Annotated in this window: 220 protein-coding genes, 2 tRNA genes, 3 pseudogenes and 2 riboswitches (1 of these 227 cut by a window edge); of the genes and pseudogenes, 141 read left to right on the top strand and 84 right to left on the bottom strand. The window is 70.0% G+C overall.

Translation table 11 applies throughout. The features are described 5' to 3' along the window. Positions 1–21 precede the first annotated feature (21 nt). Positions 22–507, top strand: coding sequence for an inorganic diphosphatase (locus tag ABT294_RS10765; protein WP_350805027.1), 486 nt, complete (start codon positions 22–24; stop codon positions 505–507). A gap of 58 nt (positions 508–565) precedes the next feature. On the opposite strand, the gene argG is transcribed toward ABT294_RS10765, so the two are convergent. After that, a complete protein-coding gene (argG, locus tag ABT294_RS10760; protein WP_350805026.1) occupies positions 566–2,014 on the bottom strand; it encodes an argininosuccinate synthase in 1,449 nt (482 codons plus the stop codon). Positions 2,015–2,504: 490 nt separating this feature from the next. On the opposite strand from argG, the gene ABT294_RS10755 reads away from it, so the two are divergent. Beyond that, complete coding sequence (locus tag ABT294_RS10755) at positions 2,505–3,245, top strand: DUF899 domain-containing protein (protein WP_350805025.1); 741 nt, start codon at positions 2,505–2,507, stop codon at positions 3,243–3,245. Positions 3,246–3,668: 423 nt separating this feature from the next. Here ABT294_RS10755 and ABT294_RS10750 read toward each other — a convergent pair whose 3' ends face one another. After that, on the bottom strand, positions 3,669–4,232 hold the full coding sequence (locus tag ABT294_RS10750; protein ID WP_350805023.1) for a TetR/AcrR family transcriptional regulator: 564 nt from the start codon (positions 4,230–4,232) through the stop codon (positions 3,669–3,671). 140 nt (positions 4,233–4,372) lie between these two features. Between ABT294_RS10750 and ABT294_RS10745 the strand changes: the two genes are divergently transcribed. Together ABT294_RS10745 and ABT294_RS10740 are read left to right on the top strand one after the other, a co-directional pair. Further along, complete coding sequence (locus tag ABT294_RS10745; protein ID WP_350805022.1) at positions 4,373–5,329, top strand: SDR family NAD(P)-dependent oxidoreductase; 957 nt, start codon at positions 4,373–4,375, stop codon at positions 5,327–5,329. Continuing rightward, entirely contained in the window at positions 5,326–5,928 is a 603-nt protein-coding gene (locus tag ABT294_RS10740; RefSeq protein WP_350805021.1) for an SDR family NAD(P)-dependent oxidoreductase, read from the top strand. Before ABT294_RS10745 ends, ABT294_RS10740 begins: the two co-directional genes overlap by 4 nt. Positions 5,929–6,198: 270 nt before the next feature. On the opposite strand, the gene ABT294_RS10735 is transcribed toward ABT294_RS10740, so the two are convergent. Further along, positions 6,199–7,101 carry an AraC family transcriptional regulator gene (locus tag ABT294_RS10735; protein ID WP_350805020.1) on the bottom strand — a complete coding sequence of 301 codons (903 nt, stop codon included), beginning with the start codon at positions 7,099–7,101 and terminating at the stop codon, positions 6,199–6,201. A gap of 178 nt (positions 7,102–7,279) precedes the next feature. Between ABT294_RS10735 and ABT294_RS10730 the strand changes: the two genes are divergently transcribed. Further along, positions 7,280–8,362: an aldo/keto reductase gene (locus tag ABT294_RS10730; RefSeq protein WP_350805019.1), complete on the top strand. Its 1,083-nt coding sequence runs from the start codon at positions 7,280–7,282 to the stop codon at positions 8,360–8,362. Here the strand turns inward: ABT294_RS10730 and ABT294_RS10725 are convergent. Both ABT294_RS10725 and ABT294_RS10720 read right to left on the bottom strand, forming a co-directional pair. Beyond that, a complete protein-coding gene (locus ABT294_RS10725; RefSeq protein WP_350805018.1) occupies positions 8,356–8,622 on the bottom strand; it encodes a hypothetical protein in 267 nt (88 codons plus the stop codon). The genes ABT294_RS10730 and ABT294_RS10725 overlap by 7 nt on opposite strands. An 87-nt stretch (positions 8,623–8,709) precedes the next feature. Then, positions 8,710–8,919, bottom strand: a complete 210-nt coding sequence (locus ABT294_RS10720; protein ID WP_350805016.1) for a hypothetical protein — start codon at positions 8,917–8,919, stop codon at positions 8,710–8,712. Positions 8,920–9,243: 324 nt separating this feature from the next. Here ABT294_RS10720 and ABT294_RS10715 point away from each other — a divergent pair, with 324 nt between their 5' ends. After that, entirely contained in the window at positions 9,244–10,497 is a 1,254-nt protein-coding gene (locus ABT294_RS10715; protein ID WP_350805015.1) for a hypothetical protein, read from the top strand. Positions 10,498–10,970: 473 nt separating this feature from the next. On the opposite strand, the gene ABT294_RS10710 is transcribed toward ABT294_RS10715, so the two are convergent. Beyond that, entirely contained in the window at positions 10,971–11,552 is a 582-nt protein-coding gene (locus tag ABT294_RS10710) for a P-loop nucleotide/nucleoside kinase family protein (protein ID WP_350805014.1), read from the bottom strand. Positions 11,553–12,195: 643 nt separating this feature from the next. On the opposite strand from ABT294_RS10710, the gene ABT294_RS10705 reads away from it, so the two are divergent. Further along, positions 12,196–12,507 (top strand): hypothetical protein, encoded by a 312-nt coding sequence (locus ABT294_RS10705; RefSeq protein ID WP_350805013.1) that lies wholly within the window; start codon positions 12,196–12,198, stop codon positions 12,505–12,507. A 362-nt stretch (positions 12,508–12,869) separates the two neighbouring features. Next, positions 12,870–13,535 (top strand): DUF2637 domain-containing protein, encoded by a 666-nt coding sequence (locus tag ABT294_RS10700; protein ID WP_350805012.1) that lies wholly within the window; start codon positions 12,870–12,872, stop codon positions 13,533–13,535. Positions 13,536–13,693: 158 nt separating this feature from the next. Here ABT294_RS10700 and ABT294_RS10695 read toward each other — a convergent pair whose 3' ends face one another. Continuing rightward, the gene (locus ABT294_RS10695) at positions 13,694–14,239 is read right to left on the bottom strand and encodes an ATP-binding protein (protein WP_350805010.1); all 546 of its coding nucleotides are present in this window, start codon (positions 14,237–14,239) and stop codon (positions 13,694–13,696) included. Positions 14,240–14,404: 165 nt separating this feature from the next. Here ABT294_RS10695 and ABT294_RS10690 point away from each other — a divergent pair, with 165 nt between their 5' ends. Then, a complete protein-coding gene (locus ABT294_RS10690; protein ID WP_350805009.1) occupies positions 14,405–14,815 on the top strand; it encodes a response regulator in 411 nt (136 codons plus the stop codon). 25 nt (positions 14,816–14,840) lie between these two features. Here ABT294_RS10690 and ABT294_RS10685 read toward each other — a convergent pair whose 3' ends face one another. From ABT294_RS10685 to ABT294_RS10670, 4 genes and pseudogenes are all read right to left on the bottom strand, one after another. Then, positions 14,841–15,485 carry a response regulator gene (locus tag ABT294_RS10685; RefSeq protein WP_350805008.1) on the bottom strand — a complete coding sequence of 215 codons (645 nt, stop codon included), beginning with the start codon at positions 15,483–15,485 and terminating at the stop codon, positions 14,841–14,843. 774 nt (positions 15,486–16,259) lie between these two features. Next, complete coding sequence (locus tag ABT294_RS10680; protein WP_350805007.1) at positions 16,260–17,090, bottom strand: sensor histidine kinase; 831 nt, start codon at positions 17,088–17,090, stop codon at positions 16,260–16,262. A 771-nt stretch (positions 17,091–17,861) separates the two neighbouring features. Then, positions 17,862–19,145 (bottom strand): GAF domain-containing sensor histidine kinase, encoded by a 1,284-nt coding sequence (locus tag ABT294_RS10675; protein ID WP_350805006.1) that lies wholly within the window; start codon positions 19,143–19,145, stop codon positions 17,862–17,864. A gap of 317 nt (positions 19,146–19,462) precedes the next feature. Beyond that, a pseudogene (locus ABT294_RS10670) lies at positions 19,463–19,786 on the bottom strand (DUF4118 domain-containing protein); the annotation flags it as partial. Between the two features lie 282 nt (positions 19,787–20,068). On the opposite strand from ABT294_RS10670, the gene ABT294_RS10665 reads away from it, so the two are divergent. After that, the gene (locus tag ABT294_RS10665; protein WP_350805005.1) at positions 20,069–20,548 is read left to right on the top strand and encodes a site-specific integrase; all 480 of its coding nucleotides are present in this window, start codon (positions 20,069–20,071) and stop codon (positions 20,546–20,548) included. Between the two features lie 139 nt (positions 20,549–20,687). Here ABT294_RS10665 and ABT294_RS10660 read toward each other — a convergent pair whose 3' ends face one another. Both ABT294_RS10660 and ABT294_RS10655 read right to left on the bottom strand, forming a co-directional pair. Continuing rightward, positions 20,688–21,332 (bottom strand): DNA alkylation repair protein, encoded by a 645-nt coding sequence (locus ABT294_RS10660; RefSeq protein WP_350805165.1) that lies wholly within the window; start codon positions 21,330–21,332, stop codon positions 20,688–20,690. Between the two features lie 141 nt (positions 21,333–21,473). Continuing rightward, positions 21,474–22,499: a hypothetical protein gene (locus ABT294_RS10655; protein WP_350805004.1), complete on the bottom strand. Its 1,026-nt coding sequence runs from the start codon at positions 22,497–22,499 to the stop codon at positions 21,474–21,476. Between the two features lie 554 nt (positions 22,500–23,053). On the opposite strand from ABT294_RS10655, the gene ABT294_RS10650 reads away from it, so the two are divergent. Beyond that, on the top strand, positions 23,054–23,518 hold the full coding sequence (locus ABT294_RS10650; protein ID WP_350805002.1) for a GNAT family N-acetyltransferase: 465 nt from the start codon (positions 23,054–23,056) through the stop codon (positions 23,516–23,518). Between the two features lie 139 nt (positions 23,519–23,657). Beyond that, positions 23,658–24,005 carry a recombinase zinc ribbon domain-containing protein gene (locus tag ABT294_RS10645; protein WP_350805001.1) on the top strand — a complete coding sequence of 116 codons (348 nt, stop codon included), beginning with the start codon at positions 23,658–23,660 and terminating at the stop codon, positions 24,003–24,005. Positions 24,006–24,410: 405 nt separating this feature from the next. Here ABT294_RS10645 and ABT294_RS10640 read toward each other — a convergent pair. Then, positions 24,411–24,496 (bottom strand) — tRNA-Leu (locus ABT294_RS10640). Between the two features lie 130 nt (positions 24,497–24,626). On the opposite strand from ABT294_RS10640, the gene ABT294_RS10635 reads away from it, so the two are divergent. The 3 genes from ABT294_RS10635 to ABT294_RS10625 all read left to right on the top strand — a co-directional run bounded on the left by ABT294_RS10635 (position 24,627) and on the right by ABT294_RS10625 (position 28,558). Continuing rightward, positions 24,627–25,883: a M20/M25/M40 family metallo-hydrolase gene (locus ABT294_RS10635; RefSeq protein WP_350805000.1), complete on the top strand. Its 1,257-nt coding sequence runs from the start codon at positions 24,627–24,629 to the stop codon at positions 25,881–25,883. Positions 25,884–26,042: 159 nt separating this feature from the next. Further along, complete coding sequence (locus ABT294_RS10630) at positions 26,043–26,576, top strand: hypothetical protein (protein WP_350804998.1); 534 nt, start codon at positions 26,043–26,045, stop codon at positions 26,574–26,576. Between the two features lie 200 nt (positions 26,577–26,776). Then, on the top strand, positions 26,777–28,558 hold the full coding sequence (locus tag ABT294_RS10625) for a chaplin family protein (protein ID WP_350804997.1): 1,782 nt from the start codon (positions 26,777–26,779) through the stop codon (positions 28,556–28,558). Positions 28,559–28,655: 97 nt separating this feature from the next. Here the strand turns inward: ABT294_RS10625 and ABT294_RS10620 are convergent, their stop codons facing one another. Then, the gene (locus ABT294_RS10620) at positions 28,656–28,841 is read right to left on the bottom strand and encodes a DUF5703 family protein (protein WP_350804996.1); all 186 of its coding nucleotides are present in this window, start codon (positions 28,839–28,841) and stop codon (positions 28,656–28,658) included. Between the two features lie 191 nt (positions 28,842–29,032). Here ABT294_RS10620 and topA point away from each other — a divergent pair, with 191 nt between their 5' ends. The 8 genes from topA (at position 29,033) to ABT294_RS10580 (ending at position 39,654) form a co-directional block, all read left to right on the top strand. Continuing rightward, positions 29,033–31,717, top strand: a complete 2,685-nt coding sequence (topA, locus tag ABT294_RS10615) for a type I DNA topoisomerase (RefSeq protein WP_350804995.1) — start codon at positions 29,033–29,035, stop codon at positions 31,715–31,717. 5 nt (positions 31,718–31,722) lie between these two features. Then, the gene (locus tag ABT294_RS10610) at positions 31,723–32,967 is read left to right on the top strand and encodes a metallophosphoesterase (protein WP_502912005.1); all 1,245 of its coding nucleotides are present in this window, start codon (positions 31,723–31,725) and stop codon (positions 32,965–32,967) included. A 57-nt stretch (positions 32,968–33,024) separates the two neighbouring features. Further along, the gene (locus ABT294_RS10605) at positions 33,025–33,528 is read left to right on the top strand and encodes a helix-turn-helix transcriptional regulator (RefSeq protein ID WP_350804993.1); all 504 of its coding nucleotides are present in this window, start codon (positions 33,025–33,027) and stop codon (positions 33,526–33,528) included. 127 nt (positions 33,529–33,655) lie between these two features. Further along, entirely contained in the window at positions 33,656–35,698 is a 2,043-nt protein-coding gene (gene tmk / locus ABT294_RS10600; protein ID WP_350804992.1) for a dTMP kinase, read from the top strand. Positions 35,699–35,707: 9 nt separating this feature from the next. After that, the gene (locus ABT294_RS10595; protein WP_350804990.1) at positions 35,708–36,886 is read left to right on the top strand and encodes a DNA polymerase III subunit delta'; all 1,179 of its coding nucleotides are present in this window, start codon (positions 35,708–35,710) and stop codon (positions 36,884–36,886) included. A gap of 243 nt (positions 36,887–37,129) precedes the next feature. Beyond that, positions 37,130–37,657 carry a SigE family RNA polymerase sigma factor gene (locus tag ABT294_RS10590; protein ID WP_350804989.1) on the top strand — a complete coding sequence of 176 codons (528 nt, stop codon included), beginning with the start codon at positions 37,130–37,132 and terminating at the stop codon, positions 37,655–37,657. Continuing rightward, positions 37,654–38,715, top strand: coding sequence for a permease-like cell division protein FtsX (locus tag ABT294_RS10585; RefSeq protein WP_350804988.1), 1,062 nt, complete (start codon positions 37,654–37,656; stop codon positions 38,713–38,715). Before ABT294_RS10590 ends, ABT294_RS10585 begins: the two co-directional genes overlap by 4 nt. Positions 38,716–38,817: 102 nt before the next feature. After that, positions 38,818–39,654 (top strand): PSP1 domain-containing protein, encoded by an 837-nt coding sequence (locus ABT294_RS10580; RefSeq protein WP_502912011.1) that lies wholly within the window; start codon positions 38,818–38,820, stop codon positions 39,652–39,654. A 334-nt stretch (positions 39,655–39,988) separates the two neighbouring features. Here the strand turns inward: ABT294_RS10580 and ABT294_RS10575 are convergent, their stop codons facing one another. The 3 genes from ABT294_RS10575 to ABT294_RS10565 are packed head-to-tail and all read right to left on the bottom strand — an operon-like array spanning position 39,989 to position 42,566. Further along, positions 39,989–41,164 carry an NAD(P)/FAD-dependent oxidoreductase gene (locus ABT294_RS10575; protein ID WP_350804987.1) on the bottom strand — a complete coding sequence of 392 codons (1,176 nt, stop codon included), beginning with the start codon at positions 41,162–41,164 and terminating at the stop codon, positions 39,989–39,991. Beyond that, on the bottom strand, positions 41,161–41,361 hold the full coding sequence (locus ABT294_RS10570; RefSeq protein WP_350804986.1) for a ferredoxin: 201 nt from the start codon (positions 41,359–41,361) through the stop codon (positions 41,161–41,163). Before ABT294_RS10570 ends, ABT294_RS10575 begins: the two co-directional genes overlap by 4 nt. Further along, on the bottom strand, positions 41,358–42,566 hold the full coding sequence (locus tag ABT294_RS10565) for a cytochrome P450 (protein ID WP_350804985.1): 1,209 nt from the start codon (positions 42,564–42,566) through the stop codon (positions 41,358–41,360). The genes ABT294_RS10570 and ABT294_RS10565 overlap by 4 nt, the downstream gene beginning before the upstream one ends. A gap of 101 nt (positions 42,567–42,667) precedes the next feature. Here ABT294_RS10565 and ABT294_RS10560 point away from each other — a divergent pair, with 101 nt between their 5' ends. From ABT294_RS10560 to ABT294_RS10550, 3 genes are all read left to right on the top strand, one after another. Beyond that, the gene (locus ABT294_RS10560; RefSeq protein WP_350804983.1) at positions 42,668–43,279 is read left to right on the top strand and encodes a TetR/AcrR family transcriptional regulator; all 612 of its coding nucleotides are present in this window, start codon (positions 42,668–42,670) and stop codon (positions 43,277–43,279) included. 340 nt (positions 43,280–43,619) lie between these two features. After that, on the top strand, positions 43,620–45,074 hold the full coding sequence (locus tag ABT294_RS10555) for an alpha/beta hydrolase (protein ID WP_350804982.1): 1,455 nt from the start codon (positions 43,620–43,622) through the stop codon (positions 45,072–45,074). 55 nt (positions 45,075–45,129) lie between these two features. Next, positions 45,130–45,203 (top strand) — tRNA-Thr (locus tag ABT294_RS10550). 149 nt (positions 45,204–45,352) lie between these two features. Here the strand turns inward: ABT294_RS10550 and ABT294_RS10545 are convergent. Beyond that, positions 45,353–45,949, bottom strand: coding sequence for a serine hydrolase (locus ABT294_RS10545; RefSeq protein ID WP_350805161.1), 597 nt, complete (start codon positions 45,947–45,949; stop codon positions 45,353–45,355). A 296-nt stretch (positions 45,950–46,245) separates the two neighbouring features. On the opposite strand from ABT294_RS10545, the gene ABT294_RS10540 reads away from it, so the two are divergent. Then, a complete protein-coding gene (locus ABT294_RS10540; protein ID WP_350804979.1) occupies positions 46,246–46,977 on the top strand; it encodes a hypothetical protein in 732 nt (243 codons plus the stop codon). A gap of 283 nt (positions 46,978–47,260) precedes the next feature. Here the strand turns inward: ABT294_RS10540 and ABT294_RS10535 are convergent, their stop codons facing one another. The 6 genes from ABT294_RS10535 to ABT294_RS10510 all read right to left on the bottom strand — a co-directional run bounded on the left by ABT294_RS10535 (position 47,261) and on the right by ABT294_RS10510 (position 51,585). After that, on the bottom strand, positions 47,261–47,866 hold the full coding sequence (locus ABT294_RS10535) for a GNAT family N-acetyltransferase (RefSeq protein WP_350804977.1): 606 nt from the start codon (positions 47,864–47,866) through the stop codon (positions 47,261–47,263). A 278-nt stretch (positions 47,867–48,144) separates the two neighbouring features. Continuing rightward, on the bottom strand, positions 48,145–49,227 hold the full coding sequence (locus tag ABT294_RS10530; protein WP_350804976.1) for an alpha/beta hydrolase family protein: 1,083 nt from the start codon (positions 49,225–49,227) through the stop codon (positions 48,145–48,147). 318 nt (positions 49,228–49,545) lie between these two features. Beyond that, complete coding sequence (locus tag ABT294_RS10525; protein ID WP_350804975.1) at positions 49,546–50,019, bottom strand: GNAT family N-acetyltransferase; 474 nt, start codon at positions 50,017–50,019, stop codon at positions 49,546–49,548. A 23-nt stretch (positions 50,020–50,042) separates the two neighbouring features. Continuing rightward, entirely contained in the window at positions 50,043–50,462 is a 420-nt protein-coding gene (locus ABT294_RS10520) for an arsenate reductase ArsC (protein WP_350804974.1), read from the bottom strand. Then, positions 50,459–51,217, bottom strand: a complete 759-nt coding sequence (locus ABT294_RS10515) for an aquaporin (RefSeq protein ID WP_350804972.1) — start codon at positions 51,215–51,217, stop codon at positions 50,459–50,461. Before ABT294_RS10515 ends, ABT294_RS10520 begins: the two co-directional genes overlap by 4 nt. Further along, positions 51,214–51,585 (bottom strand): ArsR/SmtB family transcription factor, encoded by a 372-nt coding sequence (locus tag ABT294_RS10510; RefSeq protein WP_350804970.1) that lies wholly within the window; start codon positions 51,583–51,585, stop codon positions 51,214–51,216. Before ABT294_RS10510 ends, ABT294_RS10515 begins: the two co-directional genes overlap by 4 nt. A gap of 88 nt (positions 51,586–51,673) precedes the next feature. Here ABT294_RS10510 and ABT294_RS10505 point away from each other — a divergent pair. Then, positions 51,674–52,063, top strand: a pseudogene (locus ABT294_RS10505) (ArsI/CadI family heavy metal resistance metalloenzyme); the annotation flags it as partial. Positions 52,064–52,161: 98 nt separating this feature from the next. On the opposite strand, the gene ABT294_RS10500 reads toward ABT294_RS10505, so the two are convergent. Further along, entirely contained in the window at positions 52,162–53,376 is a 1,215-nt protein-coding gene (locus tag ABT294_RS10500) for a cytochrome P450 (RefSeq protein WP_350804969.1), read from the bottom strand. A 412-nt stretch (positions 53,377–53,788) separates the two neighbouring features. After that, positions 53,789–54,163 (bottom strand): hypothetical protein, encoded by a 375-nt coding sequence (locus tag ABT294_RS10495; protein WP_350804968.1) that lies wholly within the window; start codon positions 54,161–54,163, stop codon positions 53,789–53,791. A 695-nt stretch (positions 54,164–54,858) separates the two neighbouring features. Here ABT294_RS10495 and ABT294_RS10490 point away from each other — a divergent pair. The 7 genes from ABT294_RS10490 (at position 54,859) to ABT294_RS10460 (ending at position 61,325) form a co-directional block, all read left to right on the top strand. Continuing rightward, positions 54,859–56,028, top strand: a complete 1,170-nt coding sequence (locus ABT294_RS10490; protein ID WP_350804967.1) for an ATP-binding protein — start codon at positions 54,859–54,861, stop codon at positions 56,026–56,028. Next, positions 56,018–56,830: a response regulator gene (locus tag ABT294_RS10485; RefSeq protein ID WP_350804966.1), complete on the top strand. Its 813-nt coding sequence runs from the start codon at positions 56,018–56,020 to the stop codon at positions 56,828–56,830. Before ABT294_RS10490 ends, ABT294_RS10485 begins: the two co-directional genes overlap by 11 nt. 105 nt (positions 56,831–56,935) lie before the next feature. Next, a complete protein-coding gene (locus ABT294_RS10480) occupies positions 56,936–57,457 on the top strand; it encodes a hypothetical protein (RefSeq protein WP_350804965.1) in 522 nt (173 codons plus the stop codon). Between the two features lie 80 nt (positions 57,458–57,537). Then, on the top strand, positions 57,538–58,398 hold the full coding sequence (locus tag ABT294_RS10475; RefSeq protein ID WP_350804964.1) for a hypothetical protein: 861 nt from the start codon (positions 57,538–57,540) through the stop codon (positions 58,396–58,398). 117 nt (positions 58,399–58,515) lie between these two features. After that, on the top strand, positions 58,516–59,739 hold the full coding sequence (locus ABT294_RS10470) for an acyltransferase family protein (protein ID WP_350804962.1): 1,224 nt from the start codon (positions 58,516–58,518) through the stop codon (positions 59,737–59,739). A 47-nt stretch (positions 59,740–59,786) separates the two neighbouring features. Then, positions 59,787–60,719: a phosphotransferase gene (locus ABT294_RS10465; protein ID WP_502912004.1), complete on the top strand. Its 933-nt coding sequence runs from the start codon at positions 59,787–59,789 to the stop codon at positions 60,717–60,719. 72 nt (positions 60,720–60,791) lie between these two features. Beyond that, the gene (locus ABT294_RS10460; RefSeq protein ID WP_350804960.1) at positions 60,792–61,325 is read left to right on the top strand and encodes a DUF305 domain-containing protein; all 534 of its coding nucleotides are present in this window, start codon (positions 60,792–60,794) and stop codon (positions 61,323–61,325) included. Between the two features lie 3 nt (positions 61,326–61,328). On the opposite strand, the gene ABT294_RS10455 is transcribed toward ABT294_RS10460, so the two are convergent. Beyond that, on the bottom strand, positions 61,329–62,435 hold the full coding sequence (locus ABT294_RS10455; protein ID WP_350804958.1) for an alpha/beta hydrolase: 1,107 nt from the start codon (positions 62,433–62,435) through the stop codon (positions 61,329–61,331). 60 nt (positions 62,436–62,495) lie between these two features. On the opposite strand from ABT294_RS10455, the gene ABT294_RS10450 reads away from it, so the two are divergent. The 7 genes from ABT294_RS10450 to ABT294_RS10420 are packed head-to-tail and all read left to right on the top strand — an operon-like array spanning position 62,496 to position 71,846. Beyond that, complete coding sequence (locus ABT294_RS10450) at positions 62,496–63,197, top strand: FadR/GntR family transcriptional regulator (RefSeq protein WP_350804957.1); 702 nt, start codon at positions 62,496–62,498, stop codon at positions 63,195–63,197. Between the two features lie 17 nt (positions 63,198–63,214). Further along, entirely contained in the window at positions 63,215–64,471 is a 1,257-nt protein-coding gene (locus ABT294_RS10445; RefSeq protein ID WP_350804955.1) for an ABC transporter substrate-binding protein, read from the top strand. A 43-nt stretch (positions 64,472–64,514) separates the two neighbouring features. Then, positions 64,515–65,360, top strand: coding sequence for a carbohydrate ABC transporter permease (locus tag ABT294_RS10440; RefSeq protein WP_350804954.1), 846 nt, complete (start codon positions 64,515–64,517; stop codon positions 65,358–65,360). Further along, entirely contained in the window at positions 65,357–66,166 is an 810-nt protein-coding gene (locus ABT294_RS10435; RefSeq protein WP_350804953.1) for a carbohydrate ABC transporter permease, read from the top strand. The genes ABT294_RS10440 and ABT294_RS10435 overlap by 4 nt, the downstream gene beginning before the upstream one ends. After that, positions 66,166–69,183, top strand: coding sequence for a glycoside hydrolase family 38 N-terminal domain-containing protein (locus tag ABT294_RS10430; protein WP_350804952.1), 3,018 nt, complete (start codon positions 66,166–66,168; stop codon positions 69,181–69,183). Before ABT294_RS10435 ends, ABT294_RS10430 begins: the two co-directional genes overlap by 1 nt. Further along, positions 69,180–70,412 (top strand): enolase C-terminal domain-like protein, encoded by a 1,233-nt coding sequence (locus tag ABT294_RS10425; protein ID WP_350804951.1) that lies wholly within the window; start codon positions 69,180–69,182, stop codon positions 70,410–70,412. The genes ABT294_RS10430 and ABT294_RS10425 overlap by 4 nt, the downstream gene beginning before the upstream one ends. 9 nt (positions 70,413–70,421) lie before the next feature. Next, positions 70,422–71,846 carry a S10 family peptidase gene (locus ABT294_RS10420; RefSeq protein ID WP_350804950.1) on the top strand — a complete coding sequence of 475 codons (1,425 nt, stop codon included), beginning with the start codon at positions 70,422–70,424 and terminating at the stop codon, positions 71,844–71,846. 893 nt (positions 71,847–72,739) lie between these two features. On the opposite strand, the gene ABT294_RS10415 is transcribed toward ABT294_RS10420, so the two are convergent. From ABT294_RS10415 to ABT294_RS10385, 7 genes are all read right to left on the bottom strand, one after another. After that, positions 72,740–73,510 (bottom strand): SDR family NAD(P)-dependent oxidoreductase, encoded by a 771-nt coding sequence (locus ABT294_RS10415; RefSeq protein ID WP_350804949.1) that lies wholly within the window; start codon positions 73,508–73,510, stop codon positions 72,740–72,742. Continuing rightward, entirely contained in the window at positions 73,507–74,517 is a 1,011-nt protein-coding gene (locus ABT294_RS10410; protein WP_350804948.1) for a DUF4432 family protein, read from the bottom strand. The genes ABT294_RS10415 and ABT294_RS10410 overlap by 4 nt, the downstream gene beginning before the upstream one ends. Continuing rightward, positions 74,514–75,683, bottom strand: coding sequence for a DUF5005 domain-containing protein (locus ABT294_RS10405; protein WP_350804947.1), 1,170 nt, complete (start codon positions 75,681–75,683; stop codon positions 74,514–74,516). The genes ABT294_RS10410 and ABT294_RS10405 overlap by 4 nt, the downstream gene beginning before the upstream one ends. Before the next feature lie 102 nt (positions 75,684–75,785). Beyond that, a complete protein-coding gene (locus ABT294_RS10400; RefSeq protein WP_350804945.1) occupies positions 75,786–76,706 on the bottom strand; it encodes a CU044_5270 family protein in 921 nt (306 codons plus the stop codon). Then, positions 76,706–77,269: an RNA polymerase sigma factor gene (locus ABT294_RS10395; RefSeq protein WP_350804944.1), complete on the bottom strand. Its 564-nt coding sequence runs from the start codon at positions 77,267–77,269 to the stop codon at positions 76,706–76,708. The genes ABT294_RS10400 and ABT294_RS10395 overlap by 1 nt, the downstream gene beginning before the upstream one ends. A 300-nt stretch (positions 77,270–77,569) precedes the next feature. Beyond that, positions 77,570–77,773 carry a hypothetical protein gene (locus ABT294_RS10390; protein ID WP_350804943.1) on the bottom strand — a complete coding sequence of 68 codons (204 nt, stop codon included), beginning with the start codon at positions 77,771–77,773 and terminating at the stop codon, positions 77,570–77,572. Positions 77,774–77,817: 44 nt separating this feature from the next. Beyond that, positions 77,818–78,279, bottom strand: a complete 462-nt coding sequence (locus tag ABT294_RS10385; RefSeq protein WP_350804942.1) for a hypothetical protein — start codon at positions 78,277–78,279, stop codon at positions 77,818–77,820. Positions 78,280–78,466: 187 nt separating this feature from the next. Here ABT294_RS10385 and ABT294_RS10380 point away from each other — a divergent pair, with 187 nt between their 5' ends. The 5 genes from ABT294_RS10380 (at position 78,467) to ABT294_RS10360 (ending at position 84,471) form a co-directional block, all read left to right on the top strand. Further along, positions 78,467–80,077: an ABC-F family ATP-binding cassette domain-containing protein gene (locus tag ABT294_RS10380; protein WP_350804940.1), complete on the top strand. Its 1,611-nt coding sequence runs from the start codon at positions 78,467–78,469 to the stop codon at positions 80,075–80,077. Positions 80,078–80,141: 64 nt separating this feature from the next. Next, positions 80,142–80,951, top strand: a complete 810-nt coding sequence (locus tag ABT294_RS10375; RefSeq protein WP_350804937.1) for a hypothetical protein — start codon at positions 80,142–80,144, stop codon at positions 80,949–80,951. 194 nt (positions 80,952–81,145) lie between these two features. Further along, positions 81,146–82,612, top strand: a complete 1,467-nt coding sequence (locus ABT294_RS10370) for a sigma factor-like helix-turn-helix DNA-binding protein (protein WP_350804936.1) — start codon at positions 81,146–81,148, stop codon at positions 82,610–82,612. Positions 82,613–82,620: 8 nt separating this feature from the next. Further along, the gene (locus tag ABT294_RS10365) at positions 82,621–83,277 is read left to right on the top strand and encodes a hypothetical protein (protein WP_350804933.1); all 657 of its coding nucleotides are present in this window, start codon (positions 82,621–82,623) and stop codon (positions 83,275–83,277) included. An 81-nt stretch (positions 83,278–83,358) separates the two neighbouring features. Then, the gene (locus ABT294_RS10360; RefSeq protein ID WP_350804931.1) at positions 83,359–84,471 is read left to right on the top strand and encodes a C40 family peptidase; all 1,113 of its coding nucleotides are present in this window, start codon (positions 83,359–83,361) and stop codon (positions 84,469–84,471) included. Between the two features lie 17 nt (positions 84,472–84,488). On the opposite strand, the gene ABT294_RS10355 is transcribed toward ABT294_RS10360, so the two are convergent. Continuing rightward, the gene (locus tag ABT294_RS10355; protein WP_350804930.1) at positions 84,489–84,983 is read right to left on the bottom strand and encodes an inorganic diphosphatase; all 495 of its coding nucleotides are present in this window, start codon (positions 84,981–84,983) and stop codon (positions 84,489–84,491) included. Between the two features lie 85 nt (positions 84,984–85,068). Between ABT294_RS10355 and dacB the strand changes: the two genes are divergently transcribed. The 11 genes from dacB to ABT294_RS10300 all read left to right on the top strand — a co-directional run bounded on the left by dacB (position 85,069) and on the right by ABT294_RS10300 (position 96,056). Beyond that, on the top strand, positions 85,069–86,490 hold the full coding sequence (gene dacB, locus ABT294_RS10350; protein ID WP_350804929.1) for a D-alanyl-D-alanine carboxypeptidase/D-alanyl-D-alanine endopeptidase: 1,422 nt from the start codon (positions 85,069–85,071) through the stop codon (positions 86,488–86,490). Positions 86,491–86,896: 406 nt separating this feature from the next. Continuing rightward, the gene (locus ABT294_RS10345; RefSeq protein ID WP_350804928.1) at positions 86,897–87,973 is read left to right on the top strand and encodes an Rv3626c family coenzyme F420 biosynthesis-associated protein; all 1,077 of its coding nucleotides are present in this window, start codon (positions 86,897–86,899) and stop codon (positions 87,971–87,973) included. 66 nt (positions 87,974–88,039) lie between these two features. Continuing rightward, complete coding sequence (tilS, locus tag ABT294_RS10340) at positions 88,040–89,032, top strand: tRNA lysidine(34) synthetase TilS (RefSeq protein WP_502912003.1); 993 nt, start codon at positions 88,040–88,042, stop codon at positions 89,030–89,032. Between the two features lie 10 nt (positions 89,033–89,042). Beyond that, complete coding sequence (hpt, locus tag ABT294_RS10335) at positions 89,043–89,594, top strand: hypoxanthine phosphoribosyltransferase (RefSeq protein WP_350804926.1); 552 nt, start codon at positions 89,043–89,045, stop codon at positions 89,592–89,594. Between the two features lie 240 nt (positions 89,595–89,834). Next, positions 89,835–91,829 carry an ATP-dependent zinc metalloprotease FtsH gene (gene ftsH / locus ABT294_RS10330; RefSeq protein WP_350804925.1) on the top strand — a complete coding sequence of 665 codons (1,995 nt, stop codon included), beginning with the start codon at positions 89,835–89,837 and terminating at the stop codon, positions 91,827–91,829. Further along, the gene (gene folE, locus ABT294_RS10325; protein ID WP_350804923.1) at positions 91,826–92,410 is read left to right on the top strand and encodes a GTP cyclohydrolase I FolE; all 585 of its coding nucleotides are present in this window, start codon (positions 91,826–91,828) and stop codon (positions 92,408–92,410) included. Before ftsH ends, folE begins: the two co-directional genes overlap by 4 nt. 1,044 nt (positions 92,411–93,454) lie before the next feature. Further along, positions 93,455–94,306 (top strand): dihydropteroate synthase, encoded by an 852-nt coding sequence (folP, locus tag ABT294_RS10320; RefSeq protein ID WP_350804922.1) that lies wholly within the window; start codon positions 93,455–93,457, stop codon positions 94,304–94,306. Continuing rightward, positions 94,303–94,749, top strand: a complete 447-nt coding sequence (locus ABT294_RS10315; RefSeq protein ID WP_350804921.1) for a nuclear transport factor 2 family protein — start codon at positions 94,303–94,305, stop codon at positions 94,747–94,749. The genes folP (ABT294_RS10320) and ABT294_RS10315 overlap by 4 nt, the downstream gene beginning before the upstream one ends. Next, positions 94,739–95,104 (top strand): dihydroneopterin aldolase, encoded by a 366-nt coding sequence (gene folB, locus ABT294_RS10310; RefSeq protein ID WP_350804920.1) that lies wholly within the window; start codon positions 94,739–94,741, stop codon positions 95,102–95,104. The genes ABT294_RS10315 and folB overlap by 11 nt, the downstream gene beginning before the upstream one ends. Further along, positions 95,101–95,604: a 2-amino-4-hydroxy-6-hydroxymethyldihydropteridine diphosphokinase gene (gene folK, locus ABT294_RS10305; RefSeq protein ID WP_350804919.1), complete on the top strand. Its 504-nt coding sequence runs from the start codon at positions 95,101–95,103 to the stop codon at positions 95,602–95,604. The genes folB and folK overlap by 4 nt, the downstream gene beginning before the upstream one ends. Beyond that, a complete protein-coding gene (locus tag ABT294_RS10300; protein WP_350804918.1) occupies positions 95,601–96,056 on the top strand; it encodes a DUF3180 domain-containing protein in 456 nt (151 codons plus the stop codon). The genes folK and ABT294_RS10300 overlap by 4 nt, the downstream gene beginning before the upstream one ends. A gap of 3 nt (positions 96,057–96,059) precedes the next feature. Here the strand turns inward: ABT294_RS10300 and ABT294_RS10295 are convergent, their stop codons facing one another. Continuing rightward, a complete protein-coding gene (locus ABT294_RS10295; protein ID WP_350804916.1) occupies positions 96,060–97,151 on the bottom strand; it encodes an acyltransferase family protein in 1,092 nt (363 codons plus the stop codon). Further along, positions 97,148–98,290 carry an NADH-quinone oxidoreductase subunit D gene (locus ABT294_RS10290; protein ID WP_350804914.1) on the bottom strand — a complete coding sequence of 381 codons (1,143 nt, stop codon included), beginning with the start codon at positions 98,288–98,290 and terminating at the stop codon, positions 97,148–97,150. Before ABT294_RS10290 ends, ABT294_RS10295 begins: the two co-directional genes overlap by 4 nt. 144 nt (positions 98,291–98,434) lie before the next feature. Between ABT294_RS10290 and ABT294_RS10285 the strand changes: the two genes are divergently transcribed. Beyond that, positions 98,435–99,106, top strand: a complete 672-nt coding sequence (locus tag ABT294_RS10285) for a DoxX family protein (RefSeq protein WP_350804913.1) — start codon at positions 98,435–98,437, stop codon at positions 99,104–99,106. Positions 99,107–99,185: 79 nt separating this feature from the next. On the opposite strand, the gene ABT294_RS10280 is transcribed toward ABT294_RS10285, so the two are convergent. Further along, positions 99,186–100,496, bottom strand: coding sequence for an aminotransferase class V-fold PLP-dependent enzyme (locus ABT294_RS10280; RefSeq protein WP_502912002.1), 1,311 nt, complete (start codon positions 100,494–100,496; stop codon positions 99,186–99,188). A gap of 42 nt (positions 100,497–100,538) precedes the next feature. Next, positions 100,539–100,654: riboswitch (SAM riboswitch) on the bottom strand. Positions 100,655–100,755: 101 nt separating this feature from the next. On the opposite strand from ABT294_RS10280, the gene ABT294_RS10275 reads away from it, so the two are divergent. Both ABT294_RS10275 and ABT294_RS10270 read left to right on the top strand, forming a co-directional pair. Continuing rightward, entirely contained in the window at positions 100,756–101,496 is a 741-nt protein-coding gene (locus ABT294_RS10275; protein WP_350804912.1) for a TerC family protein, read from the top strand. Next, positions 101,496–102,689, top strand: a complete 1,194-nt coding sequence (locus ABT294_RS10270; RefSeq protein ID WP_350804911.1) for a cytochrome P450 — start codon at positions 101,496–101,498, stop codon at positions 102,687–102,689. Before ABT294_RS10275 ends, ABT294_RS10270 begins: the two co-directional genes overlap by 1 nt. Here the strand turns inward: ABT294_RS10270 and ABT294_RS10265 are convergent. Beyond that, positions 102,673–103,635 (bottom strand): SAM-dependent methyltransferase, encoded by a 963-nt coding sequence (locus ABT294_RS10265; RefSeq protein ID WP_350804909.1) that lies wholly within the window; start codon positions 103,633–103,635, stop codon positions 102,673–102,675. The two genes, ABT294_RS10270 and ABT294_RS10265, sit on opposite strands and share 17 nt — an antisense overlap. A gap of 192 nt (positions 103,636–103,827) precedes the next feature. Between ABT294_RS10265 and ABT294_RS10260 the strand changes: the two genes are divergently transcribed. From ABT294_RS10260 to ABT294_RS10240, 5 genes are all read left to right on the top strand, one after another. After that, a complete protein-coding gene (locus ABT294_RS10260) occupies positions 103,828–104,052 on the top strand; it encodes a chaplin family protein (RefSeq protein ID WP_350804908.1) in 225 nt (74 codons plus the stop codon). Between the two features lie 314 nt (positions 104,053–104,366). After that, positions 104,367–105,257, top strand: coding sequence for a Rossmann-like and DUF2520 domain-containing protein (locus ABT294_RS10255; protein ID WP_350804907.1), 891 nt, complete (start codon positions 104,367–104,369; stop codon positions 105,255–105,257). Between the two features lie 20 nt (positions 105,258–105,277). Further along, positions 105,278–106,111 carry a pantoate--beta-alanine ligase gene (gene panC / locus ABT294_RS10250; protein ID WP_350804906.1) on the top strand — a complete coding sequence of 278 codons (834 nt, stop codon included), beginning with the start codon at positions 105,278–105,280 and terminating at the stop codon, positions 106,109–106,111. A 78-nt stretch (positions 106,112–106,189) separates the two neighbouring features. Then, on the top strand, positions 106,190–108,703 hold the full coding sequence (locus tag ABT294_RS10245) for an L-aspartate oxidase (protein ID WP_350804905.1): 2,514 nt from the start codon (positions 106,190–106,192) through the stop codon (positions 108,701–108,703). Between the two features lie 3 nt (positions 108,704–108,706). Beyond that, positions 108,707–109,489, top strand: coding sequence for a type III pantothenate kinase (locus ABT294_RS10240; RefSeq protein ID WP_350804903.1), 783 nt, complete (start codon positions 108,707–108,709; stop codon positions 109,487–109,489). Positions 109,490–109,565: 76 nt separating this feature from the next. On the opposite strand, the gene ABT294_RS10235 is transcribed toward ABT294_RS10240, so the two are convergent. Beyond that, positions 109,566–110,057, bottom strand: coding sequence for a hypothetical protein (locus tag ABT294_RS10235; RefSeq protein ID WP_350804902.1), 492 nt, complete (start codon positions 110,055–110,057; stop codon positions 109,566–109,568). A gap of 144 nt (positions 110,058–110,201) precedes the next feature. Here ABT294_RS10235 and lysX point away from each other — a divergent pair, with 144 nt between their 5' ends. Further along, positions 110,202–111,683, top strand: coding sequence for a bifunctional lysylphosphatidylglycerol synthetase/lysine--tRNA ligase LysX (gene lysX / locus ABT294_RS10230; RefSeq protein ID WP_350804901.1), 1,482 nt, complete (start codon positions 110,202–110,204; stop codon positions 111,681–111,683). Positions 111,684–111,755: 72 nt separating this feature from the next. On the opposite strand, the gene ABT294_RS10225 is transcribed toward lysX, so the two are convergent. Beyond that, the gene (locus ABT294_RS10225; RefSeq protein WP_350804900.1) at positions 111,756–112,685 is read right to left on the bottom strand and encodes an NADP-dependent oxidoreductase; all 930 of its coding nucleotides are present in this window, start codon (positions 112,683–112,685) and stop codon (positions 111,756–111,758) included. Between the two features lie 78 nt (positions 112,686–112,763). Between ABT294_RS10225 and ABT294_RS10220 the strand changes: the two genes are divergently transcribed. Both ABT294_RS10220 and ABT294_RS10215 read left to right on the top strand, forming a co-directional pair. Further along, positions 112,764–113,171: a winged helix-turn-helix transcriptional regulator gene (locus ABT294_RS10220; protein WP_350804898.1), complete on the top strand. Its 408-nt coding sequence runs from the start codon at positions 112,764–112,766 to the stop codon at positions 113,169–113,171. A gap of 393 nt (positions 113,172–113,564) precedes the next feature. Next, positions 113,565–113,777, top strand: coding sequence for a LuxR C-terminal-related transcriptional regulator (locus ABT294_RS10215; protein ID WP_350804897.1), 213 nt, complete (start codon positions 113,565–113,567; stop codon positions 113,775–113,777). A gap of 10 nt (positions 113,778–113,787) precedes the next feature. On the opposite strand, the gene ABT294_RS10210 is transcribed toward ABT294_RS10215, so the two are convergent. Then, the gene (locus tag ABT294_RS10210; protein WP_350804895.1) at positions 113,788–114,840 is read right to left on the bottom strand and encodes a C40 family peptidase; all 1,053 of its coding nucleotides are present in this window, start codon (positions 114,838–114,840) and stop codon (positions 113,788–113,790) included. 5 nt (positions 114,841–114,845) lie between these two features. Further along, positions 114,846–115,005, bottom strand: a riboswitch (cyclic di-AMP (ydaO/yuaA leader). Positions 115,006–115,291: 286 nt separating this feature from the next. Here ABT294_RS10210 and ABT294_RS10205 point away from each other — a divergent pair. From ABT294_RS10205 to ABT294_RS10180, 6 genes are all read left to right on the top strand, one after another. Beyond that, entirely contained in the window at positions 115,292–115,849 is a 558-nt protein-coding gene (locus ABT294_RS10205) for an amino-acid N-acetyltransferase (RefSeq protein ID WP_350804894.1), read from the top strand. Between the two features lie 97 nt (positions 115,850–115,946). Further along, entirely contained in the window at positions 115,947–117,371 is a 1,425-nt protein-coding gene (locus ABT294_RS10200; protein WP_350804892.1) for an RDD family protein, read from the top strand. Between the two features lie 103 nt (positions 117,372–117,474). Continuing rightward, a complete protein-coding gene (locus ABT294_RS10195) occupies positions 117,475–117,957 on the top strand; it encodes an RDD family protein (RefSeq protein ID WP_350804891.1) in 483 nt (160 codons plus the stop codon). Between the two features lie 505 nt (positions 117,958–118,462). Then, positions 118,463–118,795 (top strand): histone-like nucleoid-structuring protein Lsr2, encoded by a 333-nt coding sequence (locus ABT294_RS10190; RefSeq protein WP_350804889.1) that lies wholly within the window; start codon positions 118,463–118,465, stop codon positions 118,793–118,795. A 709-nt stretch (positions 118,796–119,504) separates the two neighbouring features. Continuing rightward, complete coding sequence (locus ABT294_RS10185; RefSeq protein ID WP_350804887.1) at positions 119,505–122,006, top strand: ATP-dependent Clp protease ATP-binding subunit; 2,502 nt, start codon at positions 119,505–119,507, stop codon at positions 122,004–122,006. A gap of 305 nt (positions 122,007–122,311) precedes the next feature. After that, a complete protein-coding gene (locus tag ABT294_RS10180; RefSeq protein WP_350804886.1) occupies positions 122,312–123,250 on the top strand; it encodes a TIM barrel protein in 939 nt (312 codons plus the stop codon). A gap of 50 nt (positions 123,251–123,300) precedes the next feature. Here the strand turns inward: ABT294_RS10180 and ABT294_RS10175 are convergent, their stop codons facing one another. Further along, positions 123,301–123,771: a MarR family winged helix-turn-helix transcriptional regulator gene (locus ABT294_RS10175; protein WP_350804885.1), complete on the bottom strand. Its 471-nt coding sequence runs from the start codon at positions 123,769–123,771 to the stop codon at positions 123,301–123,303. A 59-nt stretch (positions 123,772–123,830) separates the two neighbouring features. On the opposite strand from ABT294_RS10175, the gene ABT294_RS10170 reads away from it, so the two are divergent. Beyond that, on the top strand, positions 123,831–124,208 hold the full coding sequence (locus ABT294_RS10170) for a cupin domain-containing protein (RefSeq protein WP_350804883.1): 378 nt from the start codon (positions 123,831–123,833) through the stop codon (positions 124,206–124,208). 387 nt (positions 124,209–124,595) lie between these two features. Here ABT294_RS10170 and ABT294_RS10165 read toward each other — a convergent pair whose 3' ends face one another. Then, positions 124,596–125,471, bottom strand: a complete 876-nt coding sequence (locus ABT294_RS10165) for an iron-sulfur binding domain-containing protein (protein WP_350804882.1) — start codon at positions 125,469–125,471, stop codon at positions 124,596–124,598. 120 nt (positions 125,472–125,591) lie between these two features. On the opposite strand from ABT294_RS10165, the gene ABT294_RS10160 reads away from it, so the two are divergent. Both ABT294_RS10160 and ABT294_RS10155 read left to right on the top strand, forming a co-directional pair. After that, a complete protein-coding gene (locus tag ABT294_RS10160; RefSeq protein ID WP_350804880.1) occupies positions 125,592–126,290 on the top strand; it encodes a hypothetical protein in 699 nt (232 codons plus the stop codon). 119 nt (positions 126,291–126,409) lie between these two features. Continuing rightward, complete coding sequence (locus ABT294_RS10155) at positions 126,410–126,961, top strand: TetR/AcrR family transcriptional regulator (protein ID WP_350804879.1); 552 nt, start codon at positions 126,410–126,412, stop codon at positions 126,959–126,961. 180 nt (positions 126,962–127,141) lie between these two features. Here the strand turns inward: ABT294_RS10155 and disA are convergent, their stop codons facing one another. The 5 genes from disA to ABT294_RS10130 form a co-directional block, all read right to left on the bottom strand. Continuing rightward, complete coding sequence (gene disA / locus ABT294_RS10150) at positions 127,142–128,221, bottom strand: DNA integrity scanning diadenylate cyclase DisA (protein ID WP_350804878.1); 1,080 nt, start codon at positions 128,219–128,221, stop codon at positions 127,142–127,144. 41 nt (positions 128,222–128,262) lie between these two features. Continuing rightward, on the bottom strand, positions 128,263–129,669 hold the full coding sequence (radA, locus tag ABT294_RS10145) for a DNA repair protein RadA (protein WP_350804877.1): 1,407 nt from the start codon (positions 129,667–129,669) through the stop codon (positions 128,263–128,265). A gap of 216 nt (positions 129,670–129,885) precedes the next feature. Continuing rightward, complete coding sequence (gene trxA / locus ABT294_RS10140) at positions 129,886–130,191, bottom strand: thioredoxin (protein WP_350804875.1); 306 nt, start codon at positions 130,189–130,191, stop codon at positions 129,886–129,888. Further along, positions 130,188–130,562, bottom strand: coding sequence for a MerR family transcriptional regulator (locus ABT294_RS10135; RefSeq protein ID WP_350804873.1), 375 nt, complete (start codon positions 130,560–130,562; stop codon positions 130,188–130,190). Before ABT294_RS10135 ends, trxA begins: the two co-directional genes overlap by 4 nt. A 42-nt stretch (positions 130,563–130,604) precedes the next feature. Further along, complete coding sequence (locus ABT294_RS10130; protein WP_350804872.1) at positions 130,605–131,303, bottom strand: class I SAM-dependent methyltransferase; 699 nt, start codon at positions 131,301–131,303, stop codon at positions 130,605–130,607. A 104-nt stretch (positions 131,304–131,407) separates the two neighbouring features. On the opposite strand from ABT294_RS10130, the gene ABT294_RS10125 reads away from it, so the two are divergent. From ABT294_RS10125 to ABT294_RS10095, 7 genes are all read left to right on the top strand, one after another. Then, on the top strand, positions 131,408–132,217 hold the full coding sequence (locus ABT294_RS10125; RefSeq protein WP_350804870.1) for a sugar phosphate isomerase/epimerase family protein: 810 nt from the start codon (positions 131,408–131,410) through the stop codon (positions 132,215–132,217). Further along, positions 132,214–132,984 carry a class I SAM-dependent methyltransferase gene (locus ABT294_RS10120; RefSeq protein ID WP_350804868.1) on the top strand — a complete coding sequence of 257 codons (771 nt, stop codon included), beginning with the start codon at positions 132,214–132,216 and terminating at the stop codon, positions 132,982–132,984. The genes ABT294_RS10125 and ABT294_RS10120 overlap by 4 nt, the downstream gene beginning before the upstream one ends. Then, the gene (locus ABT294_RS10115; protein WP_350804867.1) at positions 132,981–133,562 is read left to right on the top strand and encodes a TetR/AcrR family transcriptional regulator; all 582 of its coding nucleotides are present in this window, start codon (positions 132,981–132,983) and stop codon (positions 133,560–133,562) included. Before ABT294_RS10120 ends, ABT294_RS10115 begins: the two co-directional genes overlap by 4 nt. 123 nt (positions 133,563–133,685) lie before the next feature. After that, complete coding sequence (locus ABT294_RS10110) at positions 133,686–135,785, top strand: (Fe-S)-binding protein (RefSeq protein ID WP_350804866.1); 2,100 nt, start codon at positions 133,686–133,688, stop codon at positions 135,783–135,785. A gap of 148 nt (positions 135,786–135,933) precedes the next feature. After that, the gene (locus ABT294_RS10105; RefSeq protein WP_350804865.1) at positions 135,934–136,728 is read left to right on the top strand and encodes a hypothetical protein; all 795 of its coding nucleotides are present in this window, start codon (positions 135,934–135,936) and stop codon (positions 136,726–136,728) included. Beyond that, complete coding sequence (locus tag ABT294_RS10100) at positions 136,725–137,795, top strand: glycosyltransferase (RefSeq protein ID WP_350804864.1); 1,071 nt, start codon at positions 136,725–136,727, stop codon at positions 137,793–137,795. Before ABT294_RS10105 ends, ABT294_RS10100 begins: the two co-directional genes overlap by 4 nt. Before the next feature lie 29 nt (positions 137,796–137,824). Further along, positions 137,825–138,106 carry a metal-sensitive transcriptional regulator gene (locus ABT294_RS10095; RefSeq protein WP_214318429.1) on the top strand — a complete coding sequence of 94 codons (282 nt, stop codon included), beginning with the start codon at positions 137,825–137,827 and terminating at the stop codon, positions 138,104–138,106. 474 nt (positions 138,107–138,580) lie between these two features. On the opposite strand, the gene ABT294_RS10090 is transcribed toward ABT294_RS10095, so the two are convergent. Continuing rightward, positions 138,581–139,915: a hypothetical protein gene (locus tag ABT294_RS10090; RefSeq protein WP_350805158.1), complete on the bottom strand. Its 1,335-nt coding sequence runs from the start codon at positions 139,913–139,915 to the stop codon at positions 138,581–138,583. 74 nt (positions 139,916–139,989) lie between these two features. Here ABT294_RS10090 and ABT294_RS10085 point away from each other — a divergent pair, with 74 nt between their 5' ends. After that, positions 139,990–140,871 (top strand): hypothetical protein, encoded by an 882-nt coding sequence (locus ABT294_RS10085; protein WP_350804863.1) that lies wholly within the window; start codon positions 139,990–139,992, stop codon positions 140,869–140,871. Here the strand turns inward: ABT294_RS10085 and ABT294_RS10080 are convergent. Further along, entirely contained in the window at positions 140,843–141,364 is a 522-nt protein-coding gene (locus ABT294_RS10080) for a gamma carbonic anhydrase family protein (RefSeq protein WP_350804862.1), read from the bottom strand. The genes ABT294_RS10085 and ABT294_RS10080 overlap by 29 nt on opposite strands. A gap of 146 nt (positions 141,365–141,510) precedes the next feature. On the opposite strand from ABT294_RS10080, the gene ABT294_RS10075 reads away from it, so the two are divergent. Continuing rightward, positions 141,511–142,494 (top strand): hypothetical protein, encoded by a 984-nt coding sequence (locus tag ABT294_RS10075; protein WP_350804861.1) that lies wholly within the window; start codon positions 141,511–141,513, stop codon positions 142,492–142,494. A 283-nt stretch (positions 142,495–142,777) separates the two neighbouring features. On the opposite strand, the gene ABT294_RS10070 is transcribed toward ABT294_RS10075, so the two are convergent. The 3 genes from ABT294_RS10070 to ABT294_RS10060 form a co-directional block, all read right to left on the bottom strand. After that, the gene (locus ABT294_RS10070) at positions 142,778–143,008 is read right to left on the bottom strand and encodes a hypothetical protein (protein ID WP_350804860.1); all 231 of its coding nucleotides are present in this window, start codon (positions 143,006–143,008) and stop codon (positions 142,778–142,780) included. Between the two features lie 122 nt (positions 143,009–143,130). Continuing rightward, a complete protein-coding gene (locus tag ABT294_RS10065; RefSeq protein WP_350804859.1) occupies positions 143,131–143,883 on the bottom strand; it encodes a GntR family transcriptional regulator in 753 nt (250 codons plus the stop codon). Positions 143,884–144,036: 153 nt separating this feature from the next. Further along, positions 144,037–144,699 carry a VanZ family protein gene (locus ABT294_RS10060; protein WP_350804858.1) on the bottom strand — a complete coding sequence of 221 codons (663 nt, stop codon included), beginning with the start codon at positions 144,697–144,699 and terminating at the stop codon, positions 144,037–144,039. A gap of 138 nt (positions 144,700–144,837) precedes the next feature. Between ABT294_RS10060 and ABT294_RS10055 the strand changes: the two genes are divergently transcribed. The 5 genes from ABT294_RS10055 to ABT294_RS10035 all read left to right on the top strand — a co-directional run bounded on the left by ABT294_RS10055 (position 144,838) and on the right by ABT294_RS10035 (position 150,195). Next, entirely contained in the window at positions 144,838–146,247 is a 1,410-nt protein-coding gene (locus ABT294_RS10055) for an aldehyde dehydrogenase family protein (RefSeq protein WP_350804857.1), read from the top strand. Then, on the top strand, positions 146,240–147,037 hold the full coding sequence (locus ABT294_RS10050) for a 2-keto-4-pentenoate hydratase (protein WP_350804856.1): 798 nt from the start codon (positions 146,240–146,242) through the stop codon (positions 147,035–147,037). The genes ABT294_RS10055 and ABT294_RS10050 overlap by 8 nt, the downstream gene beginning before the upstream one ends. Before the next feature lie 62 nt (positions 147,038–147,099). After that, positions 147,100–148,200 carry an ABC transporter substrate-binding protein gene (locus ABT294_RS10045; protein WP_350804854.1) on the top strand — a complete coding sequence of 367 codons (1,101 nt, stop codon included), beginning with the start codon at positions 147,100–147,102 and terminating at the stop codon, positions 148,198–148,200. Positions 148,201–148,212: 12 nt separating this feature from the next. After that, on the top strand, positions 148,213–149,412 hold the full coding sequence (kynU, locus tag ABT294_RS10040) for a kynureninase (RefSeq protein WP_350804853.1): 1,200 nt from the start codon (positions 148,213–148,215) through the stop codon (positions 149,410–149,412). A 177-nt stretch (positions 149,413–149,589) separates the two neighbouring features. Next, positions 149,590–150,195 carry a LysE family translocator gene (locus ABT294_RS10035; protein ID WP_350804852.1) on the top strand — a complete coding sequence of 202 codons (606 nt, stop codon included), beginning with the start codon at positions 149,590–149,592 and terminating at the stop codon, positions 150,193–150,195. Here ABT294_RS10035 and ABT294_RS10030 read toward each other — a convergent pair. Next, entirely contained in the window at positions 150,175–150,549 is a 375-nt protein-coding gene (locus tag ABT294_RS10030; RefSeq protein WP_350804850.1) for an MmcQ/YjbR family DNA-binding protein, read from the bottom strand. The two genes, ABT294_RS10035 and ABT294_RS10030, sit on opposite strands and share 21 nt — an antisense overlap. Then, positions 150,546–151,595: a DUF2293 domain-containing protein gene (locus ABT294_RS10025; protein WP_350804848.1), complete on the bottom strand. Its 1,050-nt coding sequence runs from the start codon at positions 151,593–151,595 to the stop codon at positions 150,546–150,548. The genes ABT294_RS10030 and ABT294_RS10025 overlap by 4 nt, the downstream gene beginning before the upstream one ends. 94 nt (positions 151,596–151,689) lie before the next feature. Here ABT294_RS10025 and ABT294_RS10020 point away from each other — a divergent pair, with 94 nt between their 5' ends. Next, positions 151,690–152,493 (top strand): FKBP-type peptidyl-prolyl cis-trans isomerase, encoded by an 804-nt coding sequence (locus ABT294_RS10020; protein ID WP_350804847.1) that lies wholly within the window; start codon positions 151,690–151,692, stop codon positions 152,491–152,493. Positions 152,494–152,499: 6 nt separating this feature from the next. Here ABT294_RS10020 and ABT294_RS10015 read toward each other — a convergent pair whose 3' ends face one another. After that, entirely contained in the window at positions 152,500–153,909 is a 1,410-nt protein-coding gene (locus tag ABT294_RS10015; RefSeq protein ID WP_350804844.1) for an N-acetylmuramoyl-L-alanine amidase, read from the bottom strand. Continuing rightward, entirely contained in the window at positions 153,906–154,754 is an 849-nt protein-coding gene (locus ABT294_RS10010; protein WP_350804843.1) for a M23 family metallopeptidase, read from the bottom strand. Before ABT294_RS10010 ends, ABT294_RS10015 begins: the two co-directional genes overlap by 4 nt. A 173-nt stretch (positions 154,755–154,927) precedes the next feature. Between ABT294_RS10010 and ABT294_RS10005 the strand changes: the two genes are divergently transcribed. Further along, entirely contained in the window at positions 154,928–157,597 is a 2,670-nt protein-coding gene (locus ABT294_RS10005) for an AfsR/SARP family transcriptional regulator (RefSeq protein WP_350804841.1), read from the top strand. On the opposite strand, the gene ABT294_RS10000 is transcribed toward ABT294_RS10005, so the two are convergent. After that, positions 157,594–158,118, bottom strand: coding sequence for a GNAT family N-acetyltransferase (locus ABT294_RS10000; protein WP_350804840.1), 525 nt, complete (start codon positions 158,116–158,118; stop codon positions 157,594–157,596). The genes ABT294_RS10005 and ABT294_RS10000 overlap by 4 nt on opposite strands. Then, entirely contained in the window at positions 158,115–159,458 is a 1,344-nt protein-coding gene (gene mads6, locus ABT294_RS09995) for a methylation-associated defense system protein kinase MAD6 (protein WP_350804839.1), read from the bottom strand. The genes ABT294_RS10000 and mads6 overlap by 4 nt, the downstream gene beginning before the upstream one ends. Before the next feature lie 60 nt (positions 159,459–159,518). Here mads6 and ABT294_RS09990 point away from each other — a divergent pair, with 60 nt between their 5' ends. The 3 genes from ABT294_RS09990 to ABT294_RS09980 all read left to right on the top strand — a co-directional run bounded on the left by ABT294_RS09990 (position 159,519) and on the right by ABT294_RS09980 (position 161,552). After that, positions 159,519–160,136: a type 1 glutamine amidotransferase family protein gene (locus ABT294_RS09990; protein ID WP_350804838.1), complete on the top strand. Its 618-nt coding sequence runs from the start codon at positions 159,519–159,521 to the stop codon at positions 160,134–160,136. Beyond that, the gene (locus ABT294_RS09985; RefSeq protein ID WP_350804837.1) at positions 160,133–160,585 is read left to right on the top strand and encodes a MarR family winged helix-turn-helix transcriptional regulator; all 453 of its coding nucleotides are present in this window, start codon (positions 160,133–160,135) and stop codon (positions 160,583–160,585) included. The genes ABT294_RS09990 and ABT294_RS09985 overlap by 4 nt, the downstream gene beginning before the upstream one ends. A gap of 715 nt (positions 160,586–161,300) precedes the next feature. Beyond that, entirely contained in the window at positions 161,301–161,552 is a 252-nt protein-coding gene (locus tag ABT294_RS09980; RefSeq protein ID WP_350804836.1) for a hypothetical protein, read from the top strand. A gap of 113 nt (positions 161,553–161,665) precedes the next feature. On the opposite strand, the gene ABT294_RS09975 is transcribed toward ABT294_RS09980, so the two are convergent. Next, the gene (locus ABT294_RS09975) at positions 161,666–162,220 is read right to left on the bottom strand and encodes a C40 family peptidase (protein ID WP_350804835.1); all 555 of its coding nucleotides are present in this window, start codon (positions 162,218–162,220) and stop codon (positions 161,666–161,668) included. Positions 162,221–162,523: 303 nt separating this feature from the next. Here ABT294_RS09975 and ABT294_RS09970 point away from each other — a divergent pair, with 303 nt between their 5' ends. Further along, positions 162,524–162,775 (top strand): hypothetical protein, encoded by a 252-nt coding sequence (locus ABT294_RS09970; protein WP_350804834.1) that lies wholly within the window; start codon positions 162,524–162,526, stop codon positions 162,773–162,775. A gap of 65 nt (positions 162,776–162,840) precedes the next feature. On the opposite strand, the gene ABT294_RS09965 is transcribed toward ABT294_RS09970, so the two are convergent. The 5 genes from ABT294_RS09965 to ABT294_RS09945 all read right to left on the bottom strand — a co-directional run bounded on the left by ABT294_RS09965 (position 162,841) and on the right by ABT294_RS09945 (position 170,370). After that, positions 162,841–164,073 carry a right-handed parallel beta-helix repeat-containing protein gene (locus ABT294_RS09965; protein WP_350804833.1) on the bottom strand — a complete coding sequence of 411 codons (1,233 nt, stop codon included), beginning with the start codon at positions 164,071–164,073 and terminating at the stop codon, positions 162,841–162,843. Between the two features lie 59 nt (positions 164,074–164,132). Beyond that, entirely contained in the window at positions 164,133–166,298 is a 2,166-nt protein-coding gene (locus ABT294_RS09960) for a terpene synthase family protein (RefSeq protein ID WP_350804832.1), read from the bottom strand. A gap of 136 nt (positions 166,299–166,434) precedes the next feature. Next, positions 166,435–167,838 carry a family 2B encapsulin nanocompartment shell protein gene (locus ABT294_RS09955; protein ID WP_350804831.1) on the bottom strand — a complete coding sequence of 468 codons (1,404 nt, stop codon included), beginning with the start codon at positions 167,836–167,838 and terminating at the stop codon, positions 166,435–166,437. A gap of 117 nt (positions 167,839–167,955) precedes the next feature. After that, complete coding sequence (locus ABT294_RS09950; RefSeq protein ID WP_350804830.1) at positions 167,956–169,005, bottom strand: polyprenyl synthetase family protein; 1,050 nt, start codon at positions 169,003–169,005, stop codon at positions 167,956–167,958. Positions 169,006–169,158: 153 nt separating this feature from the next. Then, positions 169,159–170,370, bottom strand: a complete 1,212-nt coding sequence (locus tag ABT294_RS09945) for a S1 family peptidase (RefSeq protein WP_350804829.1) — start codon at positions 170,368–170,370, stop codon at positions 169,159–169,161. 416 nt (positions 170,371–170,786) lie between these two features. On the opposite strand from ABT294_RS09945, the gene ABT294_RS09940 reads away from it, so the two are divergent. Both ABT294_RS09940 and ABT294_RS09935 read left to right on the top strand, forming a co-directional pair. After that, positions 170,787–171,356, top strand: coding sequence for a DUF4142 domain-containing protein (locus tag ABT294_RS09940; RefSeq protein WP_350804828.1), 570 nt, complete (start codon positions 170,787–170,789; stop codon positions 171,354–171,356). A gap of 190 nt (positions 171,357–171,546) precedes the next feature. Next, complete coding sequence (locus ABT294_RS09935) at positions 171,547–172,596, top strand: NAD-dependent epimerase/dehydratase family protein (protein WP_350804827.1); 1,050 nt, start codon at positions 171,547–171,549, stop codon at positions 172,594–172,596. A 64-nt stretch (positions 172,597–172,660) separates the two neighbouring features. Here ABT294_RS09935 and ABT294_RS09930 read toward each other — a convergent pair whose 3' ends face one another. Further along, a complete protein-coding gene (locus ABT294_RS09930; protein ID WP_350804825.1) occupies positions 172,661–173,821 on the bottom strand; it encodes a cation:proton antiporter in 1,161 nt (386 codons plus the stop codon). 8 nt (positions 173,822–173,829) lie between these two features. Continuing rightward, positions 173,830–174,312, bottom strand: a complete 483-nt coding sequence (locus tag ABT294_RS09925; RefSeq protein ID WP_350804823.1) for a cation:proton antiporter regulatory subunit — start codon at positions 174,310–174,312, stop codon at positions 173,830–173,832. A 169-nt stretch (positions 174,313–174,481) separates the two neighbouring features. Here ABT294_RS09925 and ABT294_RS09920 point away from each other — a divergent pair, with 169 nt between their 5' ends. After that, positions 174,482–175,219 carry a phosphatase PAP2 family protein gene (locus tag ABT294_RS09920; RefSeq protein WP_350804821.1) on the top strand — a complete coding sequence of 246 codons (738 nt, stop codon included), beginning with the start codon at positions 174,482–174,484 and terminating at the stop codon, positions 175,217–175,219. A 21-nt stretch (positions 175,220–175,240) separates the two neighbouring features. Here ABT294_RS09920 and ABT294_RS09915 read toward each other — a convergent pair whose 3' ends face one another. Then, entirely contained in the window at positions 175,241–175,471 is a 231-nt protein-coding gene (locus tag ABT294_RS09915) for a hypothetical protein (protein ID WP_350804820.1), read from the bottom strand. Between the two features lie 59 nt (positions 175,472–175,530). On the opposite strand from ABT294_RS09915, the gene ABT294_RS09910 reads away from it, so the two are divergent. Both ABT294_RS09910 and ABT294_RS09905 read left to right on the top strand, forming a co-directional pair. Next, complete coding sequence (locus tag ABT294_RS09910) at positions 175,531–176,178, top strand: hypothetical protein (protein WP_350804818.1); 648 nt, start codon at positions 175,531–175,533, stop codon at positions 176,176–176,178. Continuing rightward, positions 176,118–176,642, top strand: coding sequence for a copper resistance CopC family protein (locus ABT294_RS09905; RefSeq protein WP_350804817.1), 525 nt, complete (start codon positions 176,118–176,120; stop codon positions 176,640–176,642). The genes ABT294_RS09910 and ABT294_RS09905 overlap by 61 nt, the downstream gene beginning before the upstream one ends. An 11-nt stretch (positions 176,643–176,653) precedes the next feature. Here the strand turns inward: ABT294_RS09905 and ABT294_RS09900 are convergent, their stop codons facing one another. Beyond that, positions 176,654–178,504 (bottom strand): cytochrome c oxidase assembly protein, encoded by a 1,851-nt coding sequence (locus tag ABT294_RS09900; protein ID WP_350804816.1) that lies wholly within the window; start codon positions 178,502–178,504, stop codon positions 176,654–176,656. Positions 178,505–178,664: 160 nt separating this feature from the next. On the opposite strand from ABT294_RS09900, the gene hypF reads away from it, so the two are divergent. From hypF to ABT294_RS09880, 4 genes are all read left to right on the top strand, one after another. Then, positions 178,665–181,007: a carbamoyltransferase HypF gene (hypF, locus tag ABT294_RS09895; protein ID WP_350804815.1), complete on the top strand. Its 2,343-nt coding sequence runs from the start codon at positions 178,665–178,667 to the stop codon at positions 181,005–181,007. An 84-nt stretch (positions 181,008–181,091) separates the two neighbouring features. After that, positions 181,092–182,051, top strand: a complete 960-nt coding sequence (locus ABT294_RS09890; RefSeq protein ID WP_350804814.1) for a phosphotransferase — start codon at positions 181,092–181,094, stop codon at positions 182,049–182,051. Between the two features lie 54 nt (positions 182,052–182,105). Next, positions 182,106–183,014, top strand: coding sequence for a dihydropteroate synthase (folP, locus tag ABT294_RS09885; protein WP_350804813.1), 909 nt, complete (start codon positions 182,106–182,108; stop codon positions 183,012–183,014). 10 nt (positions 183,015–183,024) lie between these two features. Beyond that, positions 183,025–183,429 carry a DnaJ family domain-containing protein gene (locus ABT294_RS09880; protein ID WP_350804812.1) on the top strand — a complete coding sequence of 135 codons (405 nt, stop codon included), beginning with the start codon at positions 183,025–183,027 and terminating at the stop codon, positions 183,427–183,429. Here ABT294_RS09880 and ABT294_RS09875 read toward each other — a convergent pair. Both ABT294_RS09875 and ABT294_RS09870 read right to left on the bottom strand, forming a co-directional pair. Then, positions 183,426–183,950, bottom strand: a complete 525-nt coding sequence (locus ABT294_RS09875) for a DUF3995 domain-containing protein (RefSeq protein ID WP_350804811.1) — start codon at positions 183,948–183,950, stop codon at positions 183,426–183,428. The genes ABT294_RS09880 and ABT294_RS09875 overlap by 4 nt on opposite strands. Before the next feature lie 163 nt (positions 183,951–184,113). Further along, positions 184,114–184,293: pseudogene (locus ABT294_RS09870) on the bottom strand (FG-GAP repeat protein); the annotation flags it as partial. A gap of 173 nt (positions 184,294–184,466) precedes the next feature. Between ABT294_RS09870 and ABT294_RS09865 the strand changes: the two are divergent. The 4 genes from ABT294_RS09865 to ABT294_RS09850 all read left to right on the top strand — a co-directional run bounded on the left by ABT294_RS09865 (position 184,467) and on the right by ABT294_RS09850 (position 191,468). After that, complete coding sequence (locus tag ABT294_RS09865; protein ID WP_350804810.1) at positions 184,467–185,468, top strand: esterase-like activity of phytase family protein; 1,002 nt, start codon at positions 184,467–184,469, stop codon at positions 185,466–185,468. A 561-nt stretch (positions 185,469–186,029) separates the two neighbouring features. Beyond that, complete coding sequence (locus ABT294_RS09860) at positions 186,030–189,533, top strand: S8 family serine peptidase (protein ID WP_350804809.1); 3,504 nt, start codon at positions 186,030–186,032, stop codon at positions 189,531–189,533. Positions 189,534–189,611: 78 nt separating this feature from the next. After that, positions 189,612–190,184 (top strand): TetR/AcrR family transcriptional regulator, encoded by a 573-nt coding sequence (locus ABT294_RS09855; RefSeq protein ID WP_350804808.1) that lies wholly within the window; start codon positions 189,612–189,614, stop codon positions 190,182–190,184. Positions 190,185–190,259: 75 nt separating this feature from the next. After that, the gene (locus tag ABT294_RS09850; RefSeq protein WP_350804806.1) at positions 190,260–191,468 is read left to right on the top strand and encodes a Cmx/CmrA family chloramphenicol efflux MFS transporter; all 1,209 of its coding nucleotides are present in this window, start codon (positions 190,260–190,262) and stop codon (positions 191,466–191,468) included. On the opposite strand, the gene ABT294_RS09845 is transcribed toward ABT294_RS09850, so the two are convergent. Further along, a complete protein-coding gene (locus tag ABT294_RS09845; RefSeq protein WP_350804805.1) occupies positions 191,447–191,665 on the bottom strand; it encodes a hypothetical protein in 219 nt (72 codons plus the stop codon). The genes ABT294_RS09850 and ABT294_RS09845 overlap by 22 nt on opposite strands. 40 nt (positions 191,666–191,705) lie before the next feature. Then, positions 191,706–191,831, bottom strand: coding sequence for a hypothetical protein (locus ABT294_RS09840; RefSeq protein ID WP_350804803.1), 126 nt, complete (start codon positions 191,829–191,831; stop codon positions 191,706–191,708). Positions 191,832–191,888: 57 nt separating this feature from the next. Here ABT294_RS09840 and ABT294_RS09835 point away from each other — a divergent pair, with 57 nt between their 5' ends. Both ABT294_RS09835 and ABT294_RS09830 read left to right on the top strand, forming a co-directional pair. Next, complete coding sequence (locus ABT294_RS09835; protein WP_350804802.1) at positions 191,889–192,113, top strand: FitA-like ribbon-helix-helix domain-containing protein; 225 nt, start codon at positions 191,889–191,891, stop codon at positions 192,111–192,113. Beyond that, positions 192,110–192,523 carry a type II toxin-antitoxin system VapC family toxin gene (locus tag ABT294_RS09830; protein WP_350804801.1) on the top strand — a complete coding sequence of 138 codons (414 nt, stop codon included), beginning with the start codon at positions 192,110–192,112 and terminating at the stop codon, positions 192,521–192,523. Before ABT294_RS09835 ends, ABT294_RS09830 begins: the two co-directional genes overlap by 4 nt. A 55-nt stretch (positions 192,524–192,578) precedes the next feature. Here ABT294_RS09830 and ABT294_RS09825 read toward each other — a convergent pair whose 3' ends face one another. After that, positions 192,579–193,343 (bottom strand): hypothetical protein, encoded by a 765-nt coding sequence (locus tag ABT294_RS09825; RefSeq protein ID WP_350804800.1) that lies wholly within the window; start codon positions 193,341–193,343, stop codon positions 192,579–192,581. A 132-nt stretch (positions 193,344–193,475) separates the two neighbouring features. Next, positions 193,476–193,988, bottom strand: coding sequence for a hypothetical protein (locus tag ABT294_RS09820; protein WP_350804799.1), 513 nt, complete (start codon positions 193,986–193,988; stop codon positions 193,476–193,478). A gap of 110 nt (positions 193,989–194,098) precedes the next feature. On the opposite strand from ABT294_RS09820, the gene ABT294_RS09815 reads away from it, so the two are divergent. Genes ABT294_RS09815 through hypE form a run of 13 tightly spaced genes read left to right on the top strand, consistent with a single transcriptional unit; the run spans position 194,099 to position 203,871 of the window. Then, positions 194,099–195,145, top strand: a complete 1,047-nt coding sequence (locus tag ABT294_RS09815; protein ID WP_350804798.1) for an NADH-quinone oxidoreductase subunit B family protein — start codon at positions 194,099–194,101, stop codon at positions 195,143–195,145. Positions 195,146–195,161: 16 nt separating this feature from the next. Beyond that, complete coding sequence (locus ABT294_RS09810; protein WP_350804796.1) at positions 195,162–196,967, top strand: nickel-dependent hydrogenase large subunit; 1,806 nt, start codon at positions 195,162–195,164, stop codon at positions 196,965–196,967. A gap of 8 nt (positions 196,968–196,975) precedes the next feature. Next, positions 196,976–197,428, top strand: coding sequence for a NifU-related iron-sulfur-binding protein (locus ABT294_RS09805; protein ID WP_350804795.1), 453 nt, complete (start codon positions 196,976–196,978; stop codon positions 197,426–197,428). Beyond that, positions 197,425–198,117 carry a DUF5947 family protein gene (locus ABT294_RS09800; RefSeq protein ID WP_350804794.1) on the top strand — a complete coding sequence of 231 codons (693 nt, stop codon included), beginning with the start codon at positions 197,425–197,427 and terminating at the stop codon, positions 198,115–198,117. Before ABT294_RS09805 ends, ABT294_RS09800 begins: the two co-directional genes overlap by 4 nt. Next, entirely contained in the window at positions 198,114–198,332 is a 219-nt protein-coding gene (locus ABT294_RS09795; RefSeq protein ID WP_350804792.1) for a hypothetical protein, read from the top strand. The genes ABT294_RS09800 and ABT294_RS09795 overlap by 4 nt, the downstream gene beginning before the upstream one ends. 11 nt (positions 198,333–198,343) lie before the next feature. Next, positions 198,344–198,997, top strand: coding sequence for a DUF6084 family protein (locus ABT294_RS09790; RefSeq protein WP_350804791.1), 654 nt, complete (start codon positions 198,344–198,346; stop codon positions 198,995–198,997). Beyond that, positions 198,997–199,998 carry a hypothetical protein gene (locus ABT294_RS09785; RefSeq protein ID WP_350804790.1) on the top strand — a complete coding sequence of 334 codons (1,002 nt, stop codon included), beginning with the start codon at positions 198,997–198,999 and terminating at the stop codon, positions 199,996–199,998. The genes ABT294_RS09790 and ABT294_RS09785 overlap by 1 nt, the downstream gene beginning before the upstream one ends. Further along, positions 199,995–200,810 carry a hydrogenase maturation protease gene (locus ABT294_RS09780; RefSeq protein ID WP_350804788.1) on the top strand — a complete coding sequence of 272 codons (816 nt, stop codon included), beginning with the start codon at positions 199,995–199,997 and terminating at the stop codon, positions 200,808–200,810. Before ABT294_RS09785 ends, ABT294_RS09780 begins: the two co-directional genes overlap by 4 nt. A gap of 11 nt (positions 200,811–200,821) precedes the next feature. Continuing rightward, entirely contained in the window at positions 200,822–200,929 is a 108-nt protein-coding gene (locus ABT294_RS50825) for a DUF6893 family small protein (protein ID WP_502911999.1), read from the top strand. A 5-nt stretch (positions 200,930–200,934) separates the two neighbouring features. Continuing rightward, complete coding sequence (locus ABT294_RS09775) at positions 200,935–201,300, top strand: hydrogenase maturation nickel metallochaperone HypA (protein WP_350804787.1); 366 nt, start codon at positions 200,935–200,937, stop codon at positions 201,298–201,300. Continuing rightward, on the top strand, positions 201,278–201,550 hold the full coding sequence (locus tag ABT294_RS09770) for a HypC/HybG/HupF family hydrogenase formation chaperone (protein WP_350804786.1): 273 nt from the start codon (positions 201,278–201,280) through the stop codon (positions 201,548–201,550). Before ABT294_RS09775 ends, ABT294_RS09770 begins: the two co-directional genes overlap by 23 nt. 9 nt (positions 201,551–201,559) lie before the next feature. Next, entirely contained in the window at positions 201,560–202,687 is a 1,128-nt protein-coding gene (gene hypD, locus ABT294_RS09765) for a hydrogenase formation protein HypD (RefSeq protein ID WP_350804785.1), read from the top strand. After that, positions 202,684–203,871, top strand: a complete 1,188-nt coding sequence (gene hypE / locus ABT294_RS09760; RefSeq protein ID WP_350804784.1) for a hydrogenase expression/formation protein HypE — start codon at positions 202,684–202,686, stop codon at positions 203,869–203,871. The genes hypD and hypE overlap by 4 nt, the downstream gene beginning before the upstream one ends. Here the strand turns inward: hypE and ABT294_RS09755 are convergent. From ABT294_RS09755 to ABT294_RS09740, 4 genes are all read right to left on the bottom strand, one after another. Next, positions 203,854–204,453, bottom strand: coding sequence for a D-sedoheptulose-7-phosphate isomerase (locus ABT294_RS09755; protein ID WP_350804782.1), 600 nt, complete (start codon positions 204,451–204,453; stop codon positions 203,854–203,856). The two genes, hypE and ABT294_RS09755, sit on opposite strands and share 18 nt — an antisense overlap. After that, complete coding sequence (locus ABT294_RS09750; RefSeq protein ID WP_350804781.1) at positions 204,450–204,662, bottom strand: HypC/HybG/HupF family hydrogenase formation chaperone; 213 nt, start codon at positions 204,660–204,662, stop codon at positions 204,450–204,452. The genes ABT294_RS09755 and ABT294_RS09750 overlap by 4 nt, the downstream gene beginning before the upstream one ends. Then, a complete protein-coding gene (locus tag ABT294_RS09745) occupies positions 204,659–205,159 on the bottom strand; it encodes a phosphoheptose isomerase (RefSeq protein WP_350804780.1) in 501 nt (166 codons plus the stop codon). The genes ABT294_RS09750 and ABT294_RS09745 overlap by 4 nt, the downstream gene beginning before the upstream one ends. 333 nt (positions 205,160–205,492) lie before the next feature. Continuing rightward, positions 205,493–206,902 carry a dihydrolipoyl dehydrogenase family protein gene (locus ABT294_RS09740; RefSeq protein WP_350804779.1) on the bottom strand — a complete coding sequence of 470 codons (1,410 nt, stop codon included), beginning with the start codon at positions 206,900–206,902 and terminating at the stop codon, positions 205,493–205,495. Positions 206,903–207,125: 223 nt separating this feature from the next. Between ABT294_RS09740 and ABT294_RS09735 the strand changes: the two genes are divergently transcribed. The 5 genes from ABT294_RS09735 to ABT294_RS09715 are packed head-to-tail and all read left to right on the top strand — an operon-like array spanning position 207,126 to position 211,590. Further along, positions 207,126–207,728, top strand: a complete 603-nt coding sequence (locus ABT294_RS09735) for a biotin transporter BioY (protein ID WP_350804777.1) — start codon at positions 207,126–207,128, stop codon at positions 207,726–207,728. Positions 207,729–207,736: 8 nt separating this feature from the next. Next, entirely contained in the window at positions 207,737–209,113 is a 1,377-nt protein-coding gene (locus ABT294_RS09730) for a class I adenylate-forming enzyme family protein (RefSeq protein WP_350804776.1), read from the top strand. Position 209,114: 1 nt separating this feature from the next. Continuing rightward, positions 209,115–210,251 (top strand): thiolase family protein, encoded by a 1,137-nt coding sequence (locus tag ABT294_RS09725; protein WP_350804775.1) that lies wholly within the window; start codon positions 209,115–209,117, stop codon positions 210,249–210,251. Further along, a complete protein-coding gene (locus ABT294_RS09720; RefSeq protein WP_350804774.1) occupies positions 210,252–210,926 on the top strand; it encodes an energy-coupling factor ABC transporter ATP-binding protein in 675 nt (224 codons plus the stop codon). Positions 210,927–210,984: 58 nt separating this feature from the next. Then, a complete protein-coding gene (locus ABT294_RS09715) occupies positions 210,985–211,590 on the top strand; it encodes an energy-coupling factor transporter transmembrane component T family protein (protein ID WP_350804773.1) in 606 nt (201 codons plus the stop codon). 83 nt (positions 211,591–211,673) lie between these two features. Here ABT294_RS09715 and ABT294_RS09710 read toward each other — a convergent pair whose 3' ends face one another. After that, positions 211,674–212,057, bottom strand: coding sequence for a peptidase inhibitor family I36 protein (locus ABT294_RS09710; protein ID WP_350804772.1), 384 nt, complete (start codon positions 212,055–212,057; stop codon positions 211,674–211,676). Positions 212,058–212,400: 343 nt separating this feature from the next. Between ABT294_RS09710 and ABT294_RS09705 the strand changes: the two genes are divergently transcribed. Both ABT294_RS09705 and ABT294_RS09700 read left to right on the top strand, forming a co-directional pair. Continuing rightward, the gene (locus tag ABT294_RS09705; RefSeq protein ID WP_350804771.1) at positions 212,401–213,525 is read left to right on the top strand and encodes a monooxygenase; all 1,125 of its coding nucleotides are present in this window, start codon (positions 212,401–212,403) and stop codon (positions 213,523–213,525) included. A 156-nt stretch (positions 213,526–213,681) separates the two neighbouring features. Continuing rightward, a complete protein-coding gene (locus tag ABT294_RS09700) occupies positions 213,682–215,364 on the top strand; it encodes a glycosyl hydrolase family 18 protein (RefSeq protein WP_350804770.1) in 1,683 nt (560 codons plus the stop codon). Positions 215,365–215,545: 181 nt separating this feature from the next. Here ABT294_RS09700 and pdxR read toward each other — a convergent pair whose 3' ends face one another. Further along, the gene (gene pdxR, locus ABT294_RS09695) at positions 215,546–217,144 is read right to left on the bottom strand and encodes a MocR-like pyridoxine biosynthesis transcription factor PdxR (RefSeq protein ID WP_350804769.1); all 1,599 of its coding nucleotides are present in this window, start codon (positions 217,142–217,144) and stop codon (positions 215,546–215,548) included. A gap of 57 nt (positions 217,145–217,201) precedes the next feature. Between pdxR and ABT294_RS09690 the strand changes: the two genes are divergently transcribed. Then, a complete protein-coding gene (locus tag ABT294_RS09690) occupies positions 217,202–217,894 on the top strand; it encodes a B3/B4 domain-containing protein (RefSeq protein WP_350804768.1) in 693 nt (230 codons plus the stop codon). A 53-nt stretch (positions 217,895–217,947) separates the two neighbouring features. Here ABT294_RS09690 and ABT294_RS09685 read toward each other — a convergent pair whose 3' ends face one another. Further along, positions 217,948–218,073 (bottom strand): hypothetical protein, encoded by a 126-nt coding sequence (locus ABT294_RS09685; RefSeq protein ID WP_350804766.1) that lies wholly within the window; start codon positions 218,071–218,073, stop codon positions 217,948–217,950. A 113-nt stretch (positions 218,074–218,186) separates the two neighbouring features. Here ABT294_RS09685 and ABT294_RS09680 point away from each other — a divergent pair, with 113 nt between their 5' ends. The 7 genes from ABT294_RS09680 to ABT294_RS09650 all read left to right on the top strand — a co-directional run. Then, on the top strand, positions 218,187–219,518 hold the full coding sequence (locus ABT294_RS09680) for a serine hydrolase domain-containing protein (RefSeq protein ID WP_350804765.1): 1,332 nt from the start codon (positions 218,187–218,189) through the stop codon (positions 219,516–219,518). A gap of 254 nt (positions 219,519–219,772) precedes the next feature. Then, entirely contained in the window at positions 219,773–220,792 is a 1,020-nt protein-coding gene (locus ABT294_RS09675) for a dihydroxyacetone kinase subunit DhaK (RefSeq protein WP_350804764.1), read from the top strand. Then, a complete protein-coding gene (locus ABT294_RS09670; protein WP_350804763.1) occupies positions 220,789–221,466 on the top strand; it encodes a DAK2 domain-containing protein in 678 nt (225 codons plus the stop codon). Before ABT294_RS09675 ends, ABT294_RS09670 begins: the two co-directional genes overlap by 4 nt. A gap of 184 nt (positions 221,467–221,650) precedes the next feature. Continuing rightward, on the top strand, positions 221,651–222,343 hold the full coding sequence (locus tag ABT294_RS09665; protein WP_350804762.1) for an EthD domain-containing protein: 693 nt from the start codon (positions 221,651–221,653) through the stop codon (positions 222,341–222,343). Then, positions 222,343–223,836, top strand: a complete 1,494-nt coding sequence (locus ABT294_RS09660) for a GMC family oxidoreductase (RefSeq protein ID WP_350804761.1) — start codon at positions 222,343–222,345, stop codon at positions 223,834–223,836. Before ABT294_RS09665 ends, ABT294_RS09660 begins: the two co-directional genes overlap by 1 nt. A gap of 10 nt (positions 223,837–223,846) precedes the next feature. Then, positions 223,847–225,436 carry a GMC family oxidoreductase gene (locus tag ABT294_RS09655; RefSeq protein WP_350804759.1) on the top strand — a complete coding sequence of 530 codons (1,590 nt, stop codon included), beginning with the start codon at positions 223,847–223,849 and terminating at the stop codon, positions 225,434–225,436. A gap of 359 nt (positions 225,437–225,795) precedes the next feature. Further along, positions 225,796–226,606, top strand: partial view of an IS701 family transposase gene (locus ABT294_RS09650; protein ID WP_502911998.1) — the 5' portion only. The gene runs 278 nt beyond the window's last position; 811 of the gene's 1,089 nt are visible here — the first part of the coding sequence; it begins with the start codon at positions 225,796–225,798; its stop codon lies beyond the right edge, outside the window.

The following is a 226,606-nucleotide window of genomic DNA, read 5'->3' as shown; positions in this document are numbered from 1 at the left end:
TCGACAGGGGGTGATGGCGAGATGCACTTCGACGTCGTCGTGGAGACACCGCGGGGGTCGCGGAACAAGTACGAGATGGACGTCGCCCGGCAGCGGATCCATCTGGACCGGCTGCTGTTCACCGCCACCGCCTACCCCTACGACTACGGCTTCGTGCCCGACACCCTGGCCGAGGACGGCGACCCGCTGGACGCGCTGGTGATGGGCGAGGTGCCGACGTTCCCCGGCTGCCTGATCAGGTCCCGCCCGGTCGCGGTGTTCTGGATGCGCGACGAGCGGGGCCCGGACGCCAAAGTCCTCTGCGTGCCTGCGGACGATCCCCGCTTCGACGATTATCAGGACATCGAAGACGTGCCATTCTACATCCTGGGCGAGATCGGGCACTTCTTCGACGTCTACAAGGACCTGGAGCCGGGGAAGACCGCCGACGCACGCGAGTGGGAGACCCGCGAGTGCGCCGAGCGCCTGGTCGAAGAGGCCGTCCTGCGCTATCGATCGGCAGGCTGACAGCGTCGCCCACTGCCGACATACCCGGATCATCGGGGCATGTCGGCAGCCTCGTGGGTCAGTCGGTGCCGGACTCCATCGCGGCGTGATCGAGCAGCTCGTCGTCCTCGGGGACCTCGCCGCGGGAGGCGATCACCTCGGCTCCACCCTCGGGCATCGCGCCGATCAGCCCGGTCGAGGCCGCCTGCGCGGCACCGATCAACGCCGGGTGCGAGCTGCCGACCATGCCGAGCCGGGCGTACTGCTCGAGCTTGGCGCGAGAGTCGGCGATGTCGAGGTTGCGCATGGTCAGCTGGCCGATGCGGTCGACCGGCCCGAAGGCGGAGTCCTCGGTCCGTTCCATGGAGAGCTTGTCAGGGTGGTAGCTGAACGCCGGCCCGGACGTGTCCAGGATGGAGTAGTCGTCGCCGCGACGCAGCCGCAGGGTCACCTGGCCGGTGACCGCGGTCCCGACCCAGCGCTGCAGCGACTCGCGCAGCATCAGCGCCTGCGGGTCCAGCCAGCGGCCCTCGTACATGAGCCGTCCCAGTCGCCGTCCCTCGTTGTGGTAGCTGGCGAGGGTGTCCTCGTTGTGGATCGCGTTGACCAGCCGCTCGTACGCCGCGTGCAGCAACGCCATTCCCGGGGCCTCGTAGATGCCGCGGCTCTTGGCCTCGATGACCCGGTTCTCGATCTGGTCGGACATGCCCATGCCGTGCCGTCCGCCGATGGCGTTGGCCTCCAGCACCAGGTCGACGGCGGTGGCGAACTCCTTGCCGTTGATCGTCACCGGACGTCCCTGCTCGAAGCCGATCGTGACGTCCTCGGTGGCGATCTCGACGGCAGGGTCCCAGAACCGTACGCCCATGATCGGATCGACGATCTCGATGCCCGCGTCGAGGTGCTCGAGCGCCTTGGCCTCGTGGGTCGCGCCCCAGATGTTGGCGTCGGTGGAGTAAGCCTTCTCCGTGCTGTCGCGGTAGGGCAGGTCGTGGGTGACCAGCCACTCGGACATCTCCTTGCGGCCGCCGAGCTCGCTGACGAAGTCGGCGTCGAGCCACGGCTTGTAGATCCGCAGGGAGGGGTTGGCCAGCAGGCCGTAACGGTAGAACCGCTCGATGTCGTTGCCCTTGAAGGTGGAGCCGTCGCCCCAGATCTGGACGTCGTCCTCGAGCATCGCGCGCACCAGCAGGGTGCCCGTGACGGCCCGCCCGAGCGGGGTGGTGTTGAAGTAGACGCGGCCACCGGACCGGATGTGGAACGCCCCGCAGGCCAGGGCGGCGAGCCCCTCCTCCACGAGGGCCGCCCGACAGTCGACCAGGCGGGCGACTTCCGCGCCGTAGAGCGTGGCGCGCCCGGGCACCGAGGCGATGTCGGGCTCGTCGTACTGACCGATGTCGGCGGTGTAGGTGCACGGCACTGCACCCTTGTCGCGCATCCACGCGACCGCTACCGAGGTGTCGAGGCCGCCGGAGAAGGCGATCCCGACACGTTCGCTGACAGGCAGGGAGGTGAGTACCTTGGACACGAGTAGAAGTATATACATACCAATGCATGGCCATGCAAGACGTCGAGCCCGCAAGGTTCCGTGTCCCGCATGGTCGTCTCCGGACGACCAGGAGACGGCGGATCGCCGACCGTGATCGCGAACTCGCCCGGCGCTGCTCTGCCACTCCGGAAGTCCCGGCCGGCGCGAGGGGGACCGATGGTGTCCGACCTCGGCGGTGGATCTGGGCGGCACTCCGGCGATTGAGTCACCCGTATCGATCTGCTTCACGATATGAGAAGCGGCGGTTCCGGATTTGCGCCACGCGGTATTCCGGTTGACCGATGGGGTGGTTTTGCGCACGTCCCGCTCATGGGGAGGGGTGACAATTCGCGGTGGTGGTGTTTACGTTTACTCAGCTCAACGTACGGCGGGTGACCGCCTGGTCGGCCTGCCGATATGGGCCGATGCCGGCGGTCGCGAGTTCCTACGGATTGTGCGCGACGTGTCCTTTCACTGTGAGGAGAACATCATGACCGACCCGCGCGTGGTGTCCCGTGACGAATGGCTGGCGGCACGGCTGAAGCTGCTCGCACAGGAGAAAGAAGTCACGCGAATGCAGGACGCGGTCACCGCAAGCCGCCGCGAACTGCCGATGGTCCGGATCGACAAGGAGTACACGTTCGAAGGCCCGACGGGCAGCGCGCGTATGGTCGATCTGTTCGAGGGGCGTCGCCAGCTCATCGTCTACCACTTCATGTTCGACCCGAGCTGGGAGGAGGGCTGCCCGAGCTGTTCGTTCGCGGTCGACAACATCGGTCGTCTGGGTCACCTGCACGCCAGTGACACCGCGTTCGCGATCGTCTCCCGCGCGCCGTCTCCGAAAATCGAGAAGTTCCGGGCGCGGATGGGGTGGACGATCCCGTGGTACTCCTCGGCCGGAACCGACTTCAACTACGACTTCCACGTCACCAATGACGAGTCCGTCGCGCCGGTCGAGTACAACTACAAGGACAAGGCGACGCTGGAACGCGAGGGAATCGCGTACCTGGGGGCGGGCGAGGCGCACGGCCTGAGCGTCTTCTTCCGGGAAGATGACACCGTCTTTCACACCTATTCGACGTACGGCCGCGGCCCCGAATTCTTGTTGAGCACGTACCACTATCTGGACCTGACACCGCTCGGCCGGCAGCGCTATGTCAACGAGTTCCCTTACTACGACACGTACAGCGACGAAGCGGGCCATTCGCACCACGAGCCCGGCTGTCACTGAGCGATCGAGCCGATCCCGCCACGGCGCACCGACCCGGCCCCGTAACCGGATCCCATCGACCAGCCGCCGGTACGCCCACACCAGCGGGCGACCGGCCACGGCAAGCACCACCCCTCACCGTCAGGACGGCGGCGAGGTCCCGGAGAATCGGCCCTTCCAGACCGGAAGCACCTACCGGAGCCCTCGCCGCCCATCACCAGCGCCGTGTCCTGACGCGATGAGGCGCTGGTGACCGCATGCGTCCGCTCACCACGATGATCTACCAGGACCCGGTACGGGCTGCCGGTCTTGCCTATCCGCTGCCGTAGTCGATGATCCGCCACCGCTCCGAGGGAGCGTTTCCTCCGACCAGGAAGTCGTAACGACGTTCCCCGTCCGCTTCGGGTGCGGTGGCGTCCTTGGTCAGTAGCGCGCCGATGAGCATCAGGGGCGGACGCCGTTGATGAGCAGGTCCACCAGTCGTAGTGCGAGGTCGCGTCGGCCGGGGTCCTCGGCGATGAGGGTGATCCCGCCGAGACCCATGAGCACGTCGTAGGGATCGAGGCCCGGCCGGATCGCGCCGTGGGTGACGCCGGCGTCGAGGAGCGTCGCGAGCGCATCCCGGAGCAGGCCTCGGGTGTGCATGCGCTCGTCCTCGGAGGCGAGGACGGCCCGCAGGGCGTCGGCCATGCCGTGTTTCGCGGCCATGAAGTCGACGAAGAGCTCCATCCAGGTGCGCAGCGCGTCCACGGGGGGCAGCTGTGCCAGCAGGGTCGGCGCGGCGGCGCACAACCGGGCGACCTCGTTGCGGTACACCGCCTCCACGAGGGTCTCGCGGGTCGGAAAGCGGCGGTAGAGCGTGCCGATGCCGACTCCCGCTTCCTGGGCGATGGCCTTGAGCGAGGCTCCCGCCCCTTCGCGGGCGAACGCTTGCGCGGCCACCGTCAGGAGTCGCTCGTAGTTCTGCTGGGCGTCCGCCCGCAACGGCCTGGCCTGCTGGGATGACACCGTCTTCTCCTCGGGTCCGCACGCGGCTTGCCAACCGGAGCTGGGTCCGCTTACTGTTGCGGAGCCGACTCCGCTTAACAGGATAGTTGCGGCGACCAGCGCCGCGTGCGGCGTTCGACGCTCAGCCGGGGAGGATGATCATGAACGACCTTGTGACCACACCGTTCGGGGCGCAGTCGACCGCTGCCGAGGTGATCGGCGGAGCGGACCTCAACGGCAGGAGAGCCGTCGTCACGGGCGGGGCGTCCGGGATCGGCGTCGAGACCGCCCGTGCCCTTGCCGGTGCGGGGGCCGAGGTGACCCTGGCCGTCCGCGACGCCGAGGTCGGCGGCCGGACCGCGAAGGACATCATCGCCACCACCGGCAACGACCGGGTGCTGGCAGTCCGGCTAGACCTCGCCGACCAGTCGTCGGTCGCCGAGTTCGTCGCCGCCTGGACCGGACCGCTGCACATCCTGGTGAACAACGCCGGGATCATGGCCCCGCCCGAGACCCGTACCCCGGAGGGCTGGGAGCTGCAGTTCGCGACCAACCACCTCGGCCACTTCGCCCTCGCCACCGGCCTACGCGACGCGCTCGCCGCGGCCGGGAACGCCCGCGTCGTGTCGGTCAGCTCGGTCGGGCACGTGAACGGCGACGTCGACTTCGACGACATCCACTTCGACCACCGCCCCTACGACCCGTGGCTCGCCTACGGCCAGTCCAAGACCGCGAACGTCCTGTTCGCCGTCGAGGCCGCCAAGCGCTGGGCCCCCGACCGGATCGCGGTGAACGCGCTCAACCCCGGCCGTATCACCACCACCAACCTGTCCCGCTACATCGGAGGCATCTCCGCCGCGCCGACGTCGTTCGACCCGACGAGCACGGACGTGTCCTGGAAGACCGTCGAGCAGGGCGCGGCCACCTCGGTGCTGCTTGCCGCCTCTCCCCTGGTCGAGGGCGTGTCCGGCCGCTACTTCGAAGACTGCAACGAGGCGGAGCCGCACCGGCCCGGCGTCCGCCGGGGCGTCGCTGCCTACGCGCTCGACCCCGACCACGCCGCCCGGCTGTGGCAGCGCTCACTCGACATGATCGCGCAGGCGGGGAGAGCCCGGTGAGCCCGGAGTCCGATGGCCGCACCGCGCTGATCACGGGCGGCGGCACCGGGATCGGCCGGGCGACCGCGCTGGCGTTGGCAGCGCGGGGCTGTCTTGTCACGGTCACCGGCCGCCCCGAGGCCACGCTCCACGAGACCGTGGAGGAGATCGAGGCGGTCGGCGGCAGGGCCCGGCTGTTGGTGGCCGACGCGACCGACGAGGAGTCGGTCCGGGCAGCGGTCGAGGCGGCGGTCGGTGACACCGGCCGGCTGGACTTCAGGGTGAACAGCGCGGGCGACAGCGGTGGTGACGACCTCAAGCCGCTCGCGGACTACCCGACCGAGAAGTTCGACCGGCTCGTCGACATCGACCTGCGCGGCCTGTTCCTGTCGATGAAGTACGAGCTGCGGCAGATGCGCGAGCAGGGATGCGGCTCGATCGTGAACGTGGGGTCCGGCGCCGGCCTTGTCGGCGTGCCCGGTGCGGCCGGGTACATCGCGGCCAAGCACGGCGCGGTCGGGCTGACCAAGGCCGCCGCACTCGACCATGCCGCCGACGGCGTCCGCGTCAACGCGGTCGCCCCAGGGCTCGTCGGCGGCACCCGGATCGAACTCACCTAACGCGTCGGCTCCGTGCTCCGAAGCTTCGCCGACGCCCACGACGCCGCCGGTGTCCAGAGCTACAGCTACTGGGCGCTGGCCACCGCCGATCTCGACGACGCCCTTGCCGCGATCACCTCGGCGGGGGCGGAACCGGGGTCCCCTCCGGCGAACGCCAGCCGGCCGGGAACCCGGTACGCCTTCGTGAAGGATCCCGAGAGGTACCTCATCGAGGTCATCGGGCCCCGAGCCGGCCCGGTCGTGCCGAGCCACTTGAGGCGTCGTTCCCGGCTACGGGCCGCTCCCCTCCTGGACCGTCGCCACAGTCTGGAGGCGTGCTGCGTCCTGCCCGGGCGGGGCGCCGAACATGCGTTTGTACTCGCGGCTGAACTGCGACGGGCTGTCGTAACCGACGGCGTGGCCGATCGCGGCGACGTCGTGCGGTGCCGTGATGAGCCGGAGGCGGGCCTTCTGGAGCCGGAGTTGTTTCTGGTACTGCAGCGGGCTCATAGCGGTCACCGCGCGGAAATGGCGGTTGAGCGAGGAGACGCTCATGCCGACGTCGTCGGCGAGGTCGTCGATGCGAATCACCTGGTCGTAGTGGGTTTTGATCCATTCGATCGCGCGGGCGACAAGGGTCAACCGGCTGTCGGCCAGACCGATCTGTCTGACCAGGGCCGCCTGCGGTCCGTTCAGCAGCCGCCAGTGGATCTCGCGCCGCACTCCAGGCGCCAGCACCGGAACGTCGCGCGGCTCGTCGAGCAGGCACAGCAGCCGGACGACGGCATCGAGCAGCCTGTCATCGGCGTCGCTGGTCGCGATGCCCGGTCCGTTGTGCGGGCGGGCGACGAACCGGCCGGCTTCGACCAGTAGTTGCGCGATGAGCGCGGGTTGAAGCGGAAGCCCGAACGCCAGGAACGGCTCGGTGGGTGTGGCGTGGGTGATCTGCGAGGTCAGGGGAAGGTCGACGGTGACGACGAGGTACTGGCCCGCGTTGTAGTCGAAGATGCGGTCACCGAGTACTGAGCGCTTCGCTCCCTGGGCGACCAGGGAGAGCATGGGTTCGGCGACCGTGCCCAGCGGTTCGGTCACCCGCTCGGTGGAGAACACCGTCATTCCCTCGATCCACAACGGGTGCGGACTGCCCGCGGCGAGTCGGGCGATCCGGCCGCGGAGTTCGCTCAGGTGACGCATCACGTCAGTGAACCACTGGCGAATGGTGGAGGCCAACATGATCCGAGCAAATGTGCCCGGATCGTGCACTGATCCGCGCGTATCGGTCTAGGAGATCATCGGGCATCGCGGTTGGCTGGAGGAGCACAGAGGGACGCCTTCCGCGGCGTCCCGAAGATCCATCAAGGGGAGCTCCACGATGTCACTCGATTCCTACGTGACGCTCGGCCGCTCGGGACTGCGCGTCAGCCCATTCACGCTGGGCACGATGACCTTCGGCGAGGATCATGGGTGGGGGAGCAGCCCAGACGAGTCGAAGAGCATCCTCGCGGCCTATCTGGATCGGGGCGGCAACTCGATCGACACGGCTAACATCTACACCAACGGCCACTCCGAGAAGATCATCGGCGACTACTTCGCCGGGCAGCGTGAACTGCGTGATCGGGTCGTCATCGGCACGAAGTTCTTCGGCAATCTCTATGTCAAAGACCCCAACGGCGGCGGACCCGGCCGTAAGGCGATCGTGCAACAGCTGGAGAACTCGCTGCGGCGCCTGCGGACCGACTACGTCGACATCTACTGGCTGCACAACTTCGACCCGACCACGCCGGTCGAGGAGCCGCTCCGCGCACTGGATGACCTGGTCAGCGCGGGCAAGGTCCGCTACGTCGGGTTCTCCGACGTGCCCGCGTGGGCGACCGCCGAGGCTGCCACCATCGCGCGCCTGCGCGGGTGGGCTCCGATCATCGCACTGCAGTTGGAGTACTCCCTGCTTGAGCGGACCTCGGAAGGGGAGTTGATCCCGATGGCCCAGGCTCTGGGGATGGGAGTGATGGCGTGGGGGCCGCTGAAGAGCGGGTTCCTGTCGGGCAAGTACTCCAGCACCACCACCGGCCCGGTCGACACCACCCGCACGCAGCTCGCCGGCGTCCCCAGCGAGGCCGACTACGTGGTGATCGACGCCCTCAACGCTGTCGCTCGCGAGGTGGGTGCCAGTCCCGCCGCGGTGGCCCTGGCCTGGGTGCAGGGCCGTCCCGGGATCGCCTCCACCCTGGTCGGCGCCCGCCGCATGGACCAGTTCAAGGCCAACCTGGACGCCCTGGACGTGACCCTCACCGACGCCCAACGCGGCGCGCTGGATGAGGTGTCGGCGCCCACACTGAACTTCCCAGCCGACAACAACAGGACGTTGGCGGCGATGCTCCAGTTCGCCGGAGCCACCGTCGACGGGCGCCCGTCGATCGTGTCCCCGCTGCTGCGGTCCAGCGACGCCCGCTACTGAGCACCCAGAGATCGAGATGTCCCCCGCCGGAGGCTTGCTCTTCTGGCTTTGCTCGCTCTCCACTGGCTTCGGACAACCATGAGGATGGTGAGTACGGCGGTGCCGATAAACGCCTCAGGGAAGACCTCTGCGGACGCGATGAGCGCGGCTGTTACCGGCATGCCCTTGGCAAGGATCTGAAACAGGATGGCACCCAGGTAGGCGCCGACTGTCCACGCCGCGAACGTGCCGACTACCTTGAGGACCTGAGGGATGGCCACGGGTGTGATGCTAGTTCACGCCTAGCTGGCTCAGTTGTTCGTCCCACACCGGATCGAGGCAACTCTCGACGCGCTTGTGGCCGCCCATCACATCGGCCTGCCGAACGATGGTGGTTCGCTGCCGCGAAACGGTTGATCGCCGAGTGCGATCGCAAGCTCGCCCAGCATCGGGCCGCCCTTGAGGTCGGCGCCCATCCTGTCGTGGTGGTGGGCTGGATCCGGGAGGAACAGGCCAAGAAGGTTCAGGCTGAGGCGCGGCTCCACCGAACGCCCTCTCAACGAGCGCGATTCACTCATGAGGACCTGACCGACAGGCTGAACGCGGCCAGTGAGATGGTGCGGTTGCTGGATCAGGCGGAGCCAGCGCGCAAAACGCAGTTGTACAGCAGCCTGGGGCTGCGACTCGCATACCACCCCAGCAAACGGAAAGCCCTGGTCAACTCGGCGTCTGACCAGGACTCCATGGGCGAAGCGAATGTGTCCGAGGGGAGACTTGTGGCAGGCGCCCAGCATGCTGAGGGGGAAGGGCGCCAACATGTCATGTCAGTGCGATCCGCATCCTCTGGGGCGCGCCTGAGAAGGACTCTGGATGGAGACGCACCTTTCCGGGATCATAGCGCTATGCGTCTAGAGGAGTTCGGGCTCGCAGAGGCGGCTATCTGGGAGGCGTTTCCCAAAGGTGAATCGGTTGATCTCTCTGGCTGGAAGGACGCGAGCGTCCGTGCATCCGTACTGCGTGCGCTGCTGCTGGACGCGCAGAGTGTGCAGGCAGGCGAAATGCCATCGTTGTGCGTCTTTGGTGCCCGGATTACAGGAAGCCTTGAACTCTCCGGAACGGATATTCGATATCTCATCAGGCTGGAAAAGTGTCACTTCGAGGAACGCATAGTCATTCGTGGATCTCGACTGCGCCAAGTTGACCTGGCCACATCTTCCTTTCCTGGACTGGTGGCATCCTCCGCACTCATTGACGGCGATCTTCGCTTGACGGGCTGCCGTTCAAGTGGAGAAATCGACCTTGCCGGAGCTCGAATCACAGGCACTCTGACGCTGAATGACGCACTGCTCGAATCCGATGAGGTGGCTCTGCGCGGGAGTCGACTGACGGTTGAGAGCGACATCCTCGGTCGTGAGGGGCTTGTCTGTAACGGACAGATCAATCTCAGGTCGGCTGAAATCCTTGGCTCTATTCAGCTCGAAGGTGCATCGATCAAAGCTGCTCCCGGGCTCGATGCCTTCAGTGCCGAGGGCATATCCGTTGGTGCAATGGTGAACTGTTGTGACGGATTCACTGCGCAGGGCGGGATCAATCTGGCCTTCGCCAAGGTGCATAGTCGTATCTGTTTCGATGACGCCGAATTGGCTAGCCCTGATGGAACAATTCTGACAGCTCTTCACCTGCACGCAAACGAGCTTGTGCTCCGCACGGCAACTCCGATCGAAGGTTTTGTGGAGCTCCGTCACGCGCGTATCGGAGTTATCCGAGACGATCCTCGGACATGGCCGACTCTAATTGCTCAGGACGGGCTTGTTTACGACGTGCTGGACCCGGAGTTGCCTGCGGCCGCACGACTCGGTTGGCTTGAACGGGATGTGGCGGGTTTGTTGCCCCACGCTTATGAGCAGCTGGCGGTGACATATCGGAGACTCGGGCTAGACGTGGACGCGCGCACGGTACTGCTTGCCAAGCAAAGGTCTCGGCGCAAGTCGTTGCCCCTATACGGACGGGTGTGGGGATATCTTCAGGATTGGATCGTCGGGTATGGATATCGCCCAGTGCGTGCAGCGGGTTGGTTATCATTGGCGTTTGTTCTCGGTGCGACATTCTTTGTTCTCAACAACCCCCCCGCGCGCCGAGGCCGGAAAGGGGCCTGAATTCAACCCGTTCCTACATGCCCTCGACCTTCTCTTGCCAGTGGTCGACCTTGGACAGGAAAAGTCATTCAATCCCGGCGGTGCCGGTCAATGGGTTGCGTTCGCCCTCGTCGTAGTCGGCTGGGTGTTGGCCACCACGATCGCTGCTGGTATCTCCCGCAACCTTTCGCGTCAGTGATCGCGAGAGCGGTGCCCCTCACGCGAAGATCTTCGTAGCCGTGTTGTGTCCCCATACTGGTGCCCCACGGACGCTTCTCCTCGTGGATATGCGTATCGCACACACCTCGTCCTGCCTGATCGTCCCGTCGCCGTCGTCCCACCCGTCAGGGAAGCGGGAGAAGGGCCTGGGTGAAGGCGGAGCCCCCAACCGGAGGAACCAGGCCCATGGTCTGCTTGGCTTGTCCTGGGGCGATGGCGACGGGACTTCCGCCTCAGCCATCTAGGGCCATCGTCGATGAGCATGGCCTTAGTGATCAACCCGGAGCCTGAGTGCCCCCGCCGGAGGCGGTCTTCCGACCAGCTCTTTGGCGAATCTGCTTCGCCAGTTGAGGGATGTCCACGGGTCGGGTCGTGTCCACGTAGTGAGTGTGGCCAAGATCGAGCGGTTGGGCTTGGTGTTCGAGTTCTTTCCATTGAAGATCGTCCACGAGGGCGCCGTGGTGGATCGCGTGTCTGCTTGCTTCTCGTTCCTCGTAGCGTTGCCGCGCGACATGGAGTGGGAGCACGCACCTGACTTCGTGTGCCGTCTCGGCTCCCGCGCGACGGAGTCCTGCGATGACGACGGGGCGCAGATTCTGGAGCCAGAAGCTTTCGAGTACGGCGCCTTGGCCGGCGTCGGAGAGTAGCGCCCATAGGGTCTCGCCTGCTGCGACACCGAGTTTCTGGCTCCATGCGCGGGCGGTGAGGCCTTCCGGTGGTGTCACGCCAAGCGCGTCGGCGAGGGTCTCCTTGATCCGGTCCTTGCTGAACAGGGGGAGGCCGAATTCGTTGGCGAGCGGCTTGGCGAGAGTGGTCTTGCCTGCCCCAGGCAGGCCGTTCACGAGCACCACGAGCATCGGCCAATGCTAGATCTGATCATGGGCTCTCGTGTCTCGTGGCCCGAGCGGGGACGCGCGCGAGAACGGCCCCCAGGCCGCAAGCTCGGGCCGCGTGGCGCCGCTTGGCCTCACGATCAAGCTGGGGGTTGGGCTGAGACATGTGGATCTCCGTAGTGTGCTGGAGACCCAGGTGTCAACGATGATCGTCAGTTTTAGATCTGGGCTCTTCACTTGGACGTGCGTGTACGTCGGGGTTGTGGGCCGGTAGCTTCGCGGTGTGGTCACGCTGAGCTGACGCGCGAGCCGGGGACGGGCTGTTGTACACGGAAAATATGTCAGTGCGTGGCGCGGAGAAAATGTCAGTGGCACCCGCAGAGAGCCTCGCCTTCGATGAGTGCCGGCTCATCGGCGACATCGCCCGCGCGGCCTCGTCCTCACCCACTTCGAGCAAGCACGCCCTCTTGGGCGCCGGGGAAATGCGGAAGGCATCGGAACCGCGCAACCGGCTTCCCGAACCAGCGCTCGGCCTGCTGCGTCCTGACGCCGAGAACTGTTACTGCTCCACATCACCGTGATGACAGGCATGTACCGGCCTACGGTGGCACCGGATGCCGACGCATGCTTGCCTGGAAGACGAGCATGCGCTGGCCAAGGGGGTTACGTGCGAAAAATCATCTGGTCAACGACACTCGCGGTGTTGATCGTCGCCCTCTCCGCCTGTCAGCCACGCACCAGCCGATGGGTGGAGCTCGAGAACCGCACGAGTGAGACCGTGTCGGTGAAATGGCTCGGCGACGCGAACTACGGCCGACAGATTCCCCCCGGAGAATCGGCGCGGATTGCGGTCGTGTCCGGAGCCTGCCTCCATATGGGAGCCGAAGACGTGATCGTGGCCGACACGGCCAGTGGACGGCGTTTCACCTTCGGCCCGCCCGCCTGCAAAGGTGGAAAGTGGACTCTGCCGGCCAGTTGACCCATGAGGCTGGACGCAGAGCGCACGTTGGAGACCATGGCCCTGGTGAACGCTCCGGTCATCTCTTACCGCGCGGGCGAGGGCCGTAGCCGTAGCGGCTCCCGCCGGTGGTGATGACGTCCACGGTGGTTGCGGCGAAGGCAGTGCCCATGAGGTTCCAGGAGCACAGCGGGTGCTGCGGATGTGCCTGCCGTGCAGGATCGGTGCGAGGACGCGGCCAGGCGGTGGCGCATTCTGCACGCAGACTCCCCGAGGATCCGACGGCTGACCGGAAACTGACCGCCTCAGCTGGACACGCGGCAGCGGACCCGACCCGAGGAGTGGGTGAGGGTCTGCGGCTTGGATGTGCTCAGGCTGCGGCGGTGGGTGTGACGGTGAAGCCGAGGGCGGCCCCGCGCACCCGGCGCTTCTTGACCACCCTGTTCCAAGCCGATCGCGACCACACCGCGCCGATCGCCGCAATTTCCTCCAACGCTGGCACAGGTCGGCTCGGAGATCGGGTCATCCTCGGCTTCGCGGTGGGCGTCCTTTTGGCGGTCGCCGGCGCGGCGGCCTACGTCTCGTACCACCACTTCTACGCGCTGGCCATCGCTCTGGGGGAGCCGCACGATAGGGCGATCCTCTACCCGGCGATGTCCGATGGCGTGATCGTCATGGCCTCACTCGTGATGGTCTACTCCTCGCGCCGCCGAATGCGCGTGCCAGTCCTGGCCTGGGTCGCGCTCGCCCTGGGAGGCGCGGTGACGCTGGCGGCGAATGTGGCGCACGGCTGGTCCGGAGGGCTCGGATCTCGCCTGGTCAGCGCCCTGGCACCGCTGGCGTTCGGACTGCTGATGTGGATTGTCCGCAACAACCGCCGACCGACTGAGGAGACCCGGCGGACAGGCATGTGTGCCAGCCCGTCGAGACCCTTGTCGAGGTGGCACGCGAGGTGCCGGTACTGCCTGCTGACCGGTACGAGGCAGCACGGCTCAGCTATATCGACAGCCTCAGCGAGGGCAAGCAGCGCCTCGGCCGCCGCCCACTGATGAGCCGGTGGGGAATTGAGCAGCGAGAGGCGGATCACCCGCACACCATCTCCCTGGACGTGAACGCGGCCGTCCGCCGGGTGTTCGCAGGTCCAGCCTGGCCATGGGGGATCTTCTGCTCGTAACCTTCTTGATCCGTCGCATTCCGGCGCCTCCGTTCACGCGTCCAGCTCGAACCAGACGACCTTGCCTCTGCCCGTACGGCCGGTGCCCCAGGAGCTGGACAGGGCGTCGATGAGGAGCAGGCCACGGCCACCCTCGTCGTCCCCGAGCGCAGGGCATGTGCGGACAGGAGCCGGGCTTTCGTCCTCGACCTCGCAGCGCAGCGTGCCATCCGCGGAGGTCAGCGTGAGGACCGGCCCCCCGCTCCCATGGCGCAGGGCGTTGGTGACCAGCTCGCTGACGAGCAGTTCCGCCACCTCGCAGTGCTCGCCGCATCCCCACCCGCCGAGCTGGGAGCGGACGAGACGCCGCGCCGTGGGAGTCGAGGACACCTCGGGCTGGAGGGCCCAGGAGGCCCGCCGGGTGCGTGTGGCCGCCTGCTCCGTGCCAATGGTCTGCCTGAGGTCGATGCTGCTGACCACGCGAGGGTCGAGCCCCCGGATGGTGGTGGGGGCGTACGCGTCAGACGACGGTCCGTTGGAGCGACTGCTGAGCATCTCCACGTCCCTCCACTCGTCGATCAGGCTCCTGGGCTTCGTCACCGTTCCGTGTTCTCAGGTTCAAGATCCGCAAGTTCCTCGAGACCGGTCCGGTGACCTGCTTTCGCTATCTACGATCGCGCCGCGAACGCCCGCCGTCTGCGCTGGCAGCCTCCATCTTGCGGGCATGCCTGCGGGAGTCCCGGCATTCCTGCTAGCTGCAATGACGTGTCGGCGATCGGCTGGGATCCTGAATGCATGCCCCTCAGTTGCCTGATCGTGGATGACAACGATCACTTCAAGGAGGCCGCTCGTCAACTGCTCGAAGCGGACAGCATCGCCGTACTCGGCGCCGTGTCCACGACCGCCGAGGCGCTTCGCCGGTTCGCCGAGCTCCGGCCGGACTTCGTGCTGGTCGACATCGATCTCGGCGAGGAGAGCGGTTTCGACCTGACCCTGCGGCTCTCGGACGAGGCAGGCGGGGATCCCCCGAACATCATCCTGCTCTCGACCTACGACGAGACGGACTTCGCGGAGATGATCGCGGCCAGCCCCGCCGTCGCGTTCCTGCCGAAGTCGAGCCTTTCGGGGAGAGCGATCAACGAGATCCTGCGAGGAGCGGCCGGCACGGGCCGTTGAGGCGGTTCACGCCTCGATGCTCCGGTCAGCGGGCTTCCAGGAACGTGATCACCGCGAGCACGCGGCGATGATCGTCTTCGGTCTCCGACAACTGCATCCGCGCCATGATGCTGCGCACGTGCTTCTCGACCGTACCCTCGGTGATCCAGAGCTTGTGGGCGATCCCGGCGTTGGAGCGTCCCTCCGCCATCAGGGCGAGCACCTCCCGCTCGCGCTGCGTCAGGAGTTCGAGGGGGTCGTGCCTGCGGCGGGCGGTGATGAGCTCGGTCACCAGGCTGGGATCGACGACCGAGCCGCCGTGAGCGATCCGTTCGAGTGTCTCGACGAAGTCGGCCACACCGGTGACCCGGCTCTTGAGCAGGTAACCGACCCGGTGTCCGGTGGCCAGCAGCTCCATCGCCTGGTCGACCTCCACGTGCGCCGACAGCAGGAGGATGCCTAGCTGGGGGAACTCCTCGCGGATCACCCGTGCCGCGTCGAGTCCTTCCGTCGTGTGCGTCGGAGGCATCCGGATGTCGACGATGGCGAGATCCGGACGGTCCTCGCGCACGTGAACGAGGAGCTCCTCCGCGTCCCCTGCCTGGCCGACGACGTCGAACCCCGACCGTTCCAGGAGACTCGCCAGCCCCTCGCGCAACAGGACGTCATCGTCCGCCAGCACTACCCGCATCCGGCCTTCATCCACCGATCTACCGCCGTTTCGCGTGTGTCGGTCACGCTTAAACGGGAGCAAACGCGGTTCGCGTCAACGCCCCGGGCCGGCCATCCTTACGACGGCCTGAGCAGCGCGAACGTGGAGCGCGTTCCCTCGTCACATCGGAGTAGCGTGTAGGCACGCGCGCGCGGCTGCTGTCGTTGCTGCTGCGCCCGACGCGCCTGCCCATCCTGTTGGGCATCTTCGTCAGCGCCTCGATCGTAGCGGCGGAGACCGTCCTGACATACCCGTTGCAGCGGTACGCACCCGGAAGCTCTCTGGGTGTAGTTTACCTGCTCGGCGTTCTCGTGGTCTCTTACGTGTGGGGTCTGCCGCTGGGATGGCGACCCGCGACCGCGATCTCCACCGCCTAGGCCCGCGCCCGCGTCGTCGCGGCCTCCGACGAGACCCGGCATCGCATCGAGCGCGACCTGTACGACGGACGACCTGCGCGAGCTCTCCCGCGGCATCCATCCGAGATCCTCTTCAAGGGAGGCCTCGGGCCCGCGCTGAAGATGCTCGCCCGCCGCTCGCATGTCCCCGTCGAGCCCGTAGGGGCCGTCAGTCCCGTGGGCCGCGGCGCCACGCTGGCGGCGGTCATCCCGGTCGAGGCCGGATGACGGCCGGATGACGGTACGCATGGACCCCACCGGCTATATCTGGCCCGATCCGGTGCATCCGGCGCGTACGGGTCACATCGGGCGCGTGGGCATCAGGTGAGCAGCGCAGGGCACACGGGCCGGACGGCCGCTACGGGCTCGGCGGCGAATCGGCGAGCGGCAGGCGGACGACGAAACGCGCCCCACCGCATGCCGACTCCCCCACTTCGACGGTCCCGCCGTGTGCCTCGGCGGTGTCACGCACGATCGCGAGGCCGAGGCCGGTTCCTCCGCGGCACCGGCTGCGGGCGGTGTCAAGTCGGCTGAACCGCTGGAAGACCCATTCCCGGTCGGCGACGGCGATGCCGTTTCCGTCGTCGGCGACGACCAGTTCGGCGTAGTCGCCGTTCCGGTGCACTTCGACGTGCAGCACGTGCTTGCCGTGGCGCTGCGCGTTGTCCAGAAGGTTGGCGACGAGGCGTTGGATCTCGTGGTCGACGACGTCGACCGTCGCCCCCGGGGCGAGCCGCACCAGCACCGGCAGCTCGTCCGCGCGCCGGGAGATCTCCGCATCGACCAGCTCCGACAGGTCCACCCGCACCCGCTCGTCGGGCATGTGCATCCCCACCCTCGCCAGCGCGAAGAGGTCGGAGACGATCGCCTGGAGGCGGTCGACGTCGCGCAGCGCGCACGAGAGAAGCTCGTCCAGATCCGTCGTGTCGGGGTGCAACTGGGCTTCCTCCAGCTGCGTTCGAAGACCGGCGATCGGGGTGCGCAGTTCGTGCGAGGCGTCGGACACGAACTGCCGCTGCTGGGCGAGCATTCGGTCCATCCGTCTCCTGGCGTTCTCCGCCTGCTCCGGCGTGCGGTTCACGGCCTGGGCCGAGCAGGCGCTCTCCTCCTCGCCCGAGGGGGCGAAGGACGTGCTCTTCGTGCCGTCAACGTGGACGGGCATGGCGTCGCGCAGACACATAACGCTCATCTAGATTCTCGTTCGTTCAAGAGAGTCCTCGGCACCTCGTCACGTCGTCCATGCCCGTCGGGCTGGTCGTGCGATTCCAAAGAGGTGAGAGCTGCCTTCCCCCTACGATGACGTCCCGCCGCCGCATCGTCTGCGCGGGCAGCCCCCATTTCTGCCCCCATGCCAGCCGTACTTCCGGCATTACCGCTGGCCGGTATGCCGCCCTGCGCCGCGGGCCGCGGCGGCCCCGCTCACCCCCTCGTACTGGAATCGGAGCCGGGCGGGAACGGCGTCGCAGGTCAAGGACCTTCTGCCCGATCGGCGAACGGTTCCCGCGACCGACCCTGGCAGCAGACCTTGCCCGATCGGTCGGCGGCTACACGCGCGACATCTCGGGCATGGGCCTCGGTGAGCTGCGCGGGATCCCCAACGTGGGAGCGTCGATTGCGGCGTTCTGCACACCGGGGCGATCCACCAATTCGAGGAACTGCGTACGAAGATCCCGGCGGGTGTCCGCATACTCACCGTGATCCCCTCGCTCGGCCCGAAGAAGGCCGTGACGTTGCATGGGGAGCTGGGGATCGATTCGAGCGACTCGCTGGAGGCGGCGATCGGGGCGGGTCTGCTGCACGGACCGCACGGATTCGGCCCCAAGACGGAGGAGAACCTCGTGCACGGCATCGAACTGATGCGCAACAAGGCGAGCGAGCGGGTGGATCTCGGCGTCGGCATGGGCATCGCGGAGGAGATCGTCACCGCGCTGCGGCAGGCGCCGGGGTACGAACGGTGCGTCTACGCTGGGCGTCGGCTTTCTCGTCCGTCTCCCGGTCCCGCGAATGGCAGCGAGAACGGCGAGGGACTGGAGTCTCCGTTGAGCGGGATCTCGACCGACAGCGAGGTGCCCTGCCCCGCCGGGCTCGCGATGTCCAGCCTGCCGCCGAGCGCCTCCACGCGGTCGCGCAGCCCAATCAGTCCCGAGCCCAGTTCCGGGTCGGCCCCGCCGCGCCCGTTGTCGCGGACCAGAAGGTGGACGGCCCTGGCATCGGCCCGCAGCGAGACGCGCGCTTCGGAGGCGGACGCGTGCTTGGCCACGTTGCTCAACGCCTCCGAGACCACGAAGTAGACGGCCACGTCCACGACTTCCGGCAGCAGCCGCTCAAGCTCCACGTCGAGTTCCACGGGGACGGCCGAGCGCCGGGCGAGCATCTTCAGCGCGGGCCCGAGACCGCCCTTCGACAGGATCGCCGGGTGGAGGCCGCGGGACAGCTCCCGCAGGTCTTCCAGCACTTCCGTCAGCCCCTGGGCGGTTTGCGACAGCCGCCCTCTGACGTCCGGAAGCTCCGCCGGTACGACGGCCTCCGCGGCGCGCAGTGCCAGACCGAGGGAGACCAGCCGCTGCTGGGCTCCGTCGTGAAGATTGCGCTCGATGCGACGCCTGGACTCGTCGGCCGCGGCGACCACCCTAGCGCGGGAGGCGGCGAGGGCGGCCCGTGCCTCGGCGTTCAATATCGCCGTGGCGACGAGCTCGGTGAAGGCGAGCATGCGCTCTTCGGCGCCGTCGAACTCCTTCTTCGGATCCGTGGCGAAGGCGATCACCACGCCCCAAAGGCGCGCCTCCACGAGGATGGGGCAGCCGACAGACAGGACGATCCCTTCACCACGCGCCCATTCGGCGACAGGTCCGGTGGCCCGGTCGTAGCCCGTCATGCGCGCCGGCCGCCCAGTGCGCCACACCCGGCCGCAGACGCCGGGCTGGTCAAGGGGCCAGCGCGAGCCGGTGATCTTCTTCGCCTCGGGGTCGTCCAGGAGGCTCCAGGCGCCCACCACCGTCGCGTGGCTGGGCTCGAACCGGCCCACCACGACGCGGCCGGCCTTCAGGATGAGCCCCATCTCGCAGGCGACAGCGTTGAACAGCTCCGTCGGCGAGGTGCCGCGCGCGACCAGCGTCGCCACCCGGCGCAGCGCCGCCTGCTCCTCGGCGACCCTGCGGTTCTCGTCCCGGCTCGCCTCCAGGGCGATCTCGACGGCTTCCCGATCATGCGCCGCCTGGAGCAGCGCCTCGATCGAGGCGACCATCCGGTCGGAGAGGCGGCGTCGTACGTCCTCTGTGAGGTCGGTGGGATAGGTGAGCGTGGCGACCCGCTCACCGTTCGCGCCCAGCGGCAGGGCCGTCCAGCCCTGTCTGGGGCGGCTGTGCCGCGTTCGAGCACCAGCCCCGGCAACCGGAGGCCGCGTGCCAGGCGGCGCGAGACGACGGGCAACGCCGCGTCCGGGTCCTCGCTGGCCAGCAACAGGTGGGCCAGATCGGCCGCGAGGGTCGCCTCCTGCCGGCGTTCGCCGGCCTCGATGGCCCGCGAGCGCGCCAGCGCCGCGATCACGCAGGACACCGTATTGACGAAGATGAAGACCAGCAGATGCAGCCAGACCCACTTCTCCGTGAAGCCGAAGCCTCCGAAGGGCGGGAGGTTGAAGACGTTGAAGGCGATGCCGCTGACGACCACCATCGCCAACCCCAGCCACAGCCCCCACAGGTACGAGGCCACCAGGACACCGAGCACGTACACCACGCCCAGGATCCTGCTGCCCGTGTAGAACTCCAGCGCCAGCGACAGCGACAGAACGATCTCCGCCGCGACGAAGACGACGGAGAAGAGGACCCCCCAAACGAGCGGCGGGCGTCTCGGGCGCTGAAAGAGCGACGACAGTCGCGCGCACATAACCGTCAATGTACTCGCGTATCACGAAAGAGATGGGCGAATGATCTGTTTTGACCGCATCCCTCTCTAGAATTGGCAGGACATTTATCGAAATAGAGCATAGCTTACCGATTGCCCCCATCGCGGCGGTCAATCCTGTGCCGAATCATGGGCTGCCGCTCGGCTGTTTCGATCAAGGCGATGCCCCGCGGACTCGCGAGCGCTTCGGCCGACCATCCGATCATGTTTCGGCGTGAGCGCTGGGATGGTCGTGCGCGTCCGCGCCGTCCTGGACTTCGGGCAATGCTGATCGCCACCTGTGGTAAGGGCCACGGAGCAGCGCGCGAAGCGGGCCTGTTATCTGTAGCAAGGGGGCGACGTGTCCACCGTGGTGTTGCTGCCGACCGGCATGGCGCTCACTGTCATCGCGGCGGTCGACGCTTTCCTCCGGGGGCTCTGGGCAACTCCAATACCGTCCGCAGCTACGCGGTCGGCGTGGAGAAGACCGCTGAGCGGATCGGCAAGAGCCGGCCGCTGGCGACGGTGGCCGACGACGAGGTCGGCGACGGTCTGCAAGGATCTCACCGCTCGAACTTCCTGGTCGCAGCCCGATCGTTGTTCACGTTCTGTCGAAAGCGACGCAGCATCTTCCGCAACCCGACCCGCGGCATCCGCATCGGCCGGCATCCCTACGGCCTCGTCCAGCGGCTCAACCAGGACGACATCGACCAGGCGACCAAACCCGGCACGAGGCATGACGAGCATCTGAACTGTGATTCTTGACCTACGGCCCGGTTGGGCCTGCCACGCTCGACGCCGGTCGCACAGTCTTCGGCTCTGTCGCAGATAACTGGACAGACCCCGTTCGCATCGGGTGCCACGTTCTGAGGGAGTAGCGGCACGATCGTGAGCGCGAACCTTCCTACTTATCGTGCTGTCGGCGCACCATCTCGGTGATCCAGATGGGCGCGAACGGAGACGTGCAGCCCGGGGAAGTCGGGTAGTCCTTGAGCACCTCCAGGCGCTCACCGATGTCGATTGCACGGGCGCGGTGCTCGGCGTGCTCGATCCCGATCTGGGCCAGGCAGTGGTTCATCGCCCACTGCAGGCGATCCGGGGCGTCTTTCATCTCCGCCTCGATGACGTCGAGCAGTCCTGTGAGGTCGAGGCCCTCGGGCTTCTTCGCCACGCGTTCGGTGGTCAGCGCCCAGCTGGCACTCGCGACCACTGGATCCGGATCGGCGGACCAGGTCAGGCGCAGCTCTTCGGAGTGTGGGTTCTTCTTCACCACGTAGTTCACGAGCCAGTCGTGCACCTTGGGTGTGCGCGCCTCGCGCACCATGACGTCCAACTCGTCACGCTCGAACGCCTTCGGACGGCAGATCAGGATCGCCAGCAGCCTCGCCGCGGTGTCGTCCGTCTCCCAGAGCTGGCACGCGAGTTCCTGCTGCGTCTTCAGCCGCTTCGCGAGCGCGCGCAGCTTGCTCAGGTTCACACCGTGATCGTCACCGTGCTTCTCGTTCACCTCGCGTGCCTTCGAGTCCTCGAGCTCGGCCAGCTCGGCCATCACCTCGGCCACCAAGGTCTTGGTCAGCGTCGTCTCGGCCACCTTAGCCTCCCGTCCATCACCTGCGAGATGCAGCCTACGACGGAGGTCGGCCTCCTGTCGTACACGCCGGTTCGGCCCTCTCCCCGAACGGCCTCAGCCTCAGACGCCGCCGACGTCCGCCACAAACTCTCGCAAGGGCCGGTAGCGGTCAGACCAGGAGTTCGTCTCTTCGAGCAGCCGCTTGCCCAGCAGAACAGTCAGCGCCCGGCCCCTCTCGTAACGCTCGTCGCCCCACACGCGTAGCCGCTCCAGCGCGCCCTGAACGATGTCAAAGTCGCCCGGGAACAGGTGCAACCCGATCTTGGTGAGCGACGGCTCGCTGTACTTGGTGAAGAACGCCGCGTTCTCGAAGAAGTCCCGCGTGAAGTACAGCTCGCTCATGCGGCTTTCCTCCATCAGGGTTTCGACCACGTCGAGCATGAACGTGCCGGCCAGCAGTTCACCGATCCGGACGCCGACCCAGGGCACCAGCCCCTCGGGGCCCGTTCCGCGCGGGTGGGACCGCCAGAATGCGTCGCTCAGCATGTTCCCGGCCTCCTCCAGTTCGTTTCGCGCGATGAAGATGTGGCCCAGCAGGTGCCCGGCATACGCGGCGATCATGTCGTTGTCCGACCTCAGCGCCCGCGTCAGCGACTCCTCCGCCGCCACCAGATCGCCGCTGACGATCAGCAAATTGCCGGTCAGGACGGTGGCGAGTTCCTCGTCCGCCTCTGCGTACAGCGCCCGTGCTGCCCCCGCGTCCCCGGTGAGCTGCGCGGTGACCCCGCGTAGCAGCGAGTGCCCGTCCTCCTTCGGCTCCAGCTCCGCGATCAGCACCCCGGCCAGCGGCCCCAGCCACGGGTCCTCGCCCGCTGCCACCTGCTCCAACGACTCCCAGCAGTGCAGGCCCGCGCCGAGTTCGATCCCCGCCAGCGCCGCCGCCGCGTGCCCGGCCACGGCTGTGCGACCCTTCCCGGCAATCTCCCGCAATGCGTTCATCGCGTCGTCCAGGTCTCCGTTCCGGTACGCCTCCAACCCTGGCCCGACCTCCGCTGGCACCGGCTCGACCGGATCCAAGGGAAGCAGCGCGGGAAGCTCTAGATCCTTCAGCGGGTACAGGGTCCGCGGCTTGTCGTTCGCATCCATCCCGGGGCGTTTCCTTCCTGACGGGAGCACTGCCCCCACACCCTGCCACCAAGATCAGACAATTTCTGCCCGCAACGACGATCCCCTCCCCGCCCACACCCTCCAACCCAGTGCCCGACCCCGGCCGTACGACTGACATCAAGTCCGCACGAGCCATTGACATTGTGTCCGCGTTTCCACCGATAAAGACTCCGCGTTCAACGCGCGGGGAGGTTCCGACAACAAACCTCGAGCACCGACCCCCGCGCCCGCAGGAAGACCCGAACGCCGACACATTCGACTGGAAAGGACAGAAAGCTCCAACCGACATGATTCACTGTCGGACGGCCCGCTACCACATATTTAAGCCATATGTCAGAATATCTTACAAGATCAAGTTAAGGAATAGACGAAGGTATCGGCGATACGTCTGGGGCTGCGCCCCGTCGCCAACGGTCCTGCTGTCCTGTCCGGGTGAACCTTGCATCGTCCGGACATACCTTGCCACCGGCGACGCAACGTCCGAGGTATCCCTGCACCAGGAGGGATCTTGTCAGGAGAGGAAGATTGCGCCCATGAACACCGACAACTTCCGCACACTGTCTGTTCGAGCCGGCGGAGCGGTCGACGTAGAGGCCCTCGTGATCCTTGATTCGGTCGCGAGATCCGATGGTGGCGAGCGGCGCGGCAGCATCGAACGTTGGTGTCGCGACGGGTCCGTCCTTGTAGCCGACACTCCGGCCGGGCTGGTCGGCTACTGCGTCGTTGAGTACACCTTCTTCGAGCAAGGCTTCGTGACGATGCTTATGGTGGCTGAGTCCGCCCGGGGTCATGGCGTTGGCGAGAGGCTTCTGCGCGCTGCAGCAGCCTCATGCCAGACCGCGAAGCTGTTCACCTCGACGAACCTGTCCAACCATCCCATGCAGCGGCTGCTCCATCGGGTTGGCTGGCGGTCGGTAGGGATGGTGCACGGCCTCGATAAAGGTGATCCTGAGGTCTTCTACCTCTGCACTTCTCGGAGCACCGAAAGTACAGAATAATTCCGGACAGATACGGCGACCGTCGTTCGGAACTACCTGACATCTTGCAGGTCAGACATTTGCCAGCACGACGACGTGGGGCTCGGCCACACCACCAAGCTCAGCTGGAACTCACGAGAGGATTGGGCGTGGTCTGACGATGTCGTTCACCCGCCCATCGTGGCCGCCGAAGACTTTGACGCCGTGCAGGAGTTGCTCGCCGAGCGAGGCGGGCGGCAAGACTGGCCGCCGCCTCAAGGCCGCTAGGCACCCATACATCCTCCGAGGGGTGCTCTTCTGCGGGGCATGCGAGCGGCGAATGCAGGGCAATTGGACCAACGGAGCGCCGTACTACCGGTGCGGCTTCCTGAGGAGTACGCCCTGGCGAATCGGATCAGGCATCCTCGCAACGCCTACGTCCGAGAGGACGCGATCGTCCCGAAGCTCGATCGATGACTCGGCCGCTTGTTCGCCCCTCACCGGATCGATGAGACGCTCGATCTCCTAGTCGAAGCTCAGAAGATCGAGCCCTTCGAACACGAGAGCCTTGCCCAGATGCGGCGCCAACTGGCCGAATGCGATCGGAAGCTCGCCCAGCATCGCGCCGCCTTGGAGGCGGGGGGCCGACCCTAGCGTCGTCGTCGGCTGGCTCCGGGAGGAACAAGCCAAGAAGGTCCAAGCCGAAGCGCGGCTTCGCCGCGAGCCGACCCGTAGGCGGCAGCTCAGCCGAGACGACCTGGCGGAAGTGATACACACCGTGGGTGACGCTGTGCGGCTTCTGAGACAGGCTGAGCCGGTCAGGAAGGCCCGGTTGTACGCCAAACTCGGTGTTCGGCTGACCTATACCACCCCAACAAACGAAAAGTCCTGGTCAGCTCTACGTCTGACCAGGACCCTATGGGCGAATCGAATGTGTCCGAGGGGGGACTTGAACCCCCATGCCCATCACTGGGCACTAGCACCTCAAGCTAGCGCGTCTGCCTATTCCGCCACCCGGACTTGGTGCCTGCACGCTGGACCGTCATCCCGCGTCGGCTCCGTAAGGTTAGCAAACTCTGAGGGGTGCGTCATACCTGTAATCCGGGAGGGGAGGATGAAGGCCAGGCCGTACCCGAGCTAAGGAGCCGTCATGGACGAGGTTGTCGAGCTGTGCCGCGATCTGATCCGCATCGATTCGACCAACGCGGGCGACAACGCGGGCCCGGGTGAGAGGGCGGCGGCCGAGTACGTGGCGGAGAAGCTGGCCGAGGTCGGGCTGGAGACGACGATCCTCGAGAGTGACGACCGCCGGGCGAACGTGATCGCCCGGATCGAGGGCGCCGACCCGGGACGTGACGCGCTGCTGCTGCACGGGCACCTCGACGTGGTCCCGTTCGACGCCTCCGACTGGAAGCACCACCCGCTGGAGGGCGAGGTCTCCGAGGGGTGCGTGTGGGGGCGCGGCGCGGTCGACATGAAGGACATGGACGCGATGATCCTGGCCGTCGTCCGCCAGAGGCTGCGGGAGGGCCGCCGTCCGAGCAGGGACGTCGTCCTGATGTTCACCGCCGACGAGGAAGCCGGCGGGGTGTACGGGGCGAACTTCCTGGTGGACGAGCACCCGGGGCTGTTCGAGGGCGTCACCGAGGCGATCGGGGAGGTCGGCGGGTTCAGCGTGTCGGTGGGCGAGGACCGAAGGCTGTACCTGATCGAGGCGGCGGAGAAGGGCATGGCGTGGATGCGGCTGACCGCCACGGGCCGCGCCGGGCACGGGTCGATGCTCAACTCGGACAACGCCGTGACCGAGCTGGCCGAGGCCGTCGGGCGGCTGGGGCGCTACGAGTGGCCGGTGCGGCTGACACCCACCATGCGGACGTTCCTGGAGGAGGTGGGCGGCGAGGAGGCGGTGTCAGGGCTGGGCCCGCTGTCACGGATGATCGGCGCCGCCCTGCGCAACACCGTCAACCCCACCATGCTGGACGCGGGCTACAAGTCGAACGTCATCCCGCAGACCGCGTCGGCGGTGATCGACGGGCGGTTCCTGCCGGGCTTCGAGGACGAGTTCTTCGCCACGGTCGACGAACTGCTCGGGCCGAACGTCACCAGGGAGTTCGTGCAGCACCAGGTGGCGCTGGAGTTCGGCTTCGAGGGGCCGCTGGTGCGGGCCATGACCGAGGCGCTGCAGGCGGAGGACCCCGACGGGCGGGCGGTGCCGTACACGATGTCGGGCGGCACGGACCTGAAGGCGTTCAGCAGGCTGGGGATCAAGGGCTACGGCTTCGCGCCGCTCAAGCTGCCCGCCGAGCTGGACTTCTCGGGGATGTTCCATGGGGTGGACGAGCGCGTCCCGGTCGATTCGCTCCAGTTTGGGGTACGGGTGCTTGACCGATTCCTGGATCTCTGCTGAAAAGCCCTTGCGACCACCTTGAGTGCTGCTACGGTTACGGACCGTTGAGGGGTGGTCCACAGACCGGCCTCACACTCTGAGGCCGGTTCTGGAGGAGGTCACGTGGCACGGTCGGCGCGGCGACAGAGGGACGCGTCCCTCGCCGCGTGGTGCGTGCCCGTGACCGACTCGACAGAGCACACGATCATCGAACGGCCACGCCGGATGGCGCGGTTCGCGGCCGGTGCCCGCCAGGCGCTCGCCCGAGCGGCCGCGCTTGGGGCCGTGGTGGCCGCCGGGTGGTTGCTCGCCGTTCTCTTCGGGATGATCTCCTCCTCTCCGGCCGCCGCGGAGTCCACCGTGGCGGCAGAAACGCCCCATGCCGTCGCCGGGCCCATCACGGGCGATTTCCCCACGGCAGGCGGCAAGGTCTCGGCGTCCGACAACGCCGAGGCGATGGCGGGGCTGACGGTCGACGGGCTGACCAGCCAGTCCGACCCCGGCCTGCCACAACCTTCCACCGCGAGCAAGATGCTGGGCGCCAACGGTTTGGCGCCCAACGGCGGTGGCAGCGGCCCCTTCGGGCCGGGTATGGGGGACATTGCGAGGTCCTTCGTCAATCCGCGTCTCGCTGCCGCGCCCGCCCCTCTGGCGTGCGTGCTTCCCCCCGTCGTCCGCACAGCGGCTGACGACCCTTCTTTCTCACCTGACTGATCCCCGCCAGGACATTCCGGCTGTTCATCAGCCGACGGTGGAGCGTGGCCATATCCCCTCCGCCAGCGGGTGACACATCAGTCACCGATTCGCGACCCCGTGGTCTCCGCTGTGCGCGGCGCGTCCTGCGCCCCCGCATGTCCTCGGGCTGGTCGTGAACCGTCAGGTAATCCCCCCAAGAACATCAAGGAGCGTTCATTATGCGTACGTGGGCGAAGGCTTCTGCCCCGGTGGCCCTGCTGGCCGTGGCGGCCATGTCTTTCGGCGGTGGCACCGCCATGGCCGACACCTCCGGTGACTCCTCTGTCGGCGGCGGCAACCAGATCAACCTGCCCATCTCCCTGCCGATCGACATCAGCGGCAACGCCGTCGGTGTCGCCGGCGAGTCCCGCGCCTCCTCCCAGGGGGGCGCGAGCGTCACGAACACCGGCAGGGGCGGCATCCCCAACAGGACGTCCGGCGACCACAGCGTGCTCGGCGGCAACCAGGTCAACGCCCCGATCAGCGCGCCGATCAACGCCTGCGGCAACGCGGTCTCCCTCTTCGGCAGCTCCGACGCGGGCTGCAAGGGCGGCGCCGCGGTCCACAACTCGGGCAAGGGCGGCGCGGGTGGCAACCGCACGTCCGGCGACCACAGCGTGCTGGGCGGCAACCAGGTCATCGCGCCGATCACCGCGCCGATCAACGCCTGCGGCAACGCCGTGGCGATCTTCGGTGAGGCCACCGCGGGCTGCAAGGGCGGCGCCGAGGTCAAGAACTCCGGGGTCGGCTCCGGCGGCAACCGCACGTCCGGCCGCAACTCGGTCCTCGGCGGCAACCAGGTCATCGCGCCCATCAGCGCCCCGATCAACATCTGCGGCAACTCCGTCGCGGTGCTCGGCGAGGCGTTCTCGGGCTGCCGGGGCGGCTCGTCCGTGCACAACGGCGGCAGGCCGCCGCACGGCTACCAGGGCGGCCACGGGTGGGGCCGCTCGACGGGCAACGACACCGACGGACGCTTCGGCGCGGGCAGCGGCAACCAGGTCATCGCCCCGATCAGCCTGCCGATCACGGCCTGCGGCAACGCGGTCGGCAACGGGCAGGCCGGGTGCCAGGGCGGCGTGAGCGTCGAGCGCGGCGCCGGAGGGCCGGGCGCGGGCGGCAACCGCACGTCCGGCAGGTCCGGGGTGCTCGCGGGCAACCAGGTGGTCGCGCCGATCACCGCGCCGATCAACGTCTGCGGCAACTCCGTCGCGCTGCTCGGCAAGGCCTTCTCCGGGTGCCGGGGCGGCGCGTCCGTGCACGACGGCGGCCGGGGCGCGGGTGGCAACCGCACGTCCGGCGACCACAGCGTGCTCGGCGGCAACCAGGTGGTGGCGCCGATCACCGCGCCGATCAACGTCTGCGGCAACGCGGTGGCCGTCCTGGGCGACGCCGCTGCCGGATGCCTCGGCGGCGCCCACGTCGGCAAGCCGGGCCACGGCGGTCACGACGGCTACACGCAGTGGATGCGTGAGAGCGGCAAGGTCGCCGCGTCCAAGACCAGCGGGCTGCTGCCCGCCGTCCCGGGGCTGCCCGGCGACGTCGCCCAGCTGAAGGGCGGCTCGGGGCTGCCCGCCCTGCCCGTCGTCGGCGACGTCCAGGACTCTTTCGGCCTGCCCGAACTGCCAGGGCTCCCCGGCCTGCCCGGCCAGCCCGCCGCTCCTGTCAAGCCTGCCAAGCACGGGAAGGCTCCGGTCACCAACGTCGCGGGCGGCAACGTCCCGGCGTCGGCCCTCGCCCCGGCGACCTCGCTGGTCAAGTCCACCCCCGTGGGCGGGGCGGTGACGTCCGCCGCCGGTGGGCTGCCCGTCGGCGACCTGGGCCTGATGAGCGCCGCTCAGCCCGCTGGCGTGACCGGCATGAACTCGAGCTCCCTGTTCGCGCTGGTGATCGGCGGCATGCTCGCCGCATCTGCGACGCTGTTCGCCACCACCCGCCGGTTCCGGCTCGGCCGGAAGTAACCAGGACTGCGGGCGCTCACAGCCTGTGAGCCGCCTGCGCCAGACGCTTTGCCCGTTCCGGGGGCGCGGCCCGGGGCGGGCAAAGCCATGCCAGGGGTCAGAGCGTGCTGCGCACCCGTATGATCTTGCGGCGCAGCCGTACGTACCGGCTGCCGTCGGGGTGCAGCCGCACGCGTGAAAGCTCCCACTGGCCGTACTCTGCGTGTTCGGTCAGCAGTTGACGTGCTGCTTCACGCGTCGTGTCGCGCGGAATGAAGATATCCATGTAGGAGTAGTCGTGCACAACGATTAGTCTCCAGGGTGAGTCAGGGCGCCATGCCGCTCGTTGGGGCTTATTCTGCGTGCTTGTGGGTGGACCCGAAAGGCAGTGGGTAGCCCCGGGGGAAGGAAATTTGCGCGAGTCGGGTTACCTTTCAGATCGGTGCCGGCTCCCGGCAGGGGGAATAGCAAGCGAACAGCGAGGTAGGAAGCAGCGTGCCAGCCAAGAACGGCAGCGCCGGCGGAACACGCCTGGTCATCGTCGAGTCGCCCGCCAAGGCGAAGACGATCGCCGGGTACCTCGGCAGCGGCTACATCGTCGAATCGAGCATCGGCCACATCCGTGACCTGCCGGAGAAGGCCGACGACATCCCCGAGAAGTTCAAGGGGGAGGCGTGGGCGCGCCTCGGGGTGAACGTCGAGCACGAGTTCGAGCCGCTGTACGTCGTCAACCCCGACAAGAGGTCGCAGGTCAGCAAGCTGAAGCAGCTGCTCAAGGACGCCGACGAGCTCTACCTGGCCACTGACGAGGACCGCGAGGGCGAGGCCATCGCGTGGCACCTGCGCGAGGTGCTCAAGCCGAAGGTGCCCGTCCACCGGATGGTGTTCCACGAGATCACTCCGCAGGCGATCCGCGACGCCGTGTCCAATCCGCGTGACCTGAACCTGCGCCTGGTCGACGCCCAGGAGACCCGGCGCATCCTCGACCGGCTCTACGGCTACGAGGTCAGCCCGGTCCTGTGGAAGAAGGTCAAGCCGCGGCTGTCGGCGGGGCGCGTGCAGTCGGTGGCGACCAGGCTGGTCGTGGAGCGCGAGCGGGAGCGCCTGGCGTTCACGTCCGCCCACTACTGGGACCTTCAGGCGCTCTTCGACACCAACAAGCCCGAGGAGCGCCCGCGTGACTTCACCGCGACGCTGACCTCGGTCGCCGGCAAGCGGGTCGCGCAGGGCCGCGACTTCGCCAGCACCGGCCAGCTCAAGACGAGCGACGTGCTCCACCTGTCGGAGGCCGCCGCGGGCGAGCTGGCGGGCAGGCTGGAGGGCGCGTCGTTCGCGGTCAAGTCCGTCGAGCGCAAGCCGTACACGCGCAAGCCGTACGCGCCGTTCCGGACGACCACCTTGCAGCAGGAGGCCAGCCGCAAGCTGGGCTTCTCCGCGAAGTACACGATGCAGGTGGCGCAGCGCCTCTACGAGAACGGTTTCATCACCTACATGCGTACCGACAGCATCACGCTGTCGGAGACCGCGGTGGCCGCCGCGCGCTCGCAGGCGATCAAGCTGTACGGCTCCGCCTACGTGCCCGACAAGCCGCGCGTCTACAGCAGCAAGGTCAAGAGCGCCCAGGAGGCGCACGAGGCGATCCGGCCGTCCGGGGAGGAGTTCCGCACTCCTGGCGAGACCGGGCTGTCCGGCGACATGTTCCGGCTGTACGAGCTGATCTGGCAGCGCACGGTCTCGTCCCAGATGAAGGACGCGGTCGGCGAGTCGATCTCGGTGAAGGTGGCCGGCAGGTCGTCCGCGGGTGAGGACGTCGAGTTCAGCGCCTCCGGCCGGACGATCACGTTCTACGGGTTCCTCAAGGCGTACGTCGAGGGGGCCGACGACCCGTCCACCGACCGCGACGACTCCGAGAAGCGGCTGCCGAACCTGGCCGAGGGCGACGCGCTGGCCCTGTCGCGGCTGGACGTGGCCGCGCACTCGACCAAGCCGCCCGCCCGTTACACCGAGGCGTCGCTGGTCAAGGAGCTGGAGGACCGCGAGATCGGGCGTCCTTCCACGTACGCGTCGATCATCGGGACGATCCTCGACCGCGGGTACGTCTTCAAGAAGGGCACGGCGCTGGTGCCGTCGTTCCTGGCGTTCGCCGTGGTGAACCTGCTGGAGCAGCATTTCGGCAACCTGGTCGACTACGACTTCACGGCCGAGATGGAGAAGGTCCTCGACGACATCGCCAACGACCGGGCCGAGCGGGTTCCCGAGCTGCAGCGCTTCTACTACGGCGGCGACGGCGACGAGGGCCTGAAGGAGATGGTCACCGACCTCGGCGACATCGACGCCAAGGAGATCAGCTCGTTCCCGATCAAGGGCACGGACATCGTCATCCGGGTCGGGCGGTACGGTCCGTACCTCGACAGGGATGGCGCGCGGGTGAACGTCCCGGAGGACATGACGCCCGACGAGCTGACCGCCGACAAGGCCGAGGAGCTGTTCGCGCGCCCGACGGGCGATCGCGAGCTGGGGCGCGACCCGGAGACCGGGCACGTGATCGTGGCGAAGGACGGGCGGTTCGGGCCGTACGTCACCGAGATCCTGCCCACGCAGGAGGAGGAGACCCCGAAGAAGCGGACCCGCAAGGCCGACGCCCCCAAGCCGCGGACGAGCTCGCTGTTCAAGTCGATGTCGCTCGACACCGTGACGCTGGACGACGCGCTCAGGCTGCTGTCGATCCCGCGGCTGGTCGGCGAACTCGAGGGCGAGCAGGTCGTGGCGCACAACGGGAAGTTCGGGCCGTACCTGAAGAAGGGCACCGACTCGCGGTCGCTGACCTCGGAGGACGACCTGTTCACCGTCTCCATCGAGCAGGCCAAGGAGCTGTTCGCGCAGCCCAAGCAGCGTGGCAGGGGCCGGGCCGCGGCCGCCGCGCCGCTGCGTGAGCTGGGCGAGGACCCCAACTCCAAGAAGCCTGTCGTGGTGAAGGAGGGGCGTTTCGGCCCTTATGTCACCGACGGGGAGACGAACGCGTCGCTGCGCAAGGGTGACACCGTCGAGGACATCACGATCGAGCGGGCGGCCGAGCTGCTGGCCGAGCGGCGCGAACGGGCTCCCGCGCCGAAGAAGACCACCACCAGGAAGGCTCCTGCGAAGAAGACGCCTGCGAAGAAGGCACCGGCCAAGTCGTAAGTAGCATGGTCCGCGTGGTCTGGGTCTTCGCGGTCGTGGTCTTCGTCTTGGTCTTCGCGGTACACCTGTACCTGTGGCAGCGGCTGGTGCGGTCCACCACCCGGCCAGGGCGCCTGCGCACGGCGCTGACCTGGGGGCTCGTCGGCCTGGTCCTGCTCGTCGTCGCGACGTTCGCAGGGCAGCGCCTGGAGATGGCGCGGTGGCTGGCCTGGCCGGGGTACCTCTGGGTGGCGATCATGTTCTACCTGGTGGTGTTCCTGCTGGTGCTGGAGGTGCCGCGGGCGGTCGCGTGGCTGGTGCTGCGCAGGCCGCCGCGCCCGCAGGCCGTCGTGGAGCCGCAGGCCGTGGCGGTTCCGGCGGGCGGGCCGCCCGCCCCGGCCGCCGAGGCTCCGGTCGAGCCGGTTCCGCCGTCCACGGTGAGTCGGCGGCTGTTCCTCGGGCGTGCCACCGCCGCTGTCGCGGGCGTGGGCGCGCTGTCCACGGTCGGGTACGGCGTGCGCACGGCGCTGGGCGACCCCGTGATCGAGCCGGTGCGGATCACGCTGCCCAAGCTGGACTCCCGGCTCAGCGGGCTGCGGTTCGCCGTGGTCAGCGACGTCCATCTGGGGCCGATCACCGGTATCGGGCACACCGAGCGGATCGTCCGGATGATCAACCAGCTGCGCCCGGACGTGGTGACGATCGTCGGCGACCTCGTCGACGGGAGCGTCGCCGAACTCGGCGCGCTGGCCAGGCCGCTGCGGAGCCTGGAGTCGCGGTACGGCGCGTACTTCGTGACAGGGAACCACGAGTACTACACGGCGAACGGGCCGGGGGAGTGGGTGGAGGAGCTCGACGGGCTCGGGGTGCGGTCGCTGCGGAACGAGCGGGTGGAGATCCGTCACCAGGGCGCGGTGCTCGACCTGGCGGGCGTGAACGACCTGGGCGGGGCCGCCATGAACGAGCCGCCGGACTTCGAGAAGGCGCTCGGCGGGCGCGACACCTCGCGCTCCACGGTCCTGCTGGCCCACCAGCCGGTGCAGGTCGAACAGGCCGCGCGCTACGGCGTGGACCTCCAGCTGTCGGGCCACACGCACGGCGGGCAGATCGCGCCGTTCAACCTGATCGTGCCGTTGCAGCAGCCCGTGGTGTCGGGGCTCGCCACCGTCGACGGGGTGCAGGTGTACGTCACGCGAGGGGCCGGGTTCTGGGGGCCTCCGGTGCGGGTGGGCGCGCCTCCCGAGATCACGCTGGTGGAGCTGCGTTCCTGACGTTCCGTGCGCTGGTGTTTCCTCTCTGTAGTATCCTTTGGGATACCTGGAGGTGTCATGGTCTCTCTACCCGACGTTCGGTGGGCCGAGCGGGGCGGGCTGCTGCTGAAGCAGGCACGGCATGCGGCGAGCATGAAGCAGTCGGTGCTGGCCAGCGTCAGTGGCACGTCACGTACCACGCTGTCGGCGTACGAGCACGGCAGGAAGTCGCCCACGCTTGAGACGGCCGGGCGTATCCTCGACGCGGCCGGGTTCCGCCTGGTGCTGGAGCCGAAGGTGGAGTTCGCCCGGGTCGGCACGGTCTTCGTCCCCAACCGGTTGCCCCGGCTGGGGGTTGACAAGGCCCTGGCCACGATGCGCTTCCGCGACAGGGTCTACGACCTGGCCGACCGGGCTGCCCGGCGCGACGCCTACACCGCCCTGCTCCGGGAGGGCACGCCACAAGAGATCCTCGATCACGTCGACGGCGTGCTGCTGGTCGAGCTCTGGCCCGAGCTGGCGCTGCCTCCCGCCGTCCGGGCCGCCTGGCTGTCGCTGGTGCAGGAGGCGAGGGCGTGCTGAAGGCAGGAGGAATGTGTTTTTGGGGGGCCTATTCATCGCATGGGCCCTACGCATGGGCGTGCCGACGTAATACCCTCAGCTTCGCTTGTCTTCCCACTCCCAGCGAGCACCTGGATACGCTGACATCATGACCGTCCTAGGCCGACGCCGTTCGACTCATGTGCTGGCAAACGCACCGTTCCGCCGGCTCTGGACGGCCATGTCGGTGTGCAGCCTGGGCGACTGGCTCAACATCCTCGCGCTGACCGCCCTCGCGGGGAACCTGAACGCGGGCGACTACCGTACGCAGTCGCTGGCGATCGGCGGTGTGTTCATCGCCAAGATGCTGCCCGCGGTGCTGCTCGGGCCGCTCGCGGGCGCGTTCGCCGACCGGTTCGACCGGCGGCTGACCATGTTCTGCTCCGATCTCGCCCGGTTCGCCGTGGTGCTGTCGATCCCGCTGGTCGGCAGCTACCAGTGGGTGATCGTGGCGACCGTCCTGGTCGAGTGCGTGAACCTGTTCTGGGTTCCGGCCAAGGAAGCCACGGTGCCGAACCTGGTGCCCAAGGAGCAGCTCGAAGCGGCCAACCGGCTCAACCTGCTGGTCACGTACGGCAGCGCGCCGGTCGCGGCCATGCTGTTCGCGGCGCTGTCCGTGATGGCCGACCTGGTCAAGCGGCTCGTGCCGCCGCTGTCCGGCATGGACGCCACGGCGCTGCCGCTGTTCGTCAACGCGTGCGCGTACCTCGCGTCGGCGATCCTGATCTTCACGCTCCGCGGCATCCCCAAGCGCGACGGCGCGATCTCCACGCCGTCCGTGCTCAAGCAGATCGTCGACGGCTGGCGGTTCGTGGGCGGCAACCGCCTGGTGCGCGGCCTCATCATCGGCATGCTCGGCGCGTTCGCCGCGGGCGGCGCCGTGGTGGGCGTGGCGAAGATCTACGTGGAAGCGCTCGGCGGCGGCGACGCGGCCTACGGCGTCGTGTTCGGCGCGGTCTTCGTCGGCATGGCGCTGGGCATGTTCTTCGGGCTCAGGCTGCTGAGCGGGCTGTCGCGGCGACGGCTGTTCGGGCTGGCGATCATCGTGGCAGGGATGGTGCTGGCCGCGATCGCGCTGGTGCACAACCTGGTGATCGTGGTCATGCTGACCGTGCTGCTCGGCGCGTGCGCGGGCATCGCGTGGATCATCGGCTACACGCTGATCGGGCTGGAGGTCGAAGACTCCCTGCGCGGCCGCACCTTCTCGTTCCTGCAGTCCACCGCCCGGGTGACCCTGCTGCTCGTGGTCGCCGTCGCCAACCCGCTCGCCGCGCTGTTCGGCGCGCACGTGATCGGGCTGGGCGACATCACCTACCAGTTCGACGGCTCCAACCTGGTGCTGCTCATCGGCGGCGCGCTCGCGACGGTCGTCGGCCTCCTGGCGCTGCGCCACATGGACGACAGGAAGGGCGTCCCGCTCTCCGCCGACCTGATCGCTGCGGTGCGCGGCGAGCAGTACGAGCCCGAGGGGGCCGAGCAGGTGCCGGGGCTGTTCGTCGCGTTCGAGGGCGGCGAGGGGTCGGGCAAGACCACCCAGTCGCGGCTGCTCGCCATCTGGCTGCGCGACCAGGGGTACGACGTCGTCCAGACCCGCGAGCCCGGCTCGACCAAGGTCGGCATGCGGCTGCGCGCGATCCTCCTCGACGCCGCCGAGCGCGGCCTGTCGCCCCGCTCCGAGGCGCTGCTGTACGCCGCCGACCGCGCCGAGCACGTGGAGAAGGTCATCCGCCCGGCGCTGTACCGGGGCGCGATCGTGGTCACCGACCGTTACGTCGACTCGTCCCTGGCCTACCAGGGGGCCGGGCGGTCGCTCGACCCCGCCGACGTCTCCAAGATGAACGCCTGGGCCACCGGCGGGCTGGTGCCGCACCTCACCGTGCTCATCGACACGCCGCCGCAGGTGGGGCTGACCCGGCTGGGCGGTGCCGCCGACCGGATCGAGGCCGAGCCGCTGGAGTTCCACGAGCGGGTACGCAAGGAGTTCCGCAAGCTGGCCGCCGCCGCCCCCGACCGCTACCTGGTGGCCGACGGCACGCTGCCGTCCGAGGAGATCACCCGGCTCATCCAGGACCGGGTGCGCGAGATCCTCCCTGACCCGGTGCCGCGCGAGTCCGAAGACATCACGGGCACGATGCCCGCCATCCGCGACTAGCCTTGGTCCGTGACCGTCTTCGATGAGCTCGTCGGGCAGGACCAGGCGATAGCCGTGCTGTCGCGGGCGGCGAAGGCCGCCGGCGAGGTCGTCGACGGCGGGCGCGGCGCGGGCATGACGCACGCCTGGCTGTTCACCGGCCCGCCCGGCTCCGGCAGGGCCGAGGCGGCGCGGGCGTTCGCGGCCGCGCTGCTCTGCCCCGACGGCGGGTGCGGCCACTGCGACCAGTGCCACCAGGTGCTGATCGGCTCCCACCCCGACCTCGAGTCGGTGCGTCCCGACGGCCTGTCCTACAGCGTCAAGCAGACCCGTGAGCTCATCCTCAGGGCCGCAGGCGCGCCGACTCAGGGCCGCTGGCGGGTGATCCTTTTCGAGGACGCCGACCGCGCCACGGAGTCGGCGGCGAACGCGCTGCTCAAGGCCATCGAGGAGCCGCCGCCGCGCACGGTCTGGCTGCTGTGCGCGCCCGCCCCCGACGATCTGATGATCACCATCCGGTCCCGCTGCCGGGTGATCACCCTGGCGACGCCCGCCACCGAGGCGGTCGCGCACGTCCTGGCCACTCGGCACAGCGTCCCCTGGGAGACCGCCAGGTTCGCCGCGCGGGCCGCCCAGGGGCACGTGAGCCGCGCCCGGGCGCTGGCCCTCGACGAGGGCGTACGGCAGCGCCGCGAGGCCGTCCTGGCCATTCCACGCTCGCTGACAGGGGTCGGGGAGTGCGTCTCGGCGGCCGAGCGGCTCGTCAAGACCGCCGAGGAGGAGGCGGCCGCCGCCACGGCGACGCTCAACGAGGCCGAGACCAGCGAGCTGCGCAAGGTCTACGGCGAGGGGTCCACGGGCAAGGGGCTCAACCGGGGGTTGGTCCGCGGCGGCGCCGGGGCGCTGAAGGAGCTCGAAGACCGTCAGAAGTCGCGCGCGACCCGGATCAAACGCGACTCGCTCGACGCGGCGCTGCTGGAGCTCGTGTCGTTCTACCGTGACGTGCTGGCCATGCAGTTCGGCGCCGGGGTGGAGCTGGCCAACGACGACCTGCGGTTCGACCTCGACCAGCTGGCGAAGGCGTCCACATCGGAGGAGACGGTGCGGCGGATCGACGCCATCATGCGGTGCCGCGAACGCCTCGACGCCAACGTCAACCCGCAGATCGCCGTCGAAGCCCTGATGATCTCGCTGCGCAGCCCCATGTAGTCGTCTTCGTGGGGCGTCGGTCCTGTCGGGCCTGGCCCCGCGGAGGTAGGCGACGGGTTCCCGCGCCACACCGCGCGGTCTGTCCGCCCAGGGCCGCATGCTCCCTGGCGGGCTCGCCTTGCGTGTCCACCGGCTCCGCGTGTCTCCTGGGCCGGGTTCGGTGCGCGCTGCCGGGTCTGCGGTGAGCCGGAAAATAGCCAGGTGACGGAAGCAGCAGACGAGGCTCCAAGGCGTCTCTGTGGTGTGGAAGTCGAACAGCTCTCCCATGGAGAGGTCCTGACACGCGAGCGCGTCGACGTCGCGTCGATCTTCGCGGAGCATCACGTGGGGCTGGTGCGCCTGGCCTTGGTGATGGTCGGCGACCAGGCGACCGCGGAGGACGTCGTACAGGAGGCGTTCGCCCGCACGCACGCAGGCCGGGGGAGGCTCCGCGATCCCGACAGGGCGCTGGCCTACGTGCGCTCCGCGGTGTTCAACGGGTGCCGGTCGGTGATGCGGAGGCGGGCGTTGGCGTTCCGCCGCGTCGTGCCGTACGAGCCGCCTGTCTGGTCGGCGGAGAGCGCGGTCCTGATGAGCGAGGAGCGCCGCCAGGTGCTGCTCGCCCTGCGCGAGCTGCCGCGCAGGCAGCGCGAGGCGCTGACGTTGCGCTACTACCTCGACCTCTCCGACCAGGAGATCGCCGAGACCATGGGGATCGGCGCGAGCACCGCCAGGTCCACGATCGCGCGAGGGCTCGCCGCCCTCGGCCGAGTACTTGGGGAGGGTTCATGAACAGCCCATTGGAAGACCGCCTGCGCGAGGCGCTCACCGAGGCGGGCGCGACGGTCGACGCCACCACGCTGCGGCCACTCCAGGCTTCGGGGCGGCGGCGGAGCCGCGTCGATCTGCGGATGGTGGCGGTGGCCGGGGTGGTCCTGGCGGGGGTGGCGGCTGCCGTCCTCGTCTCGCCTGGCGGCGAACAGCGCGTCACGACGGCGAATCCGCCTGCCAAGGAGGAAGGCCCGATCGACGTCACGATCTTCATGTGCGGGAGGTCGACCATGCAGGGCCCTGACTGCGGGGGGCATGCCGCCACCGTTGAACGGATGCGTGCGATGCAGGACACTATGAAGACCATGCCCGGCGTGGAGCAGGTGACCTTTGTAGATCAGGCTCTCGCCTACGAACGCTTCCGCCAGGAGGCCGCCGGAAACACGGCCCTTCTGGATGTGGTCAAGATAACCGACATGCTCGCGTCGTTCCAGCTCGTCCTGAAGCCTGGAGCCGACGTCGACGCTGTGCTCCGGACGGCGAAATCCGTGACGGGGGTGGCCACCGCCACATATCCGAAACTGCGGGACGAGCTTCTGCCAAAGGGCGACGGGGCCAAGGCGGATGTCACCGCCTTCCTCTGTAAGGACAGCTCGATGGAGAAGGCGTGCGGAGCCGTTGCCTCGTCGGCGTCGAAGAAAAAGGACCCCAAGCTCCTCAAAGAGGGCAAGGGCATCACGCCTGCCCAGCAGAAGGCCGTGGCGGCGGCGATCGACACGATGCCGGGCGTCCAGTCGGCCCACTTTGAAGATCAACAAGAGGCGTACGAGAACTTCAAGCGCGCCTACGCGAGCAACAAGAGCTTCTTGCAGGTGGTCAAGGCATCCGATCTGCCCACCTCGTTCAGGGTGTTGATGAGCCCTGGCGCCGACTGGTCCGCGGTGATCGGCAAGCTGCGCAGTCTGCCCGGTGTCGCTCGCGTCGTCAACAGCAGATGCATGGAGCAGCAGATGAAGATCCGCTTGAGTTACGGCATCTCCGTGCCCGAGAAGAAGCTGTGCGGTGCTCTGACGCCGTAGAGCCCTCACGTTTCGCGCGCTGACCAACGTACTGTGGCAAGCGGAAGGCCGTAAGAACCCCCGACGCGGTCAGGAGGCGAGCTCGAGCCCATGGGAATGATCATGGCCGTGAGCTTCACGCGCTACGGACGGCTCTACTACCTCGATCCCGGCGGGCACAGCCCGAAGGTCGGCGACAAGGTCCTCGTCCCCACGGACGCCGGCCCCGAGGTAGCGGAGTGCGTGTGGGCGCCGCAGTACACGAGCGAGGACATCGACGGGCTGCCCGTATGCCAGGGGATCGCGGGTGAGGAACACCTCACCCGCGACGAGGCCAACAAACGCCGCAGGGCCGAAGCCCGGAGCGTGTCCAAGCGCCTGATCAAACGGCACACCCTGCCGATGAAGGTGGTGGGCGTCGACTTCCTCGACCAGGACAACGTCTACACGGTCTACTTCTCGGCCCCGCACCGGGTGGACTTCCGCGCACTGGTCCGCGACCTGGCCCGCAACCTCCGGGCCCGGGTGGAGCTCCGCCAGATCGGCCCACGCGACGAGGCCCGCCTACAGGGCGGCATCGGCCCCTGCGGCCGAGACCTGTGCTGCGCCACCTTCCTGAAGGACTTCGAACCGGTCTCCGTCCGCATGGCCAAGGACCAGGATCTCCCGGTCAACCCGCTCCGCATCGCGGGGGCGTGCGGCCGGTTGATGTGCTGCCTGAAGTACGAACACCCCCTGTACATGGAGTTCCGCGCGGCGGCCCCGAGGGCCGGGGCGAGGGTGGACACCCCTCAGGGGTCGGGAACGGTGGTGGGGCACAACGTCCCGGCCGACTCGGTCACGGTTCGCCTGGACGACGGCGGGCGGCGCTGCGCGTGCCCGTCGGCCTCTGTCTGCTCGCCACGGCAACAGCACGAAAAGATGTACGGAACAGAAGACACCACACGCCCAGAAGCGTGATCAGCGGAACACCCCAAACGCCGCTTGTCTGCGGACTGGCGCGTTTGGGGGACCCGCCCTGGTCTGGTGGGCGAACTCCACGCTGGGCCCCTCAGGGAACTGGGCATCACGATCGTGTTGACCGCGTTGCACGGCAGCTTCGTCCCCCCTGAGGGGCAGGCGTGGTCCTTCCTTGAAGAGACGTCCGGAGGATGCGCTCCGCTCGTGCAGACGGTCGGGCCGCCACCTGCACCTTCGCCGGCAGGCCCGGTTGATGTGATCGGGTTGTCCGGCACTTTCCGCTCACGGGAGTGATGAATCCACGAACGCTCAGGTACAGCGGGTGATCGGAGCTTCAGAGGGGGCGGAGTGCGTCGGCGAGTTGTCGGCGGGCGGCCAGGACGCCCCGGGGGTGGTTCCAGCCGATGGCGGCCGTGGGGATGCCGCCCAGCTCGGCGATCGCCGCGAACCGGCCGGCTCCCGGCTCGCCGTCCACCGGCCGGATGCGCGCGCCGGTGGGGATGGTGCCGTGGATCTGCAGCTTGACGTCGTACTGGTCGGTCCAGAAGTACGGGATCGGGGCGTACGGCGAGTCGTCGCCGAGGATGCGGGAGGCCACGGCGAGCGCCTGCTGGGTGGCGTTGGTGCGGTTCTCCAGCCGGATGTCCGTGCCCATGACCTGATGGTGCCACCGTGCCACGTCGCCGACGGCGTAGACGTCGGTCGAGGCGCGGCATCGGGAGTCGCACAGCAAGCCGTCGTTGAGCGTGAGTCCGCTTTCGGTCAGCCAGGCGGTGGCGGGGACGGATCCGACGGCGACCGCCACCAGGTCCACGGGCACGCTTTCCCCGCTGGTCAGCTCGACGGTGCTGACACGCCCTGCCACGTCGGTCAGCCGGGCGACGGCCGTGCCGGTCCGCAGGCGGACGCCGTGCTGCTCGTGCAGGGTGGCCGCCAGGGCGCCGAGTTCCGCACCGATCTGGCGGGCCATGACCACGGGCACCGGGTCGATGAGCGTCACGTCGAGGCCCAGCGTGCGCGTGGTCGCGGCGATCTCGCATCCGAGCACGCCCGCCCCGATGACCGCGATCCGGCGAGCCGTCAACAGCTCCCGGCGCAGGGCGGTCGCGTCGTCGAGGGTGCGCAGGACGTGTACGCCTGCCAGGTCTCGCGTCATCGGCAGGCGGCGCGGGACCAGTCCGGTGGCCACCACGAGCGTGCCGTAGGAGAGCCTGCGCCCGTCGTCGAGCTCGACGACGTGGGCTTCCGGGTCCAGCCGTTCGGCCTTGCGGCCGAGTACGAGATCGGCGCCGAGCGCGTCGAGCTCGGCCGGCTCGCGCAGCATGGCGCGCTTGGCGGTCCAGGTTCCGGTCAGGAACTCCTTCGACAGCGGCGGCCGGTCATAGGGCAGGTGCGGTTCCTGCCCGACCAGCCGGAGTGTCCCGGTGTATCCCAGCCGGCGTAGCGCCTCGGCCACGGTCAGGCCTGCGGCCGAGGCGCCGACGACCAGCACGCCGGGGTCGGTGTTCACGGCTCTTCCACGGTGGTGATGGCCCCCGCCGGGCACGACAGCGTGGCCTCGCGGGCCGCGTCCCACAGCCCGGGGCCGGGCGCCGGATCGAGCAGGACGACGATGCCGTCCTCTTCCCGCTGGTCGAACAGCGCGGGCGCGGTGATCACGCACTGCCCGGCACCGATGCACCTGGCCTGGTGGACGACCACGTTCATGACAGGTCCCAGGCGACGGGGAGGCTGTGCACGCCGTAGATCAGCATGTCGTCGCGCATGGGGATCTCCTCGGGCGGCACGGCCAGGCGCAGCGTCGGGAACCGGTCGAACAGCGCGGGGATGGCGACCTGCATCTCGACCCGGGCGAGCTGCTGGCCCAGGCACTGGTGGATGCCGTGGCCGAAGGCGACATGCCCAGCGGTCGGCCTACGCAGGTCGAGCGTGTCAGGGTCGGGGAAGCGCTTCGGGTCGCGGTTGGCCGCCGGGACCGAGACGGTCACCGACTGGCCTGCCTTGATGAGCCGGCCGCCGATCTCGACGTCCTCGAGCGCCGCGCGTACTGTGCCGGGGATGATGCTCAGGTAGCGCAGCAGCTCCTCGACGGCGTTGTTGATGAGGCCGGGTTCAGCCCGCAGGGCGGCGAGCTGGTCGGGGTGGCTGAGCAACGCGTACGTGCCGGTGGCGATCATATTCGCGGTGGTGTCGAACCCCGCGCCCGTCAGGATGCTGCCGATGACGGCCAGTTCGTCGTCGCTCAGGTCACTGTCGGCGACCAGGCCGCCGAGCACGTCGTCGGTAGGGGTGGCCCGTTTGGTCCGCACCAGATCGCGCATGTAGTCCTGCATCGTCATGAAGGCGGCCGCTCTCTCCTCCGGAGAAACGTCCATGCGCATCACGATGGACATGCCTTCTACGAACCGGGCTCGATCGCCCGTCGGCACGCCGAGCAGCTCGCAGATCACCAGGCCGGGGATGGGCCCCGAGTACGCCTCCACCAGGTCCACAGGCGGGCCATGCCGCTCCATCGCGTCCAGGTGCTCGGCGGTGATCTCCTCGATCCGACGGGTCCACTGGCGCATCCGGCGGACGGTGAACTGGCCGGTGAGCAGGTGGCGGTAGTGGGTGTGCTCGGGCGGGTCCATCGCGGTGAAGGCGCCGGGGGCTGCCGGCCGGCGCTCCTCGCTGACGCCTCCCCCGGGCAGGGGGTAGTGGGTGAGCTCGACCCGGTGGCTGAAGCGGTTGTCGGCCAGCACCTCGCGGACCAGGGCGTGGTCGGTCACCAGCCAGCCGTCGTGTCCGTCGGAATAGGTCATCGGGGTGACGGGCTCGTGGGCGCGCAGCCGCGCGAGCTCTTGCGGTGGGTCGAAAGGACAAGCCTCGGCGTGCTGGGCCACGAGCCGGGGAAGGGCTGATGGATCGGACATGTCGCTCCTTGTGTAGGGCGTCTCCTTGCGTCCTCAGATAACAACATTCCATATAAAGTTGCAACTGATGTAAAAATTTGCTTCGTGTAAGATGGCTCACTGTGGAGGAGACGCGGCGCGAGCGCAAGAAGCGCCAGACCAAGGAGTTGCTGGTCAAGACCGCATTCCAGTTGTTCAAGCAGCAGGGATACGAGCAGACCACCGTCGCGCAGATCAGCGCCGAGGCGGACGTGGCCACCAAGACGTTCTTCAACTACTTCCCCAGCAAGGAGGACGTGGTCTTCGCCGACGGGGAGCGGTACTACAACGCGACACTGGAGGCGATCGAGGAGCGGGCGCCCAACGAACGTGTGCCCGACCTGCTGGCCAAGACCTACGAACGGGTCATCGCCCGCTACCTCGCCGAAGGCCCGGTGACGGGCGACCGCGAGATGGTGGACGTCTACGTTCAGCTGATCGCCACCGTGCCGGCCATCCAGGCCAAAGCCCTCCATGTGATGTTCGACCTGCAACGCAAGATCGCCGACGCGTTCGTCAAGGCCTTCCCCGACGAGCTCGACCCGGTCGTCGCGTCGGCCGCGGTGGGCGCGTTGATGGGGGCACTCCAGGCGACCGGGCTCACCAGCCGGGAACTGGGCCAGTCGGAGGAGGAGACAGTGGCTTCCGTGCGTCGCGCCATCGACCTGACCATGCGCGGCCTGAACTCCTTGTGATCATCCCAACGCGGTCGGTCCGGGAAGCGGCTCGCCTCCCTCGCTGCGCCCTGCGCCGCCCGCCCAAGGAGGCCTCCGGTTTGCGTCGCGGCTGCTGCTGCCGCCGTCCGTTTCGAATTCGGGTTCACGGTTGACCTGACGCGGAAGGCGCGTTCGACCCCGACCTGGCCGCTCGCCACCACAGCAGAGCAGGCGCTCTGTTGGAGCCTGACGCTGCCGCAGCAGGGCCGCGTCCTGGACCTGGAGGCAGCGCGCGGCCGACTGCCGGAAGGGGTGAATGCGCGAGACGAGTGCAGAGAGGTTGAGTGCAGGCTGGTCGGGGCGCGTAGGATCCCGGAGCGTGTGGGTTCGAGTGCTGGCCGTCATCGCCGGAATGATCCTTCTCGCCTCCGGCTGTGCTGCGGCGAAGAGACCGGCCGCCGACGGGCTGGCGTGGGCCGACTGCGACGACGGGTTCGAGTGCACGAAGCTCCGGGTGCCGCTCGATCACGGCAAGCCCGACGGTGAGAAGATCGATATCGGGGTGATCCGGCTACCCGCCACCGGCGACCGAATAGGCTCACTGGTGATCAACCCCGGCGGGCCGGGCAGTTCCGGCATCCAGTACGCCAGGGCTGCTCAGGCGATTCTGAGCCGAAAAATCCGGGAGCGCTTCGACATCGTGGGGTTCGACCCGCGCGGTGTCGGGGAGTCCGAGCCGGTCAGGTGTCTGAGCGACGACCGTCTCGACGCGTTCCTCGCACTGGACACGACCCCCGACTCCCCGCAGGAGCAGGCCGCGCTGGAGCAGGGCTCGCGCGAGTTCGCGGACGGCTGCCAGGCCAGGTCGGGACGTCTGCTCCCGCACCTCGGAACCGCCGACGCCGCCCGCGACATGGACCTCCTGCGCCAGGCGTTGGGCGAGGAGAAACTGACGTACCTCGGCAAGTCCTACGGCACCTTCCTGGGCGCCGTGTATGCCGACCTCTTCCCCACCAAGGTCCGCGCGCTGGTGCTCGACGGCGCCCTGGACCCGTCCATCTCCCGCCTCAAACTCAACTCCGACCAGGCCATGGGCTTCGAGCGCGCCTTCCGCGCGTACGTCGAGGACTGCCTGGCGGAGGGCAGTTGCCCGTTCCGCAGCCACGACGTGGACGGCGCCCTGAACGAACTCACCGACCTGCTACGCCGCGCGGACGCGCAAGCCCTGCCGTCCGACGGACGCCAGGTCACCGAGGCCCTGGCCACGTTGGGTGCGCTAACCCCGCTCTACGGCCGCGGCTCCTGGCCCGAACTGACGAAGACGCTCCGCCAGGCACTGGCCGGCGACGGCACCCCGCTCCTCGCCAACGCGGACCGGCTCGTCGGCAGACGCGACAGCGGCACCTACTCCAACCAGACCGAGGCCAACATGGCCGTCAACTGCGTCGACAGCTCCTATCCGCGCGACACCTCCGCCTACGCCACCGCGGCGGCCCAAGCGGCTGAACGATCGCCGAGATTCGGCCCGTACATCATGTGGAGCTCCCTCCCCTGCGCGACCTGGCCCGCCAAGCCGACGTTCCGGAACCATCCGCTCAAGGCCAAAGGATCGGCCCCTATCCTCGTCATAGGCACCAAACGCGACCCGGCGACCCCGTACGAGTGGGCACAGTCCCTCGCGTCCCAGCTGGACTCGGGGGTCTTCCTCGGCTTCGACGGCGACGGCCACACGGCCTACTTCAACGGCTCGTCCTGCGTGGACGACGCTGTGGACACCTACCTCCTGACAGGTGCAGCGCCTGCGGACGGGACGATCTGTCCGGGGATCAGCTAGTCAGCGGGAGCAAGAACCCCTCGGGCTCCTGTAGACTCGTCACGCTGTACGGCACGCCGCCTTAGCTCAGTCGGCCAGAGCACTTCACTCGTAATGAAGGGGTCTGGGGTTCGAATCCCCAAGGCGGCTCCCAGGTCAAAGGCCCTTCCGGATGATCCGGGAGGGCCTTTTGCGTGGGCGTACAGCAGCTCCGTACAGCAACAGGGACTGAGGCTTCGTAGGCCGAGGCCGCGCGAGGTCGCCTGGTGGGGAGTTCAGAGAACCCGGTTTGGACCGCGTCAGGAGACGCCGTCGCGCAGCACCGCGACGGCCCGCGCGGCCGCGGCGCCGATGGCGGCGTTGATCGCGGCCTCGTCGGAGTCCCGCCGTGTCCTGGTGAATACGGTGGCGGCGTAGCGTTGGCCGTCCGGATAGGTGATCACGCCGACCTCGTTGCGCACCACGCCCAGCAGGCTGCCGCTCTTGGAGGCCATCTGCGCCGGTGGCCGGAACCCGCTCGCCAGCCGGTGGCGGGTCAGCTGGCGAGCCATCACGGCGCGCACCCGCTCGCAGGCGGCGGCCGGGCCCGCCTCGCCGGTCCAGATCAGCCGCATCAGTTCGGCCATGTCGCGCGGGGTGGTGCGGGTGCCCTTCGCCGGGTCGACGGCCCGGCAGGTGAGGAGCAGTTCGGCGACCCGGGCGAGTTCCTCGGGCGATGCGCCGGCTGACCAGGTGGTCAGGTCGTTTCGGGGCAGCGAAAGCGCGCCTCGGCCGCAGGTAGACGGGCCGGACCGCTGACAACGAGGACCACTTCGGAATCCATGGAGATGCCATTCCGAGCGCGCAGGAATCCCGTCCGTGGCTAGGACGTGCCTCGCGAAGCCACCCCACACCATGCTCGATAGCGGATTTCGATGCAAGATCTTGACAACGTCGGTGGCCCGGTTTACAAGGCGACTGTCATTTTCGGGACGCGTTCTGCGGTGTTCGCAGGTGAAGATCGACGTGGCGCGGGGCGCGAAAGGTAAAGGTGAAGCCGTCAACAGAGCGCCCCTTAGAGCGTCCGCCAGTAGGCATCGGATGCGTGGGGATGTGTCTGACGCCAGGAGCGAGTGTCAGTGCGGACGTCTACTATCCGGGCTGACTGGTGATCAAGTGTGACCACCGTTTCCGTCTGAAGGGGCGCCCCAGCATGACCACGATCTTTACCGTGTCCGTCGACTCCGTCGAGGGCTCGACCCTCCGTGGGAGGGTGCACATCGTCAACCCCGACGTCCCATATGTGCCGGAGGAGACCGTCTTTCCGCTGTCTCTCCTGGTGGACGCCTGGTGGCACCTGAATAGCGGATATTGGCACAACGAAGGCGACGATGAGCGCGGCGGAGGCCGATGCCCCTTCACAGAGGAGCAGGGCAAGGACATCACCGCAGGCATGCGGCTGAAAGATGAGTTCCAGAAACTCTTCGAACTCATCCTCGGTAAGGAGATAAGGGTTACCAGAGATGGGTACCTGCTCGCGGACGACGGCAAGACCGTCCTCGAACCTAGGCGCAAGGCGGAAGACGTGTACAAGCTGAGCGGGGGCAGCCGCCCCGGCTATTCCGTGTTTACTTCCGGCGACGCCGAGGAGTTCTCGCAACGCGCCGCCGACATCGTGACCTCCTACGACATCAGCCCATATCGGAACGTCCCGCTACTGAGTGAGGTCGCGGCGCTGAAGGACCCGAACGAGCCCTGGGATCCGGAGGAGCCGGACGGCCCCGCCGATCTGGACGATTATGGCGCATGGAAGCTTCTGCGGGACCGCTCCTTCGCTGACCGTCCTTACGCAGAGATCGTGGTGACGGTCAGCGACGCTGGCTACCTGGAGCACATGGTCGCCGGTATGCGCTGGGATACAACCATGACCGGGCATGTGTGCTGAGAACTCGTAACACGAGGTCTTGCCGACCCGATTGGGCGACGAAGTGGGTGACAACGAGGACGTTCGATCATGGACGTCCACGGACTCTGACGGACGGTTAAAGGCAGGTCACCTCCTCGGTGGGGGAGGATGAGCAAGTCCTTGATTTTGCTCGTAATGAAGGGGTCTGGGGTTCGAATCCCCAAGGCGGCTCCAGCTCAGATGCCCTCCGCGATGATCGCGGAGGGCATTTTGCTGACTGTCTCGTCCTTGTCGACGTCAGCGACCCGACTGGCCGGCGGTGTCAGTGGTCAGGCAGTGTTGGATGGGGAGCATCGGGAACGATGCCATGCATGTCGTTGGTGAGGGCCCATCGGTCATGACCTCGCCACGCACCATTGATGAACAGGAGATCAGGGGAGTAACCCTCGTGACGGAAGCCGTAGCGTTGGACCAGTTTGATGGACGCCTGGTTCTCGGGGCTGATCTGCGCTTCCAGCCGATGCAGCTTTAGCTCGTCGAACGCGTGACGCAGCACCAGGCCAAGACCTTCTGTCATGTATCCGAGACCGGCATAGGGCGTGAAGGAGGCGTAGCCCAGCGAGCCGCTCTGGAACCGTCCGCGAATGATGCTGTTGATGTTGACATTGCCTGCGATGGCGCCGGTGTCGCGCAGACAGACCAGTAAGCCTTCGGCAGATCGCCCCTCGTCGAATCGACCAAGGAACGTCTGGAACGCCTCCGGGGTCGCGGGCAGATTCAGGCCGACGCTGGCACTGACCCGTTCAAGAAACTCCTCTTGATCGTGGCTGGTGATGCGGCGCAAGGTCACGCGAGGAGAGCGCCCCAGGTCAACGCTGGGAGCCCCGGCAGTTTGGCTGTTTCCTTCGGTTCTGCCGTTCTCAATCACGGACGGAACGCTATCGCGCGACGTGACCAGCCGTCCGGTGTAGCCGCCGTCGGCCCATGTGAAGACCTCTCCCGCAACAGCGCCGGCACCGGATGCGCGCCGTAACGGTCTTGCACCGACGCGACGGCGCACAACAGCAGCCCGAGCGTGTCGACCATGACATGCCGCTTGTGGCCCCTTCAGCTTTTGCCCGCGTCGTAGCCGCAGACTGCCGCTCCCACGGTCTCAGCTGCCTCGACCGTCTGGGATCACACAAAGATCAACTTTGACAGTAGACCCTAGGCGGCGGCGAAGTCCCTAACTATCTGGGGCAGGGCCTTGAGCACGCTCGTGCTGTGGTCGACGTCACCGACGTCGGTCAGGCGTGGCGCTGCGCCGTGGGATATCAGTTTCCGCTGGCAGTACTGGGCGTTGTCGAAGGCGACGTCTCTATCGCCCTTGCCGTGGTAGATGTGCACGGCCACATCCGGCTTCCAGCTGCAGGTGGAGTCGAGTGCGGTCAGCAGTCCCTTGAGGTTACCCGTCGGCTTGCGGACCTGGTCCAGGAACTGCGGGGTGAACAGCTTGGCGGAGGTCGGAGGCAAAGCCTTGACGATCTCCTCGGTCTGGTGGTGGCCATCGAGGAGCCCTTCCACCTGCTTGTCGTAGGGGGCGCGGAAGGCCTGGCTGGGCGAGTCGTAGATGCCGGTGAAGCGGTCGGCGGCGACCGCGAAGTAGGCCAGGTACGCCGGTGCCATACGGACCTTGTCGTCGGCCGCGGCCTTCTCGAAGGCGCTCAGGTGGAACGGCCCGGCGACCGTAGCCAGCGCGCCGAGCCGGAAGTAGGAGTCCTGGCCCTGTTGCAGGGCGTGGCCGAGCATCATGGTGGCGGGGCCGCCCTGGGAGAAGCCGCTGATCAGCACCCGCTTGTCCAGGCGGCGCTCATGCTCGGCGGCGAACGCGCGGGTCGCCCGCAGCGCGTCCAGTGGGGCGGACACGGTGGCCCTCGGGTTGCCGTAGGGATGATGGCCGGGGCCTTTACCCAGGCCGAGGTAGTCGGGAGCCGACACCGCCTGGCCGGCGGAGGCGAACAACAGAGCCGCTGCGCGGTCGGGAGAGTCGGCTTTCACCGAGGCCACATCGCCCCGGTACACGGTGGTGCCGTGCAGCCAGGAGACCACACGCAGAGCGCGACTCCGGTTGTCGGGCAGGGCGACTAGCTGGCTGGCGATGGTGGGCCTACCCTGCGGATCAATGGTGCGGTAGACGACTCGGTAGGCCGTCACGCCGAACTTGGCTTGTGCCGGGTCGATCCCGGCCGTCGTGAGCCGCCTGGCGATCTGATGCTTGTCAAGCTTGTCTACCTGGGTGACGGAGACCACGGTGCCGCGTGCGAGGGAGGCCCGGTCTACGGGTCTGCGCGACAGCGCTTGTCACCATCGCGGTCGAAAGGCAACCCAGCGTCAGCGCGCCGGAGATCATCAGTCGTGTGACATTCATGAGAAATGACCATAAAAACTCTCCTGAGCTGCCACATTGTGGTGGGCCCGCCAATGAACGGTAGGGCTGTCCCCACCTCTACGGGATTCCCTGGAGGCTGACCGCAAGGGTTCTGCGAGAGCTCTCGCCGCAGGTGCGGATACTGGCCGGTCTGGGATGCGGCCTGCGTGGTGGTCAAAGCACGCCTCCGGCACATGTCCTCACGAGATGATCGGGCTGCGGCGTTCGATGACGGTGACGTCGCGCCAAACGCCGTAGTGGCGGCCGATACGTTCGCGAGTACCGATCACTCGGAATCCGGCGCGGGCGTGCAGGCCGAGGCTTGCGCTGTTCTCGGGGAAGATCCCTGACTGGATCGTCCAGATCCCGGCCTGCTCGGTGGAGGCGATCAGGGCTTGCAGCAGGGCGAGGCCGACGCCCAGCTTTCGGGCATCGGGGTGGACGTAGACGGAGTGCTCCACCACGCCTGCGTAGACGCAGCGGTCGGAGACGGAGGCCGCAGCGACCCAGCCGAGCACCCGTCCGGCCTCGTCCAGGGCGACATGGCGGTGGTCTGGAAGCCTGGCAGCGTCGAACTGCTGCCAGGTGGGGGCGGTCGTCTCGAAGGTGGCTTGGCCTTCGTCTATGCCGAGTTGGTAGATCGCGAGTACCTCTGGGGAGTGCTCGGGCGTCATTGGTGCAATGCGTGCTCTGGCGGTCATCTCTGCCCCAGCGCAGGGAGGATTTCGGCGATCAGGGCACGGACCCGGGCTTCGATGTCGTCGCGGATCGGGCGGACGGCGTCGATGCCTTGCCCGGCGGGGTCGTCCAGTTGCCAGTTCAGGTAGCGCTTGCCGGGGAAGATCGGGCAGGCGTCTCCGCAGCCCATGGTGATGACGACGTCGCTGGCCTGCACCGCCTCGGTCGTGAGGACTTTGGGGATCTCGGCGGCGATGTCGATCCCGACCTCTTTCATCGCCTCGACCACGATCGGGTTCACCGCATCGGCGGGCGTGGATCCGGCCGAGCGGACCTGGAGGTGGCCTTGCGTGAGGTGGGTGAGGAACGCGGCGGCCATCTGGGAGCGTCCGGCGTTGTGGACGCAGACGAACAGCACGGACGGGACGGTGGTGCTCATGGGCGGGTACTTCCTTGCTCGGCGAAGGCGGCAGAGGTGACCTCGATGTCGCGTGGTGCAGATTTCAGCGCTTGTGGGCCGAATACGACGGCGACCAGGCCCAGGCCGACGGCGGCGCCCAGGATTTGGGCGAGGATGAACGGGCCGACCGAGGTGGGCGCGATGCCTGCGTAGGTGTCGGTGAAGGCCCGGCCGATGGTCACTGCCGGGTTGGCGAAGCTGGTGGAGGAGGTGAACCAGTAGGCCGCCCCGATGTAGGCCGCCACCGAGACGGGCGCGAGGCCGGCGCGGCCGGTGCGAGTCAGTCCGAATATCACCACGATCAGCCCGGCGGTCGCCGCCACTTCGGCCAGCCATAGATGATCCGCGTGCCGCTGTTGGGTCGACCAGTTCACCAGCGGACGGGCGAACATGGCATTGGCCAGCACCGCCCCGCCGACCGCCCCGCTGATCTGGGCTACCGCGTAGGCCGCCACGTCCCGCAGGAGTGGCCCTTGACCGTCTCCGCGTCCGTTCCACCAGGTCGCGAGGGAGACGAGGGGGTTGAAATGAGCGCCGGAGACCGGCCCGAGGACGGCGATCAGGACTCCCAGGCCGAAGACGGTGGCCAGTGAATTGGCCAGCAGAACGACCGCGCCGTCCTGGCTCAGGTCGGCGGCCTGGATGCCGGAGCCGATGACCACGGTGACCAGCGCGCCAGTACCGACGGCCTCGGCGGCCAGGCGTCGGCCCAGGGGATGGACACTCCCGTTCACGTGCGGGCCGGGGTCGGAGTGGGAGCTTGGAGCAGGGACGACAGGCGGTTCAACGCGACCGGCAGCACCCAGTAGTAGACCCACGTGCCGCGTCGTTCGGAGCCGACCAAACCGGCCTCCCGCAGCACTTTCAGATGGTGGGAGATCGTGGGCTGGGACACGTCGAACGGGCCGGTCAGGTCGCACACGCATGCCTCGCCACCCTCATGCGAGGCGATCAGGGACAGCAGGCGCAACCGGACCGGGTCTGACAGGGCTTTGAACATGCGCGACAGTTCTGCTGCGTCCGCTTCACCCAGAGGTTCGCGTGCCATCGGGGTGCAGCACGCCTCGGCCGGGTCGAGGACGGGCAGCTCTTGTTTCGACATGAGTCTATGTTGACATGCGTCTAATCAGGGTGGCAATCTCGCTGTATCGACAGTCGTCGATACAAGCCGTTCTCGATGGGAGACCGCTATGTCTCGTGTCCAACTCGCGCTGCGCGTCGGTGACCTGGAAGGCTCGATCGCCTTCTACTCCAAGTTGTTCGGCGTGCAACCGGCCAAGCGTCGCCCGGGCTACGCCAACTTCGCCATCGCCGAACCCCCGCTCAAGCTGGTGCTGCTCGAAGGTGAGGCCGGTCAGGAGACCCGCATGGACCACCTCGGCGTCGAGGTCGAAAACGCCACCGAGGTACAGGCGGCAACCCAGCGTCTCAAGGATGCCGGACTCGCCACCTTCGAAGAGAACGACACCTCCTGCTGCTACGCCCTCCAGGACAAGGTCTGGGTGCACGGCCCCGGCGCCGAACCCTGGGAGGTCTACGTGGTCAAGGCCGACGCCGACACCCTCGGCAAGTCCGCCGCCGACGGCGGACTCCCGGAGACTGATGAGGCATCTGCAGGGGCTGGGGTTCGAATCCCCAAGGCGGCTCCAGATCAGAAGCCAACTCCCGGTTCCTCGCGTCAGGAACCGGGGCCGGCCGACGTGACCGGCAGTGCGACGGGGCGGTAGGTCAGGCCGTCGCTCCACTGGACGTCCTCGGCAGGAACGGCCAGCCGCAGCCCCGGCCGTTTGACCACCAGCGCCCTGACAGCCTCGGTGAGCTCCACCCTGGCCAGCGCGGCGGCCAGGCAGCGGTGCGGACCGTACCCGAAGGCCAGGTGCGGGTGCGGCGGTTGCCCGCCGAAGCGGTGGATGTCGAAGCGCTCCGGCTCGGGGAAGGCGCGGGGGTCGTGGTTGGCGGCGTTGAGGTTGGGCATCACGACCGTCCCGGCTTTCAGGGTGCCGCCCGACAGCTCGACGTCTTCGGTCATCCGGCGCATGAACGCACTGGCCGGCGGCCCGTCGTAGCGCAGGATCTCCTCGGCCGCGGTGGACGCCAGCTCCGGCTGAGCGACCAGTTCGTCCCACTGCTCGCGGTGGAGCATGAGGCGGAAGGCTCCCTTGGACACCATCGAGGCGGTCGTCTCGTGCCCTGCGGTGATCAGCGAGAACACGGTGTTGACCAACTCGCCCTCGCTCAACCGGTCCTCGTCGTCGCGGGCCTGCACGAGCAGGTCGATGAGGTCGTCGCCGGGTTCCGCGCGATGGCGGGCCACCAGGTCGCGGGCGTAGGCCATGAACTCGGCGTAGCCCTGGTAGCGGAGCTGCTCGGTCGCGGTGGAGGTGGTGAGGAACATGTCCGTCCACGCCACGAACTGGTCGTAGTCATTGTGCGGGACGCCGAGCAGCCGGCAGATGACCCGGCCGGGCAGCCGCACCGCGAACGCGTCCACCAGGTCGAACTCCTGCCCCAGCCTGTCGAGCAGCTCACCGGCGATCGCCGCGATCCAGGGCCGCCACGGCTCGGTCTGGCGGGGCGTGAAGGCGCCGTGCATGATCCGCCGGTAGCGGGTGTGCTCCGGCGGGTCCTGGTTGATCAGCGCGTCGGGGTCGTCGTCGATGCCCACGCCGCTCACCAGCCGCGGCAGTCCAGGAAGGCGCAGGTTGCGGCTGGAGGCCGCCGAGCCCAGCAGGGTCCGCACGTCCTCGTATCTGACGGCTACCGGCACCAGATCCCCGCTCGGCATTGCGGCCGGCTCCAGCGGCCCCTCCTCGTGGCGTCGCGCGAACTCCGGCGGCGGCGTGCCCAGCGGTCCGGGGACGATGTCCTTGTTCGGGCTGAGTTCGGCGGTCATCGCACCCCTTCCGCTCCGGGCGCCGTACAGGCGGCCCAAGCGGAACGTATGCAGGGGGCTGCCCGTGGTCAACGGCCGGATCCGGACACCTCCGCTCCATGGAAGCGGCTCGCGGATCCGAGCTCCTGCCGGGACGGTCTGCTTGGGCGGGCCTGCGGCCAGGCGGAAACACCGGGAGCCGGATCCCGGGCCGACCCTGACCGCACGAAAGCCGGACGACTACCGCGTCGGCGAGCTGACGGACGCCGACGAGACAGGGCGCAGCGCCTGTGGCGTTGCTGCGTGCTCCCTCGCGGATGATGAGGGAAGGGTTGTGGGCCGAGGTCGGTGCGCAGGTTCGCGCCCGAGAACTTCCTCGATTGCCCGCACGGTTCCCGAACTCCTTCCTCCGGTCAGCTCGCCCTCACGCGGCTCATTCATCACGGAGGTCACGATCAGGGAGGTCGCGATCAGGGAGGTCGCGCAGTGCTGTCCTGTCGCGCACGGCCAGGAGCTCCGGGTTCAGGAGTTCCGGGCTCAGGACGATGTTGACCGTCTGACGGGCCGGCCCGTTGGTGTTGGCCGACTGGGCGCGGGAGCGGGCACGGGCGCGGGCGAAGGCCCGGCTGAAGGCCCGGCCGAAGGCGCGGTTCCAGTGCCTCCACGGCCCGTCGTCCAGCTGCTTCGTCAGGGTTGCGGTCTTCGCGTCCGCGCTCGTCGTGGTGGTGGCGACGTTGAGGGTCACCATGCCTCCGGCGAGAACGCCACTCACCGCCAGCGTGCCCAGGATCTTCTGTATCGCGCGCATATCGCATTCACCCTTCGCGAAATGGGGTTGATCGACTGGGAGAATCCTCCCGCTCAACAGCTTCTCCTGCGAAGATATGTGACAAACCTTCATTCCAGCCTTTACAATTCCTTTAACCGAATGTCATCGCATTCATCTAGATTTCCCTTTTAGTCGACATTGTGGGCAACATTCCTACCTCGGATGGGAAATGGGGTCCACGCGGCGAAGGGGGATATTATTCCGCCAGTCTGGGCGCCTCTGGAACCCGGGTTGGCCTCGAGGCCCAGATCGCCCGGCTCGACGTGCCGAGGACACTGTTGGCCGCTGAGGAGAAGGCCGGCGAGGGGTTCGGCGACTTTCGCGCCCAGGCCCTCGCCCGTCGGGTCGTCCAAGGCGAAGAGATTCTGTACTCGCGCGAAGCCGCTGAGGTGGCTGCTCGTGGATGTCAAAGCGGCAAAGGAGGATATTCGCGAGCAAGTGCTGACTGTTCTGCATTCCATGTCGGTATGGGTGGAGAAAGTCCGACGCGGTTAGGAAAAGTGCAATACGCGCCCTCCCTGCGGAGATCGTCCCGCGCGCCGCCGTGTTCGAGGACGTCCCCACGAAGCGCCTGGACGGCCACCCGCCTCCGGGACGGGCGGGCCTGGAGAAAACTCGAACGCGCGTAACCATCGGTCCCATCACCGCGATTCCGGGACGAGGGGGTCGAGCCCGTGCGAACTGATGACGACTCGGACCAGGTGCGGCGCCACACCGAAGAGCGTATGGCCAGGATGATCGCCTACGCCCGCGCGGGGACGACGCCGTTCGTCTTCATCCCGCTGCTCGGCTGGGACCGCCTGCAGTATCCCGTCATCTCGCTGCTGTCGGCGCTGGTCGCCACGGGGGAGGCGACATGGTTCTTCCGGCGGGTGTGGCGCCGCGGCGACCTGCGCGACTCCCTGCTGATCTGGGCCGACGTCGCCTTCTGCGTCGCGCTCATGCTGGTCGGCACCCGGGCCGCCGTCCCCGCGGACCGTAACGTGATCACGACCGAGTTCCTCCCGTTCAGCCTGGTCGCGTCGGCCGCGATGGGATTCGGACTGGGCTTCCAGAAGAAGGCCGTACCGGGGTTGGCGGCGATGTGCGCCGCGTGGGTGCTGGCGCTCTACCCGCACTTCGCGTTGAAGCTCGTCTCCGACCTGCTGGGGTTCCTGCTCTGGTACGTCATCGCGGTGCTCATCGGCCGGGAGCTGCGCACCCTGGCCGAGGCGACCGAGCGGGCCCAGCGGGCCGCCCGGCGGGCCCAACGGCTCCTGGCCGAGCAGGAGAAGCTCACGGTGATCACCCGGCAGAGGGAGCTGGCCCACCGGGAGATCCACGACCATCTGCTCCCCATCGTGGACCACGTCGCCGCGGGTCAGGTCGTCGATCCCGGCCTGGCCCGGGCGGCCAGGCTGGGAGCGAACCGGGCGCGCCGCTTCATCATGGACCCCCGCGTCGTCACCGGGCTGCCCTTCGGGCAGCTCATGGAGGAGCTCTGCGACGTCTACGTCGACCGGGGGCTCGCACTGACCTCGGTGATCCTCGTGGACGGCGAGCCGCCGGAGGAGGTGGGGGAGGCCGTCGCCGCCGCGGCGCGGGAGGCGCTGACCAACGTCCTCAAGCACGCCGGGGACGACGTGCGGGTCAACCTGTTCGCGGAGTCGGGCGCCGGCGGCCTGGAAGTGGTGATCCGCGACCGCGGTCGCGGGTTCAACACCACGGTGGTCCGTCCCGGAGGCGGCTTTCTCAGCACGTTCGCCGCCGTGGCCCGGCACGGCGGCGCATGCGTCGTCACGTCAGAGCCGGGTGCGGGCAGTCGTGTGACGATCCGCTGGCCGAAAGAAGCCCATGCCGAGTAGCGCCTCCGCGAAGCTGATCATCATCGACGACCATCCGGCGGTGACGGAGTCCATCACCCTGCGGCTGCTCGACGCCGGGTTCGCCGTGCTGCCTCCGTTGACGGGCGTGGACGGCATCGACTGGGCGCTCGCCCCTGACGTCGCCATCTGCGACCTGCGGCTCCTTCCCGGCCTGTCGTGGGGCGGCGCGATCCGCCATCTGGTCGGCCACGGCTGCCGGGTGCTCGCCATGTCCGGGGTGGCCACCCCCGAGCAGGTGCTCGACGCGATCGAGCAGGGGGCGCAGGGGTTCGTGGAGAAGACCTCGATGCCGGCGGAGTTCGTCTCGGCGGTCAACGCCGTCGTCGAGGGGCATCACCACGTCTCGGCGCGTCTCGCCGGGTACATCCTCGAGGACGTCCGGCGGCGCCCGCTGGCCGACGGGGAGCTCGGCCCGGAGGAGATCGCCGTCATCAGGGCCTTCGCCCAGGGTGACAGCGTCTCGGAGGTCGCGCTCACGCTCGGTGTCGCGGAGCGGGACGTGCACGCGCTGGTCGCCCGCGTCTTCGACGTCGTACGCCGCCGCCGCAGGGATCGCCGGTACCGGCTGACGGAACGCGAGCTGCAGATCGTCCGCCTGGTCGGTCACCTCGGCCTGACCCGGCACGACGCCGCCCGCGCACTCCGCCTCAGCGACGACCGGGTGTCGGACCTGCTGGGCAGCGTGCGCGACAAGTACCTGGCCTGTCACCCGGACGAGAGCCGCAACCTGGCGCCGCTGAGCGCGGCCATCCGCTGGGCCAACGAGCTGGGGATCTTCTGATACCACGCCCTCATATCACCCGCAATCCCCATTCTTCCGGGGATACAGGACCGTTCCAATTCCAGCTACAAATCAGGCATACACCCGGGTGGATCAGGAGGGGACATGAGTGTTTCATCGCTGAGCCGGCGGTTGCGGGTCATCGCCGCGCTGGTCGTCCTCGTCGGTTCCGGCCTGCTCGCGGCCGCACCGGCTCCGGCGTCCGCGCAGGCCCGTCGAACCGTCACGCTGCGCGTCGGCAGGATTCTCCAGTTCCAGCAGGTCACCGGCCAGGCGGCCTGGGCGGACCGGGCGTTCAACCGGGTGCGGAACGCGGTCTGGGCGTTCTACGACAACGGGGTCTTCGCCTTCAACACGACCGACGTCCGCACGGACCTCTACCCGTTGCGGGGACGCTACCGGGTCAACGGGAACGTCGTGACCTTCAGCGCGAACGGATCGGCGCAGATCGGGGGGAGCAGCGCCTTCACCGAGATGATCGGCAGCATCGACTTCGGCTCGCGGCCCGCGGTCATGACCCTCAACTGGGCCAGCGGGGCCGGCTACGGCGCGGTGGTCAACAACCAGAAGTTCGGGTCCACCGCCTCGTCGGCCTACCGCGTCCGGCTGACCGTGGTCTCCGGCTGACCAGGATCGGCGAACAGCGAGGATACGGATAAAGCACCATTCGGATGCCCCGCAGATCGTTCGCTGGCATCGTGGGGGCCATGGCGAAGGATCTTGTGCGGGGCGGCGGTGCAGGGTTACTGGTAGCGCTCGTGCTCGGTCAACCGGTGTCGCAGTGGTACGACAGGAACGTCGAGGGCCTCACGGCCCTCGCCTCCGGGGCCATCGCCGTGCTGCTGATCGTCCCCATCGGGTGGCTGGCGGCGAAGCTGGTGAGGGTCGCTCATCCGGTTCGCGTCGCGCTGCTCGGTCCCTTGCTGCTGTGGGTGTTCAAGAGCGTGGTGGAACCGGCCGTGCCGGACCCGTCCTCGTTGTTCGCCGTTCTCGGGTTCGTCGTGCTGGCCGTGGTGACCTATGCGGCTGCCACCTGGCTGACGGGCGTCGAGTCGCTGCTCCCTCGTGTCATCGCGGCCGGGGTGGTGTGCGCGTGCGTGATCACCTCGGCCATGCTCCAGGAGCGGCAGGAGGAGGCCCGCAAACGGCAGGTCCGGCGGGATTGGATCGCCGCGCTCGCCCAGTCGGGTCCCCGGGCGGTGCCCGACGCCGTCCCCGGCCGCACGTTGGTGGGCGTGTGGACGCTCTCCGACGAGGTCCTGACGCTCGACTACGCCAAGGATCGGACGAGCGAGCCCGACGTATTCGTCCAGATCCACGACAAGGGAGATCCGCGCGAGAGTTGCGCGATGTGGGTGCAGGGGCATCCCGGACTGGCCTGTGAACGGCTGGCGGCGGATCGGTGGCTGTCCAGGTTCTACGGCAGGCTGGTGCTGTTCGCCAAGGTGGGTGACAGCCTGGTCCAGGTCGATTCGAAGGCTCTGAGCCTCGACCAGACGATCATCGCGGGGACGAAGTTGCGCGCGGTGAGCGCGGAGTACCTCGCCGACGCGGGGGCCGCAGGGTGATCGACAGCGCGTGGCGCTTCGCGCCGCGTCCGGTGAGAACCGCCTACAGTGCAACGGTCGGCCTCTTACGCGGGGTCGCCCCTTCCCCCTTTCGCCTACGAGACATGAGCCGGGTCATTGTCCACAACACCTAGCGAGCTCCTGCACCCCCAAGCCGGTCGTGAGGTGGCGCGTCTCGGCTGGCTGGACGCCCTTCGCGGGATAGCCGCCGTCGCCGTCGCGATCCACCATTCCACCTTCGTCTACACGCCCCAGACCCGGGCCGCGGTCCTCGGCTGGTTCAACCCCGGCGTCTGGGGCGTGATGGTGTTCTTCCTGGTCAGCGGGTACATCATCCCGGCCTCGCTGGAACGGCACGGTTCCGTGCGGCGCTTCTGGGTGAGCAGGTTGTTCCGGATCTACCCCCTCTGGATCGTCGCGGCCGTGGCGCTCCTGCTGCTGGCGGCCGTCGGGGTCAGCCAGGTGCGCGGGGAGCTGTACCGGTTCGACCCGGTGACGGCCGTGCTGGCGCACGCGACGATGATGCAGGACCTGCTCGCGGTGCCGAACGCGGTCAACGTGCTGTGGACGCTCTCGTACGAGATGGCGTTCTACCTCGTGGTCGTGGGGCTGTTCGCGGTCCGGTGGCACGGACGGTCGGTGTCGCTGGTCGCCGTCTGCACGGCGGGCGGAGTGGTCCTGGGGTTCCTCGGGCCCGTGCTGCTGCTGAGCGGCTCGGCCGGAGCTCCGGCCGCGGTCGCCGTCACGACCCTGGTCATGGTGGCCGCGATCGGGTCGGCGTACGTCTCCCGTCCGGCGTTGCGCCGGGCCGGGATGCTGGCGGGCGGCGGGCTCGCGCTGGTCCTGGTCATCCTGAACGGCAGGCTGTCGCCGTGGTTCGGGCTGTCGATCCTGGCGGTGATGTTCAGCGGGACCGTGCTGCACCGCGCCGAGAACGGCACCGTGCGGTGGCGGACGGCGGTGCTGGTGTGCGCGGGGGTGCTGGCCGTCACCGTGGCGCAGGGCTGGTGGCACCCGGAGGAGGTCGAGGGCGGCCCGGTCTCCTGGACGGTGTCGCTGGTGCTCGTGGCGGTCACGTTCGGCGCGGGCATGGGGCTGCGGCACCGGAGGGTGCCCGGGTGGCTGGCCAGGCTGGGCATGATGAGCTTCTCGGTCTACCTGCTCCACCCGCTGCTGCTGAAGGTCTCGGACGCGACGGTCGGCCGCTGGCGGGACTATGACAACCCGGTTCCGCTGGTGGTGTTCCTGGCGATCCTGCTGCCGGTCTGCTGGGCGACGTACCGCTTCGTCGAGAAGCCGATGCAGCGCAGGGGCCGGGAGCTGGCTCGCCGGATGTCCTGACCATTGCCGGACAATTCGCTGGAACCCGTTGCCGGGAGTGTGCCAGCATGCCCACGGTGTATGACGATCAGGCTCTGGCGGGCCTCGTACAGGAGTCCTTCGGGCAGCGGCCGGTCGGCGCGACCAGGCTCAGGGGCGGCAGCAAGAAGGGCGTCTACCGGCTGACGTTCGACGACGGGAGCACCGCCGTCCTCTACGTCTGGCACGAGTCCGAGAACTACTGGCCCGCGAGCGCGGCCGACGACGGCCCGCTGTCGGACGCGTCCGGGCTGGACCTGTTCGAGGCGGGCAAGGCCAGGCTGGACTCGCTCGGCGTCAGGACCCCGCACGTCCACGCGGTCCGCAGGCCCGACCTGGCGCTCGTCGAGGACGTGCGCGGAGGCACGCTGGAGTCGCGGCTGGAGGACGACCCCGTGCCCGCGCTGCGCCGGCTGGCCGCCGGCCTGGAGGCGATGCGACAGCACCAGGACCCGCGCCTCGGCAAGGTCGGCCTGCTCGAGACGGAACCGCAGGACCGCTCGTGCCAGCGGATCGTCCTCGACCGGGCGGAGCGCGACCTGCGGGAGGCGGCCTCCCGGGTCGACGCCGTCGCGGACGCGCGCGACAGGCTGGAGAACCTCCTGCACCGGTGTTACGCCGACGTCCGGCCCAGGTCGGGCCACTCGCTCATCCACGGGGAGCTGGGCCCCGACCACGTGCTGGTGGACGAGCGGGGCGAGCCCGTGCTCATCGACATCGAGGGCACGATGTTCTTCGACGTCGAGTGGGAGCACGTCTTCCTCCAGATGCGGTTCGGCGACCACTACCGGTGGCTGCGCGCCGACGGCCTCGACGAGGCCCGCATGGAGTTCTACCGGCTCGCCATGCACCTGTCGCTGGTCGCGGGCCCGCTCAGGCTCCTGGACGGCGACTTCCCCGACCGCGAGGGGATGCTGGGCATCGTCAGGCACAACCTGGAACGCGTCCTCGCCTACCGGTGAGGGGCCCTTGCGTGCCTGACGGAAATCGTTAACCCTTAGGAAAGTTTCCTTTTAGCTTCCTTGGGGGCGCGGATGCGCAAGCGCGCGATCGCCGCCGGAGGCGCGGCGCTCCTGCTGGTCGCCGGGTGCGCGCCGCCCCCCTCGGGCGGCGACCCGGTCAACGCCGAGGACGTCATGTTCGTGCAGATGATGGTCCAGCACCACAGGCAGGGCATCGAGCTCGTCAAGGTCGGCGAGGCGAAGGCGACCAGGCCCGAGCTGAAGACGCTGGCCGCGGCGATCGAGACCACGCAGCAGGACGAGGTCGAGATGATGCTGCGCTGGCTGCACGCGTGGGACCAGCCGCTGACCGCGCCGACGCAGGCGCACGAGCACCACGGCGGCATGCCCGAGACCGACCGCAGGAAGATCGCCGCCCTGAGGTCTTCCGGGCACTTCGAGCGGGACTTCCTCACCCTGCTGATCGCCCACCAGGGCGACGCCGTCCGGATGGCGGGGAACGAGGAGTCCGGGGGAGCCAACCCGGCGGTCAAACGGTGGGCCGCCCAGGTGGAGGCGTCGCGCAAGGCGCAGATCGAGCAGATGCGGGGCTTCCTGAAGCGCTGACAATCAGCGGCCGACGTCGGCGACGAAGTCGCGTAACGCCCGCTCGTAGCCGGTCGGGTCGACGTTCCACGACCCGACGTGGCCGCCGCCCTCGGTGCGCACCAGCGTCACCAGGTCGGGCCTGCGCCCGGCGAACTCCAGCGAGGGCCCGGTCGGGACGGTCGCGTCGTCGTCGTCCACGAACATCAGGATGGGCGCCTTGAACTCGTCCGCGTGCCTGACCTGGTCGAGGTCGTCGAAGGACAAGCCGGTGCGTCTCTCGACCACGAACTCGCCCACCGAGGCGAGCCAGCGCGGGACCCCTAACTGCCGCGCGCCCAGCTCGATGGGCGCCCTCCAGTCCATCACCGGGCTGTCCAGGATCATCCCCTTGATCGGCGCGTTCGGGACGTTCCGCGCCGTCATCGGGACGATGCCGCCGCCCATCGAGAAGCCGTACAGGATGACGCCGGAGGCGCCCTGGCCGCGGGCGTAGTCGATGGCGGCGGCCACCTCCTTCCACTCGGTGGCGCCGAGGTGGAACTTGCCGTCGTCGCTGGCGGGCGCGCCCTCGTCGTTGCGGTAGCTGATGCCGAGCACCGGCATCCCCAGCCTGTGGAAGACCGGGACGAACCGCAGCGCCTCCGAGGCGTTCGCGTTGCGTCCGTGCACCGCGATGACCCAGGTCTTCGAGTCGCCCTCGGTGCGCCAGGCCGGGAAGTCGCCCAACTCGCCGCGCACGTTGACCTTCTGGAACGGCAGGCCGAGCGCGGACGTCGGATCCTCGTGCCCCCACATCCAGCGGTCGAGGTAGGCGCGCAGGCCGGGCCGCAGCGTGCCCCGGCGGACCCGCTCGACCTCGCGGATGACGACGTCGCCGCTGGCGGAGACCGTCCGGCCGAGTGTGGCGTTGCCGTCGGGCCAGGTCAGGCCGTACGAGCCGGGAGCCGCGGTGTCGCCGCCGCCCTTCAGCGTCACCCGCCCGCCGTCGTAGGCGAGCACCTCCAGCGGGTAGCTCGCGCCCCCGGACGGGTCGATGACCATGCTGGAGTAGTACCAACCGGCACCGCCGACGCCGGCGGCGGCCAACGTCAGGACGACCGCCACCCCCCATACGACAATCCGCCTCATGCGCGAAAAATACCGAGTCCTCATAGACGCGTATAGTCAGAAGTGATTAGATGACTTGATATGTCCGAGGTAACGCGGCCGACCCTTTCCGACGCTCTGACCGAGAGCATGCTGGAGCTCATCCGTACGGGCGGGCACCAGCCGGGCGACCGGCTGCCCTCGACCAGGGAGCTCTCCCAGCGCTTCGCTGTCACCACCCCGACACTGCGCGAGGCGCTACGCAGGCTGGAAGCCACCGGTGCCATCGAGATGAGGCACGGTTCCGGCATCTATGTCGGCGCCGCCATCGGGCGGATCGTGCTCCCGAACCCCAACATGCGCGAGATGCACGGCGCCCAGCTCCTGGAGCTGCTCGGCGCCCGCATCGTCATCGAGCCGCCGCTGGCCGCACTGGCCGCGGAACGTGCCACCGGCGAGGAGCTGGAAGCACTCAGAGGCGTGCTCGACGACGCGGCGAGGCACCTGCGGGGACAGGACGCCGAGCTGCACGACGCCAACATGACCTTCCACCGGGCGACCGCGCGGCTCGCGGGCAACAGCGTGTTGCACGAGGTCGTCGACTCGCTGCTGACGGTCCACGGGCCGGAGCAGCGGCAGATCCTGCAGATCTTCGACGACCGGAGCCGCGATTTCGACGAGCACCAGGCGATCCTCGAGGCCATCGAGGCCGGTGACGCCGAGGCCGCCGAAGCGCGCATGCGGGCCCACCTGGTGGACGTCAGGACAGTAATAGAGCAGCGGTTGCAACACCCCCCCAAGTGAAACAAGGAGGCCGGGGCATGATCCGGTCACGCATGGCCACGCTCGGCGTGGCGGCTCTCGTTCTCGCCGCGTGCGGTGGCAACGGCGGAAGCGGTGCCGACGCACCGAAGAAGACCGAGTTGACGCTGTACAACGACAAGGGCGCGTGGAGCAAGTACTTCGACGAGATGGGCGCCCTGTCCAAGCAGCAGATCGGCCTGGGCATGAAGCCGACCGGCTATACCGACTCCGCGCAGTACCAGGCGTTCATCAAGGCGTCGTTCCGCACCAACGTCAAGCCCGACCTGTTCACCTGGCAGACCGGCGGGACGCTGGCGGAGATCGTCAAGCAGAAGCAGGTGGCCGACACCTCGGCCATCTGGCAGGAGGGGATCAAGGCGGGCGACCTGCCCCAGGACCTGGCGCCGTACTACACGGTCGACGGCAAGCAGTACTGCGTGCCGCTGAACGTCGCCTACTGGGGGATGTTCTACAACAAGCAGGTCTTCGACAAGTACCAGCTGAAGCCCCCGACCACCTGGGACGAGCTGGTCAAGGTCGCCGACACGCTGAAGAAGAACGGCGTCAAGGCCTTCTACCACACCAGTGTGCTGTTCTCCTTCGTCTGGTTCGAGCAGCTCATGGCGGGCACCGACCCCGACCTGTACGACCGCCTGTCCACCGGCCAGGCCAAGTACACCGACCCGGGCGTCGTGCAGGTGATGGAGAAGTGGAAGCAACTCATCGACGCCGGGTACTTCGTCAACCCGGGTGACAAGACGGACCCGGCCGACCTGCTGAAGAGCGGCAAGGCCGCGATGGTCTCGTCCGGCACCTGGTTCAACACGTCCATGACGCAGCGCGACCTGAAGGCCGGCACCGACTACGGCTTCTTCACGATCCCCAACGTGAACGCCTCGCTGCCGAAGACGTCCATCATCTTCGAGAGCGGACCGCTCTGCTCGCTGGCCAAGGCGCCCGACGCCGACGCCAGCACGAAGTACCTCAAGTGGTGGACCTCTGCCGGAGCCCAGGAGAAGTGGGCGACGAGCAGGGGCGACGTCTCGGCCAACCCCAAGGTGGCGATCAAGGACGAGGCGCTCGGCCAGATCACCAAGGACGCGGGCAGCGGCAAGTACCGGCTGGTCAACCGCTACTTCGAGGCCACGCCACCGCCGGTGCTGACAGCCGCGCTCGACGGCTTCGGCAAGTTCGTCAACGAGCCCGGCACCTACCAGGAAGTGCTCCAGACCATCCAGAAGGCCGCCGACGAGTACTGGAGCACGCACCAGTGAGCGGCGGGTTTGAGCGACCGAGCCCGCCTCACGGAGTGAGGCAATGAGCACGCGCACTCCCATACTCGGTCGGTTTCGGCATGGGTACGTGGCCCCCGCGGCGCTGCTCGTCGCGGGGCTGCTCTACGCCCCCTTCCTGTGGACCGCGTACCTCAGCTTCACCCGGTACGACGGCCTCGCCTCGCCCGAATGGATCGGTTTCCACAACTTCGTCAAGCTGTTCGACGACCCGGCGCTGCTCACCTCGATCCGCAACACGCTGCTCTGGGTGGTCGGGACGATGGTGCTGCCGGTCGGCCTCGGCCTGCTGGTGGCCGTCCTGTCGTACGACATCAGGGGCGGCGCCTGGTACCGGGTGCCGTTCATGCTGCCGTACGCGCTCAGCGGCGCCGGGCTCGCGCTGGTGTGGAGCCCGGTCCTGTCGCACGACGGCATCGCCAACCAGATCCTCGGCGTCGACACCGCGTTCCTGCAGAAGGCGCCGCACAACACGATCGCCATGCTGCTCGTCTGGACCTGGCAGCAGCTCGGCGTCAACACGCTGCTGTTCGTGGTCGGCCTGCAGTCGATCCCGAAGGAGCCGATCGAGGCCGCGCGGCTCGACGGCGCGTCGGGCTGGAGCCTGTTCAGGCACGTCATCTGGCCGCTGATGAGACCGCTGACCGCGGTCGTCGTCGGGCTGGCGCTGGTGGCGAGCCTGAAGACGTTCGACATCGTCTGGGTGCTGACCCAGGGCGGGCCGGGACGCAACTCCGAGACGCTCGCGGTGACCATGTACAAGGACACCTTCGTTGCCAGCGACTACGGCTACGGCTCGGCCGTCGCGGTCATGTTGACCGTGGTCACCGGGCTGGCGTCCTTCCTCTACCTCAGGAGGCAGGTGCGATGATCCGGCGTGCCGTCCTCGTCGTGCTCGGCCTGATCTGGCTGGGGCCGACGTACCTCCTGCTCGTCAACGCCTCCAGGCCCGCGGCCTCGTACGACGCGAGCAGGGCGTGGTTGCCGTCCGGCGACTTCTCGCTGTTCGAGAACTTCGCCAGGGCCCTGGAGAGCGCGAACCTGGGTGACAGTCTGGCCAGCACCGCGCTCTACGCCGTCGTCTCGCCCGTCCTGGGCGTGCTCATCGGGGCGCTGGCCGGGTACACGATCGTGGTGCTGCGGCTGCGGCACGGGTTCTGGTGGTTCCTGCTGATCTTCGGTGGCACGATCTTCCCGTCGCAGATGCTGCTCGTGCCGCTGTTCGTCGGTTACAGCGACGCCGGGCTGTACGACAGCCGGCTCGGCATGATCGTCATCTACACGGCCATCAACGTGCCGCTGGCGGCCTTCGTGCTGCGCAACTTCTACACCGGGGTGGCCTTCTCGATCTTCGAGGCCGCCCGGATGGACGGCGCGTCCACCTGGCGCATCTTCTGGCGGGTCTACCTGCCGATTTCCACCAGCGCGCTCGCGGCCGTGTTCATCCTCGAGTTCACCTTCATCTGGAACGATTTGATCTTCGGTCTGACCCTGACGCAGACCGAGAACGTGCGGCCGGTGATGACCGCGCTGGCCGGGCTGATGACCGACGTCTACGCGGGTACCCCGATACCCGTCGGCCTGGCTGCCGGGCTCGTCTGCTCGCTGCCCACGGTCCTGCTGTTCCTGGCCACCCAGCGCCTCTTCGCCCGAGGCCTGTCTCTAGGGAGTGTTTGATGACGAGCCGGTTGTTGCAGCGGAGCCTCGGTTCCCCCGACTACGACGGGATCAGGCAGGCGCTGCGCAACGACACCTCGACCCCGGTGATCGGCGTGCGCGGGCTGGAGGTCCGGGTCGCCGTGCTGCCGCTGTTCACCCACGACGGCCGGCAGGCGATCAGGGTGTCGAGCACCCAGCCGCTGACGCACGTGCTGGTGGGCGTCGACAGCGCGTCGGGCACCGACGTGACGCTGCTCGTGCCCGAGGTGAGCGAGCCGCGCGAGTTCACGCTGGAGTCGCGGGACGACGCCGGCGTGGTCGGCTCCGCGCGGATCACCGTCACGCCGCAGCGTAAGTGGAGCGTGTTCGTCGTCCACCACTCCCACCTGGACATCGGTTACACCGACCCGCAGGGCACCGTCCTGCGGCACCACCTCGACTACCTCGACGCCGCGGTCAGGCTGGCCGAGGAGACCGCCTCCTGGCCCGACGACGCCAAGTTCAGGTGGACGGTCGAGTCGTCGATGCCCGCCCTGAAGTGGCTCGGGGCGCGTCCGGCCGAGCAGGTCGAGGCCTTCGCCGCGCTGGCCCGCGAGGGCGTCATCGAGGTGACCGCGCTGCCGTTCCAGCTCCACACCGAGGCGTGCTCCACCGAGGAGCTGTACCGGCAGCTCCGTTTCACCACCCAGCTTCAGGAGAAGTACGGCTTCGCCACCCGCTCCGCCATGCACACCGACGTGCCCGGCGCCGTCGTCGGCCTGGTCGACGCGCTGAACGCGGCCGGGGTGCGCTACCTGGCCGCCGCGCACAACTGGGCCGGACGGTCGGTGCCGTACCTGCACGGCGGTGACAAGCTGACCAGGCCGTTCCGCTGGCGGGCGCCCAGCGGCAACGAGGTGCTGGTCTGGTTCACCGACACCCCGCACGGCATGGCCTACATGGAAGGCAACACGGTCGGGCTGACCGACTCCTACGAGCTGGCCGACGACCTGCTGCCTCGCTACCTGTCGGCGCTGGCCTCGCGCGGCTACCCGTACGGGCCCGGCACGTTCGGCTGGCAGGGCCCCGACGCGCCGCGCGAGCCGTACGAGCTGGACGTGCTGCACCTGCGCGTGCAGGGCGCGCACGCCGACAACGCGGGCCCCTCGATCGTGCCCGCGTCGATCGCGCGCCGGTGGAACGAGCAGTGGGCGTTCCCCCGGCTGCGCTCGGCGGTCAACAGCGACTTCTTCGCGCACGTGGAGGAGCACTACCACGACCGGCTGGCCGTCCACGAGGGCGACTGGACCGACTGGTGGGCCGACGGGCTCGGCTCGGGCGCGCGCCCGCTCGGCTACGTCCGGCGCGCGCAGTCGGCGCTGCGCGCCGCCGAGACCCTGCACACGATCGCGGGCGCGGACGCCACCGGCGAGATCGACGAGGCGTACGACAAGGTGGCGCTGTTCAACGAGCACACCTGGGGCGCTGCCAACCCGTGGGAGGACGCCGAGGAGGCGGGCGACTCGGGCGGCCTGCAGTGGACCCGCAAGTCGTCGGGCGCCTACGACGCCCAGGACGACGCGTCCGACCTGCTCCAGGCCGCTACGCGCCGGTTCGCGGGCGCGCTCTCCGGCCCGGCGCCCGCGGAGGGGGCCGCTTTGGCGTCGTTCGCGGTCTTCAACCCGGGCACCCGCACCCGCACCGACGTCGTGCGGGCGTTCCTGCCGCGGGACGTCGTCGCGGCCGACGTGCCCATCGCGCTGGTGGACGCGCGGACCGGTGAGACGCTCGCGCACCACGAGGAGGTCGTGGACCCGGCCGACTGGCCGACCCGGCCGATCGGGCGGCACCTGCACGCGGTCGTCCCCGAGATCCCCGGCTTCGGCTACGCGCGGCTCGACGTGGTCCGCGCCGAGGCCCCGGCCCCCAAGCCGGTCGCGCTCGACCTGGGCGGCGTGATCGAGAACGAGTTCTACCGGGTGGCGTACGACGTCCACGAGGGCTACATCAGCTCCATCTTCGACAAGAAGGCCGGGCGCGAGCTGGTCAACGCCGACGCCGCGGCCGGTTTCGGCCAGTACGTCTACGACCGCTACGCCACCGCCCCGCACTTCAACCACATGTCGGGGCACGTGGGGGCGCACGACAGGACCCTGCTCGGCGACCGCGCCATCGGCAGGAACGCCACCGTGCTCAAGGCGCAGCGCACCGCCGTCGGCGAGAAGCTGGTCATCGAGCTGCAGGGCAAGGGCGTCGACTGGCTGCGCACCACGATCGAGCTGCACTCCGGCGTCGCCCGCCTGGACCTGACCTACCAGCTCGCCAAGCAGGGCACCCCGGCCAAGGAGGCCGTCTTCCTGGCCTTCCCGTTCGCGTCCGGACCCGCCTCGGCGTGGGAGCTGACCGGCGGAGTGGGCGGCCCGGACGTGCCCCGGGTGCCCGGGTCGGCCGAGTACATGCTGCCGATCAGGCACTGGATCGCCTTCGAGGACCCGGAGCTGACCATCGCCTGGGCCACCCTGGAAGCGCCGCTGGTGCAGCTCGGCACGATCCACATGCCGTACGCGCCGTTCCCGCCGACCCTCGAAGAGGAGGAGGGGACGGTCTACTCCTGGGCGCTGAACAACATCTGGGACACCAACTTCCCCTCCCAGCAGCAGGGCGAGACGACGTTCAGGTACGCGGTCACGTCCGAGGTGGGTGTGCCCGGCAGGCGGCTGGGTGCGCGGGCGGCGGCCGGGCTGACGGACCAGTTCGTCGGCGCGCTGCTGACCGAGGGTCCGGGGGCAGCCCCGGCGACCCGGTCGTTCGTCACCGCCGACCACCCCGACGTGCTGGTCAACTCGATCGGGCAGGCGGGAGCCGAGCACGTGGTCCGGCTGCAGTCGCTGGCCGGCGAGCCGGTCGAGGTGACGGTCAGCCTGCCGGGCCTGCGGACGGCCCGGGTGAGCGCGGGCCTGGAGCGCGAGCGGGAGCAGCTCGACGTAGTAGACGAATCGGTCAAGGTGCGGCTGCCCGCCTGTGGGGTCGCCGCCGTTTGGGGGACGTGCGAGTGAAGATCGTAGACATCCGGGCCACGACGGTCGCCGTCCCGCTGGAGGCGCCGCTGCGCCACAGCAACGGCGCCCACTGGGGACGGTTCGTCCGCACGATCGTCGAGGTCGAGACCGACAACGGGCTGATCGGCCTGGGGGAGATGGGCGGTGGCGGGGAGAGCGCGGAAGCGGCCTTCCGCGCGCTCCTGCCGTACCTGAAGGAGCACGATCCCTTCCAGCTGGAAGCGCTGCGGTTCAAGATCGCAAATCCGACCGCGTCGCTCTACAACAACCGGACCCAGCTCCTCGCGGCCATCGAGTTCGCCTGCCTCGACCTGATCGGGCAGCATCTCGGCGTCCCGGTCTGCGACCTGCTCGGCGGGCGCATCCGCGACGCGGTGCCGTTCGCGTCCTACCTGTTCTTCCGGTACGCGGCCGAGGGGTACGCCGAGATCCGTACGCCTGACCAGCTTGTCGAGCACACCCGCGAGCTGAAGGCGGCGCACGGGTTCACCGTGCACAAGCTCAAGGGCGGCGTCTTCCCGCCCGACTACGAGCTGGAGTGCTACCGCGCGCTGGCCGAGGCGTTCCCCGGCGACCGGCTCCGCTACGACCCGAACGCGGTGCTGTCGGTCGCCGAGGGGCTGCGGTTCGGCCACGCCATCGAGGGGCTGAACAACGACTACCTGGAGGACCCCGTTTGGGGGCTCGAAGGGCTCAGGGCCGTGCGCGAGCAGGTCAGGGTGCCGCTGGCGACGAACACCGTCGTCGTCAACTTCGAGCAGCTCGCCTCGAACGTGCTGCGCCGCAGCGCCGACGTGGTGCTGCTGGACACCACCTTCTGGGGCGGGATCCGGCCGTGCATCAAGGCGGCGGGGGTGTGCGAGACGTTCCAGCTCGGGGTGGCGGTGCACTCGTCCGGGGAGCTGGGGATCCAGCTCGCGACGATGCTGCACCTGGGCGCGGTGCTGCCGAACCTCACGTACGCGGCCGACGCCCACTACCACCAGCTTCGCGACGACGTGATCGAGGGCGGCAAACTGGCCTACTCGGAGGGCGGCATCGCCGTGCCGACGGGGCCTGGGCTGGGCGTGAAGCTGGATAAGGAGCGTGTAGCCCGCTATGCCGAGCTTTATCGGGAAATAGGTGGCTATCCGTACGACCGTGACCCTGGACGGCCCGGTTGGTACGCCCAGGTGCCGAATGAGCGCTTTGCCGACCCCGCTATTTCAGGAGATATCGCTACATAATTAGCCGTCATGGCTGAAGAACAGCGGCAACCTGCCGACAACCTCGTCACCACCCAGCACGCGCTCACCGACGGCCGGCCGTACACCGCGACCACCGGCACCGTGGTCCTGCGCGAGGAGGTGACGACCGACGGCAGGTTCGACGGCCACCGGCCCAAGGCCGAGGTGTTCGTCACCGCCTACACGCTCGACGACGCGGACCCGCTGACCAGGCCCGTCACGTTCGCCTTCAACGGCGGGCCCGGTTCGTCGAGCGTGTGGCTGCACCTCGGCGTGCTCGGCCCGCGCCGGGTGCTGATGGGCGACGCGGGGGCGCTGCTGCCCCCGCCGTACGGCCTGGCCGACAACGCCGAGACCCTTCTGAACGTCAGCGACCTGGTCCTCGTCGACCCGATCTCGACCGGCTTCTCGCGGGCCGCGGAAGGCGAGAAGGCCGAGCCGTACCACGGCTTCACCGGCGACCTGGAGTCGGTCGGGGAGATCATCAGGCTGTGGACGACCAGGAACGGGCGGTGGATGTCGCCCAAGTTCCTCGCGGGCGAGTCGTACGGCACCGTCAGGGCGGCGGCGCTGGCCGACCACCTGCAGACCCGCTACGGCATGTACCTCAACGGCCTGATGCTCATCTCCTCCGTGCTCGACTTCGGCACGGTCGTCTTCGCCGAGGGCAACGACCTGCCGTACCCGCTCTACCTGCCGACCTACGCCGCCATCGCCCACCACCACGGGCTGCACGGCGACCGCCCCCTGGCCGACGTGCTGCGCGAGGCCGAACAGTACGCCGAGCGCGACTACCCCTGGGCGCTGTCACGGGCCGGCCGCCTCACCCGCGAGGAACGCGCCGCGGCCGTCGCCAGGGTCGCCGCGCTGTCCGGTCTCTCCGAGGACTACGTGGACCGCGTGGACCTGCGCATCGAGCACGTCCGCTTCTTCACCGAGCTGCTGCGCTCCCGCCGCCAAACGGTCGGGCGGCTCGACGGCCGCTTCGCCGGCTGGGACCCCGACTCGGGGCGCGAGCGGTTCGCCCACGACCCGAGCCTGGCCGCGATCGTCGGCCCCTACAGCGCCGCGCTCAACCACTACCTGCGGGCCGAGCTGGACTACGTCAACGACCTGCCCTACGAGGTGCTCACCTCGCGCGTGGACCCCTGGTCGTTCAAGGAGTTCGAGAACCAGCACGTCAACGTGGCCGGGAAGCTCGCCTCGGCGATGCGGGCCAACCCGCACCTGCGCGTCCACGTCGGATGCGGGTACCACGACGGCGCCACGCCGTACCACGCCGCCGAGCACACCTTCGCCCGTCTGCCCGTGCCCGCCGAGCTGCGGGGGAACATCGAGTTCAGGTACTACGAGGCCGGTCACATGATGTACGTCCACGAGCCGAGCCGCCTCCGGCAGTCTGCTGACCTGGCGGCGTTCGTCCGAGGCGTCTGAGCTGGGGAAATATGGCCGTGGAACGCCCGGCGAGGATCGGCGAGTCATAACTTTGGGTATACCTGTCAACACGCTAGGTTACCGATCGAGAGACTCGCCGACCGAGGAGACCACCGTGAGGCTGACCGTCCGGGCTGTCGGCGACGCGCTCGACGGCCACCGGCCGAGCAGCGGACGCCGCTGAACGACCGCGGCGGCACCGGTTTCCGGGTTCGGCCACACTGAACCAGGGCGCACAGAAAGCGGGCCGGGCCATGGCTAGCATCACAGGACCCCAACACGCTGGAACGGGCCGCCGCCGAGCCGGCCGCCCACCGGGCCCCGCCGGCTCGCGGAGCCCCGTGCCGACCGCGCGTTCGGCCGGCTCGCGGAGCCCTGCGCCGGTCACGCGTTCGGCCGGCTCGCGGCCGCCTGGGGCGCACGCTCCGCGCCCGTCGCCCTTATCCCGCCCCGGGGCCGCCGCCCTTCGGCGCCCAGCGACGGCTGCTGGCAGCCGTCGCCGCGTGCAGACGGCCGTCAGGCCAGGTAGCGGCCCGGTCGGCCCGCAGGAGGGCCTGTCCGCTGGGAGACGCCCGCACATGGGCGGGACTGCTGGGAGACGCCCGCTGATCGGCGGGTCCGCTGGGAGACCGGCTAGCCCGCAGGTGGGCGCCGGGTCCGGCGGCGGCTCGGCGCGCCGTCGGCTTCGCTCCTCGGCGGGAGATCGGGCCCGGCCGGTTCACGGAGTCCCGCGACGGCCTCCGGCGGCGCCGCGTGTTCGGCGGGTTCGCGGCCTTCCGCACCGGCCTCCGGCAGCGCCGGCCCCGCGCGTCCCGACCGCCGTCCACGCCGGGCCGCTGACGGGTTGCGGACGCGCGGCTGACACGCGCTCGCGTGGTTTATTACCCGAGCCGTCACTCGGGGAGGGCCGCCGGGTTGCGGGCGAGCAGGCCGCCGTCCACGCGGTGCTCGGCGCCCGTGATGAACGACGAGCGTGGCCCCGCCAGGAACGCCACCAGCTCGGCGACCTCCTCCGGCCTGCCGACCCGGCCGAGTGGGTGCGCCCGGCCCCACTGCGCCACCTGCTCCTCCTGTGACAGCGAGCCCCGCCACAGGTCCGCGGCCCAGCGCAGCATCGGCGTGTCGACCGAGCCGGGGCAGACCACGTTCACCCTGATGCCGTCGGCCGCGTGGTCCAGCGCCATGGCCTTGGTCAGGCCGTTCAGCGCCGCCTTGCTCGCCGTGTAGGCCGCCACCTGCGCCTGCGAGGCGAACGCCTGCACCGACGACATCACCACGATCGACCCGCCGCCCCGCGCCTTCAACCGGGGAATCGCCGCCTTGCAGGTCAGGTAGACACCCTTGAGGTTGATGTCCAGGACCTCGTCCCAGACGTCCTCGGGGGTGTCGACCACCGTGCCGTACCGCTGCACGCCCGCGCACGTCGCCACGATGTCGAGCCCGCCGTACCTGGCCACGGCCAGGTCCACGAGGTCGCGCATGTCGCCGGCCCGCCGCACGTCCGCGACCACGCCGGTGACGTGCTCGCTGTCGAGCACCGCCTCCTTGTCGGCGCCGCAGAACACCACGGACGCCCCACCGTCGGCCAGCCGGTCCACCACCGCCCGGCCGATCCCCTTCGAGCCGCCCGTGACCAGCGCGACCTTTCCTTCGAACTCGCTCATGTCAGCACCTCCACGCGAAACCGCGACGTCCTCGTCTCGTGAGGTCCCAAGGTAAGCGCCGTGCCGTTCGCCACGGCCGCGGCCAGCCCGTCGGTGGGCATGCTGGAGAACGGTTCCAGCCCGATCGTGTACGCCTGTCCCCACCACGGGTAACCGGTGGACGCGCCGAGCTCCTGCCACATCCACAGGTACGGCAGGAGCGTCGCGTCCCACTCCACGCGCAGCCCGACGTCCCCCGTGATCTCGTACCAGCCCTCGCTGAAGCCGGTCAGGTAGACGATGTCGCTCGGCGCGCCGCGCCCGGGGACCACGCTGAGGTCAGTCTCGCCGCCGCCCTCGGCGGGCACGACCGGCCACCGCCACGGCCCACCGGCCTGCACCCGGCGCCCGGCGGGGTTGATCGCGCTGTCGTGCGGGACCACGGTGACGCCCTCCGGCAGCCTGATCCTGGCGCCCGGCCGCAGGAACGGCTCGCCGTACACGATGTGCTGGCCCCACATGGCGTGCAGTTCGAGCCCCGAGTCGTTGGACGCGCGTCCCTCGACCTCCAGCGCGGCAGTCCCCGACGCCAGCCGCATGGTCCGCTCCAGCCGGTACGGCAGCCGCCTGGTCCGCACGCTCAGCCGGACGGCCACCTCCTGCGGGGAGTCGGCCAGCACCTCGACCTCCCACGGCAGCCCGGCCACCTCCCCGTGCTGCGCCAGCCGCGCGCCCCGGTACTCGCTCGGCGCGCCGCCGTTGGGGAAGATCTCCTGCCAGCCGCCCTCGTAGTGGTCGATGAACTGCGCGACGTCGTCCGCCGCCCCCTGGAGGTGGTCGTGCGGGTTGCGCAGGCCCTGCGGGGAGAGCCAGACGAAGTCCGTGTCGGTGGGCTTGTGCAGGAACTCCACCACGTCGCCGCCCTTGTCGGGCACGACGGTCACGCGGAGCGCCTCGTTCTCAAGCACGACCGCCCGCAGCCCGTCGATCGTGACGAGCCGCAGGCGAGCCGCCCAGTTTCGTCTCACCCGAAGCTCACGTCGATGAACCGCGGGCGGTAGATGGAGACGTCCCGGTAGTGGTCGGTGTTGACGAAGCTGTTGACGTTGTACGAGACGACCAGCCCGTTGCCCGAGACGTCCGGGTGCGCGTGGGCGTTGTACGTGAAGATGTTCCCGCCCGTCTCCGGGGTCGTGTAGACGAGCTGCTTGCCGGTGAACGGGCCGGTGGGCGAGCACGAGGTGTAGGCCACGATCCGCGGGCTGAGCACCTCGCTCGTGTCATGCGTGATCAGGACGTAGCCGTTGCCCACCTTGGTCACGCTGTACTCGTTCGCCACCCCGCTCATCATCCGGGCCGAGTCCGCCTCGTCCGGCGACCAGGTGCCGTCGGCCTTCATGAACTCCCACTGGCCGAGCAGGCTCTGCCCCTTGACCCTGGCGAGGTGCATGTACTTGGGCGAGCCCAGGTCCTCCACGCCGTAGACGTAGGTGTAGCCGCCGTCCTTGAGCGTCGCGGACGCCCAGGAGACGCCGTGGCCGGAGGGCAGGTCGTGGACGCTGATCGGCTGGTTCAGCCGGCCCGGGACGAAGCGGGCGACCACGTTCTTGTGCCAGCGCCAGTCCCAGGCGCCGGTGCCGTACCGCTCGTACTCCTGGTAGGTCACCTCCACCACGCCACCGGCGAGGGTCGCGTCGCCGGCCCAGTACCAGTGGTTCTGGTCGCGGGGCGGCATCACGGCCTTCGGCTGCTCCTGCGTCCCGTCGTGGATCGTGGCGAGCCTGCCGTCCTGCTCGACGGCGAAGGAGTTGTTGAGGAAGACGGTCGTCCCGCCCTCCTCGACGACCGGCGGCCTGGAGCCGTCGGCGTTCACCTGGCCGAGGAAGGTGTCGGAGAAGATCCACAGCTCCTTGCCGCTGGGCAGCTTGAGCGAGTACGTCCCGTCGGCGCCGGTCCAGTCGTCGGTGCGGCTGTTGTCGTTGCCGTAGTTGGTGAACAGGCCGGTCAGCCGGGCGTCGACGGCCGCGCCCTTGACGGCGGGGGCGCACGCGGACGCGGCGGTGGCGGCCCGCTCGGTCGTGGCGGCCACGGAGGGGGTGGGCTTGGGGGGTGCGGCAACCGCCTGGTGCGGCACGGCGGTGAGGCCGAGCAGCGCGACGCCGAGGGGGATGAGGGCGGACCGGAATCGCGTCATCGGGCGTTCCTAGGGGGAAGGGAAGAAGTTCCCTACAGTTCTAGTCATTAGATCACTTACTGTCTACCCCCTCTGTGAGCCCGCCCTCATCAGGCCGTTACGTCATCGCTGTCCCGGCTTGTCCACGAGCTTCGTCTCGAGCTGGGCCGTGAGGGTGAGCGGCGTGCCCGCCTTGACGAAGACCGACGGGGCGCTGGTGTATGTCATCGTCTTGTCCTTCACCGTCACCCCGTAGGTGCCGAGGAAGCGGTAGTCGCCGGGGTCGAGGATCAGGTCGTAGCGCGTCCAGTCGCCGGTGTAGCTGAACGCCACGCCGCGCCTGCCGTCGGCGTCCTCGACGTCCTGGGTGACGGTGACGCCGGGGATCGTGTGGAGCCCGCGGAACAGCGCGGCCCGGACGTCCGATGACAGCGCCTGCTCACCCATGAGCTGGTAGACCGCCTGGAAGAGCTGCTCGTCCATGGGCGGCATCGGCCCATCGGTGGGCACGAAGTGCCTCCCCTCCAGCACCGCACGGATCTTCCCGAGCACTCCTTCCGAGGTGACCGGCGGCTTGGCGAGGTCGGCCGCGCTGATCCCCGGGTGGGTGCCCTGGATGAGCAGCTTGCCGCCCTCCTCCCAGGCGACCTGCTTGCCGTCGACGCTGGTCCACTGCTCGAAGGTGGTGCGCTTGGACAGGTCCGCGCCGATGGTGTTGTAAGGGGCCTGGCGCTCCTTGATGTAGAGCCACTGTCCCGGGCTGGCCACGAACCCCGGTGTGTCCTCCGCCGCTCTCGCGGCCCGCTCACCGAGCTCCCGCACGCTCGCCACGGGCGTCATGGCAGGCTGGCCGCGCAGCACGACCACGCCGGTGCCGACCGTCACGGCCAGCACCCCCGCGACCGCGAGCCGCCACCCCAGCCGCCGACGCCGGGGCCGTGTCTCCACTCCTCGGACGGCCTTCAGCAGCCGTGCCCGGGCCGCGCTCTCCGCCTCCGCCGTCATCGGCGGCGTGTTCCGGCGGAAGTCCTTGATCGTGTCCATCACAGCTCCTCGTCTCCCAGCGCGGCCCGCGTCTTCCTGCGCGCCCGGTGCAGCCGGGACCGTACGGTTCCCAGCGGAATGTCCAGCGCCCTCGCGACCTCCTCGTAGCTGAGGTCCTCCCAGGCGATCAGCAGCAGCACGTCCCGATCGGCGCGTGACAGCGCCGCCAGCGCCCCCGCCAGCTCGCGCTCCCTGCCCTGCGCCGCGACCCGCCGCGCCACGACGTCGTCCACCGCTTCGGGCAGCGGATCGACGCCCGTGCGGTTGAGGGCCCGCAGCAGCCGCTCCTCCTGCCGCCGGTGCCGCGCGACGAGCGTGGTCGCGATCCCGTACAGCCAGGGCCTGGCCAGCGGTACCGTCACGTCGTACGAGCTCCGCCGCCGGAACGCGGCCAGGAACGTCTCGGCGACGATGTCGTCGGCGGCCTGCGCCCCCAACCGGCGGGCCACGTACAGGTGGATCTGCCGCGCGTAGCGGTCGAACAGCGCCGCGAACTGCTCGGGGTCGTCGGCCGATCGCCGGATCAACTCGGCGTCGTCAACTTCGGCCGTCTCAACGCTCAACGGCCCTCCTTCGTGAGATCGGTCGGTCACCCAGCTGTCTCCCGAAGCCACCGACCGAGTTCTCGGCCCTCTTTAGTACGGGCTCATCTCGTCCAGCACTTTGGCGGCGAGTGTCAGAAACTCCTCCGCTTTCGCCAGCGGGCGGAACAACCGTCACTCTGATGAACGGCGACGCCGTCCCGGCCGCGTTGCTCGCCCACGGTCGCCGCGCGGCTAACGGCCGCGCCGCGTGTCAGTCTGCTTCGGGTGCCCGGTCCCCGCCCGTGTGATCCACAAGGTGCGGCGCTCGTCGTCGATCGCCTACCAGACGCGCCCGCCCGACGTGGCCTCGTACTGCCACTGTTCCAGCGCGTCGCCCCCCACCTTCACGACGCCGAGAGCGCCTTTGAGCGGATGCTGGCGGCTGTCGACATGCCGCGGGTCGCCGGTGATGGCGACCCAGGCCCTGTCGAGGTTCTCCCGGGCGTGGGCGAGCAGACGGCTCCAGCCCTCGGCGAAACGCACGCGCCACGGATGAGGTCGGGGAACATCGTCACCTCGACCGGCCATCAGGACTCGTCGGTGGGGCGAGGCACGTCCGGCCCGTCGCCGGGGAAGGGGCCCTGGAGTTCACGGGCGAGTTGCGGGTCGCTCCAGACGATCGCGGTGGATCGCCAGGAGGCCAGCGCACGTCCGAACGGCAGCAGCTCGCCCGTGTCGGCTCCCGCGATCAGGTGGCCGAGCAGTTCACGCACGCACTCATGGCGCTCGGGGTCGGGCAGCCAGGTGACCCAGGGGAGTTCCTCGGCGAGGACCTCCTCGGCGAGGTCGCTGTTACGGCGGGCGACGATGGCCAGGGCCCGGGCGGCGATACGCAGGCTGGCCGTCCCCGCCTCGAAACGCTCCGCCCGCATCAAGATGAGGTTCTCGTCGTCGCGCCGCTCGAGGACGACGTCGGCGTTGTCCAGCGACGGGAGGACCTGCGAGGGGCCTCGGAGAAACGCGCTGTACGGAAAGCTCTTCGTCGTCACGACCACAGTCTATCTGAAGTAGTTCAGATAGACCGTGCCGCAGGTCGGCCCGCCTTTCCTGGTGTGTCGAGCGCGGGCACACGGCTCTGGGGCGCGGGCGCGCGTCCGTGCGGCTGACTGGCGGAAAACGGGGTGACCGGGAGGGAGGGCGGTCGATACCCTACGGCGGGAGCTGGAGGGGATCGAAGTGCCGCACGTCGAAGTTGGACATCTGACCTATGTGTTGCCCGACGGGCGGCCGTTGCTGACCGATGTCTCCTTCAGGATCGGCGAGGGGGTCAAGGCCGCGCTCGTCGGGCCCAACGGGGCGGGGAAGACCACGCTCATGCGGCTCGTCGCGGGTGATCTGCAGCCTGTCGAGGGGAGTGTGGCGAGCTCCGGCGGGCTGGGGGTGATGCGGCAGTTCGTGGGCAGCGTCCGCGACGGCAGCACGGTGCACGACCTGCTGCTGAGCGTCGCGCCGCCCGCCGTGCGGCTGGCCGCGGAGCGGCTGGCGCAGGCGGAGCTCGTGATGATGGAGCGCGACGACGAGAAGGCGCAGCTCCGTTACGCGCAGGCCATCAGCGACTACACCGACGCCGGTGGTTACGACATCGAGGTGCTGTGGGACACGTGTACGGTCGCCGCACTCGGCGTGCCGTACGACAACGTGAAATATCGGGACGTGTCCACGCTGTCCGGCGGCGAGCAGAAGCGCCTCGTCCTCGAAGCCCTGCTCCGCGGCCCCGACCAGACGCTGCTGCTCGACGAGCCCGACAACTATCTGGACGTCCCGGGCAAGGAGTGGCTGGAGCAGCAGCTCAGGGAGACGCCGAAGACCGTCCTGCTGGTCAGCCACGACCGCCAGCTGCTGGCGAACGCGGCCGACCGGATCGTGACCGTGGAATCCGGAAATATCTGGATTCATGGTGGCGGGTTCGCCACCTACGCCGAGGCCCGCAAGGCCCGCAACGAGCGGCTCGACGAGCTGCGCAGGCGCTGGGACGAGGAGCACGCCAAGCTCAAGGCCCTGGTCGTCATGCTCCGCGACAAGGCCAGATACAACGACAGCATGGCCCCGGCCTACCGGGCGGCCCAGACCCGGCTGCGCAGGTTCGAGGAGGCCGGCCCGCCCGAGCAGGCGCCCAACGACCAGAACATCAGCATGCGCCTCAGGGGCGGGCGCACCGGCAAGCGCGCGGTCATCTGCGAGGGCCTGGAGCTGACCGGCCTGATGCGCCCGTTCGACCTGGAGGTCTGGTACGGCGAGCGGGTCGCGGTGCTCGGCTCGAACGGGTCGGGCAAGTCGCACTTCCTGCGGCTGCTCGCGGGCGAGCAGATCGGCCACTCCGGCGTCGCCAGGCTCGGGGCCAGGGTCGTGCCCGGCCACTTCGCCCAGACGCACGCCCGTCCCGACCTGCTCGGACGGACGCCGGTCGAGATCGTGATGACCGAGCACGCCAGGCTGAAGAACGAGGCGATGAAGGCGCTGGCCAGGTACGAACTGGCCGGGAGGGTCGCCGAGCAGCGGTTCGACACGCTGTCGGGCGGGCAGCAGGCGCGGCTGCAGATCCTGCTCCTGGAGCTGTCGGGCGCGACTCTGCTGCTGCTCGACGAGCCGACCGACAACCTGGACCTGGCCAGTGCCGAGGCGCTCCAGGCCGGTCTGGACGCCTTCGACGGCACGGTCTTGGCGGTCACCCACGACCGCTGGTTCGCCGCGGATTTCGATCGGTTCCTGGTGTTCGGCTCCGACGGAACCGTCTACGAGTCGCCGACCCCGGTCTGGGACGAGGCCCGGGTGGTACGTCCCCGTTAAAGAGTTGGTACGGCCGTCGCGTGTCCCCTGCCAGAGGCACCCATGAACCGGCTATCACGGCAAAGTGATCCCGTGTAGTCGAACCGTCAGCCTCCTCGCACTCGGGGCGATCTGCCTAGCCGGGTGCTCCAGCGAGGACCAGAAGCCACAACAGCAGCTCAAACCGCTCGCCCTCAAAGAGCAGGTGTCGAACATCGTCAAGTCAGGCAGCGGGTACGCCGTGAACTGGGCCGGAGTGCTCACGAACAGCAACCCGTGGCACTTCGGCGAGCACGTGGTCGCCACGGTCGTCGCCCGCGACGCCGGGGGCGCCGAGGTGGTCAGGATGGACCAGCCGCTCGACGCGGTGCCGCCGGGCGGGTCGCTGGCCTTCACCGGCCAGGCGACCGCCACGGCGAAGCCGGCGAAGGTGACGATCGACTACCGCCAGGCCCAGTGGCGTCCCGCGGCCCGCATCGCCTCGGCGTTCAAGCAGTTCCCCGTCTCGCGGGTGCAGACGCTGCCTCAGAAGGACGGGACGTATCTCATCACCGGATACGTCTCCAATCCGTACCAGCTCGCCGCCAGCAGCCTGGTGGTGAACGCGTTGCTGCGCGACAGCTCGGGCAAGCTGCTCGGCGGCGGCAGCACGTTCGTGGACGACGTCAAGGCGGGCAATCCGCCGCGCTTCATCCTGACCGTCGAGGGCCTGCCGCAGGGCGCCAAGGTGGCCAGGACGGAGGTGACCGCCCGCACCTGGGGCTCGACCGCCCGTCCCTTCGAGGACCTGGCGCTCGGTGGCGCGGTGCCGGTGCACACGGTCAAGCCCACCACGGAGCCGTTCGCCGTGGACCGCGGCTCCCAGGCGATGCAGATTCCCGACCACAAGCAGTGACCGCCGCGCCCTGCGCGGGCGCGGCGGAAACGCATTCCTCAATAACGCGATAAATCAGGAACAAACCAAATCGCTGACGTATGCGTGCGTGCCGTGCAAATGGTCAGAAACGTTATGGCCGTGCGGTTAGCAAGGGATGCCATTCCCGCTGAATCGGTAGAACTGCTAGTTACCAATCCATTACCTTCGGTCACATGACTGACCGCGTCCTGGTCGAGGCTCTCCGCGCCGGCGACCCGGGTGCCCTCGCGGCGCTGTACGACGCGTACGCCGAGAGCATCTACCGATACTGCTGGTCCCTTCTCATGAGCGCCGACAGCGCGCAGGTGGCGCTGCGTGACACGCTGATCGCGGCCGAGGCGCACGCGGGCGCGCTGTCCGACCCGGGCAGGCTGCGCGCCTGGCTCTACGCGCTGGCGCGCGCCGAGTGCCTGCGCCGCCGCATGGCCACACCGCCCGGCGCGGACGAGGCGCTGGCGGAGGCCCCGGTGCTCGACGACCCGGCCGACGCCGACCTGCGGGTGATGGCGTGGAACGCGACGCGCAGCCTGTCGTCGGCCGACCGCGAGGTGCTGGAGCTGTCGGCAGGGCACGAGCTGTCCACCGCGGAGCTCGCGGCGGTCCTCGGGGTGCCGCCGCGCCAGGTCGAGACGGCCCAGGAGGAGGCGCGTGAGCGGCTGCGCGACGCGGTGGCGGCGGAGATCCTGGCCAGGAAGGGCCCCTACGACTGCCCGCGCCGGGCCCGCATCCTGTCCGGCTTCTCCGGAGAGCTGGCGCCGGAGATGCGCCAGCAGCTGGTCCGCCACCTGAGAGACTGCGAGGTCTGCTCGCCCCAGCACTCGCGGCAGGTGTCGGCGGCCAAGGTCTTCGAGCTGCTGCCGCGGGGCGCGCTGCCCGGCTCGCTCAGGGTCAGGGTGATGAGCTGCTTCATCGACCCCGAGCTCACGCCGTACCGGCGGTACGTGGCCAGGCGCTCGGGCGGGCTCGACGCCGCCGGGTTTCCCGTACCGGGCGGCAGACGGCCGCGAAAATGGCCTCAGGCAGTGGGCGGCGCGCTGGCGGCGGTCGCGACCGTGGTGGCCATAGCGTTGATCTTCCACCACTTCGACAGGGAGAGCGTCGGCCTGCCGGCGCTCGCCACCGCCGCGTTCCCGCCGCCCGGCGAGCCGCCCGGCGTCAGGCTGCCCTGGCAACCCGCCCCGCAGGACTCTCTCATCAGGGTCGAGCCCATTCTCGACAGCACGGGGACGTTCCCGATCGTGTCGATCGCCTCCGCCCGCCCGGTGACCCTCCCCACGCCGAGCGCCGTCCCCGTCCAGACGTCCTCCACTCACACGAAGGCCCCGACCGTGCGACCTTCCGGGGTGCTCACGCCCACCCCCGCCCCTGCCGGGCCGACCGCCACGCCGAGCGAGCCTCCGAGGGACCACCAGACCCGCCCGACCCGCACCCCGTGCCCGACGCCCAAGCCGTCACGGACCCGCACTCCCACTGCCACCCCCACCGGCGGCCCCGGCGGCCCCACCGGCGGCCCCACTGTCACCCCCACGGTCGCGCCCACCGTCACCCCGACCCAGCAACCCACGAGCGCGCCGACGACTCCCGACCCCACCGGCACGCCCAGCGACACCCAGGCCCCCACGCCCACCCAGACCGGCTGAGCCGGCCGATGGAGGCGTACGACATCCGCGACGACCCGCACCTCGGGCGCCGGGTCTGCCCGCTGCCGGTCCGCGACGAGCTGGCCGCGCTCGTGCCCAGGAGCCACCGCGTCTCCTGGCCCACCTGGCTCGACCAGAGCCCCCGCATGCTGCGCGACCTCCTCGAACTCTGCCGCCTGCGCACCGCCCGCGGCCTGGCCGTGCTGTCCTGGCTGGCGGGTGACGAGCCGCCGGCCGACCTCGACTGGCTCTGGGCCTCCCGCCGCCTGGCGGGCCCCCGCCAGGAACGCATGTACGCGGCGGCGGCCAGGGTGCCCGAGCCGGTGCTCGGGTTGGTGCTCGCCAACTGGACCTGGGTGCTCGACACCCGCCACGGCGGCCGGGTCACCGCCCCCTATTTGGCGGGCACCGCCTACCCCGGCGACGGGCACGTGGCGGCCGACGCCGCGATGACCCTCTACCAGACCTACGACAGGCATCCGGAGTCGCGTCCGGCGCTCGCCGCCGCGTGGTCTGCCGCCCGGGTCACCGCCGACTGGTGCAAGGCGGCCGAACTCCATGCCGCGTACGGGAGCCGGACCCCCGTCTTCACCTATCCCCGGGCCGCCCAGCCCGCTGCCCCGGGCGTCCGTCCGTGGATGGAACGCCTCTTCCGCCTGCGGTGACTACGTTGCGTGAGGTGTATGTGTGCGCTGAGTGATCAAGGGGAACGGAGTGCATAGGGAGATCACGCGTGAGGGGGATCTATGCACTCCGTCGGAGCAGCGTTTCTGGCCGCCGCCCTGGTCCTGGCCGCGTGTCCCCCGGTCCACGCCGATCCCGGGCCGTCCCCGCGCGACGTGGCGAAAGCCCGGGAGGCCGTCAAGGAGCGGGCGAAGCGGCTCGGCGCGGCCGGCGCGAAGCTCGCGGTCGCGCAGTCGCAACTGGAGGAGCTGGACTCCAGGGTGGAGCGGCTGGTCGAGGCGTACAACGGCGAACAGGTCCAGCTGGAACACTCCCAGCAGGCGGCCACCGCGGCCAACACCCGGCTCGCGACGGCCGACGCCGAGGTCGAGAAGGCGAGGCAGGCCGTGGCCGTGCTCGCGGCCGAGAGCTACGGCGGCCTGGACCTGCCCGAACCCGCGCTCACCCTGCTCGTCGGCGCCGACGGAGACAGCGCCCTGCAGAGCGCGAGCCTGCTCGAACACTTCGGTCACGAGCGCGCCCAGATCCTCGAGCACATGCGCGACGTGCAGGAAGTCGCGGCCATCCTGCGGGCCCAGGCGGCTGACGCCTACGCGGACCACCAGGCCGCGACCGAGCGCGTCAGGCTGGCCAAGCTCGCGGCCGAGGCGGCGGTAGCCGAGCAGAAGCGCGAGACCAAGGACCTCAGGGCCAGGCGGGACGAGCTCCAACAGGAGGTCGAAGCGGCCCGCACCAGGGCGGAACGGCTGGCCAGGCAGCGCGCGATCATGCGGACGAGGTACAGCAGCGCGCTGGTCGGCACCGGCTCCACCCATGGCGACCTCGCCGCCAACTGGGCCCTGACCCAGCTCGGCAAGCCGTACGTGTGGGCGGCCGACGGCCCGTCCAGCTACGACTGCTCCGGCCTGACGATGCGCGCCTGGGAGCAGGCGGGAGTGACCATCGACCACTGGACGGGCACCCAGTGGACGTCCGGCCCGCACGTGCCGCTCGACCAGCTACGCCGCGGCGACCTGCTGTTCTTCGGCTACATCAGCGACGACCCCGGCACGATCCACCACGTCGGCATGTACGTCGGGAACGGCATGATGGTGCACGCCCCGCAGACGGGCGACGTGGTGCGGGTCGCCCCGATCGACCGGTGGGACCTGGTGGGCGCCACCAGGCCCCAATGACGTGCCCCGATGACGTGTCAGTGCGTGTGGCCCTCGGTCTTGGCCCGCTGGAAGGACCGCTCGATCTCGACCTCGGCCTCCATGCGGCCCACCCAGTTGGCGCCCTCGACCGACTTGCCGGGCTCAAGGTCCTTGTAGACCTCGAAGAAGTGCTGGATCTCCAGCCGGTCGAACTCGGGCACGTGGTGGATGTCGCGGATATGCTCCATCCGCGGGTCGGTGGAGGGGACGCAGAGCACCTTGTCGTCGCCCCCCTTCTCGTCCGTCATGCGGAACATGCCGACCGCGCGACACGTGATGTAACAGCCGGGGAACGTCGGCTCCTGCAGCAGCACCAGCGCGTCGAGCGGGTCACCGTCCTCACCCAGGGTGTGTTCGATGAAGCCGTAGTCGGCGGGGTACTGCGTGGAGGTGAACAGGAGCCGGTCAAGCCTGATCTTCCCGGTTTCGTGGTCCACTTCGTACTTGTTCCGTTGTCCCTTGGGAATCTCAACGACAACGTCGAACTCCACCGCGGTTCCTCCGCTCAGGCCCCCGGGAACCCCCGGCAGGGCGTTAATGTCTCGTAGGCGAACACCAGAAGAGAGGTCAGGCGACGTGGCGCGGCACGAGCGGTGGGTGATGCTGGCCACTCTCGCCCTGCTCCAGGTCTTGGTGATCGTCACCGGTGTGTACGCGGTGAACAACGACTTCAGCCTGGACGCGTTGACGAACCAGTCACCACCGGACGGGCCGACGGCGTCTCCCGAGGAGTCTCCCCCCGCCTCCGTGGTCACCGCAGGGCCTGTGCTGGCCCAGCTTCCGGCGAGGGCCGGAGAAGGACCTCTCCCGACCAAGGGTACTTTGACGCAGCAGCTCACCGACGCCCTGGGTGACGATGCGCTCGGAGACCGGGTCGGCGCGGTCGTCCTCGACGCCGCCACCGGCGAGCGGATCTTCGCCTCGAACGCCGACACGGGCATCACCCCCGCGTCCACCACGAAGCTGGTGACCAGCACCGCGGCGCTCGCCTCGCTCGGCCCCGACACCCGCTTCTCCACCCGGGTCGTCCAGGGCGCCCAGCCCGGCTCGATCGTGCTGGTGGGCGGCGGCGACCCGACCCTCGCGGGCCCGTCGGCCAAACCCGGCAGCTACCCCAAGCAGGCGTCGCTGGCCACGCTCGCCGCGCGCACCGCGGCCACGCTGAAGGCGCGAGGCGTCACCAAGGTCGCACTCAGCTACGACACCAGCCTGTTCACCGGGCCGCCGATCAACCCCGGCTGGAAGCCGAACTACATCCCCGACGGCGAGATCGCGCCGGTGTCCGCGCTGGCGATCGACGAGGGCAGGCAGAACCCGGCGTCCTCCCAGCCGCGCGTCGCCAACCCGCCGCAGTACGCCGCCACCGCCTTCGCCCGGCTGATGCGCAAGAACGGCGTCACGGTCGGCCGGACGGTCCGCTCGGTCAAGGCCGCCCCCGGGGCCGCCGAACTCGGCAGGGTCGACTCGCCGCCCCTCTACGCCCTGGTCGAGCACACGCTCACGTTCAGCGATGACGACCTGGCCGAGGCCCTGGCCAGGCACGTCGCCGTCAAGGAAGGCCAGGAGGCGTCGTTCCAGGGCGCGACCACCGCCGTGCTGGGGGTGCTCAAGCGGCTCGGCGCGTCCAAGGGGATCCAGGTCCAGGACGGCAGCGGGCTGTCCCCCAGGAACCGCATCAGCGCCGACGCGCTGGCCAGGCTGATCGCCATCGCCAGCAGCCCGGCCAACCCCGGCCTGCACGCCATCGCGTCCGGCATGCCGGTCGCCGGGTTCTCCGGCACGCTCGGCAACGGCCGGCGCTTCACCGAGAAGGAGAGCAAGGGGCAGGTCGGGCTGGTCCGCGCCAAGACGGGCACGCTCAACAACGTCAACACGCTGGCAGGCATGGCCACCACCAAGGACGGGCGGCTGGTCACGTTCGCCTTCATGGCCGACCGCGTTCCGATCAACGCCGAACCCGTCCTCGACAGGCTTGCGGCCATCGTCGCTCGTGTCTAATTGCGATCCTTCGGATCGCGGCTCAGTCGCTTGGGTCCGGTGTCTTCCCTCGTCAGTCGGTCGCTTCGCTCCCTCCCTCCTCAGTCCAGACACCGGCGCTCCTTCGCGTGTTTGATGGCGATCCTTCGGATCGCGGCTCAGTCGCTTAGGTCCGGTGTCTTCCCTCGTCGGTCAGTCGCTTCGCTCCCTCCCTCCTCAGTCCAGACACCGGCGCTCCTTCGCGGGGTTTCCTCAGTAGCTTCTGATACCGGCGCTTCAGTTCTGATGGTCATCCTGCGGATCGCGGCTCAGTCGCTGTAATCCGGTGTCTTCCTTCGTTGGTTCAGTCGCTTTTGCTCCCTCCCTGCACAGTCCAGGCACCGGTGCTTCTTCGCGGGTTGGGAGTGGAGCACGTACGGTGGACGGTATGCAGGTGATCGACTGGGATCTGGCCGTCTCGACCGGCACGCGCCTGGTGCGCCCCGGTCCCCAAGTGAGCCGTGAGGAGGCCAGACAGGCCGTCGCCGAACTTCGCACCCTGTCGCGAGAGGCCGAGGGGCACGTCCGTGAGTTCACCAGGATCCACGCCGAGACGGCGCCGCAGCCGGCGACCGTCGTCGACCGGCCCGGCTGGATCAAGGCGAACGTGGAGGGCTTCCGCGTCGTCCTCGAACCGCTCACTCAGCGGATGGCCGGCGCCGTCAACGGGACGCCCGCCATCGTCTCCGCGGTGGGCTCCCGCATCACCGGCGTCGAGGTGGGCGCCGTGCTGGCCTTCCTCGCCTCGCGGGTGCTCGGCCAGTACGAGCTGTTCCTGCCGCCCGACCCGTCCGGGCGCGAGGCCGCTGGCCGCCTGACGCTGGTCGCGCCCAACATCGTGCACGCCGAGCGCGAACTCGACGTCGACCCGCACGACTTCCGGCTCTGGGTCTGCCTGCACGAGGAGACCCACCGGGTGCAGTTCACCGGGGTGACCTGGCTGCGCGAGTACGTCCGCTCGCAGATGACCGACTTCCTGCTGGCGTCCGACCTCGACCTGGGCACGCTGCTCGAACGGCTGCGCAACGCCGCCGACACCGTCGCCGACGTGGTCAGGGGCGGCGAGGGCAACCTGATCGACGCCATCCAGTCGCCGGAGCAGAAGGAGATCCTCGACCGCCTGACCGCCGTGATGACGCTGGTGGAAGGCCACGGCGACTACGTCATGGACGCCGTCGGCCCGTCGGTGGTGCCGTCGGTGTCCGACATCAGGGCCAAGTTCGCCCAGCGCAGGGAGGGCGGCTCGCGCCTCGACCGCACCGTGCGCCGGCTGCTGGGCATCGACCTCAAGATGAAGCAGTACGCCGAGGGTTCCGCGTTCGTCCGGACCGTGGTGGGGGAGGTCGGCATGGAGGGCTTCAACCGGGTCTGGACGTCCCCCGAGACCCTGCCGACGTCCTCGGAGATCACCGACCCGCGCAGCTGGGTGCGCCGCGTGATCGGCACCCCCGCGCTCCCGGCCTGACCCACCGCGCCTGACCCCGGTCCGCTTCGGCGGCGCGAGGTGCGGGGGCGCGGAACAATGGGACCCGTGGGTCCCCATCCAGCCGTCGCCGACGTGCGGCGGGTCGTGCGCGAGGCGCTGAGCGACCTCGACCGGGGCGCGCTCGTGCTCGCCGCGTGCAGCGGCGGCGCCGACTCGCTGGCCCTGGCCGCCGCGCTCGGCTTCGTCGCGCCGCGCGCCGGGCTCAGGGGCGGGCTGCTCACCGTCGACCACGGCCTGCAGGACGGTTCGGCGGAACGCGCGGCGGAGGTCGCCGCGCTCGCGGGCAAGCTGGGGCTCGACCCCGCCGAGGTGCTCACCGTGCGGGTGGGCACGGCGGGTGGCCCCGAGGCCGCCGCCAGAGACGCCAGGTACGCCGCGCTCGCCGCGGCCGCCGACAGGCTCGGAGCCGCGGCGGTGCTGCTCGGTCACACCCGCGACGACCAGGCCGAGACCGTGCTCCTGGGCCTGGCCAGGGGGAGCGGGCCCAGATCGCTCTCCGGCATGGCCGCGGCGAGCGGCCGCTACCGCAGGCCGTTCCTGGAGCTCTCGCGAGCCACCACGGTCGCCGCCTGCGAAGCGCTCGGGCTCACCCCGTGGAACGACCCGCACAATGAGGACGTCCGCTACACGCGGGTCCGCGTCAGGGCCGCGATCCTGCCGCTGCTGGAACGGGAACTCGGCCCAGGTGTCACAGAAGCGCTCGCCCGCACCGCGAGACTCGCCAGGGACGACGCCGACGCCCTCGACGAGTGGGCGGATATGGCGTACCAGAATTGCGCTCTTAGCGATATCGACGGAATCGTGACGCTGACCGTCGCCGGGCTCGAAGGGCTCCCAGGGGCCGTCAGACGGCGGGTGCTGCGCCGGGCCGCCATCGCGGCCGGAGCGCCGTCCGGGGCGCTGTCCGCCACGCACGTGCTCGCCGTGGAGCGACTCGTCACCGCCTGGCACGGGCAGAAAGGCGTGGACCTGCCCGGGGGTCGGACCGCCGTGAGGCGGTATGGCACCCTGATACTCGCCATCAGTCCCATCCCGTAAGGAACCACACGTGGACGCTGCCGACATGGGCAAGGACCTGGAGAAGGTCCTCATTCCACAGGACGAGCTCCAGGCGAAGATCAAAGAATTGGCCGGGCGGATCGACGAGGACTACGCGGGCAAGGACGTCCTGCTCGTGGGCGTGCTGAAAGGCGCGGTCATGGTGATGGCCGACCTGGCCAGAGCGCTGCATGTGCCCGTGCAGATGGACTGGATGGCGGTGTCGTCGTACGGCGCGGGCACCAGGTCGTCTGGCGTCGTGCGGGTGCTCAAGGACCTCGACACCGACATCATGAACCGCCACGTGCTGATCGTCGAGGACATCATCGACTCGGGCCTGACCCTGCACTGGCTGCTGGAGAACCTCAAGTCGCGCAACCCGGCCTCGCTGGAGATCTGCGCCGCGCTGCGCAAGCCGGACGCGGTGAAGGTGCCGATCGACGTCAAGTACGTGGGCTTCGATATTCCCAACGAATTCGTCATCGGTTACGGCCTCGACTACGCCGAGCGATACCGCAATCTGCCGTTCATCGGCACGCTTGCCCCGCACGTTTACAGGTAGCAATCCTGACGGTGGCCGGGAACACGCCGCAACCTGACGTACGTTGGTAGGGCAAGACCGGTGTAGCGGGCGGTCCCTCCGCGTGCTCTGCCGGTGTACCTTCTGACTCCGGGAGGGTGACCCCGTGTCCCCCTTCGGGTAGTCAGAAGTCGCGGCGTCGGATGCCGCGGCCCCGGGGCGTACCCCGGGGTTCCAGGCCATGGTCAGGAAGGGACGGGCCCGCAAGGGGTTCCGCATCGGATGGATCTCAAGCGATTTACACGTGGGCCACTGCTGTGGATCCTGGGCATCGTCGTGCTACTCCTGCTCGTCACCCAGCTCTGGAGCGGCGGGGGCAACTACAAGCAAGCCGACACGTCCACGGTCCTCCAGCAGATTCGCGCCGGAAACGTCAGCAACGCCAAGATCGTTGACAAGGACAACCGGATCGAGGTGACGCTGAACACCCCGATCTCGGTCAAGTCCGGCGACACCCCGACCAAGATGATCCAGTCCGACTGGGTGTCCGGTTACGGCAGCAAGCTGACCGACGAGCTGCAGAACCAGGTTCAGGCTGGTAAGACCAAGAGCTTCACCACCGAGGTGCCTCAGGAGAACGTCCTGATCAGCATCCTGGTGAGCTTCCTGCCGATCGTCATCATCGTGCTGATCTTCCTGTTCATCATGAACCAGATGCAGGGCGGCGGCTCGCGGGTGATGAACTTCGGCAAGTCCAAGGCGAAGTTGATCACCAAGGACACCCCCAAGACCACCTTCGCCGACGTCGCCGGCGCTGACGAGGCCATCGAGGAACTCCAGGAGATCAAGGAGTTCCTGCAGGCCCCGGCCAAGTTCCAGGCGATCGGCGCGAAGATCCCCAAGGGCGTCCTGCTGTACGGCCCGCCCGGCACCGGCAAGACCCTGCTGGCCCGCGCGGTCGCGGGTGAGGCCGGGGTGCCGTTCTACTCGATCTCCGGTTCCGACTTCGTCGAGATGTTCGTCGGTGTCGGCGCCTCGCGTGTCCGCGACCTGTTCGAGCAGGCGAAGGCGAACGCCCCGGCGATCATCTTCATCGACGAGATCGACGCCGTCGGCCGCCACCGCGGCGCCGGCCTGGGCGGCGGTCACGACGAGCGCGAGCAGACGCTGAACCAGCTGCTCGTCGAGATGGACGGCTTCGACGTCAAGGGCGGCGTGATCCTCATCGCCGCGACGAACCGGCCCGACATCCTCGACCCGGCGCTGCTGCGTCCTGGCCGCTTCGACCGCCAGGTCACCGTCGACCGTCCCGACCTGGAGGGCCGCAAGGGCATCCTCAAGGTCCACGGCCGCGGCAAGCCGTTCGCGCCGAACGTCGACCTGGACGTCATCGCCCGTCGCACGCCCGGCTTCACGGGCGCCGACCTGGCCAACGTGATCAACGAGGCCGCGCTGCTCACGGCGCGCGCCGACCAGAAACTGATCACGATGGACGTGCTCGAGGAGTCGATCGACCGTGTCATGGCAGGGCCCGAGCGCAAGTCGCGGGTCATGTCCGACAAGGAGAAGAAGATGATCGCCTACCACGAGGGCGGTCACGCGCTGGTGGCGCACGCGCTGCCGAACTCCGACCCGGTCCACAAGATCACGATCCTGTCCCGCGGCCGCGCGCTCGGTTACACGATGACGCTGCCCATGGAGGACAAGTTCCTGGCCACCAGGTCCGAGATGATGGACCAGCTCGCCATGCTGCTCGGCGGGCGCGCGGCGGAGGAACTCGTCTTCCACGAGCCCACCACCGGCGCCTCGAACGACATCGAGAAGGCCACGGCGGTCGCCCGCCGGATGGTGACCGAGTACGGCATGAGCGAGCAGCTCGGCGCCCGCAAGTTCGGCACCGGCCAGGCCGAGGTCTTCCTGGGCCGCGAGATGGGCCACGAGCGCGACTACTCCGAGAAGATCGCGTCCACGATCGACGAAGAGGTCCGCCGGATGATCGAGACGGCGCACGACCAGGCCTGGGACATCCTGGTCGAGTACCGCGACGTCCTCGACAACCTGGTGCTGGAGCTCATGGAGAAGGAGACGCTCTCCCGCGAGCAGGTGCTGCAGATCTTCGCACCGGTGATCGTCAAGGAGCACCGCCCGTCCTACGCGGGCTACGGCAAGCGGCTCCCCTCCGACCGTCCGCCGATCCTGACGCCGAAGGAGCAGTCGACCAACGGCTCCCTCCCCGCCGGCCGCCAGGACGCGCTGCCCTCCGGAGAAAGTGCGTGAATTCGCTCGACGTTGACCTGGGGCGGATCGAGAAGGCCGTCCGCGAGATCCTCTACGCCATCGGCGAGGATCCCGACCGTGACGGCCTCCTCGACACGCCCGGCCGGGTCGCCCGCGCCTACGCCGAGCAGTTCTCAGGGCTGGGGCAGCAGCCGGAAGACGTCCTCACCAAGGTCTTCGACGTCGACCACGACGAGATGGTGCTCGTCAGGGACATCGAGGTCTACTCGACCTGCGAGCACCACCTGGTCCCGTTCCATGGGGTGGCCCACGTCGGCTACATCCCCAACGACCGCGGCCAGGTGACGGGCCTGTCCAAACTGGCCCGCCTGGTGGACGTCTTCGCCCGCCGCCCGCAGGTGCAGGAACGCATGACCAGCCAGATCGCCGACGCGCTGATGCGCGTCCTGGAGCCGCGCGGAGTCATCGTCGTGGTGGAGTGCGAGCACCTGTGCATGACGATGCGGGGGGTGCGCAAGCCGGGTGCCAAGACCGTCACCTCCGCCGTCCGCGGCGACTTCCGCACCAGCGACAAAACCCGCTCCGAGGCGATGGCGCTCATACTGGGCCGCCACCCGTAGGCGTCCGTTTCCGTTCTCTGTTTCGGCGTGCCAACGTCGGCCCTAGGCGTACTGACCACAGAGGTTGAGTACACCTAGGGCCTTTTTGTTTGGGCTCGGTGGGTCGGCGGGCAATTTCTAGGCGTCGGTCGCCGGGCCCTTTTTTCTGTTACGGCACGGCGGGGGCAGACGCCACCCGCCGTACGGGGCTGAGGGCCTCCAGGAATACGGCCTCTGACCGGTACGTGGTCGGGCGCCGTTACGAGACGGTGAGACCATCTCAGCCCCTTTCAATCCCCGGGCTTCATGCCTCTTCTTGGGCGCTTGGGGCGAATCATGTATGGCTACCCTTCGCCAGGGCCGTTTTGCGGCTCCGCTGTCACCTCTCCAGCCCTTGTGAGGCCCTTCTGCGGCTCCGTCCGCCGTCACCTCTCCAGCTCCTTGCGGGAACGGAGGGAGACGGTCTCTTTCGATCCCGGGGGCCTACGCCCCTTCTTCTGCGGTCAGGGGTGGCATGGCTGCCTTCGTTGGGACCTTCTCGTGCGGCTCCGCCGTCACCTCCAGCTTCTGTGGAACGAAGGTTGAGGCTGTCTACCTGGTCACACGTGGGTTGCCTTTCTCGGTGGGCGACGAGGTCGGGCTTTGAGGTGGGTGCGGCGTCCCCCTGGGGTGGCTGAGGACGCGTCGTTGCGGCGGGGTGCCTCCCACCGGAGGAGCGTTTCCCTGGACAGGCGCCCGCCGCCGTCGGTGGGTGGGGCCGGCCCATGCTGGCCGTAAAAGAACTTCTTCTGTGGCGGCGGGAAGCTGATCACGGCGGGGGCGGATCCGGGCGGAAGGTGGATCAGGGAGGGAACGGATCCGGGCGGGAAGCGGATCACGGAATCGGGCGGGAAGTGGATTTGCGCGTGGTCACACGGGAGACGGGCGTGCACTATCACGGGAACGGGGCGGGGGTGGGGAGCGGATCGCGGGGGTGGGGGGATCGTGGACGGGACGCGGGATCGTTATGGGGAAGGGGGGACCCGTGGCGGTGTGCGGGATCGGGCACCGCCTAGGCTTGGGGGCATGACTAGCGTGCCGGGGCTGAGAGTCGAGGAGCGGTGCCTTGTCATGGGCGTGGTCAACGTGACGCCTGACTCGTTCTCCGACGGCGGCCTCTGGTTCGACGAGGCCGCGGCCATCAGTCACGGGCTGGAACTGGTCGCCGACGGGGCCGACCTGGTCGATGTGGGCGGCGAGTCGACGCGTCCTGGCGCCGCGCGGGTGTCGCTGGACGAGGAGCTGGCCCGGGTGGTGCCGGTGATCCGGGCGCTGAGCCGCGAGGGGGTGTCCGTCAGCGTAGACACGATGCGGGCGGAGGTCGCCAAGGCGGCGGTCGAGGCCGGTGCGAAGCTGGTCAACGACGTGAGCGGCGGCCTGGCCGACCCGGAGATGCCGCGCGTGGTCGCCGCGACGGGCGTCCCGTACGTGGTGATGCACTGGCGTGGTCACAGTCACGACATGGACAGCAGGGCCGTCTACGCCGACGTGGTGACCGAGGTGGGCGAGGAGCTGGCCAAGCGGGTCGATCTGGTGCTGGCGGAGGGCGTGTCCGAGGAGCAGATCGTGCTCGACCCGGGGCTCGGCTTCGCCAAGAACGCCGAGCACAACTGGGCGCTGCTCGCGGGGCTGTCGCGGCTGACCGAGCTGGGTTACCCGCTGCTCGTCGGGGCGTCCCGCAAGAGGTTCCTGGGGCGGCTGCTCGCCGACCCCGACGGCACGCCGCGCCCGTTCGGCCACAGCGACGACGCCACGACGGCGGTGACGGCGCTGGCCGCGCATCAGGGCGCCTGGTGCGTCCGGGTTCATCAGGTACGTCCTAATGCCGATGCCGTGCGGGTGGCCGCCGCGTGGAAGAGAGCCGGAGCCAGTACATGAGCGTCGACACCGCCGCGATCGAGACGGTCAACCAGGCGTTCTACACCGCGATCGAGGACGCCGACCTCGACAGGATGACCGAGATCTGGGCCGAGGACTCCGCCGAGGAGCAGGTGAGCTGCGTCCATCCGGGCTGGTCGCTGCTGTCCGGGCGGTCGGAGGTGCTGCGCTCGTGGGCGCTGATCATGGCGAACACGACCTACATCCAGTTCGTGCTGACGGACGTGAACACCACCGTGCTGGGCGACGTGGCCGTGCTGACCTGCGTGGAGAACATCCTCACCGCGGGCGAGGAGGGCGAGTCGAGCTTCGCCGCGGGCAAGGTGGTGGCCAGCAACGTGTACGTCCGCACCGGGCAGGGGTGGCGGCTGTGGATGCACCACAGCTCGCCGGTGCTCCAGGGCGACGACGACGAGGAGGAGGAAGGCGAGCTTGAGCGCTGATCGCATCGCGCTGAAGGGGCTGCGGGCCCGGGGAAGGCACGGCGTGCTGGCGGCGGAGCGGGAGCTGGGGCAGGAGTTCGTGGTCGACGCGACGCTGTTCCTCGACACCGCCCCGGCGGCGGCCTCCGACGATCTCACCCTGACCGTCCACTACGGTGAGCTCGCCCAGGCGCTGGTCAAGGTCGTGGAGGGCGAGCCCGTTCAGCTGATCGAGACGCTCGCGCAGCGCCTCGCGGACGTCTGCCTGGCCTACGAGGCGGTACGGTCGGTGGAGGTGAGCGTGCACAAACCGGCGGCGCCGATCCCGCTGCCGTTCGACGACGTGGTGGTGACGATCGAGAGGGGGCGCTCGTGAAGACCGTTCTCGCGTTCGGCAGCAACCTGGGTCACCGCTTCCAGACGTTGCAGGGCGCCATCGACAGCCTGTTCGACGCCCCGGGGCTGGACTTCGTGGCGGCGTCGCCGGTCTACGAGACCGAACCGGTGGGCGGCCCGGCAGGTCAGGAGTCGTATCTCAACGCGATCGTGATCGCCGAGACCACGCTCGCGCCGCGCACGCTGCTTGAGCGGGTGCAGAGCGAGGAGGCCGCGTTCGGCCGGGTCCGCCGGGAACGCTGGGGGCCGCGCACGATCGACATCGACCTGATCACGGTGGGCGATGTGATCAGCGACGACCCGGAGCTGACGCTGCCGCACCCGCGGGCGCACGAACGGGCGTTCGTCCTGGTGCCGTGGTCGCAGATCGATCCCGACGGCGTGCTGCCGGGCCGTGGGAGCGTGGCCGACCTGCTCGTCGGCCTGGACCAGAGCGGCGTCACGCTCCGCGACGACCTGAAGCTGCAGAGGCCCGATTGACGCCCACCCGTCCCGGCCCGCTGGTCGGCCTCGTCATCGTCGTCGGTTTGGTCACCTGGGCGGTGGTCCGCCAGTTCTACGACGAGCTGCCGATCGTCCCGTGGACCGCGATCCCCACGGTCCTGCTGCTGGCGCTGGGCGAGGCGTACAGCGGGTGGGTCACCAAGGCCAGGATCGCCAGGAAGCCCGACACCAAGCCGGTGGAGCCGCTGGCGGTGGCCCGGTTGGCGGCCCTGGCCAAGGCGTCGGCGTACGCGGGTGCCGTCTTCGCGGGCGTCTTCGCCGGGTTCGCCCTGTTCACCGTCCAGATGCTGACCAAGGAGACGCCTCGCTTCGAGTTCTTCATCGCGACGGGCTCGTTTCTGGCGTTCGTGGTGTTGATCGGCGCAGCTCTCTACCTGGAGCACTCGTGCCGCATCCCGAAGGGCCCGGAGGACCAGCAGCCCAAGTAGGGGCTATGTGGGCGTTCTCCTCCTGAAGAGGTAGATGACCGGCAGGGTGCAGACCAGCGGGCCGATGATGGCGATGGGACGTTCGAGCCACCACTTGAGATCGGGCGGCACCTGCGCGCCGAGCGAGCCGAACAGCCACCACGACAGGCCGAGCGCGATGGCCATGCCGGTGGTGTGGAAGAGGAACAGCGGCAGCGCGTAGCGGTTGATGGTGTCGTTGACGCGACGCCAGCCCGGCTTCTCCAGGACGCGCTCCATCGACGGGCGCAGCACCTCCACCAGGCCGATCTGGAAGATCAGCAGGGCGACGATGACGAACGTGGGCGGCGCCATGTTGGACCACTTGTCGCCGGGGACACCGACCATCGAGCCGGGGTAGATGCCCGAGTAGACGAGCCCGAACAGGGCGAACAGGCCGGTCCACAGGACGCCGACGTCGTAGCGCCTGGGCAGGATGACGATCCGGTCGTAGAAGAACCCGGCCTGGTGCGCCAGGCCCCAGACCAGGACCATGTTGAGCCAGCCCACCCAGTCGACGCCGTAGCGGAAGCGCACCACGTCCACGACCAGGGAGGCGCCGCCGAGCCAGATCAGCGCCAGCACGTCGTAGCGGCGGTGCAGCCACAGCGCGACCGGGAGCAGCGCGATCAGCACCAGGTAGACACCGAGGAACCAGAGCGGGCTGAGCACCAGCAGCACCACCCGCCACATCCACGGCACCCCGAACGCCCAGGTGACGGCCGCGCCGATGGCGATCCAGACGCCCGACAGGAAGAGCGCGGGGACCGCCAGCGCGCGGATGCGCCGCCAGACGAACCTGCCGATGCCGAGCCCGCGCGCCTGCGCACGCTCCCACGACAGCAGGTGGACGTGCCCTCCCACGTAGAAGAAGAGCGGCAGAACCTGTAAGAGCCAGGTGAGGATCCACAGCCCGGACGTGAAGCCGAGCGGGCTGGTCGGTTCCGGGCCCTCGGGCTTCCACTGCAGGATCGTGAACGCCCAGTGCCAGACGACCACCACGACCAGGCTGAGGGCGCGCAACCAGTCGACGTACTTGTCACGCGGAGGCTTGTCACGCTGAGGAGGAGCTGTCACTTGTCGATGTCACCCACGACGAAGAACATCGAGCCGAGGATGGCCACCATGTCGGCCACGAGGTGGCCTGGCAGCATCTCGCGGAGCACCTGGATGTTGCTGTAGGACGCGGAGCGGAGCTTGAGCCGCCATGGGGTCTTGTCCCCCTTGGACACGAGGAAGTAGCCGTTGATGCCGAGCGGGTTCTCCGTCCAGGCGTAGGTGTGGCCCTCGGGCACCTTGAGCACCTTGGGCAGGCGCTGGTTGATCGGGCCCTGCATCGGGCGCAGCCGCTCGACGCACGCGTCGGCCAGGTCGAGCGAGACCTTCAGCTGGTCGAGCAGCACCTCGAAGCGCGAGTGGCAGTCGCCCGCGCTGCGGGTGACGACCTTCACGGGCAGCTCCGGGTAAGCCAGGTAGGGCTGGTCGCGCCGCAGGTCGAAGTCCACGCCGGACGCGCGGGCGATGGGGCCGCTCACGCCGTACTGCATGATCTGCTCGCGGCTGAGGACGCCGACGCCCCGCGTACGGGCGAGGAAGATCTCGTTGTTCAGGATCAGGTTCTCGATGTCGGGCACCCGGCGCCGCGTCTCGGCCACCACCTCGGAGACGCGGTCGAGCCAGCCGAGCGGCAGGTCCTCCTTGAGCCCGCCGACGCGGTTGAACATGTAGTGCATGCGTCCGCCGGAGATCTCCTCCATGACGCCCTGGATGCGTTCGCGCTCGTTGAAGGCGTAGAAGACGGGGGTGATCGCGCCCAGTTCGAGCGGGTAGGAGCCGAGGAACATCAGGTGGCTGAGCACCCGGTTCAGCTCGGCGAGCAGCGTACGCGCCCAGACCGCTCTGACGGGCGGTTCCATGCCGAGCATGCGTTCGGCGGCGATCACCACGCCCAGCTCGTTGGCGAAGCCCGACAGCCAGTCGTGCCTGTTGGCGAGCATGATGATCTGCCGGTAGTCGCGGACCTCGAACAGTTTCTCCGCGCCCCGGTGCATGTAGCCGATGATCGGTTCGGCGGCGGCGATGCGCTCGCCGTCGAGCGTCAGCCTGAGCCTCAGCACGCCGTGGGTGGACGGGTGCTGCGGGCCGATGTTGAGGATCATGTCCTCGGTGGCGAGCTCTTTCGCGCCTGCCCCGATCCCGACCACGCGTTCCGTCATACGGCCATGCTGCCACCGGCCGCTGTGGTGTTCCAGCCGGGGGGCCCAACCGGACACAACGGGGCAAGGGTCAAGGAACGGTATGGAAGCGCATCGCGGGGTGTCGGGAGGGGAGGGGTACCAGGGACGGGGGGAGAGACCACCATGAAGAGAGTTCTGTTCGATGGAGCCGCGCTGATCTCCCGGCTGCTGATCGGCGTGATCTTCTTGGCGCACGGATTGCAGAAGTGGCAGGTCGGCTTCGGGGTCACGGGCCGGCTGCTCACCCAGGCGGGCATCCCGCTGCCGCAGCTCTCGGCCGTGTACGCCACTGTCGTGGAGACTGTCGGCGGCGCCTTCCTGATCATCGGCCTGCTGGTGCGGCTGTCGGCGCTGCTGCTGCTCCTCGAGATGATCGGCGCGTACCTCTTCGTGCACGCCGGTCACGGGATCTTCGTCGAGACCGGAGGGTGGGAGCTCGCCGGCTTCGCGGCGGCCGCGCTGCTGCCGCTCCTCGCGCTGGGCGGAGGCCGGATCGGCGTCGACGGCATCCTCAACAGGATGTACCGGCGGCGTGCCGAGCGCCGTGCCGCCGAGGCGGACCTGGCCGCGCACGCGCCGACCGTGCCCACCCCGACGGGGACCGGCGAGCCCCACGCAGGTGAGCCCCGCCCCGGAGAGACCGGGACGGGGGAGTCGGCGCATCAGACCAGGCCGACCTCGATTCCCCGGCAGGGCACCGCACCCAGCTCGGGCAAGCTGACCGACGACGACATCCCGGAGATCGACTCGCTGATCTCCGACGAGCCGGGGAAGCGGCGCCCGCCGAACCGCTGACGAGAGCCGACCGCCACCCGAGCGTGACGGACTAGCTGTACTCGGCCCGGCGGGTCACCAACCCGCTGGCCGAGTACGGCTAGCGCCGGGTGGTGAGGTCGCGGAGCGCTTCGACCAGGCGGTCGACGTGCTCCTCGGTCGTGCCCAGGCCGATGGAGGCCCGCACGGCCGAGGCGGTGCCGTCCTCGCAACCGCCGTCGGCCGTCCCGAGCAGGTGCCGGACGAACGGGTGCGCGCAGAACTTGCCGTCGCGCACCCCGATCCCGTACTCGCCCGAAAGCGCCTCGGCGACCTCGCGGGCCGCATACCCGTCGACGACGAACGAGACGATGCCGACCCGCGGGTGGTCAGGACCCCACAGTGACAGCTCGCGCACGCCGTCGATGGCGGCCAGCCCGGCGCGGAGCCGCGTGATCAGCCGCTCCTCCTCACGCTCCACCGCGGTCCAGCCGGTGGCGCTCAGCGCGTCGCAGGCGGCGGCGATCGCGATCGCGCCGAGCACGTTGGGGGTGCCCGCCTCGTGGCGTGGCTCCGGGTCGTCGTGCCAGTCGGTGCCCTGGTCGGCGGCGTCGGCTGCGCCGACGGAGCGGACCGCGCCGCCGCCCTTCAGGTAGGGCTCGCCGTCCGAGAGCCAGTCGCGCCTGCCGACGAGGACGCCCGCGCCGAACGGCGCGTACAGCTTGTGCCCGGAGAAGGCCACGTAGTCGAGGTCGAGCGCCGTCAGGTTGAGCCGCCGGTGGGGGACGAGCTGGGCCGCGTCGACCAGGATGCGGGCGCCGTGGCGGTGCGCGATGTGGGCGAGGGCGGCGATCGGCCAGAGCTCGCCGGTGACGTTGGACGCGGCGGTGACGACCAGCAGCTTGGGCCCGTCGATGCCGGCCAGCGCCTCGTCGGCGATGCGGACGGCCTCACCGGGGAAGGGGGGCGGCGCAAGGCGTACCGAGCGGGCCCAGGGCAGCAGCGACGCGTGGTGCTCGGTGTCGAAGACGACCACGGTGGTGTCGGCGGGGAGGCAGCCGGCCAGCAGGTTGGTGGCGTCGGTGGTGTTGCGGGTGAAGATCACCGCGTCGTCGGGACGGGCGCCGACGAAGGCCCTGACGGTGTGCCGGGCCTGCTCGTAGCGGGCGGTGGTGAGCTGGGAGGCGTACCCCGCGCCGCGGTGCACGCTGGAGTAGGCCGGGAGCGCGGCGGTGACGGCCGCGCTGACCGGCTCGAGACAGGGGGCGCTCGCCGCGTAGTCGAGGTTGGCGTAGCCGACGAGCTTGCCGCCCTTGACCGGCACTTCCAGGTCCGCGCCGAGCACGGCGGGCAGGGGACGCCGGTCGTGGAGGGGACGGTTCTCGCGAGCGGCGGGGACCGTCGCGGAGTTGAAGATCGTCAGCGTGGACACAGCAAACCTCCTGGGGTCATCGGACCCCTGGAGCAGCCACGGAGCCCGCGCTTGCCCGCCACACCCCGTGGCGGACCAGGTCTTCACCCGGGGCACCCCGCCGCGGACGCGAGGGTTGCCGGCCAGCAAGCCGGGGCTGTGCGCTGGCACTCATGACCTACGTCGGGAACTATAACCGACACCCGGCCCACGATCGCAAGTCCCGAACTTCTCCAGCCATTGGGTCGTTGGACCCAGAACACGGCACGGAGGTAGGCAGATGTGGGACTGGGTCCTCGACCCTCAGATCTGGATCGGGTTCTTCACCCTGGTCGCCCTGGAGATCGTCCTGGGCATCGACAACATCATCTTCATCTCCATCCTGGCCGGGAAGCTGCCGCCTGAGCAACGGGACAAGGCCCGGGTGATGGGCCTGGGCGCGGCTCTGATCAGCCGTCTGCTCCTGCTGCTCGGGCTGTCGTGGGTGGTGCGGCTGAAAACGCCGCTGTTCGAGGTGTTCGGGCACGGCATCTCGGGACGCGACCTGATCCTGCTGCTGGGCGGGCTGTTCCTGCTGGCCAAGAGTGTCACGGAGATCGGCCACAGCATGGACGCCAAGCCCGAGGGCGGCAAGTCCCGGGCCGTCACCTCGTTCGCCTCGGTGATCGTCCAGATCATGATCCTGGACGTGGTCTTCTCGCTCGACTCGGTGATCACCGCTGTCGGCATGGTGGACGAGCTCGGCGTGATGATCGCGGCGGTGATCGTGGCGGTGCTGGTGATGCTGTTCGCCTCGGGGCCGATCTCCAGGTTCGTCGACAGGCATCCGAGCATCAAGATGCTGGCGCTGGCGTTCCTCGTGCTCATCGGGGTGGTGCTCGTCGCCGAGGGGCTGGGCCAGCACATCCCCAAGGGCTACATCTACTTCGCGATGGCGTTCTCGGTCGTCGTGGAACTGCTCAACATCCGCGTACGCAACAAGCACGCCAAGCACGAAGAGGTCGCTTCTAAGATGAAATAGTGCGCTTCGATCCTTGGAATCCGGATTTTGTCGCTTTCCCCTACGGTGTCTACTCCGAGCTGAGGCGTGACGCGCCCGTCAGCTTCTTCGAGCCGACGGGCCAGTGGCTCGTCTCCCGCCACGCCGACGTGAACGCCCTGCTCAGGGATCGCCGGCTGGGCCGGTCCTACCTGCAGGTGGCCACGCACGAGGAGTTCGGCAGGCAGCCGGAGCCGGAGTTCCAGGAGCCGTTCTGGCGGATCTCCAGAGCGGGCATGCTGGACGTCGAGCCGCCGGTGCACACCAGGCTGCGCCGGCTGGTCTCCAAGGCGTTCACCCCGCGCATGGTCGAGTCGCTCCGCCCCCGGGTCCGCGGCATCGCCGAGGGCCTGGTCGGCGCGTTCGTGGAGAAGGGCGGCGGCGACCTCATCGCCGAGGTGGCCGAGCCGCTCCCGGTGACGGTGATCGCCGAGATGCTCGGCATCCCCGAGCAGGACAGGCACCTGTTGCGTCCCTGGTCGGCCGACATGTGCGGGATGTACGAGCTCAACCCGAGCCTGCAGGCCCAGCACGCGGCCGTCAGGGCGGCGTCGGAGTTCGCCGACTACCTCAAGGACCTGGCGCGCTCCAGGAAGGCCGCCCCCGGCGACGACCTGATCAGCGCCCTCGCCCAGATCGACGAGCTGACCGAGGACGAGCTGGCCGGCACCTGCGTCCTGCTGCTCAACGCCGGCCACGAGGCCACCGTGAACGTGACGGGCAACGGCTGGCGGGCCCTGCTGCGCAACCCGGACGAGCTGGCCAGGCTGCGCGAGGACCGCTCGCTGCTGCCCATGGCCATCGAGGAGCTGATGCGCTGGGACACCCCGCTGCAGCTGTTCGAGCGCTGGGTGCTGGAGGACATCGAGATCCACGGGGTCCGCATCCCGCGCGGGGTCGAGGTGGCGCTGCTGTTCGGTTCGGCCAACCACGACCCTGAGGTGTTCGACGACCCCGAACGGCTCGACGTGGGCCGCGCGGACAACCCGCACATCTCCTTCGGCGCGGGCATCCACTTCTGCCTGGGCGCGCCGCTGGCCAGGATCGAGCTGATGGAGTCGTTCGGCGCGCTGCTGGACCGGACGTCCAAGCTGGAACTCGTCAGCGAGCCCGAGTGGAAGCCCGGCTACGTCATCAGGGGCCTGCGGTCGCTGGACCTCAGCGTCGCTGGCTGAGCCAGCCGAAGCCGCCCAGGCCCAGCGGGTCGATCAGCTCGGCCTCCTCCGAGGCTCGGGCCAGGGCCCGGAGATAGCCGCGCGGATCGGTGCGGGCCAGGTCGATCGGCGGACGGGTGCCGGTGATGCCCAGCGCCCGCAGCGCGTCGCGCTGTGTGGACAAGGTTGTGGATATCGCACCGGCCAGTTCGCCGGCCGCCGCGCATGCGTCGAGCGCGACATGTGCGGTGATATCGCAGGTACCGTCGGGGATGGGCGCGACGACCGAACCGTCGCGGTATCCGGTGAGTGTGCCGCAAGGCGGACGGTTATCCACAGGGTGTGCATAATCGACGGCCACCGCGCGCCCCTTCCTGAGCCGTCCCAGGACGGAGGCCCAGGCCGCGTCGCGGGGGCAGCCGATCTCGGCTCGCGAGCCCACTCGCGACAGCCGCCACCACCGGTCGAGCCAGGCGCGGTCGGCGGGAGGCGGCGGGTCGCCGAGCCGTTCCTCGCCCGTCTCCGTGTCGACCAGGACGAGCCGGGGCCCGTCGGCGGTCTGCTCGACGACGTCCAGCGGGACGTTGTCGAGCCACTCGTTGGCGATCGCCAGCCCGGTGATGCCCGAGGGGATCGTCGCCCGCCAGGCGATCGGCTCGGCCAGGCCGTCGGGCCTGGTGGAGAGCTCGACGGCGGTGATGCGCAGCCGCTCGCGCAGCGCGGGCTCCGCGGCGTCGAGGACGCGGCCGACGAGGACGCCCTCGCCCGCGCCGATGTCGACGAGGTCGAGCCGGGGCGGCGAGCCGAGTTCGGCGTCGACCTCCAGCAGCAGGGCCAGCACGGCCTCGGCGAACGCGGCCGAGGCGCTGACCGAGGTGCGGAAGTGGCCGGAAGGCCGTTCTCGCAGGTAGAAGCCGCCCTCGCCGTACAGCGCGCGCTGGGTCGCGGCGCGCCAGGTGAGCCACATGCCCTGGACTATCTCACGCTCTGGGCGGACAACGCACAGTAATGAGATGGCCACGCCTTGTGGCGAACATGCGCTAGCGTTACCGAAAGTCATCGAGCGGCCACGACCGGTCGTCCCCTATGTGTCGGGGTGGTCGTCTCGAACGTGGCATTCGTCCCCCGCGGCTCAGGCCGCGTTCCGAGAGGAGCTCTCGTGTTCAAGAAGACCCTGGTCGTGGCCGGCGCGCTCGCCATGCTGTCGCTGGCCGCCCCCGCCTACGCCGACGACACCAGCGGCGACGGCGGTGTGCTGTCCGGCAACCAGATCTTCGCGCCCATCACCGTGCCGATCGACGTCTGCGGCAACGCGGTGGCGATCCTCGGCATCGCGGGCGCCGGCTGCATGGGCGGCGCCTCCGCCCACGTGCACCGCTACTAGACAGGAGCCCGGGCCGGCTTGAGACGCCGGTCCGAGCTCTGCGGCCGGCCAGTCGGCGGATGGCCGTGCCACGTGCGCACCCCCGAGGGGTCTGAGGGCACGGTGGCGGGCGTCGGGCCCAGCCAGGGCTCGGCGCCCGCTGCCCTGCGATGGCCCCCCTCTCCTCATCTCTTCCGACAGGGGGTGCACGATTTGTCTGCCCTTGTCGGATATGTCGCTAACTCAACATGCGGCAAAACCCCCGTCACATGCGTAGTGCCTGGTGGCCGTTACGCTGGTCGGCAGTGCCATCAGGTCGACAGGGGTGGGACGTCATGGACGCAGGTGATCGCCCGGCACGGCTGGCCGTCGGCGTGCTGGGAGCAGGGAAGGTCGGGTCCGCGCTCGGCGCGGCGCTCGCCCAGGCGGGGCACCGGGTCGTCGCCGCCAGCGGGGTCTCCGACACCTCCCGTCGCTGGGCCGCCGATCGGCTCGGCGTCGAGCTGTCCAGGCCCGACGAAGTGGTCACGACGGCGGAGCTGATCCTGCTCACCGTGCCCGACGACGCGCTGCCCGACCTCGTCACGGGGCTGGCCGCGACGGGCGCCGACCTCAGGGGCAAGATCCTCGTCCACACCAGCGGCGCGTACGGGCTGTCGGTGCTCGATCCGGCGGCCGAGGCGGGGGCGATGCCGCTCGCGCTGCACCCGGTGATGACGTTCACCGGCAGGGACGACGACCTGAACAAGATCACCGGGTCCTCGTTCGGCGTGACCGCGCCCGAGCCGCTGCGTCCCATCGCCGAGGCCCTGGTCATCGAGATGGGCGGCGAACCCGTCTGGATCGCCGACTCCGACCGCGCGCTCTACCACGCGGCCCTGGCGAACGCGGCCAACCACATGGTCACGCTCATCGCGGAGTCGTCCGAGCTGCTGCACCGCATCGGCGTCGAGCACCCGGGCCGGATGCTCGGCCCGCTGCTCGGCGCGGCCCTCGACAACGTGCTCAGGCTCGGCATCGCCGGACTGACGGGCCCGGTGGTGCGCGGCGACGCGGGAACCGTGCGCAAGCACGTCGACGCGCTGATCCTGGCGGCGCCCGAGGCGGCCGACGCCTACATCGCGCTGGCCAGGCTGACGGCCGACAGGGCGCTGGCGGCCGGGCTGCTCAAGCCGGAGGAGGCCGAACGCCTGCTCGACGCCCTCGGGGGAAACATATGGACGTGACCGCCTTAGGAGGGGAACGCATGCAGCTGACCGTCGCCCGCAACCGTACCGACCTGGTCGACGCCCGCGGCCAGGGCGCGGTCGCGCTGGTGCCGACCATGGGCGCGCTGCACGAGGGCCACCGCTCGCTGATCCGCGAGGCCCGCGCCCGCGCCCGGCACGTGGTGGTGAGCATCTTCGTCAACCCGCTGCAGTTCGCCCCGGGCGAGGACTTCTCCCGCTATCCGCGCACCTTCGACGCCGACCTTGAGATCTGCCGCGCCGAGCGGGTGGACGTCGTCTTCGCCCCCTCGGCGGAGGACATGTACCGTCCCGACCGCCAGGTGGGCGTGCACGCCGGGCGGATGGGCGAGATCGTCGAGGGCGCGTCCAGGCCCGGCCACTTCGACGGCGTGCTCACGGTCGTGCTCAAGCTGTTCAACCTGGTCCAGCCCGACGTCGCGGTCTTCGGGCAGAAGGACGCCCAGCAACTCGCCCTGATCCGGCGCATGGTGGCCGATTTCGACCTGCCCGTGGAGATCGTCGGCGCGCCGACCGTCCGCGAGACCGACGGGCTGGCGCTGTCGAGCCGCAACCGCTACCTGTCTGCCGACGACCGGCAGGTGGCCCTGACCCTGTCGCGGGCCCTGCGCGCGGGCGCGGTGGAGTTCGCCCCGTCGAAGATCCGCGCGGCGGCGCAGGCCGTGCTCGACGGGGCCGGCCCCGCGCTGTCGGTCGACTACCTCGCGCTGGTCGATCCCGGCACCTTCGAGGAGGTGGGCGAGGCGTTCAAGGGCGAGGCGGTGCTCGCGGTCGCGGCCAGGGTCGGCGCCACGCGGCTGATCGACAACGTCGTCCTGACCCTGGACGGCTGAACCGCCCCCCGGGGCCGGGGCACTCGCGGGCGGACGTTATCGTCGTGTTGACGAAATCGTCCAGCGAGGAGGTCCCCCATGAGTGCACCGGCGATTCCCCTCCGGCTGACGGCCCCTGAGCCCGGCTGGACCGTCGAGGCGGACGTGGTCGTCGTGGGCTCGGGCGTCGCCGGGCTGACGGTGGCCCTGCGGTACGCGGAGCTCGATCCGGCGGCCAGGGTCCTGGTCGTCACCAAAGACGTGCTCTCGTCCGGGTCCACCAGGTGGGCGCAGGGTGGGATCGCGGCCGTCCTCGACCCGGCCGACACGCCCGAGGAGCACGTGAACGACACGCTGCTGGCCGGGGTCGGGCTGTGCGACGTCCGGGCCGTGCGGGCGCTGGTGACCGAGGGGCCTGGCGCGCTGCGGCGGCTGATGGCGCGCGGCGCGCGCTTCGACCGCACCGCCGACGGGGAGCTCCAGCTCTCCCGCGAAGGCGGCCATCGGCGCGACCGCATCGTGCACGCCGGGGGCGACGCCACGGGCGCCGAGGTGCAGCGGGCCCTGGCCGAGGCGGTGCGGGCGGGCGCCGTCGAGGTGATCGAGCACGCGCTGGTGCTCGACCTGCTCAAGGACGCCAGGGGCCGGGCCACGGGCGTCACGCTGCACGTGATGGGCGAGGGAGCGCGCGACGGGGTGGGCGCGGTCCGCGCCAGGGCGGTGGTGCTCGCCACGGGCGGCATGGGCCAGGTCTACGCGTCCACGACGAACCCCGCCGTCTCCACGGGCGACGGGGTGGCGCTCGCGCTCAGGGCCGGGGCGGTGGTGCGCGACCTGGAGTTCGTCCAGTTCCATCCCACCGTGCTCTGGCTGGGGGAGGGCTCCACCGGGCAGCAGCCGCTGATCTCCGAGGCGGTCAGGGGCGAGGGCGCGTTCCTGATCGACCACGAGGGCAACCGGTTCATGCGGGACGTGCACGAGCTGGCCGACCTGGCGCCGCGCGACGTCGTGGCCAAGGCCATCATGCGCGCCATACGCGAGAGCGGGCGCGACCACGTCCACCTCGACGGCCGGCACTTCGGCGCGGAGCGGTGGCAGTCCAGGTTCCCCACGATCTACGCGGTCTGCCGTGAGCACGGCATCGACCCCGCCACCGAGCCGATCCCGGTCGCCCCGGCCGCGCACTACGCCAGCGGCGGCGTCCGCACGGACCTGCGCGGCAGGACGTCCATCGAAGGGCTGTACGCGTGCGGCGAGGTCGCCTGCACCGGCGTGCACGGCGCGAACCGGCTGGCCTCCAACTCGCTGCTGGAGGGCCTGGTGTTCGCCGAGCGCATCGCGCGGGACATCCACGAGGGACGTCCCGCGCCCGGCGAGCCCGTTGCGGGCCAGGGGCCGACCGGCCTGGTCGATCCCAGGACCAGGGCCAGGATCCAGGCTCACCTGAGCACCGGAGCCGGCGTGCTGCGCAGCCGCGAGTCGCTCGCGGCCACGGCCAGGGCGCTGCGCGACGCCCGCTGGACCCCCGTCGCGGTGGCGCCGTGCACCGAGGCGTGGGAGGCGACGAACCTGCTCACCGTGGCCACCGTGCTGGTGGGCGCCGCGGGGGCACGGCTGGAGACGCGCGGATCGCACTGGCGCGAGGACTTCCCCGAGCGCGACGACAACGACTGGCTGGGGCACCTGGACGTGACCCTGACGGAGGAGGGGCAACGCATGACGTACACGCCGCACGGAGACGCGATGCCGGTTCGCCTGGCGCAGGAGCTGGCCGCGGCGGAGCTGGACGCGTCCGAGGTGGACGCGCTGATCGACCGCGCGCTGGCGGAGGATCTGACGGACGCGGGCGACGTGACCAGCGCCGCGACCGTCCCGGCCGAGCAGCGCTCGGTCGCCGACGTGGTGGCGCGTGCCGACGGCATCGTCGCGGGCCTGGCGGTCGCCGAGGCGGTGTTCGTCAGGCTGGGCGCGGCGCGGGTGGAGCGCAGGACCAAGGACGGCGAGCGCGTCAGGGCGGGTGACGTGCTGATGACGGTCGAGGGCCCGACGCGCGGCCTGCTGACCGCCGAGCGCACCGCGCTGAACCTGCTCACCCACCTGTCGGGCGTCGCCACGCTGACCGGCAGGTGGGTCGAGGCGGTCAGCGGGACGGGGACGCGGGTGCGCGACAGCCGCAAGACGCTGCCGGGGCTGCGGGCGCTGGAGAAGTACGCGGTGCGGTGCGGCGGCGGGGTCAACCACCGGATGTCGCTGTCGGACGCGGCCCTGATCAAGGACAACCACGTGGTGGCCGCGGGCGGCGTGGCCGAGGCTTTCCGCGCGGTGCGAGAGCGGTATCCGGAGCTGCCCATCGAGGTGGAGGTCGACCGGATCGACCAGCTGGGTCCGGTGCTGGACGAGGGGGCCCAGGAGATCCTGCTGGACAACTTCACGGTCGAGGAGACCGCTCAGGCCGTCCAAATTGTGAGAAACAGGGCAAAACTGGAAGCGAGTGGGGGGTTGACCTTGGAATCCGCCCGTGATGTAGCTGAAACTGGCGTTGACTACCTTGCGGTGGGCGCTCTCACGCACTCGGCGCAGGCCCTGGACATCGCGCTGGACCTACGGGGGTAATTGATGCTGCTCACGATCGACGTCGGCAACACGCATACGGTGCTCGGCCTCTTCGAGGGCGACGAGGTCATCGAGCACTGGCGGCTGGCCACCGACGCCCGCCGCACCGCCGACGAGATCGCGGTCGTCCTCCAGGGTTTGCTGGGCCAGTCGCCGCTGCTCAAGGGGGCCGACATCAGCGGCATCGCGATCTGCTCGACCGTGCCGAGCGTGCTGAACGAGATGCGCGAGATGTGCCGCCGGTACTACGGCGACGTGACCGCGGTGATCGTGGAGCCGGGCGTGCGCACCGGCGTGCCCGTCCGGATGGACAATCCCAAGGAGGTCGGCAGTGACCGCATCGTCAACGCGCTGGCGGCCATCGACCAGTACGGCGGGCCCTGCATCATCGTCGACTTCGGCACCGCCACCTCGTTCGACGCCGTCTCGGCCAAGGGCGAGTACGTCGGCGCCGTCACCGCGCCCGGCATCGAGATCTCCGTCGACGCGCTCGCGGCAGCCGGCGCCCAGCTGCACAAGGTGGAACTGGTCAGGCCCCGCTCGGTGATCGCCAAGAACACCGTCGAGGCGTTGCAGGCGGGCATCATCTACGGATTCGCCGGCCAGGTCGACGGCATCGTCGAGCGGATGGCCGCCGAGCTGTCCGACGACCCCGACGAGGTCACCGTGGTGGCGACCGGCGGGCACGCGGCGCTGGTGGTCGGCGAGTCGCGCTCGATCGACGTGCACGAGCCGTGGCTGACGCTCATCGGCCTGCGGCTCGTCTACAACAGGAACGCGACCTAGACGGGAACGCGTCCCCGCTGGACAGCGGAACAGGCGGCCCCCGCTCGGGATGGGGGCCGCCTGTGGCTGCGGACGACTACTCGGCTTCGGCGGTGTACAGGTAGTCCCACCGGCCGCACCTGGTCGGGTAGCCACCCGACGGCCCGACCTGGCAGACCTTCACCCGCAGGCTGAAGACGTCCTCGGTGTCGAACTGGAACTTCTTGTAGCCGGGGAAGCCGCAGTACTTCTTGGTGTAGACCGTCGACCAGTCGTGGTCGAAGTCGCTGGCCTGGAACTGCACGTATCCGCACTTGCCGCCCTCGTCGTAGTCGCGGTCGTCCCGGTCGTAGAGCCTGCCGCTGACGTGCACGGAGTTCGACTCCTGGTCGTCGTCCCACTGGACGTTGACCGAACCCTGCGACTTGGCCAGGCGGTGCTGGGCGTAGACCGGGCCCCAGTAGTCGGAGTAGTCGTCGTAGCTGGGCGAGTCGGCGGTGGTCGCCGCGCTCGCGGCCGAAGGAAGCGACAGGGCCAGCGCGCTCGTGGCTGCGACGGCGAGGAAGCCTACCGCGATCTTCTTTAACATGATCTCTCCTTGAGCTCCCCCTGGTCCGGCGCCCTGCCGGCCCCCCTGAGCTCGTTGAGTCATTGGTAAGGCGGAGCTCTTGCAGCACCCCTGCAGAGAACCGACGAACTCTTTCAGTTCGCCATATCCCCTACTCTTTGTGGGGTGAGCGAGGAACTTCCTGAGCAGATGCGCATCCGGAGGGAGAAGCTCGACCGCCTTCGCAGCGAGGGCGTCGACCCTTACCCGGTGAACTTCCCCCGTACGGCCACCAACGCCGAGATCAGGGAGAAATACCAGGGCCTCGAGCCTGACACCGCGACCGGCGACCGCGTCGGCATCGCGGGCCGCGTCATGCTCAACCGCGTCGGCGGCAAGCTCTGCTTCGCCACGCTCCGCGACGGCGGCGGCGACCTCCAGGTCATGATCTCGCTCGACAAGGTCGGCGAGGAGTCGCTGGCGGCCTGGAAGCGCGACGTCGACCTGGGCGACCATGTCGGTATCGAGGGCGAGGTCATCACCTCCCGGCGCGGTGAGCTGTCGATCCTGGCCGACCGGTGGCAGATCACGTCCAAGTGCCTGCGGCCGCTGCCCGAGAAGCACGTGGGGCTCACCGACCCCGAGGCGCGCGTCCGGCAGCGCTACGTCGACCTCATCGTCAACGACGAGGCCCGCGAGATGGCCCGCATCCGCAGCGCCACCGTGCGCGCCGTGCGCGACTTCTGGCACGAGGAGGGCTACCTCGAGGTCGAGACGCCGATGCTGCAGCCGATCCACGGCGGCGCGGCGGCCCGTCCGTTCGCCACCCACATCAACGCCTACAACATGGAGCTCTACCTTCGCATCGCGATCGAGCTCTACCTGAAGCGGCTCGTGGTCGGCGGCATCGAGAAGGTCTTCGAGATCAACCGGAACTTCCGCAACGAAGGCGCCGACTCCACGCACAACCCCGAGTTCACCATGATCGAGGCGTACGGCACCTACCTCGACTACAACGACATGGCCGACCTCACCCAGCGCATGTACCAGAAGGCCGTGGTGGCCGCGCTGGGCACCTCGGTGGTCGTGCACGAAGGCGTCGAGGTCGATCTGGGCATCGAGCAGTGGCCCCGCATCACGCTGTACGGCGCGGTGTCCGAGGCGGTGGGCGAGGAGATCACCACCGACACGCCGCTCGAACGGGTCCGCGTGCTGGCCGACAAGCACGACGTCCACTGGGATGCGAAGTGGGGCCAGGGCAAGCTGGTCCAGGAGATCTTCGAGGCGCTGGTCGAGCACACGCTCATCCAGCCCACGTTCGTCATGGACTACCCGCTGGAGACCTCCCCGCTGACCCGCCAGCACCGCGACAACCCGCTGCTGACCGAGAAGTGGGATCTCATCGGCTTCGGTACCGAGCTCGGCACCGCCTACTCCGAGCTCGTCGACCCGATCGAGCAGCGCCGTCGCCTGGTGGAGCAGTCGCTGCTGGCCGCGGGCGGCGACCCCGAGGCCATGCAGCTCGACGAGGACTTCCTGCAGGCGCTGGAGTACGCGATGCCGCCCACGGGTGGCATGGGCGCCGGCATCGACCGGATGATCATGGCGTTCACCGGCAAGAACATCCGCGAGACCATCCTGTTCCCGCTGGTGAAGCCCTCGCAGTGACCACCCCGCCCCGCCGCCCGACGCGGCGGGGCACCCCAGACTCACGCGGACGGCAACGTGGCGCGGGCGGGCTCAGGGCACCAGGACGAGGCGGCCGCGCAGACCGCCCGAGGCGAGGCGGGCGTGCGCGTCGGCGGCCTTCTCCAGCGGGTAGGTGTCCGCCATCCGGAGCGTCAGCCTGCCCGTCTCGACGAGCCGGGCCAGCTCGGCGAGCTGCGCCGCGTCCGCGCGGAAGAAGACCGACGCCACGTCGGTGCCCCGCAGGGGGACGAGCGAGAACCCGGGCGTGAGCGAGACGAACGTGCCGCCGTCCCGTACCGCGTCGAGCGCGCCCAGGCCGATGACCGCCGCGTCGACGCAGGCGTCCACACCGCCCGCCACGAGCGCCCTGACGGACGCGGCGAGATCCGCCGAACGCGGGACGAACCACTCGGCCCCGAGGCCCCGTACGAGCTCCTCGTCGCCAGGGCCGGCCACCGCCACCACCCGCAGCCCGCGCAGGGCCGCCAGCTCCACCAGGTAGCCGCCGACAGCCCCCGCGGCTCCGGTCACCAGGAGCGTCTGTCCCTGCGAGAGGCCGGCGCGGTCCAGGGCCTGCCAGGCGGTCAGCCCGTTGAGCGGGATCGTCGCCGCCTCGGCCGCCGGGACGCCCCGCGGAGCCCGTGCGACGGCCGACGCGTCCAGCACCACGTACTCGGCCTGGGCCTTGACCGGCAGTTCCAGCCTGGCTGCCAGCCCGATGACCTCGTCCCCGACCTCGAAGGCGGCGCCCGCGCCGACCTGGTCGACGGTTCCGGCCACGTCGAAGCCGAGCCCGTAGGAGTCAAGCGGGCGCGCCACGCCGTACTGCGCCAGCGTCCCCGCGGCCACGGCGAGGTCGAAGGGGTTCACCCCTGCCGCCGACACCCTGATCCGTACCTGAAGGGGTCCTGCCTCCGGCACCGGGACCTCCACCAGCCGGGGAGCGCCGGAACCGCCGATGAGTGCACGCATGTTCGTCATGTCGTCGACCGTAGGAGAGTTACTCTCTCACAGTAAGTAGGCACCCAGAAGTGCGTAACCGACCGGGAGGAGCGCGACGTGGCGACGAGGACGGCGGCCGAACGGCGGGTCGAGGCCAAGCAGGCGTTCGACGCCTACATCGCTCAGTGCCCGTCCAGGAAGCTGCTCGACCGGCTCAGCGACAAGTGGGTGACGCTGGTGCTCAACGCGCTGTCCGGGGGGCCGCTCCGCTACGGCGACCTGACCAGGATCATCGCCGGGGTCAGCCAGAAGATGCTCACCCAGACCGTACGCGGGCTCGAACGCGACGGCCTGGTCACGCGTACGGTCACGCCGTCGGTGCCGGTCCGGGTCGACTACGAGCTGACGCCGCTGGGCGAGAGCCTGCTGCCGCTGATGGCCGCGATCAAGAGCTGGGCCGAGACGCACATCGGCGACGTCGAGACCGCCAGAGAGCGCTACGACGCCACCCCGTCCAGCGGGTGAGCCGGGCCGGCCCGCCTGCGCCTGGCCCGCCGGGTTTCAGAGACCGGCCCGTCCCGCACAGTCGGGTCAAGGCCGCGGGCCGGCATCTCGCGGAAGCGCGCATTTTTGTAAGTCGGGTACGGCTCCCGAAGAAAATCTTCATTGATGGGATCGAATCCCAGCACATCGGTAGCTGTCATCGACGAAGGAGGAGCACTGTAAGGATCAGTGTGATCGCTCATTGTGCTCCGAAGTGTGCCGACATATGGCGAGTAGTTCACATAGAGCTGATCATGTCAATGCAGGTCGTCAAATGCGGCGATCGTCATGCTTGACGGCGTTTCAGAGAAGCGTTTACCTTCTGCGAGACGAGCAGCTTTGCAGGGGTCAGAGCTGTTGGGGGGAGGGCTCCCGATGGATGTGCTCACTGAAGGCGTTGAGCTCAGCTATGCCGATTTAGCGTTGCTGGCAGAGCTGGCCAAGGGAGTCACAGTAGATCGGGTCGGAAGGCGTCTGGATATCAGCGGACGGACGGTTCGCCGAAGACTTCGCGGAATCTGCGACAGAATCGGCGTGGCCACCGCGATCGAGGCGGTGGCCTGGGCCGCGAGGCGTCAGCTCATCTGACGCGTCCCCTTCAGTCGGCGATGCGCACGGCGCCCGCGAACGGGCGTCGGGCCAGCGGCGCGATGCGCACGACGTCGCCCGTCTGCGGCGCGTGCACCATCATGCCGCCGCCGATGTAGATGCCGACGTGGTGCAGGTCGCCGTAGAAGAACACCAGGTCGCCGGGGCGCAGCTCCTCCCTGGAGATGTGCTTGCCCGCGGTCCACTGGTCGCCCGTGTAGTGCGGCAGCGAGATGCCCACCTGCTGGTAGGCCGCCATCACCAGGCCGGAGCAGTCGTAGGAGCCCGGCCCCTCGGCGCCCCAGACGTACGGCTTGAGCTGCTGGGTGAGCGCCCACCTGGCGGCTTGGGCGGCCTTGCCCGATCCGGCGATGGGCAGGCTCACCCGCGTGGCGCGGGTGCCGGGACGTCCGGCCTCGCCGATCGCGCGCTTGAACAGGCCGCTCTCCACCTTGGCGACCAGCTTGGTGATCTTGTCACGCCTGCTGCCCAGATCGGAGACGAGCTGCTGGACCTCCGTGATGCGCGAGGTGGCGGTCGTCTTGGCCTGCTCGGCGTTCGCCCTCGCGGTGGCGAGCTGGTTGACCTCCTGGCCCCGCTCCTGTGCGAGGACGTACGTCGTCGCCGCCCTGTCAAGGAAGGACTCGGGATCGGAGTCGCCGGCGAAGGTCAGGCCCCGGTCGAAACCGCCGGAGATGTACTCGTGCTGGATCAGCAGGCTCGCCTTCGCGCGCTTGGCGGCCAGATCGGTCTCGCTGGTGGCCAGGACCTTCTTGGCGGCGTTGACGGCCTTCTGAGCGGCCTTGAGCTTCTCGCGCTGGCCGTTGTACTGCTCGCTCAGCGTCTCGATCTCGTTGTGCATCTTCTCGACGCGGTCGGAGAGCTCCTTGAGCGAGGGCTTGGGTTCGGCGGCGGCCGAACCGACGGGGAGGGTGAAGACCAGGGCCGCGATCGCGGCGCCGACCACGCCGAACCGGAGGACGCGCCTGCTGGAGGGCGCCGGTTCTGGGGGGCGGGCGTGCTTGCCCGCCGACTTCCCCCCACGGTCGCGCGTGCGCTTCACCAACAAGCTCCTCTCGTAGGCGCCTACCGGGTTAGCTGACGGGTTCGGGCCGGAGCAGCCCTACCGGACGCGGTGGTCCGGATTCACCCCGGGGTGGTGGCGCCTGATCATCTCGCCACCGCTGGGTCCCCGGCTCCCCGCGTGGGGATTGGGCGCGCCATCGCCACGGGTCGCGGCGGTGGCATCGTCGCTGGACACTAGTGCACTCGCGGTTGGTGCTCAACCAGAACTGCCAAGTCTGTTGAGGTTTCACAACCGAAGAGTCACAAGGTGATCTCGTGCCCACACGTACAGAACAGACTTTATGCCCACTTTGACCAAGCTTGGCATGGTAGGCGGTCGGATGAACGGGACGAATCCCAACGTGCTCGTCCGGCCACGGCATGTCACAAGATGGGGGAGCGATGAGAGATAGGGGTGAGCCGTAATCGGATCTGTACGCTGGAGAGCCATGGAGCAGGTCGCCGAACTGTCAGTCGCTGACACCGAGACCGTCGTGCGGCGTGCCCGCACGCCCGACGTCCGGACCATCAGGCGCCTGGTCGACACCTACGCCGGCGCCGGCCCTCGGATGCTGGAGAAGGCCACCGTCACCCTGTACGAGGACGTGCAGGAGTTCTGGGTGGCCGAGAGGGGCGGGCGGGTCGTCGGCTGTGGGGCGCTGCACGTGCTCTGGGAGGACCTGGCGGAGATCCGTACCGTCGCGGTGGACCCCGATCTCCGTGGGTTCGGAATCGGCCACCAGATCGTCTCCGCCTTGATCGGCACGGCAAAGGATCTTGGGCTGCGCCGTGTTTTCTGTCTCACTTTCGAGGTGGATTTCTTCGCGAGGCACGGATTCCAGCCGATCAACGGCACGCCGGTCTCGCCCGAGGTCTACGCCGAGCTCCTGGCCTCGTACGACGAGGGTGTGGCCGAGTTCCTTGATCTGGAGCACGTCAAGCCGAACACCCTGGGCAACACCCGGATGCTGCTCCACTTGACATCGGGTGACACAGGCCTTGACTAAGTGGAAAGGTGATTGTTGATACCTATGTCGATACGTTGGGCGGCACAGGCATGTGTCCTGACATGTGCCACACGCGCACTCGAAGCGAGGTGACACGGTGAGCACCGGACAGCCGCCGTATCCACAGGACGACTCCGGCGAGAATCCGCCTCCCGGGATCCCCGAATACGGACAACAAAACGCGAGCCGCCCTCACGGTCAGCCCGATCCCGACGCCACCGTCGTGGGCTACCGGGTCGACGACGCGTACGGGCAGCCCGGCTACGGGCAGCAGCCGCAGTACGGCCAGCCTGGCCAGCAGTACGGGCAGCAGCCGCAGTACGGTCAGCCCCCATACGGCCAGCAGGGTCAGCAGTACGGCCAGCAGGCCTCCTCCCAGCCTCAGCCCGGCTACGGTCAGCAGCCGCAGTACGGGCAGCAGGGTTACGGGCAGCAGGCTCCGTCGCAGCCTGACTACGGTCAGCAGCAGTACGGTCAGCAGCCCGGCTCCGGCCAGCAGGGTTACGGGCAGCAGGCTCCGTCGCAGCCCGACTACGGCCAGCAGCCGCAGTACGGCCAGCAGAGTTACGGCCAGCAGGCCCCCTCCCAGCCCGACTACGGCCAGCAGCCGCAGTACGGGCAGCAGGCTTCGTCGCAACCCGACTACGGTCAGCAGCCGCAGTACGGGCAGCAGGGCCACGGGCAGCAGGCCCCCTCCCAGCCCGACTACGGCCAGCAACAGCAGTACGGCCAGCAGGGCTACGGTCAGCAGCCTCCCTCGGGCCAGCAGTACGGCCAGCAGCAGGACTACGGCCAGGGCCAGGGTTACGGTCAGCAGCAGGACTACGGCCAGGGCCAGGGTTACGGTCAGCAGCAGGACTACGGCCAGGGCCAGGGTTACGGTCAGCAGCAGTACGGCCAGCCCGGATACGGCCAGCAGCAGTACGGCCAGCCGCAGCAGTACGGTCAGCCCGGCTACGGGCAGCAGTACGGCCAGCAGGGATACGGGCAGCCGGTGGGCGTGCAGCCGCCCGGCGCGCCTGCCCCGCTCGCCGAATGGTGGCAGCGCCTGGCGGCGAGGATCATCGACGGCGTCATCTTCGGCATCGTCTACTTCGTGATCGCCCTGCTCGTCACATCGTTGCTGCTCGCCAGCTACGACTCGACCACCGGGACGATGAGCGGCGGCCTGGGCTCGTTCGGCGTGGGCTTGGTGAGCACGATCCTGTTGGTGGTGCTCTACGTCGGTTACGACTTCCTCCTGCACAAGATGAACGGCCAGACGGTCGGCAAGATGGTCCTGGGCATCAAGGTCGTCCCCGTGGGCCAGATGCTCCCTCCCGGCGGGCTCCCCGCCGACCAGGCCATCAAGCGCGCCGGGGTCACCTGGGGCGGCTACATCCTCTGGTGGATCCCGGTCCTGGGGCAGCTGATCGCCTTCGTCTGCACCGCGTTGAACGGCGCGTCCCAGCTGTGGGACAAGCCGTTGCAGCAGACGTTCGCCGACAAGGTCGCACAGACCGTGGTGGTGAAGATCAAGTAGTCTTCGCGCACCTAAACAGGGGCCGGCGTCCAGCCGGTCCCTGTTTTGCGTGTGCGGGCCGTACCAAAATGGGAGGCGCGGTTCCCCGAACGTGAGGTGGCTTATGACCGGCACGTGGACGTACACGGTGCCCGCTGAATGGTGGGAACGACTGGCCGCCCGGCTCATTGAGGCACTCGTCTTCGGTGTCTTCTATTACATTCTGTTCATCACGCTGTGGGGTGTCTTCCGAACTGTCGGGCTGTCCGACGCGTTCGACGGTCGGCTGCCCGGCGTGTTCGCCTGGTTGGCCGCCGGGCTGGGATATACGGTCTACGACTGGATCGCGCATTCCGGTGGCGGCCGCACGTTCGGCAAGGCGATCATGGGGATTCGACTGGCGCCCGAGGGTCTTCCGCGCGGTGCGCTGCTCAAACGGGCGCTGGTGTATCCAGGGCCCGCGATGCTGATGGGCATTCCGATCGTGAATCTGCTGGTCGGAATCTTCGCGTTCGGTGTCGGCTTGCTCATCCTGGTCGACAAGCCGTACGAGCGCGGGCCGCACGATAGGCTCGCGGGAACGCGTGTGGTCAAAGATCTTCGCTAGCCATGCACACCTGCAGGGATAGCTTTTCGCAAAATTTTCTCTTGATCCGGTAAGGAGCCTGGAGAGACTGGCATTAAGCTGTGTGACGTCCGGGTTGCCGGATCTCGGCTCCCCTGCCACACAGTGGGGGTCAGTGTGCCGCTATGGTCGTGTGCGGGCGGTTCACCTCGCGAGGCGATGACGGCTCGCACCCGACGGTCGGTCGGTCTTAAAGCGCCCCCTGAAACCAGGTCCGCTGTGGAGGCGAGGACGAATGGAAGCCGTAACAGACGTATTGTCAGCGCTCATCCCCCCGCTCGTCGTGGCCGGCGCCTTCGTCTTTGGCGTTGTGAAGTTGGTGCGGTCCCCTGAGGGGCCCCGCGCGCGGGCAAACCGCCGGGATCAGGCGGAGAACCACTGATCAGCTAGTCAGCCGAATCCCCGTAGCGCTGAATTGTGTCCGCGCCTTTCCGGGTATATGTTTGGGTCGGCGAATGAAACAATGCTCCGGGAAAGGATTGCGTAGATGGCCAAGCAGATCCAGGAGATTCTCATCGATGACCTCGATGGGGGCGAGGCCAATGAGACGGTCAGCTTCGCTATTGACGGCTCCACGTATGAGATTGACCTCAGCGACCTAAACGCGAAGAAGCTGAGGGACGCGCTCACGCCATTCGTGCAGCACGCTCGCCGGGCAGGTGCCGTCTCCGCGCGTCGTCGTGGTCGTGGCGGGCAGCGTGCGATGAGCCGCGAGAAGAGCTCGGAGATCCGGCAGTGGGCCAAGGCTCACGGCCTGCCGGTCAGCGAGCGCGGCCGAATCGCCTCCACCGTCGTAGAGAAGTACGAAGCGGCGCACTAAGGTGCCGTCGTCCGACCATGCGCTTATGCCGTTCGCCTAGGACCCCGGCGATCGCCATAAGCGCATGATCATTTATGAGTAGCCCTCAGCTTCTCGATGGTTGCTCGCGTCGATCTTCTAATGCGCCCAAATACGGACGCTTAGCTCGTCGGCCCCTGATTCCCGGGTGTGTCCCTTTTCCGGGGCTGGTTCGTTCCAGGAGTGCCATCGCGAGGGCCTCCCGGAAGCCGTCTGGTAACCGGGCTGACCAGTCCGAGGTAGATTTCTCCGTCGAGAACCCCTTGCCCGCAGGGCCTGCGGGTCACGACCGCGTGTGCTCCGCCGCGAGAAGTGGCGCCGCGTTTGGACGTCCACATAGGATGTTCTGGTATGGGTTACGTACGCGGCAACCCTGACGTTCAGACGCGACCACCCCAGGTCGAGTGGTGTGAGCGTCCGACGGCCGAGCCGTGCTGATCTGTCCCCGCCGAGGGGGGCAATTGCCGGTGCTCGCGAGTAGCGCCCTAAACCTCGTTCGCTTGCGGCGTATCGGGAACACGACACCCTCTGACAGTAGTTGGATGGAGGGTGAACGCCCTGCTCCCGGGGAACGTTTCTGCTATAGAGCGTGTCAGTGGCAGAGGGCACGGTTCGCCGGGCCAGGGCTAGCATGCGGGATGACGGGACCGGATTTACCGGCCTGGCTGACCGCTCTGTGAGGAGCGACGAGATGTTCGAGAGGTTCACCGACCGAGCGAGGCGGGTTGTCGTCTTGGCCCAAGAAGAGGCCAGGATGCTCAACCACAACTACATCGGCACTGAGCACATTCTTCTTGGATTGATCCATGAAGGTGAGGGCGTAGCCGCCAAGGCTCTGGAGAGCCTGGGCATCAGCCTTGAAGGAGTGCGTCAGCAGGTCGAGGAGATCATCGGCCAGGGCCAGTCGGCTCCGTCGGGGCACATTCCGTTCACCCCGCGGGCCAAGAAGGTTCTTGAGCTGTCGCTCCGTGAGGCTTTGCAGCTGGGTCACAACTACATCGGCACCGAGCACATCCTGCTCGGGCTCATCCGCGAGGGTGAGGGTGTGGCGGCTCAGGTGCTGGTCAAGCTTGGAGCTGATCTCAACCGTGTTCGGCAGCAGGTCATCCAGTTGCTCCACGGTTACCAGGGCAAGGAGCCGGCCGCCGCGGGCGGTCCCCAGGAGTCGGCTCCGTCCACCTCCCTGGTGCTCGACCAGTTCGGCCGCAACCTGACCCAGGCCGCCCGCGAGGGCAAGCTGGATCCGGTCATCGGCCGCGAGAAGGAGATCGAGCGGGTCATGCAGGTCCTCTCCCGGAGGACCAAGAACAACCCCGTTCTCATCGGCGAGCCCGGCGTCGGCAAGACCGCCGTCGTCGAGGGCCTGTCGCAGAAGATCGTCAGGGGCGAGGTGCCCGAGACGCTGAAGGACAAGCAGCTGTACACGCTTGACCTCGGCGCGCTGGTCGCCGGCTCCCGCTACCGCGGTGACTTCGAGGAGCGCCTGAAGAAGGTGCTCAAGGAGATCCGCACGCGCGGCGACATCATCCTGTTCATCGACGAGCTGCACACGCTCGTGGGTGCGGGCGCCGCCGAGGGCGCCATCGACGCCGCCAGCATCCTCAAGCCCATGCTGGCCCGCGGCGAGCTGCAGACCATCGGCGCCACGACTCTCGACGAGTACCGCAAGTACCTCGAGAAGGACGCCGCGCTCGAGCGGCGCTTCCAGCCGATCCAGGTGGCGGAGCCCTCGCTCAGCCACACGATCGAGATCCTCAAGGGTCTGCGCGACCGCTACGAGGCGCACCACCGGGTGTCCATCACCGACGGCGCGCTGGTGGCCGCCGCCCAGCTGGCCGACCGTTACATCAGCGACCGCTACCTGCCCGACAAGGCGATCGACCTCATCGACGAGGCCGGTTCGCGGATGCGCATCCGCCGGATGACCGCTCCGCCGGACCTGCGCGAGTACGACGAGAAGATCGCCAACGTCCGCCGCGACAAGGAGTCCGCGATCGACGCGCAGGACTTCGAGAAGGCGGCTGCCCTCCGCGACCAGGAGAAGCAGCTGCAGCTCAAGCGCGAGCGGCGGGAGAAGGAGTGGAAGGCCGGCGACATGGATGTCGTGGCCGAGGTCACCGAGGAGCTCATCGCCGAGGTCCTCGCGACCGCCACCGGCATCCCGGTCTTCAAGCTGACCGAGGAGGAGTCGCAGCGCCTGCTCCGCATGGAGGACGAACTCCACAAGCGGATCATCGGCCAGGACGACGCCATCAAGGGTCTGTCGCGGTCCATCCGGCGTACCCGCGCCGGTCTGAAGGATCCGCGCCGTCCCGGTGGGTCGTTCATCTTCGCGGGTCCGTCCGGTGTCGGTAAGACCGAGCTGTCCAAGGCGCTGGCGGAGTTCCTCTTCGGCGACGAGGACGCTCTGATCAGCCTGGACATGTCGGAGTTCATGGAGAAGCACACCGTCTCCAGGCTGTTCGGCTCGCCTCCCGGCTACGTCGGGTACGAGGAGGGCGGTCAGCTCACCGAGAAGGTGCGGCGCAAGCCGTTCTCCGTGGTCCTCTTCGATGAGATCGAGAAGGCCCACCCCGACATCTTCAACTCGCTGCTGCAGATCCTGGAAGACGGTCGCCTGACCGACGCCCAGGGCCGGGTGGTCGACTTCAAGAACACGGTCATCATCATGACCACCAACCTCGGTACCCGCGACATCTCCAAGGGCATCGGGGTCGGGTTCGCGAAGTCCAACGACACCGAGTCCAACTACGAGCGGATGAAGGGGAAGGTGCAGGAGGAGCTCAAGCAGCACTTCCGGCCCGAGTTCCTGAACCGTGTCGACGACATCGTGGTCTTCCACCAGCTGACGCCGAACGAGATCATCAAGATCGTCGATCTGATGCTCGCCCAGGTCGGCGCCAGGCTGAAGGACCGCGACATGGGCCTGGACGTCTCGCCCGAGGCCAAGCAGCTGCTGGCCGACCGTGGCTACGACCCGGTCATGGGCGCTCGTCCGCTGCGCCGGACGATCCAGCGCGAGCTGGAGGACTCTCTGTCGGAGAAGATCCTCTACGGCGAGCTGCGTCCTGGCCAGGTCGTCAAGGTCACCGTCGAGGGCGAGGGCGACAACGCCAAGTTCATCTTCGTGGGTGAGCAGGCGTCGCAGATCCCCGACTCGGCCGCGGCTATCGCAGCACCGATCCAGCACTAGCCGAAGATCGCCGAAGCCCCCGTGGGAGAACCCTCCCACGGGGGCTTCTGGCATAGGTAAAGCGGCCGTTGCGTAATTGTTGGCTTGGCTGGTGTTTCACCACCGCAAGTAGTACTACTCTGTGTAGAGTAACGCCAAGTCTCATCCAAGAGAGTCGCAAGAGCAGGTTCCTACGTTGGCGACTGCTCCCTGAGGAGTACCGAGGAATCAACTCAGGGCGGACGCGTGCGCCACCGGGAGCAGGCATGCTCTACGGGGTCCGCATGTCCCTGAGCGGCGATGCATCACACCAGTGGAGGAAGCCGATGCGCCTGCGTCACGATGACGGAACGCTCGTTCACCTGGCCTACAACGCCGGCGTCCACCCCGCTGAAGACCTGGAGAACCTGATCGCCCACCTGACCCGCTACGCGGTGCCGGTGCGCAAGCGCCTCGGCGTCGAGCGGATGGGTGTCGGCCTGTGGCTTTCGCCGAGCGTGGCCGACCACCTCACCGCCGACCGCATCGAACTGGTGCGGCTGCGGCGGTCGCTGGAGGAGCGCGGGCTCGAAGTGGTGAGCCTCAACGGCACGGGCGGACGCAACCAGGAGGTGCCCGGTCCCGACTGGGCCAAGCCCGAGCGTTACCGCTACACGATGGCGCTGGCGCGCATCCTCGCCTTCCTGCTGCCCGACGACGTACGGTTCGGCAGCATCTCCACGATCCCGATCGGGTGGCGCCACGACTGGCCCGCCGACCTCCACTCGATCGCCACCCGCCGGCTGGAGCGGCTGGCCCGCGAGCTGCGCGGCATCTACAGCGTCACCGGCAAGACGATCCGGGTCGGCTTCGAGCCGTGGCCCGGCTGCGTCCTGGAGACGACCGAGCAGGCGCTGGAGCGGGTGTGCGGCATCGACTCCGAGCACCTCGGCGTCTGCCTGGACGCCTGCCACCTGGCGTGCGGCGCGGAGGAACCCGGCGCGGCGCTGCGCGGGCTCGCCGCGGCGGGCGCGCCGGTGGTCAAGCTGGGGCACGTCCACAACCACACGGGCGAGACGCCCAGCACCGGCGCGGTCCTGCATGACACGCTCACGGCGATGCTGTCGGGCGCGGTGAGCGGCAGCGCGCACATCGAGGTCGAGACCCACAACCTGGCGGTCCCTGGCCGCGCCAAGGGGCCCGGGGCGCTGGTGTCCCTCCTGGCGGAGGAGCTCGACTGGGCCCGCGAGAACCTCACCGGCCTCGGCCTCCAACTGGCCGCCTGACCGCCTCGGCTGACCGTCCCGGCTGGCCCCCTCGGTTGGCCGCCTGAGCGTTACAGGGTGCCGAACCAGCCGGGGGTGTCGAGGCGGAAGAGGTCCGGTGGGGTGACCTTGCGGAGGTCGGACTCCATGGCCCTCAGGCGGTCCGCGCCCAGTTGGTCGGCCCAGTGGCTGCGGAGATCCTCGAAGATGTGAGCCGACCGGACGAGGGCGTCGACGCCGCGCCCGGTCAGCCGGACGATCTTGCGCCGCGTGTCCTGCGGGTCCACGGTGCGTTCCACGTAGCCGAGCCGTTCCAGGGACTCGATCGTCTTGCCCGCCGCCTGTTTCGAGACGCCGAGCGTGCGGCCGAGGTCGACGGCGGTGGTGCCGGTCTGGCCGATGGCCTGCATGACGAAGCCGTGCATGGGGCGCAGGTCGGGGTGGCCCTGGCGGGCCAGCTCGGCGTGCAACTCGTCGATGAGCACCCTGAACCCGAGCAGGAGGCGGAGCGGCAGTTCGAAGCCGGGGGCGTCGCTTGACACGATAGACAACCTGGTTAACTATATGGACAACATTGTTGTCCATCTTAGGGGATTCCGAGATGACTGTCATTCGTGATGCCGAGGCGCGCCGCTCAGAGACTCCGGGCGGCGTCATGACCACGTTCGCGTCCCCCACCCAGGGTGGCTCCTCGCGGTCGATGTGGCGCGTGGACGCCAAGCCCGGCGCGACCGGCCCCGTCCACAGCTTCGACAGCGAGCAGGTGTGGACGTGGATCGACGGCGCGGCCACCGTCGACCTGGACGAGGAGACCTTCACCGTCACCCCGGGCGACACCGTGGTGATGCCCGCGGGCGCCACCCGCCGCGTGCTGGCCGACCCGGAGGCGGGCTACGCGGCCATCGTCACCGCGCCTGCCGGAGCCCGCGCCGTCACCGCCGACGGCACCGACCACGGCGTGCCGTCATGGATCGCCTGACCCCGTTCACCCCCGCAGACCGAGGAGACGCAGATGCCTGCAATTCCGTCCGCTGACGCCCGCAGGACCGAGACGCCCAACGCCGTCATGACCACCCTCGCCTCACCCACCCAGGGCCCCGCCGGGCAGGCTGTCTGGCGCGTCGACGCCAAGCCCGGCATGGAGGGGCCCGTCCACGCCTTCGACAGCGAGCTCCCGACGGCACCTCGGACCCCGACGCCTGCGACCTCGCCCCCAAGGGAGCCGAACGCAGCATCCCGTTGTGGGCCCGCTGACCCGCCGAAGCTCGTCGCCTCGGAGAAGGGGGATGGCCCTGCTCGACTCAGCCCGGGACGCCCTGCGGCACGTCGGTGACGGTTCGCGCCGTGAGCGGGGCCGGGGGCGTGGTCAGGTGTGGGGGAGGCGGTAGGTGCCGTCGTCGAGGTGTTCGGCGAGGCCGTCGGTGATCAGGCCGTCGAGGGCGCGTTCGCGCTGCACCGGATCGTCCCACACGACGTCCAGCGCGGACTTCGGCACCGGGCCGTGGGCCGCGCGGAGCACCGCCAGCAGGCGGCCCCTGCACTGGCGGTCGGTGCCCGCGTACGACTGGCCCTTGCGGGCCGGACCCGCGTGCGGGGGTTTGCCCGCGAGGCGCCAGGCGCAGACGGACGTGATCGGGCAGTCGGCGCATCGGGGGCTGCGGGCCGTGCAGACCAGGGCGCCGAGCTCCATGACGGCCACCCCCCAGCGGGCGGCGCCGAGTTCGGGCAGGAGCGACTCGGCGAGCCGCCGTTCGGCGGCCGAGGTCGCCGTCGGCGGGTACTCCTCGGCGCGCACCGCCCTGGCGAACACGCGCCGCACGTTGGTGTCGAGCACGGCGTGCCGCTGGCCGTACGCGAAGCTGGCCACCGCCGCGGCGGTGTACTCGCCGATGCCCGGCAGGTTCAGCAGCGTCGCGTGGTCGGACGGCACCTCGCCGCCGTGCTCCTCGGTGATGGCCCGTGCGCACGCGTGCAGCCGCAGCGCCCTGCGCGGATAGCCGAGCCGGCCCCAGTGCCGTACGGCCTCGCCCGGTTGCTCCGCGGCCAGGTCCTTGGGGGACGGCCAGCGTTCCATCCACTCGTGCCAGACGGGCAGGACGCGGACGACCGGGGTCTGCTGCAACATGATCTCGCTGACCAGCACTCCCCAGGGTGTCGCGGACGGAGTGCGCCAGGGAAGGTCCCGGGCGTTGTCCTCGTACCACTCCAGAACGGGCTCGTGTAGGAGGTTCGGCTCAACCACGGGCCCAAGGGTATGCGGAGACGGCCTTCGGCCGCTCGCTTACCGGGTTCGGCGATGTCGAGATGGCCAACAGCGGCGTGTCGTCACGCTCCGTGGTCGATGAATTACCATGCTGTAACTATGGATCCGGATACGATGCGTGGCGACGGCGGCGACGTCTACTGGCGACGGCGTATGAGCGTGCTCGTCGCGGTGCTTGTGGTGGTCGCGGTCGTGGCGTGGGCGTGCTCCACCCGGGCCGCCGGGCCGCAGCGGTCGAGCGCGCAGTCCTCGGCCAGCGCCTCTCCCACGCCAGATCCTCTGCTCGCCGGGCTGCGCACGCTGGCCATGGGCACCGCCAGCCCGTCGCCGTCGCCATCGCCGTCCGCGTCGGCGTCGGCTTCGCCGGCCTCGAAGAAGGGCGCGGCGGCGGCGCACGGCAAGCGGGCGGGCGAGCCGTGCAACGAGCGCGACCTGGTGCTGAGCATGCAGGGCAAGCAGGACGTCTACGCCGGAGCCGACCTGCCCAACTTCCTGGTCACTCTGGTCAACACCGGGCCTGTCATGTGCAGGGCCGACGTCGGGCCGCGGGCGATGGAGGTCCGCATCACGTCGGGCGATGACCGCATCTGGTCCACGGCCGACTGTGTCAGCGGCGCGGGCGTCGAGCTGCAGGAGCTGGAGCGGGGTGTCCCGTACGTCCGCTCGCTGGACTGGGACCGCCGACGCTCCAGTGCCGACTGTCGCACCACGCCGCCCGACGCCCTGCCGGGCACGTACGTCGCGGTGGCGCGGATGGGCAAGCTGAAGAGTGCGATGGGCGTCTTCCACCTGCGCTGAGCTCGACCTGATCGGCCTGTCCTCGTCCACCACGATGAAGTCGACGAAGCCGTCGCGTCCGAGGCATCTCTTAGATAGAACGATTGATCTACCGTCAATCTCATGCCAGAATCGGATAGGTGACGACGAGACCCGGACCCCGCGAACGGCTCCTTGACGCCGCCCGCGACCTCACCTACGCCCAGGGCGTCCACGTCGGCGTCGACGCCATACTCAAGCAGGCCGATGTCGCCCGCCGCTCGCTCTACCAGCACTTCGGCGGCAAGGACGGGCTCATCGTCGAGGTGCTGCGCACCAGCGCCAGCCTGACCGGCTACCGCCAGGTCATGGACGCCGCCGGCGACGACCCGCGCGACCGCGTCCTCGCCGTCTTCGACGAGTTGGAGCGGATCACCACGCAGCCGTCCTTCCGGGGGTGCCGCTACACCGCGGCCGAACTCACCCTCGCGGACCCGGACCACCCCGCCCACGCGGAGATCCGCGCCTTCAAGGACGGGTTGCACGAGCTCTTCGCGGCCGAGCTGACCCGCCACGGCCACCCGGCTCCGGGCTTCGGCGCCGAGCAACTCGTCGTGCTCGTCGACGGGGTGCTCGCCCACGCTGTCACCCGCCCGGACGCCCACCCCGCCCTGGCGGCTCGGGCGACGGCGGAACTCGTCCTTGGCCCCTGAATCAGCCTGCACGCCGGACCCGTCTGTCCACAGCCTGTGGACGAACAGGCAGAGGGAGCGACACCATAAGGGCGTTTCGGACGGCCTGACAGCGCACGCCGACGGCCTCACGAGGGCCGGACCAGGCGGACCTCCCATGATGCGATCAAGCGCCAGAGCGCGCTGCCTTGGGGGTTGGCTTCAGACGTACCGTTCGAGGATGGAGGACTCGGCGAGGCGGGACAGGCCCTCGCGGACGCTGCGCGCCCTCGACTCGCCCACACCCCCCACGACCTGCAGGTCGTCGATGTTGGCCGCCAGCAGCTTCTGCAGGTTGCCGAAGTGGTTGACCAGCCGGTCGACCACCGTGGCCGGCAGCCGCGGGACCTTGGCCAGCAGGCGGAAGCCGCGCGGGCTCACCGGCCCGTCGAGGGTCTCGCCATGCCCGAGGACGCGCGCGACCGCCGACAGGTCCAGCAGCTCGCTGGACGACAGCTGGTCGAGGTCGTGCATGGCCTCCGAGAGGCGGCGCTGGCGGCGCCCGGAGGGGGCCGGGAGGTAGTCGCGCACCACCAGCTCGCGCTCGGAGTCGACGCCCGCCACCAGCTCGTCGAGCTGCAGCGAGAGGAGCCGGCCGTCGGTGCCCAGCTCGACCACGTAGCCCTTGATCTCGTCGGAGATGCGTCTGACCATCTCCAGCCGCTGCACGACCGCGCTCACGTCGCGGACCGTGACCAGATCCTCGATCTCCAGGGCCGACAGCGTGCCCGAGACCTCGTCGAGCCGGTGCTTGTACCGTTCGAGGGTCGCCAGGGCCTGGTTGGCCTTGGACAGGATCGCCGCCGACTCCTCCAGCACATAGCGGATGCCGTCGAGGTAGAGGGCGATGATGCGCATGGACTTGCTGATCGCGATGATCGGCAGGCCGGTCTGCCTGGCGACCCGCTGCGCCGTGCGGTGGCGGGTGCCCGACTCGTCGGTGGCGATCGCGGGGTCGGGCACGAGGTGGACGGCGGCGCGCACGATCTTGTAGTCGCCGTGCTTGAGCACGATCGCGCCGTCCATCTTGGCCAGCTCGCGCAGCCTGGTGGCGGAGAAGTCGACGTCGAGCTCGAAACCGCCGCTGCAGAGCGCTTCCACGACGTTGTTGTAGCCGAGCACGATCAGGCCGCCGGTCTGACCGCGAAGGATCCGTTCCAGGCCGTCGCGCAGTGGAGTGCCCGGAGCCACCGAGGCCAAGGCTTCGCGACGGCGGTCGTCAAGACTCCTGTCGTTTGGCACCAGACCCCCGTGTCGAAATAGTCAGGCCCAGCTTAGCCGTGCTATGTGACGTGCGTGAGCGCGTCCCAGACGTTCTCTGCCTCGACCACTTCGAAACCGGGTGCGAACGCGGCCGGGCCGACGGGCACCAGAGCCCGCTGTCCGCCGCGCTTTCTGGGGCCCTCGTCGAGCGATCCCTTGGGCACCAGCCCGCGCTTGAACCCCAGCCTGGCGGCCTCGCTCAGCCGCCGCCGGACGTCCTTGACCGGGCGCAGCTCGCCCGCCAGCCCCACCTCGCCGAGCGCCACCAGCCCCGAGGGCAGCGGCTTGTCGCCGGCGGCGCTGGCCACCGCCAGCATCACCGACAGGTCGACCGCCGGATCGGCCAGCTTGATGCCGCCGACGGTCGCGGTGAACACGTCGCAGCCGCCCAGCTTGGCGTTGAGCCTGCGTTCCAGCACCGCGAGGATCATCTGCACCCGATACGTGTCGAGCCCGGACGACGTGCGCCTGGGCTGCTGCGCCTCCGTGCGGGCGACCAGCGCCTGCACCTCGGCGGGCAGCGGCCGGGTGCCCTCGACGGTGACGGTCACGCAGGTGCCCGGCACCGGCTCGCTGCGCCGCGACACGAACAGCCCGCTCGGATCGGTGATGCCTTCGATGCCGCGTTCGTGCAGGTCGAAGCAGCCCACCTCGTCGGTGGGGCCGAACCTGTTCTTGATCGCCCGCACCATCCGCAGCGGGGAGTGACGGTCGCCCTCGAAGTTGAGCACGACGTCGACCAGGTGCTCCAGCGTGCGCGGGCCGGCGATCGAGCCTTCCTTGGTGACGTGGCCGACGAGCACGGTCGCCATGTTGCGCTCCTTGGCCAGCCGCACCAGGTTGGCGGCCACCTCGCGCACCTGGGTCACCCCGCCGGGCACGCCGGTCGCCTGCGCCGAGCCGATCGTCTGCACCGAGTCGACGACGAGCAGCTTCGGCTGGACCTTCTCCACGTGTGTCACCAGAGCCGACAGCTCGGTCTCGGCCGCCAGGTACAGGTGGTCCCGGATGGCCCCGATGCGGTCGGCCCGCAACCGTACCTGCGCCGTCGACTCCTCGCCCGTCACGTACAGGACGGTGTCGCGCTCGGCGATGCGCGCCGCCGCCTCCAGCAGGAGGGTCGACTTCCCGATGCCGGGCTCGCCCGCGAGCAGCACCACCGCGCCGGGCACCAGCCCGCCGCCGAGGACCCGGTCGAGCTCGCTCACGCCGGTGGTGCGCGCGATCGCCACTTCGGCCTTGACCTGGCCGATCGGCACCGCCGGCGCGCTGGTGGCACCGGCCTGGACCACGTTGACCCCGGCGCGCGCCCCCTCCTCGTCGACCGTGCCCCACGCCTGGCACTCGCCGCACCGCCCCACCCACTTCGTGGTGCGCCACCCGCACTCGGCACAGCGGTAACCGGGCTTCTGCGCTGTCTTGGCCATGCCGAGCAGGCTAGCGGCCCCGGCCGACAATCTCCGCAAGACCCGGCCCGCGCCGGCAACCTCGGGGCGGCGGCTGCGCGGGGTCGTGGCTCACACGCGGTCCTGCGGGGTCGTGCTCACACAGGCGTGCTCACACAGGCGTGCGGGGGTGCGGGCTACATGGGGCGTGCGGGGTCGTAGGTCACGCGGGGGCGGTTCGGTGGGCCCTCGGAAGGGTCAGGCGAGGCCCAGTTCGGAGACGATCATGCGCTTGGGCTTGGCCCCCACGATCTGCTTCACCGGCTCGCCGTTCTCGAACAGCAGCATCGTCGGCAGGCCCATGACGCCGTAGCGGGCCGAGATCTCGGGGTTCTCGTCGCTGTTGAGCTTGCCGATCGTCAGGCCGTGTTCGGCCTCGATCTCGGCCAGCACCGGCGCGACCATCCGGCAGGGGCCGCACCACTCCGCCCAGAAGTCGACGAGCACCGGCTTGTCGCTCCTGAGGACCTGCTCCTCGAAGTTCTCCGTCGTCAGCGTGATCATTTCTCTCCCCTTACGAAACAGCCCGGGCAGGACTCCGCGAGCTGGGCGGCCACCTCGGCCCGCCTGGCGAGCAGGACGCGGATCTCGTCGTCGATCTCGGCCAGCTTGCGCCGGTAGACCAGCACGGACTCGCGGCACACCCCGCCGGAGCTGTGCCCGGCGCGGAGGCAGTCGACGAACGGCCGGGTGTCCTCAAGGGTGAACCCCACGGCCAGCAGCGCGCGGATCTCGGACACCAGCCTGACGTCCTCCTCGGCGTACTCGCGGTATCCGTTGGGCCCCCTGCGGGCGGTGAGCAGCCCGTGCTGCTCGTAGTAGCGGAGCGAGCGGGTGCTCACCCCCGCCCGTTCGGCCAGCTCTCCGATGCGCATGCAACCACGGTAAACGTTGACACCGACGTCAAGGTCAAGGCCTCAGTAGTGGCGCCAGCGCAGCACGTTGGGGTAGGGCAGTTCCAGGCCGGGTGTCTCGGCGATGGCCTGCTCCGCCACCTCGGGCGCGAACTCGATGCGCAGGACGGCTTCCAGGTCGGCCCGGCGCTCGAAGGCCATCCGCAGGTCGAGCGGCTGCCGCTGCCAGCCGTGACGGTCCCAGAAGGCCTCCACCTTGGACGCCGAGTAGGTGGGCACGGTACGGGAGAACCAGCGGCCGAAGGAGCCCCGGGTGGCGTCGAGGTCGATGACGAAGGCCGTGCCGCCCCGCCGCACCACGCGCGACAGCTCGCGCAGGCCGGGCTCGCACCCGGGGCCGAAGAAGTACGCCCAGCGCGCGACGGCGACGTCCACCGAGGCGTCGGCCAGCGGGAGGTCCTGCGCGGTGGCGGCGTGCACCTCGACGCCCGTCAGCCCCGCGCAGCGGCGGCGGGCGAGCGCCGCCAGGTCGTGGTGCGGTTCGACACCGATCACCCTGGACGCGTCGGCGGCGTAGCCGGGCAGGTGGTAGCCGGTGCCGCAGCCGATGTCGAGGACGGTCCCGCCGTCCCACGGGCGCAGCACGCGCATGGCGGCGTCGGCGACACCGTCGGGGTCGGCGGCGCGGTTCTCCAACTCGTAGATCTGCGGCGTGTTCCAGATGTTGGGGCTGGGTATCGCGCCTCTGGCAATACGGGGCATGTCACAACGGTAGGTGCAGACCCCGCTACCTATGGCCAGCCGCTGGAGGCGGCTCACCAAAGGGCTCGCGCGCCAGATCGGCTTCTCCGGCTTAGGCTGGCAACGTGGCTGATGTCATCCGCGTGCCCAATGCGAAGATCGCATTGTCCACCGCCTCGGTATATCCCGAACGCACTCCCGACGCGTTCGAACTGGCAGCGCGCCTGGGTTACGACGGCGTCGAGATCATGGTCGGCGCCGACCCCGTGAGCCAGGACATCGACGTGATCGAGCGGCTTTCCGAGCACTACCAGGTTCCCGTGCTGGCCATCCACGCGCCCTGCCTGCTGGTGACCCAGCGGGTCTGGGGGCGCGATCCGTGGGCCAAGCTGGTCAGAGCGCAGCAGGCGGCGGAGCGGCTCGGGGCCTCGACCGTCGTGGTGCACCCGCCGTTCCGCTGGCAGCGCGACTACGCCCGCGAGTTCGAGACGGGGCTCGCGCGGATGCGCGATGAGACCGATGTCACGTTCGCGGTGGAGAACATGTTCCCGCTGCGGGCGAGGGGCAACGACGTGGTGCCGTACGCTCCCGACTGGAACCCGATCGACTACGACTTCCCGCACGTCACGCTCGACCTGTCGCACACGGCGGTGTCGGGCTCCGACGCGATGGAGATGGCCACCAAGCTCGGCGACCGCCTCGCCCACCTGCACCTGGCCGACGGCGTAGGCACGACGAACAAGGACGAGCACCTCGTTCCCGGCAGGGGCAACCAGCCGTGCGCGCCCATGCTGGAGCGGCTGGCAGGCAACGGCTACAGCGGGCTGGTCGTGCTGGAGATCAACACGCGTAAGGCCGCCAGCCGCACGGAGCGCATCGACGACCTGGCCGAGGCGCTGGCCTTCGCCCGCCTGTATCTGGCGGCGTCCTCATGAACGTGGGGCCGATGCGCGAGCTCGGCAGGGTGTTCGACAGCGTCGCCGACGCCTACGACGCCGCCCGTCCCTCCTACCCCGACGAGCTGTTCACGGCGCTGTCGGAGGTGTCGGGCGTCCGGTTCGAGGGCGCGACGGCGGTGGACGTCGGGGCGGGCACGGGCATCCTGACGCGCGCCCTGCGGGCGCGCGGCGCCCGGGTGGTGGCGGTGGAACCTGGGGCGGAGATGCTGGCCCACCTGGTCTCCCGTCTGGACGAGCCCGCTGCCGCGGTGGCGGCGGTCCGGGGCGACGGCGACGCGCTGCCCCTGGCCGGCGCGACGGCCGACCTGGTCTGCTACGCGCAGTCGTGGCACTGGCTCGACCCGGCCGAGTCGATCGCCGAGGCCCGGCGGGTGCTGCGTCCCGGTGGCGCGATCGCGGGCTGCTGGAACTTCTCCGACGCCGCCTCGGCCGGCTGGCTGGCCGACTTCGAGGAGCTGCTGGCGCGGGAGTTGCCGACGTACTGGGGGCCCGCTGCGGAGAAGTGGTCGCCGCCGCCGATCGCCGCCGCCTTCGAGGTGGTCGAGGAGCGCTGGATCCCCTGGACGAGGTTCGTCGGCGTCGAGGACTTCCTGCTCGACCTGCGCTCGCACTCCTACATGGCGGCGCTGCCGCGGGAGGCCGCCGACGATCTGGTCGGGCGGCAGCGTGCGGCGCTGACCAGGGCCTTCCCCGAGGGCGTGCTGTCGGTGCCGATGCGGGTCTACCTGGCGGTGGGCAGGTGACCGTGAAGCGCCGCCCAGGGCGCAGGCCCGGGGCCGCCGACACCCGGGGCGAGATCCTCACCGCGGCCAGGCGGGTCTTCGCCGAGAAGGGGTTCGACAAGGCGACGGTCCGGGGCATCGCCAGGGAGGCGAAGGTCGACCCGGCGCTGGTGCACCACTACTTCGACACCAAGGAGGGCATGTTCGCGGCGGCGATGGCGCTACCGGTGAATCCCGAGCAGGTCATCCCGATGCTGCTCGACGGGCCGCCCGAGGCCATCGGCGAGCGGCTGGTCCGGATGCTGCTGGAGGTGACCGCCGAGCCGGAGACGCGCGAGCCGATGATCGCTCTCATCCGCTCGGCCATGACGAACGACCAGGCCGTCACGATGTTCAGGGAGTTCATCACGAACGCGCTGCTGTACCGGGTGGCCGACTCGCTGGGTGTCCCGCACCTGCGCGTGGAGGCGGCGTTCGCGCAGATGTTCGGCGTGATCATGAGCCGGTACGTGCTCAGGCTCGAGCCCCTGGCCAGCGCCGATCCGGAGGAACTGGTGGAACTGCTGGCGCCGACCATCCAGAGGTACTTCGCCGTCTAGAGCATTGTTCTCTAGACTAGGACGTATTACCCCGGAAATGTTACTCGCGGGTACCCTTCCGGGGAGGCCTGGCCGGCGGCGCCACCGTACGCTGGCAGCCAACGTCGTCTGTGGGAGGACCCCGTGCTCTGGGTGGCCATCATCGGGCTCATCATGACCGTCCTGGCAGTGGCCGTCGCGGGCCGCAGGGCGCTGTTCCTGTTCAGGCTCGCGACCGTGGGCCCGCCTGCGCCCGAGCGCCTCGAGTACGCGAAGGCGCACGTGGGCGACGAGGTCAAGGCGCAGCTCGTCGAGGTGTTCGGCCAGAAGAAGCTGCTCAAGTGGACCCCGTCGGGAACCGCGCACTTCTTCGTCATGTGGGCGTTCTTCATCCTGCTGACCGTCTACATCGAGGCGTACGGCGCGATCATCCAGGGTGCGATCACCGGTGTGCCGGACTTCCACATCCCGCTGATCGGCACCTGGGCGGTGCTCGGCTTCCTACAGGACTTCATCGCGGTCGCCTGTCTGCTGGGCCTGGTCGCGTTCGCCGTCATCCGGGTCAAGAACTCGCCCAAGACGCTGGGCCGCGAGTCCCGCTTCTCCGGCTCGCACCTGGGCGGCGCCTGGCTCGTCCTGTTCATGATCTTCAACATCATCTGGACGCTCTTCCTGGCCCGCGGCGCGTCGGCGGCCAACGGCAACTTCCCGTACTCCTCCGGCGCGTTCGTCTCGCTGGCGCTCGGCGACGTGCTGCCGGACAGCACGCTGCTGGAGGAGATCGCGCTGCTCCTGCACATCGGCTTCATGCTGGTGTTCCTGGTCATCGTGGTGAACTCCAAGCACCTGCACATCTTCACCGCGCCGCTGAACGTGCTCTTCTCCCGCCGCCCCGACGGGCTGGGCGCCGCGCCCGAGCTGCGCGTCGACGGCAAGCCCGTCGACTTCGAGGACGAGGACCTCGACCCGGAGCGGCTGGGCCGCGGCAAGATCGGCGACACCACCTGGAAGGGCTTCCTCGACTTCTACTCCTGCACCGAGTGCGGCCGCTGCCAGTCGCAGTGCCCGGCCTGGAACACCGACAAGCCGCTGTCGCCGAAGATGCTCATCCTCGACCAGCGCGACCACGCCTTCAAGGTGGCTCCGTACCTGATGGCGGCGTCCACCGAGCACGCCGACACCGACGTGCTCGCGCTGCTGGAGAAGCCGCTGGTCGGTGAGGAGGGCGTGATCCACCCGGACGTCCTGTGGTCGTGCACCAACTGCGGCGCCTGTGTCGAGCAGTGCCCGGTGGACATCGAGCACATCGACCACATCCTCGACATGCGGCGTTACCAGGTGATGGTCGAGTCGTCGTTCCCGTCCGAGGCGGGGGTGATGGTGAAGAACCTGGAGAACAAGGGCAACCCGTGGGGCATGTCCGAGATGAAGCGGGCCGACTGGATCGAGGAGCTCGATTTCGAGGTCGAGCTCGTCGAGGACAAGATGCCCGAGGACGCCGAGTACCTCTTCTGGGTCGGCTGCGCCGGCGCGCTGGAGGACCGCGCCAAGAAGACCACCAAGGCGGTGGCCGAGCTGCTGCACATCGCGGGCGTCAAGTTCGCGGTGCTCGGCCCGATGGAGGCGTGCACCGGCGACCCGGCCCGCCGCCTGGGCATGGAGTACCTGTTCAACATGCTCGCCCAGCAGAACATCGAGACGCTGACCGAGGCGGGCGTCAAGAAGATCGTCGCCACCTGCCCGCACTGCTTCAACACGCTGGCCAACGAGTACCCGCAGCTCGGCGGCACGTTCGAGGTGGTGCACCACACGCAGCTGCTGGCCAAGCTGGTCGACGAGGGGCTGCTCACCCCGGTCACGCCGATCGAGGAGAAGATCACCTACCACGACCCGTGCTTCCTCGGCCGCCACAACAAGGTCTACTCCCAGCCGCGCGACATCATGGCGAAGGTGCCCGGAGTCCAGACCCAGGAGATGCACCGGCACAAGGACCGCGGCTTCTGCTGCGGCGCCGGAGGCGCGCGCATGTGGATGGAGGAGCGCATCGGCAAGCGCATCAACACCGAGCGCGTGGACGAGGCGCTGACCACCAACCCCGACACCGTCTCCACCGCCTGCCCGTTCTGCATGGTGATGCTCGGCGACGCCATCAACGAGAAGAAGAACAGCGGTGAGGCCAAGGAGTCGCTGGAGGTCGTGGACGTGGCCCAGCTCTTGATCAAATCGGTCAAGGGGGCGTCCTGACCGGGAGATCACCGCATCCTTGACAGGGGTTGTGGAGAAGTTCCGCACGTCAGGAGTGCTGGGTGCGGGAAAACTGCCATCCACATAACGGGAAAATCACGGTAACCTCAACGTCGCATGGCTCTATTCGACGGGGAGGGGGCACGTGATGCGCGTCGTTGTCACAGACGCGGAAGTCACGCTGGCCGACGTGCTCTCCCTCCGACTCGCCATCGACGAACCCCTGGAACAGGGCACCGAACTGGTGCTCAGGCATCGCACCACGGGGGTCGAGCGGGACGTCCTGCTCGGCACCCCGGGTGCGCGCGCCCGGGAGGCCACGCTGGCCGTCTCGCTCGCGCCGCTGATGCTCACCGCCGGGCGCTGGGACGCCTACCTGCGACGCGACGGCAAGCGCGTCCGGCTGCGGAGCATCGACCCCGGCTTCTCGCTCGACCATCTCGACGCGTACGCGCTGTGCAAGCGGACCCTCGCCTACCGGTCCTACCGCACCCGTAACGGATTTCTGGCGCTGAAGATAGCCGACGCCGAGCCGGTGGCCGAGGTGCGCTCGATCTGGTTCAGGGAGGGCCGCTTCGAGGTGATGGGCCTGCTCGCCTACACCGGCCTGGAGGACGACGACGCCCGCCACGAGGCCAGGCTGGCGTTGCACCGCAGGCAGTCCGCCGCGCGGGTGGCCGGCTCCGCCACGGTCCAGGGGGTGCGCTTCCACGCCGCGGTCTCCCTGGTGAACGTGCTCGCGGCCGACAGTGAGGCGTCCGGCACCTGGGAGCCCACGCTGGAGGTGGAAGGCGTGCCCGCGCCGCTGAGGCTGGGCGCCCACCTCGACGACGTCGACGGCAAGCGCCGCCGCCTGCACTACCCGTCGGCCGAGGTCGACGGGGTCCCCATCCGCCCCTGTTACACGGCCGACGACGACTTGCGGATCGAGGTGGGCGGGTGAAGGTGAGCCTGCTGCTCTCCTCCGCGTACGGCATGCGTGGCGACGTCCGCTCGACGTTGAACCTGGCCGCGGCCCTGGCCGAGCGGCACGAGGTCGAGGTGATCAGCCTCAGGCGGCAGAAGGAGAAGCCGTTCTTCCCCGTCGGGCAGCGGGTGACCATGCGCTCCGTGGTCGACGCCAGGCCGGGCGTCAGGCGGCTGTTCCGCGGAGGGCAGGTGCGCACCGAGGTCGCCCTGTGGCGGCTGCTCAGGAACCTCAGGAGCGACGTCCTCATCACGACCAGGCCGGCGCTGAGCATCCAGGCGGCCAGGCACGCGCCGCGCGAGATGCTGAAGATCGCCCGCGAGTGGAGCAGACCGGCCGTGCCGGGGCCGGTCAAGCGGCTGTATCCGCGGCTCGACGCCGTCGTCACGGCCACCGAGTCGGGCCAGGAGGAGTGGGCCAGGCTGCTGGAGGAGGGCGGCCCGGCCGTGCACGCCGTGCCCGACGCGCTGCCGGGCGGCCCGTGGCCGCGCTCGCGGATGGACAACCGGATCGTCGCGGCGGGCGGCAGGTGGGTGCCGGTCAAGGCGTACGACAGGCTGATCAGGGCGTTCGCCGTGGTGGCCGACAAGCGGCCCGACTGGCGGCTGAGGCTGTACGGCGGGGGCCCGGAGGAGCGGCGGCTGCGCGCGCTGGTGGGCGAGCTGAACCTGCACAACCACGTCTACTTCATGGGCACCACACCCGACCTGACGGGCGAGTTCGCCAAGGCGTCGATCGTGGCCAACACCTCCAGCAGCGAGGACCTCGGCATGAACGTCCTGGAGGCGATGGGCTGCGGGGTGCCCGTCGTGGCGTTCGAGGGTGCCAGGGGGCCGACGGAGTTCGTGGCGACCGGCTACAACGGGGTGCTCGTGCCCGACGGCGACGGCGCGCTGGAGATGTTCGCCGCCGCGCTGCTCGCGCTGATCGACGACGAGCGCAGGCGGCGCTCGCTGGCCGCCGGAGCGCTGGACACCGCGCTGTGTCACGCGGCCGGCGAGGTGGGCGAGCAGTGGGAGAAGCTGATCGCGGATCTCCGCTGAGCGATACGGGTTACGGGTACCGTAGAAGCATGCATGGGTACAGCGCAGACAAGCAGGCCTACCTCACTCGCCTGAGAAGGATCGAGGGGCAGATCAGGGGCCTGCAGCGGATGGTCGACGACGACGCGTACTGCATCGACGTGCTGACCCAGGTCTCCGCGGCGACCAGGGCGCTGCAGGCGGTGGCGCTGGGGTTGCTGGAGGAGCACATCTCCCACTGCGTGGCCGACGCCATCAACAGTGGCGGGCCCGAGGCCGACGCGAAGGTCAAGGAGGCGTCGGCGGCGATCGCGCGGCTCGTCCGTTCGTAGGAGACGCCGGGCGCCGATTGACTAGTTATGTTGTGGCCCCGGTCAGCCACGGTCCCGGATCCTTTTGGGGATCCGGGACTAGGTCATAGTGATGGTCTTCAGCGACTGGCCGAAGTCCGCAATCCGAGCGCGTCGTCGAGCTCGTCCAAGGTCAGCCGCCGCTCGCTTACAGCGACGGCGGTGAGCACCTCGGCGTAAAGCGCAATCTCGTCCAACGCGACACGGTCGTGGACCCGAGAGTCCAGGTCATTGTGCCCCACCGCGTCGTCCTTCCTTCCGCAGCCCACACCCTCTTCGAGGTTACGGCCGGGGCCCTCCAGGCAACATGGCCCATCGGGGTCATTCCTTTCGGAGCCCCTCGGGCCCCAGGGGGATCATTTCCCGAATCCGAGATCACAATTCCGCATATTGCCTGTTGTTTAGAGTGTTAGAACGATATAGGTGGAGTAAGAGTGAAATAGCGGTATTAGTGGTTTAGGTGTGGCCGTCGTCGCGCTCGTGGATGAGCCTGCGCACCAGCGCCGCCGACCCGGCGAAGCCGCGCTCCGGCACCTTGGCCCCGGTGAGTCTGCGCCAGGCCAGGCCCGTGGCGTACGCGGCTCCCAGCACCGCCGCCGCGCTCGCCCTGTCGGGCGGCGCCTCCGCCTCCGATCCGCGCTCCCGCAGCACCTGCACGGCGGAGCCCCCCGAGAGCACCGGGAACCCCTCCGGCTGCGTGCTCTCGCTGCTGGACGTGCTGGTCAACCCCGCCAGGGCCAGCTCCTCGTACGCCTGCCTGAGGCGGTGGTCCAGCCGCGACGGGAGCAGCGACCTGGAGTCGGACAGGTCGGCCAGGTAGGTCGCCGCCGCCGCGGCCGGATCGGACGCGAACGCCAGAGACTCGGACAGGTCGTAGACCGTGTGCCGGAAGTTCGCCTCCGGATCGGTCTCCGCCAGCACGGCCCTGGCCAGGCGGTCCGGGCAGCGGTCCAGCCAGGCCCGCAGCACTGCGGTGGCGTCGCGCTGGGACGCCTGGTCGTCCAGGCCGGGTTGCCTGAGCGCCGGCTCCACCATCGTGAGCAGCGCGAGCGCCCGCGGCCTGAAGCGCGCGTCCGACAGCAGGATCTGGGCCGTGTCGGCGATCAGCGCGGCCAGCCGGAGCGCCGCGCGGGATCGGCCCGTGCGCTGCCGTTCCGCGACGAGCGTGACCAGGTCGAGCAGCGGCGGGGCCGGCAGCCAGCGCACCCACTCGTCGCCGGGGAGCGGCCTGCGCAGGTACTCGCCGAAGATGGTGATCAACTGCTCGTTGCCGTCGTACGCGGGCGCGTAGGCGCACCACATGATGGTGCCCCAGATCGCGGCGACCGTGCTCGGGACGTCCGAGGCGAAGATCTCGTCGAAGGCGGTCAGCGGGAACTCCAGCTCGGACCTGCGCCCGCTGGTCCGCACCAGCACCCGCACCTGCTCGGTCAGGGAGGTGGGCACGTCGGGCCCGACGAACGCCTGGGTGGACCCGGGTTCGGCGGCGAAGTCGGGGCCGCGCGGGATCACCCGGGCCGGCAGCACGGCGGCGGCGTGCTCGGCCCTGCGCACCGGGGTACCCCTGGGCGGCGGCGCCAGGTGCCAGTAGCCGTCGGCGGGGTCGTGCAGGTGCCAACGCGCGTGCGCGCCGAAGAGCCAGCGGTCGCCGTCGGGCGTGACCAGCGCCCTGGCCGCGATCGCGTGCGCGCGATCGGGCACGGACAGCCCCTGCCAGCGCGGGTCCGTCACGATCGCGCGGACGTCCGTCTCGGCGGCGGTGAACGCATCCCAGGGGCGCACGGCGGCCATCGTACTCACGGCGAGCGGATCATCCAGCGAGATAACGCGGCAGAATGGCCGCTATGAGGGCAAAGATGGCAGGCGTGTTGGCAGTCGCGACCGTGCTCGCCGGGTGCGGGACGGCGACGTCGGCGCAGCCGTCGCCCCAGGGGCCCGGCGTGCTCTCCGTGAACAACGCCTTACCCCCGACCCCCGGAGGCGAGGTGGGCTCGGCGTCGAGCGAGTTCGCGTCCACGGCCGAGCTGTCGGTGTGGAGCAAGCTCAGCGACACGGAGAAGGACCTCGACCGCATCGCCAAGCTGGACGTCAACGCCACCGCTAAGGGCTCGCTGTACCTGGAGCCCAAGGCCTCCACCTGGTTCGACGGGTTCCGCGGCCCGTTCGTCTACCAGGAGCTCGCCGGCAACATCGTGATGTACGCCCGGGTCAAGGTGGAGGGCAAGAAGGGCGCCAAGCCCCAGCGCAAGTTCTCGCTCGGCGGCCTGATGGCCAGGGTGCCCAACTCCAACGACAAGCCGTACTGGATGTCGGTCACCACCGGCACCGCCGACGAGAGCGGCCAGGTCGAGGTGAAGTACACCCAGAACGGCAGCTCCAAGCCGCAGGAGCTGGCGGTCAAGAGCGGCTGGGTGGAACTCGTCCTGGCCAGGGTGGGCCGGGCGGCCGCCGCCCTGTACCGGGAGCAGGGCGGCGCCTGGAAGGTCGGCAGGCGCTGGCCGTCGGAGCTGCCGGAGGTGCTGCAGTGGGGCATGACCGCCTACACCGACTGGGACAGCTACAACACCCTCAAGAAGGACGCGACCAAGGCCAACGCCAAGCAGATCAAGGGCAAGCCCGACCTGAAGATGACCGTGGACTTCGTCCGCTTCCTCAGGCCGAAGCTGCCCGACTACGCCGACCCGCTGAACACCGCCTCGGTATCGGACGAGGCCCTGATCAAGGTGTTGACGCCTGCCGGTGCCTGACAGCCTTGGCCATGTAGTTGTCGGGAGTCCGGGCGAAGGACGCCCGGTCCTCGTCGGTGAGCTCGCGCACGATCCGTCCGGGCACCCCGGCGACCAGCACCCCGGCGGGGATCCGCTTGCCGGGGCCGACCAGGGCGCCGGCCGCGACCAGCGTGCCCGCGCCGACGCGGGCCCCGCCCAGCACGATCGCGCCGATCCCGATCAGCGCGCCGGACTCCACGTGGGCGCCGTGGACCATGGCCTTGTGGCCGAGGCTGACCCGCGATTCCAGGATCGCGGGCTCACCCGCGTCGGCGTGCAGGCAGCAGAGATCCTGTACGTTGCACTCTTCGCCGATCTCGATCCGCTCGTCGTCCCCCCGGAGAACGGAGCCGTACCAGATGCTGGACGCCCGGCCCACGCGCACCTTGCCGACCACGACCGCACCTGGGGCGATGTATGCCTCGGGGTGAATGTCCGGGACTGCCCCGTTGTCCAACGCTGCGATGTACACCCGTCACATCGTAATTCCCGGCCCAGCTATGGCGTTCCGGTTGCGGACGTGGGCAGATGGCAGGAAAGTCGTTTCCTGACGTGTCGTCGTCAGACCCTCACAACCCGCAGTTATCCCCCGCCTCACGCAAACCATAGGTAACCCCCATGACAAACCAGCACGAGAGTCTCCCCGATCTGATGCAAGAGGACACCTTCGAAGTTGTGATGCGCGGCTACAACCGCCGCCAGGTCCATGACTACATCATCCGTACCCGCAACCAGCTAAGGGATCTGGAAGAGCGGCTGGCGCGGGCGATCGACCAGGCCGAGCAGGGGCGCGTCGAGCTGGCGGAGGCCAGACGGCGGATGGTTGAGGCGCCACAGAGCTACGAGGACCTCAGCCCCAGGCTCGCACAGATCCTCAAGCTGGGGGAGGAGGAGGCCGCGGCGAAGAAGGAGTCCGCCGAGGCCGAGGCCACCAGCGTCCGCGACGCCGCCAGGTCGGAGGCGGACCACCTCGTCACGTCCGCGCGCGAGACGGCCGACAACATGCTGACCTCCGCCCAGGCGGAGGCCGAGCGCCGGGTCGGCGAGGCCACCTCGGCCGCCGAGCGGATGCTGGCGCAGGCCGGGTCCGACGCCGAGGAGACGCTGGCCACGGCCCGCTCCGAGGCGGAGGACGCGCTGCGTGAGGCGCGGGCGGAGGCCGACCGCCTGCTCACCGGCGCCAGGCAGGAGGCGGAGCAGCTCGTCCAGGGTGCGCAGGCGGAGGCCGAGCACACGGTCGGCAGCGCCCGCAAGGAGGCCGAGACGTCGCTGGCCGCGGCCCAGCAGCGGGTCACGACGCTCGACGAGCACGCGGGCCGCCGGGTCGAGTACCTGACCAACACGCACGCGGAGGTCGTGCGGCGGCTGACCGAGATCGGCTCGGTGCTCGGCGATCTCATGCGCGACGAGACCGAGGCCGGGCCGCTGATCGCCGCCGACACCACGCCCGCACTCGCCGTCGCCCCCGTTCCTGCTCCCGCTCCTCAGGAGGACGTGCGCGTCATCCTGGAAGAGGACGTGGACGAGGAGCCGCGCCAGGAGGTTGAGCAGATCTCCGACGACACGGACGTGAACATCGGCCGCCTGGAAGTGCGCAAGTAGTCTCGGCGCCGACCTGGAGGTCCGCGAGCAGGGCCGGGGCGACGCCGACGGAGCCCTGATCAGAAGTGCGCAAGTGGGTCCCGCCATCGCTGACGGGACCCTACTCGCCCTCGCCTCGCCTGGAGACGAGCGGAAGCCCCCGCCCCCGATCGGGTCGGGGACTTCCGCGTTCCTGGCCCCGTTTGGGGGCCCGGTACCGGGGCCGCCGAGACGCTGAACCCGGCACCGGGCTGCTCGTGTGCGCCTGGCCAGGCGCTCGGGTGCGCCCGGCCGTGGCCTGGCGCTAAGGAGGAGCCGGGCTCCCGTGCTCGCGAGCCCATCTCTCCTGGTCCCGGAGCTGATCGCGCAGGCCGTCCGGGTCGTCCGCGTCGATGGTCATCGCGCATCCGGCGTCGCGCTGGGCCACGTTGAGTGGCCGGTGCCGGGTGGCCCACCAGCGTCCGGCATCGCTCCGCCAGATGGTCCACAGCGGATACTCCCGGGCGATCTCGGCGAGATGCCGGTCAAAGGACATCTGCTCACCTCTCCGGTGACCCGCTGTGCGATTCCATCTCCTTTAGAAGGTGCGCCACATCTCTAGAGAAATCAATGATCGCAAGGGACAGGTCAACCTATCGCTTGACATGTCGCCTTGATCTAGGCGTCGAAGTCGTACTGAAGTACGTACGCCGCCGAGTCCAGGACCATCTCGTTCAGCTCGACGGGCAGGCCGCCCGCCGTGTAGGCGGTACGGCCGATCACGATCACCGGCGTGCCGCCCGGCAGGTCGAGCAGCCGGGCCTCGCGGGGTCTCGGCATGCGGGCCCTGACCTCCTCGGTGAAGTGGGCGGGCGGCATTCCGAGGTCCCCGAGCCTGGCGTAGACGCCGCCCGGCCCGGTCTCCGGCTGCGTGATGGCGCTGCCCTCGACCAGGCGGGCGGGGAAGTAGGAGGTGGCCAACTGCACGGGCCGCGCGTCGACCGAGTAGCGGCGCCGCCGTACCCACACCTCGCCGCTGTCGAGCACGCCCGCGATCTCCTCGGACGCCCGCTCGCGCACCACCTCCACCTCGTCGACGGTGAAGGGACGGCCGCGGGTGTCGGCGTCCCAGATGGCCCGCCCCTGTCCCCACTGCTCGCGGGAAAGGCGGCGGGAGCCGTGCCTGCGTATCGGTTTGAACAGTCGCACGTAGACCCCCGAACCTCGCTTCGGCACCGCCAGCCCCTCGTTGATCAGTACGGCGAGCGCCTGCCTGGCGGTGGCGCGGGCGATCGCGTACTCGGCCATGAGCGCGTTCTCGCCCGGCAACCTGTCCCCGTCGCGCAGTTCGCCGGCGAGGATCCGGGAGCGGAGACCGTCGGCGATGCGTCGATAGATCGGGGGTTCGTGGGATACCGGGGATTCAGACACGTTTCGATCACCCTCTGTCACCAACCGGGTTTGGCGTCTCCAGAGAACTTGCCCCGTCTTGTCCACGATCGCACAGATACAGAGGTTGGTTGCGAGCTTCTTTTGTGCGGATCGTGCCCGTGTGGCGCCCTCACTGAGGGTTTTCGCGGACCGTTAACTCGACACGGTCACGGCCGGTATTCGGGACGCCCACCAGCGTCGAGTCGCCAGCGCGGCCAGGACGGCCCCCAGGGTGTTGATGATCACGTCGTCGACCGAGGAGGCACGGCCGAGGCTCAGCACGTACTGGAGGGTCTCGACCGTCACCGAGCAGGCCGCCGCGACGGCCGCGACGCGGGCCGGCGAGGCCATCCTCGGGGTGCGCACCGGCAGCAGCGCGCCGAGTGCGGCGAAGACCAGCAGATTGCCGCCCACCTGCACGAACACCGTCTCCCACGGGGCGCGCACGAGCCAGGTGAGGTCGTTGAACGGGACCATACTGACACCGCTCCGACCGCCGCCCGGGGTGAGGATCATCCAGATCCAGGGGGCGGTGCCGACCACGATGCCGACGTCCGCGAGCGCCGTGCGCACCGGAGCCGGGTGTCCGGAACGGGCGCGGCGGCGGGAGAGGAGCAGGATCGCCAGAGCGGCCAGTGGAAGGGCCAGAAACCCGGCGATCACTACATTTCCCCATTGATCCCAAGTCTGCGTCACCCGGCCCATGATGTCGCCCCGGCCGAGGTACAGGAAGGTGTCCTCCCGGACACCCCACCCGCCCTCCGCCCCGCCCACCGCCGGTAGCCGGTCCCGGCCACCCCGGCGCCCAGCTACCACCCGCGCGAGGACACCGTGCGCGCGGACGGGACGGCCGCGTGCCCGCGTGGCATGGCGTGGATCGCGTTCGCGGGAGACGATGCTAGCGAGCAGCCGAACGTCATCCGCGGGGACTCGAGGGGAAAAGGGGAGAGTTCGGTGTTGACCCACTTCATCGGCGGGACGCGTGTGGCTGGGGGCTCGGCCTTCCCGGTCCGCGATCCGGTGACCGGCGCGGAGATCGACCAGGTGTACGACGCCGACCCCGAGGTGGTCGACAGGGCCGTGCGCGCGGCCCGCGAGGCCGCTCCCGGCTGGGCGGCCCTGCCGGTGGGGGAGCGCGCCGGGTGGCTGCGCCGCCTGGCCGACGGGATCGAGGCCCGTTTCGACGACCTGGTGGCGGCGGAGGCCGCCGACACCGGTAAGCCGCTGGAGGCGGCCAGAACCCTGGACATCCCCCGGAGCGTGCTGAACTTCCGGACGTTCGCCGAGATCGCCGCCCAGCGCCCCGACGAGGCGTTCCACCTGCCCGGCGCGCTCAGCTACACGGTGCGCAGGCCGCTCGGCGTGGTCGCGGTGATCGTGCCGTGGAACCTGCCGTTCCTGCTGATGACGTGGAAGCTCGCCCCCGCCCTGGCTGCGGGCAACACGGTGGTGGTCAAGCCGTCGGAGTACACGCCCTGCTCGGCCGCGCTGTTCGCGGAGATCTGCGAGGAGGTCGAGCTGCCCCCGGGAGTGGTGAACGTGATCTTCGGGTCCGGCCCGGCGGGACAGTTACTGGTGGAGCACCCGAGCGTCGACGGGGTGACGTTCACCGGGTCCACGCGTACCGGCCAGACGATCATGAGGACGGTGGCGGACCGGGTCAGGCCGGTCTCGTTCGAGCTGGGCGGGAAGAACGCCGGAGTGGTCTTCGCGGACTGCGACCTCGGCAGGGCGATCGACGGCACCGTCCGGTCGGTGTTCACCAACGGCGGGCAGGTGTGCCTGTGCACCGAGCGGCTCTACGTCGAACAGCCGATCTTCGAGGAGTTCTGCGCGGTCCTCGCCGGACGGGCGCAGATCGTCGAGCCGCAGCCGATGATCTCGGCGGAGCACCGGGAGAGGGTGCTCTCGTATTACGCGCTGGCGAGGTCGGAGGGGGCCAAGGTGCTGACCGGAGGCGGGGTACCGTCGTTCGGAGACGCGCGCGACGGCGGATATTTCGTGGAACCCACAGTGGTGTCGGGGCTTTCGGAATGGTCCAGGTTCAACAGGGAAGAGATCTTCGGCCCGGTCTGCCATGTCGCGCCCTTCACCACCGAGAGCCAGGCCGTGGACCTGGCCAACAGCACCGAGTACGGCCTGGCGGCCACGGTCTGGACCTCGGACCTCGACCGCGCCCACCGCGTGGCCCAGCGGCTGGAAGCCGGGCTGGTCTGGGTGAACACCTGGTACCTGCGCGACCTGCGGACCCCGTTCGGCGGCGGCAAACTGTCAGGCACGGGCAGGGAGGGCGGCACCCGCTCGCTCGACTTCTACTCACAACCCACGACGATCACGATCAAGCTGGAGCAACCCGATGCATGACGAATGGTCAGAGGCGGTCGACGCGCGGACCCAGGCGGCCGACCGGCTGCTGGAGGCCGCCCGTTTCGGGAAGCCGTGCCCGCCGATCAGAGACCTGATCAGCACGGGGGCCGACGCGTACGCCGTCCAGGCGATCAACACGCGGCGGGCGCTCGACGCCGGGCGGCGGCTGGTCGGCAGGAAGGTCGGCATCACGAACCCGCTGGTGCAGCAGCACTTCGGCATCGACCAACCCGACTACGGCATGCTTTTCGCGGATATGTCGTACCTCGATGGGCTTCCTGTGCCTGTGGAGGGGTTTCTCCAGCCGAGGGCGGAGGCCGAGGTCGCCCTGGTGATGGGCGCGGACCTGGTCGGCGGGCCGTTCACGGCCGCCGAGGTGCTCAGGGCGGTGGAGTTCGCGCTGCCCGCCATCGAGATCGCCGACTCGCGCGTCGCCGACTGGGACATCACGCTGGCCGACACGATCGCCGACAACGCCTCGGCCGGTGCGTTCGTGCTGGGCAACACGCCCGTCCCGCTGGCGGGGCTGGACCTGCGGTCGTCCAGGATGACGATGACCCGGCGCGGGGAGGAGGTCTCCGCCGGCACCGGCGCCGCCTGCCTCGGGCACCCGGTCAACGCGGCCGTCTGGCTCGCGGGGGCGCTGGGCCGCACCGACCGTCCCCTGCGGGCCGGGGACGTGGTCCTGACCGGCGCGCTCGGCCCCGTCGTGCCGGTGGAGCCGGGCGACGAGTTCGAGGTGAGCATCGACGGGCTCGGCTCCGTGCGGGCCGCCTTCCCCCGGTGAGGGCCGCCGGGCGGCCGCCATCCGCACGCCTGCCGCTGAGGGGAGCAGGGCCGCCGGCGTTCGTGCGGCTGCCTCTGATCGGGCTGCTGGTGGCCGGGTGTGGCGCGCCGGCGACCATGCAGGCGCAGCACGACGCCACCCTGAAGGTCGGCGCGATCATCTCGCAGACCGGCGTCTACGCCCCGCTCGGCGACGACATGGAGACCGCCATGCGCCTCTACCTGGAGGAGCACGACGGCAGGCTGGGCGGCAGGCCGGCCCGCCTGCTCGTGGCCGACGACGCGGGCAACCCCGAGCAGGGCCAGCAGCAGGCCAGGAAGTTGATCGCCCGCGACGGGGTGAGCGTGATCACCGGCCTGCTCGCCTCGCCCGTCGCCGTCTCGGTGGTCAAGGAGGCGGGAGGCGTCCCGGTGGTCATCGCCAACGCGGGCGCGGACGAGCTGGGCGGCCCGGGGGTCTTCCGGGTGTCGTCCACCAACCACGCGCACGGCTACGCGGCGGGGGTGTACGCCGCCCAGCACTACGCGGGGGACGGCGTGGTGCTGATGGCGCCCGACTACTCCGCGGGGATCGAGACGCTCGACGGCTTCACCGAGGGGTTCGGCGCCGAGCCGGTCAAGCGCATCCTCACCCCGTTCGGCGGGGCCGCGGACCTGGGGCCGTACCTGCGCATGATCCCGTCCGACGCCAAGCTGGTGTACGCGTTCTACGCGGGCGGCGAGGCGGTCACCTTCGCCAAGACCTTCGAGCAGCTCGGCTACGACCGCAGGGTCAAGCTGCTGACCTGCCAGAACCTCGCCGACGAGGACGTGGTCGCGGCCATCGGCCCCGCCGCGGAGGGCCTCACCAGCGTCGGCCTGTACTCGCCCGCCCTCGACAACCCGGCGAACGCCGCGTTCGTGGCGACCTGGAAGGCGAAGACCGGCAGGAACCCGTCGGCGGTGGCGCTGCAGAGCTGGGACGCCATGCAGCTCATCGACCGGGCGGCGGCCGAGGGCGGCGACCTCACGCGGGCGCTGGCCGGGGTGAGGGTGATCCCGAGCCCGAGGGGCACGTTCATGCTCGACGCGAGGACGCACAACCCGGTGCAGAACTGGTACGTCCGGGAGTACGAAAATGGCGTTAACCGGGTAATAGCTACCATCCCCCCGAAAACGGGATGAAGGAGTTTCCAGGTGTTGGATCGGGATCACTGTCTGGCCCTTGACGCCGAAGACCCACTGCGCGAGTTCAGGGACGAGTTCGTCCTGCCGGAAGGAGTCGTCTACCTGGTGGGCAACTCGCTCGGCGCGCTGCCCCGCCGCACTCCCGAGCGGGTGCGTCAGGCGGTCGAGCAGGAGTGGGGCCGCCAGCTCGTCGGCGGCTGGAACCACGCGGGATGGTACGAACAGCCACTCACGCTGGGCGACCGCCTCGCGCCGCTCATCGGCGCCGGCCCCGGCCAGGTCGTGGTGGGCAACACCACGTCGATCGCGATCTTCCAGGCGGTGGCCGCGGCCCTGCGGCTGCGTCCGGACCGCCGGGTGATCGTCTCGGACGTCACGAACTTCCCGACCGACCACTACATCGTGCAGGGGCTCGCCAGGGCGCTGGGCGGCGGCCACGAGATCCGCGACGTCGCCGAGGGCCGCTTCGACGACGCGGCCGTGGTGCTGCTGTCGGAGGTCGACTACCGCACGAGCGAGCGCCGCGACGTGCCGGCGATCACGTCCCAGGTGCAGGACGCGGGCGCGCTGATGATCTGGGACGTCTGCCACAGCGTGGGCGCCCTCCAGGTGGACGTCTCCGCGGCGGACTTCGCGGTCGGCTGCACCTACAAGTACCTCAACGCCGGCCCGGGGGCGCCCGCCTTCCTCTACGTCAACCCGCGCCACCATCAGACCGCCGAGAACGTGCTGTCCGGCTGGCACGGCCACGCCGAGCCGTTCGCGTTCGAACGGGACTTCCGTCCGGCGGAGGGGATCAGGCGGTTCGCTGTGAGCACCCCGCACGTGCTGTCGTTCGCGGCCCTGGACGCGGCGCTGGACGTCTGGGAGCGCGTGCCGATGGACCGGCTGCGGGCCAAGAGCATGGCGCTGACCTCGCTCTTCGTCGACCTGGTCGGCGACGCCGCGGAACTGGCCTCGCCCCGGGACGCCGAGTGGCGCGGCAGCCAGGTCAGCCTGCGCCACCCCGACGGCTACCCGGTGATGCGGGCGCTCATCGACAGGGGCGTGCAGGGCGACTTCCGCGCGCCGGACATCCTCCGCTTCGGCTTCGCGCCGCTCTACACCCGGTACGTGGACGTGTACGACGCCGCGGCCACGCTGATCAAGGTGCTGGAGAAGGAGCTCTGGCGGGACGAGAGGTACGCCCAGCGGCTCACAGTCACCTGAACGGGAACGAGCGCGCCTTCGCCAAGTAGCCGGCCGGGGGCACCTCCGATCGAGCGCTGAGCCGTCCGATAGCATCTGGGTGCCCACAAGGCACTCCGATGTTCGCCCGCGTCACCGTGCGGCCTGCGCACGAGCGGGTTGGCGGGAGCGCGCTCTCAGCACTGGGAGACCCCCGCCATGCTGCTGACCTTCGTGGTCACGACCCTGATAATGATCATGATCCCCGGCCCCGACGCCGCGCTGATCATGCGCAGCTCGCTCGCGCACGGCCGCCTGGCGGGCCTGCTGACGATGCTGGGCGGCCTGCTGGGCCTCACGGTCCACGCGGCCGCCGCCGCGATCGGCCTGTCGGCGCTGCTCGCGGCCTCACCCACCGCGTTCACCGTGGTCCGCGGGGTCGGCGTCTGCTACCTGCTCTGGCTGGGCGTCCGCGCGCTGCTGCCCAGCAGGGGCGGCGACGGCGAGCCGGCCGAGGCGGGCCCGGGCGGGAACGCCCTGCTGCACGTGCGCAGGGGCCTGCTGTCGAACCTGCTCAACCCCAAGGTGCTGCTGCTGTTCGTGACGTGGCTCCCGCAGTTCCTGCCGACGCACGGCGACACCATGGGCGACGCGGTGCTGCTGTCGGGCATCATCGCCGTCCTCTACGCCCTCTGGTTCAGCCTGTACAACGTGATCGTCGACCGGGTCGGCGCGCTGCTGCGCACGCCGAGGGTCCGCTCCAGGGTGGAACGGGCCACCGGGGTGCTGCTGGTCGCCTTCGCGCTACGCCTCGCCGTCCAGTAGCTTGACCGCCCGCTTCGGGGCGATCGCCCGGTAGCTCTCCTCGACCCAGTCGAGCAGCACCTCGGTCTCCGGCAGCTCCGCCTGGAACGGCACGGTCACCCAGCCGGCCTTGCCCAGGCCGTACCCGCTCGGTGCCGCGCCGTCGACGGTCAGCGCGTGGCCGTGCGCCTCCGACCGCAGCTTCACCCCGAAGTGCGGGCTCCACTTCTCGGTCGGCCCGTCCAGGCCGAGGAAGAGGAAGATCTTCTTGTTGACCTTGATGACGGTCTCGCCCCACGGGTGGTCCTCGTGGGATTCAGGAAAGCCGAGCGCGAACTCGCGCATCCGCTCCCGTACGTCGTGCCAGTCGCTCATGACGGTGACGCTACGCGGAACTCGGCCAGCTTGCCGTCGATGCGGTCCCTGATCTGGTCGCGGGCCTCCATCCGAGGGACGCCCGACATGAGCAGCCGGTCGTAGTCGGTGTCCAGATGCCTGATGGACGCGACCACGGCCAGCGTGATCGCGTTCTCGTCCAGGGCTCTGGCCGCCGCGGTGCGCCCCACCCGGCCGCTGCCGCGCTGCCCGGCGTGGGCGGCGATCGCCTCGGCCCGGTCGGCGGGACAGCCGGGGAACAGGCGGGCGATCTCGGCCGCCATCCTGGCCTGGAACTCGACGTCCTGATCGGCCCTGCGCTCCCTGTCGCGCTCGCGGCGGCGCAGCCGCACCTCCTCGTCGGCCAGGCAGCGCTCCTCCGCCCGCGCCATGGCCTCCTCTTCTACCAGCAGCCCCTGCCGCTGGTAGACCTTGCGGCGCCTGTTGTACCGGACGACCACCGCCGACAGCCCGCTCTCCTGCTTGGCCCGCCTGCTGAGCGCCGCGTTCCCCGACGGCAGGAACGCCAGATGGTCCATGTCCGCGCAGGTCAGGCAGTACGGCCGGTCGTCCTCCATGATCAGGTAGGGGCCGGTGTCGGCGCACGAGGCACACGTCCAGGTGTCGAGCGGCGACACCACGACCAGGTCGGGGGCCTTGGCCTGCCGCTCCGCGAGCTGCCGCACCCGCGCCTCGCTCAGGTCGGGGGAGAGCCAGTGCGTCCGGAACGGCTCCTGCTCGTGGCCGCCGGTGAAGCGCAGCTCGCGCCGGTCGCGGCTGCCCGACACGTACGTCCCCGCCATCGGACGCAGCCCCTTGGCCACCGCCCAGTCCCTCAGCAGCGCGGCTGCGGTGAGCAGGCGGTCGTCGTCGACGGCGGCCAACTCGGCCAGCGTGGCCGCCCGCCCCTGCTGCCAGGTCTCGATGTGGCGGGAGTGCAACCAGCGCAGCCCGGTCACCACGTCGATGAACGTCACGTACTTGCGGTTGGCCAGGGCGACCTCGGCTGTCTCGGCGACCCTGCGGGCCAGGTTGGGCTTGCTCACCGGTCCAGTTTCCCGCCTCTTTGTCAGGACGTCGGCATTCCTTGCCCCGATCCCGGCAAGTAACTCTGGCGGGTTCGCGTCACGGGGAGAGAGCGTGCGACTGTTCTGGCCTGCCCTGCTCATGATGGCCACCTCGTGTGGCCTGGCCGACGACGGCACCATGCCCGTCGTCTCGGGGACGTTCGGCAGCAAGCCCGTCATCGCCATCCCCAGCGGCCGGCCGGGCCGGACGCCCAGCGTGACCGTGCTGTCGGTGGGCGCCGGGCGGCGCACTGTGCCGGGTGACGTGGTGCTCGCGGATGTGGAGATCCGCCAGTGGACGGGCAACAAGCCGTACCTGACCACGTACGACGCGCACCAGCCGACCACCGTCGTCTTCGACGGGCGGCACGTCTCGGCCACCTGGCGCGAGGCGCTGATCGGCCGCGCGGCGGGCAGCAGGGTCATGCTGGTCAGCCCGGCGGGCGAGGCGCAGGGCCCGAACATCCCGCTCACGGGGATCAGACCCGCGGACACGCTGGTGCTGGTCTTCGACATCCTGGGCGGCTACCCGGCGGACGCCCGGCTGTTCGGCCGGACGCTGCCCAGCATCCCCGGTGACCTCGACCTGACCAGCGAGCCGCGGACGGTCATCGACGGCTCCGGCCCGCCGGTGAAGGCGGGGGGCAAGGTGGTGGTCCAGTACGTGGCGGCCGAGTGGCCGTCGCGCAGGGTCGTGGACTCGTCCTACCGCAGGGGCGGCCCCAGCGCCTTCACGCTGGAGCGGGGAGCGGTGCCGTCGGGGTGGGTCGAGGGGCTGACGGGACGGCGGGTGGGCTGCCGCGTCGCGCTCCCGTCCCCGGACGAGCGGAAGCCGATGCTGTACGTCGTGGACGTGATCGACAGCATCGGCCTCTAGCGGGTTTCAGCCGCAGTGCTCGAACGGGCTCTCGTACGTGGCCGAGCCCGCCTTGCCGCCCCACTTCACGCACTTGCCGGAGGCCGACGCCGTGACGGGCCCCGCGTAGTAGGTGAAGTTGCCCGAGTCGGTCTTCCTGGCGCTGCCCTGCACCTCGAGGAAGGTGCTGGTGGCGGTGGCCGTGCCGAGCGAGTTCAGCTTCAGCGTGGTCGCGCAGTTGCTGCCGCTGGCGCTGTTGAAGAGCAGGTAGGCGGTGCCCGCCGTGCCCAGCGCCTGCGAGTCGATCACCTTGAAGCCGCTGCCGCAGACCTTCTCGGCGGTGTACGGGTTGGTGCCGCCGCCCGAGCCGCCGCCGGTCACGTAGCTCATGTACGTCGTCCAGTTCCAGTGGGAGCCGGGGTCGGTGTGGTCGCTGCCGGGCACCTGGACGTGGCCGATGATGTGGGTGCGGTCCTTCGGGATGCCGTACCTGTCGGCGATGTTGCGGGTCAGAGCCGCCGACGACCGGTACATCTGGTCGGTGAACCAGGAGGCGTCGTCGATGTAGCCCTCGTGCTCGATGCCGATGGAGCGCCGGTTGTACTCGCTGTTGCCCGCGTGCCAGGCCCGGTCCTTCTCGCGCACCATCTGGGTGATCTGCCCGTCGGACGAGCGCACCACGTAGTGCGCCGACACCTTGGCCGCCGGGTTCTGGAACCACGAGATCGAGCCCGCGTACGAGCCCTGGGTGACGTGGATGATGATCCGGTCGATCTGGTCGCTGCTCGGCCGGTTCGACACGGCGTAGTTGGACGTGCTGGCCGCCACCCACCGCGCGCCGGGGTAGTCGGTGCCCGCCGCCAGCGGCTGCGGGACGTCCTCGTACGTGCCGCGGTCGGGCTCGACGGCCTTCGGCGCGGTCTGCACGCCGGCCGTCCGCACGCCGTCGGCCAGCACCTCGTAGACGGCGTCGGCGTACAGTTTGGCCGTGGTGGCGTCGGACGCGTGCCCGTACGCGGCGACGGACGGGTACCACCTGGCCGCGTCGTCGCGGGCCTTGCCGTCCAGGCCGGCCGCGTCGGCCTTGGCGCGCAGCACGGCGGCGCCGCCGAGCACGTTAGCCGCGTCGTCGGACTTCAGCGTGCCCACGGGCTGCGAGGTGAGCTTGGCCGCTTCCTCCAGCGTGTGGTTGGCCGGGTTGCTCACCAGGTGCATCACGCCGTAGCCGCCCATGGCGCTGGGCTTGCCGCCGTGCCCGTCGAGGTGGGTCTCGGCGTAGGCGAGGGCGACCAGCAGGTCACGCGGCACGTCGTAGGTGGTGGCCGCCTTGTCGAAGGCGTCCGACAGGGGGTTGGCGGCGGTGGACGCGTGCGCGGCCTGCTGCCCGGTGGCTGCGAGCGTGAGGAGGCCGGCCACCATCAGGGTTCTCATCTTCATGATCCGCAGTGCTCCCAGGAGCTGTCGTAGGAGGAGGAACCGGCCTTGCCGCCCCACTTGACGCACGTGCCGGGGGCCGAGGCGACGACGGGGCCCGCGTAGTACCCGAAGTTGCCCGAGTCGCTCTTCCGGGCGCCGCCCTGGACTTCCAGGTAGGCGGTGGTGGCCGTGTCCGTGCCCAGCGACCTGGACTTGATCGTGGTCACGCAGTTGTTGCCGTTGGAGGCGTTGTAGAGCAGGTAGACGGCGCCGTCGGCGCCGAGCGCCGCGGAGTCGATCACGCTGTAGCCCGCGCCGCAGACCTTCTCGGGGGTGTACGGGTTCCCGCCGCAGTTCTTCGAGGTCACGGTCTGCGTGGGGTAGCCGAAGGTGACGCCGTCGAAGACGGCCTTCTGGATGTTCGACGGGTAGCTGGTGCCGAGCCGCACCTCGTAGTGGAGGTGGGGGCTGATGTTGTTGCCCGGCTTGCTGGTGTTGCCGACCTCGCCGATCTTCTGGCCCTGGGTGACCGCCTGGCCCTCGGAGACCGCGCGGCTGTCCAGGTGGGCGTAGTACGTGGTCCAGCCGCCGCCGTGGTCGATCTTGACGAGGTTGCCGTAGCCGTTGGTCGAGCCCTGGTGGGCGGAGATCACCACGGTGCCCGAGGCGGCGGCGACCACGGTGTCGCCGCGGTCGGCGTCCGGCGTGCTGCCGCGGTTGAAGTCGATCTCGTACGACTGGTGCGCGCTGCTGTCGCTGGAGTTGCCGGTCCACGTCTGGCCGCAGGGGAACGGCAGCTGGAAGTTGGTGGCGAGGAGCTCCGCCTGTCCGGAATCGGGTTCCGGATCGGCGTGGGCAGCCGACATCGTTCCGAGACTGCATAACAGGGCGAGGCCAGCGACAATGGCTCCGCTGAGCTTCATGAGGGTGATCCTTTCGGCGATGCTCTCTGGCACCAGGGTTCGCAAAAGCCGCACATAAATCGTCCAGAACCGGTACAAGATCTGTCAGGCCTCCCCAAAAGGAGCTGATTCGGTTCATGACGGTTACCTTTCACGTGCTCGGCCCGTTGGAAGTCCGTTCGGCGGGTCAACCCGTCCGGATCTCCGGCAGGAAGCCCCGAGTCCTGCTCGCCACGCTGCTGCTCGACGCCGGACAGATCGTCACCGCCGACCACCTCGTCGAGGTGCTCTGGCCGGACCGCCCGCCGGCCTCCGCACAGGCCAATCTGCGGACCTATGTCAGCTCGCTCAGGTCCGACCTCGGCGGCGGTCACCTGCGCGGCGACGGCTCGGGCTACGCCATCGACGTCCCCGACGGCGCTCTCGACCTCCAGGTCTTCGAGGACCTGGTCGGACAGGCGCGCCACAGCGAGGCGCTCGCGCTCTGGCGCGGCGCGCCACTGGCCGACCTCCCCGGCAGCCCGCTCTGGGACCGCCGGCTCGAACCCCTCCACGAGGCCCGATTACGGGCCGTCGAGGAGCTGATCCAGCACAGGCTGGCGGCCCAGGACCACGCGGGCGCCATCGCCGAACTGCGCGGGCTGCTGGCCGAGCACCCCTACAGAGAGGACCTCTGGGGACGCCTCCTGCTGGCCCTGCACGGCAGCGGCAGGAAGGCCGAGGCGCTCCAGGCCTACGCCACCGTCCGCGCCAGACTGGTGGACGAGCTGGGTGTGGAACCCGGCGCCGAGCTGCGCGGTGCCTACGAGACGATCCTGGCGGACGACGTGCCGCCGCCCGCCCCCCGGCAGCTCCCGCCCGACCTGCCCGACTTCACCGGCAGGGCGGCCGAGCTGGCGGCCCTGGCCGAGCCGTTCCCGGTCGCCGTGATCTCCGGCCTGCCGGGAGCGGGCAAGACCGCGCTGGCCGTGCACGCCGCGCACGCGCTGCGCGAACGCTTCCCCGCCGGGCAGCTCTACCTGGACCTCGACGGCAAGGAGCCGGCGGACCTGCTCGCCGAGGCGCTCAGGGCGCTCGGCGTCGAGCCGGCGCCGCCCACGCCGCACGAGCGCTCCGCGCTGCTCCGGTCGGTGCTCGCCGAGCGGCCGATGCTGTTACTGCTCGACGACGCGCGCGACGCCGACCAGGTCGAGCCGTTGCTGCCCGGTAACGACAGCGTCGTGATCGTGACCAGCAGGCGGCGGATCACCGAGCTGCCCGGCGCGCTCCAGATCGACGTCGGAGAGCTGCCGCCGCAGGAGGCGCTCGGGCTGCTCGCCAGGATCGTCGGCCCCGACCGGGTGGCGCGCGAGCAGGAGGCCGCGCTGGCCATCGTCGAAGCGTGCGGAGGGATCCCGCTGGCCGTCAGGAGCGCCGGGTCCCGCCTGGCGGGACGGCCGGGCTGGTCGCTCTCGGTGCTGAGGCAGCGGCTGGAGGACGACAGCCTGGGCGAGCTCAAGGAGATGCGGGCCTGCCTCGACAGCAGCTACCACCGCCTGCCCGACGAGGCGGCCCGCACGCTGGGCACGTTCGGCCTGCTCGGGGCGCGCCACCAGCCGGGCTGGGTGGTCGGCGCCGCGCTGGACAGGCCCCGCGCCGACGACGTCACCGACCTGCTCGTGGACGTCAACCTGCTGGAACTGGTCGGCACCGACCCGGTGGGCCAGCCGCGCTACCGGATGCCCGACCTCATCCGCCGTCACGCGCTCGACCGCGGCCCCGACCCGGCGGGCCTGGCCAGGGTGCTCGCCGCGTGGACCGCCACCACCGAGCACGCCATGGCCAGGCTGCCCACCACGGTCTTCAGCCTCACCGCTCCCAGGACCCCTGGCTGGCGGCTGCCCGAGCAGACGCTGGACCGGCTCACCTCCGACCCGATCGGCTGGTTCGAGGCCGAGCACGACACGCTGGTGGCGGCCGTCGACGTCGCCGCGCAGGCGGGGCTCGCCGAGTCGGCGTGGGGCCTGGCCGCCGCCCTGGTGCCGTACCTGGACCTGCACTGCCACCTCGACACCTGGCAGCGGACGCACACGGTGGCGCTGGCCGCCGCCCGCGCGTCGGGCGACACCTACGGGGAGGCCGCCATGCTCAGGGGGCTCGCCCAGGTCAGCCTGTACCAGGACCGCTACGAGGAGGCCGTAAACGGTTTCACCCGCTCCCGCAAGCTCTTCCACGCCCTGGGCGATGCCAGGGCCGAGGCGACGTCCGTCTGCGGGCTGGGAGCGGTGAGCCAGTTCCGGGGCAGGCACGCGCAGGCGCTCGGCCACTTCAGGCGGGCCCTGGCCATGTTCCTGTCCACCGGCGACCAGCAGGGCGAGGCGTTCGCCCGGCAGGCCATCGGCAGGGTCTGCCTCAAGTCGGGCGACCTGGCGCAGGCGTCGGAGTCGCTCGGCCAGGCGATGCGGCTGGCGCAGGAGCTGGGAGACGCGCACCGCGAGGGGTGCGTCTGCCTCCAGATGGGCAACCTGCACCAGATCATGTCCTTCCACAGGCACGCGCTGGACATCTTCGAGTCGCTCGGGGACCGGCACTGCGGCGCGTACGCGATGCAGAGCCTCGCGGGGCTCCAGGCGGCGCGCGGCGAGTGGCTGCCCGCCTCGGCCGGGCTGGAACGGTCGCTGGAGATCTTCCAGGAGCTGGGCGACCGCAGCGGAGAGGCGTCCACCACGCAGATGCTGGGCGAGCTGCACCGCTCCGCCGGACGCACCGTGCTGGCCCTCGACTACCTCAACCACGCCAGCGCGCTACGGCGAACCCTGCCTGGCTAGAGTTCGGCCTGGTCGGCGAGGTCGGAGCGCAGGATGCTGTAGAGGACGCCGTCGCGCCATTCACCCGCGCGGAAGCCGATGCCGCGCAGCACTCCCTCGCGGGTGAAACCGGCCTTCTCCAGCGCGCGCTGCTCGGCCACGTTGGTGATCTCGGTCGCGGCCTGGATCCTGTTGACCGGCGAGTGGTCGAACAGGTAGCGCACGAGCAGCTGCTGGGCGCGCGTGCCGTACCCCTTGCCGCGGAACCCGGGCGCCAGGATCAGCCCGATCTCCCAGTAGTAGGAGACCCTGCCGGCGCGCTCCTTCCGCCAGCTCACCAGGCCGGCCCGGTCGCCGCCGGCGATGACGAGCAGGACGCCGCCGTCGTCGTTGAGCAGGCCGTCGGCCTCCCAGCGCTCCCGGTGACGGTGCGGGTTGTGCCAGCCGAACCACTGATGCTCGCCCGCGCCGTCGGGGGCGTTGGTCAGGTGGTTGAGGAAGGCCACGTCTTCCTCGCCGACCGGTTTCAACGTAATCGTCATGATCCGGACACTATTCGACGGACCAGACGTCTGAGGCGGGATTCGTGGGGGACGCCCTGGAGGCCGTCGAGGGCCTCGGCCGCCGACGGCCGCTTGGCGGGAGAGTGGTCGAGCATCCTGCGCACCACGTCCGGGACGTCGGCGCCGGAGGAGTCGGCGCTGGTCGGCAACTCGCCGGTGAGCAGCTGGAAGGCGATCACCCCGGCCGCGTACACGTCGGAGGCCGGCGTCATCCGGTCGGGACGGTCCTGGCACTCGGGCGCCACGTAGTGGGCGTCGAGCACGTTGCTCAGCTCGTGCGCGACCGTGTAGTCGCGCTGGCCCGGCTTGGCGTAGTCGAAGCCGGTCAGCACCGCGTGGCCGTCGTCGGTGACCAGCACGCAGGCGGGGGTCAGCGCCCGGTGGATGACGCTGTGGGCGTGCGCGTGGGCCAGGCCGCGCAGCAGGTCCTGGATCACGCCGAGCCGGACGCCGCCGCGCAGCCGCAGGTGCAGCGCCTCGCCGTGGACGTCGTCGAGCACCAGGACGAACCGGCTCTCGTCGTCGATGGCGAAGAAGTCGCGCGAGCGCACCACGCACGGGTGCGCCGGGATGCGCGCCAGCGACTGGTAGGCGTTGGCGATGCGCTGCCGCTCGGCGGCGCGGGCGGCGCTGTCGGCCAGCGGGTCGGCCTGGTAGACGCGCAACAGCACGGTCTCGCTGCCTGGCAGGGTCGCGTTGAAGGCCCGGTACTCGGTGACCCTGACGTCGCCGCCGAGCTGCTCCTCCACCTCCCAGTTGCCGAACCTGGGCGGCGCGGTGCTGCGCCGCACGGTCTGGTTGAGCGCGTCGAGGATCGCGGTCAGGTACGGCCTGACGTCGGGACTGCCCCCGCGCCTGACCCGCGAGACGTCGCCGAGTGTCGCGATCAGCTCTGACAGGAGGGCGACGTTCGGGGAGTCGCGCCCGCCGGGATCGACCAGTTCCGCGTCGGGCGAGGTGAGCACCACGAGGCTGTCGACGTACACCCGTTCGAGCTGCGTGGCCTGTGAGACGAGCAGCCCTTTCAGCGCCTTCGCGGTGCCCCGCAGCTTGGCCACCGGGGACCCGAACGCCTCGCGGCGCGGCGGGAACCAGCGCGTGCCCGAGACCTCGATGCGCCCGCGGGTGCCCTTGACGTCGACGACGACCAGCGAGTGGCCGGTCAGGACCAGGAGGTCCACCTCGAAGACGTCGTCGCCGCGGGGGACCTCGACGTTGTGCAGCAGCAGCCAGTCGGCGGGCGCGTGATCGCGCAGGTAGGCGATCACCCGCCGTTCGGCGTCGTTGACCGGACGTCCGCCGCCGACGATCTCTGCCATAGGCCCTATCCTCGCACGAATTCGATTGACAGCATGTTGTCGTTATGACAGTCTGCTGTCATGAAGAAGCCGGTACACCTCGCCGTTTACGACACCCTCGCCGACTGGGAGACGGGCCACGCGACCGCCCACCTCCGCAACGGGCAGTTCCACCGCGAGCCCGGCGGGTACGAGATCGTCACGGTCGGCCCCTCCCTCGAGCCGATCACCACCATGGGCGGCCAGCGCGTCCTCCCCGACCTCGCCCTCGACGCCCTCACGCCGGCCGGCAGCGCGATGCTGATCCTGCCCGGGGCCGGGCTGTGGGACGCGGGCGACGACCTCGCCCCGTTCGCCCGCAAGGCCCGCGAGTTCCTCGACGCCGGCGTCCCCGTCGCGGCGATCTGCGGCGCGACCGCCGGGCTGGCCCGCGAGGGGCTGCTCGACGACCGCGACCACACCAGCGGGGCGGTGCAGTACCTGGAGGCGCAGGCGGGCTACGCGGGCGCCAAGCGCTACCGCGACGAGGACGCGGTGCTCGACGGCGACCTCGTCACCGCCGGGCCCACCGAACCGGTGGCCTTCGCCCGCGAGATCTTCCGCCGCCTCGACGTCCTCCGGCCCGAGGTCCTCGACGCCTGGTTCCGCCTGTTCGGGCGCAGCGACGCGTCGGCCTTCGAGGTGTTGATGGCTGTATGAGCGAGTCGGCGGAACTGCTCTCCGCCACCGCGCTGGGCGCGTTCCGGCTGAACGGCCAGTTCCTGGAGGTGGCGGAGGGGCTGGCCAGGCCCGCGGGGCTGACCGCCGCCTGGTGGCAGGTGCTCGGGGCGGTCCTGCCGGAGCCGCTGCCCGTGTCGGGCATCGCCAGGGTCATGGGCATGACCCGCCAGGGGGTGCAGCGGATCGCCGACCTGCTGGTGGAGAAGGGGCTGGCCGAGTACCAGCCCAACCCCGCGCACCGCAGGGCCAAGCTGCTGCGGCCGACACCTGAGGGCAGGGCCGCCGTCCGCCGGATCGTCCCCGGACATCGGGAACTCGCCGACCGGCTCGTGGCCGAACTGGGGCTGGAGCAGGCCAAGGAGAGCCTGGCGGCGCTCCAGCGCCTGTCGGCCGCCCTCGACCGGATCAGCGAGCGGTCGCCAGGATGACGCCCGAGCGTGCGCCAACTCGACCGCCACCAGGCGGTCGTGGCTCAGCAGGGTGCGGCGCACGTTCCCCTGCCTGCGGGCGAACCCCTCCTCCCAGGTGACGTCCCGGTCGCCAGTGAGATCATGCTGAGCGGTATCCCGCCCGCGAAAACCAGCGCGGACATCAGCCGATAAGCGGTGTGGGCGAGCGCGTTATCGCTGGTCACCGCCGCTGCGGTGGTGAGCACGACACCTCTCCAGCGCAACTGACGCGATGATGTGCACGACCGTCACGATCTTGCGTACGCGGCCGCAGCGCTCTTTCTTTGCCCGTGCTCACGACCCGGCCTCCAGATTTGGACATTCGCATCCGGCGCCCATCCTCACCGTTTCCCGCGTTCCGGACGTCCGACGGAGGGCGGCGACCCGACTACGCCGCTGGGCGTAGCAGGGCCCTCAAGCCCGGGTGAAACGCGGCCAAACGACGGCCCGGGTTCGGCCACTTCATTCTTGGCCGGGTTCAAATGAGCCTCGTTTCGCTGCGCACCGGAACAACCGCAGGGCGCGCGTTTGACGGCCCAATGCCAAGAAAACGAGGTGCCCCCTTGACTCCGAGCATATGTTCTTGGGTTGCGGGGTCCGCCGCCTGCCGCGATTGTTATTCCCGGCACCTCACAGCCCTGCAGAAACGACTATGGCGTCGGAAATTCCGCGCCGATCAATGGAGGAAACAAACATGATCCGTCGAATTCTCGCCGGTGCAGCCATCGCAGGCGTCGCGTTCGCTCTCTCGGCCTCGGGCGCCTCCGCCGACGACGGCCCCAACGCCGCCAACTCCGGCAACCAGCTCCTGAGCCAGTACAGCATCCTGAACAACGCCACCGTGCTCAACAACGTCCTCAACGGCTCGGCCAACTACATCGACGTCCTGACGATCGAGCACCTGGCGGACCTCAACGTCGCCGCCCTGAACAACAACAACGGCTGACGTTCTCGACCGGCCGTGGATTTCTCGCGAGGCCACGGAGCACCCGCCTGGTGGCCACCGGGTGGGGCGCCACGCGGCCAGGGGCGATCGACCCTGGTCGTGGGGCGAGACCGTCAAGGGACGACGTCGGTGGGCGCGGGCCGCACCACCCCCAGGAAATGGGGCTTGTCCAGCGGATCGAGGCGCACGACAGCGCCGGTGAACGGCGCGTCCACGATCCGCGTGGCGTCGACGGCCAGGCCGACGTGCTCGGGCCCTGGACGGCGCGGCTTGTTGTCGTAGAAGACCAGATCGCCCGGTTCCACCTGGGCCTTCGGAATCCGGGTTCCAGCCCGCCACTGCTCTCGCGTGGTGGGGCCGATGCGCACTCCCGCGCTGGCCCAGGCGTACTCGGTCAGGCCGGAGCAGTCGAAGCCCTTGGTCTGGCTGCCGTGCCCGATCCCGTAGGTGGGCCCCTCCGGCCCGCCTCCTCCCCAGGAATAGGGGACGCCGAGCATCCCCATCGCGGCGCGCACCGCGACCGCGCCGGCCGCCTGCCGGTGCTGGGTCGTGACCGTGGACAGGCCGCCGGCGGTGTTCCGCGCCTCGGCAGGGGCCGCGGTGGAGGCGAACGCGGCGAGGACGAGGAGCGTCACGGCCCTGCGCGGAAGCGTTGGTGAAGCGTCCATAATATGCAGCGCTTTCACTAGATAAGGACGTTTCCGGCTCTTTCCTCGCCTCTTGGGGAGAAGTCCAAACATGGTCTGTCCGAATTGCCCGCCCAAATCTGGCCTTATAACAGGATCAGTCGGGCATTTCTGGACGACCCGGGATTAAACATCAAAGAATAAAGAAGTCTCCTTGACTTCTGTTTAGGTGGCGTCCGCTTGATCGTGTCCTCCTGGAAAGGCATGGTTGTGGCGGCATCTCGCAACCGAGTGAGTATTCACGATGACGCGCGATCCGCGCCGATTCCAACGAAGGAGAATGAAATGATGCGGCGCATTCTTGCCGGTGCAGCCATCGCCGGCCTCATGTTCGGTGTCTCCGCCACGAGCGCTTCCGCCGACGACGGCCCGAACTCCGCCAACACCGGCACCCAACTCCTCGGCCAGTGGTCGGTTCTCGACAACCTGACGGCGGCCAACAGCGTCCTGAACGGTTCGCTCAACTACCTGGACGTGCTCACCGTCAGCCACCTGCTCGACGCCGACCTGAGCGCGCTCAACAACAACAACGGCTGAAACAGCATGCCGCGTCGTGCGGCCGAGGGCCGGTCCAGCGCATCCGCTGGGCCGGCCCTGCGCGTTCAGTAGTCCCTGCCCAGCTGCACGCCACGCCCGGCAGCGCGCGGGACGCCGACCGAGTCGACGAGGTTGCCGGTGGAGGTGACGGACATCCCCCGGCCCTGGCCCTTGCCGTACAGGATGCCGGTCTCGCGGCCCGTGCCGTGGCCGAGGATCGTGTTGCCGGTCACCGCGGCGTGTCCGACACCGTAGTTGACCTGGTCCAGGGCGAGGTAGACGTAGTCGGTGCGGGACCGCTTCGACGGCCTGGCGTGCTGCCCGAGGGCCTTGGGCTGCCCCGCCCTGGCCGCCGCGCCCAGCGGCGGGAAGTTGTGGATCTTGTTGTCGCTCACCACGCTCGCGGCCTCGCCCTGTAGGTCGCAGCGGATGCCGTAGTACGTCCGCCCAGCGGACCCCTCGCCGCCGAAGTCCTCGACGTAGTTGTTCACGATCGAGGTGCCGAAGCAGCGGTGCGCGTCGATCGCGTTCCTGCGCACCCCGTACACGTGCAGGCCGTTGAGGGTCCAGCCGGCGGCGTTGTCGAGCTCGACCGCGCTCGTGCCGCTGTCGGCGATCCAGGAACGTTCCAACACCCAGTCGGTGACCGAGTTGCCCGGGTCGAGCACCCTGACCCCCGCGCCGCCGGAACCCTCGATGTACACGTCGCTGATGATGCTGTTGACCATCGTGTTCTTCAGCGGCGTGCCGTTCTTCGACGGATTGCTCACCCGGATGCCATCAGAGGGCGCGCCCAGGATGTCGACGTCCTCGACCCGGCTGTTCCACGAGCGCAGCATCAGGCCCACGGTGCCGGTGTTGTGGTCGCGGTTGCCGTCGAGCGTCAGCTGTTCGATCCGTACCGTCTCGGAGCCGTACGGACGGTTCGCGGCCCATGACTCCGAAGCCAGCATGGCGGGCAGGTTGGCCCCGTCGGCCTGTTTGATCGTCGCGCCGGCCTTCGAGACGCCGCGGTAGGTGCGGTGGTCGAGCAGCGTGATGGTCGCGTCGATCAGGCACGGCCCCTTGAAGACGATCTCGTCGCCCTCCCCGGACGAGTCGATCGCCTCTTGGAGGGTCTTCGCGTCGCCGCTGTCGTTGGCGCACACCGCCTCTACCTTGCCGCCGCGCCGGGCCCCCGTGCCCGGCTCCTGCTTCACCGCCTTCGAGAGCGGGATCGCGGGCAGTACGACGGCGATCCCGGTGGCGGCCACCGTCGCGATGGCCGCCGCCGCCTGAGGAGTGAAATGTGTGTTCATGGTCCGTCCCCCGTCCAGAATCGCGATCATCCTGGCAGGTCAGCGGACCGAAAGCTCCTCTAACGGAGCGTGGCGGCGGATGTTCCCAATCCTGTCGGGCCGCCGAGCCGCCACTCGGGGGTCCGGTGGTGCCGGCGCAGCGAGACCTCGTCGTACCGCAGGCAGTGCCGGTGCCAGTTGAGGATCCCGGCGAGCCAGTTCCGCAGGTCCTCCACGTAGGCCGCGAGCGTCTCTCGGACCTCGGCGCCCAGCTGGAAGTCGTCGTACAGCACCGGCAGCTCGTCGGCGGCGACGTGCTCGAACTCGCGGGCGCGCGCCGCCATCAGGTCGGCGACCACGTTCAGGGCCGTCGGGTAGTCGCAGCCGAAGAAGTTCTGTACGACCAGCACGCAGTTGTGCACCTCGCCCTCGAACTCGATCTCCTTCTGGTAAGAGAAGATGTCGTTGATCAGGCAGGCGGCGTCCATGGCGGCGTTCTCCAGCGACCGCATCGGCCCGCTCTGGTAGATCTCCGGCGGTATCTCCTTCTGGTGGGCCAGCCTGCACAGGCTCATCGTCAGCTCGGAGCCGAAGGTCAGCCGCCGCATCTCGATGTAGTCCACGGGGTCGGGCACCCGGTTCTGCGCCTGGTTCGACAGCTCCCAGAGCCAGCTCGCCACCATGTCCTCGATGGCCTTGCGGAAGCTGCGGCGTCCCGACAGGCTCAGCGGCCCCGCCGTACGGGCCCACAGGTCGGCCAGGCCGCGTTCGAGCGGGTCGGTGGGGACGGCGGTGACGGGCCCCTCGATCGGCATGAACAGCGAGTACCGGTCGGCCGCGATCTTCGCGCCGACCAGGTTGCGGGTCGCGCCGAAGACGGCGGGGAAGTAGTCGTCGCCGTAGGTGCCCCAGGCCAGCCAGAACGAGCTCAGGTCGAGCTCGTCGGGGGAGGCGTCGGGATCCAGCCCCGCAGCGCACAGCGGCAGGTCGTAGTCGATCAGCTTGGCCGCGTCCCAGACGCCGGGGCCCGGCAGGCCCGGCACCGGGTCGACGATGCCCATCTCGCGCGCCCACGCGAGCGTGTTGCGGCGGGAGGAGTCCAGGTGGGGACTGAGCCTGAGCTCGTACGGCAACTGGAGGTCGGGGATGATCGACGGGCCCACGGGGTGGGGCACGTGCGTGTACGAGCGGACCCGCCTCGCGCCGACAGCCTCCACGACCGACTTCGGGCCGAGGGCGTCGCCCGCCCGCGCCCGCTCGTTCATGTAGCGGCTCGAGCGCAGGTGCCACTCGTGGCCGCCCGACTGCCAGTCCTGCAGCCCCTTGACGTAGGCCAGCACGCCGGCGGCCGACAGCGGGTCCACCCCGTACTCCACGAACAGCGGGCCCAGCTCGGTGAACACGGTGTGCTCGAACTGCTGGAGCCGCGAGGTGAGCACGTCGTTGATCGTGTCGGCGGCCTCCTGGGTGCTGCACCCGAAGAAGGTCTCCAGGACCAGGACACCGTTGCTCAGCTCGCCCTCGTCACCGACCTCCCGCTGGTAGGAGAACAGGTCGTTGCGCAGGTGGACCGCGTCGGCGAAGGCGTCACGCAGCACCCGCATCGGCCGCGAGGCGGCGATGCGGTCCGGCACCTCCGCGCCCACCGCGTGCTCGACCAGCCCCGCCGACCACGGCGCGCCGCCGACCTTGCGCCGCATCTCGATGTACTCCACCGGGTTGGCGACCCGGTTCGCGTTGATGTTGGACAGCTCCCAGAGCGACTCGTTCAGCAGGTTCCTGGTGCTCTCCGCGAAACGCGCCCGCCACTGGACGGAACGCGCCGGGACCGTCCTGGCCCACAGGTCCGCCAGGCCCGCCTCGACCGGGTTGGCCGGCTCGGGCACCCCGGCGGCCAGGTCCATCGGCATGAACGCGGGCAGCCGGTCCAGGTACGCCCTGCCGCCCTCGCGGTCGCCGCTGCGCTTGAACGTCTCCAGGAAGTGGTCGTCGAAGAAGAACACCCAGACGTACCAGTCGGTGACCAGCGACAGCTCCGCGCCGTCGCAGTCGGGGTGCGTGTACGCGCACAGCGACGCGTAGTCGTGGGAGTCCAGGTCGCGTTGTTCCCAGATGCCCGAACCCTCCAGCATCCCCATCTCGCGCGCCCACTGCCCGGAGTGCCGCCTGGCCTCCTCGACGTGCGGGTTGAGCCGTGCGGGGTACGGCATGTAGAAGTCCGGCAGCTCGAACGGTTGAGCGGTCAAGACGTCCCTCCGATCTCCACGTGGTCGAGCGCGCCCCGCCGGGTGGGCGGGGCGCGCGGTAGATGGCGGCCATGGAACGGTCCATGGCGGGGCGCGCGGCCCTTGGTCGCCTCAAGAGGCGGAGGCCGCGTCCAGGTCAGCCCTCGCGCCCGATCTCCACGTCCTCGAGGACGCCGAGCGCGTCGGGGACGAGCACCGCCGCCGAGTAGTAGGCGCTGACCAGGTAGGAGATGACGGCCTTCTCGTTGATGCTCATGAACCGCACCGACAGGCTCGGCTGGTACTCGTCGGGGATGCCGGTCTGGTGCAGCCCGATCACGCCCTGGTTCTCCTGGCCGGTGCGCATGAGCAGGATCGAGCTCGTGCGGGTGTCCGTGACCGGGATCTTGTTGCACGGGAAGATCGGGACGCCGCGCCAGGCGGGCACCCGGTGGCCGTTGACCTCGCTGCCCTGCGGGTAGATGCCGCGCCTGCTGCACTCCCTGCCGAAGGCGGCGATGGCCTTCGGGTGAGCCAGGAAGAACGACGGACCCTTCCACACCGTGGCCAGCAGGTCGTCCATGTCGTCGGGGGTCGGCGCGCCGCCTCGGGTGCGGATGCGCTGCTTGAGGTCGGCGTTGTGCAGCAGGCCGAACTCGCGGCTGTTGATCAGCTCGTGCTCCTGCCGCTCCCGCAGCGCCTCGACGGTCAGCCTGAGCTGCTGGTCGAGCTGGCTCATCGGCTGGTTGTACAGGTCGGAGACCCGGGTGTGAACGCGCAGGATGGTCTGCGCCACGCTCAGCTCGTACTCGCGCGGGCTGACCTCGTAGTCGACGAACGTGCCCGGCAGCGTGGGCTCGCCCGAGTGGCCGGAGGAGAGCGCGATCTCGGCCTCGCCGTAGTCGTTCTGCGCCTGCCCGCCGCTCTCACGCCAGCGCTGCAGGTGTTCTCGCAGCTCCGGAGCCTGCTCCGCGACCTGCTCGAAGTCACGGCTGGAGAGCGTGAGCACCGTGCAGGCGGTGCTGGCCCGCGCGGTGTACTCCCACTCGCCGGACTCCGTCAGCATCTGCTCGCCCAGGTGGTCGCCGTCGGCCAGCACGCCGAGGTTCTGCTCGTCGCCGTACGCGCCCGTGGCCGTCCTGCTCACCCTGCCGTGCGCGATGAGGATCAGCCGGTCTCTCGGCGCGCCCTCTCTGACGATCTCCTGGCCCGCCGACACCTCCTGCTGGTCGAACCGGTCGGCGAGCGCCTCCAGGGCGGCCATCTCGTCGAAGCCGCGCAGCGCGGGCAGCTCGGTGAGCTCGGCGGGGATGACGCGGACCTCCGCACCGGTCGTGGTGAAGGTGATCCGGCCGTCGCCGAGCGTGTAGCTGAGCCGGCGGTTGACGCGGAAGACGCCGCCGGAGGTCTGCACCCACGGCAACAGTTTCAGCAGCCAGCGGGAGGAGATCTCCTGCATCTGCGGGACGGACTTGGTGGTCGTCGCGAGAGTTCGCGCGGCTTCGGTGCTGAGGCTGAGTTGCTGCTGCTGTTCCAGGGGGGACGAGGTCGATTCGGTCATGGGACACCACCAATCTCCATAGAGGAACTAACCCGGGGACGTTGCGCGGAGAGAAGGTCGTGCGAGAGGGGGAGGTCGCGGGCGCAGGTGCGCGGGGGAGGACGTGCGGGCGGGGGCCTACCTGTCACGGTGGGCGAGCTGGTCGGCCAGCACGGTCAGGGCGTCGCGCGCCTCGGCGGTGATGGGGGCGCTCTCGAGTGCGCGGGCGGCCTCGCGGAACCGTTCGCCGATCATGTCCTCGACCTCCGTGAGCGCGCCGGTGTCGAGCAGGATCTGGCGGATCTCGGCGGCCCGGAACTCGTCCAGCTCCGGGTTGCCGTGCCAGGTCTTCAGGTGCGCGAGCTGGGCCGGGGACGCCAGCCGTAAGGCGTGCGCGATCAGCACCGTGTGCTTGCCCTCCCGCAGGTCGTCGAGCGCCGACTTGCCGGTGTCGGCGGACGCGCCGAACGTGCCCAGCACGTCGTCGCGGAGCTGGAATGCCTCGCCGAGCGGCAGCCCGAACCGTGAGTAGGCGTCGAGCAGTTCGGCGGACGCCCCCGCGAGCGCGCCGCCGATCTGCAGCGGGCGTTCCACGGTGTACTTGGCGGTCTTGTAGCGGATCACCGTGAGGGCCTGCGACACGCTCGCGCCCGACCGGAGCTGGGCCAGGATGTCCAGGTACTGGCCGCTGATGACCTCGGTGCGCATGGCGTCGAACAGGTGGTGCGCGGCCCGCAGGCGACCGGGCTCCACCCCGCACGACGACAGCAGCGTGTCGGACCAGGCCAGGCTGAGCGTGCCGAGCAGGATGCCGCCCGCCTGGCCGAACGACTCGGAGTCGGGGCCCTTGTGCAGGTCGGCCAGGCTCCGGTGGATCGTCGAGTGGCCGCGGCGCAGCTCGCTGCCGTCCATGATGTCGTCGTGGATGAGGAGCCCGGCGTGGCACAACTCCAGGGCCGCGGCGGCGCTGATGATCTCGTCGCAGTCGTCGCCGCCGGCTCCCCGCCAGCCCCAGTAGCACAGCTGCGGGCGGACGCGCTTGCCGCCGCTGAGGATGAAGTCGGTCAGCAGCTGGTAGGCCGCGACCACGTCGGGGTCGGCGACAGGGGATCGCCAGTCGTCCAGGAAGCCGGTGAGCCGGTCGTCTATGCGGGGTCCCACCGCGGTCTGCGTGTAGCCCGTCGTCATGTCGAGTTCTTTCCGTCAGGCGATAGCTACCCCTAGTTAGTCATTCAATACGGAGCGTGTAAAGTGTCTTTCGGCTCTGGAGTGTTCTCTTGACTCAGGAGTCACAACGGTCGCGCCGCCCGGGGCGGCGGTAGATCTCGCAGCTCCGACGGGTCACAGGTTGCTCGCCGGAGGGGTGGGCGCGGTGGCCAGGGTGAGGCCGTAGGTGGTGAGGATCTCGTTGACCGGCTGGAAGTACGTGATGCCGCCCTTGGTGCAGTTGCCCGCGCCGCCGGAGGTGACTCCCTGGGCCTGGTCGTCGGAGATGAACGAGCCGCCCGAGTCGCCGGGCTCGGCGCAGACGTCGGTCCTGGTGACCTCGTTCACCGTCCCCTGCGCGTAGGTGACGCTCGTGTCGACCTGCTGCACCGTGCCGCAGTGGTAGTGGGTGGTCGATCCGGAGCGGCAGACCGAGGAGCCCGCGATGGCGACGGTGGAGCCGCGTACGGGGAGCATCCCGGCGTCGTAGGCGTCCACCTCGCCGAGCGGCGTCCAGTTCGTGCCGACCTCGACCCACGAGTAGTCGTTGCCGGGGAAGGAGGAGCCGCGGAAGGTGCCCTGCGGCGTCCAGTTGGTGCCCGCGGTCGTGGCCCCCTCGGAGCCGCAGTGCCCGGCGCTGACGAAGCCGCCCGGCGAACCGGCCTTGGTCACGGCGAAGCCGATGGAGCAGCGGGCGCGCGAGTCGATGTAGTAGGCGTCGCCGCCGCGCACGTCGTAGAAGAGGGCGGGCTTCTCGTCGGAGCGGACGACCTCCACGGCCGAGGTGTTGACGCCGACCGCGTCCACCCATGCGCGGGCCGTGGTGGGCGTCGACGACAGCACGACCACGCGGTTGCCGGGCAGGTCCACGTACCAGATCGGCGCTGTTCTGGGGGCCGTGGCCGACGCCCGGTCGAGCGCGGCCTTGACCCGGTTGAGTTGCTGGAGCGAGCGGGAGACCACGCGTGCCTGGGCCCCGGCCTGCGTGATGGCGGGCACCTGGTTCCTGTCGGTGGTGGCGGCGATCATGGTGGAGGTCGGGCCCGTCACCCAGGCGCCGCCGTACGTGGGGCCGAGCAGGGCTCTGAGCCGCGGCTCGACGTCGGCGGCCGCCGTCTCGTTGAGCAGCCTGACGCCCGCCTGGTCGTCGGAGATCCGTAGGTCGCGGCTGAGTGCTTCGACGAGGCCGGCGGGCGGGTCCGCGGACGCGGCGGCCCGCTCCCTGGCGGCCGCGTAGAGGCTGCCGCCGGGCGCGGTCGCGCTTCGCGCGGTGGGGGCCAGGGCCGGAGTGGCCAGCAGGGTGACGGCCAGCGCGGTGCTCGCCGTCGCGGTCTTCCTGGGGGGCATGTGCCTCTCCTCGCGTACAAGCCGTACGAGCCCGAACGCGAAGAGTGATCGCGTCTGGGACTCCTGTCACGGTGATGTCGCCGGCGAGTTCTGCCGTGCCACGCATGTGGAGAAGCGGCCCGCTCCGGCCTCTCCATGTAAACCGACCGGCTCGACGAGATCGTGGAAGGACACGCGATCACTCGGAACGCCCGGACAACCCCGCCTGTCGGCCGCGATGGGCGAACGGCTGGTGCTGGTCAAGCGCTCCTACGACCCTGGCAACCTCGCCGGCCGGAACCTCAACAACTCCCCCTGTCACCGGCCTGATCGTGCCGGGTGCGACGCGCGGACGGAGGCGAAAGATTACTCTCCGTGCTCATCTCGTATCACTATGTGTTTAACCGTTGTCACACGGAAACTCATCGGAGATCTTCATGCCTCTTCGCTATTCGTACCCGACTCTGCTCCTGGCCGCGCTGGCCGTCTCCACGGTCGCCGGATGCGGGGGCGGGTCCAGCACCAACGCGCTCGGGCTGACGCCCGAATCGCCGGGGCAGTCGACCATGGCCGCGCCGTCCGAGCAGGACGAGACCTGGATGAAGACCATTCACCAGGGCAACCTGGCCGAGATCGCGGCGGGCAAGCTGGCCCAGGACCAGGGCGCCACCGAGAACGTCAAGGCGCTCGGCGAGCTGCTGGTCAAGGACCACACCAAGTTCGACGCCTCGGTCAGGAAGGCCGCCGAGAAGCTGGGCGTCCAGCTGCCCAACGACCCGACCGACATGCAGGTGGAGGCGGCCAAGACGCTGAAGCAGGAGTCGGGCAAGAAGTTCGACCAGGCGTGGATCGACGCCATGATCAAGGCCCACGAGGGGGCCATCAAGGACACCACCGCGGAACAGCAGGGCGGCGCGTCCTCGGCGGTGCAAGAACTGGCCAAGACGGCGATGCCCACCCTCGAGAAGCACCTGGAGAAGCTGAAGCAGGCGGCCGGCGGCCAGTGACCGCGGGCGCGGTCGCTGGACAGGTGGTTCGCCCACCTCTGCCCGGCGCGCTGCCGCTCGTCCGGCAGAACACATGGCCCGAAGGCGGCGTCGCCGTCTTCGGGCTCGTCCCTGTTCTGATCGACCAAAGAGGCTGGTCAGGGCGGGTCAAGAGGGTTTCGCGGGTGAGCCGAGGGGGCAGCGGGGGCCCATGAGAGTCGTTGTGGTGGGCGCGACGGGCAACGTCGGGACGAGCCTGGTCCGGGCGCTGGAGGCCGACGCGACCGTGGCCTCGATCGTCGGCGTGGCCCGCAGGCTGCCCGGCTGGCAACCGGGGCGCACCGAGTGGCGCAGGGCCGACGTGGTCACCGACGACCTGGTGCGGATCTTCGAAGGCGCCGACGCGGTCGTCCATCTCGCGTGGCTGTTCCAGCCGACCCGCGACCCCTGGGTCACCTGGCGGGCGAACGTGCTGGGCAGCATGCGGGTGTTCCGCGCCGTGGCGGAGAGCGGGGTGCCGGTGCTGGTGCACGCCTCGTCCGTGGGCGCGTACTCGCCGGGGCCGAAGGACCAGCCGGTGGACGAGAGGTGGCCGACGCACGGCTGGCCCGGCGCCGCTTACGGGCGGGAGAAGGCCTACGTCGAGCGGGTCCTGGACGTGTACGAGCACGACCACCCCGGCATCCGGGTGGTGCGGATGCGGCCTGCGTTCATCGTCAAACGGGAGGCCGCGACCGAGCAGCGGCGGCTGTTCGCCGGACCGTTCCTGCCACGCAGGCTGGTCAAGGCCAGAAGAATCCCCTTCGTTCCGGACATTCCGCGGCTTCGGCTGCAGGCGCTGCACGCCGACGACGCCGGTGAGGCGTACCGGCTGGCCGTGACCCGGCCTGTCAGCGGGGCCTTCAACCTGGCGGCCGACCCGGTGCTCGACCCGGCGATGCTGGCCGAGCTGCTGGGCGTCCGCACGCTGCCGGTTTCGTCCTGGCTGGCCAGGACGGCGATGGCGGCGGGCTGGCGGATGCGGCTCCTGCCTGCCGCGCCTGGGCTGCTGGAACTGGCCATGCAGATCCCGCTGATGAAGGTGGACCGGGCCAGGGAGGTGCTGGGCTGGACGCCCAGGCACAGCGCGGGCGAGGCCGTGCGGGAGCTGATCGAGGGCGTCCACGACGGCGCCGGAATGGACACCCCGCCGCTCGCCCCGGAGGCCGGCGCCGCCGACCGTCTGCGCGAGCTTGCCACCGGCGTCGGTGGCCGTTCCTAGCTCGGTGACCGGATCAGGGGTACGGCGGCCGGGCTTCCTCGGCGGTGGCCGTGTCCGGAGGTGGTCAGGCTTTCTTGGCGATGGCTGTGATCAGCGGCTGCACGAGTTTGGCCGCCAGCGGGCCGAAGGCCGCCAGAATGAGCACGTACGCGGCGGCCAGCGGGCCCAGGTCGGGGTGGGCGCCCGCCGCGACCGCCAGCCCCGCGATGACGATGTTGAACTCCCCGCGCGGGATGAGCGCGATGCCCGCGCGCGCCTGACCCGCCTTGGCGATGCCGGCGCGTCTGGCCGCGTACGCGCCGGTCAGCAGCTTGGTGACCATGCTGACCAGGGCGAGCAGCGCGGCCAGCCCGGCCACGGGGAGGATCTTCTTCGGATCGGTCTGCAACCCGAAGAAGACGAAGAACACCGCGGCGAACAGGTCGCGCAGCGGTGCCAGCAGGGCCTGGGCGTCGTGCGCCAGCTGACCCGACAGCGCGATGCCGACGAGGAACGCGCCCACCGCCGCCGACACCTGGAGCTGCTGCGCCAGCCCCGCGACCAGGAGCGCGAGCCCGACCACTTTCAGCAGCAGCACCTCGTTGTTCGGACTGGCCACGAACGCCTCGATGAAGCGTCCGAAACGCAGGGCCACGAGCAGGACGACGCTCACGGTGGCCAGCGCGATGGCCACCGTCATCGCGCCGCTCAGCAGGCTGAGGCCCGCCAGCATGGCGGTCAGGACCGGCAGATAGATCGCCATCGTCAGGTCCTCGAAGACCAGCAGCGACAGCACGGTCGGGGTCTCGCGGTTACCGATCCAGCCCAGGTCCGACAGGACCTTGGCGGTGATGCCCGACGAGGTGGCGTAGGTGACGCCCGCCATGGCGACGGCGGCGACAGGCCCCCACCCGAGCAGCAGCGCGCAGATCGCTCCGGGGGCGGCGTTGAGCACCAGGTCCACGAGGCCGGCGGGGGCGTTGCCCTTCAGGCTGGTGACCAGCTCGTCGGCGTTGTATTCGAGCCCGAGCGTGAGCAGCAGCAGGACGACGCCCATCTCCGCGCCGATGCCGATGAACTCCTCGCTGGTGGCCAGCGGGAGCACGCCGCCGGTGCCGAACGCCAGCCCGGCGACGAGATAGAGGGGAATGGGGGAGATGCCGGCCTTCAGCGCCAGCGCTCCGAGCACGCCCAGGCCAAGCAGGACGGCACCGAACTCGAGAAACAGTATTGCGGTGTGATGCACCCGCGGCCCTACCCGTTTGCCAGGATGTCGGCCACCTCGGCGGTGCTGTCGGCGCTGCCGACCACGACGACGACGTCGCCCGCGGCGAACACGAAATCGGGCCCGGGGCTGGCGAAGACCTGCCCGGACCGCACCGCGGCGACGATGGAGGCGCTGGTGCGGGTCCGCACCCGCGCGTCGCCCATCGGCCTGCCCGCGTACGGCGATCCCGACGGGATCGGGTACTGCATGCTGACCAGGCCCTCGACCTGCTGGTGTAGCTCGTTGAGCCGCTGCACGATGCGGGGCGCGCCGAGCAGCTCCGCCAGCGCGTCGGCCTCCTCGTCGTTCAGCTTGACGGTCTCGCAGGCACGATCGGGGTCGTTCCTGTCGTAGATCACCAGATCTCGGCGGCCGGTGCGATGCGACACGACGCCGACCCGCATGCCGGATCGTGTGGTGAACTCGTGCCGCAGACCGATTCCTGGCAGTGCCGTCTGTTCGACGTCCACCGTGCTATCCCACCCAACGAGAGTCCCGCAATTTCACCAACCCTACCAAGGTTACATAAAACGCCCAGTAAGCGTGTGATCACCCGGACGCCGGGTAGCGAGGAGCGATGATCGTGGACTGGTTGCGCTCCACGACGGAGCGACGCCCACGCCGGTCAAGGCGGTCGCCATGACCGTGAGAAAGGCGACGCGCGGCGGCCTGAGCCTGTGGCTCACCGTCGCGTCCCTGGTCGCGTTCGCGGTCCTCGTCGTGCTGGTGGAGACCGCGTTCGAGCCGCTGCGTCTGCTGGACCAGGGAGTGGCGTCGGGGTTGCACGCCTACGCCCGGCGCGAGCCGGGCCTGACCGGGGTGCTCGCGGTCTGGACCGCCGTGTTCGGGCCGGGGCCGTGGCGGGCGGCGGTGCTGCTGTGCGCGGCCTTCCTGGTGTACCGGGGCGCGTCCCGGCCGGCCTTCTGGGCGGTCATCACGATCACCGTCGGCGGCCTCCTGGGGATCTGGCTGAAGGTCCTCGTCGGACGGGCGCGGCCCTACTTCCCCGATCCTGTCGCGGTGGCGACGGACCAGGCGTTCCCCTCGGGCCACGCGCTCAACGCGACGCTCGGCGCGGGCGTGCTCGTCCTAGTGATCCTGCCCGCGCTGCGCGGACGGCCCCGGCTCAGGGCGCTGGCCTGGTGCGTGGCCGGGTTCCTCGTGCTGTCAGTGGCGTACACGCGCATCGCGCTCGGCGTGCACTGGGTCAGCGACGTCGTCGGCGGGGTGCTGCTCGGCGTCCTGGTGATCGCGGCCACGACCGCGGGCTTCGAGGCGTGGCGTCGCGATCTCGGCCGGCCCTCGGCGAGACCGCTCAGGGAGGCCGTCGAGGCCGCCGACGAGCCGCCCACCCGGCGCCCGCGCCGGCAGCTCTAGTGCGGAAGCTCAGTGCTCCCCTCAGTGCTCGGCGCCGTGCACGGCGTGCTGCTGCGGCTTGGCGGCGACCCAGGCGCGGACGCTCTCGGCGCGGTCGCGCAGCTCCGCCAGGGTGGCGGCGAGGGCCGCGTGGTCCATGAAGGCCGTGCTCTCGATGGCGGCCGAGTGCCTTCGCACCTCATCGGTCAGCGCGTCGAGCTCGCTGAGGGACCGGACGATGGCACGCGTTTCTTCCGCGTTCAGGTCGCACATAACCTGAACGTACGCACGGGATGGGCACCCGTACAGCATCGAAAGACGTAGCTGAAAAGATGGCGATTGTGTCCCTGGAGGAGCCGGTGCCGCGTCTGGCCCGAGCCATCGTCTTCGCGACGGTGTGCGTCGTGGTCACGGCGGGCGGCCATGCCTTCGCCGGGGGAGGGCCGGTCGGGCTCGGCCTGATGGCGGCCTCCGTCGCGGGCGCGGCGGCGCTCGCCTACGCGCTCAACGGGCGCGAGCGCGGCCCCCGCGTCGTCCTCGGCGCGACCGTCTGCGCGCAGGCCGTGCTGCACCAGGCGTTCGCCGTGGCCGCGCCCCCTCCCGAGGTTCCGCACGCGCACGCCGGGCTCGGGATGCCGCTGGTCCACCTGATGCTGGCGGGGCTGAGCGGGTGGTGGCTGCACCGAGGTGAGCGCGCCGCGTGGCTCATGCTGCGGCTGTGGGGCGCGCCCCGGCTGCTGCTCGCCGCTCCGGCGGCGCCGCCCGTCCTGGTGCGGGGGGCGCCCGTCGCGTACCAGCCGGAGCCGCGGGCCACCACGGAGCTCGACGAGTCGATACCCAGACGCGGGCCACCCGCGGGGCGGGGTGTGCGTCACGACGCCCAGCGCGTCGCCCTGTCCTTTCGTCTGGAGTATTCGCCATGGCATTCATCCGCAGGAGCCTGGTCGCCGCGCTCGGCTGCGGCCTGTTTCTCTCGCTGAGCGCGCCCGCCGCGCTCGCCCACGACAGTCTCAAGAGCAGTTCCCCCGCCAAGGACGCGCGAGTCGCCCGCGTCGACAGGATCGAGCTGGAGTACAGCGCCAGGGTCCGCTTCCCCGCGGTCGTCCTGCACGACGCGGCGGGAAAGCCCGTCAGCATCGGCCCGCCGCAGGCGACGGGCCCCAAGGTGACGGCCGAGGTGCCCGCACCCCTCGCGCCGGGCGGCTACGTGATCGCCTGGCGGGTGGTGTCCTCCGACGGGCATCCGATCGAGGGCGAGATCCCCTTCACCGTCACGGGCGGCTCCGCCGCCTCTCCCGCGTCCGCGGCGCCGACGGCGCAACAGCAGCAGGAGGGGGCCGACGGGGTCCCCGGCTGGCTGTGGGCCGCCGGGGCGGCGCTCGTGCTGGTCGCGGCGGCCGTCTGGCTGCTCGGCAGGCGCGGGAGCCGTACCGAAGAGGAGTAGTCGCCCCCGCGTCACGCTCTCGCCACGCGTTGCTGTGCGGCCTGCTTCCACCAGGTCAGCCGGACGGCGAGCGCGGCGAGCGCGGTCGCGGAAACGATCATGTGCACGGCGCCCGCCAGCCGCTGGTCGGCCAGCACGTCCTCCACTCCGGGCGGGGCGACGAGCGAGAACCAGCTGTGCGCGAGCGCCGGGCCGACCGCCATGAGCACGCCGAGCCCGAGCTGGATCGCGGCCACGGCGGCGAGCAGCCAGGCGCGGGTGGTCCAGGAGATCGGCTTCGGCAGCGCGTCGGCCCCGGCCAGCACCCAGAAGTACAGCAGCCCGGTGGCCAGGAAGAACGCCTGCGTGAGCCGGTCCACCGCGTAGCTGGACGCCGACAGCTCCAGCCAGCCGGACCCGTACAGGAGGACGAGCGGCAGCGCGTACGCGGCCAGCGCGACGGCCGGGCTGGTGAGGCGGCGGGCCAGAGCGCTGCCCAGCAGGGTGATCTGGCCGTACTGCGACCTCGCGGACGTCGTCCGCGCCGCGAGCGTCAGCGGCGCCCCGTACGCCAGCAGCAGCGGCGCGACCACGGTGAGAGCCGCGTACTGCAGCGCGTGCACCGACAGCATGGCCCGCGCGTAGCCGCCCACGCCGCCGACCAGGACCACCGCGAGCACCGCCAGCCCGGCGTACCAGGAGAACGTGCGTCCCGCCGGCCACGGCAGCCGGTCGCGGGCCAGCCGGCGCAGCCCCACCAGGTAGCCGACGGCCGGGAGCGCGAGCAGCAGCAGGACCAGCGGGTCCGGCCGGAACTCGGTGATCAGCCGGCTCGCGGAGAACGGTTCCAGGTCGTACTCCAGTGCCAGCAGGTTGTGGCTGCCGCCGCTGCCCGGCGGAGGCGGCGTACGCGACAGCCCCACCGCCAGCGCCACGGCCGCCACCATCACGGCCGCCTCGCCCGCCGCGAGCAGCGTGAACGTGCGCCGCACCGGCCGCGTGGCGGCGTCCGCGACGGTGCGGAGGCGGTGCCGCCAGCCGAACACGCCCAGGGCGACGAGCGCCGCCGTCTTGGCGAGCAGCAGCAGCCCGTACCGGGTCTCCCACAGCTCCGGCAGGGCGCTCAGCCGCACCCAGCCGCCGGCGACGCCGGAGACCGCGACCGCCGCGAAGCAGCACAGCGCGACCGTGCTGAAGCGCCGCAGCACCAGCGGCAGCCGGTCAGAGCGGCGGAAGTGGACGAGCACCGCCGCCAGCCCGCCGACCCACACGGACGCCGCCAGCAGGTGCGTCATCAGGGCGGACACGGCGATGTCGTGGTCGGCGGCCGAGGAGGCGTGCCCGACGTAGGCGGGAGGGAGCGTCCCGAACGCGGCGAGGCCCAGCAGGGCCACGTTGCCCGTGACGTTCAGCCGCAGGCGGGTGCCGAGCGCCACGACGACGGCACCTGCCAGCACCACCAGCATGGCCTGGGTCTGGGGGAGGGAGGTGCCGAAGCCGAGGACGACCGGATCTTCGAACAGCACCGAGAGGGGAGCGCCGATCACGTCCGACAGGGTGAACAGGTAGGTGAGGACCGTGGCCGCGGCCCAGCCCAGCGCCCACCTGCCCGCCGCCCTGACGCAGGCCGCGGCCTCCGGCGTCCCCCTCGGTGACAGGACGACGGCGGCCAGCAGGGTCCCCACCGTGGCCACCGCGCACGCGTCGTAGGCGAACCGCGCCAGCGGCAGCCCCCAGCCCGTGACGAGTCCCGCGTCGGGCAGGCCGGGGAGTTGCGGCCGGGGGCCGCCGCCCCCGAACCGCAGCACGGCCACCAGCACCAGGACACCCACCGCGAACACGAACCCGGCGTAGAGCCAGGTCCGGCGTCCAGTTGATGGCATGACCGCCTCCTCGTCGCCTACCGGTAACGGGAGATACGCGCGATCGGGCGGTCGGGTTCGGAGGTCCACTGGTCCTTGACGAGGTAGCCGGGAGGGCGGTCGTGCGCGGCACGCCCCGGCGGTGGTTCACCCCGAGGGCCGCCCGTTGCAGACTGTGCAGATGACGGGGCGTGTGCGGGTGGAAGTGCGGGTCGAGGGCGTCGTGCAGGGCGTCGGTTTCCGGCCCTTCGTGTACGGCCTGGCGACCCGGCTGGGCCTCGCGGGACGGGTCGGCAACGACCTGAACGGCGTGTTCGTCGAACTGGAAGGCGGACGGCGGGCGATCGGCGCGTTCCTCCAGGCCCTGGAGCGGGACGCGCCCCCGCTGGCCGCCATCGACCGGATCACCGTCACCCGGACCAGGCCCGACGGCGGCGACGGCTTCCAGATCGCCCCCAGCGACGCCACCGGACCCCGGCGCACCCTGATCTCGCCCGACAGCCCGACCTGCGCCGACTGCCTGGCGGAACTCGCCGACCCGGCGGACCGGCGCCACCGCTACCCGTTCGTCAACTGCGTCAACTGCGGACCGAGGCTGACGATCGTCCGGGGGGTCCCGTACGACCGGCGGCTGACGACGATGGCGGGGTTCGCGATGTGCCCGGCCTGCGCGGCCGAGTACCACGACCCGGCGGACCGCCGCTTCCACGCCCAGCCGGTGTGCTGCCCGGCCTGCGGCCCCCACCTCCGCCTGACCGCCGCCCCAACCCTCTCGCCCGTTCCGGCGGAGGGTCCGCTTCACGGCGCGTCCTCGGTGGGGGACCCGCTTCGCGGTGCGGTCGGGGTGTTGCGGGCGGGTGGGGTGCTGGCGGTCAAGGGGCTCGGCGGTTACCACCTGGCGGTGCTGGCCGGGCACGGCAGCGCCGCCGCGGCGCTGCGCGAGCGCAAGCACCGCGAGGACAAGCCCTTCGCCGTCATGGTGGCCGACGTGGACCAGGCCCGCGCGCTCTGCGAGGTGGACGCCGCCGCCGCCGCCCTGCTGACGGACCGGGCCCGGCCCATCGTGCTGCTCCCACGCGCTCCCGGGGCCGCCGTGGCGGAGGCCGTCGCGCCCGGCACCCGCGAACTCGGGCTGATGCTGCCGTACACGCCGCTGCACCACCTGCTGCTCGCGGAGGCGTCCGAGCCGATCGTGCTGACCAGCGGCAACGTCTCCGACGAGCCGATCGCGTACACGGACGCCGACGCCTTCGACCGGCTCGGCGGGATCGCCGACGCCTTCCTCACCCACGACCGCCCGATCCACACGCGCGTGGACGACTCCGTCGTGCGCCCCTTCCGCGGCAAGGGGATGGTGTTGCGCCGTTCGCGCGGATACGTGCCGGACCCGATCGTCCTGCCCTGGGACGCGCCCCGGCAGATCCTCGCCTGCGGCGCCGAGTTGAAGAACACGTTCTGCCTGGCCAAGGCGCGCCACGCGTTCCTGTCCCACCACATCGGGGACCTGGAGAACTACGAGACCCTGCGGTCTTTCACCGAAGGTGTCGCCCACTTCGCGGCGCTGTTCGACGCGCGCCCCGAGATCGTCGCCCACGACCTGCACCCGGAGTACCTCTCCACCAAGCACGCCCTGAGCCTGCCGGACGTCGAACTGGTCGGGGTCCAGCACCACCACGCCCACATTGCGTCCTGCCTGGCCGACAACGGCGAGGCCGGCCCGGTGATCGGAGTGGCCTTCGACGGCCTCGGCTACGGCACCGACGGCACCCTCTGGGGCGGCGAGTTCCTCCTGGCGGACCTGACGGGCTTCGAACGGGTCGCCCACCTCGCGCCCGTCCCGATGCCGGGTGGCGCCACCGCGATCAGGCAACCGTGGCGCATGGCCGCCGCCTACCTGTCCGTCTGCTCCGGCCCGGGCCGTTCCGACGGTCCGTCCGCCGGGTTCGACGGCGGCCTGGACGTGGTCCGCCGCAACGAGGGGCGCTGGCACGACGTGGTGGCGCTGGCCGGGAGCGGGTTCGGCGCGCCGCTGACGTCCAGCGCGGGCCGTCTGTTCGACGCCGTCTCGGCGCTGATCGGCGTCCGCGACGTGATCACGTACGAGGGGCAGGCGGCGATCGAGCTCGAACAGCTCGCCGACCGGGTGGAAACGGGCCGCTACCCGGCCGCGATCTCGGCCGGACCCCCGATGGTGATCGCCGGATCCGACCTGGTGCAGGCTGCGGCGGAGGATCTGAGGGCGGGCGCCGACCCGTCCGTGATCTCCGCCAGGTTCCACAACGGCGTGACCGACGTCGTCGTGCGGTGTTGCCAGGCGCTCCGCGACAGCACCGGCGTCTCGACGGTCGCGCTGTCCGGGGGCGTCTTCCAGAACCTGCTGCTGCTGGAGCGGACCGTGGAACGGCTGACCGCCTCCGGGTTCCGCGTGCTCACCCACGTCCGGGTCCCGCCCAACGACGGAGGCGTCAGCCTCGGCCAGGCGGCGATCGCCGCCGCACGGGACCGCCTCGCAGCCGGGCGATAGCCCCCTCCTGGGACAGGCACTGCGAGGACTCCCAGGAGGGGCCGATACTGGGGCGTGGCGTTAAATGCGGAACTAGTGGCGAAGATGTTCGACCTCGGTGAGGTTCGTTCGGCGCCGGTGCCACTCCCCGGCTACAGCTCGGCCTCCGCGTGGAGGTTGCGTACCGAGGCCGGGTGGTGGGTGGTCAAGGCGCAGTACGCGATCGAGCACTGGGAAGTGGAGGCGATGCGGCACTCCGGTGACCTGGAGAGGGCCGCGCTCGCCGCGGGGATCGCCGTGCCGCGTCCTGTCGAGGGGGGTGAGGAGGCGGCCGGGTTCTGGGCGCCGGTCCCCGGCGGGACCGAGTACCTGCGGGTGAGCGCGTGGGTGGACGGCGCACGAGCGGAGCTGCCCGCTGGGCGGGAACTGGCCGCCTGGCTCGGCGGGACCGTCGCCGCGCTGGCCGCCGTGGCCCCTCCCGCGGACGTCCGGCAGGGGCGCGGGTACCCGCTGCACCCGCTGGCGCAGTGGGAGGAGTGGCTGTCGACGGAGAGCGTCGGGAGGCGGGAGAAGGCGCGGCTGCTGTCGGCCGTCGCCGACGGCACGCCGCTCGTCCAGGACGCCCTCGCCGCGTCGCGTGCTCCCTTCGTGCTCTCCCACCGCGACATCAACCACCGCAACATCCTCCTCACCCCCCACGGACCCACGCTGATCGACTTCGACCAGGCCGGGCCTGAGGTGCCGTGGTGGGAGCTGGTGCACTTCGCGTTCCTGCTCGCGTGCGCCAGCCTCGGGGAGGACGAGCCCGATCCCGTCCTGCTCGGTGCGGCGGTGAGCGCGTTCGCGGATCAAGGCGGGGACGTGGGGGAGCTGGACTCGTCGGCGTTCGCCGGGTTGCTGCGCGGAATGCTGGAATGGCCCGCCGCCAACCTCATGGTCCTCGCCGGCGACGCCCCGGCGGCGAGGCGCGGCGAGGCGCTTCGGCAGATCGCCGAGGCGGCGCGCGTCCTGCCGGTGATCATGGGGTTCGTCGAGCGGTGGGTGGCGGTCCTTCGGGCGCTCTGACGTGCTTGTAGTCTCGAATGTGGCAGGCGTTCTCAGCGAGAGGAACCGGAGCCCGTGAGCGACGGCACGAACACGATTTTCTTCCCCGAGTTCGCGTCGCCCGTCCGGCGCATCGGGCAGCGCGAGTTCGACTTCCAGCGCCAGGTGGCGATCATGGCGATCGTCAACAGGACGCCCAACTCCTTCCACGACCAGGGGCGGACCTTCCAGCTCACCAGCGCCGTGGAAGCGGCGCGCAAGGCCGTGGCCGACGGCGCCGACTGGGTGGACATCGGCGGGTTCGCCTTCAGCGCGGCACAGAGCGGCATCAGCGTCGGCGAGGAGATCGACCGGGTGGCGCCGGTGATCGCCGAGGTGAGAGCCGTCACCGACGCCGTGATCTCCGTCGACACGCACCGTCCGGACGTGGCGAGAGCGGCGATCGAGGCGGGCGCGGACGTGATCAACGACACGAACGGCCTGCGCGAGCCGGGCCTCGCCGAGGTCGCTGCCGAGACCGGTGTCGGCGTGGTGGTCACGCACAGCCTCGGCGGGCCGGGAAAGCGCGTCTTCCGTCCCAGTTACCAGGACGTCGTGGGCGAGGTCGCCGCCTTCCTGCGGGAACGGGTGGACTTCGCGCTCAGGTCCGGCATCGCGGCCGACCGGATCATCGTCGACCCCGGCCACGACCTGAACAAGAACACCTTCCACTCGCTGGAGCTCACCAGGCGGCTCGACGAGATCACCTCGCTCGGCTACCCGACCCTGGTCGCCCTGTCCAACAAGGACTTCATCGGCGAGACCCTCGACCGTCCGCAGGGTGAGCGGACCGAGGGCACGATCGCGGCGAACGTGATGGCGATCCTGCTCGGCGCCCGGATCCTGCGGGTGCACGACGTGCCGAGCACGGTGGCGGCCGTCCGCATGACCGAAGCCCTGCTGGGCTGGCGCGACCCCATCGCACCGAGGCACAACCTGGTCTGAGAGGAGCCCCATGACGGAGCGCAAGCCGCTCGGCGTGAACTTCGAGTCGTGGATCGACAGGCAGATCCGCGAAGCCGAGGAGCGTGGCGAGTTCGACAACCTGCCGGGGGCCGGCAAGCCGATCCCCGGCCTGGACAAGCCGCACGACGACATGTGGTGGGTGAAGCAGAAACTCCGTGAGGAGGGCCTGTCGTTCCCGCTGCCGCCGACGCTCGCGCTGCGCAAGGACGCGGAGGAGGCGCTGGCCGCCGCCCTGGGGGCCCGGACGGAGGCGGAGGCCCGGGAGATCGTGTCGGAGATCAACGAGCGGATCCGCAAGGCGATCAGGACGGGCCTGCCGGGGCCGCCGCTCAACCTGATGCCGTATGACGTGGAGGAGATCGTGTCCGAGTGGAGGCAGCGGCACGCCCGTTAGCGCCGGGCGTGCGCCGCCCGGCGTTCTTGTGCCTCGGGTGACTCAGGGGCTCTGGCGGCTCTGGTGGCTTGGGCGGTGAGGGCGAAGAGGAGGCCGCCGAGCGTGAAACAGGCGTCGGTGGCCCGTCCGGACCAGATGATGTCGGGCCCGGGATGGGCCGTGCCGGTGACCTGCTCGATGGTCAGGCCGGTGAGGCCGTCCGGCCCCAGGCCCGTGGTTCGCAGGACGTCGTCCAGGATGCCTGTCAGGCCGCGCAGGGTGAGGACGGCGCAGCCCGTCCACAGGGCCGCGACCAGCAGCCGGCGGGGGATCGCGCGGCCCCACGACTGCACGGCCGCCAGCGGGATCACCGCGCCGACGACGAACATCGCGGTGACCACCACCCCGAAGACGTCGAAGGAGACCTCGGGCAGCGGGCCGGGATGGCCGAAGCGTCCGCCCAGGTACCAGTAGACGTGAAAGGCGATGAAAACGAGGACCCAGGCCCAGGTCGCGTATCCCGCGCGGGTTCCAGCACGCATGCTCCCAGGCTTCCAGGCAGCCGACGGGCAGCGCCTCCCCCACGAAGGGGAACCGGAGCGCTCGCCGCACGCGCCCGCTCGTGCGCCCAGCGCGGGCCTGGGCGTCAGGCGTATGGCTCCGGCTGTGTCCAGGGCGGACGGCGCGGCCCGGGCCACGCTCGCCAGATGTCGCACCGATCACCAGGTCGGCCCTGCCGTCGCCGGTGAGGTCGGCCATCGCGAGAGGGTGGCTTTCGCCAGGAGCGAGAATCGCCGACAAATTGGCCGGCCGTGAATGAAACGGTCGTGAGCTGCTTGGACATGGGCTTGGATGTGCGGTCTCATGTTCTCCGGTGAATGTCATCGGGGAAACAGGAGGACCGGATGGTCAATTCGCGGGGGGTTAGTCGAATTGTTGCCGCTTTTGTGGTGGCGATCGGCTTTGGGGCCGTTCATGCGGTACCAGCAGTGGCGGAAACGCCTCAGCGGCACGTACGGATAACGCGGTTTCTCGGCGAGCAGCGCATTCCGTACAAAATGGAATTCGAGGGCACCACGGTCGGCGGGCTGTCCGGCATCGACCGCGACCCGCGCACCGGCACCTGGTACTTCATCTCCGACGACCGGTGGCGCTACAACGCCGCCCGCTTCTACACCGGGCAACTCCACTTCGACCCGGCGATGGGCACGTTCACGGGCGTGAAGCTCACGGGGGTCCACACGCTCCTGCAGCCCGACGGCACCCCGTACCCCGGCTACGGCAAGCCCCATTCGGCCGATCCCGAGTCGATCCGCTTCGACCAGTGGAGTCGGCGGCTGCTGTGGGCGCACGAGGGCGACAGGCCCGACGAGAACAATCCCACCATCCCGGTCTCCGACCTGTTCGTCAGGAAGGTCGACACGCACGGGCGGCACCTCGGTGAGCTGGAGTTGCCCGACAACCTGAAGCTCACCTCCACCGCCAGCGGCCCGCGCCGGAACTTCGGGCTCGAAGGGCTCGCCGTCACGCGGCACAGGTTCGCCGCCATGCTGGAGGGGCCTCGTTACGAGGACGGCGCCCCACCCACCGCCGATCACGGGGCTCCGACCAGGCTCACCGTGTGGAGCCGCGACGGGCGGGTGCTCGGGCAGTACGCCTACCCGATCGACCCGCTGCCCGCGAAGCCCGTCCCGCCCACCGGCCAGAGTGACAGCGGGGTGTCCGAGATCCTGCCCATCGACGGGCAGCGCTACCTGGCGTTGGAACGTTCCTGGATCGAGGGCGTCGGCTATCGGGTCAAGCTGTACGAGATCGACCTGAAGGGGGCCACGAACGTCCTCGACCGGGCCAGCCTGGCGAGTGGTGACCCGTACCAGGCCGTGTCCAAGCGGCTGGTGTACGACTTCGGCTCGTTCCGTCCGCCGACGCAGAACCTGGAGGCGTTGGCCTGGGGGCCGCGCCTGGCCACCGGCGAATGCACGCTCGTGGTCGGCTCCGACGACAACTTCGACGCCAGTGAGATGACACAGTTCCTGGCCTTCGGCGCCCGAGGCTGCTGAATTCGTCAGATTCTTCGCGGCGGGATGTCGAGATCCGGGCCGTCGCTTCTACGTCCCCTGTGAAGAGGCGGTCACAGGAGGAACGGGCATGAGCGGCAGCATCCGGGTGATCGGAGCCCGGGAGAACAAACTCAAGGACGTCTCCCTCGACATCCCGAAGAACCACCCGGCTCAACCGGGCTTCCCGCGAGCCGATAGGTTCTCGGCCATGGCCGGCCTGCTCCGGCAGCCGCTCGACCGGCGGCCGGACGCGCTGCGGGAGATGTTGGCACCGATGCGGGCTGCGATCCCGTCAGGAACCTCACCCTGCACAACCTCAAGGACAACTCCGTCGACATCCCCGCCGGGGTCCTCATCGTGGTCACCGGCCGGTCGGCCGGTTCGACGTTCCAGGTGTGTTCCGTACGCGTTTCGCGGGTTCTGAGCGACATTTGTTATGACCAGATCACATTTCATGACAGGTCAAGTTTTGTTAGTCGAAGACTCTTGCCAAGGGCACCCGATCTCTTCACCCTTCTCCCCATAGGCGTAAAGATCAGCTCACCGTGTGAAGGAGAGCGTGTGCCGAACACCCCCCACTGGCGTGCGATCCTGCTCGGGGTCGTCGCCGCCGTCACCCTCGTCTTACCCGTCGGTGTGGCCCAGGCGGCGCCAGAGCCCGACAAGATCAGCCAGTCCGTCCAGGCCGATCTGGCCGGCGACGACAAGGCCACCTTCTGGGTACGTCTCAAGGGCACGGCCGACCTGACCGCCGCCCGCCGCGCCACCACCAAGGACGAGAAGGCCAAGCGGGTCTTCGAGGCCAAGACCGAGCGGGCCACGACCTCCCAGGCGGGCCTGCGCAAGCTGCTGGAGTCGCAGCACGCCGACTTCACCTCGTACTGGATCGTCAACGCGGTCAGGGTCACGGCCGACGCCAAGCTGGCAGCCGAGATCGCCAAGCTGCCCGAGGTCGACAGGATCGACCCCGTGACCACCGTCTCGCTGCCGAAGCCGGTGCCGGGCAAGGCCGAGGCCAGGGTCAACGCCGTCGAGTGGAACGTCGACCGGATCAAGGCCCCGAACGTGTGGAGCGAGTTCGGCGACCGGGGCGAGGGCGTCGTCGTCGCCACCATCGACTCCGGCGCCCAGTTCGACCACCCGGAACTCGCCGCGAGCTACCGGGGCAGGAACCCTGACGGCACGCTCAACCACAACTACAACTGGTACGACCCGGCCAGGGTCTGCCCGAGCCCCGCGCCGTGCGACAACCTCGGCCACGGCACGCACGTCATGGGGACCATCGCCGGAGCCAACGGCATCGGCGTCGCGCCGGGCGTCAAGTGGATCGCGGCCAAGGGCTGCGAGGTCAACACCTGCACGGACGAGTCCCTGCTGAAGGCGGGCCAGTGGGTGCTCGCCCCCACGGACCTGACCGGCGCCAACCCGCGCCCCGACCTGGCCCCGGACATCGTCAACAACTCCTGGGGCGGCCCCGGGTTCAACCCCTGGTACAAGGAGACGGTCGACGCCTGGGTCGCGGCCGGGATCTTCCCCGCCTTCGCCAACGGCAACGAGGGCCCCGCCTGCCGCACCAGCAGCTCGCCCGGCCAGTACGTGAACAGCTACAGCGCGGGCGGCTTCGACATCAACAACGCGGTCTACGCGCGCTCCAGCAAGGGCGAGGGCGAGAACGGCGAGATCAAGCCGAACATCGCGGCCCCTGCCGTGAACGTCCGCTCGTCGGTGCCGGGCAACTCCTACGACAGCTACACCGGCACCTCGATGGCCTCGCCGCACGTGGCCGCCACGGTGGCGCTGATCTGGTCGGCCGCGCCGCGCCTGCAGGGCGACGTGGCCGCCACCCGTCCGCTGCTCGACAGCACGGCCGTGGACGTCAACGACACGAGTTGCGGAGGCACCGCCGCCGACAACAACGTCTGGGGAGAGGGTCGCCTGGACGCGCTGGCCGCCGTCCGGGCCGCGCCGCACGAGGGCGTCGGCGAGCTCGGCGGGACGGTCACCGCTGGGGGAGCGCCGCTGTCCGGCGCCACGGTCACCATCAGCGGGCCGCTCACCCGCACGGTCGTCACCGGCCAGGACGGCACGTACGCCGTCCCGCGCCTGCTGCCGGGCGACTACCAGGTCAGCGCCGAGAAGTTCGGCTACGACAGCGGCACGGCGACGGCGACGGTCACGGCCGACCAGCGCGCCACGGCGGACGTCTCGCTGACCCAGCGGGCGTCGGGTGCGGTGTCCGGCACGGTCACCACGGCGGGCACGCCCGAGCCCAACGCCACGGTGGAGGCGGTCGGCACGCCGGTGCGCGCGGTCACCGACGCGGCGGGCCAGTACCGGCTGACGCTGCCGAACGGCACGTACCAGTTCAAGGTCACCCCCGTCTCCCGCTGCTCCAGCGGCGCCACGGTGCCGGTCACGGTGGCCGGGGACCTGGTCAAGGACGTGGAGCTGCCGCTGCGCAGCGACACCTTCGGCTACACCTGCCGCAGCGGCGCGGAGGCGTACGTCGCGGGCACCGACAAGCTGGCGCTCACAGGCGACGACGAGGCGCAGCAGGTGACGCTGCCGTTCCAGGTCCCGTTCTACGGTGCGGGCCAGAGCAAGGCGTGGATCGGCACCAACGGCTTCATCACGTTCGCCGCCGACAAGATCACGTCCGGCGGCAACGGCAGGCTGCCCACCACGGGCACGCCCAACAACGCCGTCTACCCGTACTGGGACGACCTGAAGGTGGACGCCGACGCCGGGGTCTACACGGGCGTGGTCGGGACGTCCCCGCACCGGCAGTTCGTGGTGGAGTGGCGCAACGTCAGCTTCTACTCCCAGGCCGACCAGCGGGTCTCGTTCGCGGCCCTGCTGGGCGAGGACGGCGCGATCGGCTTCCGCTACAAGGACATCGAGAGCCAGCGCGACCAGGGCGCCAGCGCCACGATCGGCATCGAGAACGCGGCCGGCACCGACGCGCTGCTGTACTCCTACGAGGAGGCGGCCCTGACCAACGGGCAGAGCCTGACGGTCACCGCGAGCAGGCACGGCCTGGTGACCGGCGCGGTCACCGACGCCAACGACGGCAAGCCGCTGGCGGGCGCGACGGTGAAGGTGGGCGACGTGGCCACGTACACCACCGGCGACGACGGCACGTTCTACGGCCAGGTGCTGGCGGGCGACTACGAGGTGACGGTGTCCAAGGAGAACTACGGGACGTTCACCAAGGCCGTCACGGTCAGCCCCGCGACGCCGATCAGGATCGACACCGCGCTGGTCACCGGCCGGGTGAGCGCGTCGGTGGCCGAGCTGACCGTGGTGCTGCCGGCCGAGTCCAGCCGGACGCGCACACTGGAGCTGACCAACCTGGGCTCGCCCACGGCGTACACGGTCGCCGCCGACCCGGCGGACTCGTGGATCGGGGTCACCCCCACCTCCGGTGACCTGGCCAAGGGCCAGTCGGCGACGCTGAAGGTGACCGTCTCCAGCGCCGGGGTTCAGCTGGGCGGGCTGCGCTCCGGCAAGCTGCTCATCAGGTCGGCCAGCGGACGGCAGCCGGTCATCGAGGTCAAGGTGACGGTCGCGGTGCCCAAGTACCAGGTGGCGCTGGACGCGGGCGGCAGCAAGAGCTTGGTGGACAGCGCCGGTGACACCTGGACGGCCGACAGGAAGTACGCCCAGGGCCTGCACGGGTACGTGGCCGACCAGAACCGGACGCACAGCACGTCCAGGCCGATCAACGGCACCGACGACCAGGCTCTGTTCAGGACGGCCCGCGAGGGCATGCTGGAGTACCGCTTCGACAACGTCCCGGCCGGGACGTACACCGTGGAGCTGGGCTTCGCCGACACCAGGTCGACGGCGATGGGCAAGCGGGTCTTCGACGTCCTGGTGGAGGGGCAGTTGGCGATCCCGGCGCTGGACCTGGCGCTGGAGGCCGGCACGTACACGGCCGTCAGCAGGCAGTACACGGTGAAGGTCACCGACGGTCAGCTCAACGTCCGGTTCGCCACCCGGCAGGGGCAGACCATCGTCAACGCGATCCGCGTCTCGGAGCGTCCTGACAGGACGGCGCCGTAACGCTCAGGCTCGCCCCGCCCGCCGGGTGGGGCGAGCCGTATTGTGTCGATCAGTCCAAAACGTGTTACGGTGTCTGACGTGGCACGACCGAGGATGTTCGACGAGGACCGAGCGGTCGAGGCGGCCATGCGCGCGTTCTGGGACGCGGGCTACGAGGCCACCTCGACCCAGGACCTGTGCGAGGCGACCGGCCTGGGCCGGAGCAGCATCTACAACACCTTCAAGAGCAAGCACGACCTGTTCGAGAAGGCGCTGCGCCGCTACATGTCCGACCGCACCGCGCCCATCATCGCCCTGCTGGAGGGGCCCCTTCCGGTGCGGGAGAAGATCCGGGCCCTGCTGTGGCGGGTCATGGACACCGAGGCCGGAGACCCGATCGGCTGCCTGGTGGTCAACGCGACCGTCGAGCTCGGCCCCCGCGACCCCGAGATCGCCGACCAGCTCGCCCGCAACCTCGACCGGCGCAAGGACGCGCTCGTCGCGGCCCTGACGTCGGCCAGGCGTGACGGTGAGATCGGCGCGGACCGCGACCCCGAGGCCCTGGCGCAGTTCGTCATCGCCGTCATCGGCGGCATGCAGGTGGCGGCGCGCGGCGGCGCCACCCGAGCCACCCTCGAACAGATCGCCACCACCGCCCTCGCCGCTCTCTAGGCTCGCGTCCTCGTATCCCTGCTTTTGTCCGCCCATGTTTTGTACTGATCGATCTAAAATTGAGGAGACCCGCCGATGCCGTTGGCCGTCTACATCCTGGGGCTGGCGATCTTCGCCCAGGGGACCTCCGAACTGATGCTGGCGGGGCTGCTCCCCGAACTGGCCGCCGACCTGGACGTCTCCATCCCCGACGCGGGCCTGCTGATCTCCGCGTTCGCGATCGGCATGCTGGTGGGCGCCCCCGTGCTCGCCGTCATCACGTCCCGCTGGCCACGGCGGACCACGTTGCTGGTGTTCCTCGCCGTCTTCGTCCTGTCACACGTGGCCGGGGCGCTCACGCCCGGCTACGGCCTGCTGTTCGCCACCAGGGTCGTCGGCGCGTTCGTGTACGCCGGTTTCTGGGCGGTCGCCACGGTCACCGCGCTCGGCCTGGCCCGCCCCGACACCCGGGGCCGGGCGATGAGCGTCGTCACCGGCGGGCTCACCGTGGCCACCATCATCGGCCTCCCCGCGGGCACGCTCATCGGGCAGCACCTCGGCTGGCGGGCGGCCTTCTGGGTGGTGGCGGCGATGTCGGCGCTCGCGATGGCGGGCGTGTTCGCGACCATCCCCGGCCGGCAGGCGGACGCCGTGCAAGCCCCCCGCCTGCGCGACGAGGTGCGCGCCATGGCCAACCCCCGGCTCTGGCTCGCGTACGGCACCACCGCGACGTCCACCGGCGCCGTGCTGGTCACGTTCAGCTACCTCACCCCGCTGCTCACCGACACCACCGGCCTCGCGGCCGGCTGGGTGCCCGCGGTGCTGGCCCTCTACGGCGTGGGCTCGCTCATCGGCATCACCATCGGCGGGCGCACCGCCGACGCCCGCCCGTTCGGCACCCTCTACACCGGCGTCGTGGGTGTCGTGCTCGTCTCGGTCGCGCTGGCCCTCCTGGCGGACGTCCCCGTGCTGGCCCTCCCGCTGGTGTTCCTGATGGGCCTGTTCGGCTTCGCCGTCAACCCCGCGCTGAACACCCGCGTGTTCGCCCTCGCCGGCGCCGCGCCCACGCTCGCCGCCGGGACCAACGTCTCGGCCTTCAACGTCGGCATCACGGTGGCCCCGTGGCTCGGCGGGCTGGCGATCGGGGCGGGCTTCGGCTATCCGTCCGTGGCGTGGATCGGCGCGGGGCTCGGCGTGGTCGCGCTCGGCACCGTGGCACTGGCGGCCGCCCTGCACCGCCGGCCCCCGGCCGTGGGTGAGCGGCTGGAGCAGGTCGAACGGCGTCACGACGCGGTTCCGCAGTGATCGTGGCGGTGGACGAGCTCGTCCCAGAGGTCGCGAGCCTGCCGGTACGTGCCGCGTCCCGCCTCCTCGTAACCGCGCTCGCCGTGGCGGAGGACGAGATACTGGCCGCCCTGGCAGACCCACTCGTACTCGCCGCAGCAGCTGGTCTCGGTGACGCGGAGACGTTCGCCCAGTCGCTCGAACGGCTCCCACCTCACGCTGGGCCTCCTTCCCGAGGCCCGCCGCGCGGCATGGCGGTCATCGGGCCGGCCGCTCGTCCGGGTCGACGCGCGGTGGATGCGGGAACACGTCCGCCACCTGCTCGTACTGCTCGGCAAGCCACTTCAGTATGACGTCGACGGCGTCGGAACTGGTTTCGATCAAAGACGACGACTTGAGCAGGCATCTGTATGCATGCAGGTTGCATGCTAAAGTGCTGGCATGGGAACCATTCAGATTCGGGATGTTCCTGATGAGACCGAGTCGACGCTGAAGGCACGGGCCGAGCGTGAGGGCAAGTCGCTGACGGCATACGTGCGTGACCTGCTGAACGAGGAGGCGTCCACGCCGACGCTGGACGAGGTGATGGCCAAGATCGCCGCTGACGAGCCGGTGCCGTACGACCCCGACTTCGTCCGCGAGACGATGCGCGAGGGCCGTCGGTGAGTTTGGTCGTCGACGCCTCGATCGTTTTCCGCCTGTTGGCCAACGTCAAAGGCGACGACCTTCTCCGTCAGAGGCTGGCCCGTAAGGTGCACGCCCCGGCGCTGATCGATGTGGAGATCGCCTCGGTGGTGCGCGGGCATGTGATCACCAGCAAGCCGGAGGTGCGTATCTCCGAGGCGCGGGCCCGGATCATGCTGGAGCGCTACGCCCAGCTCAAGATCGTCCGACATTCCATGCTCCCGCTGCAGTCGCGCGTGCTGGAACTGCGCGACCACCTCACCGCCTACGACGGCATGTACGTGGTCCTCGCCGAGTTGCTGGGAGTGCCGCTGCTTACCGACGACGCCGAGTTCGCCGGCTCGACCGGGCACCGGGCGGAGATCCACCGCTACCCTCCCCCACTGCCATAGATCTTTCCGCGATGCGGGTGCCGGCGTCCCGGCCGCCGACCACTCGGTGGCTGTGTCAGCCCCAGTGGACGTGGTGCCCGGTGGCCACGGACGCCCTGAACAGGTCATGTACCTGCGGGAAGGCCGGGTACCACTCCTGGGCCAGGAGTTCCAGCGTGACGACGTCGAACTCCTCCGGCGGATCGTCCTCGATCAGCACCGGGGAGTCGAGCGTGTGACGGGCACCGGTCTCGCGGTCGATGAGCGCCCAGCCGCCGCCCTCCTGCCGCTGGGCCACGTGAGCCGCCTCGAACCGCGGATCCGTGTCGTCGCCGTCCCAGACGCCGAACGTCCCCCGCCCGGTGAGCCCCGCTCGTGCGGGCGGGCAGGCGTAGAGCGAGGCGCGCTCGTTGCCGCGGCGCGTCTGGTGGTACCAGTAGTACGGCAGCGCCCGCCCCGGGACGACCAGGCGATCCACGGCGATGGGCCCCAGCCGTTCGGCGAGATCTTCCAGCTCGGCCAGGGCGCGGCGGGCTTCCTCGGGCGTCAGCCACCACGAGCCATGCCATCGCGGGACGTTCTCCAGGAGGACGGGGAAGGCGTCGCCGAAGCTTTCCACGGCTGCGGTGATCTGCCAGAGCTCCCAGTTGGCACAGCTGAGTTCGGCGATCGCCATGTCCGGGTGCGGGCACGCGTCCCGCTGCCAGTTCCGCAGCCGCGCCCGATCTCCCTCGTGGACCGCGACGATCTCGTCTTGGTCGTCGATGCGTACCGGTACCGGCGCCGGTACGCTCAGCTTCTCCTCATGGCATCGGCACCGCACCCAGCCGCTGAACCCCACGCTCGCCAGTGTATTGGTCCGTCTTCACGCGCCTCGCCGGGTTCGCCGGGAACCCGGTTCTCGTCGATCTCGAAGTCGCCCATGGGTGGAGTTTCACTCCACACATGGTGTCGATCGACAGGGGGTCGCGGTTCACTTGTCCTGGTGGGGCCAGGGTGAGGCGGCGACGACCATGCCGTACAGGATGTGGTCGGCCAGCAGCGCCAGCCGTTCCGGCGTGGTGTGCTCTCTGCGGGGCAGGCCGAGCGTGGGTGCGATGGCGGTTTCGAACAGGGCCCAGAATGCCAGGCCGTAGGCCGGTCCTGTCCAGGCGTGGCGGCGTACCGCGCGGGGCATCAGGCCGAACACCGCGCCTCCGAACGCGCCGTAGCCCCAGTGCACCGTCTCGACCAGGGCCGGCCGCCGCGTCACCGGGATGCGGCGGAACATGCCTGGAGCCGTGCGTTCGAGGACGGCCTCCGGCGGCACCTTCGCCACCATTCCCAGCGAGGTCGTGAACTGCCGCAGCCCGGACATGGCCATGGCGCCGACGGCGCCGCGGGCCGCGGCTCGCAGGATGGACCTGCGCGGTTTGCGGCGTTCGGTGGGTTGGACGGGCCGGACGGGCGCGGTGGGCTCGGCGCGGGTCGGCAGGGTCTGTGTCATGGTTTGCAACCTTCTTCGACGCGGTATGTCAGTTACGTAGAGGTGATGGTCAGATACCTAGCGTGACAGGGCCTCAATCTCTGCAAATGGCCAAGAAGGGGGCTCAGGCCATGAAAGCTGCCAAGAAGCCAGTCGCTCTGGACGAGGTCCACATCCTGTGGACGTCCGAAGGCATGAGCTGCGACGGCGACACCGTCTCGGTCACGGCCGCCACGCTGCCGAGCCTGGAGGACGTCCTGCTCGGGTACGTGCCCGGCCTGCCGAAGGTGCACCTGCACAACAAGGTGCTGGCCAAGGAGGTGGGCGACGAGTTCATGGCCGCCTTTCACCAGGCCGACAGAGACGAGTTGGGCCCGTTCATCTTCGTGGTGGAGGGCTCGATCCCGAACGAGCGGATCAACGGCGACGGCTACTGGACGTCCATGGGCAACGACCCGGCGACCGGCGAGCCCATCACGGTCAACCAGTGGATCGACCGGCTCGCGCCCAAGGCGTGGGCCGTCGTCGCGATCGGCACCTGCGCCGCCTACGGCGGCATCCACGCCATGGCGGGCAACCCCACCGGCTGCATGGGGCTCACCGACTATCTCGGCCGCGACTTCCGCTCGGCCGGCGGCATGCCCATCGTGAACGTGCCGGGCTGTCCCGTCCAGCCGGACAACTTCATGGAGACCCTGACCTGGCTGCTGTACCAGGCGGCCGGCGCGGCGCCGATGATCCCGCTGGACGACATGTTCCGTCCGACGTGGTTGTTCGGCAAGACCGTGCACGAGGGCTGCGACCGGGCCGGCTACTACGAGCAGGGCGACTTCGCCCAGGACTACAACTCCCCCAAGTGCCTGGTGCGCGTCGGTTGCTGGGGCCCGGTGGTCAACTGCAACGTCACCAAGCGCGGCTGGATGGACGGCATCGGCGGCTGCCCCAACGTGGGCGGCATCTGCATCGGCTGCACCATGCCCGGCTTCCCGGACAAGTTCATGCCGTTCATGGACCAGCCGCCGGGCAGTTCGCTGTCGGCCACGCTCGCCGGCGGTTACGGGACTCTGATCCGCGGGCTGCGCTCCATCACCAACCACGCGGCGAACAAGGAACCGAAGTGGCGTCACAACCGCCGCAAGCTCACGAGCGGGTACGACCCCCGCTGGGGCAATCGCTAAGAGGGGGAACGTCGAGGTGACAACCCGAACCGCGGGGGCCGAGCAGCAGGTGGGGGAGCCCCGCGCGCTGGTCGAGATGTCCTGGGACCCGATCACCCGGATCATCGGCAACCTGGGCATCTACACGAAGATCGATTTCAAGAACCGCGAGGTCGTCGAGTGCAAGAGCACCTCGTCGCTGTTCCGCGGCTACAGCGTGTTCATGAAGGGCAAGGACCCGCGCGACGCGCACTTCATCACCAGCCGGATCTGCGGCATCTGCGGTGACAACCACGCGGCCTGCTCGGTCTACGCGCAGAACATGGCGTACGGCGTCAAACCGCCGCCGCTGGCCGACTGGATCGTGAACCTCGGCGAGGCCGCCGAGTACATGTTCGACCACACGCTCTTCCAGGACAACCTGGTCTTCGTCGACTACTGCGAGCAGATGGTCAAGGAGACCAACCCGACCCTGCTGCGCCGGGCGGAGACCGCCGAGGCGCCGAGAGGCCGCATCCACGGCTACCGGACGATCGCCGACATCATGCGGGCCTTCAACCCGTTCACGGGTGACATGTACCGCGAGGCGCTCCAGGTGAGCCGGATCACCCGCGAGATGTGCTGCCTGATGGAGGGGCGGCACGTGCACCCGTCCACGCTCTATCCGGGCGGCGTGGGGACGGTGGCGACGCCGCAGGTGTTCACCGACTACCTGGCCAGGCTGCTGAAGGTGCTCGACTTCGTGAAGAAGGCCGTCCCGATGAACGACGACCTCTTCGACTTCTTCTACGAGGCGCTGCCCGGCTACGAGGAGGTCGGCCGCCGGCGGGTGATGCTGGGCTGCTGGGGCTCGTTCCAGGACCCGAACGTGGTCGACTACGACTACCGGCACATGAACGAGTGGGGGCGCGAGATGTTCGTCACGCCCGGCATCGTCGTCGACGGCGAGCTGGTGACGACGAACCTGGTCGACATCAACCTCGGCATCCGGATCATGCTGGGCAGCTCGTACTACGACGACTGGACGAACGAGGAGACATTCGTCACCCACGACCCGCTCGGCAACCCGGTCGACAAGCGGCACCCGTGGAACCAGACGACGCTGCCCAAGCCGCAGAAGCGCGACCTGGACGGCGGCAACTACAGCTGGGTCATGAGCCCCCGCTGGCACGACGCGCGCACCGGCGACCACCTGGCGCTCGACACCGGAGGCGGCCCGCTGGCCAGGCTCTGGGCGACCGCGCTCGCCGGGCTCGTCGACACCGGCGGGGTGCGGGCCACCGGCAGCGGCGTGCAGATCAACCTGCCGAAGAGCGCGGCGTACCCGGAGATGAGCTTCGAGTGGAAGATTCCGCGCTGGTCCAACACGATCGAGCGCAACCGCGCCCGCATCTACTTCGTCGCCTACGCGGCGGCGATGGCCTTCTCCTTCCTCGACCAGGCGATGGCCGAGGTGAGGGCCGGGCGGACGAAGGTGTTCACCGACTTCGAGGTGCCGGACGACGCGATCGGCTGCGGCTTCCACGAGGCGGTGCGCGGGGTGCTCTCGCACCACATGGTGATCCGTGACGGCAAGATCGCCAACTACCATCCGTACCCGCCCACGCCCTGGAACGCCAGCCCGCGCGACATGTACGGCACGCCGGGCCCGTACGAGGACGCCGTCCAGGGCATGCCCATCTTCGAGGAGAACGGGGCCGACTCGTTCAAGGGCATCGACATCATGCGGACGGTCCGCAGCTTCGACCCGTGCCTGCCGTGCGGCGTCCACATGTACCTCGGCGGTGGCAAGGTGCTCCAGCAGGTGCACTCGCCGACGCTCGGCACGAGCTTCTCGGGTTAGGGCCGGCGATGAAGGAGCTGATCGGCAGGGTCGAGACCCTGCTGGACGACGCGGACCCGGCCGCCGTCGAGCTGGCGCGGGCGCTGCTCGACCTCTACGGCGAGGGGCTGTCGCGGGTGGTGGCGGCCGTCGGCGACACGGTGGCGGCCGAGCTGGCCGGCGACGAGCTGGTCGCCGCCCTGCTGCTGCTGCACGGCCTGCACCCGCTCGACACCCGGACCAGGGTGGAGGCCGCGGTGCCCGCCGGCCAGGCGGACGTGGTGACGGTCGAGGACGGCCTGGTGCTGCTGCGCCTGCGGCCGTCCGGCTGCCGTTCCTCGGCCGTGGCGGCGCAGGCGGCCCTGGAGAGTGCGGTACGCGACGCCGCCCCGGAGATCGAGCGCGTCGAGTTCGAGGAGGCCGGGCCGCCGCCGGTGGTGATCCCCGTGGAGAGCCTGACCGTCAGGGCGGGGAGGACGTGACCGGCCCGATCGGGGTGGTCGGCGCCGGCCGCCTGCGCGAGCTCGTCGCGCGCAACCGCGAGGCGCGGCAGCACCCGGACCGGCGCGAGGCAGGGCACGAGGAAGGGCAGGAGTCCGAGCGGTGCGACCTGTGCGGTGAACCCGTGCCCGGCACGCACCGCCATCTGCTGGACCTGACGCTGCGCGAGCTGCGCTGCGCCTGCCGCGCCTGCTGCGTGCTGTTCGACCACGCGTCGGCGGGCGGCACGCAGTACCGCCTGGTGCCCGACCGTCGCCTGCGGCTGCGGGACTTCTCGCTGGACGACGTGACCTGGGCGAGGCTGCGCATTCCGGTCCAGGTGGCGTTCCTGGTCCGCGACTCGGGGGCGGAGCGGACGGTGGTGTTCTACCCGAGCCCGCAGGGCGCTGTCGCGGCTCCCTGCGACGAGGACGCCTGGGCCTGTTTGGAACGTGCCAACCCGGTGCTCGGGCGGTTGGCGTCCGATGTCGAAGCCCTGCTGGTGGACCGCGGGGGCGACGCCTGGCTCGTCCCTGTGGACGACTGCTACGCGCTGGTCGGCCTGCTGCGCACGTACTGGAAGGGCCTGACAGGCGGCCCGGACGTCCGCGAACAGATCACTCAGTTCTTCGCAAATCTCGGCGAACGGTCCAAAACCGTCTCCGCGACCGACGACAGGAACCCGGCATGACCAAGGACAAGACCATCAGGACCGGCAGGCGGGACGTGCGCCCCGACGCCCCCTCCCACGTCAAGGGTGTCGCGGAGGGCAACGCGTCCGGCAACTACGAGAAGCAGGCCGGCCACCTGCCCGACGACCGGTCCACGGCCAAACGCTCGACCGGCATCAACGCCAAGGCGCACGACCCCATCGACCCCGACATGCCCAACCTCTCGCCCGCCTGAGCCGCGCCCCGATGCCAACCAGCCGAACACCGGAACTGCGGATCACGGTCGAAGGCGTCGAGCCTGCCGCGTCCGCGGCGGTGCCGACCCTGCACTTCAAGCTGCGGATCGACAACACCGGCGGGCCGGAGGTCCGCTCGCTCACGCTCAACACGCAGATCCGCATCGCGGCCCCGCGCCGCGCCTACGACGAGCGCGCCCAGGGGCGGCTCGCCGAGCTGTTCGGTCCGCCGGAGGACTGGGGACGCAACCTGTCGAGCCTGCTGTGGACGCAGACCGTCACCCAGGTGCCCGGATTCACCGGAAGCACGCTCGCGCCCGTCGCGGTCGCCTGCACGTACGACTTCGAGGTGGCCGCCGCCAAGTACTTCCACGTGCTGGAGGACGGCGACATCCCGCTGGAGCTCCTGTTCACCGGCACCGCCTTCTACCTGGAGGAGGGCCGGCTCCAGGCCGCCCACCTCCCCTGGGACACCGAGGCGGACTACGACATGCCGGTCCGCGTCTGGAAGGACCTGATGGACCGCTACTTCCCGGAGAGCGCCTGGGTGCGGCTGGGCCGCGACGCGTTCGACCGGCTGTACGCGTACAAGGTGCGCCACACCCTCGTCGGCTGGGACGACGTGGTGCGGTCACTGCTGGAAACGGGTGGAGGCCGAGCGTAATGGATCAGGTCCGGCAGATCGCGCGGGCCGTGCTGTACGAGGGCTACCTGCTGTGGCCCTACCGGCAGTCGGCGCTGAAGAACCAGCAACGCTGGACGATCGGCGGCGTCCACCCGGAGGAGTACGGCAGGACGCACGGCGGCAACCCGTGGCTGGTGCGCACCCAGTGCCTGGTCGAGGCGGAGCCGGGCGACACCGTGGACGTCCACGTGCGCTTCCTGCACGTCGTCGCCCGCGACGTGGCCCGCTCGCACGGCGGCGAGCTGGAGCCCGTCCCCGAGCTGACCCTCGACGGCACCCGCTACCTGCCCAGGGAGGAGGCCAGGGAGCGGGAGGTGGCCGTGTCGGGCCTCGACCTGGCCGAGCTGCTGCAGAGCCCGTCCAGGATGGAGATCGACGTCCGGGCGGAGCAGGAAGTCGAGTGGCTGACCGGCGCGGACGGGCAGGCCGGGGCGGTGCTGCGCGGCTGGCAGGCGCTGAGCGGCCACGTCGAGGCGCGCGCCGAGCGGATGCTGCAGGGCGTCTACCGCCTCACCGTCGAGCTGGTCAACACGACGCCCTGGTACGGCGGCTCCCGCGCGGACGCGCTGAAGCGCACGTTCTGCTCCGCGCACAGCGTGCTGCGCACCCAGGGCGGCCGGTTCGTCTCCCTCATGGACCCGCCGGAGGAGCTGCGGGCGCTCGCGGAGGGCTGCGACAACGTCGGCACCTGGCCGGTGCTGATCGGCGAGGAGGGCGAGCGGCACACGATGCTGTCCGCGCCGATCATCCTCTACGACTACCCGCGGATCGCCCCGGAGAGCTCCGGCGACCTGTACGACGCCACGGAGATCGACCAGCTCCTCACGCTGTCCGTGCTCGCGCTCAGCGACCGGGAGCGGGAGGAGATCCGCGACGGCGACCCGCGGGCGTGCGAGATCCTCGACCGGTGCGCCTCGCTCACCCCGGAGGAGCTCATGCGGCTGCACGGCGTCATGCGCGAGATCAGGCCGCTGGCATGACCGACTTCTGGACGCGGATGGCCGCGCGCGGCCCTGCCGAGGTGGTCGTGGCCGGAGTGCCGATCGGCGAGGGCAGCCGGGTGCGGCTGCGGCCGAAGAGCCAGGCCGACATCTTCGACCTTGTCCTCGACGGCCGGGTGGCGGTGGTCGAGGCGATCGAGCAGGACGACGAGGGCGCCTTCCACTTCGCGGTCACGCTCGACGACGACCCGGGGCGCGACCTGGGCGAGGCCAGACTGCCCGGCCACCGGTTCTTCTACTCGGCCGAGGAGATCGAACCGCTCGCGGAGCAGGCGGCCCGCGCGCCGGGCTTCCGGGTCCTGGTCGCCGGGATCGGCAACATCTTCCTGGGCGACGACGGTTTCGGCGTCGAGGTCGCCCGCCGCCTCGCCGAGCAGGGCACGGCTCCCGGCGTGGACGTCGTCGACTTCGGCATCCGCGGCATGGACCTGGCCTACGCGCTGCAACGCGACTACGACGCGGTGGTCTTCGTGGACGCCGCCCCGCGCGGCGAGCCTCCCGGCACGCTCACCGTGCTCGACCCCGAGCTGCCGGACAGCGGCGTCACGCCCGTGGAGACGCACGGCATGGACCCGGTCAGGGTGCTGCGCCTGGCGGCGGAACTTGGGCGGGTTCCCGGCCTGGTGCGGGTGGTGTGCTGCGAACCGGCGTCGGTCGGGGAGGCGCTGTTCGAGCTGAGCGAGCCCGTGCGGGCCGCGCTCGACCAGGCGACGAGCCTGGTGAAGTCCCTGGTTATGGACATGATTGCGGAAAGCGCCGGACCGGGCTGCCGCGATCTGGCTGACGAATGAGGTGACCTGGCATGACGAAGTCACGGATGGTGCAACTGCTCCTGGTCTGCGGGCTGGTGGCGGTTCTGGTCCACCAGTGGCCTGAGATTCACCGGTACCTGCGGATGGAACGGATGTAGGCGGCATGCACGAGATCGGGATGTGCGAGGGGCTCGTCGAGCTGATTCAGCAGCAGGCGGGCGGCAGGCGGATCGCGGGCGCGCGGGTGCGCGTCGGAGCCAGGCACGCGGTGGTGGGCGAGGCCTTCGGGCAGGCGTTCACGCTCGCGGCCGAGGGCACCCCCGTGCAGGACGCGGTGGTGGACCTGGTCATCACGCCGGTCCAGGTCGACTGCCGGGGCTGCGGCGGCACGTCCGAGTCGCTGGACGTGCTGGCCGCCTGCCCGGACTGCGACAGCGCGGACGTGCACGTCACCGGCGGCGACGAGCTGGTCCTGGAGTCCGTCCTGTTCGCGGAGGAGGGACGCGATGTGTCTCGGCATCCCGGGTGAGCTGGTCGGCGTCGTCGACGACCACCCCGACCTGGCCATGGTGGACGTCAGCGGGGTGCGCCGCCGGATCAACGTGGGCCTGCTCGCCGACGAGGACCTGAGCGTCGGCGACTGGGTGCTGGTGCACGTGGGGTTCGCGCTGTCGAAGATCTCCGACTCCGAGGCGCAGGCCGTCCTGGACTATCTCGAAGGGCTCGGGCAGCCGTACGCGGACGAGCTGGACGCGCTGCGCGAATCGGACATCACATGAGGAGGGCTCGTGCGGTTCGTCGATGAGTACCGTGACGCCGGCCGGGCCCAGGTGCTCGCCGCGGACATCGCCGCCCGCTGCGAGCCGGGACACCAGTACACGTTCATGGAGGTGTGCGGCGGGCACACGCACACCATCTACAAGCACGGCCTGGAAGACCACCTGCCGGAGACCGTGACGCTGGTGCACGGCCCCGGCTGCCCGGTCTGCGTGATCCCGATGGGCAGGGTGGACGACGCCATCCACATCGCCAGGCAGCCGGACGTGATCATGACGTCGTTCGGCGACATGATGCGGGTGCCCGGCGGTACCGGCTCGTTCCTGGACGCCAAGGCGGCGGGGGCCGACATCCGGATGGTCTACTCGCCGCTCGACGCACTCAAGATCGCCCGAGCCAACCCGGACCGCCGGGTCGTGTTCATGGCGATCGGCTTCGAGACCACCGCCCCCTCGACGGCCGTGACCGTCCTGCGCGCGGCGGCCGAGGGGCTGGAGAACTTCTCGGTCTTCTGCAACCACGTCATGATCATCCCGGCCATCAAGGCCATCCTCGACTCGCCCGACCTGCGGCTCGACGGCTTCATCGGCCCCGGGCACGTCTCGGCGGTGATCGGCTGCGAGCCGTACGGGTTCATCGCCCGCGACTACGGCAAGCCGCTCGTGGTCGCCGGGTTCGAGCCCCTGGACATCCTCCAATCGGTCCACATGCTGCTCGGCCAGCTCGCCGACGGCCGGAGCGAGGTGGAGAACCAGTACGCCCGGGTGGTGCCGTGGCACGGCAACCGGGTCGCGCTCGCCGCCATCGGCGACGTGATGCGGCTGCGGCCGCACTTCGAGTGGCGCGGGCTCGGCTTTATCTCGCACTCCGCGCTCGGCATGGCCGAGGAGTACGCCGCCTTCGACGCGGAACGGGTCTTCGACCTGCCTGGGCTGCGCGTCGCCGACCCCAGGTCGTGCCAGTGCGGCGAGGTGCTGAAAGGCGTGCTCAAGCCGTGGGAGTGCAAGGTGTTCGGCACCGCGTGCACCCCGGAGACGCCCATCGGGACGTGCATGGTGTCGTCCGAGGGGGCCTGCGCCGCGTACTACAACTTCGGACGCTTCAGCAGGGAGCGGGTGCGGGAGGCGAGCCGGGCATGAACCGCGAGCAACAGGTCCTCGACCGCATCGAACGGGCCCGCCGCCGCAAGCCGGTCGTCAGGGAGGAGCGGATCACCCTGGCCCACGGGTCGGGAGGCAAGGCCACCCACACCCTGATCGAGGCCGTCTTCCTGGAGGCGTTCCGCAACCCCCTGCTGGCCCCTTTGGAGGACGGCGCGACCCTGCACCTCGCCCCCAGAGGCGACGGCGAGGCGCACCGGCTCGCCTCCGGGGAGGACGGCGAGGCTCATCGGCTGGCCGCGGTGGGCGACGGCGGGGCTCGATGGCTCGGCCAGCCGACGCACGGCGGCGGCCGGGTCGCGTTCACCACCGACTCGTTCGTCGTCTCGCCCCTGTTCTTCCCGGGCGGCGACATCGGCGACCTGGCCGTCAACGGCACCGTCAACGACCTGGCGATGTGCGGGGCCCGGCCGCGCTACCTGTCGGCCGCCTTCATCCTGGAGGAAGGCTTCCCCGTCGCCGACCTGCGGCGCATCGCCGCCTCGATGGCCGCGGCGGCGAAGGCGGCGGGCGTGGCGATCGTCACGGGCGACACCAAGGTGGTCCAGCGCGGCAAGGCCGACGGCTGCTACATCACCACGTCCGGCGTCGGCGTCGTCGAACGGCCGGTCACGCTGTCGGCCTCCGGCGCGCGGCCCGGCGACGCGGTGATCGTGTCGGGACCGATCGGCGAGCACGGCGCGGCGATCATGCTGGCGCGCGGCGACTTCGACATCGAGGCGCCGATCGCCTCCGACACGGCCCCGCTGCACGACCTCGTGTCGGCCCTGCTCGACGCGGCCCCGCAGCAGGTCAGGACGTTGCGCGACGCCACCCGCGGGGGAGTGGCCACCATACTCAACGAGGTGGCCGTCGCCTCGGAAGTGGCCGTGGTGGTCGAGGAGGCCGCCGTCCCGGTAGGTCCCGAGGTGACGGGCGTGTGCGAGCTGCTCGGCCTCGACCCGCTCTACGTCGCCTGTGAGGGCCGCTTCGTCGCCGTCGTCGACGGCGCCTGCGCGGACCGGGCCGTGGCGGCGATGCGCGCCCACCCGCTCGGCGCCGACGCCACCGTCATCGGCACGGTCAGGGACGACCCGCCCGGCCTGGTGCTCCTGCGCACCGCCATCGGCGGCACCCGGATCGTGGACGTCCTCGTCGGCGACCCGCTACCGCGCATCTGCTGAGGTCAGCTCCCACAGCACGTGGTACAGCGTCGTCTGCGCCTCCTGGATGCGGTGCACCGACGACGACGGGACGACGAACAGGTGCTCGGCCAGATCCTCCTGCGCCATCCGCCCGCCCCCCGATCCGGCGAACCCGACTGTCACCATGCCCCGGCGTCGGGCCTCCTCCAGGCCGCGCAGCACGTTGGCCGACCCGCCGCTGGTGGACAGCGCCAGCGCGACGTCACCGCCGCTGCCGAGGGCGGCGAGCTGACGGGCGAAGACCACGTCGAAGCCCACGTCGTTGCCCAGCGCGGTCAGCAGCGCGGCGTCGCAGGTCAGCGAGATCGCGGGCAGGCCGCCTGCCGTGAACAGCCCGGCCACCGACTGCGCGTCGGTGCTGCTGCCGCCGTTCCCGAAGGTGAACAGCCTGCCGCCGGCGCGGAAGGCGGCCTCCATCGCGGCCGCGCACGCGGTCAGCGACGGGCCGAACTCGTTGAGGACCCGCTGGCGCAGCGCCAGGCTCTCGCGCGCCTTCTCCACCGTGGACGCCTCGACGTCCAGCGGGTCACGGCGCAGGAACGGGTAGAGCGTCTCCGTCACGAACCTGACCTCTCGATCACTGCGATGGCCTCCTTGGCGTGCACCAGGACGGTGTCGCCGACGCCTGCCTCGACCAGGGCGACGCTGATCTCCTCGATTCCGGAGCCCGTGTCGGCCTCCGCGAGCCCGCCCGCCAGCAGGCGGGTGATCCGGACGGGCACGGCGACGTCCCCGCAGGTGACGCAGGCGTCGCCGGAACAGCTGGTCATGTAGGGGCCTCCGACTCCAGGAACACCTGCGCCAGCTCCCAGAGCAGGTGGTAGATCGTCACGTGGACCTCCCGGACGATCAGCGGCTGCCGGCTGCGCGCGGCCAGGACGTGGTCCACGTCCGGCTGGGCGCCGGCGGCCGTCAGGGCGATCGTCAGCATGCCCAGCTCGCGGGCGACCGTGAGATCCGTGTCGCCGGGGACGATGCCGACCGCGATGTCCTGCGGACGTCCCAGGACGGGCACCAGCCAGACCGCGTCGCCGAGCGAGATCGCCGGGAGCGCCCGCTTGCCCACGATCACGGGGTGGGTGAACTCCACAGCCAGGTGCGCCGCGTCCGCCGCGGCCCCGTCGCGGCCGAACGTCATCAGCCTGCCGCCGCCCCTGAACCGCTGGGCCATGGCCCGCGCCGCCCGGACGATCGCCGCGGCGTCCTCGGCCACCGCCAGCCCGGGTCCGGCGCGGTCCGCGGCGGCCTGCTCGAGTAGATGAGCCACCCGTACTCCTTTTGATTCGCCGCTTTTCACCCCGTCCGTATATTTGATCGCAGTTGGAAGGTGGTCCTGGCGTTCTTCGACCGATAAATCGCCAAAGTCCCGCCAAGTTTCGTCCTGCCGGTAAATCTCCGGACGAACAGGCGTAGAAGCCCTGCTGAACCCGTCTATACAGCTCATCCCGGTCATCGGCTGAACTATGGGATTAATTTCGCGCCGGGCGGCGAGAATTCGCGAAGTCGCGAACAGGCGGGCGCGCGCTGGCTAAAGTACTGCCTCAGCAGGCCCTGGCCAGAATGCCAAGAACAACCCACAACTGGCCAGGGTGCTGCGTTTTCAAAGCCCGTACGTCTCCAGCAGGCGCAGCCAGATCTCGGTGACGGTCGGGAACGACGGCACGGCGTGCCAGAGCCGCTCCAGCGGCACCTCCGCGGTCACCGCGACCGTCGCGGCCTGCAGCAGATCGCCCACGCCGGGCCCGACGAAGGTGACGCCGAGCAGCACCCGCCGATCCTCGTCCACCACCGCCTTCGCCCGGCCGCGGTAGCCGTCGCCGAGCAGGTAGGCGCCGGTGACGGCGGCCAGGTCGTACTCGACGGCGCGCACCCGGTAGCCCGCCCTGCGGGCGGCGGCCTCGGTGAGCCCCACCGTGGCGACCTGCGGGTCGGTGAAGACCACCTGCGGCGCGCCGTACCCGTCGGCGATGTCGCGGAGCGCGGGCAGGTCGTCGGGCTCGCCCTTGGCCCGCGCGACGATCACGTCGCCGCAGATCCGCGCCTGGTACTTGCCCATGTGGGTGAGCAGCGCGCGGCCGTTCACGTCGCCGACCGCGTACAGCCAGCCGTCGGCGACGCCGGTGGCGCGCATGCTGTCGTCGACCTCGACGGGGCCGTCGCCCAGGCCCACGGTGTCGAGCCCGAGCCCGCGGGCGGTGAGGTCGCGGCCGGTGGCCACCAGCACCTCGTCGGCCTCGAGCGGCGGGCCGTCCGGCAGCCGGACCGTCACCTTGCCGCCGGGCTCGGGACGCTCGACCGCCGTCACGTCCGTGTGGAAGCGGACGTCGATGCCGGACTCGGCGAAGGACTCGGCCACCAGCTCGCCCACGAACGGCTCCATCCGCCCGAGCAGCGTGCCGCCGCGCACCAGCACGGTGGTCTGCCGCGCGCCCAGCCCGTGCATGGCCTGGGCCATCTCGCAGGCGACCACGCCGCCGCCGATCACGACCAGCCGCTCGGGCACCGCGGTGACGGCGGTGACCTCGTGGCTCGTCCACGGCTCGGCCTCGGCCAGGCCAGGGACGGGCGGGATCGCGGCGCCGCTGCCGGTCGCCAGCACCACGGCGTGCCTGGCGGTGAGCACCCGCTCCGCGCCGCCCTCCGTGGTCACCCGCACCCGCCTGGGGCCGTCGAGCCTTCCGCGCCCACGGACGAACGTCGCGTTCGCGCTCTCGATCCACTGCACCTGGCCGGAATCGTCGTAGTGCGACACGGCCTCGTCGCGCCTGGCCAGCACCTTGTCGACCTCGATCGGGCCGAGCGACAGCCCCGGCACCCGCTGGACCTCGCCCGCCAGCCCCACCGGGCGCAGCAGCGCCTTGCTCGGGACGCACGCCCAGTAGGCGCACTCGCCGCCGGCGAGCCGGTCCTCCACGATGGCGGCGCTCAGCCCGCCGCGCGTCGCGCGCCCCGCCACGTTCTCACCGGCCGGACCGGCGCCGATCACGATCACGTCGAATTCGTCAGTCACGTCACCCTCCACAACGATCTGCGCCGATGGCGAGCAGTCTGCCATGTGAGCCCAGGTACGGCCCGGACGCCACCTTCCTCAGCGCGCCACTGAAGGGGCCGGGGCGCTGCGCAGGACACGACAGGCTTCGCGCAGAATGTTGTGGGATTCCTCCATGCGCGAACCGGGATGTTCTGGTGTGGGATCGGTCCTGTTCGTAGACATCTCACACCTAGGAGGGGGCATGCCCCAGTCCAGCCGGAGGTTTCCCACGGGGGATCTCGCGCGGGTCGCCGTTTTCGCGGCGCTGATCGCCGTGCTCGGCCTGCCGGGCGCGTTGAACGTCTTCGGCAACGCGGTGCCGATCACGCTGCAGACGCTCGGCGTGATGCTGGCCGGGGCGATCCTGGGCACGTGGCGTGCCGCGCTGGCCGTGGTCGTCCTGTTGGTGCTGGTCGCCGTGGGGCTGCCGTTGCTGGCGGGCGGCCGTGGCGGGCTGGCCGTCTTCGCGTTGCCGTCCGCCGGGTTCCTGATCGGGTGGGTGCCCGGCGCGGCCGTCACCGGGTGGCTCGTCGAGCGCGCCGGACGGACTCCCGGCCTCGGGCGGCTCATGGTCGCCTGCCTGGTGGGCGGGGTCGGGGTGATCTACTTGTTCGGCATCCCCGTCCAGGCGGCGATCGCCGGGATCTCGCTCGGCCAGGCCGCCCTGCTGAGCGCCGTCTTCCTGCCCGGGGACGTGGCCAAGGCGTTGATCGCGTCCGTGGTGGCGAGGGGGACACAACGGGCGTATCCCGACGCTGTGCCCGTGGTGCACCGCGAACGGATCCAGGCCGGCAGGGAGGGCTGACCCGTACGATGCCGGTCGCCGCACAGGTACTGAACCAGGCTCTGCGCCGTCCTGGGCGGACCGCGTTGCGCGGCGCGGAAGGCGAGGTGAGCTACGCCGACCTGGCCCGCAGGGTCCGTGCGGGCGCGGCTCACCTGGCCGCCCGGGGCCTCGCGCGCGGAGCGCTCGTCGCGATCAGCCTGCCCGACTCCGTGGACCTGCTCACCGCCGTCCTGGCCGCCGACCTCGCCGGCGCCACCCCGCTGGTGTGCGACCACGCCTGGGACGACGAGCAGCGGACCCGGGTGACGTCCGGCCTCCGCCCGGACGTCGTGATCGACGCGCCGCTACCCGTCGGGGACGTGCTCCTGGACGCGGGAGACCCGGGCCCCGGCGATCTGGCGTGGGCCTGTTTCAGCTCCGGCAGCACCGGAAGACCGCGTGCCGTCGTGCGCACCCGGGCGTCCTGGACGGAGTCGTTCTCCCACCTGAGCGAGCTGGCCGGGATCGGCCCCGACGACGTCGTGCTGGTGCCGGGCCCGCTGGTGTCCTCGCTGTACGGGTTCGCCGCGGTGCACGCGCTCGCGACCGGTGCGACGGCGGAGGTGCCCGGTCGGTGGTCGCCCGCGTCGCTGCGTGACCAGGTGCGGCGCGCGACCGTGGTGCACCTGGTGCCGCACTGCCTGCCCGACCTGCTGGACGCGCTGCGCGACGAGCCCGGCGCTCCGCTGCGCACCGCCGTGGTCGGCGGCGCGGCGTTGCCCGCCGGGGCGCGGGAGCGGGCGGCGGGGCTGCGGATCGTGTCCTACTACGGCGCGACCGAGCTGTCCTTCGTCGCCGCCGACCCCGACGGTGCCGGGCTGCGCCCGTTCCCCGGCGTGGACGTCCAGGTCAGGACCGCACCGGGGCAGCGGCTCGGCGAGGTCTGGGTGCGCTCGCCCTGGCAGGCGGAGGGCTACCTGGGCGGCGCCCCCGGCCCGCTCCGCACGGACGCCGACGGTTGGATGACCGTCGGCGACGTGGCGGAGCCGTACCGGCCCGGCGAGGCGTTGCGGCTGCGCGGCCGTGGCGGCGGCGCGATCCAGACCGGCGGCGCGACCGTCGTGCCGGAGGACGTCGAGGAGGTGCTCAGGAGCGTGCCCGGGATGAGCGACATCGTGGTGGTGGGCTCGCCGCACCCGCAGCTCGGGTCGGTGGTGACGGCGATCCTGGAGGTCGGCACGGCGGGACCGCCGCCGCGGTCGCTGCTGGAGGCGGTCGCCCGCGCGGGGCTGGACAAGGCCCAGCGGCCCCGGCGTTGGTACGGCGTCGAGAGCCTGCCCCGCACCCCGGCGGGGAAGCCGGCCAGGGGGCTGGTCGCCGCCCGCCTGGCCAGCGGCGACCCTGACATCCAGCGGATAACCTGACATGCGTGATGAACCGGTCATTGTGGCCGCCCGCCGGACGCCGATCGGCACCGCCGGGCACGCCTTCAAGACGGTGACGGTCGACCAGCTGGCGGCGCCCGTCATCGCCGCGCTCGCCGCGGACGTGCCGATCCCGGTCGAGGACGTGATCCTGGGCAACTGCATGGGCCCGGGAGGGAACGTCGCCCGGGTCTCCGCGCTGGCCGCCGGGCTGGGGCACGGCGTCCCCGGCGTCACGATCGACAGGCAGTGCGGCAGCGGGCTCGCCGCGATCCTCATGGCGGGCCAGGCGGTGCGCGCCGGAGCGGCGGACGCCGTCATCGCCGGCGGCGCGGAGAGCGCCTCCACCGCACCGCTGCGCGCCCACCGGGACGAGCCGTCCGCCCCGTACGCGCGGGCGCCCTTCGCCCCGGCCGGACACCCCGACCCTGACATGGGCGAGGCCGCCGAAGCGCTCGCCGCCGCCCGCGCGGTGAGCCGTGCGCGGCAGGACGCCTACGCCTGCGACAGCCACGCCAAGGCGCTGGCCGCGCGCGAGGCGGGCCGGTTCGAGCAGGAGATCGTCCCCGTCGGGGGCCGGGCGGACGACCAGCGGCCCCGGCCCGTGCGGATGGCGTCGCTGTCGCGGCTGCCCGCGGCGTTCGTCCAGGGCGGGTCGGTGACCGCGGGCAACTCGTCCCCGATCAGCGACGGCGCGGCGGCCGTGATGGTGGTGCCGGAGCGGGTGCGGGCGGCGTCCGGGCTGGCGGGGATGCGGTTGCGGGCCGGCGCGGTCGTCGGCTGCGATCCCGCGCTGCCCGGCTGGGGGCCGGTGCCCGCCGTCCGCCGGCTGCTGGAGCGCGCCGGGGTGGAACCGGAGCAGGTGGCGGCGGTGGAGATCGTGGAGGCGTTCGCCGCGCAGGCGCTCGCGGTCACCGACGCGCTCGGCCTCGATCCCCTCGACGCCGACAGGGACCGCGTCTGCGCCGACGGCGGCGCGCTCGCCCTCGGGCACCCGTGGGGCGCGAGCGGCGCCGTCGTGGTGACGCGGCTGTTCAGCAGGCTCGTCCGATCAGGCGCGCCGTCGGGAACGCTCGGCCTGGCGACGGCCGCGGTCGGCGGCGGCCTCGGCGTCGCCGCCCTTTTCGAGGTGGTGTGAGTGATCGAGCTGTCTGACGTGCACGTCCGGCTCGGCGAGCGGGACGTGCTGCGCGGCATCACCGCGACGCTCGCCGAGCGCCGGATCGGCGTGGTCGGTGCCAACGGCTCCGGCAAGAGCACGCTGGCCAGGCTGATCAACGGGCTGGCGCTGCCCACCTCCGGGCGCGTGACCGTCCAGGGGCTCGACACCCGCCGTGACGCCGCCGCGATCAGGCGCGGCGTCGGGTTCCTGTTCACCGACCCCGACGCGCAGATCGTGATGCCGACCGTGGCCGAGGACGTCGCCTTCTCCCTGCGCCGCAAGCGGCTGCCGGGCGAGGAGGTGGCGCGCCGGGTCCGGTCCGTGCTGACCAGGTACGGCCTGGACGGCCACGCCGACCACCCCGCCCACCACCTGTCGGGCGGCCAGAAGCAACTCCTGGCCCTGTGCTCGGTGCTGGTGCTCGAACCCGAGATCCTCGTCATGGACGAACCCACCACGCTGCTCGACCTGCGCCACTCCCGCCAGGTCGCCGCGGCCGTCCGCGACCTGCCGCAGCAGGTGGTCGTCGTCACCCACGACCTCGGCCTGCTCGCGGACTTCGACCGCGTCCTCGTCCTCGACCAGGGCCGCGTCGTCGCCGACGGCGAGCCTGGCCCGACGGTCGAGCACTACAGGAAACTGATGGCATGAACGCGGCTCACCGGCGTCTCGGCGTGACGGGCGGCGTCCGCGTTGAGGGAGGCGCGGCGTGAACGCGCTCACCGGGGCCTACGTCCAGGGCGGGTCGGTCCTGCATCGCCTGCCTGCGGGCGCCAAGCTGCTCGGGCTCGCCGCCTGCTGCACGGTGCTCGTCCTGTTGCGCTCGCCCGTGGCGATGGGGGGCGCCCTGGTCGTCGTGGCGTCGCTGTACGCCGTCTCCCGGGTGGGGGTGGCGGCGGCCTGGGCGCAGATCCGTCCGGTTCGCTGGTTCGCGGTGGCGCTGTTCGCCATGCAGGCGGTGTTCGTGGACCTGCCCTCGGCGGCGACGTCCACGCTCCGGATCGTCCTCGCCGTCGCCCTGGCCGGGCTGGTCACGCTCACGACGCGGACCAGCGCCATGATGGCGTGCCTGGAACGCTGCCTCACCCCCGCCCGGTTCGTCGGGCTTGACCCGTTCCGGCTCTCCCTGCTGCTCTCGCTCACCATCCGCAGCGTCCCCGTCGTCGCCGCGCTCGCCACCCGGGTGCGGGAGGCGCAGCGGGCCAGGGGCGTCGAGTGGAGCGTGCGGGCCTTCGCCGTCCCGCTGGTGGTGAGCACGCTCAGGCACGCGGACGCGCTCGGCGAGGCCCTCAGCGCCCGCGGCCTGGACGACTGACCCCCCGAATCCGGGGCACTCATGGCGCACGCCACGGGACGCGGCCCCGAAGCCCACGGGGGGCTCGGGGCCGCGGGTGGGGGTCAGCAGTGCACGTTCACCGCGTCGATGCGCCTGCCGAAGTTGGTGTCGTAGGCCCTGGCGTAGTCGCCGCTGGTGACGGGACGGAACTCCCGCGGATCCCAGTCGATGAAGCAGCCGCTGGTGTTGGCGTAGAACGAGTACACGTGGTCGTGCAGGTTGGACGGCATGTCGCGGTACCCGCTCGCGGGAGTCCAGCGCCACGGCGTGCCCGAGAAGTTGCGGTCGTGCCAGAAGCAGATCTCGCCCGCCCCGCACTGGTCGGCCGCCCGCCGGAGCGCGTCGGGGGCCGCATGGGAGGACGAGCCGGCGGCCTGGGCGGGAGCCGCGACGGCGGTGGGCAGCGCGACGACCGCGCAGAGCAGGGCGAGCTTGAGCGCCTTCATCTCGGGTCCTTTCGGTAGGGGGAAACCCGCAGGCACTCTATGTGACGCCACTGACACTTTCCGTAGTCGGAAGGTGACCTTCGGGTGGCGTCGAGCAGGTACAGATGTGACAGGTGAGGCGCGGCCCGCGCGGTGATCCGGCCCGCGCGGTGATCCGGCCCGCGCGGTGATCCGGCCTGCATGGTGATTCGGCCCGCGCGGGACCTGGGACGTGTGGCTGCACGTTGGTGGATCGGCCGGGCTTGGGGGTGCGTTGGTCGCACCCAGGCCGTCATACCAAGGGATGACGGAAAACGTCCTGGGGAAGGATGTTCGCCGTCGCTCGCGCGGTCACTGTGAGGATATGACTCGACTAGCCTGGACGGCCGCCGCGCTGGCCGCGGTCGTCCTGCTCGCCTCATGCGGCACGGCGCCACCGGCGGAGACGACCGGCCACAGCGGACACGTGGCGCGAGCAGCGCCGGTCGCCGCCCCGCTGCGTGACGGTGAGCGGTTCGCGTCCCTGAAGATGGCGGAGCCGTACACGCCGAGCCCGCCCAACGGTGGCACCGACGACTACCGGTGCTTCATCATCGACCCCAAGCTGACCAGCGAGGCGTTCCTGACCGGCGCGCAGTTCGAGCCGCAGAACAGCGCGATCGTGCACCACGCGATCTTCTTCAGGCTCAGCCCTGAGCAGGCCGCCGCCGCGCGCAAGCTCGACGCCTCCACTCCCGGTCAGGGCTGGACGTGCTTCGGCGACGCGGGCGTGGAGGATGCCTCCTGGGTCGCCCACTGGGCGCCCGGCACCAACGAGAAGCTGCTCGACCCGAAGTACGGCTACGCGATGCCGCCGGGCAGCCAGCTCGTCATGCAGATCCACTACAACACGCTCGGCGCCGACGGGCGGCCGGGCGCCGACCAGTCGGGCATCCGGCTGCGGCTCACCGACAAGAAGCTGGAGCCGCTGGCGACCGAGCTGTTCCCGGCGCCGGTGGAGCTGCCGTGCACGCCGCAGGAGTCGGGCCCGCTGTGCGACCGCGCCGCCGCCGTCGAGGACGTCGGCCGCCGGTTCGGGGAGGAGTCCAAGGCCCAGGTGGCGCAGCTGGCGAAGTTCTGCGGCGCGCCCACTCCCGGTCCGACCCAGCACTGCGACCTGCCTGTTCGGGGCCCCGCCACGGTGCACGCCCTGGCCGGGCACATGCATCTGCTCGGACGGTCCATCAAGGTCGAGCTCAATCCCGGCACCCCGAAGGCGCAGACCCTCCTGGACGTCCCGAACTACGACTTCGACGACCAGGCGCTGCGGGTGCTGGCCAAGCCCGTCAAGGTCGGGAAGGGGGACGTGATGCGGGTGACCTGCACCCACGACGCGGGCCTGCGGGCGCAGGTGCCGCAGCTGGGCAAGCTCAAGCCGCGGTACGTCGTCTGGGGCGAGGGCACCAGCGACGAGATGTGCCTGGGCATCGCCATCATGTCGGCGGCCTAGTAGCGCTGTCGGTCGAGGCCGCCGGTAGTCACCGGCGGCCTTGACGGATATTGACGGCTTCGCAGGCGGGGGTTACGTTCGTCTTAAATCAAAAGGAAACTTTCCTAATAGTTTCCTTTTGGCGACTCCCACCCCCCAACTGGATGTCGGAGCATCATGAGACAGAACCTCGGCAAGTTCCTCGCAGGAGTGGCGGCGTTACTCCTGCCGCTCAGCGCGGCCGTCCTCGCCCCGCCCGGCGCGTACGGCGCGACCACCTCCGCCAGCTCCACAGCCGCCGCCGCGGCGTGGGCCCCCTGGACCGCCTACACCGCGGGCACCCGGGTCACCTACAACGGCGTCGAGTACGAGTGCGTTCAGAGCCACACCTCCCAGCCGGGCTGGGAGCCGCCGAACGTCCCCGCCCTGTGGAAGGTCGCGAGCGGCGGGGGCAGCGACACCACCGCTCCCTCCGTGCCGGGGAACCTGCGTTCGACCGGGGTGACGTCCAGCAGTGTGTCGCTGGCGTGGAACGCCTCGACGGACAACGTGGGTGTGACGGGTTACGACGTCTTCCGTGGTGGGACGCTGGTCACGACGGTGACGGGGACGAGTTACACCGACGGCGGGTTGTCGGCGAGTACGTCGTACACGTACGCGGTTCGTGCTCGTGACGCGGCGGGCAACGTCTCCGGCAACAGCAACTCGGTGACCGCCACCACGAGCGGCGGCGGGGGCGGAGGCGGCAACAAGGTCCTCGGCTACTTCGTGCAGTGGGGCGTCTACCAGCGCGGCTACCACGTCAAGAACATCGACACCAGCGGCTCGGCGGCCAAGCTGACCCACATCAACTACGCCTTCGGCAACGTCCAGAACGGGCAGTGCGCGATCGGCGACAGCTACGCCGACTACGACCGGTTCTACAGCGCGGCCGAGAGCGTCGACGGCGTCGCCGACACCTGGGACGCCGGGGCGTTGCGTGGCAGCTTCAACCAGCTCCGCAAGCTCAAGAAGAAGTACCCGAACCTGAAGGTGCTGTTCTCCTTCGGCGGCTGGACCTGGTCGGGAGGCTTCGGGCAGGCCGCGGCCAACCCGGCGGCCTTCGCCGACTCCTGCTACAAGCTGGTCGAGGACCCGCGCTGGGCGGACGTGTTCGACGGCATCGACATCGACTGGGAGTACCCGAACGCGTGCGGTCTGACCTGCGACACCAGCGGCCCGGCGGCGTTCAGGAATGTGATGTCGGCCCTGCGCTCCCGCTTCGGGTCCGGCAACCTGGTGACCGCCGCCATCACGGCCGACGGCACGTCCGGAGGCAAGATCGACGCGGCCGACTACGGCGGCGCCGCGCAGTACGTCGACTGGTACAACGTCATGACGTACGACTTCTTCGGCGCCTGGGCCGCGCAGGGGCCGACGGCGCCGCACTCGCCGCTCAACTCCTACAGCGGCATCCCGATCGCCGGTTTCTACTCCGACAACGCCATCCAGAAGCTCAAGAGCAAGGGCGTCCCGTCGGGCAAGCTGCTGCTCGGCATCGGCTTCTACGGGCGCGGCTGGACGGGCGTCACCCAGTCCGCTCCCGGCGGCACGGCGACCGGGGCGGCGCCCGGCACGTACGAGCAGGGCATCGAGGACTACAAGGTGCTCAAGACCCGCTGCCCCGCCACGGGCACGGTCGCGGGCACCGCGTACGGCTTCTGCGGCGGCCAGTGGTGGAGCTACGACACGCCGAGCACGATCGGCGGGAAGATGAGCTACTCGAAGAACCAGGGCCTCGGCGGCGCGTTCTTCTGGGAGCTGAGCGGCGACACCACCAACGGTGAGCTGATCACCGCGATGAAGAGCGGGCTGGGCTGACCCGGTCCGAGCGCCTGACGGCAGGGCGTGTCCCCTTCGAGGGGGACACGCCCGTCACCGGGTGAAGCCGTCCCGCGAACGCCGATGCGCTCGGGCGGCGGCTCAGCGCGGTGACGTGCTGGGGCGGGGTGGCCCAGATCGGCGATGCGCTCAGGTGAGGAGGCTCAGATCGGCGGCGCGCTCAGGTGAGGCTGCGGAGGGCGGTGGCGAGGGTGGCGACGCCCTGCTCGATGTCGGACGGCGCGTTCGCCGCGTAGCCCAGGACCAGGCCGGGCGGGCCGGGGCGCTGACGGTGCCAGGACAGCGGCTGGACCTTCACCCCCCGGAGCAGCGCCGCCGCCGCGAGGTCGGCGTCGGCGAAGTCGGCGGCGAAGGTGATCACGAGGTGCAGTCCCGCCGCCGCGCCGTGCACGACGGCGCCGGGCAGGTGGGTCCCGATGGCCGCGATCATCGCGTCACGACGGCGGACGTGACGGCGGCGCAGGAAGCGCAGCTGGCGTTCCAGCGCGCCCGACTCCATCAGCTCCGCCAGGACGAGTTGCGGCAGGGCGGCGTTGCCGAGGTCCGCGTTCCGCTTGGCCGACACGAGGGCGTCCCGGTACCGCTCCGGCGCGAGCAGCCACCCCACCCGCAGGGCGGGGGCGAGCAGCTTCGACACGCTGCCCGCGTAGCAGACCCGCTCGGCCAGCAACGACCGCAGGGCGGGCACCGGGGGACGGTCGTAGCGGTGCTCGGCGTCGTAGTCGTCCTCGATGATCAGGCCGCCCTCGTCTGCCCACCGCACGAGCCCGCGCCGCCGGTCGCCGTCCAGCACGACGCCGGTCGGGAACTGGTGCGCCGGGGTGAGCATCACGGCCTGGACGCCGAGGGCGCGCAACTCGTCGACGCGCACCCCGCGCGAGTCCACCGGGACGGGCGGGGTGTCGAGCTGCCAGCTCCGCAGGTGCTGCCGGGCCCCGAGCGATCCTGGGTCCTCCACGGCCACCTGGGTGATGCCGTCCTGCCGGAGCACCTGGGCGAGCAGGCCGAGCGCCTGGGCGACCCCGGCGACGATGACGATCTCCTCGGGGGCCGCGCTGATGCCCCGGTAGCGGGCCAGCCAGTGGGCGACGGCCAGGCGCAGGGCGGGCGTCCCGCGCGGGTCGCCGTACCCGAAGTCGGCGGGGACGAGGCGGCCGAGCACGGCCCGCTCCGCCCGCAGCCACGCCGCTCGCGGGAACGCGGCGAGGTCCGGCACGCCGGGGGACAGGTCGATCCGCGCGGGCGCCTCCCGCAGCGCGTCGAACACGTCACCACCAGGATCAGCGAACAACCCCGCCGCTCCGCTCGGCTGCGCTGCCGATCGCCCGGCCTGTGCGGAAGGCATGTCCAGGAAAGGCGCCTCCGGCGCGGGAGGTGGCGCGGCCGGTAGGGAAGCGTCGGTCGGGAAGGGACGCGCGGGGCCGGGAGGCGTGGCTGGGCGGGAGGGGTGCCGGGCCGTCACCGGGGCGGCGACGACGGTGGTTCCGGCGCGGCCGCGGCCCGCTATCAGCCCGTCCTCCGTCAGGCGCTGGTAGGCCTCGGTGACCACGCCGCGTGAGACGCGCAGGTCCGCCGCCAGGGTGCGGGTGGCGGGGAGCTTGCTGCCCACCGGCAGTCGGCCGTCCGAGATCGCCAGCCGGAGCTGTGCCGCGAGCCAGCCGGCGCGGCCCCGCACGGGCGCGTCGTCGATGTTCAGCTGCAGGAAGTCCGAGCCGGACAGTATGGACCTGTCATCTGGAGGTGTTTTGGTCCTACCCATCAGACCATTGTGGCGGCAGAGTGACAGTCGAGAACGCTCCAGACAGGGAACCGCCGCATGTACTTCCAGCACTCGGCCGAGATCTGGTCGGCCCATCCAGAGCTCGTCGCGGGCGCCGTCCTCGCCAAGGGGATCACCGCCGACGCCTCCGTCGACCCGCAGGTGGCGAGGTTGTGCGCCATCGCCGAGGCCAGGCTGGCGTCGGGCTCGGAGGGCGAGTTCCCCGAGATCCAGGCGTGGCGGCGGGCATTCTCGAGGATGGGCCTCAAACCCACCCAGTACCGGTGCGCCGCGGAGTCGTTGCTGCGGCGCTTCAGGAAGGAGCGCGCCCTCCCGCGCATCCACCCCCTGATCGACCTCTGCAACGCGATCTCGCTCGCCTACGCGACCCCGGTGGCGGTGTTCGACCTCGCCAGGATCGCGGACGGCCTGGAGGTCAGGCACGCGAACGGCGACGAGACCTACCTGACCTTCTCCGGCGACACGGAGCACCCCGACCCGGGCGAAGTGATCTTCGCCGACGCGGAGGGGCGGGCCCACGCCCGGCGGTGGAGCAACCGGCAGAGCGGCCACTCCGCCGTGCGCGACACGACGGCCGAGGTGCTGGTCGTCGCGGAGGCGATGCACCCGTCGGCGGCAGAGGACGTGCCGCAGCTCATGAGCGTGCTCGCCGACGAACTGGCCGGCATCTGGGGGGACGCGACCGACACCGCGATCCTGACCCGGCCGTCGCCCCGGTTCACGTGGTGACGACGCGTGAAGTCGCCGTCCTCACGTGGTGATGGCGCGCGAAGCCGCCGTCCTCACGCGGTGAGATCATTCGCTTTCTCACGTGCGTGCTGTTTGACCAGCTCGGCCCTTTCCCGTCGCAGCCGGGCCAGTTCCTCCTGCTCTGACTCCGCCAGCGCCGCAAAGGCGTCACGTGTCACAGGGGCACTCTAGCTCGGCGGCCGGATGGTGACATTCCAGCCAGCTCTACCACGGTTGGCCAGGTGGCGGGATACCTTCGGCCGCGGCGCGTCCCTAGGGTCCCTCGATATGGATGATCCCTACCGCATCGCCCCCCAAGGACGGGGGCGGGCGGCGGAGCCTGCACCACCTGGGAGCGGCAGCACGAGGGATGTGGTCATCTCGGATCACTTGTCACCACGCTGAGGAGAGTTCACATATGCGACGTACCATGACCCGCAGTCGTCTGGCGGTCTTGATTGCCCTCGTCGTCGGAGGGACCGGGTTGAGCACCCTGCCGGCCGCTGCGGTCGCGGCTGACGGTTCGGCGCCGGTTGACCGGCGAGCCCTGCAGGCTGCGCTGGACCAGATGACTCAACGCGACGGACTTCCCGGAGCACAGGCGGTGGTGGCCGAGCGCGGTCGCACCACGATCATGAGCAGCGGTTTCGGTGACCTGGAGTCGCGGCGGCCGATGCCGGGACCGGACGGCCACCTGCGGATGGGCAGCAACGTCAAGACCATGGTCTCGACCGTGGTCCTCCAACTGCTGGAGGAAGGCAAGGTGTCATTGGACGCGCCTTTGTCCACGTACCTGCCCGCAGTGGTGCCCACCGCTGCCGGCGACGCTGAGAAGATCAAGCTCAGGCATTTGCTGCAGCACACCAGCGGCCTGCACAACTACACCGACGACGTCCCGGCCGCCTCGCGGTTCCAGCCGTTCGAGCACTACACCCGCCAGCGCCTGTTGAAGATCGGATTCTCCAAGAAGCCCAACTTCGAGCCCGGGACGAACTGGAGCTACTCCAACACCGGTTACGTGCTGCTCGGCATGGTGATCGAGAAGGTCACCGGACACCCCTGGCAGGAAGAGGTCGCCAAACGCGTCTTCGCGCGAGCCGGAATGCGTCACAGCTACTTCCCCGGGGAGTACGAGTACGGCGTCCGCCGCCCGCACGCCCGCGGGTATATGCAGGTCAAAGGTGCCGACGGCAAGATCAAGACGGCCGACGTCACCGAGTGGGATCCGAGCCAGGCCGACGCCAACGGAGCCGGCGTCTCCACCCCGGACGATCTGAACCGTTTCTACACAGCCCTGCTCGGCGGGCGCCTGCTCAAGAAGGCGACACTCACGCGGATGAAGACCGTCATGCCCGTGCCCAACCCGCAGATGAAGCTGGCCTACGGCCTCGGCCTCGGCCGCTACACCCTTCCCTGCGGCGGATACGCGTGGGGGAACGGAGGCAACATCGAAGGATTCCAGACTCTCACCGGGGTCATCATTGACGAACGCGGCCGGATAACCCGCACTGCCACCGTGGCAACCAACACCACGTTCACCGACGCCAACGTCAACGGGGGCGCCGATCACCTCAAAGCCCTGTACACCGCTCTCTGCACCCACTCCCGGGACTCCGCCGGATGAGCCCCACAGGGAGGAGGCTCCTCTGCCTGGTCTCCTCCGGCCGCGTTCGTTCTGTCGGCCATCCCGCTGCCTGTTAGAACACGCCGCTCTGCCGGCGGGCACGGCGCTGCTCGCCGCGGAGGTGGCCACTGGACGTGGCCGGTCGTCTATATGATCGCGATCGCGGCACTGTCCAGCCTGGCGGCCAGCCGGCTGCGCTCGGGCGAACGTCGTCACGAGGCACTCGGGGGAGTGTCCGCCAAGGAGGCGATCCGATGAGTCTGTTCCTCGCCGAAGGCGACCCGGTCGCGCTCGCGCTGCGCGGCTTCGCCGAGGCCCACGCCGATCTCGTCGAGCTGAACGAGAACCCCGCCTTCCTGCGGGCCCGCGACCGTGACCCGAGGCGGGCGGTCGGGCTGGTGTCCGGCGGCGGGTCCGGGCACGAACCGCTGCACGCCGGCTTCCTCGGACGCGGCATGCTCGACGCGGTGGCGCCCGGCCAGGTGTTCGCGTCACCGCACAACCGGCAGGTGCTGGAAGCCAGCCGCGCCGCCGCCGGCCCCGGCGGAGTGATCCACATCGTGAAGAACTACACCGGCGACCGGATCAACTTCGGCATCGCCGCCGAGCGGCTGCGGCACGAGGGCATCGAGGTCCGCCGCGTGCTGGTCGATGATGACCTGGCCACCGAGAGCGCGGAGACCGCGACCGGGCGCCGGGGCACCGGCGCGACCGTCATCGTGGAGAAGCTGCTCGGAGCCGCCGCCGACGAGGGGCTCGGGCTCGACGAGCTGGCCGGGCTCGGCGCCCGGTTCGCCGCCGCCTCGCGCAGCCTGGCGGTGGCCGCGCGGGCGCAGACCTCGCCGCAGACCGGTGAGCCCTCGTTCGAGCTGGGGCCCGACGAGCTGGAGTACGGCGTCGGCATCCACGGCGAGCGCGCCGCCAAGACGATCGCCAGGCCGCCCCTGGACGAGCTGGTCGGCCGGATGCTCGACGAGCTGGCAGCCGGCCTGCCGCCGGGCTCCGACGACGTGCTGGTCCTGGTCAACGGGCTGGGCGGCACCACGCTGCTGGAGCTGTACGGGGTCTTCGCCGAGGTGACGGCCGGGCTCGCGCGGCGCGGGCTGGACGTGCGGGGCTCGCTGGTGGGCACCTTCGTCCCCGCTCTCGACATGGCCGGCTTCTCGGTGACCCTCACCAGGCTCGCCCCCGGCTGGCACCGGTGGTGGCGCGCTCCCGCCATCACCCCGGCCTTCCCGTACAGGAACTCCGACACACCCCAGGAGACGCCATGACCGCCTCCCCCGTACTGCGCCGCTACGCCGCGGACGTCACCGACGCGCACGCCGAGCTGACCCGGCTCGACCAGCTCACCGGCGACGGCGACTTCGGCGACAACCTGCGATCCGGGCTGCGCCGAGTGGTGGAGGAGCTCGACAGGTCGGGCACGTCCGGGCACGGCTTCGACGTGGCGGGCCGGGTGTTCCTCGACGACGTCGGCGGCACCAGCGGGCCGCTGTTCGGCCTGCTGTTCACGGAGCTGGCCACCGCCCTCGACGCCCCGCCCGACGCCCTGCCCGACGCCCTGCCCGACGCCCTGCCCGACACTGTGGCGGACGGCGGGCGCGGCGGCGAGTACGGCGAGTACGACGTGCGGCGCTGGGCGGAGGGGGCCGCGGCCGGGCTGGCGGCCATCCAGCGGGTCGGCGAGGCCCAGGTGGGCGACCGTACCCTGGTCGACGCGCTCGCCCCGGCCGTCGCCGCGCTGCAGGAGGGCGGCCCCGGAGCGTTCTCCCGCGCGGCCGCCGCCGCCGAGGAGGGCGCCCGCGCCACAGCCGGCCTGCGCGCCCGGCTCGGCCGGGCCAGCTACGTCGGCGACCGCGCCCGCGGCGTCGAGGACCCCGGCGCGGTCGGCGTCGCCCTGCTGTTCCGCGCGCTGGCGGAGGTCGCCGAGCCCGGCGGGGGATGACCTGCCCGGAGGGGCGGACCGGGTTCGGGGGGTGACCTGCCGGGAGGGGCGGGCCGGGCCCGGGGACCTGGACAAGTGTCGGGCCGACTTGACTTTGTCAGCGCGACGCTCGGGCCCGTCCTTCTCGTGCGCCGTCCCCGCTCCTAGCGTCGGTTCCACGTCGGCAGGGACGGAGGAACGCACGGTGATCCATCAACTCATCTTCGCGGCCCCCAAGCCGGGAATGTCCGAAGAGGAATTCCAGCAGTACTGGCTGAACGTGCACGCCACCACGTACGCCAGCAAGATTCCGCAGATCAGGAGATACCTGATCGACACCAGGATCCCGTTCTGGCCCGACGAGGGCGAGCCGCTGTGGAGCGGCGTGGCGGAGATCTGGCTGCGTGACGAGAAGGAGCAGCTCGAGTCCCTGCAGACGCCGGAGTTCCTCGACGGCGCGCGGATGGACGAGCCGCGCTGGGCGGCGTTCTGGCGCACGGTGGTGCTGGACACCGACGCGCACGAGCTGGTCCCCGGCCCCGAGGAGGGGCCGCAGGAGGCCGTGAAACTGATCGTGTTGACGAAGCGCCGCGAGGGGCTGCCGCTGGCGGAGTTCCGCAGCCGCAGCCTCGGCGCCCACGCCGACCTGGTCAGGCAGGTGCCGGGGCTGCGCCGCTACCTCCAGTGCCACACGAGGGACGGCGCGTACGGCATCGGCGAGGCGGTGCTGGACGCCGCCAACCTGCTCTGGTTCGACGACAGGCAGGCGCTGGCCGAGGCGCTGGAGTCGCCGGAGTTCGCCAAGGTCCGGGCCGATCTGGGGACGTTCGTCGAGCCCAGGTACATCCACCGGATGGTCGTCCAGGAGCACTGGGTGATCGGGCCGGAGAGCCGCTGATGTCCGGCTACGACTACGTGGTGGTGGGGGCGGGCGCCGCGGGCGCGGTGGTCGCGGCCCGGCTGGTCGAGCGCACCCAGGCGAGCGTGTTGCTGCTGGAGGTCGGCGGGCCCGCCGACAGGCAGGCGATCCGCAGGACCGACATCCCGTCCATGGCCTCGCTGTGGGGTGACCCGGACGTCACCTGGACGTACGCCACCGAGCCGCAGCCGGGCCTGCACGGCAGGTCCATCCGGCTCCCGCAGGGCAGAACGCTGGGCGGCGGCACCTCGGTGAACGCGATGCTGTACGTCAGGGGCCGCCGCCGCGACTTCGACCGCTGGGCCGAGGCAGGCAACGAGGGCTGGTCGTACGACGAGGTGCTGCCCTGCTTCAAGCGCGCCGAGGACTACGAGGACGGCGCCGACCACTACCGGGGCTCGGGCGGGCCGTTGCAGGTGGTGCGTTTCGCCAAGCCGTCGGAGGTGTCGCAGGCGTTCGTCCGCGGGGCGCGCGAGCTGGGCTACCCGGGCGGCGACGACTGGGACTACAACGGCCCCCGCCAGGAGGGCGCGTTCTACTACCAGTCGTCCAGGACGAAGGACAACGAGCGGTCGAGCACCTCGGTCGGCTACCTCGAACCCCTGCTCGGGCACCCCCGGCTCACGGTCGTGACGGGCGCTGCCGCCACCCGCGTGCTGCTGGACGGCACGACGGCGAAGGGGGTCGAGTACGTCCGCGACGGCGTCACGCACCGGGCGGAGGCCGCCGCGGAGGTGATCCTGTCGGCCGGCGCGCTGGCCACGCCCAAGCTGCTGATGCTGTCGGGCATCGGCCCGGCAGGGCAGCTGCGCGAGCACGGCCTGGCGCCCGTGGTGGACCTGCCGGGGGTCGGCGCGAACCTACACGACCACCTGCTGCTCGGCGTGGCCTACGCCGCGTCGGCCGAGGTGCCCATGCCCGAGCTGCTCGCGGAGGCGGGCCTGTTCCCTCCGGACGACTCCGACCTGCAGCTGCTGTTCGGTCCGGTGCAGTTCGTCGAGGAGGAGTACCGGATCGACGGCCCGGTCTTCACCTTCGCGCCCGTCCTCATCCAGCCGCGCAGCCGGGGCGCCGTCACGCTGCGCTCGGCCTCGCCGGCCGACCTGCCGCGGGTGGACCCCCGCTACCTGGAGGCGGAGGCGGACCTGGAGGCGCTCGTCCGCGGCATCGACCTGTCGAGGGAGCTGGCGCACACCGCGGCGATGACCCCGTTCCACGAGCGCGAGACCGCGCCCGGCGCGGGCGTGGACCTGCGCGAGTACGTGCGGGCCACGGCGACCACGGTCTGGCACCCGGTGGGCACCTGCCGGATGGGCCGCGACTCCATGGCGGTGGTCGATCCGGCGCTGCGCGTGCACGGCGTGGACCGGTTGCGCGTGGCCGACGCGTCGATCATGCCGACCATCCCCTCGGGCAACACCGCCGCCGCCACGACCATGATCGGCGAGCGGGCGGCCGACCTGATCGCGTGAGGAGCCGACCGTGGCAGACAGCTACAGGTACATCGTCATCGGCGCGGGCGCGGCGGGCTCGGTGCTCGCCGCCAGGCTCAGCGAGGACCCCGACGCCGCCGTGCTCCTGCTGGAGGCCGGCGACGCCCAGGTGACGGACGCGGTCAGGACCCCGCACCGGTGGAACGAGGTGCTGCTCACCGAGCTGGACTGGGCGTACATGAGCGAGCCGCAGCCCGGCCTGGACGGCACCAGGGTCTACTCGGCGGCGGGCCGCGGCCTGGGCGGCACGTCGAACGTCTACCACATGATGCACACCAGGGGCCGTCCGCAGGACTACGACACCTGGGCCTACCAGGGCTGCCCCGGCTGGTCCTTCGAGGACGTGCTCCCGTACCTGCAGAGGCTGGAGGACCAGCGCGACGACCACAACCCGCTCGCGGGCAAGGGCGGCCCGATGACCGTCGCCGACGCGGCGGACACCGGCAACCCGGTCTCGCAGACGTTCATCGACGCGTGCGTGGAGCTGGGCCACCCGCGTCTGGACGACTTCAACGCCGGGCTGTTCGGCGCGGGCTGGCACCACGTCAACATCAGGGACGGCGTGCGCTGGGGCGCCCGCGAGGCCTACCTGGACCCCGCGCTCGACCGGCCGAACCTCACCGTCCGGGTCGCCGCCCTGGCGAGCCGCCTGCTGTTCGACGGCTCCCGGTGCACCGGCGTCGAGTACCTGCACGAGGGCCGCACGCACACCGCGCTGGCCGAGGCCGAGGTCGTGCTGTGCGCGGGCGCGATCCAGTCGCCGAAGCTGCTGCTGCTCTCGGGGCTCGGCCCGGCGGAGCAGCTGGCCGAGGCGGGGGTTCCCGTCCGGCTGGAGCTGCGGGGGGTGGGGGCGAACTTCCACGACCACCCGCTGGTCATCGGGCCCATCGGGTACATGGCCAAGCCCGGCGACGACCCGCGCGGCCAGGTGACGGAGGCGGCGCTGTTCTGCGGGTCGCAGGACGGCCTGCCGGTTCCCGACCTGGAGATCTGCCTGGTGCACCGGGCGCCGTGGGGGGAGAGGTTCTTCGCCAACGTCATCCGCAGGGTGCAGACGGGCCAGCCGGTCGCGCCGGTGCAGGAGCTGGTGGATCCGCACGTGATCCTCAGCCTGTCGGGCCTGGTGCACCCGGTCTCGCGCGGCTGGGTGCGGCTGGCGGGCCCCGACCCGACGGCCTATCCCCGGGTCAACGCCAACTACTTCGGCGACCCCGTGGACCTGGAGCGGACGGTCACCGTGGTCGAGATCGCCAGGGACATCTACCGCACCAGGGCCTTCACCGGCGAGTGGGGGCTGACGGAGGTCGCGCCCGGCCCCGACGTGGCGACCCGCGACCAGCTCCGCGACTGGGTGAAGGCCAACACCGGGTCGTACTACCACTTCGCCGGTTCCTGCCGGATGGGCACCGACGAGCAGGCGGTGGTGGACCCCCGGCTGCGGGTGCGCGGCGTCGAGGGGCTGCGCGTGGCGGACGCGTCGATCATGCCGTCGCTGGTGACGGCCCACCCGCACACCACGGTCGTGATGATCGCCGAACGAGCGGCCGACTTCATCAGGGAGGACGCCGCAGCCCGCTGAACCGCCCAGCGCACGGCCGCCGCAGCGCGCTGAACCGCCCAGCGCACGGCCGCCGCAGCACGCTGAACAGGCCAGCGCACAGCCGCCGCCGCAGCGCGCTGAACGGCGCAGCGGCCGGCCGCCGGCCCGCTGTCAGGCCGGGCCGCTCGGCTCGAACGCGCCGGCCGTGCCCGCCAAGGCCCTCAGGAGCCGCCCCCACCGGGGCGGCTCCTTTCGTTGGAACGCCTCTGGCCTGCGCGTTAACCGGATCGTCAAAAATAGAAGTGGCGGTGCCACGATAAGCTGTTTCTGTCACTCGGCCGCCACTTCTGGATAATTGCCATAAAGGGGGAAATTTCTGGATATCTAGGGGCGGCCATATGTCCATATACACGGAGCTTAATTCGCGGGAAAGGTGGCTCCCGCCTTTCTGCGAAGATCTCTTCTCCTCTTTCCTCCGTTCGGACCAGCGCCGCTGGGGTGAGGTCTACGTACAGGGCCTGGTCTCCGTACCGGGACGCAAATCCATCCGCCGCATCTCCGACCACGTCGTCGGCAAGCCCGTCGACCAGTGCCTGCAGCAGTTCGTCAACCAGAGCCCCTGGGACTGGGGGCCGGTGCGGCAGCGCCTGGCACAGCGGCTCGTCGAGGAGATCCAGCCGAGGGCGTGGGTGCTCGAAGAGGTGGTCTTCCCGAAGAACGGCTGCAACTCCGTGGGCGTGGCGCGGCAGTTCGTCCACTCCGCCGGACGTCTGATCAACTGCCAGGTCGGGCTGGCCGTGGTGCTGGTCGGCGAGCACGGCGGCTGCCCGGTGAACTGGCGGCTGCTCCTTCCCCGCTCCTGGGACGAGGACGGCAACCGCCGGAGCAGGGCCCGGCTGCCCGCCGATGAGCGCAGCCGTCCCCGCTGGCGGCACCTGCTGGAAGCCATCGACGAGATGGTCATCGACTGGGGGCTGCCACCGGCGCCCGTCGTCGTGGACGCCAGGGCGATGAAGGGCGTCGAACCGCTGCTCGGCGGGCTGGCCGAACGCGGGCTGCCCTACCTGGTGCGCGTCGCGCAGAACGCGCTGCCGTCCATCGGGCCGGGCCTCCCCGCCCGTCCCATGCTGGAGCCCGCCAGGCCCCGGCTGCACGCCGTCCCCGGACGTGGCGGCGTCCCCCAGCCGTACCGCCGGCACGCCGTGGCGG

This window comes from Nonomuraea sp. NPDC000554 (assembly GCF_040300065.1).
GTDB lineage: Bacteria > Actinomycetota > Actinomycetes > Streptosporangiales > Streptosporangiaceae > Nonomuraea.
The sequence above is the reverse complement of the archived record's forward strand: the minus strand, read 5'-3'. Positions and strand labels throughout refer to the sequence as shown.

Coding starts and splice junctions, on each gene's coding strand:
- ABT294_RS10090 (WP_350805158.1), bottom strand. CDS start 139,915: ATGGCCGCCGTGCGCCCCTGGGATGCGTTCACCGCCGCCGAGACGGAC.
- ABT294_RS10415 (WP_350804949.1), bottom strand. CDS start 73,510: ATGAGCGAGTTCGAAGGAAAGGTCGCGCTGGTCACGGGCGGCTCGAAG.
- ABT294_RS10585 (WP_350804988.1), top strand. CDS start 37,654: ATGAACAGCCCATTGGAAGACCGCCTGCGCGAGGCGCTCACCGAGGCG.
- ABT294_RS09750 (WP_350804781.1), bottom strand. CDS start 204,662: ATGACCAGCTGTTCCGGCGACGCCTGCGTCACCTGCGGGGACGTCGCC.
- ABT294_RS10485 (WP_350804966.1), top strand. CDS start 56,018: ATGCCGAGTAGCGCCTCCGCGAAGCTGATCATCATCGACGACCATCCG.
- ABT294_RS09940 (WP_350804828.1), top strand. CDS start 170,787: ATGCCTCTTCGCTATTCGTACCCGACTCTGCTCCTGGCCGCGCTGGCC.
- ABT294_RS10665 (WP_350805005.1), top strand. CDS start 20,069: ATGCTGATCGCCACCTGTGGTAAGGGCCACGGAGCAGCGCGCGAAGCG.
- mads6 (WP_350804839.1), bottom strand. CDS start 159,458: ATGGCAGAGATCGTCGGCGGCGGACGTCCGGTCAACGACGCCGAACGG.
- ABT294_RS09880 (WP_350804812.1), top strand. CDS start 183,025: ATGACGGAGCGCAAGCCGCTCGGCGTGAACTTCGAGTCGTGGATCGAC.
- ABT294_RS09785 (WP_350804790.1), top strand. CDS start 198,997: ATGGATCAGGTCCGGCAGATCGCGCGGGCCGTGCTGTACGAGGGCTAC.
- ABT294_RS10345 (WP_350804928.1), top strand. CDS start 86,897: ATGCAGGTGATCGACTGGGATCTGGCCGTCTCGACCGGCACGCGCCTG.
- ABT294_RS10050 (WP_350804856.1), top strand. CDS start 146,240: ATGCATGACGAATGGTCAGAGGCGGTCGACGCGCGGACCCAGGCGGCC.
- ABT294_RS09935 (WP_350804827.1), top strand. CDS start 171,547: ATGAGAGTCGTTGTGGTGGGCGCGACGGGCAACGTCGGGACGAGCCTG.
- ABT294_RS10430 (WP_350804952.1), top strand. CDS start 66,166: ATGACGAGCCGGTTGTTGCAGCGGAGCCTCGGTTCCCCCGACTACGAC.
- ABT294_RS10610 (WP_502912005.1), top strand. CDS start 31,723: ATGGTCCGCGTGGTCTGGGTCTTCGCGGTCGTGGTCTTCGTCTTGGTC.
- ABT294_RS10655 (WP_350805004.1), bottom strand. CDS start 22,499: ATGGATGCGAACGACAAGCCGCGGACCCTGTACCCGCTGAAGGATCTA.
- ABT294_RS09820 (WP_350804799.1), bottom strand. CDS start 193,988: ATGACACAGACCCTGCCGACCCGCGCCGAGCCCACCGCGCCCGTCCGG.
- ABT294_RS10215 (WP_350804897.1), top strand. CDS start 113,565: ATGGATGTGCTCACTGAAGGCGTTGAGCTCAGCTATGCCGATTTAGCG.
- ABT294_RS09980 (WP_350804836.1), top strand. CDS start 161,301: ATGATCCGTCGAATTCTCGCCGGTGCAGCCATCGCAGGCGTCGCGTTC.
- ABT294_RS09850 (WP_350804806.1), top strand. CDS start 190,260: ATGCCGTTGGCCGTCTACATCCTGGGGCTGGCGATCTTCGCCCAGGGG.
- ABT294_RS10710 (WP_350805014.1), bottom strand. CDS start 11,552: ATGCTCGTGGTGCTCGTGAACGGCCTGCCTGGGGCAGGCAAGACCACT.
- ABT294_RS09915 (WP_350804820.1), bottom strand. CDS start 175,471: ATGTGCGACCTGAACGCGGAAGAAACGCGTGCCATCGTCCGGTCCCTC.
- ABT294_RS10185 (WP_350804887.1), top strand. CDS start 119,505: ATGTTCGAGAGGTTCACCGACCGAGCGAGGCGGGTTGTCGTCTTGGCC.
- ABT294_RS10205 (WP_350804894.1), top strand. CDS start 115,292: ATGGAGCAGGTCGCCGAACTGTCAGTCGCTGACACCGAGACCGTCGTG.
- ABT294_RS10755 (WP_350805025.1), top strand. CDS start 2,505: ATGACCGACCCGCGCGTGGTGTCCCGTGACGAATGGCTGGCGGCACGG.
- ABT294_RS10240 (WP_350804903.1), top strand. CDS start 108,707: ATGCTGCTCACGATCGACGTCGGCAACACGCATACGGTGCTCGGCCTC.
- tmk (WP_350804992.1), top strand. CDS start 33,656: ATGACCGTCCTAGGCCGACGCCGTTCGACTCATGTGCTGGCAAACGCA.
- ABT294_RS10765 (WP_350805027.1), top strand. CDS start 22: ATGCACTTCGACGTCGTCGTGGAGACACCGCGGGGGTCGCGGAACAAG.
- ABT294_RS10190 (WP_350804889.1), top strand. CDS start 118,463: ATGGCCAAGCAGATCCAGGAGATTCTCATCGATGACCTCGATGGGGGC.
- ABT294_RS10735 (WP_350805020.1), bottom strand. CDS start 7,101: ATGCGTCACCTGAGCGAACTCCGCGGCCGGATCGCCCGACTCGCCGCG.
- ABT294_RS09985 (WP_350804837.1), top strand. CDS start 160,133: ATGAGCGAGTCGGCGGAACTGCTCTCCGCCACCGCGCTGGGCGCGTTC.
- ABT294_RS09805 (WP_350804795.1), top strand. CDS start 196,976: ATGAAGGAGCTGATCGGCAGGGTCGAGACCCTGCTGGACGACGCGGAC.
- ABT294_RS10000 (WP_350804840.1), bottom strand. CDS start 158,118: ATGACGATTACGTTGAAACCGGTCGGCGAGGAAGACGTGGCCTTCCTC.
- ABT294_RS10625 (WP_350804997.1), top strand. CDS start 26,777: ATGCGTACGTGGGCGAAGGCTTCTGCCCCGGTGGCCCTGCTGGCCGTG.
- ABT294_RS10580 (WP_502912011.1), top strand. CDS start 38,818: ATGGCCGTGAGCTTCACGCGCTACGGACGGCTCTACTACCTCGATCCC.
- ABT294_RS10315 (WP_350804921.1), top strand. CDS start 94,303: ATGAGCGTCGACACCGCCGCGATCGAGACGGTCAACCAGGCGTTCTAC.
- ABT294_RS09725 (WP_350804775.1), top strand. CDS start 209,115: ATGCGTGATGAACCGGTCATTGTGGCCGCCCGCCGGACGCCGATCGGC.
- ABT294_RS09675 (WP_350804764.1), top strand. CDS start 219,773: ATGAGTCTGTTCCTCGCCGAAGGCGACCCGGTCGCGCTCGCGCTGCGC.
- ABT294_RS10545 (WP_350805161.1), bottom strand. CDS start 45,949: ATGGTGTGGGGTGGCTTCGCGAGGCACGTCCTAGCCACGGACGGGATT.
- ABT294_RS10685 (WP_350805008.1), bottom strand. CDS start 15,485: ATGCGGGTAGTGCTGGCGGACGATGACGTCCTGTTGCGCGAGGGGCTG.
- ABT294_RS10170 (WP_350804883.1), top strand. CDS start 123,831: ATGACTGTCATTCGTGATGCCGAGGCGCGCCGCTCAGAGACTCCGGGC.
- ABT294_RS09705 (WP_350804771.1), top strand. CDS start 212,401: ATGACTCGACTAGCCTGGACGGCCGCCGCGCTGGCCGCGGTCGTCCTG.
- ABT294_RS10445 (WP_350804955.1), top strand. CDS start 63,215: ATGATCCGGTCACGCATGGCCACGCTCGGCGTGGCGGCTCTCGTTCTC.
- ABT294_RS10675 (WP_350805006.1), bottom strand. CDS start 19,145: ATGGTCGCCTCGATCGAGGCGCTGCTCCAGGCGGCGCATGATCGGGAA.
- ABT294_RS09790 (WP_350804791.1), top strand. CDS start 198,344: ATGCCAACCAGCCGAACACCGGAACTGCGGATCACGGTCGAAGGCGTC.
- ABT294_RS10010 (WP_350804843.1), bottom strand. CDS start 154,754: ATGTCGGCTGCCCACGCCGATCCGGAACCCGATTCCGGACAGGCGGAG.
- ABT294_RS10495 (WP_350804968.1), bottom strand. CDS start 54,163: ATGCGCGCGATACAGAAGATCCTGGGCACGCTGGCGGTGAGTGGCGTT.
- ABT294_RS10745 (WP_350805022.1), top strand. CDS start 4,373: ATGAACGACCTTGTGACCACACCGTTCGGGGCGCAGTCGACCGCTGCC.
- ABT294_RS10285 (WP_350804913.1), top strand. CDS start 98,435: ATGAAGAGAGTTCTGTTCGATGGAGCCGCGCTGATCTCCCGGCTGCTG.
- ABT294_RS09730 (WP_350804776.1), top strand. CDS start 207,737: ATGCCGGTCGCCGCACAGGTACTGAACCAGGCTCTGCGCCGTCCTGGG.
- ABT294_RS10475 (WP_350804964.1), top strand. CDS start 57,538: ATGGCGAAGGATCTTGTGCGGGGCGGCGGTGCAGGGTTACTGGTAGCG.
- ABT294_RS09835 (WP_350804802.1), top strand. CDS start 191,889: ATGGGAACCATTCAGATTCGGGATGTTCCTGATGAGACCGAGTCGACG.
- ABT294_RS10195 (WP_350804891.1), top strand. CDS start 117,475: ATGACCGGCACGTGGACGTACACGGTGCCCGCTGAATGGTGGGAACGA.
- radA (WP_350804877.1), bottom strand. CDS start 129,669: ATGGCCAAGACAGCGCAGAAGCCCGGTTACCGCTGTGCCGAGTGCGGG.
- hypE (WP_350804784.1), top strand. CDS start 202,684: ATGAACCGCGAGCAACAGGTCCTCGACCGCATCGAACGGGCCCGCCGC.
- ABT294_RS10605 (WP_350804993.1), top strand. CDS start 33,025: ATGGTCTCTCTACCCGACGTTCGGTGGGCCGAGCGGGGCGGGCTGCTG.
- panC (WP_350804906.1), top strand. CDS start 105,278: ATGCAGCTGACCGTCGCCCGCAACCGTACCGACCTGGTCGACGCCCGC.
- ABT294_RS09700 (WP_350804770.1), top strand. CDS start 213,682: ATGAGACAGAACCTCGGCAAGTTCCTCGCAGGAGTGGCGGCGTTACTC.
- ABT294_RS10720 (WP_350805016.1), bottom strand. CDS start 8,919: ATGAGTGAATCGCGCTCGTTGAGAGGGCGTTCGGTGGAGCCGCGCCTC.
- ABT294_RS09770 (WP_350804786.1), top strand. CDS start 201,278: ATGTGTCTCGGCATCCCGGGTGAGCTGGTCGGCGTCGTCGACGACCAC.
- ABT294_RS09735 (WP_350804777.1), top strand. CDS start 207,126: ATGCCCCAGTCCAGCCGGAGGTTTCCCACGGGGGATCTCGCGCGGGTC.
- ABT294_RS10235 (WP_350804902.1), bottom strand. CDS start 110,057: ATGTTAAAGAAGATCGCGGTAGGCTTCCTCGCCGTCGCAGCCACGAGC.
- ABT294_RS10370 (WP_350804936.1), top strand. CDS start 81,146: ATGACTGACCGCGTCCTGGTCGAGGCTCTCCGCGCCGGCGACCCGGGT.
- ABT294_RS10730 (WP_350805019.1), top strand. CDS start 7,280: ATGTCACTCGATTCCTACGTGACGCTCGGCCGCTCGGGACTGCGCGTC.
- ABT294_RS10135 (WP_350804873.1), bottom strand. CDS start 130,562: ATGCGCATCGGAGAGCTGGCCGAACGGGCGGGGGTGAGCACCCGCTCG.
- ABT294_RS09900 (WP_350804816.1), bottom strand. CDS start 178,504: ATGCCATCAACTGGACGCCGGACCTGGCTCTACGCCGGGTTCGTGTTC.
- ABT294_RS09945 (WP_350804829.1), bottom strand. CDS start 170,370: ATGCCCCCCAGGAAGACCGCGACGGCGAGCACCGCGCTGGCCGTCACC.
- ftsH (WP_350804925.1), top strand. CDS start 89,835: ATGGATCTCAAGCGATTTACACGTGGGCCACTGCTGTGGATCCTGGGC.
- ABT294_RS10105 (WP_350804865.1), top strand. CDS start 135,934: ATGCGCGTCGTTGTCACAGACGCGGAAGTCACGCTGGCCGACGTGCTC.
- ABT294_RS09950 (WP_350804830.1), bottom strand. CDS start 169,005: ATGACGACGGGCTACACGCAGACCGCGGTGGGACCCCGCATAGACGAC.
- ABT294_RS10715 (WP_350805015.1), top strand. CDS start 9,244: ATGCGTCTAGAGGAGTTCGGGCTCGCAGAGGCGGCTATCTGGGAGGCG.
- ABT294_RS10275 (WP_350804912.1), top strand. CDS start 100,756: ATGTGGGACTGGGTCCTCGACCCTCAGATCTGGATCGGGTTCTTCACC.
- ABT294_RS10180 (WP_350804886.1), top strand. CDS start 122,312: ATGCGCCTGCGTCACGATGACGGAACGCTCGTTCACCTGGCCTACAAC.
- ABT294_RS10400 (WP_350804945.1), bottom strand. CDS start 76,706: ATGGACACGATCAAGGACTTCCGCCGGAACACGCCGCCGATGACGGCG.
- ABT294_RS10360 (WP_350804931.1), top strand. CDS start 83,359: ATGCACTCCGTCGGAGCAGCGTTTCTGGCCGCCGCCCTGGTCCTGGCC.
- ABT294_RS09815 (WP_350804798.1), top strand. CDS start 194,099: ATGAAAGCTGCCAAGAAGCCAGTCGCTCTGGACGAGGTCCACATCCTG.
- ABT294_RS09780 (WP_350804788.1), top strand. CDS start 199,995: ATGACCGACTTCTGGACGCGGATGGCCGCGCGCGGCCCTGCCGAGGTG.
- ABT294_RS10525 (WP_350804975.1), bottom strand. CDS start 50,019: ATGACGCCCGAGCACTCCCCAGAGGTACTCGCGATCTACCAACTCGGC.
- ABT294_RS10460 (WP_350804960.1), top strand. CDS start 60,792: ATGCGCAAGCGCGCGATCGCCGCCGGAGGCGCGGCGCTCCTGCTGGTC.
- ABT294_RS09970 (WP_350804834.1), top strand. CDS start 162,524: ATGATGCGGCGCATTCTTGCCGGTGCAGCCATCGCCGGCCTCATGTTC.
- folP (WP_350804922.1), top strand. CDS start 93,455: ATGACTAGCGTGCCGGGGCTGAGAGTCGAGGAGCGGTGCCTTGTCATG.
- ABT294_RS10070 (WP_350804860.1), bottom strand. CDS start 143,008: ATGTCCTTTGACCGGCATCTCGCCGAGATCGCCCGGGAGTATCCGCTG.
- ABT294_RS09890 (WP_350804814.1), top strand. CDS start 181,092: ATGTTCGACCTCGGTGAGGTTCGTTCGGCGCCGGTGCCACTCCCCGGC.
- ABT294_RS10255 (WP_350804907.1), top strand. CDS start 104,367: ATGGACGCAGGTGATCGCCCGGCACGGCTGGCCGTCGGCGTGCTGGGA.
- ABT294_RS09710 (WP_350804772.1), bottom strand. CDS start 212,057: ATGAAGGCGCTCAAGCTCGCCCTGCTCTGCGCGGTCGTCGCGCTGCCC.
- ABT294_RS09670 (WP_350804763.1), top strand. CDS start 220,789: ATGACCGCCTCCCCCGTACTGCGCCGCTACGCCGCGGACGTCACCGAC.
- ABT294_RS09680 (WP_350804765.1), top strand. CDS start 218,187: ATGATCCCTACCGCATCGCCCCCCAAGGACGGGGGCGGGCGGCGGAGC.
- ABT294_RS10130 (WP_350804872.1), bottom strand. CDS start 131,303: ATGCCCCGTATTGCCAGAGGCGCGATACCCAGCCCCAACATCTGGAAC.
- ABT294_RS10540 (WP_350804979.1), top strand. CDS start 46,246: ATGACCACGATCTTTACCGTGTCCGTCGACTCCGTCGAGGGCTCGACC.
- ABT294_RS10015 (WP_350804844.1), bottom strand. CDS start 153,909: ATGAAGATGAGAACCCTGATGGTGGCCGGCCTCCTCACGCTCGCAGCC.
- ABT294_RS10290 (WP_350804914.1), bottom strand. CDS start 98,290: ATGACGGAACGCGTGGTCGGGATCGGGGCAGGCGCGAAAGAGCTCGCC.
- ABT294_RS10120 (WP_350804868.1), top strand. CDS start 132,214: ATGAACGTGGGGCCGATGCGCGAGCTCGGCAGGGTGTTCGACAGCGTC.
- ABT294_RS50825 (WP_502911999.1), top strand. CDS start 200,822: ATGACGAAGTCACGGATGGTGCAACTGCTCCTGGTCTGCGGGCTGGTG.
- trxA (WP_350804875.1), bottom strand. CDS start 130,191: ATGATCACGCTGACGACGGAGAACTTCGAGGAGCAGGTCCTCAGGAGC.
- ABT294_RS09775 (WP_350804787.1), top strand. CDS start 200,935: ATGCACGAGATCGGGATGTGCGAGGGGCTCGTCGAGCTGATTCAGCAG.
- ABT294_RS10660 (WP_350805165.1), bottom strand. CDS start 21,332: ATGGCCGAGCTGGCCGAGCTCGAGGACTCGAAGGCACGCGAGGTGAAC.
- ABT294_RS10030 (WP_350804850.1), bottom strand. CDS start 150,549: ATGAGCGACTGGCACGACGTACGGGAGCGGATGCGCGAGTTCGCGCTC.
- ABT294_RS10450 (WP_350804957.1), top strand. CDS start 62,496: ATGTCCGAGGTAACGCGGCCGACCCTTTCCGACGCTCTGACCGAGAGC.
- ABT294_RS10635 (WP_350805000.1), top strand. CDS start 24,627: ATGGACGAGGTTGTCGAGCTGTGCCGCGATCTGATCCGCATCGATTCG.
- ABT294_RS10500 (WP_350804969.1), bottom strand. CDS start 53,376: ATGACCGCCGAACTCAGCCCGAACAAGGACATCGTCCCCGGACCGCTG.
- ABT294_RS10265 (WP_350804909.1), bottom strand. CDS start 103,635: ATGTGGCTCACCTGGCGCGCCGCGACCCAGCGCGCGCTGTACGGCGAG.
- ABT294_RS10435 (WP_350804953.1), top strand. CDS start 65,357: ATGATCCGGCGTGCCGTCCTCGTCGTGCTCGGCCTGATCTGGCTGGGG.
- ABT294_RS09690 (WP_350804768.1), top strand. CDS start 217,202: ATGTACTTCCAGCACTCGGCCGAGATCTGGTCGGCCCATCCAGAGCTC.
- ABT294_RS10035 (WP_350804852.1), top strand. CDS start 149,590: ATGCTGCTGACCTTCGTGGTCACGACCCTGATAATGATCATGATCCCC.
- ABT294_RS10365 (WP_350804933.1), top strand. CDS start 82,621: ATGGAGGCGTACGACATCCGCGACGACCCGCACCTCGGGCGCCGGGTC.
- ABT294_RS10465 (WP_502912004.1), top strand. CDS start 59,787: ATGCCCACGGTGTATGACGATCAGGCTCTGGCGGGCCTCGTACAGGAG.
- ABT294_RS10565 (WP_350804985.1), bottom strand. CDS start 42,566: ATGTCCGATCCATCAGCCCTTCCCCGGCTCGTGGCCCAGCACGCCGAG.
- ABT294_RS10095 (WP_214318429.1), top strand. CDS start 137,825: ATGCATGGGTACAGCGCAGACAAGCAGGCCTACCTCACTCGCCTGAGA.
- pdxR (WP_350804769.1), bottom strand. CDS start 217,144: ATGGGTAGGACCAAAACACCTCCAGATGACAGGTCCATACTGTCCGGC.
- ABT294_RS10160 (WP_350804880.1), top strand. CDS start 125,592: ATGGATCCGGATACGATGCGTGGCGACGGCGGCGACGTCTACTGGCGA.
- ABT294_RS09955 (WP_350804831.1), bottom strand. CDS start 167,838: ATGACCGAATCGACCTCGTCCCCCCTGGAACAGCAGCAGCAACTCAGC.
- ABT294_RS09660 (WP_350804761.1), top strand. CDS start 222,343: ATGTCCGGCTACGACTACGTGGTGGTGGGGGCGGGCGCCGCGGGCGCG.
- ABT294_RS10005 (WP_350804841.1), top strand. CDS start 154,928: ATGACGGTTACCTTTCACGTGCTCGGCCCGTTGGAAGTCCGTTCGGCG.
- ABT294_RS09990 (WP_350804838.1), top strand. CDS start 159,519: ATGAAGAAGCCGGTACACCTCGCCGTTTACGACACCCTCGCCGACTGG.
- ABT294_RS10455 (WP_350804958.1), bottom strand. CDS start 62,435: ATGAGGCGGATTGTCGTATGGGGGGTGGCGGTCGTCCTGACGTTGGCC.
- ABT294_RS09965 (WP_350804833.1), bottom strand. CDS start 164,073: ATGAACACACATTTCACTCCTCAGGCGGCGGCGGCCATCGCGACGGTG.
- ABT294_RS10075 (WP_350804861.1), top strand. CDS start 141,511: ATGACAAACCAGCACGAGAGTCTCCCCGATCTGATGCAAGAGGACACC.
- ABT294_RS09975 (WP_350804835.1), bottom strand. CDS start 162,220: ATGGACGCTTCACCAACGCTTCCGCGCAGGGCCGTGACGCTCCTCGTC.
- ABT294_RS10440 (WP_350804954.1), top strand. CDS start 64,515: ATGAGCACGCGCACTCCCATACTCGGTCGGTTTCGGCATGGGTACGTG.
- ABT294_RS10480 (WP_350804965.1), top strand. CDS start 56,936: ATGAGTGTTTCATCGCTGAGCCGGCGGTTGCGGGTCATCGCCGCGCTG.
- ABT294_RS09910 (WP_350804818.1), top strand. CDS start 175,531: ATGGCGATTGTGTCCCTGGAGGAGCCGGTGCCGCGTCTGGCCCGAGCC.
- ABT294_RS10650 (WP_350805002.1), top strand. CDS start 23,054: ATGAACACCGACAACTTCCGCACACTGTCTGTTCGAGCCGGCGGAGCG.
- ABT294_RS09865 (WP_350804810.1), top strand. CDS start 184,467: ATGGAATTCGAGGGCACCACGGTCGGCGGGCTGTCCGGCATCGACCGC.
- ABT294_RS10570 (WP_350804986.1), bottom strand. CDS start 41,361: ATGAACGTGGTCGTCCACCAGGCCAGGTGCATCGGTGCCGGGCAGTGC.
- ABT294_RS10405 (WP_350804947.1), bottom strand. CDS start 75,683: ATGACGCGATTCCGGTCCGCCCTCATCCCCCTCGGCGTCGCGCTGCTC.
- ABT294_RS10680 (WP_350805007.1), bottom strand. CDS start 17,090: ATGAGCGTTATGTGTCTGCGCGACGCCATGCCCGTCCACGTTGACGGC.
- hypF (WP_350804815.1), top strand. CDS start 178,665: ATGACGGGGCGTGTGCGGGTGGAAGTGCGGGTCGAGGGCGTCGTGCAG.
- ABT294_RS10645 (WP_350805001.1), top strand. CDS start 23,658: ATGTCGTTCACCCGCCCATCGTGGCCGCCGAAGACTTTGACGCCGTGC.
- ABT294_RS10225 (WP_350804900.1), bottom strand. CDS start 112,685: ATGACGAACATGCGTGCACTCATCGGCGGTTCCGGCGCTCCCCGGCTG.
- ABT294_RS09875 (WP_350804811.1), bottom strand. CDS start 183,950: ATGCGTGCTGGAACCCGCGCGGGATACGCGACCTGGGCCTGGGTCCTC.
- ABT294_RS10520 (WP_350804974.1), bottom strand. CDS start 50,462: ATGAGCACCACCGTCCCGTCCGTGCTGTTCGTCTGCGTCCACAACGCC.
- ABT294_RS09920 (WP_350804821.1), top strand. CDS start 174,482: ATGACCGTGAGAAAGGCGACGCGCGGCGGCCTGAGCCTGTGGCTCACC.
- ABT294_RS10245 (WP_350804905.1), top strand. CDS start 106,190: ATGAGTGCACCGGCGATTCCCCTCCGGCTGACGGCCCCTGAGCCCGGC.
- ABT294_RS10420 (WP_350804950.1), top strand. CDS start 70,422: ATGGCTGAAGAACAGCGGCAACCTGCCGACAACCTCGTCACCACCCAG.
- ABT294_RS09905 (WP_350804817.1), top strand. CDS start 176,118: ATGGCATTCATCCGCAGGAGCCTGGTCGCCGCGCTCGGCTGCGGCCTG.
- ABT294_RS10510 (WP_350804970.1), bottom strand. CDS start 51,585: ATGTCGAAACAAGAGCTGCCCGTCCTCGACCCGGCCGAGGCGTGCTGC.
- ABT294_RS09795 (WP_350804792.1), top strand. CDS start 198,114: ATGACCAAGGACAAGACCATCAGGACCGGCAGGCGGGACGTGCGCCCC.